Annotated in this window: 162 protein-coding genes, 1 tRNA gene and 2 rRNA genes (1 of these 165 only partly in view); 73 read left to right on the forward strand and 92 right to left on the reverse strand. The window is 44.4% G+C overall.

Annotated features, from left to right (window positions below; translation table 11 throughout):
• Positions 1 to 393: 393 nt before the first annotated feature.
• The 3 genes from F551_RS0114495 (at position 394) to F551_RS0114505 (ending at position 2,044) form a co-directional block, all read left to right on the forward strand.
• On the forward strand, positions 394 to 792 hold the full coding sequence (locus F551_RS0114495) for a pilus assembly protein N-terminal domain-containing protein (protein WP_018998245.1): 399 nt from the start codon (positions 394 to 396) through the stop codon (positions 790 to 792).
• Between the two features lie 128 nt (positions 793 to 920).
• Positions 921 to 1,487, forward strand: coding sequence for a TadE/TadG family type IV pilus assembly protein (locus F551_RS0114500; RefSeq protein WP_018998246.1), 567 nt, complete (start codon positions 921 to 923; stop codon positions 1,485 to 1,487).
• Positions 1,484 to 2,044: a TadE/TadG family type IV pilus assembly protein gene (locus tag F551_RS0114505; protein WP_018998247.1), complete on the forward strand. Its 561-nt coding sequence runs from the start codon at positions 1,484 to 1,486 to the stop codon at positions 2,042 to 2,044. Before F551_RS0114500 ends, F551_RS0114505 begins: the two co-directional genes overlap by 4 nt.
• A gap of 13 nt (positions 2,045 to 2,057) precedes the next feature.
• Here the strand turns inward: F551_RS0114505 and F551_RS0114510 are convergent, their stop codons facing one another.
• From F551_RS0114510 to F551_RS0114525, 4 genes are all read right to left on the reverse strand, one after another.
• A complete protein-coding gene (locus tag F551_RS0114510) occupies positions 2,058 to 2,867 on the reverse strand; it encodes an aminotransferase class IV (RefSeq protein WP_018998248.1) in 810 nt (269 codons plus the stop codon).
• Positions 2,860 to 4,242 carry an aminodeoxychorismate synthase component I gene (pabB, locus tag F551_RS0114515; protein WP_018998249.1) on the reverse strand — a complete coding sequence of 461 codons (1,383 nt, stop codon included), beginning with the start codon at positions 4,240 to 4,242 and terminating at the stop codon, positions 2,860 to 2,862. Before pabB ends, F551_RS0114510 begins: the two co-directional genes overlap by 8 nt.
• 47 nt (positions 4,243 to 4,289) lie before the next feature.
• Entirely contained in the window at positions 4,290 to 5,063 is a 774-nt protein-coding gene (locus F551_RS0114520) for a tyrosine-protein phosphatase (RefSeq protein WP_018998250.1), read from the reverse strand.
• Between the two features lie 79 nt (positions 5,064 to 5,142).
• Positions 5,143 to 6,477 carry a cytochrome P450 gene (locus F551_RS0114525; RefSeq protein WP_018998251.1) on the reverse strand — a complete coding sequence of 445 codons (1,335 nt, stop codon included), beginning with the start codon at positions 6,475 to 6,477 and terminating at the stop codon, positions 5,143 to 5,145.
• A gap of 316 nt (positions 6,478 to 6,793) precedes the next feature.
• Here F551_RS0114525 and F551_RS0114530 point away from each other — a divergent pair, with 316 nt between their 5' ends.
• Both F551_RS0114530 and F551_RS0114535 read left to right on the forward strand, forming a co-directional pair.
• Entirely contained in the window at positions 6,794 to 7,150 is a 357-nt protein-coding gene (locus F551_RS0114530; RefSeq protein WP_018998252.1) for a YybH family protein, read from the forward strand.
• A 178-nt stretch (positions 7,151 to 7,328) separates the two neighbouring features.
• A complete protein-coding gene (locus tag F551_RS0114535) occupies positions 7,329 to 7,859 on the forward strand; it encodes a hypothetical protein (protein ID WP_033405200.1) in 531 nt (176 codons plus the stop codon).
• Positions 7,860 to 7,916: 57 nt separating this feature from the next.
• Here the strand turns inward: F551_RS0114535 and F551_RS0114540 are convergent, their stop codons facing one another.
• From F551_RS0114540 to F551_RS0114565, 6 genes are all read right to left on the reverse strand, one after another.
• Positions 7,917 to 9,359, reverse strand: coding sequence for an AMP nucleosidase (locus tag F551_RS0114540; protein ID WP_018998254.1), 1,443 nt, complete (start codon positions 9,357 to 9,359; stop codon positions 7,917 to 7,919).
• 100 nt (positions 9,360 to 9,459) lie between these two features.
• A complete protein-coding gene (locus F551_RS0114545; RefSeq protein WP_018998255.1) occupies positions 9,460 to 10,755 on the reverse strand; it encodes a phospholipid carrier-dependent glycosyltransferase in 1,296 nt (431 codons plus the stop codon).
• Between the two features lie 131 nt (positions 10,756 to 10,886).
• A complete protein-coding gene (locus F551_RS0114550) occupies positions 10,887 to 11,924 on the reverse strand; it encodes a ribonucleotide-diphosphate reductase subunit beta (protein WP_018998256.1) in 1,038 nt (345 codons plus the stop codon).
• A gap of 338 nt (positions 11,925 to 12,262) precedes the next feature.
• Complete coding sequence (locus F551_RS0114555; RefSeq protein WP_155826078.1) at positions 12,263 to 12,970, reverse strand: lipid A-modifier LpxR family protein; 708 nt, start codon at positions 12,968 to 12,970, stop codon at positions 12,263 to 12,265.
• Between the two features lie 273 nt (positions 12,971 to 13,243).
• The gene (locus F551_RS0114560) at positions 13,244 to 15,109 is read right to left on the reverse strand and encodes a ribonucleoside-diphosphate reductase subunit alpha (RefSeq protein WP_018998258.1); all 1,866 of its coding nucleotides are present in this window, start codon (positions 15,107 to 15,109) and stop codon (positions 13,244 to 13,246) included.
• 474 nt (positions 15,110 to 15,583) lie between these two features.
• Positions 15,584 to 16,267, reverse strand: a complete 684-nt coding sequence (locus F551_RS0114565) for a DUF533 domain-containing protein (RefSeq protein WP_018998259.1) — start codon at positions 16,265 to 16,267, stop codon at positions 15,584 to 15,586.
• A 175-nt stretch (positions 16,268 to 16,442) separates the two neighbouring features.
• Between F551_RS0114565 and F551_RS0114570 the strand changes: the two genes are divergently transcribed.
• The 3 genes from F551_RS0114570 to F551_RS0114580 all read left to right on the forward strand — a co-directional run bounded on the left by F551_RS0114570 (position 16,443) and on the right by F551_RS0114580 (position 20,356).
• Positions 16,443 to 17,522: a glycosyltransferase family 4 protein gene (locus F551_RS0114570; protein ID WP_018998260.1), complete on the forward strand. Its 1,080-nt coding sequence runs from the start codon at positions 16,443 to 16,445 to the stop codon at positions 17,520 to 17,522.
• A gap of 273 nt (positions 17,523 to 17,795) precedes the next feature.
• The gene (locus F551_RS0114575; protein WP_018998261.1) at positions 17,796 to 19,007 is read left to right on the forward strand and encodes a type III PLP-dependent enzyme; all 1,212 of its coding nucleotides are present in this window, start codon (positions 17,796 to 17,798) and stop codon (positions 19,005 to 19,007) included.
• Between the two features lie 164 nt (positions 19,008 to 19,171).
• Complete coding sequence (locus tag F551_RS0114580; RefSeq protein ID WP_026296858.1) at positions 19,172 to 20,356, forward strand: saccharopine dehydrogenase family protein; 1,185 nt, start codon at positions 19,172 to 19,174, stop codon at positions 20,354 to 20,356.
• Positions 20,357 to 20,393: 37 nt separating this feature from the next.
• On the opposite strand, the gene F551_RS0114585 is transcribed toward F551_RS0114580, so the two are convergent.
• Both F551_RS0114585 and F551_RS0114590 read right to left on the reverse strand, forming a co-directional pair.
• Positions 20,394 to 20,684 carry a putative quinol monooxygenase gene (locus tag F551_RS0114585; RefSeq protein ID WP_018998263.1) on the reverse strand — a complete coding sequence of 97 codons (291 nt, stop codon included), beginning with the start codon at positions 20,682 to 20,684 and terminating at the stop codon, positions 20,394 to 20,396.
• A gap of 95 nt (positions 20,685 to 20,779) precedes the next feature.
• Positions 20,780 to 21,661: an AraC family transcriptional regulator gene (locus F551_RS0114590; protein ID WP_018998264.1), complete on the reverse strand. Its 882-nt coding sequence runs from the start codon at positions 21,659 to 21,661 to the stop codon at positions 20,780 to 20,782.
• Between the two features lie 241 nt (positions 21,662 to 21,902).
• On the opposite strand from F551_RS0114590, the gene F551_RS0114595 reads away from it, so the two are divergent.
• From F551_RS0114595 to F551_RS0114625, 7 genes are all read left to right on the forward strand, one after another.
• The gene (locus F551_RS0114595) at positions 21,903 to 22,232 is read left to right on the forward strand and encodes a hypothetical protein (RefSeq protein WP_233355268.1); all 330 of its coding nucleotides are present in this window, start codon (positions 21,903 to 21,905) and stop codon (positions 22,230 to 22,232) included.
• A gap of 65 nt (positions 22,233 to 22,297) precedes the next feature.
• On the forward strand, positions 22,298 to 22,942 hold the full coding sequence (locus tag F551_RS0114600; RefSeq protein ID WP_018998266.1) for a hypothetical protein: 645 nt from the start codon (positions 22,298 to 22,300) through the stop codon (positions 22,940 to 22,942).
• A gap of 15 nt (positions 22,943 to 22,957) precedes the next feature.
• The gene (locus F551_RS0114605; protein ID WP_018998267.1) at positions 22,958 to 23,425 is read left to right on the forward strand and encodes a heavy-metal-associated domain-containing protein; all 468 of its coding nucleotides are present in this window, start codon (positions 22,958 to 22,960) and stop codon (positions 23,423 to 23,425) included.
• A 3-nt stretch (positions 23,426 to 23,428) separates the two neighbouring features.
• On the forward strand, positions 23,429 to 23,809 hold the full coding sequence (locus F551_RS0114610) for a hypothetical protein (protein ID WP_018998268.1): 381 nt from the start codon (positions 23,429 to 23,431) through the stop codon (positions 23,807 to 23,809).
• 86 nt (positions 23,810 to 23,895) lie between these two features.
• The gene (gene nspC / locus F551_RS0114615; RefSeq protein ID WP_018998269.1) at positions 23,896 to 25,089 is read left to right on the forward strand and encodes a carboxynorspermidine decarboxylase; all 1,194 of its coding nucleotides are present in this window, start codon (positions 23,896 to 23,898) and stop codon (positions 25,087 to 25,089) included.
• 117 nt (positions 25,090 to 25,206) lie between these two features.
• Positions 25,207 to 26,166 carry a DUF4349 domain-containing protein gene (locus F551_RS0114620; protein ID WP_018998270.1) on the forward strand — a complete coding sequence of 320 codons (960 nt, stop codon included), beginning with the start codon at positions 25,207 to 25,209 and terminating at the stop codon, positions 26,164 to 26,166.
• 77 nt (positions 26,167 to 26,243) lie between these two features.
• On the forward strand, positions 26,244 to 26,621 hold the full coding sequence (locus F551_RS0114625; protein WP_026296860.1) for a VOC family protein: 378 nt from the start codon (positions 26,244 to 26,246) through the stop codon (positions 26,619 to 26,621).
• 50 nt (positions 26,622 to 26,671) lie between these two features.
• Here the strand turns inward: F551_RS0114625 and F551_RS0114630 are convergent, their stop codons facing one another.
• From F551_RS0114630 to prfA, 4 genes are all read right to left on the reverse strand, one after another.
• Positions 26,672 to 27,232, reverse strand: coding sequence for a DUF4167 domain-containing protein (locus tag F551_RS0114630; RefSeq protein ID WP_018998272.1), 561 nt, complete (start codon positions 27,230 to 27,232; stop codon positions 26,672 to 26,674).
• 168 nt (positions 27,233 to 27,400) lie between these two features.
• Positions 27,401 to 28,264, reverse strand: coding sequence for a peptide chain release factor N(5)-glutamine methyltransferase (prmC, locus tag F551_RS0114640; protein WP_033405193.1), 864 nt, complete (start codon positions 28,262 to 28,264; stop codon positions 27,401 to 27,403).
• A 4-nt stretch (positions 28,265 to 28,268) separates the two neighbouring features.
• Positions 28,269 to 29,045 (reverse strand): MOSC domain-containing protein, encoded by a 777-nt coding sequence (locus tag F551_RS0114645; RefSeq protein WP_018998275.1) that lies wholly within the window; start codon positions 29,043 to 29,045, stop codon positions 28,269 to 28,271.
• A 29-nt stretch (positions 29,046 to 29,074) separates the two neighbouring features.
• Positions 29,075 to 30,154, reverse strand: a complete 1,080-nt coding sequence (prfA, locus tag F551_RS0114650; RefSeq protein WP_018998276.1) for a peptide chain release factor 1 — start codon at positions 30,152 to 30,154, stop codon at positions 29,075 to 29,077.
• A 199-nt stretch (positions 30,155 to 30,353) separates the two neighbouring features.
• Here prfA and F551_RS0114655 point away from each other — a divergent pair, with 199 nt between their 5' ends.
• A complete protein-coding gene (locus F551_RS0114655; RefSeq protein ID WP_018998277.1) occupies positions 30,354 to 32,555 on the forward strand; it encodes a putative bifunctional diguanylate cyclase/phosphodiesterase in 2,202 nt (733 codons plus the stop codon).
• Between the two features lie 2 nt (positions 32,556 to 32,557).
• On the opposite strand, the gene F551_RS0114660 is transcribed toward F551_RS0114655, so the two are convergent.
• The 7 genes from F551_RS0114660 to F551_RS0114690 all read right to left on the reverse strand — a co-directional run bounded on the left by F551_RS0114660 (position 32,558) and on the right by F551_RS0114690 (position 40,964).
• Positions 32,558 to 32,989: an MAPEG family protein gene (locus F551_RS0114660; protein ID WP_018998278.1), complete on the reverse strand. Its 432-nt coding sequence runs from the start codon at positions 32,987 to 32,989 to the stop codon at positions 32,558 to 32,560.
• A gap of 69 nt (positions 32,990 to 33,058) precedes the next feature.
• The gene (locus F551_RS0114665; protein ID WP_018998279.1) at positions 33,059 to 34,369 is read right to left on the reverse strand and encodes a glucuronyl esterase domain-containing protein; all 1,311 of its coding nucleotides are present in this window, start codon (positions 34,367 to 34,369) and stop codon (positions 33,059 to 33,061) included.
• 108 nt (positions 34,370 to 34,477) lie between these two features.
• Positions 34,478 to 34,891: a PaaI family thioesterase gene (locus F551_RS0114670; RefSeq protein WP_018998280.1), complete on the reverse strand. Its 414-nt coding sequence runs from the start codon at positions 34,889 to 34,891 to the stop codon at positions 34,478 to 34,480.
• Between the two features lie 54 nt (positions 34,892 to 34,945).
• Positions 34,946 to 36,061 carry a flavodoxin-dependent (E)-4-hydroxy-3-methylbut-2-enyl-diphosphate synthase gene (gene ispG / locus F551_RS0114675; RefSeq protein WP_018998281.1) on the reverse strand — a complete coding sequence of 372 codons (1,116 nt, stop codon included), beginning with the start codon at positions 36,059 to 36,061 and terminating at the stop codon, positions 34,946 to 34,948.
• A 186-nt stretch (positions 36,062 to 36,247) separates the two neighbouring features.
• Positions 36,248 to 37,210, reverse strand: a complete 963-nt coding sequence (locus F551_RS0114680; protein ID WP_018998282.1) for a helix-turn-helix domain-containing protein — start codon at positions 37,208 to 37,210, stop codon at positions 36,248 to 36,250.
• Between the two features lie 88 nt (positions 37,211 to 37,298).
• Entirely contained in the window at positions 37,299 to 39,560 is a 2,262-nt protein-coding gene (gene ptsP, locus F551_RS0114685; RefSeq protein WP_018998283.1) for a phosphoenolpyruvate--protein phosphotransferase, read from the reverse strand.
• 153 nt (positions 39,561 to 39,713) lie between these two features.
• On the reverse strand, positions 39,714 to 40,964 hold the full coding sequence (locus F551_RS0114690; protein WP_018998284.1) for an aspartate kinase: 1,251 nt from the start codon (positions 40,962 to 40,964) through the stop codon (positions 39,714 to 39,716).
• A 264-nt stretch (positions 40,965 to 41,228) separates the two neighbouring features.
• Here F551_RS0114690 and ubiG point away from each other — a divergent pair, with 264 nt between their 5' ends.
• The 3 genes from ubiG to F551_RS0114710 all read left to right on the forward strand — a co-directional run bounded on the left by ubiG (position 41,229) and on the right by F551_RS0114710 (position 43,203).
• Positions 41,229 to 41,975 (forward strand): bifunctional 2-polyprenyl-6-hydroxyphenol methylase/3-demethylubiquinol 3-O-methyltransferase UbiG, encoded by a 747-nt coding sequence (ubiG, locus tag F551_RS0114700; protein WP_018998286.1) that lies wholly within the window; start codon positions 41,229 to 41,231, stop codon positions 41,973 to 41,975.
• Between the two features lie 104 nt (positions 41,976 to 42,079).
• Positions 42,080 to 42,745 carry a DUF924 family protein gene (locus F551_RS0114705; RefSeq protein WP_018998287.1) on the forward strand — a complete coding sequence of 222 codons (666 nt, stop codon included), beginning with the start codon at positions 42,080 to 42,082 and terminating at the stop codon, positions 42,743 to 42,745.
• Positions 42,745 to 43,203 carry a YaiI/YqxD family protein gene (locus F551_RS0114710; protein ID WP_018998288.1) on the forward strand — a complete coding sequence of 153 codons (459 nt, stop codon included), beginning with the start codon at positions 42,745 to 42,747 and terminating at the stop codon, positions 43,201 to 43,203. Before F551_RS0114705 ends, F551_RS0114710 begins: the two co-directional genes overlap by 1 nt.
• Here F551_RS0114710 and F551_RS0114715 read toward each other — a convergent pair.
• From F551_RS0114715 to F551_RS0114725, 3 genes are read right to left on the reverse strand one after another with little or no spacing between them, the layout of a single operon-like run.
• On the reverse strand, positions 43,200 to 43,667 hold the full coding sequence (locus F551_RS0114715; protein ID WP_018998289.1) for a DUF1178 family protein: 468 nt from the start codon (positions 43,665 to 43,667) through the stop codon (positions 43,200 to 43,202). The two genes, F551_RS0114710 and F551_RS0114715, sit on opposite strands and share 4 nt — an antisense overlap.
• A 58-nt stretch (positions 43,668 to 43,725) precedes the next feature.
• On the reverse strand, positions 43,726 to 43,980 hold the full coding sequence (gene grxC / locus F551_RS0114720; RefSeq protein WP_018998290.1) for a glutaredoxin 3: 255 nt from the start codon (positions 43,978 to 43,980) through the stop codon (positions 43,726 to 43,728).
• A gap of 39 nt (positions 43,981 to 44,019) precedes the next feature.
• A complete protein-coding gene (locus F551_RS0114725) occupies positions 44,020 to 44,817 on the reverse strand; it encodes a ComF family protein (RefSeq protein ID WP_018998291.1) in 798 nt (265 codons plus the stop codon).
• Between F551_RS0114725 and F551_RS16780 the strand changes: the two genes are divergently transcribed.
• Positions 44,811 to 45,677 (forward strand): methyltransferase domain-containing protein, encoded by an 867-nt coding sequence (locus tag F551_RS16780; protein ID WP_018998292.1) that lies wholly within the window; start codon positions 44,811 to 44,813, stop codon positions 45,675 to 45,677. The two genes, F551_RS0114725 and F551_RS16780, sit on opposite strands and share 7 nt — an antisense overlap.
• 17 nt (positions 45,678 to 45,694) lie before the next feature.
• Here the strand turns inward: F551_RS16780 and F551_RS0114735 are convergent, their stop codons facing one another.
• From F551_RS0114735 to F551_RS0114750, 4 genes are read right to left on the reverse strand one after another with little or no spacing between them, the layout of a single operon-like run.
• Positions 45,695 to 45,898 carry a Flp family type IVb pilin gene (locus F551_RS0114735; RefSeq protein WP_018998293.1) on the reverse strand — a complete coding sequence of 68 codons (204 nt, stop codon included), beginning with the start codon at positions 45,896 to 45,898 and terminating at the stop codon, positions 45,695 to 45,697.
• Entirely contained in the window at positions 45,880 to 46,314 is a 435-nt protein-coding gene (gene mutT, locus F551_RS0114740; protein ID WP_018998294.1) for an 8-oxo-dGTP diphosphatase MutT, read from the reverse strand. Before mutT ends, F551_RS0114735 begins: the two co-directional genes overlap by 19 nt.
• A gap of 42 nt (positions 46,315 to 46,356) precedes the next feature.
• Positions 46,357 to 47,598: a bifunctional glutamate N-acetyltransferase/amino-acid acetyltransferase ArgJ gene (argJ, locus tag F551_RS0114745; RefSeq protein WP_018998295.1), complete on the reverse strand. Its 1,242-nt coding sequence runs from the start codon at positions 47,596 to 47,598 to the stop codon at positions 46,357 to 46,359.
• Between the two features lie 18 nt (positions 47,599 to 47,616).
• A complete protein-coding gene (locus tag F551_RS0114750) occupies positions 47,617 to 48,588 on the reverse strand; it encodes a peptidylprolyl isomerase (RefSeq protein ID WP_018998296.1) in 972 nt (323 codons plus the stop codon).
• Between the two features lie 364 nt (positions 48,589 to 48,952).
• Here F551_RS0114750 and secA point away from each other — a divergent pair, with 364 nt between their 5' ends.
• Together secA and F551_RS0114760 are read left to right on the forward strand one after the other, a co-directional pair.
• Positions 48,953 to 51,661, forward strand: a complete 2,709-nt coding sequence (gene secA / locus F551_RS0114755) for a preprotein translocase subunit SecA (RefSeq protein WP_018998297.1) — start codon at positions 48,953 to 48,955, stop codon at positions 51,659 to 51,661.
• 272 nt (positions 51,662 to 51,933) lie between these two features.
• The gene (locus F551_RS0114760; RefSeq protein WP_018998298.1) at positions 51,934 to 52,680 is read left to right on the forward strand and encodes a DUF481 domain-containing protein; all 747 of its coding nucleotides are present in this window, start codon (positions 51,934 to 51,936) and stop codon (positions 52,678 to 52,680) included.
• A gap of 53 nt (positions 52,681 to 52,733) precedes the next feature.
• Here F551_RS0114760 and F551_RS0114765 read toward each other — a convergent pair whose 3' ends face one another.
• The 5 genes from F551_RS0114765 to F551_RS0114785 all read right to left on the reverse strand — a co-directional run bounded on the left by F551_RS0114765 (position 52,734) and on the right by F551_RS0114785 (position 58,784).
• Positions 52,734 to 53,699, reverse strand: coding sequence for an acetyl-CoA carboxylase carboxyltransferase subunit alpha (locus tag F551_RS0114765; protein ID WP_018998299.1), 966 nt, complete (start codon positions 53,697 to 53,699; stop codon positions 52,734 to 52,736).
• A 74-nt stretch (positions 53,700 to 53,773) separates the two neighbouring features.
• A complete protein-coding gene (locus F551_RS0114770; RefSeq protein WP_233355270.1) occupies positions 53,774 to 54,991 on the reverse strand; it encodes an esterase-like activity of phytase family protein in 1,218 nt (405 codons plus the stop codon).
• Positions 54,951 to 56,936 carry a cobaltochelatase subunit CobT gene (gene cobT / locus F551_RS0114775; protein WP_018998301.1) on the reverse strand — a complete coding sequence of 662 codons (1,986 nt, stop codon included), beginning with the start codon at positions 56,934 to 56,936 and terminating at the stop codon, positions 54,951 to 54,953. The genes F551_RS0114770 and cobT overlap by 41 nt, the downstream gene beginning before the upstream one ends.
• A gap of 40 nt (positions 56,937 to 56,976) precedes the next feature.
• Entirely contained in the window at positions 56,977 to 57,960 is a 984-nt protein-coding gene (gene cobS, locus F551_RS0114780; RefSeq protein WP_018998302.1) for a cobaltochelatase subunit CobS, read from the reverse strand.
• A 149-nt stretch (positions 57,961 to 58,109) separates the two neighbouring features.
• Positions 58,110 to 58,784, reverse strand: a complete 675-nt coding sequence (locus tag F551_RS0114785) for a DnaJ domain-containing protein (protein WP_018998303.1) — start codon at positions 58,782 to 58,784, stop codon at positions 58,110 to 58,112.
• A 39-nt stretch (positions 58,785 to 58,823) separates the two neighbouring features.
• Between F551_RS0114785 and F551_RS0114790 the strand changes: the two genes are divergently transcribed.
• Positions 58,824 to 59,090 (forward strand): BolA family protein, encoded by a 267-nt coding sequence (locus F551_RS0114790; RefSeq protein ID WP_018998304.1) that lies wholly within the window; start codon positions 58,824 to 58,826, stop codon positions 59,088 to 59,090.
• Between the two features lie 206 nt (positions 59,091 to 59,296).
• Here F551_RS0114790 and F551_RS0114795 read toward each other — a convergent pair whose 3' ends face one another.
• The 4 genes from F551_RS0114795 to F551_RS0114810 form a co-directional block, all read right to left on the reverse strand.
• Positions 59,297 to 60,040, reverse strand: a complete 744-nt coding sequence (locus tag F551_RS0114795; protein WP_018998305.1) for a helix-turn-helix transcriptional regulator — start codon at positions 60,038 to 60,040, stop codon at positions 59,297 to 59,299.
• A gap of 101 nt (positions 60,041 to 60,141) precedes the next feature.
• Positions 60,142 to 61,413, reverse strand: coding sequence for an HlyC/CorC family transporter (locus tag F551_RS0114800; RefSeq protein WP_018998306.1), 1,272 nt, complete (start codon positions 61,411 to 61,413; stop codon positions 60,142 to 60,144).
• Between the two features lie 10 nt (positions 61,414 to 61,423).
• Complete coding sequence (aroB, locus tag F551_RS0114805) at positions 61,424 to 62,545, reverse strand: 3-dehydroquinate synthase (protein WP_018998307.1); 1,122 nt, start codon at positions 62,543 to 62,545, stop codon at positions 61,424 to 61,426.
• Positions 62,546 to 62,556: 11 nt separating this feature from the next.
• Positions 62,557 to 63,132 carry a shikimate kinase gene (locus F551_RS0114810; protein ID WP_018998308.1) on the reverse strand — a complete coding sequence of 192 codons (576 nt, stop codon included), beginning with the start codon at positions 63,130 to 63,132 and terminating at the stop codon, positions 62,557 to 62,559.
• A gap of 78 nt (positions 63,133 to 63,210) precedes the next feature.
• Between F551_RS0114810 and F551_RS17415 the strand changes: the two genes are divergently transcribed.
• The 5 genes from F551_RS17415 (at position 63,211) to F551_RS0114835 (ending at position 68,316) form a co-directional block, all read left to right on the forward strand.
• Positions 63,211 to 63,375, forward strand: coding sequence for a hypothetical protein (locus tag F551_RS17415; RefSeq protein ID WP_018998309.1), 165 nt, complete (start codon positions 63,211 to 63,213; stop codon positions 63,373 to 63,375).
• Positions 63,359 to 65,284 carry a hypothetical protein gene (locus tag F551_RS0114820; protein WP_018998310.1) on the forward strand — a complete coding sequence of 642 codons (1,926 nt, stop codon included), beginning with the start codon at positions 63,359 to 63,361 and terminating at the stop codon, positions 65,282 to 65,284. Before F551_RS17415 ends, F551_RS0114820 begins: the two co-directional genes overlap by 17 nt.
• A 32-nt stretch (positions 65,285 to 65,316) precedes the next feature.
• Positions 65,317 to 66,237 (forward strand): site-specific tyrosine recombinase XerD, encoded by a 921-nt coding sequence (locus F551_RS0114825; protein WP_018998311.1) that lies wholly within the window; start codon positions 65,317 to 65,319, stop codon positions 66,235 to 66,237.
• A gap of 103 nt (positions 66,238 to 66,340) precedes the next feature.
• Positions 66,341 to 67,399: an HpcH/HpaI aldolase/citrate lyase family protein gene (locus tag F551_RS0114830; RefSeq protein ID WP_018998312.1), complete on the forward strand. Its 1,059-nt coding sequence runs from the start codon at positions 66,341 to 66,343 to the stop codon at positions 67,397 to 67,399.
• Between the two features lie 128 nt (positions 67,400 to 67,527).
• The gene (locus tag F551_RS0114835) at positions 67,528 to 68,316 is read left to right on the forward strand and encodes a thioesterase family protein (RefSeq protein ID WP_018998313.1); all 789 of its coding nucleotides are present in this window, start codon (positions 67,528 to 67,530) and stop codon (positions 68,314 to 68,316) included.
• Positions 68,317 to 68,322: 6 nt separating this feature from the next.
• Here F551_RS0114835 and F551_RS0114840 read toward each other — a convergent pair whose 3' ends face one another.
• Entirely contained in the window at positions 68,323 to 69,393 is a 1,071-nt protein-coding gene (locus F551_RS0114840; protein WP_155826084.1) for an amidohydrolase family protein, read from the reverse strand.
• 139 nt (positions 69,394 to 69,532) lie between these two features.
• Complete coding sequence (gene rpmB, locus F551_RS0114845) at positions 69,533 to 69,826, reverse strand: 50S ribosomal protein L28 (RefSeq protein WP_018998315.1); 294 nt, start codon at positions 69,824 to 69,826, stop codon at positions 69,533 to 69,535.
• 363 nt (positions 69,827 to 70,189) lie between these two features.
• On the opposite strand from rpmB, the gene F551_RS0114850 reads away from it, so the two are divergent.
• The 4 genes from F551_RS0114850 (at position 70,190) to F551_RS0114870 (ending at position 75,529) form a co-directional block, all read left to right on the forward strand.
• A complete protein-coding gene (locus tag F551_RS0114850; protein ID WP_018998316.1) occupies positions 70,190 to 71,149 on the forward strand; it encodes a DUF3108 domain-containing protein in 960 nt (319 codons plus the stop codon).
• Between the two features lie 111 nt (positions 71,150 to 71,260).
• Positions 71,261 to 74,014 carry a helicase-related protein gene (locus F551_RS16785; RefSeq protein WP_018998317.1) on the forward strand — a complete coding sequence of 918 codons (2,754 nt, stop codon included), beginning with the start codon at positions 71,261 to 71,263 and terminating at the stop codon, positions 74,012 to 74,014.
• Between the two features lie 424 nt (positions 74,015 to 74,438).
• Positions 74,439 to 74,783 carry a ferredoxin FdxA gene (gene fdxA, locus F551_RS0114865; RefSeq protein WP_026296862.1) on the forward strand — a complete coding sequence of 115 codons (345 nt, stop codon included), beginning with the start codon at positions 74,439 to 74,441 and terminating at the stop codon, positions 74,781 to 74,783.
• 230 nt (positions 74,784 to 75,013) lie between these two features.
• The gene (locus F551_RS0114870) at positions 75,014 to 75,529 is read left to right on the forward strand and encodes a CarD family transcriptional regulator (RefSeq protein WP_018998320.1); all 516 of its coding nucleotides are present in this window, start codon (positions 75,014 to 75,016) and stop codon (positions 75,527 to 75,529) included.
• Between the two features lie 86 nt (positions 75,530 to 75,615).
• Here F551_RS0114870 and F551_RS0114875 read toward each other — a convergent pair whose 3' ends face one another.
• On the reverse strand, positions 75,616 to 76,482 hold the full coding sequence (locus F551_RS0114875) for a thermonuclease family protein (RefSeq protein ID WP_018998321.1): 867 nt from the start codon (positions 76,480 to 76,482) through the stop codon (positions 75,616 to 75,618).
• Between the two features lie 153 nt (positions 76,483 to 76,635).
• On the opposite strand from F551_RS0114875, the gene F551_RS0114880 reads away from it, so the two are divergent.
• The 4 genes from F551_RS0114880 to F551_RS0114895 all read left to right on the forward strand — a co-directional run bounded on the left by F551_RS0114880 (position 76,636) and on the right by F551_RS0114895 (position 84,598).
• Positions 76,636 to 78,384: an autotransporter assembly complex protein TamA gene (locus F551_RS0114880; RefSeq protein WP_018998322.1), complete on the forward strand. Its 1,749-nt coding sequence runs from the start codon at positions 76,636 to 76,638 to the stop codon at positions 78,382 to 78,384.
• Between the two features lie 89 nt (positions 78,385 to 78,473).
• Positions 78,474 to 82,580 carry a translocation/assembly module TamB domain-containing protein gene (locus tag F551_RS0114885; protein WP_018998323.1) on the forward strand — a complete coding sequence of 1,369 codons (4,107 nt, stop codon included), beginning with the start codon at positions 78,474 to 78,476 and terminating at the stop codon, positions 82,578 to 82,580.
• 111 nt (positions 82,581 to 82,691) lie between these two features.
• Positions 82,692 to 83,486: a peptidoglycan editing factor PgeF gene (pgeF, locus tag F551_RS0114890; RefSeq protein WP_018998324.1), complete on the forward strand. Its 795-nt coding sequence runs from the start codon at positions 82,692 to 82,694 to the stop codon at positions 83,484 to 83,486.
• A 176-nt stretch (positions 83,487 to 83,662) separates the two neighbouring features.
• The gene (locus F551_RS0114895) at positions 83,663 to 84,598 is read left to right on the forward strand and encodes a ribose-phosphate pyrophosphokinase (protein ID WP_026296863.1); all 936 of its coding nucleotides are present in this window, start codon (positions 83,663 to 83,665) and stop codon (positions 84,596 to 84,598) included.
• Positions 84,599 to 84,841: 243 nt separating this feature from the next.
• Here the strand turns inward: F551_RS0114895 and F551_RS0114900 are convergent, their stop codons facing one another.
• Together F551_RS0114900 and F551_RS0114905 are read right to left on the reverse strand one after the other, a co-directional pair.
• Complete coding sequence (locus tag F551_RS0114900; protein ID WP_018998326.1) at positions 84,842 to 87,292, reverse strand: peptidoglycan DD-metalloendopeptidase family protein; 2,451 nt, start codon at positions 87,290 to 87,292, stop codon at positions 84,842 to 84,844.
• A gap of 3 nt (positions 87,293 to 87,295) precedes the next feature.
• Positions 87,296 to 87,673 carry a BlaI/MecI/CopY family transcriptional regulator gene (locus F551_RS0114905; protein ID WP_018998327.1) on the reverse strand — a complete coding sequence of 126 codons (378 nt, stop codon included), beginning with the start codon at positions 87,671 to 87,673 and terminating at the stop codon, positions 87,296 to 87,298.
• 251 nt (positions 87,674 to 87,924) lie between these two features.
• Between F551_RS0114905 and F551_RS0114910 the strand changes: the two genes are divergently transcribed.
• From F551_RS0114910 to F551_RS0114925, 4 genes are all read left to right on the forward strand, one after another.
• Positions 87,925 to 88,566 (forward strand): 50S ribosomal protein L25/general stress protein Ctc, encoded by a 642-nt coding sequence (locus F551_RS0114910; RefSeq protein ID WP_018998328.1) that lies wholly within the window; start codon positions 87,925 to 87,927, stop codon positions 88,564 to 88,566.
• Positions 88,567 to 88,725: 159 nt separating this feature from the next.
• Positions 88,726 to 89,346, forward strand: coding sequence for an aminoacyl-tRNA hydrolase (gene pth, locus F551_RS0114915; protein WP_026296864.1), 621 nt, complete (start codon positions 88,726 to 88,728; stop codon positions 89,344 to 89,346).
• 141 nt (positions 89,347 to 89,487) lie between these two features.
• Positions 89,488 to 90,591 carry a redox-regulated ATPase YchF gene (ychF, locus tag F551_RS0114920; protein ID WP_018998330.1) on the forward strand — a complete coding sequence of 368 codons (1,104 nt, stop codon included), beginning with the start codon at positions 89,488 to 89,490 and terminating at the stop codon, positions 90,589 to 90,591.
• 128 nt (positions 90,592 to 90,719) lie between these two features.
• Entirely contained in the window at positions 90,720 to 91,292 is a 573-nt protein-coding gene (locus tag F551_RS0114925; RefSeq protein ID WP_018998331.1) for an outer membrane beta-barrel protein, read from the forward strand.
• 34 nt (positions 91,293 to 91,326) lie between these two features.
• Here the strand turns inward: F551_RS0114925 and F551_RS0114930 are convergent, their stop codons facing one another.
• Positions 91,327 to 92,283, reverse strand: coding sequence for a lipid II:glycine glycyltransferase FemX (locus tag F551_RS0114930; RefSeq protein WP_018998332.1), 957 nt, complete (start codon positions 92,281 to 92,283; stop codon positions 91,327 to 91,329).
• A gap of 79 nt (positions 92,284 to 92,362) precedes the next feature.
• Here F551_RS0114930 and F551_RS0114935 point away from each other — a divergent pair, with 79 nt between their 5' ends.
• Positions 92,363 to 92,548, forward strand: coding sequence for a hypothetical protein (locus tag F551_RS0114935; protein ID WP_018998333.1), 186 nt, complete (start codon positions 92,363 to 92,365; stop codon positions 92,546 to 92,548).
• A gap of 3 nt (positions 92,549 to 92,551) precedes the next feature.
• Here F551_RS0114935 and F551_RS0114940 read toward each other — a convergent pair whose 3' ends face one another.
• Positions 92,552 to 93,385 carry a carbon-nitrogen hydrolase family protein gene (locus F551_RS0114940; RefSeq protein WP_018998334.1) on the reverse strand — a complete coding sequence of 278 codons (834 nt, stop codon included), beginning with the start codon at positions 93,383 to 93,385 and terminating at the stop codon, positions 92,552 to 92,554.
• Between the two features lie 150 nt (positions 93,386 to 93,535).
• On the opposite strand from F551_RS0114940, the gene F551_RS0114945 reads away from it, so the two are divergent.
• The gene (locus F551_RS0114945; protein WP_018998335.1) at positions 93,536 to 94,801 is read left to right on the forward strand and encodes a multidrug effflux MFS transporter; all 1,266 of its coding nucleotides are present in this window, start codon (positions 93,536 to 93,538) and stop codon (positions 94,799 to 94,801) included.
• Between the two features lie 32 nt (positions 94,802 to 94,833).
• Here F551_RS0114945 and F551_RS0114950 read toward each other — a convergent pair whose 3' ends face one another.
• Both F551_RS0114950 and F551_RS0114955 read right to left on the reverse strand, forming a co-directional pair.
• Complete coding sequence (locus tag F551_RS0114950; RefSeq protein WP_018998336.1) at positions 94,834 to 95,844, reverse strand: 23S rRNA (adenine(2030)-N(6))-methyltransferase RlmJ; 1,011 nt, start codon at positions 95,842 to 95,844, stop codon at positions 94,834 to 94,836.
• A 76-nt stretch (positions 95,845 to 95,920) separates the two neighbouring features.
• A complete protein-coding gene (locus F551_RS0114955; protein ID WP_018998337.1) occupies positions 95,921 to 96,757 on the reverse strand; it encodes a hypothetical protein in 837 nt (278 codons plus the stop codon).
• Between the two features lie 333 nt (positions 96,758 to 97,090).
• Here F551_RS0114955 and F551_RS0114965 point away from each other — a divergent pair, with 333 nt between their 5' ends.
• On the forward strand, positions 97,091 to 97,795 hold the full coding sequence (locus tag F551_RS0114965; RefSeq protein ID WP_018998339.1) for a hypothetical protein: 705 nt from the start codon (positions 97,091 to 97,093) through the stop codon (positions 97,793 to 97,795).
• Positions 97,796 to 97,919: 124 nt separating this feature from the next.
• On the opposite strand, the gene F551_RS0114970 is transcribed toward F551_RS0114965, so the two are convergent.
• From F551_RS0114970 to petA, 9 genes are all read right to left on the reverse strand, one after another.
• Positions 97,920 to 98,516 carry an ATP-dependent Clp protease proteolytic subunit gene (locus F551_RS0114970; RefSeq protein WP_018998340.1) on the reverse strand — a complete coding sequence of 199 codons (597 nt, stop codon included), beginning with the start codon at positions 98,514 to 98,516 and terminating at the stop codon, positions 97,920 to 97,922.
• Positions 98,517 to 98,659: 143 nt separating this feature from the next.
• Positions 98,660 to 99,187, reverse strand: coding sequence for an adenine phosphoribosyltransferase (locus tag F551_RS0114975; protein WP_018998341.1), 528 nt, complete (start codon positions 99,185 to 99,187; stop codon positions 98,660 to 98,662).
• 19 nt (positions 99,188 to 99,206) lie between these two features.
• A complete protein-coding gene (locus tag F551_RS0114980) occupies positions 99,207 to 99,767 on the reverse strand; it encodes a GNAT family N-acetyltransferase (RefSeq protein ID WP_018998342.1) in 561 nt (186 codons plus the stop codon).
• A 36-nt stretch (positions 99,768 to 99,803) separates the two neighbouring features.
• Positions 99,804 to 100,457, reverse strand: a complete 654-nt coding sequence (locus F551_RS0114985; RefSeq protein ID WP_018998343.1) for a glutathione S-transferase family protein — start codon at positions 100,455 to 100,457, stop codon at positions 99,804 to 99,806.
• Positions 100,454 to 101,329, reverse strand: coding sequence for an S-methyl-5'-thioadenosine phosphorylase (locus F551_RS0114990; protein WP_018998344.1), 876 nt, complete (start codon positions 101,327 to 101,329; stop codon positions 100,454 to 100,456). Before F551_RS0114990 ends, F551_RS0114985 begins: the two co-directional genes overlap by 4 nt.
• Positions 101,326 to 101,820 carry a hypothetical protein gene (locus tag F551_RS16790; RefSeq protein ID WP_018998345.1) on the reverse strand — a complete coding sequence of 165 codons (495 nt, stop codon included), beginning with the start codon at positions 101,818 to 101,820 and terminating at the stop codon, positions 101,326 to 101,328. The genes F551_RS0114990 and F551_RS16790 overlap by 4 nt, the downstream gene beginning before the upstream one ends.
• Positions 101,821 to 101,915: 95 nt before the next feature.
• Positions 101,916 to 102,824, reverse strand: a complete 909-nt coding sequence (locus F551_RS0115000; RefSeq protein WP_018998346.1) for a cytochrome c1 — start codon at positions 102,822 to 102,824, stop codon at positions 101,916 to 101,918.
• Between the two features lie 14 nt (positions 102,825 to 102,838).
• Complete coding sequence (locus tag F551_RS0115005; RefSeq protein ID WP_018998347.1) at positions 102,839 to 104,314, reverse strand: cytochrome b; 1,476 nt, start codon at positions 104,312 to 104,314, stop codon at positions 102,839 to 102,841.
• Between the two features lie 12 nt (positions 104,315 to 104,326).
• Positions 104,327 to 104,896, reverse strand: a complete 570-nt coding sequence (petA, locus tag F551_RS0115010; protein WP_018998348.1) for a ubiquinol-cytochrome c reductase iron-sulfur subunit — start codon at positions 104,894 to 104,896, stop codon at positions 104,327 to 104,329.
• A 120-nt stretch (positions 104,897 to 105,016) separates the two neighbouring features.
• Here petA and F551_RS0115015 point away from each other — a divergent pair, with 120 nt between their 5' ends.
• Positions 105,017 to 105,472, forward strand: a complete 456-nt coding sequence (locus F551_RS0115015) for a tRNA (cytidine(34)-2'-O)-methyltransferase (RefSeq protein WP_018998349.1) — start codon at positions 105,017 to 105,019, stop codon at positions 105,470 to 105,472.
• A 66-nt stretch (positions 105,473 to 105,538) separates the two neighbouring features.
• Here F551_RS0115015 and F551_RS0115020 read toward each other — a convergent pair whose 3' ends face one another.
• Both F551_RS0115020 and F551_RS0115025 read right to left on the reverse strand, forming a co-directional pair.
• Positions 105,539 to 105,826 (reverse strand): hypothetical protein, encoded by a 288-nt coding sequence (locus F551_RS0115020; protein ID WP_018998350.1) that lies wholly within the window; start codon positions 105,824 to 105,826, stop codon positions 105,539 to 105,541.
• A 63-nt stretch (positions 105,827 to 105,889) separates the two neighbouring features.
• Positions 105,890 to 106,348 (reverse strand): hypothetical protein, encoded by a 459-nt coding sequence (locus tag F551_RS0115025; protein WP_155826088.1) that lies wholly within the window; start codon positions 106,346 to 106,348, stop codon positions 105,890 to 105,892.
• Positions 106,349 to 106,578: 230 nt separating this feature from the next.
• On the opposite strand from F551_RS0115025, the gene hemF reads away from it, so the two are divergent.
• Together hemF and F551_RS0115035 are read left to right on the forward strand one after the other, a co-directional pair.
• Positions 106,579 to 107,472: an oxygen-dependent coproporphyrinogen oxidase gene (hemF, locus tag F551_RS0115030; RefSeq protein WP_018998352.1), complete on the forward strand. Its 894-nt coding sequence runs from the start codon at positions 106,579 to 106,581 to the stop codon at positions 107,470 to 107,472.
• A 94-nt stretch (positions 107,473 to 107,566) separates the two neighbouring features.
• Complete coding sequence (locus tag F551_RS0115035; protein WP_018998353.1) at positions 107,567 to 107,815, forward strand: hypothetical protein; 249 nt, start codon at positions 107,567 to 107,569, stop codon at positions 107,813 to 107,815.
• Here F551_RS0115035 and F551_RS0115040 read toward each other — a convergent pair.
• The 4 genes from F551_RS0115040 to F551_RS0115055 all read right to left on the reverse strand — a co-directional run bounded on the left by F551_RS0115040 (position 107,812) and on the right by F551_RS0115055 (position 110,811).
• Positions 107,812 to 109,101 (reverse strand): CCA tRNA nucleotidyltransferase, encoded by a 1,290-nt coding sequence (locus tag F551_RS0115040; protein ID WP_018998354.1) that lies wholly within the window; start codon positions 109,099 to 109,101, stop codon positions 107,812 to 107,814. The two genes, F551_RS0115035 and F551_RS0115040, sit on opposite strands and share 4 nt — an antisense overlap.
• Positions 109,091 to 109,501: a DUF6111 family protein gene (locus tag F551_RS0115045; RefSeq protein ID WP_018998355.1), complete on the reverse strand. Its 411-nt coding sequence runs from the start codon at positions 109,499 to 109,501 to the stop codon at positions 109,091 to 109,093. Before F551_RS0115045 ends, F551_RS0115040 begins: the two co-directional genes overlap by 11 nt.
• 66 nt (positions 109,502 to 109,567) lie before the next feature.
• Entirely contained in the window at positions 109,568 to 110,209 is a 642-nt protein-coding gene (locus F551_RS0115050; protein WP_018998356.1) for an NUDIX hydrolase, read from the reverse strand.
• Complete coding sequence (locus tag F551_RS0115055) at positions 110,206 to 110,811, reverse strand: DUF1285 domain-containing protein (RefSeq protein ID WP_018998357.1); 606 nt, start codon at positions 110,809 to 110,811, stop codon at positions 110,206 to 110,208. The genes F551_RS0115050 and F551_RS0115055 overlap by 4 nt, the downstream gene beginning before the upstream one ends.
• A gap of 76 nt (positions 110,812 to 110,887) precedes the next feature.
• On the opposite strand from F551_RS0115055, the gene F551_RS0115060 reads away from it, so the two are divergent.
• Genes F551_RS0115060 through F551_RS0115075 form a run of 4 tightly spaced genes read left to right on the forward strand, consistent with a single transcriptional unit; the run spans position 110,888 to position 117,684 of the window.
• Positions 110,888 to 111,877 carry an AAA family ATPase gene (locus F551_RS0115060; protein ID WP_018998358.1) on the forward strand — a complete coding sequence of 330 codons (990 nt, stop codon included), beginning with the start codon at positions 110,888 to 110,890 and terminating at the stop codon, positions 111,875 to 111,877.
• A 7-nt stretch (positions 111,878 to 111,884) separates the two neighbouring features.
• Positions 111,885 to 112,769 (forward strand): DUF58 domain-containing protein, encoded by an 885-nt coding sequence (locus F551_RS0115065; protein WP_018998359.1) that lies wholly within the window; start codon positions 111,885 to 111,887, stop codon positions 112,767 to 112,769.
• A complete protein-coding gene (locus F551_RS0115070; protein ID WP_018998360.1) occupies positions 112,766 to 115,642 on the forward strand; it encodes a DUF4159 domain-containing protein in 2,877 nt (958 codons plus the stop codon). Before F551_RS0115065 ends, F551_RS0115070 begins: the two co-directional genes overlap by 4 nt.
• On the forward strand, positions 115,639 to 117,684 hold the full coding sequence (locus F551_RS0115075) for a DUF7408 domain-containing protein (RefSeq protein ID WP_018998361.1): 2,046 nt from the start codon (positions 115,639 to 115,641) through the stop codon (positions 117,682 to 117,684). The genes F551_RS0115070 and F551_RS0115075 overlap by 4 nt, the downstream gene beginning before the upstream one ends.
• Here F551_RS0115075 and F551_RS0115080 read toward each other — a convergent pair.
• Positions 117,650 to 118,201, reverse strand: coding sequence for a GNAT family N-acetyltransferase (locus tag F551_RS0115080; RefSeq protein WP_018998362.1), 552 nt, complete (start codon positions 118,199 to 118,201; stop codon positions 117,650 to 117,652). The genes F551_RS0115075 and F551_RS0115080 overlap by 35 nt on opposite strands.
• A gap of 300 nt (positions 118,202 to 118,501) precedes the next feature.
• On the opposite strand from F551_RS0115080, the gene F551_RS0115085 reads away from it, so the two are divergent.
• A complete protein-coding gene (locus tag F551_RS0115085; RefSeq protein ID WP_155826090.1) occupies positions 118,502 to 119,878 on the forward strand; it encodes a mechanosensitive ion channel family protein in 1,377 nt (458 codons plus the stop codon).
• Between the two features lie 64 nt (positions 119,879 to 119,942).
• Here the strand turns inward: F551_RS0115085 and F551_RS0115090 are convergent, their stop codons facing one another.
• From F551_RS0115090 to F551_RS17340, 5 genes are all read right to left on the reverse strand, one after another.
• Positions 119,943 to 122,702 (reverse strand): bifunctional aconitate hydratase 2/2-methylisocitrate dehydratase, encoded by a 2,760-nt coding sequence (locus F551_RS0115090; protein ID WP_018998364.1) that lies wholly within the window; start codon positions 122,700 to 122,702, stop codon positions 119,943 to 119,945.
• A gap of 302 nt (positions 122,703 to 123,004) precedes the next feature.
• A complete protein-coding gene (locus F551_RS0115095) occupies positions 123,005 to 123,385 on the reverse strand; it encodes a response regulator (RefSeq protein ID WP_018998365.1) in 381 nt (126 codons plus the stop codon).
• A 37-nt stretch (positions 123,386 to 123,422) separates the two neighbouring features.
• Complete coding sequence (locus tag F551_RS17220) at positions 123,423 to 125,834, reverse strand: tetratricopeptide repeat-containing sensor histidine kinase (protein ID WP_018998366.1); 2,412 nt, start codon at positions 125,832 to 125,834, stop codon at positions 123,423 to 123,425.
• A 177-nt stretch (positions 125,835 to 126,011) separates the two neighbouring features.
• On the reverse strand, positions 126,012 to 128,894 hold the full coding sequence (locus F551_RS0115105) for a S8 family peptidase (protein ID WP_081621199.1): 2,883 nt from the start codon (positions 128,892 to 128,894) through the stop codon (positions 126,012 to 126,014).
• A 236-nt stretch (positions 128,895 to 129,130) separates the two neighbouring features.
• On the reverse strand, positions 129,131 to 130,519 hold the full coding sequence (locus F551_RS17340) for a bifunctional diguanylate cyclase/phosphodiesterase (protein WP_018998368.1): 1,389 nt from the start codon (positions 130,517 to 130,519) through the stop codon (positions 129,131 to 129,133).
• A gap of 471 nt (positions 130,520 to 130,990) precedes the next feature.
• On the opposite strand from F551_RS17340, the gene F551_RS0115115 reads away from it, so the two are divergent.
• The gene (locus F551_RS0115115; protein WP_018998369.1) at positions 130,991 to 132,325 is read left to right on the forward strand and encodes an MFS transporter; all 1,335 of its coding nucleotides are present in this window, start codon (positions 130,991 to 130,993) and stop codon (positions 132,323 to 132,325) included.
• Between the two features lie 26 nt (positions 132,326 to 132,351).
• On the forward strand, positions 132,352 to 134,178 hold the full coding sequence (locus F551_RS0115120) for an arylsulfatase (protein WP_018998370.1): 1,827 nt from the start codon (positions 132,352 to 132,354) through the stop codon (positions 134,176 to 134,178).
• 170 nt (positions 134,179 to 134,348) lie between these two features.
• Here F551_RS0115120 and F551_RS0115125 read toward each other — a convergent pair whose 3' ends face one another.
• From F551_RS0115125 to F551_RS0115145, 5 genes are all read right to left on the reverse strand, one after another.
• The gene (locus tag F551_RS0115125) at positions 134,349 to 137,255 is read right to left on the reverse strand and encodes a TonB-dependent receptor (RefSeq protein WP_018998371.1); all 2,907 of its coding nucleotides are present in this window, start codon (positions 137,253 to 137,255) and stop codon (positions 134,349 to 134,351) included.
• Between the two features lie 420 nt (positions 137,256 to 137,675).
• Positions 137,676 to 138,716, reverse strand: coding sequence for a FecR family protein (locus tag F551_RS0115130; RefSeq protein ID WP_018998372.1), 1,041 nt, complete (start codon positions 138,714 to 138,716; stop codon positions 137,676 to 137,678).
• Between the two features lie 7 nt (positions 138,717 to 138,723).
• Positions 138,724 to 139,302, reverse strand: coding sequence for an RNA polymerase sigma factor (locus F551_RS0115135; protein ID WP_018998373.1), 579 nt, complete (start codon positions 139,300 to 139,302; stop codon positions 138,724 to 138,726).
• Between the two features lie 136 nt (positions 139,303 to 139,438).
• Positions 139,439 to 142,585, reverse strand: coding sequence for a TonB-dependent receptor (locus tag F551_RS0115140; RefSeq protein WP_018998374.1), 3,147 nt, complete (start codon positions 142,583 to 142,585; stop codon positions 139,439 to 139,441).
• 242 nt (positions 142,586 to 142,827) lie between these two features.
• Positions 142,828 to 145,227, reverse strand: coding sequence for a type 1 glutamine amidotransferase family protein (locus tag F551_RS0115145; RefSeq protein WP_155826092.1), 2,400 nt, complete (start codon positions 145,225 to 145,227; stop codon positions 142,828 to 142,830).
• A gap of 170 nt (positions 145,228 to 145,397) precedes the next feature.
• On the opposite strand from F551_RS0115145, the gene F551_RS16805 reads away from it, so the two are divergent.
• Positions 145,398 to 147,317, forward strand: a complete 1,920-nt coding sequence (locus tag F551_RS16805) for a CRTAC1 family protein (protein WP_018998376.1) — start codon at positions 145,398 to 145,400, stop codon at positions 147,315 to 147,317.
• A 61-nt stretch (positions 147,318 to 147,378) separates the two neighbouring features.
• Here the strand turns inward: F551_RS16805 and F551_RS0115155 are convergent, their stop codons facing one another.
• The 3 genes from F551_RS0115155 to F551_RS0115165 form a co-directional block, all read right to left on the reverse strand.
• On the reverse strand, positions 147,379 to 148,935 hold the full coding sequence (locus F551_RS0115155; protein WP_018998377.1) for a sulfatase-like hydrolase/transferase: 1,557 nt from the start codon (positions 148,933 to 148,935) through the stop codon (positions 147,379 to 147,381).
• A complete protein-coding gene (locus tag F551_RS0115160; protein WP_018998378.1) occupies positions 148,935 to 150,437 on the reverse strand; it encodes a sulfatase-like hydrolase/transferase in 1,503 nt (500 codons plus the stop codon). Before F551_RS0115160 ends, F551_RS0115155 begins: the two co-directional genes overlap by 1 nt.
• A gap of 108 nt (positions 150,438 to 150,545) precedes the next feature.
• Complete coding sequence (locus F551_RS0115165) at positions 150,546 to 154,082, reverse strand: TonB-dependent receptor (protein WP_018998379.1); 3,537 nt, start codon at positions 154,080 to 154,082, stop codon at positions 150,546 to 150,548.
• Between the two features lie 869 nt (positions 154,083 to 154,951).
• Between F551_RS0115165 and F551_RS0115175 the strand changes: the two genes are divergently transcribed.
• The 6 genes from F551_RS0115175 (at position 154,952) to F551_RS16810 (ending at position 161,897) form a co-directional block, all read left to right on the forward strand.
• Positions 154,952 to 156,382, forward strand: a complete 1,431-nt coding sequence (locus tag F551_RS0115175) for an aldehyde dehydrogenase family protein (RefSeq protein ID WP_018998381.1) — start codon at positions 154,952 to 154,954, stop codon at positions 156,380 to 156,382.
• An 11-nt stretch (positions 156,383 to 156,393) separates the two neighbouring features.
• On the forward strand, positions 156,394 to 157,554 hold the full coding sequence (locus F551_RS0115180; RefSeq protein WP_018998382.1) for a mandelate racemase/muconate lactonizing enzyme family protein: 1,161 nt from the start codon (positions 156,394 to 156,396) through the stop codon (positions 157,552 to 157,554).
• A gap of 282 nt (positions 157,555 to 157,836) precedes the next feature.
• Positions 157,837 to 158,730, forward strand: coding sequence for an SMP-30/gluconolactonase/LRE family protein (locus F551_RS0115190; protein WP_018998384.1), 894 nt, complete (start codon positions 157,837 to 157,839; stop codon positions 158,728 to 158,730).
• A 63-nt stretch (positions 158,731 to 158,793) separates the two neighbouring features.
• Entirely contained in the window at positions 158,794 to 159,537 is a 744-nt protein-coding gene (locus tag F551_RS0115195) for a FadR/GntR family transcriptional regulator (protein ID WP_018998385.1), read from the forward strand.
• A 60-nt stretch (positions 159,538 to 159,597) separates the two neighbouring features.
• Complete coding sequence (locus F551_RS0115200) at positions 159,598 to 161,019, forward strand: sulfatase (RefSeq protein ID WP_018998386.1); 1,422 nt, start codon at positions 159,598 to 159,600, stop codon at positions 161,017 to 161,019.
• Between the two features lie 20 nt (positions 161,020 to 161,039).
• Positions 161,040 to 161,897 (forward strand): aldose 1-epimerase, encoded by an 858-nt coding sequence (locus tag F551_RS16810; RefSeq protein ID WP_155826094.1) that lies wholly within the window; start codon positions 161,040 to 161,042, stop codon positions 161,895 to 161,897.
• Between the two features lie 59 nt (positions 161,898 to 161,956).
• On the opposite strand, the gene F551_RS0115210 is transcribed toward F551_RS16810, so the two are convergent.
• Complete coding sequence (locus F551_RS0115210; RefSeq protein WP_018998388.1) at positions 161,957 to 162,736, reverse strand: SDR family NAD(P)-dependent oxidoreductase; 780 nt, start codon at positions 162,734 to 162,736, stop codon at positions 161,957 to 161,959.
• A gap of 38 nt (positions 162,737 to 162,774) precedes the next feature.
• Positions 162,775 to 164,331, reverse strand: a complete 1,557-nt coding sequence (locus F551_RS0115215) for an MFS transporter (RefSeq protein WP_026296868.1) — start codon at positions 164,329 to 164,331, stop codon at positions 162,775 to 162,777.
• Between the two features lie 369 nt (positions 164,332 to 164,700).
• Here F551_RS0115215 and F551_RS0115220 point away from each other — a divergent pair, with 369 nt between their 5' ends.
• The 5 genes from F551_RS0115220 to F551_RS0115240 all read left to right on the forward strand — a co-directional run bounded on the left by F551_RS0115220 (position 164,701) and on the right by F551_RS0115240 (position 170,437).
• Positions 164,701 to 165,621 carry a 2-dehydro-3-deoxygalactonokinase gene (locus F551_RS0115220; RefSeq protein WP_018998390.1) on the forward strand — a complete coding sequence of 307 codons (921 nt, stop codon included), beginning with the start codon at positions 164,701 to 164,703 and terminating at the stop codon, positions 165,619 to 165,621.
• 12 nt (positions 165,622 to 165,633) lie between these two features.
• The gene (locus F551_RS0115225) at positions 165,634 to 166,242 is read left to right on the forward strand and encodes a 2-dehydro-3-deoxy-6-phosphogalactonate aldolase (protein WP_018998391.1); all 609 of its coding nucleotides are present in this window, start codon (positions 165,634 to 165,636) and stop codon (positions 166,240 to 166,242) included.
• 25 nt (positions 166,243 to 166,267) lie between these two features.
• Positions 166,268 to 167,425, forward strand: a complete 1,158-nt coding sequence (locus tag F551_RS0115230; protein WP_018998392.1) for a mandelate racemase/muconate lactonizing enzyme family protein — start codon at positions 166,268 to 166,270, stop codon at positions 167,423 to 167,425.
• Between the two features lie 44 nt (positions 167,426 to 167,469).
• Positions 167,470 to 168,432, forward strand: coding sequence for a formylglycine-generating enzyme family protein (locus F551_RS0115235; protein ID WP_018998393.1), 963 nt, complete (start codon positions 167,470 to 167,472; stop codon positions 168,430 to 168,432).
• Positions 168,433 to 168,556: 124 nt separating this feature from the next.
• On the forward strand, positions 168,557 to 170,437 hold the full coding sequence (locus F551_RS0115240; protein ID WP_018998394.1) for a CRTAC1 family protein: 1,881 nt from the start codon (positions 168,557 to 168,559) through the stop codon (positions 170,435 to 170,437).
• A 313-nt stretch (positions 170,438 to 170,750) separates the two neighbouring features.
• On the opposite strand, the gene F551_RS0115245 is transcribed toward F551_RS0115240, so the two are convergent.
• The 4 genes from F551_RS0115245 to F551_RS0115260 all read right to left on the reverse strand — a co-directional run bounded on the left by F551_RS0115245 (position 170,751) and on the right by F551_RS0115260 (position 176,365).
• Positions 170,751 to 171,965, reverse strand: coding sequence for an alpha/beta fold hydrolase (locus F551_RS0115245; protein ID WP_018998395.1), 1,215 nt, complete (start codon positions 171,963 to 171,965; stop codon positions 170,751 to 170,753).
• A gap of 57 nt (positions 171,966 to 172,022) precedes the next feature.
• Positions 172,023 to 174,563 (reverse strand): TonB-dependent receptor, encoded by a 2,541-nt coding sequence (locus F551_RS0115250; protein ID WP_018998396.1) that lies wholly within the window; start codon positions 174,561 to 174,563, stop codon positions 172,023 to 172,025.
• Positions 174,564 to 174,662: 99 nt separating this feature from the next.
• Positions 174,663 to 175,718, reverse strand: a complete 1,056-nt coding sequence (locus tag F551_RS0115255; RefSeq protein ID WP_018998397.1) for a FecR family protein — start codon at positions 175,716 to 175,718, stop codon at positions 174,663 to 174,665.
• Between the two features lie 11 nt (positions 175,719 to 175,729).
• Complete coding sequence (locus F551_RS0115260) at positions 175,730 to 176,365, reverse strand: RNA polymerase sigma factor (RefSeq protein ID WP_081621205.1); 636 nt, start codon at positions 176,363 to 176,365, stop codon at positions 175,730 to 175,732.
• Between the two features lie 178 nt (positions 176,366 to 176,543).
• Here F551_RS0115260 and F551_RS0115265 point away from each other — a divergent pair, with 178 nt between their 5' ends.
• The 6 genes from F551_RS0115265 (at position 176,544) to F551_RS16820 (ending at position 185,196) form a co-directional block, all read left to right on the forward strand.
• Positions 176,544 to 177,383 carry a MipA/OmpV family protein gene (locus F551_RS0115265; protein WP_018998399.1) on the forward strand — a complete coding sequence of 280 codons (840 nt, stop codon included), beginning with the start codon at positions 176,544 to 176,546 and terminating at the stop codon, positions 177,381 to 177,383.
• 169 nt (positions 177,384 to 177,552) lie between these two features.
• The gene (locus F551_RS0115270) at positions 177,553 to 178,941 is read left to right on the forward strand and encodes an efflux transporter outer membrane subunit (RefSeq protein WP_233355271.1); all 1,389 of its coding nucleotides are present in this window, start codon (positions 177,553 to 177,555) and stop codon (positions 178,939 to 178,941) included.
• Positions 178,931 to 180,055, forward strand: a complete 1,125-nt coding sequence (locus tag F551_RS0115275; protein WP_018998401.1) for an efflux RND transporter periplasmic adaptor subunit — start codon at positions 178,931 to 178,933, stop codon at positions 180,053 to 180,055. Before F551_RS0115270 ends, F551_RS0115275 begins: the two co-directional genes overlap by 11 nt.
• Positions 180,055 to 183,156, forward strand: a complete 3,102-nt coding sequence (locus tag F551_RS16815; RefSeq protein ID WP_018998402.1) for an efflux RND transporter permease subunit — start codon at positions 180,055 to 180,057, stop codon at positions 183,154 to 183,156. Before F551_RS0115275 ends, F551_RS16815 begins: the two co-directional genes overlap by 1 nt.
• Positions 183,137 to 183,823, forward strand: a complete 687-nt coding sequence (locus F551_RS0115285; RefSeq protein ID WP_018998403.1) for a winged helix-turn-helix domain-containing protein — start codon at positions 183,137 to 183,139, stop codon at positions 183,821 to 183,823. The genes F551_RS16815 and F551_RS0115285 overlap by 20 nt, the downstream gene beginning before the upstream one ends.
• Positions 183,820 to 185,196, forward strand: a complete 1,377-nt coding sequence (locus tag F551_RS16820) for a sensor histidine kinase (RefSeq protein WP_018998404.1) — start codon at positions 183,820 to 183,822, stop codon at positions 185,194 to 185,196. Before F551_RS0115285 ends, F551_RS16820 begins: the two co-directional genes overlap by 4 nt.
• Positions 185,197 to 185,199: 3 nt before the next feature.
• On the opposite strand, the gene F551_RS0115295 is transcribed toward F551_RS16820, so the two are convergent.
• The 6 genes from F551_RS0115295 to F551_RS0115320 all read right to left on the reverse strand — a co-directional run bounded on the left by F551_RS0115295 (position 185,200) and on the right by F551_RS0115320 (position 191,148).
• Positions 185,200 to 185,811 carry an MlaC/ttg2D family ABC transporter substrate-binding protein gene (locus F551_RS0115295; protein WP_018998405.1) on the reverse strand — a complete coding sequence of 204 codons (612 nt, stop codon included), beginning with the start codon at positions 185,809 to 185,811 and terminating at the stop codon, positions 185,200 to 185,202.
• A 228-nt stretch (positions 185,812 to 186,039) separates the two neighbouring features.
• The gene (locus F551_RS0115300; protein ID WP_018998406.1) at positions 186,040 to 186,639 is read right to left on the reverse strand and encodes a response regulator transcription factor; all 600 of its coding nucleotides are present in this window, start codon (positions 186,637 to 186,639) and stop codon (positions 186,040 to 186,042) included.
• Positions 186,636 to 187,721, reverse strand: coding sequence for a sensor histidine kinase (locus F551_RS0115305; protein WP_018998407.1), 1,086 nt, complete (start codon positions 187,719 to 187,721; stop codon positions 186,636 to 186,638). Before F551_RS0115305 ends, F551_RS0115300 begins: the two co-directional genes overlap by 4 nt.
• Positions 187,721 to 189,511 (reverse strand): CIA30 family protein, encoded by a 1,791-nt coding sequence (locus F551_RS0115310; protein WP_018998408.1) that lies wholly within the window; start codon positions 189,509 to 189,511, stop codon positions 187,721 to 187,723. Before F551_RS0115310 ends, F551_RS0115305 begins: the two co-directional genes overlap by 1 nt.
• Before the next feature lie 24 nt (positions 189,512 to 189,535).
• A complete protein-coding gene (locus F551_RS0115315) occupies positions 189,536 to 190,270 on the reverse strand; it encodes an ABC transporter permease (protein WP_018998409.1) in 735 nt (244 codons plus the stop codon).
• Positions 190,267 to 191,148: an ABC transporter ATP-binding protein gene (locus F551_RS0115320; protein ID WP_018998410.1), complete on the reverse strand. Its 882-nt coding sequence runs from the start codon at positions 191,146 to 191,148 to the stop codon at positions 190,267 to 190,269. Before F551_RS0115320 ends, F551_RS0115315 begins: the two co-directional genes overlap by 4 nt.
• A gap of 189 nt (positions 191,149 to 191,337) precedes the next feature.
• Here F551_RS0115320 and F551_RS0115325 point away from each other — a divergent pair, with 189 nt between their 5' ends.
• Positions 191,338 to 192,171 carry a LytTR family DNA-binding domain-containing protein gene (locus F551_RS0115325; RefSeq protein WP_018998411.1) on the forward strand — a complete coding sequence of 278 codons (834 nt, stop codon included), beginning with the start codon at positions 191,338 to 191,340 and terminating at the stop codon, positions 192,169 to 192,171.
• A 127-nt stretch (positions 192,172 to 192,298) separates the two neighbouring features.
• Positions 192,299 to 192,847, forward strand: coding sequence for a cytochrome b (locus tag F551_RS0115330; RefSeq protein WP_018998412.1), 549 nt, complete (start codon positions 192,299 to 192,301; stop codon positions 192,845 to 192,847).
• A gap of 337 nt (positions 192,848 to 193,184) precedes the next feature.
• On the opposite strand, the gene F551_RS0115335 is transcribed toward F551_RS0115330, so the two are convergent.
• The 3 genes from F551_RS0115335 to F551_RS0115345 form a co-directional block, all read right to left on the reverse strand.
• A tRNA-Met gene (locus F551_RS0115335) sits at positions 193,185 to 193,261 on the reverse strand.
• 299 nt (positions 193,262 to 193,560) lie between these two features.
• Positions 193,561 to 193,675 (reverse strand): 5S ribosomal RNA (gene rrf, locus F551_RS0115340).
• A gap of 202 nt (positions 193,676 to 193,877) precedes the next feature.
• Positions 193,878 to 195,000: ribosomal RNA gene (locus tag F551_RS0115345) — 23S ribosomal RNA — on the reverse strand; it runs 1,649 nt beyond the window's last position.

Raw genomic sequence — 195,000 nt, forward strand, 5'->3', positions numbered from 1 at the left:
GCTGTTGCACCAGACTCGTCTTTAAAGAATTTGTTCAATAGGTTTTTCATTTTGTATTCTCCGCATTTTTTTGCATGGCTATAAACCCACCCCCTTGGTTATATTTGCTTCTCGGCGGCGGTTGAGAATAGTTATAGAATAGATTGGTGAAATCGACGTTTAACTATACAAAAACTTGTCTGGTAAAAGGGTAATTACTTGTTTACCACCATTTTTTCTTCAATTGCGTAGGATTTGATTTACCAACAAAACACCCCCTCCTATTCCCCAACAAAACTTGAACAATACGTAAATAGAAACAGTTCGCCCCCTTATAAATATTTCTTAGGTTTTGATTCAGTCTTTCAATCTATTTTGTTCAAAACCTCACTTGAAGGGATAATAGGATTAGAAATGGCTTTCAATTTTTCAAAAATGGCAATTGCCTCCGCTTTTGCAATCTCTGCCACTCTGACTGCACAAGCAGCCACTCCCGCCAAAGAGAGTAAAATTGAAGTTTACATCGATCAAACTCAATTGCTTCACCTTGGTAAGCCTATGGGAAGTATCATTGTGGGGAACCCAGATGTAGCAACCGTTGCTGTTCACGATAACCACACACTTCTTTTAACAGGGCTAACATTTGGAGCCACAAATCTAATTGTGCTAGATTCCGTTGGCAGACCTATTCACAAGAGCCAACTTCTCGTGTCTGAACGCAATGGTACCGGCACACTAACTGTTGCACGTGGCGAAAAAACCGACACATATGCATGTAGCGATAAATGTCGTCCGGTTAAAACAGGCATGTAACCCCCAAACAACTTCCCTTCACATCACCAACTCGGGAAGTTGTGTTCATTTTTGTTCATCAAGAAAACAATTACTTCATCTATTTAGCGTATGGTTTGTTATACCATTACGCTCTTAGGTGCCGATTTATGCAACTACCATCTTCATCAACCAATCAAAACAGATTGTGGAAACGTAAGTTAAATAAATTTTTGCGTAACACTAAAGGTGCCGTTGCTGTTGAGTTCGCACTCATTGCCGCACCATTTTTTATTCTATTGTTCGGCCTGATAGAAATTGCCCTTTTGTTCATGATGACTACCACCTTGGACTATGGAGTTACTCAAGCTTCAAGACAGATTCGTACTGGCCAAATCCAAGCTGGTTCAGGATTGAAAAAAGAATTTTCCGATCTCGTTTGCGGAAACCTTTTTAATCTTCTCGATTGTGGCAGCAAACTTCATATCGACGTGCAAAGATATAATGACTTTGTAGCTAGCGATGCTGGAGATGGCCTTCCCCTCAATGGAGACGGAACACTTAACAACAATTTTCAGTACAATCCCGGCGAAGCCAACGAAATTGTACTCGTTCAAGTATATTACGAATGGAAATTGATCACACCTATTCTCTCAAGTGGATTGAGCAATATGGCTGAAGGCAAAAGACTACTTCATTCAACTGCTGTATTCAGAAACGAGCCTTTTGGATCATGATAAAGCTTCTTAGAGAATTCAAGAAAAACGAAGATGGGCTAGCTGCAATAGAATTTGCTCTGACCCTCCCCCTTTTAACTATCCTCTACTTTGGGACGATCGAAGCCTCAATGCTAGTTGAAGCTGATCGCCGTGTCACATCTACGGCAAGCACAATTGCCGATCTCGTCGCCCGGACCCGAGAAGTAAACTATTGCGAAATGGAAGATATTTTTTACGCCTCTAGCCGGATCATTCGCAGCAAATCCAAAGGGCAAGTCAAAATGCGCATCAGCAGCATTACAGAAGATCCAAACACTGGAAAAAACACTGTAGAATGGAGCCAAGGCCGCAACGGAATGTCAGGCCTGCCAGAAGGCTCAGAGGTAACCGTAGATGCGGGAATTATGCCGTCAGCAGGCTCTGTCATATTGGCCGAGGTAGAGTACCCTTATGATACTCCTTTTCAATACATTTACAAATCAGCTTCAAACCTTAAACAGCACTTTTATCTGCGCCCCCGTCAATCCAACAAAGTTGAATGGATTGGCCCTACGACAAACCCAGGAAACTGCTAAAAAAGCATCCAATTCAGAGATCCATCTGGATCCCTGACTGCTCTAATTTTTTACCATCTATCGACAAGATCGGACGGCTTCCCCACAGACTATTTACCCCAACAGCTGACACTGATTTCTTTTCGAACAACTCTTCAACTTTTATCGATCGTTCCTCAATGCTTATCCCCTTAGATTTGAGGAATGCAATCACAGTAGAGCGCATAAAACCATTGCGGACACCATCTTCAACTGGCGGTGTAACCCACTCGCCTCCCAACCTCACAAAGATATTCCCCATAGCAAGCCCCGCAATTTTGCCTTGAGTATTCAACATTAAGGCTTCATTTCCACCGACCTCAGCTGCAGCCCTCAAAGCAGCGAGATGATCCCCATAGCACCCTGCTTTTATCTTCACCAAAGGCGATGTTTCATTCCTCCGAATGGCACTAGTGAACACTTTCAGAGGCTCAAATGGGCGAGCATGCTCTAATTTAAAAAACTGCAAAACACAGTTAGGGGCTCCAGAAACGAATGCGCCGCGCCCCTCGCCTCGGCTCACAGTCATACGAACGCTCACCGCAGACAGACCAATTTGCAGGAGCCTGTCTTCAGCCTCTTTCAGCGCGGCCTCTAGGGCCGCTAAATCGCAAGCAGGGAATTGCAAAACATCCATTGATCTCGCCAGCAGCCTCAAGTGTTCGGACTTGCCCTCAATGTAGCGGCCATTGAAATACAATGTTTCAAAACACGAATCACCCAACAAAAAACCACGATCACCCACTGAGATTTGTGCACTTCCGGCATCTACCCAATCACCATTAACCCAAGTTTGATCAATCATGTTTTTCTACCCCTATTGATTGGGTTAGTGCTTTTATCAACGCTTGGCCTTTATGGATGGTCTCTTGATACTCGTCCTCGGGAACTGAATCTGCAACAATACCTCCACCAACACGAAACTCACCTTTCCATCCATCGTTCAATTCTGAAAAAGCGGTGGAACGAATCAGAATAGATGAATCCATACATCCATCCGGCGAGACCCACAGCAATGAACCGCAATATGGCCCTCGCGCCGCGTCCTCCATTTCTGCGATGATCTGCATAGCGCGAATTTTTGGAGCTCCTGTGATCGACCCTCCAGGGAATGCAGCTCTTAATAGATCAACCGGCCCTTTGTCATCTTGCAATCGCGCAGTCACCGTTGAAACTAAATGATGCACATTGGCAAAACTTTCCAGTGCATTCAATTTTGGAACCTTAACTGAACCAGGAATACTCACTCGCGATAAATCATTGCGCATAAGATCGACGATCATCAAGTTCTCGGCGCGATCCTTTTCAGATGACAACAATTCCGAAGCAAGCGTTATATCTTCTGCATCGGATTTTCCGCGCGGCCTTGTCCCCTTGATGGGTTTCGTTGAAACATACAACTCCCCATCAATTCCTAACCTAGTCTTCAAAAAACGTTCCGGAGAGTTTGAAGCCAGAACTAAACCATCCAATCGAAAGTAGGATGAAAAAGGAGCGGCGCTTGTCTCATTTAATCTCTTGATCAGATGATAGGGATGCACACCTTCACTCAAAGTAAAATCAAAGGCTTGCGAGATATTCGACTGAAAACAATCTCCAGCATGGATATAATCGACAGTCTTTTGAATTTTTGTCTTATAATGCTCCAATTCTTCACGCGGCGTTGGCATTTCATCGCAGAGAACATTGGGATTATGATTGAGTTTCCCTTCTCTTTTCAAAGCATCAACTAACGTTTCTTTTCTCTGACTGGATCGGCCTATTTGCTCCCAATCCCAGATGTAGAGCCTTGCTCTTTTCTCTTCATGATCAAATGCTAAAACCTGATCATAAAGCCCCAGTGCAAGATCAGGCCAAGCACTAAAATCAGGCCCCTCTTGCAATTTGGGCAGTATCGACCGGCCAAATTCATAGCTTAACAGTCCAGCCCATCCCCCACAAAAAGGAGGAGCTGATTTGGGACGTACAAATTCTAACTTTTTAAGAGATTGTTCTAATCTACACAAAGCCGCATCGGACTGTGTGCCATCGCCGCGAAACAATATCGTCTCCAACGGTTGAGCACATATATAGCTCCAACGCTTTCCCTTACCATGCATCAACATAGCAAATGGCAAATCCCGTAAAGGCTCAAACACCATTATTGGATCATTGTAGGGAAATTCCAACGCTTTAAACATAGGACTCTATCGCTTTGTCACGCAGCAAATGAAAGCCGCGCGCGCTCCTATTCGAGCAGTTTTGATTTTAGTTGCGCAACCATATCATCACTCACATTCAAAATCTCTTTTGAATACTGGTCAATCGACCCATGCTTTGATGAAATTTCATCTAATGCACCGCGTAGATATTCTGGACGAACACCTAAGAACGGAAACAAAGCCTCATCATCATCTATTTTTAGTCCTAAACGCTTTTCCCATTTGGCGCGAACGACAGGCAATCGTTTTTCAATATCGATTGTTTCATTGGTAAGAATGTAATCATCGAATATTGTCTCCTCAGGTACACCAAGCAATGACAATGTCAGCGCGCACCCTATTCCGGTTCGATCCTTACCTGCAGCACAATTAATCAAGCCACCACCTGAAGTTTGAGCCAGCCGCTGAAACCAACGCGTATACAAACTCACATGAGCCTCAACCCACGGCGCAACTCTATAGTATTCTAATATGAAATTGTGCGCATCTTCACCAGTTAAATTACCCTTCTCGGCAAATTCCAGATGCGAAGCCTTATAATGATAAAGATCATTGAAAGTATGGACCTCATGAGGGCCCCATAAATTGGGGTCATCCATACGTTCAGACTGACGTCGCAAATCAACCTGAAAATCAATGTCCAGTTTGTTTAAATAATCCAGATCAGCTTCTTTTGCATTTTGCATAGACGCAGTACGGAAAAGCTTCCCTGTCTTAATTCGCCGACCACATGATGTCTCATATCCGCCAAAATCTCGGAAATTTTTGACACCCTCTAACGGCTTAATCCGGTTTTCCATACTTCGCATCCTGTCGCAATAAAACGAATACTTGCATGGTTAAAACCGGATCAAAAAAACGTCCAGTTAAGATTTTGATTTAGAGCGGGTGAAGCATTACTTTCAGATGCTTATACCCTTTGACAAAACAATTGGGCAGACGTTCTGGCTCTTCCAAAACCTCAATGTAACTATAGCGTTTCAAGATTTCATCCCAAAGTATGGACATTTGCAACTCAGCCAACCTATTTCCTACGCAGCGATGAATACCAAAGCCAAATGTAAGATGGCGACGCACATTCGGACGATCAATCCAGATGTCATCAGGGCGTTCTATCATACGCTCGTCACGGTTTCCTGATGCGTACCACATCAGAACCTTGTCGCCCTTTTTAATTGTCTTCCCATGCATTTCGACATCTTCGACAGCCGTACGACGCATATAAGCTAATGATGTTTGCCAGCGCAGTGTCTCGGCTGCCAAATTTGGAACAAGGCTTCGATCTGCTTTGACCTTCTCATATTCTTTTGGAAATAGATTCCACGCATAAACAGAACCTGTCATGCTGTTCCGAGTAGAGTCATTCCCTCCCACAATCAACAATATCAAATTACCTAGCAATTCTTGCGGAGTCATATTCTTGGTTGTTGCATCATGGGCAAGCGCTGACAGCAAGTCGTGCCCAGGCACCTCGCTTTGGCCTCTCTCCTGCCAAAGCGTCATAAATGCCATCAAGCATTCTGTCAGTTCTCTTTGCCACTGCTCTTCACCACCTGGGCAAATGTCTGGATTATATTTGCCAGTCGCGACATCGGACCAGCGAGATAACTTACGACGGTCTTCCTGAGGAAAATCAAAGAGAGTCGCCAACATCATTGTCGTCAGTTCAATAGAAACTTTGTCGACAAAATCAAATGGCTCATAAATAGGCAAACTATCTAGAGTTTGGATGGTGCGTTCTCGAATTAGATGTTCGAAATTCTTGAGACTTTCAGAATCCATTACCGGCTGCACAGCTTTACGATATCGCGTGTGCTCCGGACGATCCATCGCGATAAACATTGGCAATTGAAAGCCATGGTTCAAATCAACTGCTGTGATCCCGCCGTATTTAGCATCAGAAGAAAAACGCTGGTGATCTTTGTCTACTGCAACAATGTCTTCATAGCGTGTGATGGACCAAAATGGTCCCTCAGGAGAATTCTCAGTGTAATGGACAGGTGAATTATCCCGCAGCCATTTAAAATATTGAAAATACTCAGCTCTGCGCCACAGCTCCGGATGTAGCAAGTTGACCTTATCCATATCCAACTGATCTGGAGGTGCAATCACACCATTCGTGTTGAACCGGCCTCTGCGCACTGCTTCATGAATGTTTTGCCCACCGCGAGCTGCCCCGATATCAGGACCCACATTATAAGAACTATCAGGCATTCATTTGCTCCCACCAAACTCCGTACGCACGCAATTATCCAGTTTAAGGATTTAGCTGCAATCTATCTAGTGACTAGTTGCCCACTTGTCAGCCAACCCACGCGCGTAAAATTGTCATACCGTGCCGAATTTTCGGACACGCCTAAATGTAAACATACCATTAATACAATTACAACGTGTATAAATTGCTTTTTGTAAACTCTTTCTTGTTGACCTGCTCCACAAAACTCCGCCAAACATAACTCAATGAAACGATCATATTTTTGAGAAGTCTGTAAAACACATATTTTTCAATGGACTAAAAAGGTTATCGCTTGTGATTACTAGAGAAGAAGCAGAATCATTTGCACGCAGTTGGGTTCAAGCATGGAACGATAAAGATATTGCTGCAGTGGCAAATCATTATAGCGATGACATCATTTATCACTCCCCAAAGCTTATTGAAGTGATCGAACACAATGGTCCGTTCCTAGTTGGAAAAAATGCGCTTATCGAATACTGGAATGCGGCTATTGAAGGTGCGAACAGTCTATATTTCGAAGTAAATAATATATTTCTCTCTTCAGATGCAGTTACACTTTGCTTTGTAAATCATCGCGGACAGGATGTTGCCGAAACTTTCATATTCGATGAAAACCTAAAAATAAAAGAATGTATTGCGTGCTACCACTAAGAACTTTTCTGCCACCTTGTTCTTAGTGAGGCATCAATTTTGCTTAATCCACCAAAGTAATCAGCTTAAAACGATAATTATTACAGCATCGTAATTCGCCAAAGGGGCGAGTACAATTGACCACAGTGCAAATGTTACGTGATAAGTATCCAAAATAAAGACCAAAAAGGTGGTGGAAATGAACTTGAAACTTACACTAAGCGCAATAGCGACAGTTGTTTTGGCATCCGCTTGTCAATCAACACTTCCTAGCGACATGCGCGTTGCAGACTTTTGTGCTGTAGCAGAAAACGCGAACGAAGGCCTATGTCAGGTCAGCTTAGAAATTGATGGCCAGAAAAAAGCTCTATCAGAAACAAACCTTCGTGTTAGCGAAGCTCGTACAATTACAGACCAGGCTTTGAGTATTTCACGTCAAGCTGGCCAAGATGCACGCGATGCCAAATCTATGGCCTCTTCCGCCCTAAACCGTTCCAGTGATCTCTCATGTAAAACTGTTACTGTTCAAAAATCTGACACAGGTACATGTGGTGAAGGTTACACATTGATGGGCTGTACACAAACTCGCTACACTCACCGTGCAGGCGGATTGTCTTTCCTACGTGAAGTGAACAACAAATCCTGTCGTTTCAATTCACGTGTCCTAGAAATGCAAGTACGTTGTTGCGCAACAAACGCCGCAACAGCTCAGTATTCTTCTAGCTACTAAAGCTATAGAAAACAGATTAAAAAAGCCCGTTTAGTATTCCTAAGCGGGCTTTTTTTCTTACCTAAATGGCGGCTCATCAAAAGCGCGTAGCTTGCGAGAATGCAATTTCGCATGCCCTTGGGCCAAACGCTCTAAAGTATCAATTCCAATTCGGATGTGCTCGCCTATCGCGCGTTCATAAAAACTGTTAGCAGCGCCTGGTAATTTTAGCTCTCCGTGTAACGGCTTGTCTGACACACACAACAAAGTTCCATACGGCACACGCATGCGATACCCGTTGGCAGCAATAGTTGCACTCTCCATATCAACAGCGATAGCCCGGGATTGGTTTATACGTTTAGCACTCTCCGTATAGCGCAGCTCCCAATTTCGATCATCCGTGGTAAAAACAGTCCCCGTGCGCAAGCGTGATTTCAATTCTTCAGAATTTCCACCCGTTACTAATGCCGCAGATTCCCACAATGCTTGTTGTATTTCAGCAATTGGAGGCACAGGAATATCAGCTGGAAGAACCCCATCCAGCACATGATCATCTCTCAAATAGGCGTGGCCCAACACATAGTCGCCAATACGTTGGGACTGACGTAGCCCGGCACAATGTCCTACCATTATCCAACATTCTGGTCTCAGCACAGCTAAGTGGTCAGTAATAGTTTTTGCATTGGAAGGTCCAACGCCGATGTTTACCAACGTTATTCCAGATGCCTTGTCAGGCCCTAGCACATGATAGGCAGGCATTTGGTGACGACGCCACGCACCTTCTGAAACCGCCTTAACCGCATCTTTTGTTTTACCATCAACTTTCACTCCCCCCGGCGCAATAAGCTCAGAATAAGAACTATCCTTGTCCTTAATTTGCTCCGCAGCCCATTCGACAAATGCATCTACATAACGGTGATAATTGGTAAACAAGATGTACCGCTGAAAACTTTCAACGGGAGTTCCTGTGTAGTGAGCAAGACGTTTCAAGGAATAATCTACGCGTGGCCCATCAAACAGAGCTAGCGGTTTTTCATGCTCATCCACCCAAGGTGTTCCATCGGGCACCTCATCACCAATTTCAACCAGTTTCGGCGTTGGGAAATAGCTGGAAAAGTCAGCTGGTGAGATAATCTCTGCATCAACACCTTCAGCTCCGTCCAACACATATGGATAAGGAATATCAGAATCAGATGGCCCAACTTCGAATGTCACATCATGATCTTTGGCGATCATGGACAATTGAGAAATCAGATATGCTCGGAAGAATTGCGGCTGAGTTATCGTCGTAACATAAACACCTGGCTCAGATAGCTTGCCAAAAGCCCTAGACATAATAGGTGGCGGCCCGTCAGGCTGATAAATCACCCGAATTTGAGGATAGGAGAAACGGCGATCCTCTCGCCATTTTGGGTCCGGCTTTTGACCTTCCTTTATAAAATCATTCAGCGCAGATTTAAGCGATGCTACAGAGGCGTCATAAATCTCGGTTACGCGATCAACGACTTCTTCAGGTGTCATACAAAGCTCCAGACATTGGTTTTCAATCAACTAGCATTAGTCTGAATTTGTGATCTGGAAAAGCTAAAATCAACGCACGGTCATAAGAAATACCGCAACGTTAGGTCCATGCTCTAAACCAAACCCATTTCAACCACTCATCGCCCTCAAAAGGCATTGCTGTTAAAACCGGATAAAAGAAAACAAAGCTGGCGATCGCCAAAGCCATCCAGACGACCATCACAATATTCTGAAAGCTTGGCTTAACACAGCGCGAAACGAAAGCAGCGATACCCATCCCTAAAAAGAATGCGGCCTGCTCATAGTAATAAGAGAACATGAGATCACGTGGGATAACAGCATACACAAGCCAACATCCCATAAATGCTGATGAAATTGCTAGTAACGCTCCATCATGACGCATCGTTCCATACCCAAAACAGAATAAAATCGCAGGCAATCCTGCCCAATACACAAGAGGGTTTCCAATTAAGAAAATTGCTTCGGAATAAGACGGGTCTGGCTTTTCAAAATAATACCAAATCGGTTCAAACATCAAAGGCCATTCCCACCACTGACTTTGATAAGGGTGCTCCTTAAGAACACTTGTAACATCTGCAAGCATTCGTTGATGCAATTCCAGCAGTGAAAAATTCCCTTCCATCCAGATGAAAGGCAAAAAGGTCAAGCAATATGTTGCAATTGCAGGCACACCCTGCCGAAGACCCGTGCCAAGAAATGAAAAATTATACCATCCTGCGAACCCTGTTCCAAACAATCGAGGGAGGAAATAGCCTTTGGGACTTGTCTCAGAGCATCGCCAAATGAATAACCCACCCCAGATCAACACCATATTGATGCCTGCAGACCACTTGGACGAAGCAGCCAAACCAAGAAAAATTCCGGAAATGACCAACCCAATACTTGCAGCACTGCGAGATCGCGCTCGCTTTCCTGACCAAATTAAGGCCAGAGCCGACAAAACGAAAAACCCAAGACTATATATGTCTAGCATCGCAGTGCGCGACTGAACCAACAATGTCTGATTAAGTAGTGTTAAAATGGCTGCAAAAAACGATATGGAAATGCTAAATCTAAACAGCCGCATTGCCGCATAAACGCTGCAAATACTGAGCACTCCCAAGATTGCCCCCGGCAACCTCCAACCCCATGATGCACCGTCAGCCAATGAAGAACCCAGTCCAATTAGCCATTTTCCGAATGGAGGGTGAGAATTGTTCGTCCAAGCTTCCAATTGGAAAAGCTGTTGTCCCGCAGGCACATAGTGAGTTTCATCAAACACTAAAGAGGCAGGAATATCCAAGCGCCAACAAATTGCCAAACTTGCTAAACAAGCAATTACAACACTCCAAACCCAGTCTAAAGTGCTTATTGAACTCGATTTCGAGCTGAACATTGAATTTGGCCCCTGAAGATATCTCTCTTCTACGCTTTAACTACCGACAGCTTCCGGTTCAATAACGCCGAACACAGAAAAGCGACAAAAAGCATCCGCCCTTTGTCGCTCCTCTATGCATAGCAATTTAATTATAGTTCCGCGACTTCTTTTTGAGACGCTACTTTTTGATCGAATTTCGACCAAACACCAGCATCTCCATGCCAATCACCCGCTGTTGCGCCTTTAGAGTATTCAGTCGCGCGAGCTTCAAAGAAATTAGCATGTTCCACACCGTTTAGAATCTCTGTCAACCACGGGATCGGATGCTCATCAATGCCATAAATCGGGTCTAGTTTTAGCTGTTTCATACGCCAGTCAGCGATGTAGCGAATGTAGTTTTTTATATCTTCAGGCGTCATACCTTCTACTTCACCAGCCTCAAACGCGAGCTCAATGAATTTGTCCTCAAGCTTAACCACGGTCTGACAGCAATCAGCAATATTATCTTTTACATCTTTAGTCAGCGCGCCCGTTTCTTCCGCAAATGTGTGGAACATTTTCATCATGCCCTCACAATGGAGACTCTCATCCCGAACAGACCAAGACACAATCTGCCCCATCCCTTTCATTTTATTGAAACGTGGGAAATTCATCAGCATGGCGAATGACGCAAACAATTGCAGCCCTTCAGTGAAGCCACCAAACACAGCCATTGATGTTAGAATATCTTTTTCGTTGTCGACTTTAAATTGACCCAGATAGTCATGCTTAGCTGCCATTTCATCATATTCCATGAAAGCAGAAAACTCAGAGTCAGGCATACCGATCGTTTCTAGCAGCAATGCATACGCGGCTATATGAACAGTCTCCATATTTGAAAACGCGGCCAACATCATGCGAACTTCAACCGGCTTAAACAGCGGCATGTAGTTTTCCATGTAGTTGGCACCAACTTCCACATCCGATTGCGTGAAGAAACGGAAAATTTGAGTCAGCAAATTGCGTTCTTTATCGTTGAGCTTACCAGCCCAATCTTTACAGTCCTCACCAAGCGGCACCTCTTCTGGCACCCAGTGTACTTGCTGTTGGATCTTCCAGAAATCATAAGCCCAAGGATAACGAAACGGTTTATACGATATCGAAGGAGTCATTAAACCTGGTTTTTCGGGAAGAATGATATTTGACATGATATTAACCTGCTTTGACATATCGTATAAGAATCGCGGCGACTCGCGAAACCACAATATGTAGTGGTTCTCTATTAAAATAAAGCGACATTTGGTACTAATTGCAGGATTTAGACAGGCTACTTTAACAGAGAATATGCCTGTATTGATGCCAGACAAAACATCCTATTGTAAAAATTCAGCCTAGCTTCAAACACTTCACTGCACAATTTGCTTTCCAAGATATATGGACAAGCTCTTCTCAAGAGGAAAGCCTTAGCATTCAATTTTCTGTGGAATGTAATGTGAGTAAGTTATTCTCTTGCTGCTTTTCAATAAAGCAACAATAATTTCAACTCTTACATGCGCATCGTGAAGGACAATGCTGCTATGTTTGCTGTTGTTGTAATCTCTTCAAAACGAGTTTCTCGGCGCATTACACCTATAGATAATTCACCACCTGCTTTGTGGAACGCAACACCCGCATGCCAGTCACCCACTGTAACTTGATCACGCAAAGCAACGCCGTTTATCTTAGCGCCTTTATCACCGACATCCCAACAAAGCGCTTCGTTGTCAGTTCCGACAAACATATACCAGCTATCAACACGAACATGCCTACCGCGCTGATCTACTCTATCAGCAATCTGACCAACACGAACTTCTGCACCTGTCTTGCGAGCTTCATGACCATCAGTCTTTTCAATACGCGCATGTGGGCTAACAGAAAGATCCAAATCAAATCCAGCTTTGTCCAAAGGAGCGCTGAATTCCCACTCCCCAACATAAACTTCTTGGCTTGCACGTCTCAGCGCGCGCGGAGAAAAGTCGCGGCTTGCATGATATTTAAGAACATCATTGTTTACCGCCCAATTGGTAGAACTTAAACGTTTGCGTGAATTAGATCTAAAACTATTTCGTAATTGCTTTTCAACAATGCGAACGGGCTTTTCGGTTGTCGAAAACTCAACCGGCCCCTGCTCCATATACGCAGGCAATACATCCGCAGCAGTATCTGATGAGATACACCCTACACATGAAAATGCGGCAAAAATACTCGCCACCATTGCTAACATCCTATTGTTCCCTGCGATATTTCTAACACTATGGTAAGAATATCACACCCAGTCTTACTGACATCATAACACTATTGCGTAAAATAACGCCAATCAATTTAACAAATTAATTACACTTTTTTTGAGAAATCTTAAAAAATTCAACCCACTAAAATTTGGCACACTTTTGCAATTTTAAGAATTCTCACGCAAAAAACGCGCCACCCTAAAAGAATGACGCGTTATCTTAATTTGATTTAGTATGAATCAGATCAGTGAAAATGCCTACTGACAGGCTAAACATTCATCATAATCTGTATCTGGCGTTTCCATTCCCTCAATCTTTGCCTTCTCTTCAGAACCAGCAAATGAAGCACGCTGTACAGACTTAGAGCGACAGTAATACAGAGATTTAAGCCCTCTCTCCCACGCGCTCCAGTGAAGCATGTGAAGATCCCACTTATTAATGTCAGATGGCAAGAACAGGTTCAACGATTGTGCCTGACATATATAAGGTGTGCGATCTGCAGCCAATTCAATCAACCAACGCTGATCAATTTCAAACGCTGTTCGGAACGTTGCTTTCTCATGCTCATCCAAGAAATCCAACCCTTGCACTGAACCTTCAGCCTCAAGAATCATAGCCCAAACACCCTCTGTATTTTTCCCCTTGGTATCAAGAAGCTTTTCGAGGTGTGGGTTCTTTACCGTGAATGAACCAGACAATGTCTTGTGCGTATAAACATTCGCAGGAATTGGTTCGATACCCGCAGATGTCCCTCCACAAATGATAGAGATAGAAGCTGTCGGCGCGATCGCTAATTTGTGCGAGAAACGCGCCATAACACCGCATTCCTCAGCATCAGGACATGGCCCACGCTCTTTCGCCAATTTCACAGACGCAGCATCTGCACCACGGCGAAGATGCTTAAAGATCATGTTGTTCCAGCTTTTCGCTGTGGCTGATTCCATGGGTACATTCATAGATTGTAAGAATGAATGCATCCCCATCAAACCAAGACCAACCGAACGCTCACGTGTTGCTGAGTATGCAGCACGAGCCATTTCTGTTGGAGCACGATCAATAAAGTCTTGAAGAACATTATCCAAGAAACGGAAAATGTCCTCTAAGAACATTTCATCGTTTTTCCACTCAAGGAACTTCTCTGCGTTCACAGAAGACAAACAACAAACAGCTGTTCTGTCATTGCCCAAATGGTCCAATCCTGTGTGCAACATAATTTCAGAACACAAGTTTGACTGCTTTACCTTCATGCCAAGCTGGCGCTGGTGCGCTGGCATCGCATTGTTAACAGTGTCCGAGTAAATCAAATACGGTTCACCCGTTTGAATGCGAACCTCAAGAATTTTCTGCCACAATTTACGTGCGTTGATCTTTTTAACTTCTTCACCCGTTTTCGGGCTGATCAATCCAAATTCTTCATCATTCTTCACCGCTTCCATGAATTCATCTGAAATATTCAGACCATGGTGAAGATTGAGAGACTTTCGGTTGAAGTCACCTGACGGCTTACGAATCTCCAAAAATTCTTCAATTTCCGGGTGGTGAATATCTAGGTAACATGCAGCAGATCCACGACGCAGAGACCCTTGCGAAATAGCAAGTGTAAGCGAATCCATCACGCGGATGAATGGAATAATCCCTGAAGTCTTACCTGCTCGGCCAATTGTCTCACCGATTGAACGTACATTCCCCCAATAAGTACCAATTCCACCACCATTAGATGCCAACCAGACATTCTCGTTCCAAGTCTCAACAATACCATCGAGAGAATCGTTTACATCATTCAAGAAACAAGAAATCGGCAAACCACGATCTGCACCACCATTAGACAAAACAGGCGTTGCTGGCATAAACCACAGACGCGACATGTAGTCATAGATGCGTTGAGCGTGTTCAGTGTCATCCGCATAGGCTTCGGCCACGCGCGCAAACATTTCCTGATAGCCTTCGCCAGGCAAAACATATCTGTCTGTGAGCGTCTTTTTACCAAATTCCGTTAGATTCGCATCGCGGCTCTCATCGATCTGAACTTGCTGTACAACACGCAATTCAGCGGTCTGTTGAGGCTTCCCATTGTCCGCTTTGTTGTCGTTTTCTTTTGAAATTGCAGCGTTTTCTACAGACATTAAACCTAGGCTCCACGATGTGTATTAATCAATCAGCTTGGTTATGACAAACCATCATATATGGTGTTTATCATATTCTCTGACCCCATATATAGTGGCTTATTGGTTAATGATACGTCAACACTTAGTTATTCAGAATACCGATATTTCCGTGAATAACTCACCTCAATATCCCCTTATCTATTAACCTTATCCGCCAGATCACCAGTAAACACGTACGATATTCGACATTTCCCCTATCAGACGAATACTGTAATTTTTTTCTCTGGTTGGGCTACTCACCGATTCATTAATAAGAACTACACAACTAACTCACAGTTTATCCACAAGCTCGCACCAGATATTGGGTACAAAACGACACCCATACGTCGAAATATAAAAAAAGGCAGACACCATATATAGTGTCTGCCCAATCAACATTGATTCGACTCAGCCAACCAGTTTTCTATATTGAAAACCTCAATGGCTAAGAATTTATATTCCCATTTCAGCACGAACTCGCGCTGCAACATTGGCGTCTAACTCAAGCTTAGCCGCCAAATCCTGTAAAAAACTTCCTTCTTCAGCCGACACCTCGCAAGCACCAGCACAAGCAGCGGCGTATAACTGCACAGCATGATTAGGCGTAACCGCCGCACTCGAAATACGATTTAAAATGTCTTCTCTGCTAACCGTTTCATCTAGAACGGTTTCGTTTAATCCACCTTCATTCAAAGCAGTCTTTATCGCGCTCGCTTCATCTTCATCCAACACGCCATCAGCGTGAGCGGCCGCAGCCATAGATTCAACGACAGCAATTGAAAATGCTGGGTCTTCCGCGTCATTCCCCGCAAATCCATATTCAGTCCCCTCACCAGTAGCATCCGCTCCATCTCGTTTGCTCCACGCATTCCATGCGATCGCACCCAACGCAGCAACAGCTCCAGTTTTTGCAACATTCCCAACAAGTTTACGTCCACCTTTGGAAGCCATCAGAACTGTCAGCAATGCTCCGCCACCAATAGCTGCATTTCTTGCATTCTCGTCTGTCTCAATTTTGTTCTGAACTTTTTTCGCCATATCCTTGGCGCTTTCAACGGTTGCATCAACATCCACTTCTTCAGCAATCTGTGTGGCTTTGTCTTGCAATTGTTTCAGCATTTTTTCGATATCAAACATTCAATGTCACCCTTAATAGATAATTTCGCCAGCAATATCAGATTCAGTTATGTCAGTACTATGGCTAGTGCTGCTAATTTATTTTGGACTTAGTAGACAGGAAAACATAGACAAAATCCCCAAGGGCAAAGTATGCAGTAGCTCACTGCATTCGAAACGACCCAAAGGATATCTGATGCGCATCATGTTAGTTACCGACGCCTGGGAGCCTCAGGTCAATGGCGTCGTCCGCACGATGAAGCGAGTTATTGCTGAATGTGAAGCAATGGGACACGAATGGGATATCGTTTCTCCCAATGACGGTTTTAAAACCATGCCTCTCCCCACATATCCAGAAATCAAACTGGCATTCGGAGCTAAGCCGAAGATTGAAGAAAGACTATTAGAGTTTGAACCCGATGCCGTGCATGTGGCTACAGAGGGTCCGCTTGGATGGGCCGCTCGTGCCATCTGCCTCAAACACAAAATGCCTTTCACCTCATCATACCACACACGTTTTCCTGAATATGTGAATGCGCGCCTGCCGATCCCACTTTGGGCGGGATACAAATATGTGCGCCAATTCCACAAATATTCTGGCCGCGTGATGGTCGCCACTGTTTCAATGATCGAAGAATTGGAATCTCGCGGGTTCAACAACATCGCTGCTTGGTCACGAGGTGTAGACACCGAATTATTCCACCCAAACAAACGCACTGATGATCGCGGCCCTTACAAAGGTATGGAAGGCCCAATATTCTTAAACGTTGGGCGCGTGGCAGTTGAGAAAAACATCGAAGCTTTTCTTGAGTTAGACCTTCCCGGCACGAAGGTTGTTGTCGGCGATGGGCCAGCCCGTGAGGAGCTGATGGCGAAGTATCCAGACGCTGTCTTCCCTGGCTCTAAATTCGGGGATGAGCTAGGAAGTTATTTCGCCAATGCGGATGTCTTTTGTTTCCCAAGTCTTACCGACACATTCGGACTAGTGATTCTAGAAGCCATGGCCGCAGGAACCCCTGTTGCCGGCTTCAATGTACCAGGCCCCAAAGATCTTATTCCAGGTACAAACGCCGGAGCTATCAATGACGATTTGGCGAAAGCATGTATTGAATGTTTAGAGCTTGACCGCGAAGTCGCACACAAGCACGCCCAAGCATTTTCTTGGACAGCATGTGCAAATCAATTCTTAGATAATCTAGAGCCACTTCCAGTCCCGGAACGCAAACGTTTCTGGCAACGCTTCCGCCGCATCCGAAGAAAAAAAACGGTCGAATAGACATGACCTGACTGCTCAAACCAGTAAAAAATCTATTGGGAGTCATTTTTTCTATTTACAGCATTGAATTTTAGAATTATCTGCAAATTTCCGGCGGACATCGGCTCGAGGCTCTGCCGCCCTGATTCCACGTGGCGTCTGGACTACCCGAGTAGAGATAAAATTCTCTCAGGGGTTTGGATGACGTGTGCGGGTTGAGGGGCAGACTTAAACGAGTACGAAAGCCCGTACTAACGCCGGATTGGGTTTACAAAAAGACAGAGGGGATGTGACATGCTCACTTTCCAAACACCTCTGGACCTAGTCCGCGTACTTCGCCCCGAGACTCCGATAGCCTGTGTGCGTCCGGATCGTGTGGGTGCCGCAGCGTCATGGTTCCAGAACAACTTCCCAGGTGACGTGCTTTATGCCGTCAAAGCCAACCCATCGGAATGGGCGCTCGATGCTATGTATGAAGCTGGAATGCGCTGGTTTGATGTTGCCTCGCTAAATGAAATTGAACTCATAGCGAACCGCTTTGATGATGCTATCTTAGCGTATCTACACCCGATCAAAAGCCGCCATGCAATTGAGCGCGCATATTTTGAATTTGGCGTACGTATCTTCGCACTCGACTGTGAAGAAGAATTGCAAAAAATCCTTGAAGCAACCAACCACGCCAAAGACTTAACTCTCGTCATTCGTATGGCTGTTTCCAATGACGGCTCAACCATGCCACTGACAGGAAAATTTGGCTGTTTTGGCAATGAAGCAGTTTCATTGCTACAAGCCACACGTGCACATGCTGATGAGCTGGGAGTCAGCTTCCATGTGGGGTCTCAATGCATGGATCCACACACTTATCGTGTTGCAATGGATACTGTTTCAGCAACCATCCTTCAAGCAGCAGTTACCGTCGATATAGTTGATGTCGGTGGCGGCTTTCCAGCTCTTTACCCAGGCATGAACCCGCCAGAACTACAAGCCTATGTCGACGTAATTGAACAAGTATTTGAAGAAATGCCAGTTCTATTCAATGCCGATTTGTGGTGTGAACCAGGTCGAGCACTAGTCGCTGATTCTACATCAATCGTGGCGAAGGTAGAGATGGTTCGGGATGGCAAAGTCTATCTAAACGACGGAGCCTACGGAAATCTATTTGATGCCGCGCATTGCAAATGGCCGTTCCCAATGGAAGTTCATCGCCCTTCAGGCAAAATCAGCTTCCACAAAAAACCATTTCTTATTTATGGCCCGACCTGCGATTCTTTAGATGTGTTAGATGGTACATTCGACCTCCCAGCAGATATCGCTGAAGGTGATTATGTCGAATTTGGCATGATGGGCGCGTATGGCACGGCAATGAGCACACGCTTCAATGGCTTTGGCGAAACAACCGCATACCGTGTACGTGACAGTATCAGTCAAACCATGTTCGACACTGAATCAGCAGCTGAACGCAGCTATGAAAACAACATCATCTTCTTTCCTCGCAAAGAGGCGTAAGCAACACACTGCTACGTCAATCTGATAAATTTATTCCAATATTCTGTACCGAATACATCTTCGGTACAGCCATAATTCCTGATACATAGAAGAAAACACGCCAAATCGCTTTGCTCATGATTTAATGAAGCTAAACGCTACGGCATAATATGAAGGTTTTTCCAATGACAAAAGTTCTTCAAATTGGTGCCGGTGGTGTTGGCACAGTTGTCGCTCACAAACTTGCGATGAGCCCTGTGTTTACGGACATCATGCTGGCAAGCCGCACGCTGGCTAAATGCGATGCAATTGCCGCTGCCGTAAAAGACAAACAAGGCATTGAAATCAAAACTGCCAAAGTGGATGCCGATAACGTCGCTGAAACTGTTGAGCTGATTAAAAGCTTTGGGCCGGATGTCGTCATCAATGTTGCCCTTCCATACCAAGACCTCACTCTGATGGAAGCCTGCTTGCAGGCAGGTGTGCACTATCTCGACACAGCAAACTATGAGCACCCAGACACAGCAAAATTTGAATATAAAGAACAATGGGCATTCCAAGACCGCTTTAAAGAAGCTGGCCTAACAGCCCTTCTCGGCTCTGGTTTTGATCCGGGCGTAACAAACATGTTCTGTGCGCATGCTCAAAAGCACTTGTTCGACACAATCGACACGATCGACATTCTTGATTGTAATGGCGGAGACCACGGGCACCCGTTCGCGACAAACTTCAACCCTGAGATCAATATTCGCGAGATCACAGCAAATGGCCGTTATTGGGAAAATGGCGAATGGGTCACAACTGAACCATTAGAACACTCAATGATGTTTGATTTCCCGGGTGTGGGTGAACGCAAAGCTTTCCTTCTCTACCACGAGGAAATGGAAAGCCTGTGTCAAAACATTAAAGGCCTAAAGCGCATTCGATTCTGGATGACATTTGGAGAGGCCTACATAAAACACCTTGATGTCATTCAAAACCTTGGCCTCGACAGTATTGAACCGATTGAATTCCAAGGTCAGGAAATCATTCCGCTTCAATTCTTACAAAAACTATTGCCGGATCCAGCTAGCCTTGCGCCAAATTATAAGGGCAAGACTTCTATTGGATGTCTGGTAAAAGGCACAAAAGATGGCAAGTCGCGCACAAGCTTTATTTATAATATTTGTGACCATGAAGAGACATATAAAGAAGTTGGTGCACAAGCTGTTTCCTATACGACAGGTGTACCCGCTGTGGCTGGCGCGGAAATGATCGCAACAGGCAAATGGCGTCAGCCCGGTGTGTGGAATATGGAACAAAACGATCCCGACCCATTCCTAACCCGCCTCAATGAAACAGGCTTGCCTTGGCACGTCAAAGATATGTAGAAATTATAGAGGGCAGCTGATTGGCTGCCCTTTTTCATTACATCATCAACCGCTCATAATAAGTTACCACCGGCTCGCCTTCCATGAAAGCAAGCAACGCCGTCATCACGCCAGCCTCCTGAATGAACGCCATATAAGCCTGATGATGCCGTTGACTGGCCCATTCTTCCTTCAGAAGGAATGCTCTGGTAGCAGAATCGTAAAACAGATTAACCTGCAGTGCGCCGTCAAAGCCACGCACGTTGGACAAGTTCGCGTTCAGAAAGGCCGTCAACTCCTCAAACGCCCCGTCTCGAACCGTCATTTTCAATGTAACCCAGATACTCATCTTCAATCTCCTGTATAAACTATGAGGAGATTGCGGTGGATCAGACAAAATTTATGTATAGAAAAAGCTAAAAATCGTAAAATTCGGTCAGAAAGTCACGCAAGCTTCAATCGCATCTGTTTTGGAGTTTCTCCAAAATTTCGTTGGAAATCCTTGATAAAATGGGATGTATCTGCGTAGCCAATTTCATACGCAATTTCAGCTATGGATAGCGTTGAACGCTCAACTAAATCCCGCCCTTTAGCCAACTTGGCTTCGCGTAACCATGCCCCCGGTGCCATTCCAAATGCGCGCTTAAAATCGCGCTGAAATGACGACAATGAACGTCCAGATAAACAAGCATAATCTGCAACTGTAAGCCCTTGCCCTGCATGACGACGCATCAATTGCTTGATATTACGCCTACTTTTAGTGCGGTCCAAGTTTAATAGAAAACGCTTCAACTGGTTCTGATCGTCATGCAGATCAAGTAAAAGCAACAACTCAAGAAGCTTTGCTTTGATCAGCGCATAGGGCGCATCCAGTCCGCCATAGACCTGAGATAAAGTCGCAACGTAAGCCTTCAGACACGGCGTTCCAGCAAATAATGATGGCATGCATGTAATTCTTTGAATCGTATTTGCCGATACCGCCTTTAGAAATTCCTCAATAACTTGATCGTCGAAAAAGAATAACCATGCTTCCAGCGGTCCATTCGCGTTTATAAAATCCGAGATCATATGATGATGACGGGGAATCATCAGCATGTCTCCCGAACGAACGCAGGTCTCTTGGCCTTCGAAATCATAGAAAGTCTCTTGCCCTTGAGCAACGTACACCAGACATGGTGCATTGGTAAAGAACTCAACTCCGATCGCTTCTTGCTGAATGAACTTACGGAAAATACTCGTCCCGCTTTGAGCCATCACAGGCTCTGCGCCTTTAAACTCAGACAACCCCTCAGGAAGCAACAAGATATTATCGGTACAATGAGCCACATTTATTTCCTTGGTGTGAAATAGCGTGACTCAAACTTCAAGCTATTTTCTTAAATTAGCAATTCCAAAACTCATTTTTCAGATGTGTGAAATATCTTAAAAGGATCAATTCTAGTCTCTACAACCAAAGAAACTAGACTTCTCGCTCAATAGATATATCCTGTTGTACATGAAGCTATTCATTGCCCTTGCATTTTTTATGTCTAGCCTGCTTGGAACAAGCAGCGCATGCGCGCATGCAATGGGTTTGAATTCGGCTCATTCACCTGCTGTGCACTCAAACACAGAAATTGCGCATTCGGAGCACAGCCACGCGGTATTTCTCGATCATCATGACGACCATAATTCAGCGTCAACTCTCCACAATATGCACAGCGATACGCATGAGGATTGCCCAGAAGACTGTAATGGTGGTCCTGATTGTGCTGGCTGTTCGGCCATTCCTGCCAGCCTAACTATAGAAGGTTTTAGCTTCACACCTCCTGTCATAACAGCTTTGTATAGCATGAGTGATGAAGCGGGTTTTGATAAAACCTTTGCCTTAGAGCCCCCTCCACCACGAAGCACCTGAACCCGATCAACTTCACGGGCAGATTCCGTCTGCCCTTTGGATTTTATTAGTTCAGGAAAAACAATATGTTGCGAAAAATCGCAACCATCTCCGCAATAGGATTAGGGTTAGCTGCATCAGCACATGCTCGCCCTGTTTCTTATGTCGGCGGATGGACACTCATTGAAGAAAGCGACAGGCAGAGCACGTCTCTACTCGCGCACTACACTCCCGATCCAGCATTCTCCATTGGATGGAAAAGCGAATGGGATCGTCAAAATGACATCGCCCTTCATGGCCCACAATTCACCTATCTGGCCAAGCGTTGGTTTGGGGAAGATTATCAAGCCAACCTCTATGCTTTTACTGGCGCGGGATGGCTTGAGGGTGTGGATAGTAATCCTTTAAGCGCTGAAGGCATGGGATATGTGGGCCTCCTTGCAGATTGGGAAACTCGTAGTCTCTTTGCCTCCTACAAAACGCGGTATTTAGACAGCCATTCTCTCGATGGAAACTTCCTGCAAGCAGCCAGAGTGGGTTGGGCTCCTTATGAAGGAGATACCGGCGATCTGCACACGTGGCTTATGCTGGAAGTCGACCACCGCCCCGACAATGAAGAGGAACTAGGCGTCACGCCGCTCGTTCGCCTTTTCAAGGATACAGCCCTTTTGGAACTGGGCTGGAGCCTCACAGACGACCAACCTCTCATCAACTTTACATACAGATTTTAAACAAGGAATCACACAATGAAACTTGTATCTCTTTCTCTCATTTCACTTCTTTTCTTTGCTCCAGCTTGGGCGCAAGATCATCACGCCTCACACGAAAACCATGCTGAGCATCACAGCACCGATCATAGCGACCACGTCGAACATGCTGAGCATGAACACCACACAAACGACGCGGAGGATGCGCCCATTCATACCCAACTCACTCACACACCTGAGATACATCAGGCTTTGGAAGCTGGTGGAGATGCCGTCGTTGTCAGCGTGTTGGGTGTGGTATGTGATTTCTGCGCCAAAGCAATGGATAAAACTTTTTCTAAACGAGATGAAGTTGCAGCGGTCTATGTCGATCTTGATCACAAGACTCTCAATCTAGTATTCAACCCCGCTCAATCTATCGATGAAACCTCCATCCGAAAGCTCGTGAAAAAAGCGGGATATCGCGCAGCCGAGCTAACCTATATTCCATCTATGAATTTGAATTAGGTCATGAAACTCATTTTACGTGAAGCAACAGCGCCAACTCTGGCGCTGTTTGCAACCACTTCGACACTCCTATGCTGCGCCCTACCAGCACTATTGATAACACTGGGCGCTGGTGCAGTTATGGCTGGCCTAACTTCAAGCATCCCCGGCATCATCTGGCTAACGGAGCACAAGCTTATTCTTTTTGGTGTATCAGGGGCATTGCTCATCGCGGCGGTTGTCACAAAATGGATGACGCGCCATGCACCTTGTCCAATTGATCCCAAACTTGCAAAAGCCTGCGCTTTCTGGAGGCGTACAGGCAGTATAATCTTGGCCACAGCAAGTGTATTCTATCTGGTTGGAGCATTCTTCGCATTTTTTGCAGCGGACCTATTGCTCTAACACTTTTGGCTTGACGGACTTTATCTTCGATCACATAGGCTTTGTAATGAAAGCTTCCTTTGATTTAGCAAGATATCAAGTCCGTCATGTCTCTTTATCCAAACCGTCCGTTTAATTTTGACATTTCCAATGTCGAAACACCTGCTTTTATTGTCGATAAGGGTGCGCTTGAGGACAATTTGAAGATCCTAGCCGATGTGCAGGAGCGTTCAGGTGCTAAAATTCTTTTAGCACTCAAAGGCTTCGCTATGTGGTCGCTTGCTCCACTCATTATGAAATACCTGCCGGGAATAACATCTTCTTCAACGGCGGAAGCACGCCTTGGGGCAGAAGAATTTGCGCCTCACAATCAAAACGGCGGCGAAGTGCACGCCTGTGCACCGGCATATTCCGAAGCTGATTTTAAAGAACTAATCACGCTGTGTGACCACATTGTTTTCAATTCTGTAAACCAAGCCAAACGTTTGCTGCCAATCTATGAGGAAGCCCTGTCCAATGGTGGACGCGCCATCTCTTTCGGACTCCGTATTAATCACGGGCATCGCGAGGCAGAAGTAGAACTTTACGACCCAGCTGCTCCTAAATCTCGCCTTGGTGCGCCTCGTGATCAAATACCAGCTGACGGACTGATGGGACTTGAAGGCCTACATTTTCACACACTTTGCGAATTAGATTCCGATAGCCTTGAGCGTTCGTTAGAGGTATTTGAACGCGACTTTGCAGATCTTATCCCCGGCTTGAAATGGCTCAACTTTGGCGGTGGCCACCACATTACTCGCCCCGGATATGATATAGAACGCCTCGTACGCATTATTCAGCGTGTGAAATCGCAATATAGTGTTGAGGTTTATCTTGAACCCGGAGAAGCCATTGCGATCCGTTCCGGCGTATTAGTCAGCGAAGTCATGGATATCGTCCACAATGAAGTGGATATCGCGATACTCGACACAAGTGCGACTGCCCATATGCCAGACGTATTGGAAATGCCCTATCGCCCTGATATTGTCAGTGGGCATTTACCAGATGAAAAACCACACTCTTATCGCCTTGGTGGACTAACATGTTTAGCTGGAGATGTGATTGGCGACTATTCTTTTGATAACCCCCTAAAAATTGGTCAAAAACTAATATTTGAAGATATGGCGCATTATACAATGGTGAAAACATCCACCTTTAATGGTGTGCGTCTCCCCTCCATGGGAATTGCAGATCCACAATCAGGCAAAATCGAAATCGTACGCCGATTTGGGTATGAAGATTATAAAAACCGCCTCAGCTAAATCATTACTTATAAATAGACTTTGACCAGACGCCCCTCTTGCGCCTTAATACTGGCAGATTTGCTTCATTTACTTGTTTAGACAGGTTTGGGCACAACAATTATGAGAGGGATGCTCATGAAAAAGGCTTTATTATTCTCTAGCGCACTTCTAGCACTTGCTGCATGTGGCGGAGACAAAAGCACAAGCGGTGCAGATTACGCCCAAACGGAAGCTATGATGGCTGCGGAGCCAGCACCTATGGCATCCATGCAAGTTTCTGGCGCTCGCAAAATGGCAGCTCCGGCACCTCCTCCTATTTCAGATGATGGTGCTACAGCGCCAACTGGGCCAATGCTCGCTTATACTCATAACCGCTCCATAGTGTCCCCTGCAAAGGATGTGGAGCGCGTAGTGTCTTCCCACCAAAGACTATGTGAGCAAGCCGGCTTTCAAAAATGTATGGTCGTAAACTCTAATCAAAATGGAATTGGTGAAGAATGGGCTAGCGCCAATATGCATATCCGCGCAACCCCGGAATGGATTGAAGAATTTTTCAGTGACCTTCCCAAGGATCTACAAAAAACCAAATCCAAGATCACAAGCTCAAGCACAAGTGCACAGGATTTATCAACGCAAATCGTCGACACAGACGCACGCTTGAAAGCAAAGCTAACACTACGCGACCGCCTTCAAGCTCTACTCACGGACCGACCGAGCGAATTGCGTGATCTAATTGAATTAGAAAGAGAATTATCACGTGTGCAATCAGATATCGATTCCAGCGCAAGCATTTTAGCTGCGCTAAGACAACGCGTCGCAATGTCTAATCTGCACATGCACTATTCTGCAAAACAGACAGCAACTTCACGATCTGTCTGGGCACCTTTAGGTGATGCATTCGGGAATTTCTTTGGTAATTTTGCTGGCGCACTTGGCTCGGTTATCACTGCAATTGCAGTCATATTACCCTGGTTACCTGTCATTGGTGGATTGCTCTGGTTTGGTCGTTGGATCTATCGCAAAGTTTGGCGCAAAAACAAACAAGAAAAGGAAATCGCTTCAGAAGCACCGAAAGCAACAGCGACAGAAAGCTAATTCCACCGCCTCTTTAGCACTTGCCATTCCCCTTTGATTGTCTTCAAAATGTCAGAATATAATCAAAGGGAAAAAGTATGATAAGTTACAGCATGATCGGGGTATCCAACTTCGATAAAGCATCGAAATTTTACGATGAAATATTTAGCCTTCTCGGCGCTCAACCAGTTCACAAAACTGATCGCTCGTGCTTTTACGCCACGCAAGACGGCCGCCCGTTATTCGCCATTTGTATTCCTTATAACAAAGAAGCTGCAACTGCAGGAAATGGGTCGATGACAGCTTTTACGGCAAGCTCAAAAGACATTGTCAAAGCCGTTTATGATAAAGCCATTGAGCTTGGTGCAACTTGTGAAGGCGAACCAGGTCCACGCGGTGAATTTGGAGATTTTGCGTATTTTCGTGATATGGACGGAAACAAGCTCGCTATATCTGCTCTTAATCAAAACGCATAAAAAAAGGGCCACTCAGTTGAGTGGCCCTTTTAAATTCAGATTGAAACCATTTAGTTTCCAGCAATTTCAGCCTGTTGTTCAGCAAGTGCATCCAATGCTGAACGCGCTTCTTCATCCTGTTTAGGCTCAGCAGCAGCTTCAGCAGGCTTACGACGCGGACGACGTGTACGACGCTTAGGCGCAGGTTTTTCTTCCACGTCTGAAGGGCTTTCCTCACTATTGTCTGAAGAAGCTTCAGTTTCATCTGCAGCATCAACAACCTTTAATGGGTCTTCAACAGCTTCAGCGGAAGCATTTGCACCTTCAACCTCAGCATTTGCCTCTTCAGGCTTTTCTGCTTCAGCAGATTGAGTTTCCTCATTCTGCTTGTGATGATTAGGTCTATCCTTCGGCATGTTCGCTTGCATGATGCGGTAATAGTGCTCGGCATGCTGAAACATGTTTTCAGCTTTAACGCGATCACCCGCAGTCTGCGCATCACGCGCATATTGAACATATTTTTCATAAATCTGGCTGGCAGAGCCACGGATCTTAACTTCAGGTCCGTTGCTTTCGAGCGAACGATTGCTCGAATTATTGGGCTTCCGCCCGCGCCCACGCTGACGCTTCATATATCCATATCCTAATCTAGTTAAAGCTGACCCGATTAGAGGCCGTTTGCGCGAAATTCTTATTCTGGTATTGCGCCGTCGGAACGATGAACAACTTGATTCGCTGGCCGACTGTTAGGAGCTTAGCGTGCATTATTTTGCTTTCCAAGCCCCGCTTACATAACTGTCTTACACTCTTGGAGCGGTGGCGTAAACACATCTTTTTACCCCAGAGAGGTCCTTGCGAATATTTATGTGTAAAAATCCAACTTTAGCGAGCATTTCAGCTATTTTATCAGCTTGTCCAATGCCCACTTCGAACGCAATTAGGCCACTCGCCGCTAGGTAGTTTTTTGCATTGGAAATGATGTGACGATAGTCGTCATATCCATCTTTACCACCATCTAAAGCTGACATTGGATCGTATTCTTTCACATCCACGTCTAGGTGCTCAATATCGGCTGAAGGAATATATGGTGGATTGGACACAATCACATCATACGTTTTTCCTTTTACAGTTTCAAACCAATTGGAAGTGTTGAATTGAGTACGTCCATCCAATTCCAGTTTTTTAGAATTGATTTTTGCAATCTCAAGCGCTGCCTCGCTTTGATCTAACCCAATTCCCAATGCTTGCCTTTTTTCATGTAAAATGGACAGTAATATGCACCCACTTCCTGTGCCAAGGTCCAATACCGATTTATAGTGTTCTTGCCATTGACTTATGACCACCTCCACCAATGTCTCAGTATCGGGACGAGGATCTAGAACGTCAGGAGAAATATCAAATTCCAATCCCCAGAATTCTCTTTTCTTGGCAATTCTTGAAACAGGTTCACCTTTCGCACGCCGCTCAATAAATTCTTCAAACACGTTTAAAGTTTCAGTTGAAACGACGTCATTTTCTGCAGCGATGAGTTCGGCTGCGGACACGCCACCTGCGTTCTCCATCAAACGTCTGGCATCGCGCAGACCACCTTCAATTCCCGCATTGCTTAATTGTTTAGCTGCTCGCCTCAGTAGATCGGAATACGTTTCGTTATTGTCGTCCATAAAATTAAAGCACAACCAATTCGTCATTTACAGAAACACGGCCTGACTTTGTGAATTTGGCGTAGGTTCCCATCGTGTTGCGTTTAAATTTCTTCATAAGAAGCGGCACAATATCCAAATCATACTCCGCCGTTTCTGGATTGGCGTGTGTCGCTTTGCATCGCACTATTGGTTTTATTACTTCCAATTCAGTCTCACCAATTTGCAGCTTTTGACCTATTGCCCAATTGTCCTCAGTCCACGCATTTCCAGAAAAAACGATGTTCCCACGAAAACGCTTGTAGTCGACCTGATGCCCTACAACTTCCCCAAAATCAGATACCGAGTTTTCATTGATAAGAGACACAAAACCAGCGGTGTGATGATCCATAAACCGATGTTGTTCTGGAGCACGTATCACACGTAATGGACCTTTAAAATCTTCACCCAATCGAGTTTCTAACCACTCGCCAAGCTCATCCAATCCATCTTGCGATGACATATCAAAGCCGCAAATACACTTCTCATCGCGTTCATGTATTTCCAACCTCTGCTCTTCATCCAGATAGATGGTTTCAAGATTGGCCACACGTGCTGAACGCGCAAGAACTGTAAATCTCATTTTGGAAATGTGCGCAGGCGCATCTGGCGCAAAGCCCGATGGTCCATCCTCTACAGCGAACATGCGATCATTAGGAAAATGTTTGCCGGCTTCCAGATAAGTGGCTTCTAAACGTTCAGGTGAAAACCCTTTAATAGGGTGACGCCAAAGACTTGTAATTTTTGCTTTATCATTCGTCATCACATCACTCCTACCAACGTAAAATTCAATCAGCTTTCTTCCATCTCAGCCAAGCGAGCTGCCTGATCTTCAGCAATCAAGGCATCAATAACTTCATTGATAGCATCACCAGCAAGAATTTGCTCAAGCTTATACAAAGTCAATTTAATGCGGTGATCTGAAACACGGTTTTCTGGAAAATTATAGGTTCTAATTTTTTCTGAACGATCCCCAGACCCGACCTGACTTTTACGAGCGTCTGCCATTGCAGCATCTTTTTCAGCACGTTCTTTTTCATACAATCGGATCTTCAACATTTCCATCGCACGTGCACGGTTGGCGTGCTGAGATTTTTCAGAAGATGTCACCATAATGTTCGTTGGCAAGTGAATAATCCGAACAGCAGAGTCAGTTGTATTCACGTGCTGACCACCTGCACCTGAAGATCGCATTGTATCAATACGAATATCTTCTTGTTTGATTTCGATATTCACCTTCTCAGGCGCTGGCAATACCGCAATACTAGCTGCGGAAGTGTGAATACGCCCTTGGCTTTCTGTCTTTGGTACGCGCTGAACCCGGTGCACGCCGGATTCAAATTTCATTTTACCAAACACACCTTTACCCGTTACAGAAGCGATGATTTCTTTATACCCGCCAGCATCACCCGCTGATTGGCTTTCGATATCCAGTTTCCACCCCTGAAGTTGCGCGTAGCGCTGATACATACGGAACAAATCGCCTGCAAACAGAGCAGCCTCATCTCCTCCCGTACCGGCGCGCACTTCCAGCACAGCGTTGGCTTCATCATCTTCATCTTTAGGCAATAAGAGAAGCTGTAGTTCTTGCTCTAATTCCGGCAATTGCGATTTTAAATCTTCACGCTCTTCCTGCGCCAATTCCTTCATCTCAGCATCAGAATCTTTATCTTCGAGAATAGCTTCGGCTTCTTCCAAAGCTTCTCTAGAATCTAAAAGCTCGCGTGCTTTATCCGCAACCAGTTTTAACTCTGCATGATCTTTAGAAAGTTGAACAATTTCATTAGGATCAGTGGCAACAGACATGCGTGCCTCTGTTTGTTCAAATCTCTCAATAACCTGACCTAAGCGTTCTGCAGAAACTGCGGGCATAAATTCTATCTCTCATGTAACTGATCGCGAAGGTGTATATCGTGAGAAAGCACACGTCACTACAAAAGATTAAATTGGCCCATAGATTTTTAAACACACTCGACATTTGCTCTGTCAAAAAAACAGTAATCAGACGAATATTATTAACCAACCCAAGGTAAAATCGACCAACTAAATAAGTGTAGTGTGGGGAATCGCCTTGTTCAATTCTGTTCAAAAAATCAATGCAAGTATACAGGCGTTGCTCAATCCAAATGCCGAAAAAGAAATTCCTATTAAGCCCCTTTTGATATTAGTCGCGGCAGCAATCACTTTTATTTTCATTGTTCTATTTTTAGTTAGTCACAAAAGCGATCAAATCGCTCAACGCCAACAGACAGTTTTATTCGAAAATTTCCTGACATCTCATATCGATGCAACACAAGAAACTATCGACCATCTCATTTCTTTACCGGGGACTATGGAGGCTCTTCACGATTCATTGTCTCCCAAAGAACTAAACTCCAAAATCACCATTAGGTTGGCAGATCGACTGTCGACTACTGACGTCTTTGTAACTGACGGAAAAGGCAATGTCTTGTTGGGAGACAGCTCTTACACTTCAATTTATCCTTTAGACTTGAAAGTTCTAAAACCGAAAATAAAAAGCTTAATTGAGCAGATCGAATTTTCTCAAAGCCAAAACTTTTCTTCGGACCGGATCATTTTAAATGATTTAATCTATCAAGTTTCGTTGCGAAGAACCCAAAACAACAATCAAGTAAGATACCTTACTGTTGCCACGCCCTTGGCCAATATTTTTGAAAACCGCCAACGTCTTCCAATGAAGATAACTATCACCAATGGCGCAACCTCTCCCAAGCAGAGTACTCATCTTTTCGTTTTGAATATTCAAGACTCAACCGAGGAAACCCTGGGATGGATATCTTGGCAGAGGAACCTGCCGGGACATGTCGCAATACTTCACTATCTGCCCATTATTCTAAGTATTGCGCTGATCATGTGCTGTGCAGCTTTTTTTCTTTGGCGACAAGCAAATAATCTTAGTCGAAACATAATCCGAAGTCATGAGGAAGCCAGCAAACGTGCACTACACGATCCACTCACTGGTTTAGCTAACCGTACCCTTCTAAAACAACAAATAGAGGCTGCGAAATCTCAAGTTAAACGCGGCAAGGATGGGTTTGCGCTACACTTAATCGATCTCGACAAATTTAAAGTGGTAAACGACTCACTTGGCCACCCTGCTGGCGACGAATTAATTCGCCAGGCCGCCACTCGCCTAAAAGAAGCCTGCCGTGCAAGTGATACAGTCGCTCGTATTGGTGGAGACGAATTTGCGGTCATACAAATCGAGGCCCAAACCACGAGCACAATCTCCAGGCTTGCCAGACGCATCAACGAGCAGATGTCACGAGCTTTTAGTTTGAATGGCAATGAAGTATTTGTCAGCGCTTCTGTAGGAATTGCTGTCGATACAAATGGGCACTCAAATCAAGAAGAATTAATGAGGCGCGCAGACATTGCTTTGTATCGCGCAAAAGAAGCTGGTAGAAACCAATATTGTTTCTTTGAAGAGGAAATGGACGAAGAACTAAAACGCAAACATGCAATCGAGCGAGACTTGCGCCAAGCTCTTCAAAAACCAGCAGAGAATGGTTTGCGTGTCGTCTACCAACCTCAAGTATCTGCAAATGGCCGCCACGTTCGAGGAATGGAAGCCCTTATTCGCTGGTCACACCCTGAAAGAGGAAATGTTTCTCCGGCAGATTTCATCCCAGTTGCGGAAGAAACAAATCTAGTTGTCGCTCTCGATGAATTCGTGATGACGGAAGCGTTCAAAACAGCAGTGAAATGGCCTGAAATTACAATGGCGGTCAACGTTTCTGCTAAAGAATTGCACTTAGAAAACTATCCAAGCAAAGTGATCGCATTGGCGAATGATTACCATGTACGCCCTGATCAAATCGAATTAGAAATTACGGAATCTGTTCTGTTGGAAGATTCCCCTCAAATCGCAAGAACACTCAAAGTGCTCAAGGCAGCCGGTTTCAAGATTGCACTTGATGATTTTGGAACCGGGTATTCATCCTTATCCTACCTAAGACGCCACCAAGTGGACAAACTCAAGATCGACCAGAGTTTTGTAGCTTCAATTGGTGTTAGAGATGATGCTTCTGCAGTTGTTCAAGCAATTTTGAGCTTAGGAGAAAGCCTCGGTTTATCAGTCACTGCTGAAGGGGTGGAAACTCCTGCGCAACGCGATTCTTTGCGTGCGCAAGGGTGTGCCTATTTGCAGGGGTACCTATTTTCTCGTCCACTGGAAAAGGACGACATTGCATCCCTTCTTCACAAATTTAAGGAACGCAATGCTCAGCAAAGACTAAAGAAAATTTCGTAACTCTACATCGCTACAAGCGCCCAGACATTTCTACCAGCGATCACCACAAGCAATACGCTGCTCAGAATAAACGCACGGAAACGCCACAAGAGATTGTTTGTGCTACACTGAATAAGAGAATGCACAATACGTAGACCAACATAAGCAAATGCCAACCCCACATTGATAATGTCTGACACACCAACAAGGTGCGAGTACACGCATAACGCATAGAAAATTGTGGGTTGTTCATGAAGGTGGTTTGAGTTGTCAGCAGTCCAAACTGCTTTATCCGATAAATTTTCCATTCCAACTAACTCTTGATTTCGCTTAGGTGGAATAATCCCTTTTTTTACGTTTGAAAAAATCACTGGCAAACGGCGCGATGCCATCAATGCCAAGATGCACAATGTCCAGACCACGAGCGCCAATACTGGCGTTAGCATATTTAGCATTCAACTCTCCCCTATATGTTTGGTTTATTTTAGCAACCAAACATAGATTGAAGAAAATTTCAAATCTTTCTAATTTACCGAAGGATCAAACCACCGATCCAAAAAGGTTAGAAAGTCTTCCCAATCCTGCTCCCGAACCCCGTGGCGGCCATTGGAAATCTGAAATGCAAGTTCTCCCGCAGTGATATTCGAGTCATCCATCCCAGCCTGAGCCAACCCAGTTTTTCCTAATAATTTGTAGGCTGGATCCGCTCCTTGCGCCGCACGAAATGCTCCATTGGGATCAGACCAAACATCATTCCAACTATTCCCCAAAAACACCGGACGCGGTGCCGCCAAGGCTATCAAAAAATGTTGATCAATTGGAGTTTCGTTTTCCCGATCAGAGTAGCTGGCATATTTATCATTGAACCAATGAGGGTAGCTATCAGTAATTTCTTGAACAGACTCACCATTATCACTTTTTGTGAGGGATGCTCCTCCCGTTCCTGATTGGTGAGATATGATAGCTTCAATACGATCATCATTTGCGGCCGCCCATAAAACCGCTTTACCTTGCCGCGAATGCCCCCATCCTGCCGTTCTGTCCGCATCCAATCTCTCGTCTTTATCGAGCACATCTAACGCCCAACCAAACCCTGCCGCCCAAACGGACAACACGCCGACGGGAACATTCTTCCCATTCATTTCATCTGCGACTTTGGCAATACCCATGTGAGCATTGTCTTTGCTGTCGGCTGCAATTTCAGACGAATAAATGGTGGCATAGGCATAACCGCGCTCGAGAACCTCCTCTATGGGAGGACCCTCAATGTATTTCCCAAAGATACCTTTGATGACCCAAGCCATAAATCCACCACTACCGCAAACGCCACCTCTTTCAGGATCGGTCAAACGTTCATCATGTAATGCTGCGGAATTCTGACAAAAACTCTGCGCAACAATCAGTGGAGCCGGAGAGGCATCACTAGCCCCTTTAGGAATCGCGACACCGACCCAGAATTTTGGACCATTTTCTCCAACTTGAATTTGATATTCTTCTAACCTGCCAATGCCACCGGCGAAATTTTCATCAATCACATTATGCGCGACTGCTTGCCCAACAAGGCCATGGGGGTAAGGTCCATAAACATGTTCAGATAACGACACTCTTAGCAGTTCACGTCTCACTGACCAGTCCTGCGCTGACTGCACTGCCGGTTCACCAAACATTTGTCCCAATACCGGAGGCTCTGCAATTGGTGGCCCGGTTAAATCGGTATCAGCCCGCTTCAGTCCGAGCTGGACAGCACAAGAAGAAACAACCAGCATCATTCCAATGCCCAATGCTCCAAGAATACCAAAACCTATTTTCTTCTTGAGACTTTTCTTCTCTGACACGCCAATGTCCTCACACAATTTAAGCTTCGCACACTATCGCCAGTTTATCGGCAATAAAGCGAGCGATAAATTATCAAAATTATGTGATTCCCCAAACCGCTTAAAATTTCATCGTGGCCATAATATCATTTGAGTACAAGAAAAGTGCGCAATGACTTTTTCTGTTGTCATGTTCACGACTTTGGCTTCCCAAACTTGAGTCGTTTTTCCGGAGTGAATGATCTTGGCTGTTGCGCGAACTTTCCCCTCACGTGCCGTTCCCACAAAATTGGATTTTAGTTCGATTGTAGTGAACCCCATTGCCCCTTCAGGCAAAGCGCGAACGCATGCATATCCGCAAGCAGTATCTGCCAAAGACACAACCGCCCCCGCATGGAGGAATCCATTTGGAGCCATAATCTCTTCGCGGACTTCTAGCTCGGATACAAGATACCCATCCCTCAGCTCAACCACTTGGGCACCAATCAATCCTGGTAGGTTTTTATCACCTAGCTCATTCAGTTGTTCGATTTCAGACTGCATGTTTCACCTATAAATAGTCGAAACATGTCCATAACAGCCATACGCTACGTCAGATCAAGAAGTTGCTTGAGACCGAATATAATCTGCACGTTTCTCAACCTGATCAACAATGTGCTCGATCATGTCTGCATTAGAAAGTTTATGGTCTGGCTTGCCGCCGATATACATCATGCCTGCATCTTTACCGCCACCGGTAAAACCAAGGTCAGTACCTGCCGCTTCACCAGGTCCATTCACCACGCACCCGATAATAGATAGTGTGATAGGTTCGCGAATGTGCTCAAGGCGCTGCTCCAGTGTTTCCACTGTACTGATTACATCAAAGCCCTGACGCGCACATGATGGACACGCTATAATATTCACACCTCGGGTTCGAAGGTTCAGCGACTTCAAAATATCAAAACCGACTTTGATTTCTTCCACCGGATCAGCTGATAGAGAAACGCGCAGTGTATCGCCTATACCAGCCCATAGCAGGTTCCCCATACCAATTGAGGATTTCACTCCTCCGGTTCTTGCTGGCCCTGCTTCAGTCACACCCAAGTGCAAAGGCGCATCAGTTGCTTCCGCCAATCCTTGATAAGCCGCCACTGTCATAAACACATCAGACGCTTTTACAGAAATCTTGTACTCTCTGAAATTATGGTCATCGAGAATGCGAGCGTGATCTAAAGCGCTCTCAACCATCGCTTCGGGGCACGGCTCACCATATTTTTCAAGTAGGTGTTTTTCAAGCGAACCGCCATTCACACCAATACGAATACAAGCTCCATTATCACGAGCTGCATTGACCACTTCACGTACGCGATCAGAAGACCCAATGTTTCCCGGGTTGATACGAAGACAAGCTGCTCCTGCTTCTGCTGCTTCAATTCCACGTTTATAGTGAAAATGAATATCTGCCACGATTGGAACTTTGGAAGCTTTTACAATCTCTTTTAGTGCAGCGGTAGATTCTTCATCTGGACAAGATACGCGTACAATATCTGCACCGGCTTCTTCCAAACGACGAATTTGATCAATTGTTGCGCCTGCATCTGAGGTCGGAGTGTTAGTCATGGACTGAACACTGATCGGTGCGTCTCCACCAATTTCCAGATTGCCCATCATAATCTTGCGAGACTTGCGACGCTCAATAGTCCGCCATGGTCTAACTTGATCAATATTCATGGAACTAACTCCGAAAAACGCCTACTCTTTTATGCAGATAAATACACTCCAGAGATTTTCAATCCTTGCTTGGAGTCGTAATTGGCGCACCACATGTGTTTGGTAAAGAGTAAAACAGAAAAAACAGCACAACACTACGTAGAACGCACCGTTCTACATGCTCAATAAACTCACCCTATTTCTCGGTTAATTGGTTAAATCGCTGTTTTCCAGCGGTTGCCGACTTAGCGCCTCATCAACTGCGTGAGAGTAAACTGGCAATCCTGCTTCAGCTATGGGCCCGAGTGACTTTCCTGACATACGCCATTCAAATGCGCCACCATCTCTAGCTGTAATAGTCCAACCAGCTCCAACACGAGGGATGTAAACATCACCGGGCGCTAATTCACGAGACAAGTAAACTGTCCCGTCAGAACCACGCACCTCAACCCAAGCCCGCGTCAAAGCATGAAGAGAAAGATCAGAGGCGGATGCTGGTGCCAAAACCGTAGACTGGGAGTACACAGTGTTTTCTAGGGGTGCAGTCGCTACATTGTTATTTGAGGCGCTAGTGTTCTCCCAAGGCTTCAAGAAATACACTGCGCCAGCACCACAAGCTATTAGAGTCAAAGCAACAGAAATGACAACAGGTGCTATCCAACTATTCTTTTGAGCAAACTCTTGTTTTTTAGCTTTTTCTTTTAGCTCTTCTTCTGTTGGTTCAAGTGCTAAAAGACCACATTCATTCAAAAAACGTTGAACTACATCCTGAGGTTCAGGCAAGCTAAGCGCTTTTGCATAATTGCTTAAATACCCGCGCAAATAAGATTGAGACTTTGGCATGCCAGGCAGCAAATTTGGCATCATGTCTTCAATTGCGCCTAAATAATCTTTGTGTATCCGAGTTTCTTTAGCTGCAGTTTCTAATGTCCAGCCTTTGGCTTCACGTGCCGCTCTCAATCGAGGGCCCATACGTTCAGCATTCACTGCATCAGGGGCTACGACAACCAGGTGGGGTGCTGTATTTGTGGTATTATCTGGTGTAGAAACATCATCAACGGCCTGGTCTTTGACTGTTTCTTCAATCGCCGGATTCAGTTCTTCAATCGCTGAGTTCAATCTCGCTATTACTTCTGAACCTTCGCCGTCTTTATTTGCAGCGTTACTCATACAACGATCCGTTCCGGGAAATGACCCAAAGTGGCTCACCATCGACCCACAATTATAACTAACAATTCAAAGCATCTATAGCAATGCTTTATACCTGCAAGTTAGATTGCTGAATGATCTTTAATAAATCTTTACGAAGATCGAAGCTTCGTGATTCTATTAGCAAATCAACTTGTTGCTTAATCTCCGCAAAATTTGTGCCGCGGACCAATCGCTTCATTGGACCTATGCGAGCGCCCTGCATTGAGAACCTTCGATAGCCAAGGCATGCCATAACAAGTGCCTCTATTGGCCTACCCGCAGCTTCGCCACAAATTGTAATTGGGATTTCGGCACGATTAGCACTCTCTACAATATGCCTCATCAAATCTATCGCGGGTGGACTGAGCAAATCGTATCGTTCTGATACAAGTTTGTTCTCTCGGTCGGCCGCAAAGAAAAACTGCATTAAGTCATTCGTTCCCACTGAAAGGAAATCCACTTTTCCTTTTAGCGCTTCGATCGACAAAGCAAATGAGGGCGTTTCCACCATCGCTCCAACCTGCAATTCGTCTGGGGTTTCACGGCCAAACTTCTTAGCCCAAGCCATTTCGGCGTCGACAAGCTCTCTAGCCTGCACATATTCGTCAACAGAGCACACCATTGGGAACATCAATCGCAATGGACGTTTTCCAGTTGCGCGGATCAATGCTCGAATTTGTCGACGGAAGAAATATGGGCGATCCAACGCTAACCTTAAGGCTCTCCATCCTAGAGCAGGATTTTCTTCACGATCCCCGCCCATGAATGGCGCGACTTTGTCGCCCCCAAGGTCCAAAGTCCGGAAAATCATTGATTTCCCACCAACCCGAGAGATTGCATCCTCATAAAAGGCAGCTTGCTCATCAAGCGTCGGCACAGTTTCAGAAGTTAAAAATTGAAATTCCGTCCGGAACAACCCAACTCCCTTTGCTCCGGTTTCCTCAAGATGATCAAGATCAAAAGATAATCCAGCATTTAAAAAGAGATCGAATTCAACACCATCTTTTGTCGTTGCCGGCAAATCAACTAATTCAGCATATTTCGCGCGCTCTTCATCAGATACAGAAATACGTTGACGATAGTTTTCAATCACATCATTGGTCGGCCGAAGAAGAACAAGCCCTCTTTCGCCATCAATGATGATATCATCGCCCGCCTCGACACGGCTTACAACACCTTCAGCATCCCCAACAGCAGGCACACCGATTGCCCGTGCCACGATGGCCGCATGAGACCCTGCTCCGCCTTCTTCAAGGATGACACCAGCAAGCTTACAATCGCGATATTCAAGTAATTCGGCAGGCCCTAATCGACTAGCAACAAGAATTGATCCAGGTTCAGGTTTGTGGTCGGTCGCACCTTCTCCTGACAAATGCCGCAGTAAACGGTTCTCCAAATCTTCAAAATCATGCAGACGTTCACGCAAATAGGCATCACGTGCGTTTTCCAATCGAACACGGTGCTCTCTACGCGTGCGATCTACAGCTGCCTCAGCAGAAAGACCGGACTGAATAGCGTCATGCAAACGGGTTTCCCAAGACGGATCATGTGCAAACAAGCGATATGTTTCGAGTACATCTCGGCTCTCGCCAAACAATACTGGCGTCGCGCGATTGAGCATTGTGTCTATCGATTGGCGTAAATCGGCCAATGCTGTATCGAGGCGTTCACCTTCTGCTTCTGGGTCTTGCGAAAAGAAACGTGTAGCCGAAACAACTGGATCGTGCAGATGAACCGGCCCTACTCCAAGCCCCTCATTTAATGTTCTCCCGCTCATTTCAGCCGGCGGTTGAACCCTTAGATCTAAATCATTGCTCTCGTTGAGAGCTGAGGTAACAATCTCGGCAAGAACCATCGCAATTGTCTGCAAGGATTCCATTTCTTCATCGTCGTAATTACGTTCCGTTTTGTTTTGGACTACCAGCACTCCCAAAACACGGCCACCGCGCAAAATCGGAACCCCTAAGAAACCGTGATAAGGGTCCTCACCAGTTTCTGGACGATAGGAAAAACGCGGGTGGCTTGGAGCATTGCGCAAACGCTTTGCTCGCGCAGACGACGCAATCAAGCCTACTAGACCTTCATTTTCAGCAAGACGAGTTCGACCAACAGCTTCCGGACGAAGTCCCTCTGTAGCCATCAAAACGAGACTATTGTCACCTGAGCGCACATAAATCGAACACACATCAGCGACCATCGTAGTCGCAATCAATTGCACAACCCGCTCGAGTCTTTCTTGCTGCTCAGCTTCGCTCGCCATGAGTTCGCGAAGCCGACTCATCAAAAGACGTGCTGTACCTGCGGCAACAAAACTCCTGTTGGGGCTCATATAGTGCGCTTCCTTGTTTAATCCCTTGCGAGTCGCTTCTAACGAGCGACTTCGCAAATTACTATATAGTACTCAATTTCATTCCTACTATTCTATCGAGCACAAATTATAGCACATTGATGATAATATTCTGAAAGAATTGCCTAATTTCTGCTATTCTGTGTCTAATTCATATGCAGTGTGCAGCGTCCGAACAGCAAGTTCGGTATAGGCATCATCGATCAAAACAGAGATTTTGATTTCAGATGTAGAAATCACTTCAATGTTGATCGACTTTTCAGAAAGTGCCTTGAACATTAATGTTGCAACACCCGTGTGGCTCCGCATTCCCACACCGACAACCGACACTTTCGCAACATCTCTGTTAACTTCCAGATCATCGAACTCAAGACGATCTTGGGCTTTTTCAATTGTCTGACGAGTTAACTCAGCATCACGATCAGCTGTAGTAAACACCATATTCTGCTTACCGGCAGTTTTCGAATTTGCCTGCACAATCATGTCAACATTTACACCAGCATCAGATAATGTCTGGAATAAATCGGCAGCAACACCAGGATTATCAGGAAGCCCTAATAGTGTAAATTTGGCCTCATCACGAGAATAAGCAATTCCGCTTACAACTTGTTTTTCCACGATCTCTTCCTCATTACAGACCAAAGTACCCGCAAACCCATCGCCGCCTTCGGCAAAACTTGAACGTACGCGAATAGGAACATTGTGATTCATGCCAAGCTCGACACAGCGTGTCTGAAGAACTTTGGCACCAAGAGACGCCAATTCCAGCATCTCTTCATAAGAAATTTTTTCCATACGATGTGCTTTAGGCACAATACGCGGGTCGGTCGTATAAACACCGTCAACGTCAGTGTAGATATCACAAACAACAGCATCCAACGCAGCCGCCACAGCGACAGCACTCGTATCAGATCCACCACGACCAAGAGTCGCAATCCGGCGATCCGGACTTACCCCCTGAAAACCAGCAATGACGGCGATTTCACCGCTATCAACACTATTCGTGAAATCATCGCCATCAAAGCCCAAAATACGAGCTTTTCCGTGTGCTTCATCTGTTTGCATGGCCAACTGCCAACCAAGCCAAGAACGTGCTTTAAAACCACGTTTTCGCAAAGCCAAAGCAAGAAGACCGGACGTGACTTGCTCTCCAGAAGCAACGACTACATCATATTCATCATCGAACTGATCCCCTACTAGCTTTCCGCCAGCAGCTTCATCAGCATATCCAACGAGTTTGTTTGTCTCGCCAGACATTGCGGATACGACAACAGCAAATCCACCACCATCATCTTTCACGCGTTGCGAAACAATATCAGCAACGCGCTCAATCCGCTCCATATTGGCGACCGAAGTGCCGCCGAATTTTAAAACTGTACGTTTCATGGGGTCGGGTTATTCCAAATAATTTTTATTGCCAAGGCAATCTAGTATTCTTATCTAATAACCAAGCCTGTAGAGTCTAAATTCTATCTTCTCTACAAGTTAGTTCGTTGGTCTTTTATGCCGCAGATCGCAATCAGGCAAATCTTGATATTCAAGTAGCATTAAAATGATCAATAAAACAACAATCCATCAAGCAAAGCCACACCGACAAAGTGTTGTTTTGCCCAATAAAATTCCATTATTTAGTCTTTATGAGGCACAAAAATGAGCCCAAAAAGCCCAAGCATAGATGAAAGCGAAATCGAAAAATTTCGTGCGATGGCCTCAGAATGGTGGGACCCAAAGGGAAAATTCAAACCACTTCATAAGTTCAATCCCGTTCGATTGGCATTTTTAAGAGACAGAATCTGCTCTCATTTCGACCTTGATGATAAATCACGTACCCCCTTGCAAGGTTTACGTGTGCTGGATATCGGATGCGGCGGCGGTCTGGTTTCTGAACCAATGGCACGGCTTGGGGCACAAATGACATCTGTTGACGCCGGTGAAGCCAACATCAAAACCGCCATGACCCACGCTCAAGAAACAGGCGTTGAAATAGACTATCGCGTGGGTACCGTCGAAAAATTAATTGAAGCTAAAGAACCAGCCTTCGATGTTGTGTTAAACTTGGAGGTCGTTGAGCACGTTGCCGATGCTCACCAATTCGTTCAAGACACAGCCAGTCTGGTAAAACCTGGCGGAATAATCTTCGTTGCTAGCATAAACCGGACAACAAAGGCTTTCGCCCTCGCTATTGTAGGTGCCGAATACATCATGGGGTGGTTGCCAAAAGGCACACATGAATTTGATAAATTGGTTAAGCCTGATGAGGTCAAAAACGCCCTGAAGTCGGCCCAAATAGACATCGAAGAAACCACAGGCGTGAGCTATAATCCCCTAACAGGAGAATGGTCCTTGTCTTCTGATACAATGGTCAATTACATGTGTGTCGGAAGTCGTTCAAAATAAAACAGTATAAGTGTTTTATTTTGCGGAAGATCACCATATATCATGCGAACTGACATCGCAGATGAAATAGGCAATTGGGACATATTTGGAGGGCCTCTAGCACCATGTATATTGATAATGCAGCAATTGGTCGTGAAGCCCTAAGCAAGAAACGCGCATTTCGTCCCCTACAAACACCAGGTGATGTGCTTCATTTTTGGTTTGACGACGCTGCCAGCGACCCAACCAAATTACCCGAACGTGATAACCTGTGGTGGTCAGGGGATGAAGATGTAGACCGTCTTGTAGCTTCGCGCTCAGTTGCAATTCTTGCACGCCTAGCTTCCGGCCTTGGTGAAATCTGGGCTGATAAAGGCGCTGCCGAGCGTCTTGCTGCTATTGTTGCTTTGGACCAATTTACCCGCAACATTTTCCGCGACACAGAGTTTGCATTTGAGAATGATGATCTAGCGCTTAAGCTCTGTAAATCAGGCTTAGCAAAGGATGACGATAAGGTACTAGCTCCCGTTAAGCGTTGGTTTTTCTATCTTCCGCTGATGCACTCTGAAAACATCGATGATCAGGACCTTTGCGTTCAGCTATTTGAAATTTTAAGAGATCAAGCAGATGACGTCTCCAAAGAAGCTTTAGAAGACGCCTATAACTTCGCAATTAAACATCGCGATGTTATTGCTGAGTATGGCCGGTTCCCTCATCGCAACAAAGTACTTGGCCGGATATCCACGCCTGCTGAAGAAGAATACTTAGCTCAACCCGGTGCCGGTTTTTAATGGCATCAAATTTAACTATCTACATCGATGCAGACGCCTGCCCTGTCAAAAATGAGACTTACAAAGTTGCAGAGCGTCACACCGCCTTAACTTGGGTTGTATCCAATTCATTTCTTCAAGTTCCTCGAATGCCATTTATCAAACAAATGGTTGTCGATGCCGGCCCCGATGAAGCTGATAATTGGATTGCTGAAAACTGCGATCACCATTCTGTTGTCATTACTGCAGACATCCTCTTAGCCGAACGCGCATTAGAAAATGATGCCATCGTTCTTAAACCCGATGGTAAGGCATTCACAAAAGAGACCATAGGTGCAGCTGTCGCCACTCGCGCTCTGATGGAGCAACTGAGATCGACCGGCGAGCAAATGGGTGGTGCAGCACCATTTTCTCAAGCTGACCGATCTCGTTTTCTACAAGCACTGCATGAAGCATGCGTGAAGCTAAAATCTAATTAATTCAATTTTTTAGTATCTTTGGGAGCAGGAACTGGAGGTACGAAAGGTTCCGGCAACGGCACAGTCGTCACGCCTTCATCAGCAAGTGATTTTGCTTCCTCGGCTGATGTTTCTCCCCAAACTGCTCGTTTTTCTTGATCACCATAGTGCATAGCACGCGCTTCATCAGCGAATTTGTCACCAACATAGTCATGCGTTTTACCGATATGCTCGCGTACTTTGGAAGCGACTTTTTCAATTTCATCTGGCGTCGGTAATGAATCAGACTTTGGCATTTTCAATTTGCCGGATTTAGTTCCTGAATCTCTCACCATTGGTGCCATGATCTGTTTCCGGATATTCGTGCACCCGCAAACCGGACACTCCACCAAGCCACGCTCAACTTGCTCATCATAAGCAGAAGAGGACGGAAACCATGCTTCAAATTCATGATCACCTGAACAAGATAGCGCATATTTGATCATCTATTTGACCTATTACTAAGAAGAGCCTTGCTCCCTTCCCGCAAGGCTTACACATCAATTAAGCTAGCATACCATCAAGTACGCCCTGATGTTCCAGCAACATCATATCATCGCATCCACCAATGTGTTCATTGCCGATGAATATCTGCGGAAATGTACGACCACCATTTGAGCGATTGATCATTTCTTGCTTTTTAGAAGCATCACTTCCAGCATCAATTTCTTCAAATCCTACACCCTTTTGCTTTAAGAGTGAAACTGCGCGTGAACAGTAAGGGCACAATTTGCGTGTATAGATCGTCACTTTTGCCATTAATAGATATATCCTAGATACTTTTTCCCAACCGCTAAGTCATATAGTAGGATCTACAGGACTTACAACGCGTGACAAGGTAACAATATCGACATTTGCAGCGCCATGCCGTTTTAATACACGACTGCATGCCTCGACAGTTGCCCCTGTTGTGTAGACATCATCCACCAACAAAACACGTTTTCCTGTAAGGAAAGGATTGTGTTTCTCTCCAATTTGGAAAGCACCTTCTACATTTTTCCGACGCCCATTTGCGCTTTTTCCGGCCTGCGAAGGTGTGTTTTTCAACCTTTTAAGAATATGATGTTCTAATGGAATATTGGTTTCCCGTGATATGGCGGCGGCCAACCAGAGCGATTGATTATACCCACGTGCTCTCAACCTTCGCACGTGCAGTGGCACTGCCATTACCACATCAGCTTCCTCTACCAATTCAGCACCATATTCCGCGCACCATCTCGCTAAAAGCTTTAGCCCAGTCCGATCCGCTCCATTTTTAAATCGCAATACAATTTGGCTCGTTAGATCATCATATGCAAAAACTGACCTTGCGCGGTCAAAGCCTGGTTTTCTGGCAATACACGCGGGGCATTCCTCATCCAGAAAAGCATCCGCAACCTCATGCAACACCTCAAAAGGCATTCCACATCGGCAACAATTAGGGCCTGATAAAAAACGGATCTTGGACCAATGTTCTGGCTCGATTAATCCTGGCCCGGCAATCTGTTCTCCTGTGATTAGAGAACGCGTGGGCCATATCAATTTATCGACGCGCCGCATAAATCTATGCAAATGATTGCCTAATTCTCGTAAAGCAGCATATTGGCGCGATGGCATACTCACCTGATCAAAATCCCCCCCTAGTCTTCAACCGCGAACTTTTAAAAAAGCACAGAAATCGCGCTGCGCAAAATTTTGATCAATTTTCTTTTTTAAAACAACGTGCCGCACAAAGTATGGTCGATAGACTAGAAGACATTTCGACATCATTTAATCGCGTGCTGGACCTTGGTTGTCACTCTGGAACCTTGGAAAAAGAAATCGCTAAGTCCCAAACTATTAAAAACCGAGTAAAAGATACTTTTCATTGTGATATTTCATACAAATTCACTGCGCAAATAGTGGGTATGGCAATAGCAGTTGACGAAGAACGCCTTCCTTTCAAATCATCAAGTTTTGATGCAGTTTTTTCGTGTTTGTCACTTCATTGGGTGAACGATTTGCCCGGCACACTTATCCAGATCAAAAACATACTCAAGCCTAACGGCTTATTTATTGGTCAGTTATTGGGTGGACGTACACTCCACGAACTTCGCACTTGCTTTATACGAGCTGAAACTGAAATCCGCGGAGGGGCAAGTATGAGGGTTTCCCCATTTGCAGATGTGCAGGATTTATCAAACCTTCTTCAACGGGCTGGCTTCTCAAATCCGGTAGCGGATACTGAAACAATCAATGTCCGCTATTCGCACCCTCTAAAATTATTGCAAGATTTAAGAGGCATGGGTGAAACTTCCGCTCTTTTTATAAACAAAGAGAACCGTCCGCCCAATTTAACGCGAACAATTTTATTTAGAGCCCTTGAAATCTATGGTGAACAATATGCAACAGAGGATGGGAAATATCCTGCAACATTTGAGATCATCACTGCTTCAGGGTGGACTACATCTCCAAACAGATTTCTTAACAAGGAATAGGTGTATTGGCTAAACTTTTAGGTGTTTTGAGAATCTACTGCTTCCTGCCACTTTTCACCTAGGTTTTCAAAACCGTCACCTGTCTCTTCACCCATAACACGTGCACCTGTTATAATGGCAACAGCAATCAAAGAAGCCATTAATCCGTACTCAATGGCTGTCGCACCTGATCGATCCGACCAGACTTGCTTGAAAAGGTTTCTTACTTTTTTACCAAACATAAGCGGTTTCCCATCCACCTTCTAAATTCATCCATAAGCTCCACATCCGCTGGAGGCGTTGGATAATTTGCCAAATCCTTTTCAGATACCCAAGCCAGTGATTGGCCTTCGCACCCTTCCGGAGTTCCTTGCCATTTCTGACAAATAAAAACCGGCATTAGAAGATGAAAGTTCTCGTAGGAGTGTGATGCAAAACTGAAAGGAATTAAATCCTTTTGCTCAACATCAATCCCTAACTCCTCCTTCAATTCCCGGACCAACGCTGCTTCGGGAGTTTCACCCTCTTCAACCTTGCCACCTGGGAATTCCCAGAGACCTGCCAAACTTTTACCTTCTGGTCTTTGTGCCAGTAACAAGCTGCCTTTTTCATCCACGAGAGCAACAGCTGAAACCAGTACAAGTTTTAAGTCTGACATATATTTAGTACACCTTTTTCAAGATCAAATTAGGATTGGAAGTTAAGTTCGATAGGCTCCGTTAATGTCCACGTAACCATGAGTGAGATCACATGTCCAAACTTGCGCAATACCTTCCCCAACGCCAACATCGACTTTAATGCTGATTTCTGAAGACTGACAGATTTCGCTAGCCGCATCTTCCGAATAATTTGCAGCACGCATCCCACCAGAAGCAACTTCTACATCGCCAAAAGAAATACTTAATTTATCTTTATTCACGGGCTGATCCGTCTTCCCCACTGCCATCACGATACGCCCCCAATTGGCATCAGATGCAGCAAGGGCTGTTTTCACAAGTGGAGAGTTGGCAATACTCGTTGCAATTATTTTTGCTGAATTATCTGTTTTCGCACCTGATACTGTGATCGCAATTAATTTTGATGCACCTTCGCCATCTCTCACAATTTGAACAGACAGATCCAACATAACTTTATGTAATTCGGCCGCAAATTCTTCCAGTCTCGGATCATTAACATCATCTATCAACGAACCTGACTTGCCTGTTGCAAAAAGCATTACTGTATCAGACGTGGATGTATCACCATCCACCGTTATGCAGTTAAAGGTTTCATTTGTATAACGAGACAATAAGGACTGACACACCTGTGGGCTTAGGTTTGCATCGGTGAATACGTACGCCAACATAGTCGCCATATTCGGCATAATCATACCCGAACCTTTAGCGACACCTGCAATATTGATGGCTTCCCCATCAATCGCAGCTTCCCCAGCACTGGCTTTCGGAAAAGTATCTGTCGTCATAAATGCGACGCCCGCATCATTCAGAGACGCCTCGCCTAGAGAAGGCCATATCTCATGGACTTTATCCGCAATAAATTTTGGTTCTAATGGTTCACCAATAACACCTGTAGCCGCAATGAAAACATTCTCTCTTTCAACATTTCCAAGCTTTGATACAGCCGCAATAGTTGCTTCATTTTTTGCAATACCAGCTGCCCCTGTAAATGCATTTGAGTTTCCAGCGTTTACAACTAGAGCTCTCGCTTTGCCTTCGCTTAGACGCAAAGCTTCACGACACCAATCGACATCTGCCGAACATGTAGATGAACGTGTAAATACACCCGCGGCTGAAGCCTCTTCATCGAAGTAAGCAACAAAGACATCATCTCGATCGCCATAAAACCCATTACACCCCACAGCAAACTTCACGCCCGCAATATCAGGTAATTTTGGTGTATTCTCCGGCGCGAGGGGAGATTTTGTTAGCTTCATTCCAGCCATGTTTTTTCTTTCGATTTATTATTCGCTCGAATTATCAGGTGTTGTGGTCGGGTTTCCGTTTTCATCCAATTCAGCTGCATTTGAAAATGCATCATTGATTGGCCCTTCAACCTCATCAAATGATCTGATGATGGCGGCATCTTTGTGCAATTTTCTTAGCAAGCGTTCTAACTCACTTGCAATCAAAAAATCCCAAATCTGTGGCCGCAATTCTTGAAGTGTCGGAAGTGGTTCAGGGCGCTTTTCTTCAATCTTGATAACCACCCAGCCTTTTCGTGTTTCAAATGGCTGAGATACCCCGCCCATAGCCGTATTTTCAATAGCGTTTGCTAAAGGCAGAGGTGCTGTCTCTGGGTTGATAAACCCAAGATCACCACCTTCTAAACGTGTCTCTTCATCGATTGAACGGTTAGATGCCAAAACCGCAAAATCGGTTTCAGCAGACATCTGCCTAATCATTGAATTGGCGGCCTCAAGAGTTGGCAAAACTATTTGCCTAACACGATACTCTTCTCCCAATTGCAATTGCTTCAAATTAATGGACGTTTCATAATATTTTTGAATAGACGCTTCATCCACACCTTGCGCCAACAATTTGTTTCCCAAAAGTCGATCACGAATAACTTTCAGGCGATGTTCAACATAAGGGTCGGCATGAAGATTTTGTTTTTCAGCTTCTTTTGCCAATAAATGATCATCGATCAACGAATTCAAAATACGCGTAAACTCTGGAGATCCTGAGTCAATCTTGCGACCTGCAAGCACAACACCTTGTGATTCTGCTTCCATCTCGATATCAGAAACATAGATAGGGAAACCATCAATTGTAGCAGCAATGATGCCCTCTTCTGCTCCTTCTACCGGTGTTGGCTGAATAAGAACTGCACCATCTTCTTCACATGCCGATATGATTGCCAAAGCTCCGAATGAAACAAGAATATTTCGCGCTATATTGCGTTTTTTAACTGTCTTCATCTCAGTAAGGTCCATGATTCTATTTCCCTAAGCACAGTTGGAATTCAGCAGCTTAAAACAACCAAATGGTGTTTCACGAATTTCATTTGAACGCTCTCAATACGAACCCAACTTGGTTTAGTCGAGATGTATTCAACATATTATGACTGATATGTGCGGTAAAAACGCAATAAAGCAGCTCTTTGCTGCTCCTAAGGCGTTTCACTGCATTGACACACCACAAGCGGCTGCTTACCTCTGCCTAATTGGTTTGACATATTATAACCTTTTAAAGGCGTCATTCCTAAATCCAGTGGAAGACAACGCAATTTCTCTGTTGTGTCGTCAGTCTTGTTATTTATCTATGCCCCTTTTGGGGCAGTCGAACGGTAGTATATTTATGTTTGGGATTGCCCAGAAAATTTTTGGTTCCGTCAACGACCGCAAATTAAAGCCATTCCGCGCTCGCGTGCAACAAATCAACTCGCTAGAGCCGGTTACTGAAGCTTTGTCCGATGATGCTTTGCGCGCACGTACCGGCGAGTTCCGTCAAAAAATTGCCAATGGTGCACCGATCGATGACATCCTCCCTGAAGCATTTGCGACTGTTCGAGAAGCTGCAAAGCGCTCTATCGGTCTTCGTCACTTCGATACCCAACTTATCGGTGGTATGGTTATGCACGCTGGTAATATTGCCGAAATGCGAACAGGTGAAGGTAAAACCCTGGTTGCGACAGCTCCAACATATCTAAACGCGCTTGAAGGCAAAGGTGTTCACGTTATTACAGTGAACGACTATCTGGCTCAGCGTGATGCTGAATGGATGGGACAAGTTTATAATTTCCTTGGCCTTAGCTGGGGAACTATCGTCCACGGTATGGATGATAATCAGCGCCGCGAAGCTTATGCTGCTGATATCACATACGGAACAAACAATGAGTTTGGTTTCGACTATCTACGCGATAACATGAAATACTCGTTAGCCGACATGGTTCAACGTGGTCACCGTTACTGTATCGTCGATGAGGTGGACTCCATTCTGATCGATGAAAGCCGGACACCGCTTATCATTTCTGGTCCGACTGACGACCGCTCCGAGCTATATATGAAGCTGGATGCGATTATCCCTCACCTCGTAGATGAAGACTTTGAAATTGATGAAAAACAAAAGTCGGTTGTCTTCACTGAAGATGGGAATGAACGACTAGAAGAATTGCTGACGCAAGCAGAACTTCTTGAAGGCTCAATGTACGAACCTTCGAATGTGTCCGTTGTTCACCATGCAAATCAAGCCTTGCGTGCGCACAAGCTATTCACTCGCGATATCGACTATATCGTTCAAAAAGGTGAAGTTGTCCTAATTGATGAATTTACGGGCCGCATGATGCCAGGCCGTCGTTTATCTGAAGGTCTGCACCAGGCTATCGAAGCCAAAGAAAAAACAAAAATCCAACCTGAAAACCAAACTCTGGCTTCTATTACATTCCAGAATTATTTCCGTCTCTACGACAAACTCTCAGGTATGACAGGTACAGCTTCCACCGAAGCAGACGAATTTGCAGACATCTATAAACTCGGTGTTTTGGAAATTCCGACAAACAAACCTATCCAACGTATTGATGATGACGATGTTGTTTACAGAACAGCAAAAGAAAAATTCAATGCCATTATTGAAGATTTGGCAGACTGTGCAGAACGAGGCCAACCTGTTCTTGTAGGTACTGTTTCGATTGAAAAGTCAGAACTGCTTTCAACTCTGCTCGCCAACAAAGGTGTTAAACACCAAGTTTTGAATGCGCTTCACCACGAACAAGAAGCTCAAATTGTAGCTCAAGCAGGTGTTCCTGGAGCCATTACAGTTGCTACCAACATGGCTGGTCGTGGTACCGACATCCAGCTTGGCGGTAATCTTGAAATGCGAATCGAAAAAGAAGTCGCAGAACAACAAGAAAAACTTGGGCGTGAATTAAATGAAGCTGAGAGCTCAGCCCTAGTCGCAGAAATCACAGCTGATATTGAAGCTAAAAAACAGCAGGCCCTCGATGCAGGTGGATTGTATGTTTTAGCTACTGAACGCCATGAAAGCCGCCGTATCGACAACCAGTTGCGAGGTCGTACAGGTCGTCAAGGTGATCCTGGTCGCTCTAAATTCTTCATCTGTTTGGAAGATGACCTTCTTCGTATTTTCGCGGCAGACCGCCTTGATGCCATCATGCGTCGCCTCGGTATTGAAGAAGGTGAAGCTATCATTCACCCTTGGATGAACAAAGCTCTCGAAACATCACAGCGCCGCGTTGAACAACGCAATTTTGAGATTCGGAAAAACCTCCTCAAATATGATGATGTGATCAACGACCAGCGTAAAGCTGTGTTTGAGCAACGCATTGAATTCATGCACGCGAAGCAAGTGACGGATGACATCAAAGAGATGCGTCACCAAACAGTCGAAACCATGATTCATTCCTACATGCCGGAAAAAGCATTCCATGAGCAATGGGACATCGATGGTTTAGAAAAAGCAGTGCTAGAAGAGCTAGCTCTTACTGCCCCTGTTCGTGCTTGGGCCGATGCAGAAGGTGTGGCAACGGAAGAAGTTGTCGATAAGCTTATTGAATTTGCCGACGATGCTTATGCCAAAAAAGCAATTGGCGTTGGTGAAGAACGCATGCGTTGGATTGAAAAACAAGTGCTTCTTCAGGAAGTTGATACACGCTGGCGTGAACACTTGTCGAATCTAGATCAACTTCGTTCAGTAGTGCACCTTCGTGGATACGCACAGCGCGATCCTCTAAACGAATTCAAGTCTGAAGCGTTCTCGCTCTTCGAAGCTCTTCTTTCAGATATGCGCAGCGCAGTTACGACTATGCTTATGCGCCTTCAAGTAGCTGAAGAAGGTGGAACACCTCCTTCTGAGATTACACCTGCTGAACCGCCCAAAGCAGTTACCGAAACCCACATTGATCCGCAAACGGGTCAAAATGAAATGGATAAAAAAAAAGATAACCTCCCCGCAGGATGGGAAAGAACCCCAAGAAACTCAGCCTGCCCATGTGGATCAGGAAAGAAGTTCAAACACTGCTGCGGAGACGTAAGCAAAGTAGCGCTATAGATTTAAAAACGCCTACTTTTCAATCAATTCGATAACAAAAAGCGTTCACATATAAAGTGGACGCTTTTCTTTTGTTGGTTCCATAAAACTCAATTGCTTTTACATTAATTTTTTGTAACAACTGCAGAGATATCTTGTACGGAGATTGCTGATGTGCTGCTAAGCCAGTCTTTGTGCATTAACCACAAAAATGACGCTGTTTGAGCAATATAAATACATTTACAACGCTCATTACACTGAGAAGACATAGATTAAAACTACGAGACCAGCTGATGAAAATTTCTTCCATTCTCACCCTAACCGCCCTGAGCACATTTGCGGCCCATGCTCATGCACAGGCTAGTTACACTGGCGAGGGCTCTTTCACTGCTGGATACACGACCGGGAACACCGAGACAACCAATGTCGGTATAGGACTAAAACTTGCCCGCGAAGGCTCAAAATGGCGTCAATCAGGAGAATTCAAAGCTGATTACGGTGAAAATGAAGGTGACGAGAATAAAAATCGTATTTTCACAGCCGCGCAGTTGGATCGCAAATTTGAAAGCCCCCGGTGGTCCGCCTATGGACGCACCACATACGAGCAAGATAAGTTCTCAGGATTTGATAACCGAGCATTCGTAGGTGGCGGGTTAGGATATATAGCCTTAGACGGAGATAAAACGACTTGGACGCTTGAAGGTGGTCCAGGTTGGAAGTTTGACGAAATCGCGCAAAGAACAAACAATGGTGAAGTAATCCCCGCATTCAGAGAAGACAGTTTCGCTTTCCGCGCCGGGTCTACATTTAACTATCGTTTCAATGAGAATGTTTCACTCACAAATGATACAAATGCTGTTTACGCGGAAGCATCCACACAATTTAAGAATGGATTATCGCTGACTGCCAACCTGTTCAATGACATCTCAGCGAGACTTTCATTTGACGTACGCTACGACACGGATCCGCCAAGTGGCAAAACCGAAAAAACAGATACTGCAACGAGAATCTCATTCGTGTACGCATTTTCAAATCACTAAAACAAAAAGGCTCCTGAAATCAGGAGCCTTTGCTTAAACTACTCGAACTAAGTTTAATTTAAACCTTCACGTCCGATAGCATAAAAACGCTCTTTCCGCTGTTTACGAAGCTCCTCAGGAGACATGTCTTTCAACTCTTCCAATGAGCGATCTAACAAATCAGCAATACGTGTAAAAACATCAGCTGGTGCACGATGCGCGCCACCAATTGGTTCTTCCACAACCGCATCCACAATTTTCATTTTCTCGAGATCAGCGGCTGTAATTTTCATCGCTTCAGCGGCATCTTTTGCACGCGCTGCATCTCTGAACAAAATTGAAGCAGCTCCTTCAGGAGAAATTACTGTGTAAATTGAGTGCTCCAACATGAAAACACGGTTCCCAGACGCCAAAGCAACGGCTCCACCTGAGCCGCCTTCACCTGTAATGATAGAAATCAGAGGTGTGTTTAGTGTCAAACCTTTTTCAATGGATTTTGCAATCGCTTCAGCCTGACCACGCTCTTCTCCGCCGCGCCCAGGGTACGCCCCTGCCGTGTCAATCAACGCAATTACGGGTAAATTAAAACGCTCAGCCATTTCATACAGACGATATGTTTTTCTGTAACCTTCAGGACGCGCCATACCAAAATTATGCTTGATACGCTCTTCAGTTGTGCGGCCTTTAACATGCCCAACAACCATTACTGGTTTACCGTTAAAGCGTGCCAACCCACCAACAAGAGCTTCATCATTCATGAACTTGCGATCACCCGCAAGTTCCACCCATTCAGTGAAAATATTTTCGACATAATCGAAAAAGTGTGGCCGTTCAGGATGACGTGAAACCTGAGCTTTTTGCCATGGGCCTAGGCTAGAATAAATATCACGGAGCTGTTTATCAGACTTTTCACGCAACTTTTGAACTTCATCTTCAATAGAAGCACCACCCTCAGCCGCAGCAGCTTCTAGCTCAGCGATTTTTTTTTGCATTTCTGCAAGTGGTTTTTCGAAATCCAAAAAAGTAGATGGCGTGGACACGTTCAATCCTTACATTCTAAAAATATCCAACCCAACAAGTACGCTGAGCTGCCATTGGATGCAAGCCTAATTGATCAATAAGCCTTTGGTAGAACATTGAAAATTAGCAGTAAACTTCTCTGCTTTGGAGAAAAGTTGTCATCTGACACAATAAACAGACGAATAATGCCATTTTCTTCTCTTCTAACTGCAATGCCCTCAAAATTATCACTAATTCCCGGAGGTTTTAAATAAAGTAATTCTTTAGGTTCACCCAAGGAGTATTTGTCATTCTCACCAAGGCTCACTGATGTTTGCAACAGACGAATATGTGTACCAGTCAGAGGAGAATAATGACGGTGCAATGAATACAATAGACCTTCAGATTCGTTCAGTGGCAAATAATCACTTCCCGTCATCTTTTTTCCGCCACCCGCAGACAGTTTGTGCTCAAAATCCACAAAACTTTGATTTGGACTAATCGAAATTTGCGAGGCCCCGTCTTTTAATGCCTCTATCCCCAATATAAGCCCACCATCCCGCGTGAGAGCTAAGGCTTCCATCCCTTGATTTCCACCTAATTTTTCTACCCCGTCCTCTCCGAGAACAAGATCAAAAATTTTGCTTGCGCGCGCATTCCCACCACAGGTGGTCAAATCAAATGCTTCTACACGGTGCTTTTGTTCAAAGGATACCAGAGCCAGCCCATCACTCACAGCTAACCCTTCTGAATCGGCAGCTCGCTTACTGTCATAAGGATTACCCGCTGCATCACGCATAACACTCATCTGTGCATTCACCGGCAAAAGATGATCAAACTCGTCCATACCAATCCACAAAAAATCCCCTTGATCGGTGACTGATAAAAGAGAACCATTTTCCAGTGTTTCAAGACCGGAAATCCCGCCAAATCGTGGGTTGTCGCTCGTCAGGTGATATCCAGCAACATATTCCACTCCACTGAGTGTAGCGCTTTTCAAAAAGTCTACAGGTGACGCTTCTGTGGAATTAACGTTTAACAATTCAACGGGTTGCGCATTCAAACTGATATCTTCGGGAGACACATAAGGTGTGCCCGATGGGCATGAATTGTTGTAATGTTCTTCTGCATTTTCCGCGACGAGCCAACGTTTATCTAATTTTGGAAGGTCAGCATTACGTGCTGCCTCAGAATCTACCAGTTTTTCATCCACCACATGCAGTGAAGACGTTGTTTGGCACCCCCAAACAACACCTACGATTGCCAATGCACTTAAAATGAGGCTCGATTTTCTAACGCTTAACAACACGACCAATATCACCCGGATCTGCACGCCTTATTCCAGAAACAGTTGTTTTAGAAACAGCAGCCGGAGTTTTGACAATTTTTTTCTGCTTCGAGGTTTCTTCTTTTGAACTTGTAGTCATTTGTGAGCCCTTCATAGGCCCTTCTTCGTCAAACAATTCGGCAAGCTTATCAGTCATGGCGCCGCCAAGCTGTTCAGCATCCACAATCGTTACAGCACGGCGATAATATCGCGTAACATCATGCCCTATACCGATAGCAAGCAATTCAACAGGAGATTTCGTCTCAATGTATTCAATAACTTGACGCAAGTGAGCCTCAAGATAGTTGGAAGTGTTCACTGACAATGTTGAATCATCGACTGGCGCACCATCTGAAATCACCATCATAATACGGCGCTGTTCAGGTCGGCCTAACAATCGATCGTGCGCCCAGATTAGCGCTTCGCCATCAATGTTTTCTTTGAGCAACCCTTCACGCATCATCAAACCAAGGTTTCTTCGAACCCGCCGCCAAGGTGCATCAGCGCTTTTATAAACAATGTGACGCAAATCATTTAATCGCCCAGGAGCAGCTGGTTTCCCAGCCTGAATCCACTCTTCACGTGCCAAACCGCCCTTCCAAGCTTTGGTTGTAAAGCCAAGAATTTCAACTTTCACACCACAGCGTTCCAGAGTACGCGCGAGAATATCCGCACACAAAGCCGCGACCATAATTGGCCGTCCGCGCATTGATCCCGAATTATCTAGCAACAACGTCACAACAGTATCGCGGAAATTGGAATCATCTTCCTGCATGAAGGAAAGCGGAGATGTCGGATCAACCAGAACACGCGTTAGACGCGCTGTGTCCAAAATTCCTTCTTCCAGATCAAATTGCCATGAACGATTTTGCTGCGCCATCAAACGGCGTTGAAGCCTATTGGCCAACCGAGATACCGCACCCTGTAATCCCTGCAACTGCGTATCTAGATAAGCGCGCAAACGAGACAACTCTTCTGGGTCGCATAACGTTTCTGCTGGCGCGACTTCATCATGTGCTGTTGAGAAAGCTTTATAATTGGAAGTAGATAAATCATCACCAGGCTGATAATTTGGACGAATGGGCTGTGAATCATCTTCCATTTCTGGAGCATCTTCATCCGCGTCAAAATCAGATTCCGCCTCCATAGCCATGGCGGCATCGCTTTCAATTTCGCTTTCGCTGTCTTCCTCGTCTAATTCTTCGCTACCTTGCGATTCTTCTTGCTCATCACCAACAGAATCAGTGTTGTCCTCTTCAGGATTATCTTCTGCTTCTTCTGGTTCTTGGCTTGGATCTTCAGTTTCATCTGCAGGCGAAGTTTCATCGCCCAATTCCAAATCTTTTAGCAGCGATTTAATCGCTTCTGAAAATTTGTGCTGATCATGCATCGCATCAGCGAGCGCATCGACAGAACCAGAAGCTTTCTTTTCAAGATCTACCCGCCAGAAATCTGCAACATGCTCTGCCGCAGGTGGAAGTGGTTTACCACTTAATTTTTCACGTAGCAGAAACTCAATTGCATCTGCTTGTGGAATATTTGTTCGTTCTTGGATTCGGACAAATTCTGCGCGTTCACAACGTTCTTCCAAAATTGCATCCAAATTTGATGCAATCCCATCCATTTCTTTGGCACCAAGCGCATCAATGCGAGCACGCTCTGCGCCTTCGTATATAGCAGCAGCTTCTTCCGAGGTTGGTCTATTTGCTGAGTAAGCAACAGGGTCATGATAACGTTTGGTAAGAGCTAGTTTGTCCGCTTCCCCTCTCGCTATAGCAGCTGTGCTGGCATTCAATTTTCGAGGCGGCGAATTTAAAATAATCTTATCGCCAGCCACGCGCCCGCCATCTGCAGAAAAGCTCACTTCCACGTCTTTATCCGCTGCAAGCGATGCAGTGGTTATAGCCATGGCTGAACGAAAAACCTCGTTTGGATCTGCAGGTTTACTCATGAATGAACAAATACTCTTGGATAGATATCAACAATATGGCTTAGGTAGCGAGCCCCACTAATGCACTTTCCGGAAGATCTTCTCCAAACGCTCTTTGGTAGAACTCTGCCACGATTGGACGTTCAAGTTCGTCACATTTATTGACGAATGTCATACGAAAAGCAGTTGGAACATCTCCAAAAATCTTAGCGTTTTCAGCCCATGTGATTACAGTTCTTGGGCTCATCACCGTAGAAATATCACCATTAACGAACGCAGCACGAGACAGATCTGCAACATGCACCATTTTCGACACGATTTCAGGCTCCATCTCAGGCACTTTTGCTGAAACAATTTCAGTTTCAACATCATGCTCAAGATAGTTCAATGTGGTAACGATTGACCAACGATCCATCTGACCTTGGTTTAGCTGCTGAGTCCCGTGATAAAGCCCTGTTGTGTCTCCAAGACCAATCGTGTTGGTTGTAGAAAACAAACGGAAGTTTGGATGTGGACGCATTACTTTATTCTGATCAAGCAATGTTAACTGACCAGAAGCTTCAAGAATACGCTGAATAACGAACATCACATCAGGACGCCCTGCATCATATTCATCAAACACCAATGCTATTGGGCGCTGCAAAGCCCACGGCAGTATTCCTTCACGGAATTCAGTGATTTGCTTACCATCCTTCAGAACAATTGCATCCTTACCAACAAGATCAATACGTGACACGTGACTATCCAAATTGATCCGCATTAATGGCCAATTCAAACGCGCTGCAATCTGCTCTATGTGAGTAGATTTTCCTGTTCCGTGAAAACCTTGCACCATGACACGGCGGTTATGCGTAAACCCAGCAAGAATCGCACGTGTTGTTTGCGGATCAAAACGATATGTTTCGTCCAGATCAGGCACATAAGATGAGCGCTCAGGAAAAGCAGGAGCAGTTCCATCAATATCAACGCCAAATGTGTCTCGTATGGACACCTCAACAGTTGGAGCCAAATCTTTTAATTCTTCGGATGCATCGGTTACGGACATGAGACCTACATAATATCAAAATATCTATTCAAATCTCCGGCACCATAGAGTGTGCCGTGAAATCTTTCAAACGGTAACAACAAGAATATCTCTAACAAGTGAGTTATTAAGGTGAGACAATACAGCCCACACCTGTTCATCTCAAAACATCATTGAGTCAAACCAGCGGCTTTTAAGGTTTTGAATGCCCGCATGACCTTTCCTAAGCGATGTTCTTGAGAGCGGTCTCCACCATTTGAATCTGGGTGACATTCTTTAATCAATCGCGAGTAAGCGACTTTTATGTGCTTAGGCCCAGCATTGTGTGGCAACCCTAATTCATCCAAGGCTTTAACCTGCAAACGCGTTCTTTGAGGAGCATCAGTTTTTGAAGACGGACGAATTGGATTTCCATCTGCATCAAATTGATGCCGTCCGTTATAAATGCGTGCACGCAATCCTTCGGCTGTAGCTGATCCACTAACTGGACCTGATCCAAATTTCCAAGTTTTCTGGTGTCCGGCATCTTCCGAATTACGGAACGCCATGTATTCAGCCTCAGTCATGCCGTCAAAAAAGTTGTACTGCTTATTGTACTCAGCAGCATGACGCTGACAAAACCAGTGAAAATCCGAATCGGTTTTGTTTTTTTTATTGATTGAGGCAGCATCCTGTTTGGGAGCTTTACACACACCTGGTTGATCACACCCTTTGTGTTCACAAACGCGATCGGTCACAGGTTGCTTGTTACGTACATTCTTCCGCCCACGGTGACCAGGCGGCTTAATACGAATATCCACGAACTTTGCGCGGAAGTTGTCTTTTGAGTCTTCAGAATCTGCCATAAGACTTTAAATGACCTATCTTCACTAAAGGATCAAGAATTGACAAATCGCCAAAACCGTATCCGCACTGCACTAACAGCTGAACTTTCACCTGACCTTTTGGAAGTCGAAGATGACTCTCATCGACATGCCGGTCATGCGGGCGCGAGCCCAGCTGGCGAAACACACTACAGCATTAAAGTCTGGTCCAAAAGCTTTGAAGGCATGAACCGAGTAAAAATTCACAGAAAAATAAATGAAATCCTGCAACCAGAATTTGATTCAGGGCTGCATGCGCTTTCAATCAAAATAATTCGGCCGGAATAAGAGTTTCAAACGGTGATGCGATAATCACCAACACAACTCATCAATATGCCAACTAGAAAGATATACACACCTTCTTGGATCTAAAAACGATCGATACAAGAAGGTGTTTAATGCGTCCCCGCCAACCTAGAAGCATTAAGAGGGACTATCTAAAAATTAAGAGTCATACGCAACTAGGGAAAACCCTAGCAAACCCCACTTTTTGGCTATTTTTTTGAAAAAGTACTAGATATCAACCCCTTCTCTCTAGCCATTGTAATCGCTTGAGAGGTACTACGAGCACTAAATTGTTTACGAATATTGGTAAGATGCGCTTCTACAGCTTTGACAGAAATACCTAATTGATCTGCTGTACTTCTGTCAGTATTCCCATCTGCCTTTGATTGCAAAACCTCGATTTGACGAGCGGTCAAATCATGATCTCTTAGAGGTTTTCCCACACGCCGATTCAATAAAAGCACGCCCTCTTGTACGAATTTTGTACTTGCAAGATCAAACATGATCCTCACATCAGGATCTCTATCCAACTCATTCCCATACAGCGATACCAAATAATACGAACCGTTTAATGTTGGGATTAGCCGACTATACCCATCCGAATACCCAAATTTTTTCGCATCATCCATCACCTGTTGGGCTTCTTTTGTCATAATAGAATGTGCGATTTGCTCATCCCAATACCCAGCATCATTCCCCTTGATGAGTGCTGCAAACACAGGATCAACTTCAAAATAACGTTTTTCGCGGTAATACCTTGCCCACTCTCTAGGCCACTCGCCAAAACCGCGGCTCAACTTTGCATCGCCACCGATCACAGCCCAAGCAGAACTCGCTACCACGCCGTGCGGCTTCACCAATTCTTGAAAACACCGCCCTAATTCGGGGACATCCATGCAATTTGAAGCTTGTTGTGCAAATTTAAACGTCTTTTCGGCGATAAGATTGGACATCCCCATCCCTTCTGAACCATCTGAGATAGAATTTTTGCCACAGACCTAAAGCTGTATAAACATATTAGTAGTTGTGAAATAACGATTATTTATAGTTGTTACTACAATTTTCGATCGCGTCTTACCCGTAATCCAGTGATCTGATTGCGATGTTTTCTCATTATCTCAAACTGGTATCCGTGAAATATAAATTTCCGCCCAGGGTCTGGAATTGTCTGAGTTTCGTGAATAACCAATCCCGCCACCGTTACAGCTTCGTCATCGGGTAAATCCCAATCCATTGCACGGTTCAAATCTCTAATAGGAGCCCAACCATCCACAAACACTGATCCATCAGGCTGCGGACGAACCCCTTCAACCGTGACATCGTGCTCATCACGGATTTCTCCGACAATTTCCTCAAGAATATCTTCTAGTGTGATCAGGCCCATAATGGCCCCATATTCATCCACGACAATCGCAAAGTGAGCTTGATTTCGTTGAAAATGGTCTAATTGATCCTGAAGTGTAGTCGTTTCAGGCGCAAACACTGCTTTGCGCTTAATCTTATCAACCTCGAGACTAGAAAAGTCTCCATCGGCCTCCATAATCGCACGCAACAAATCTTTAGCATGCAAAATACCGATAATTTCCTCTTTATCGCCGCGATATAAGGGTAAGCGAGTATGCGGACTTTCTAGCGCCTGTCGAACTACATCATCAGGCGGTAAATCTGCATCAATCATAACAATTGATTTTCGGTGCACCATCACGTCTTCAACGGTCAGCTCTTTGAGATCCAAGACACCACCTAGGCGGTGTTTATCTTCAACCTCCACATTTCCATCTTCAGCATGCATGTTGATTGCGCCACGTATTTCATCAACGGGAGCAAGAGCATCTGCTTCGGCTTTAATGCCAAAGACTGCCAAAGTGATTCGAACCAACACCTGAACCACTTTTACTAAAGGTTTTAACAACCGAACGAGCACACCTATGGGACCAGACACAGTCATTGCAAACCGGTCAGCATTGTTAAGCGCATACGTTTTTGGCAGCACTTCAGCAAATACAAGAACCAAAATCGTCATTACCATAGTGGCAACAGCGACCCCGCTCTCCCCAACAACTTGCAGCAAATATGATGTTGCTATGGAGGTCGCGAGAATATTGACCAGATTGTTTCCTAGAAGGATAGATCCAATCAAACCTTCTTGATTGGCAATCAATTTATTGACGCGCTTAGCACCTTTTTTTCCTTCTTTTTCAAGAGAGTGCATGCGTGCGCGCGAAGCAGCTGTCAAAGCCGTTTCAGAACCAGAAAAGAAACCGGACATCATCAATAGGATAAGAACGACAATTGGTGGCCACACCAACCCTATATCAATATTCATAATGCTCTATTTAGTCCGCCGTTTCTGAATTCAAGAATACCAATAAATTATCAGCATCTACATTTTTCTCGATATAGGACTGCCCAATCCCTTTTGCGAGGATAAGTGTAAGACGCCCTTGTTCTGTTTTCTTGTCATGCATCATATGTTCCAACAACGCATTAGCTTCATATGGACCACCCGCTAAATTGCGAACATCAGTTTCCAACCCTAAAGCTGCTATCGCTTTCTCGGCGCGTGTCACGTCCTGACCTGAACAAAGATCAATTGCTTTTGAGTAGCGATATGCCATCGCCATCCCAGTTCCTACTGCCTCTCCGTGAAGCAAAGCTGGCCCAAAGCCATTTGCTCTTTCCAACGCATGTGCAAAAGTATGCCCTAAATTTAACAATGCTCTTTTACCACGCTCAGTTTCATCTTCTGAAACAATACGCGCTTTGGCTTCACAAGAAACTCTTACAGCTTCCGCTAGAGTATCAGGATCAGCCGCGTTTAATTTTTCTGCATTTTGCTCAATGAACTCGAAAAAATCTGGATCATCAATCAATCCATACTTGATGACTTCTGCCAAACCTGCACACAGTTCGCGCACAGGCAAGGTTTGCAAAACATCCTGATCGGCAATCACCATTTCAGGCTGATTGAACAAACCAATCAAATTTTTTCCCATTTTAGAATTGATAGCGGTCTTACCACCAACAGAAGAATCAACTTGAGAAAGCAATGTCGTTGGAACCTGAACAAAACGCATTCCACGTTTCAATAAGCCAGCGACCAACCCTGTGAGGTCACCAATAACTCCGCCTCCAAACGCAAGCACCACATCATTGCGGTCTGCTCCTTGCGCCATCAATGCATCAATTGTGCTTTCCAAAATTGAATAGCACTTCGTCGCTTCGCCTGGCGGCAATATTTCCACAAATGATTCGATGTTTTCTTGAACCAATCCATTCTGCAATGTCTCCAAATGTGTCTTGGCAACATTTTCATCAGTAACGATGAACACGCGTTGTTGTTTCAAAATTGGCTTGATAAGCTCACCAGCTCGCGACAGTAAGCCAGCAGCGATATGGATGTCATAGCTGCGTTCGCCCAATGCGACAGTCACTTGTTTCGCTGAATTCTGAACCATTATTCTCTCATCTATATATTCAATGCTGCACGGATCGCATCAACGGTTTGTTTGTGTGGGCCGTCTTCCGATACAACTTCATAATCTGCAAGTGCATATACCGGCTCTCTTTGATCCAACAAATCCGACAAAACTTTTTTGGGGTTTTCTTTTTTCAAAAGAGGACGCCCACCTTTTTTATTTACGCGTCGCCATAAAGTTTCCAAATCGGCTTTCAACCAAACCGTAACTGCATGCTTCTGCATAAGGGCGCGCGTTGCTTCATTCATATAAGCACCGCCGCCTGTTGCTAAAACCATGCGAGGTTCTTCAAGCAAACGTTCAATCACGCGCGCTTCAACCCGGCGAAACTCTTCTTCACCATGTGTTTCGAAAATTTCAGGAATTGTCATCGACGCTGCTTTTTCGATTTCATCATCACTATCATGAAAAGGAATTTCTAATTCTTGCGCTAATCTGCGCCCGACGGAAGACTTGCCAGCGCCCATTATTCCAACAAGCACAATAGTATGTTTCTGCGGTTCTTTTGCACTTAACTGCACATTTGCCGCTTTTTGGTCGTTTTCAATCGATAAACCGTGTGTCACATAAAAGCTCTTTGCCGATAGATTCAATATACGCTTATACAACCTGTGAGATGGGAGCAATTCATGCGGAGACAAAGAATGTCTGGAAAAAAAGAAAAATCCATACTTCCGAAGCTGATTTTACTACTTTTGCTCGCAGGAATAGCTGTTGGCGGCAGTTTCTACTTCGCGAATCAAGCCGAAAAAAATGCCCCTGCAGTTGAAGAGATTCGTATGGAGGCCACCAATGTTAAAATCCGCTAAACGTTTTTCAGCCTCAATAATCGCACTCGCATGTGTTTCTGGTTTCCCCGCAAATGCCCAAATTGTTGCATCTGGATCTCTCACTGATCTAGATCCTTGGGGTATCGGATGGAAAAATGCACAAACTGGCGGCCTCAAATCCAATATGTGGAAATCCACAAGCGCCGAGACAGTCAACGAATTGCTAGGTTCCATTGATGCCCATCAATTGACTCCCGTTCAGGCAAACCTCCTAAAAGCAGTTATCCTTTCTGGTGGGAAAGCTCCTTCAGGAGATATCTCCGACGCTACAAGTGAACGATTACGTCTTCTCAGAGAACTTGGCGAGAATGCTCACGCAACCAACCTGCTACAACGTTTTCCCTCTGAAACATGGTCAGAAGATCCACACAAATATGAAGCAGACTTGGACCTTGCCACGGGCGACAATATCCGTGCTTGTTCAGCAGTTGAACTTGCACCGAGTGAAGATCCATTTTGGCAAACTCTAAGAGCCACATGTTTTGCTTTAGCTGGTAATGCAGCAGCGGCTAGTTTAGCAGCGGAAATGGCGGTCTCAACAGGTGAAGAAGACCCTTGGTTCTTCGATGCAGTCGGTGCGATTGCTGAACAAAATGCCGGAAATGAGAAAGCAGAACTCCCTCCCGCAAATTACTCATCCGGCGCGGCTATGGCACTTTCTCTTGCAGCTAAATTCCCGCCAGCACCAGATGCAGCGGTTACAATACCAGCAGAATATGCTGCACTTTTATCAGAGCGCACAGATGCTCCTGAAGAGATTCGTATTCAAGCTCTGCTACATGCAGCACGCGCTGGGTTGATTGATGCAAACACAGTAAGAAGTAAAATCGTTTCCCCCAAACCCACACCCGTGGAAATAGACCCAAACATTCCTGCAGATCAGCAAGTTTCAACAAGTTCTGATGCGCTGCGTAGCCCTTTAGAACGTGCTGTGGATAGTGTCACAAATCCAGAACTGAGCATGCATGACAGAGCAGTCAAACTTATTGCTGCTCTTGTTCCTTCACGCGGAAATCCGCAAGACTACGCTCTAAATGCCAAAATTTTATTGCCCGAATTACGTTCAATCCCGCAAGTTCGGGAAACAGCTCAGCTAAGTCCCTCTTTTGTCGAAGCGGCTTTAGCAGCTGGTGATATTCAACTAGCTCAACGATGGCGCTATGCAATGGACAATCCATTCGATGACCCGCCTCCTGCCCCTGAACCGGTCACCGTTGAAGTAGAGACCGCCCCTTCAGGACTAGACCAACAAGGCCCTGCCAGCCTGATACCGTCAAGCGCGCAAGCACCCTCCACCAATGGAGCGCCTACACTTGATGAGCAACTTCAGGCATTGAACGATCAACCTGAGATTCAACCAGATGGCACCCAAACCGCTATTGGTGAAACAACAGCTATTCAAACAGTAGCTCCGCCATCACGTTTGCCTCCTATCCTTCATTCAGATTGGGACAAAGCACGTTTTGACATGTTGTTGTTGCTGGCTTCTCCTAAACCTTCCAATTCAGCCAGTAAATCTGTTGCAGATTCTCTTATCGCAATGAATGAGAGTTACCCAATTGAATCTGTTCAATATCTTTCAATTTTATCCGGCCTTGGACTAGAACTTCCACCTGAGGCCCGAACATTGATAGGCGAATACCAAAACAGTGTTCCTTCAATGGAATTGCTACTGGATAACTATAAGCTAGATGCAGCCTTGCGTGCGGACGCAATGGGTGAAGCAGTACTAAGAGCTTTCTTGATATTAAGAGACAATCAACCACACAGTGGTTCACTCATCCCGTATACAAATAGTCTGAACACGCTGAAAAGAGCAGGCCTTCAAAGCGATGCCATGAAAATCGCATTTGAAGCAATTGCGCCATGGGGAATGCCCAATAGCTAAGCTCAGACCTTATTGAAGGTAGATTGCTACTTATGTCTGTGCGTTTAGATTTTCGCCGCGTTGATTCTTTTTTGGAAATGATGAGTGCCTCTAGGGGCGCTTCTCAAAACACGCTGGATGCATACAGACGTGATCTTTCAGATGCATCTGAGTTTCTGGCTAATCAAGGCGGTTTAACGAGCGCTACAAATGATTCACTGGCGCGATACCTGAAAGATCTTAATACGCGTGGAATGGCAAAATCCACAGCTGCGCGCCGTCTTTCTTCTCTTAAGTCTTTTTACAAATTTGAACTTGAAGAAGGCGAACGCGAGGACGATCCGACATCACGTCTTGATGGACCTCAAATCGTACGCAAAATTCCCGACGTCCTCTCAAAGGAAGAAGTCGCCCGCCTGATAGAAGGTACAATTGGCGACGAACCAACTGCTGTGAGAGACCAATGCATTGTTGAACTTTTATACAGCGCAGGCTTGCGTGCATCCGAAGCGTGTGAACTACCCATATCGTCTTTGCCGCGTGGCAAAGACACCGCTTTGATTATTCGAGGTAAGGGAGAAAAAGACAGGATAACCCCGCTTGGTGCTCCTGCTCGAGAAGCTTTGGCGAAATGGCTGGAAGTTCGTGAACAATTTCTTCCAACCAATGCAAATCGCAAAACAGCCGAAAAGTTTGTTTTCCCTTCCCGTGGAAAAACTGGACATTTCACGCGCCGCCGTCTTGCACAAATCTTAGAAGAGTTAGCGATAAAGGCAGGAATTTCTCCCAAACGCGTCACTCCACACGCATTGCGCCATGCATTTGCAACTCACCTTTTATCAGGAGGTGCAGATTTAAGAGCCGTTCAAATGTTGCTTGGACACGCCGATATCTCAACAACCCAAATTTACACCCACGTCATGACAGATGAACTGCAACAATTGCTAGAAGCTGCGCACCCACTTGCAAATTGACCAACAGAAATACAGCTTAAAACACGCGAACATTTAAACAATTGACGCAGTGCAGCATAAAGCTTAGATTTGCCTCAAAATAATTTTATTTCGGGAACGCACCATGTCGATAACCAAACCTCCTCGTAGCTTCTTCAAGCCACTCGCTATCGGTGCGCCAGAACCTTTTCGTGATCTTCCGGTCAATGTTGAGCGGATGATCCATTTCGTTCCGCCTCATATTGAAAAAGTCCGCGCAAAGACAGGTGATATCGCGAAGAAAGCAGATGTTGTTCTAGCTAACCTTGAAGATGCCATTCCTTCAGATGCCAAAGAAGCCGCACGTGCAGGCGCACTAGACATGGCCGAAAAGTTTGACTTTGTATCAACTGGAACAGGATTTTGGGCGCGCGTGAATTGCTTAAATTCACCTTGGTTTCTTGATGATGTAACGGAATTAGTAACGAAAGCCGGTAACAAGCTCGACGTAATCATGTTGCCCAAAGTGGAAGGCCCTTGGGACATTCACTACGCAGATCAACTCGTCGCGCAATTAGAAGCTAAAGCAGGCATCAAACGCCCTATTATGCTGCACGCAATACTGGAAACAGCTGAAGGCGTTCAAAACGTTGCTGACATTTGTTTGGCCTCGCCACGCATGCATGGAATTTCACTAGGCCCTGCTGATCTAGCAGCCTCTCGTGCTATGAAAACGACACGCGTTGGTGGCGGCCACCCTTTCTACAAAGTGATAGAAGACCCCCACGCAGATGGCAGCGCCAGAGCCGCTGCGCAACAAGATTTGTGGCATTATACAGTCGCAAAAATGGTCGACGCATGTTGCACTGCAGGAATTAAAGCTTTCTATGGGCCATTTGGCGATATCGCTGACTTAGAGGCTTGTGAACAGCAATTTAAAAACGCGTTCCTAATGGGGTGCGCAGGCGCATGGAGCCTTCACCCAAATCAAATCCAAATAGCAAAGCAAGTATTCTCCCCTGCAGTAGATGAAGTTTTGTTTGCCAAAAAAATCCTCGAAGCTATGCCAGATGGTAGTGGAGTTCACATGATTGATGGAAAAATGCAGGACGATGCCACTTGGAAACAAGCTAAGGTGATTGTTGATCTTGCCAAGCAAGTTGCAACAAAAGACCCCGACATGGCAGCTGCCTACGAATTCTAAATCATTCACTTTCCGCGGAAATTTTCAGCGTAAACCTACCGCTACGGCAGGGGTTTTCAGCTTTTATTTCTTTCGTCATGGTGCCCGTCAGAACTGTCTTTGGCGGGCATTAGTTTGATAGGTGGTCTATGAATTTTTCAGATATTTTTTCTTCAATCGAGCGCACCGGCGACACCCTATCAGTCCCCATCCATAAAGACTGGTCTCAAGGTAGATCTGCTTTTGGAGGCCTCGTTGCAGGATTGGGCTATCATGCAACAAGAGAAATCACAGGAGAAAAACGCGCGTTAAGGTCAGCCATGATCAATTTTGTGGGCCCAACAGGCCCCAAAGTGGATATAGATGTGACTAAACTTCGAAGTGGGCGCACATCTTCTTCATACCGAACAGAGCTGACAAACCAAGGTGATACTGCAACTGAAATTGTTTTCACATTTGCAGACTATCGAGAAGATTCAGTTTTAGATTTTCCGCCTCCCAAAAGCCCAGTTTCTACAAATCCATTAAATGACAAATCTATAGAATCTTTTCATCCACCATTTCCAGCTTTCTATAGCCAATTCGAAGTGGCCCCCATCCACAATATGCCCTTTGCACAAGCTAAAGATCCCGATATTTATTGGTGGGTGCGCCATAATGACAATGATGCTAAAACAAGCATGACAGGGCTTCTCACCCTCGCTGACGCCATGATTCCAGGTTATGGAACTGTGCTGAAAGAATGGTCCCCAATGTCCAGCGTCAACTGGATGATCAATTTGCTGACAGACACTCCAAAAACAGAAGAAGGTTGGTGGCTAATGCGCACAACAGCGGACAGTGCCGGAGGCGGTTTTTCTAGTCAAAACATGGCTATATGGAATACTTCTGGAGAATGCATCCTACTTGGTCGTCAAGTCGTTTCCATTTTTGCTTAGGAAAATTTATTGTCCAAAAACGGGTAATTTCTTCTCAGGTCGCGGCCACGCCTGCGCTCCGCCTACTATTGTCATAACGGGTTTGACCGCTTGAAGATCTTCACCTTCCGCCAAGAGCAGATCTCCTGACATGATTGTGAAATCAGCCATTTTACCAACTTCGATTGAGCCGATCTGGTCTTCGCGGAAGCCGATGTAAGCTGGAAGCGTAGTCAGTTGCTCCAATTTGTCTAACAGAGCTGCAGCAGGTTGAATGGGCTGGGAACCACTTCTTTCCTGAATACCTAGCGCTAGCAGTCGCCCCTTTAATTCAGCTGACAACTCACCATCACGCAACAAAGCCCAACGCGGATCAGCATCTGGAAGCGCATCCTTCATCGCAATTTCAGCTTTATTGAGAAATGTATCCAGCTCATCACCCTCACCCTGAATCACTAGCTGAACATGATTCTTTAGTGCCGCTTCTAGCACGCTTTCTATCGTCGGAACTTCTTCTGTAGAGGCAAATTTTGTCAAAGGTTTAGTTAGGTCCAATAAAACAGATCGCGTTTCAACTAACCCACCTGGAGAAACCCCCGGTCCATATATTGAAAGACTTTCAAACCCTGCTTCATTCAATACATTGTAAACACGCGTAGGCAGATTTCCCTGCATAGCGAGGTCTTCCATAATTCTTACATTTTCAGGATTTACATTGTGTGCGTGAATGGTCGTCCAGCCTTGCTTTGCATACTCAATGACGGAGGCTTCAATTTGCGTTCCCGCTTCATCATCAACACCATCTACAAGCGAATGTGCATTTGTATTGATAAATCCCGGATACATGGTCTTCCCAGATAAATCGACAAGCTTAGTCGTTGGGCGTGTGCCCCCTACAATGCCATCAGCATCACCCACATATACAATCCGCGACTTTATCGTGCCAACAGCTTCAACGACAGGCTGTTCGGGGTTCCCTGTGTAAATTGTTCCGCTGATGTAAACAGTATCAGGACGCTTATCTCCTCCACAAGCACCCAACAATGCCAAAGCAGCAAACATAGAGAAGCAATTTGCAATAATGCTGAGACGTTTCATTCTAGGCACCTTTATAGGGACAGTTTTTTTCATACAGATCTTCAATTAACCTGACTTGGTTGTTTTGAAAATGCGACAATAAAAAACGCGCCCTGAAAATACAGGACGCGTTTGAATTTCTTTACTCTAGATAGAGTAATTAAGCAGCTGCTTCAGAAACTTTTTTCGCAATATCACGTTTGATTTTTGCGGCTTTAGCAGGAAGGTTTGCTTCCTTTTCCTTAGCAAGAAAAGCATCAAGACCACCGCGCTTATCTACTGTACGAAGAGCAGAAGCTGCAATACGGAACTTAAATTCCTGACCTAAAGTCTCTGAGTGCAAAGTGACTTTGACAAGGTTAGGAAGGAAACGACGCTTTGTTCTCAAGTTAGAGTGACTAACGTTGTTACCTGTGATCGGCTTCTTGCCTGTAAGCTCGCATTCGCGTGACATGTTCTCAGTCTCTTATGTTAGCAAGGGCTGCCGCTTCATAACCTGTGGGCGCGCTCTGCGTATTGAAAAATCGAAGGGCGGTGACTACACGCACACTGCACATTCGTCAACACCCAAGTTAAACCTTCTAAGCGCTATTTTAAAAGAAACGCAATTTATCCTCTAGTTTCCGTAAGATTACAGCGATTTAACCGTAATTTTAATTTTGTATTCAGGTGAGATATCATTTATTTCAGTTTGTGACACCTAATTGATCTCTTTTTAGGCTCTGGCGCCACAAAGCAGTTATTTTGTCCGTAATTTGCCATTATGTTGGCCACAACAATGGAATTCTAATTAGAGTTCGCTTTGGAGATAACAAATATGTCCCGTTTAAAAACTATACTAAGCGCAGGCCTAGCATCTACCGGCCTACTAGTTTTAGCTGGTACAAATGCTTTGGCATCTCCGGAAGTCGCTCCCTCACAGTCCGCGGACACGCAAGAATTTTCTCGACCTCTCGACACAATCCAAAGCGGGAAAGCACGCCAATTTGTTATTGAGATGGAAGCCTTCGTTCCTCCAACAAACTGGTTGCCGCAGATCAAAGGCGGGAAAGCCACAATCACCGCAAAGGTTTACCCTGACCAATACGATATACATACACGCGCAAGCGTGGCGGGCATTGTGGACTGGTTTGTAGATTACTCCTCTACCCTCACATCCAAGGGTGAAATAATAGATTCAGGTCTACAACCACGTCATTACTACGCAAAAGATGATGAAGGTCGTAAAAATCGTTCAACAGAAATCAAACACCATGAAGATGCTGTGGAAGTGGAAGTGATTCCTGCACACGGCAATCTTGGTGATCCGGCTGCAACTCTTGAACAGAAACTAGAAGCAATGGATCCAATTTCTGGTCTCTTGCAATTGGCGCTCGCTCCAAAGTCTTCTCCAGACAAGCCGTGTAGTGGTGTTGCCCCGGTGTTTGATGGAAAAGGCCGTTACAATATTCACCTAGAAAACGGACGTTGGGTTGAATCCATCGATGTTAAAGGCTGGAAAGGTCGCCCTGCTTACATCTGTGAAGTTCGTTATGAAGAATTAGCAGGATATAAAAAGAAGACTGCAAAAGAAAAAGCCAAGCAAGCAAAAGACATTCGCTGGATTTCAATGGTTTTGGCCGATATGGGACCAGGTGAATTACGTGTTCCAATTCAAATTGAAGCACGCTCTGAAAAACGCGGTAAAATTACAGTCGCCGCCAAAAAAGTAAGCTACAAAACGCTTGAGATCGATCACGCAGATAATTCAGACAGTAGTTCTTCAGATCAAGGCTAAATCTCGTCACAAAAGACTTGCCGCTTGCTTTAAAATAATGATTATCGATCTCTAGCTTTTACAAGCCTGAGATCGACGCGTTTATAACTCCTAAGACTGACGGAGCCAGCAATGACATTGGGAACATCAAATGTCCGTGCGGTTCTGGGGCCGACGAACACCGGAAAAACACACCTCGCAATTGAGCGCATGATTGCCCATGAAAGCGGCATGATTGGATTGCCTCTTCGGCTACTTGCCAGAGAAGTCTACGATAAGCTGGTAAAGATTAAAGGCGAACGCAATGTCGCGCTTGTTACGGGCGAAGAGCGAATTATCCCTCCAAAAGCCCGCTACTATGCGTGCACCGTTGAAGCAATGCCGCTATCAGTGCCCGTCTCATTTCTGGCTATTGATGAAATTCAAATCGCGCGAGATCCCGATCGCGGACACACTTTCACGGATCGCATTTTAAATGCGCGCGGCCAACACGAAACAATGCTGTTAGGCTCGGACACCATGCGCCCTGTTCTCCATGCGCTGAATCTAAAGGTCGATACTGAGCACAGAGAACGGCTTTCAGAACTGAGTTATTCAGGCCCTATAAAAATCACCAAACTTCCCAAGCGCACTGCTATCGTAGCGTTTTCTACCGAAGAAGTTTATTCTATAGCTGAGCTACTCCGCAGGCAACGCGGCGGTGCTGCAGTTGTGATGGGTGCCCTTTCCCCCCGCACTCGCAATGCTCAAGTAGAGATGTATCAATCAGGAGAAGTTGATTACCTCGTCGCTACAGACGCGATCGGCATGGGACTAAATCTTGATGTAACACATATCGCCTTCGCCAGCCGACGTAAATTTGATGGCCACAAAAATCGTTATTTGAGAGCCGATGAAGCTGCACAAATTGCTGGTCGCGCTGGCCGCTTCCAAACCAATGGTAGCTTTGGCGAAACAAGTGATTGCCAATTCTTTGAAGAAGAAGATGTCCAGCGTATTGAGAACCACACTTTTGATCCAGTCAATTTTTTATCTTGGCGTAGCTCTAGACTAAATTATTCTTCGCTGGATGCACTATCCGATAGCCTGCATAAACCGTCCCCACACAAGTATTTAAAGCGCTGCCCTGATGCTCTGGATGAAATCACCTTTCAAGCATTGCGCCATGATAGTGAGATAAAGGATCAGGTTAGAGGTCAGGAATATGTCCGCCGATTTTGGGATTTGTGCACTCTACCGGATTTTAGAAAACATGGCCCAGATGCTCATGTGCGCTTGGTCCAATCCTTTGCCGAAAAACTTTTAAACCCCAACGCGCGCCTGCAAGATAGCTGGATAAACAAGCAGTTGGAACGCATAGATGACACACGAGGCGACATTGATGCGCTTCAGGGAAAGCTTGCATCTATTCGCACTTGGACTTATGCAGCCAATCGACCAGACTGGATTCAACATATAAAAGTTTGGCAATCTCGCACACGAGAGATTGAAGATAGACTATCAGATGCGCTACACGATCGTTTGGTAGAAAAGTTTGTAGACCGTCGGACATCGGCGTTATTAAAGAGTTTAAACTCGGAGGAAGCAATGGAAGCAGGCGTCGGTCTAGATGGTGAAGTTGTTGTGGAAGGTCACAATGTTGGGAAGTTAGATGGACTAACATTCACCCCTGCTGTGACAAGCCAAACACTAGAAGGCCGCGCAGTGCGTAATGCCGCGTTTAAAGCTCTCAAATCTGTCATAGAAGACAAGCTCTCCGCTATTTCAGCTGCAGATGATGGTAATTTCTCAATTCTTGATGATTATCGCATAACCTACCAAGGACAAGCAATTGGTAAGGCAATTCCTGGCGGCCACTGGCTCACTCCAAGCGCTGATCTAATCGGTGCGCCTGATGCTGAAACCGCCTTGAGAGCACAAGCTGAAAACCGCATTAGAAAATGGCTCCTGGACCATACAAAAGAAGTCCTAAAGCCAATCTTTGATCTTCAAACCGTTTTGAAATCGGGTCGTCTTACAGGATTAGCCCGCGGCGTTGCGCATCAGCTAATCGATGCGGGAGCTGCCATTGACCGTCGCAAAGACGAAGTGGCCTCATCCCTGTCACGTGACGACCGCGCAGAGTTGAAAGAAGTGGGTGTCCGTACAGGTCGTATAGCTGCCTACATGCCCGGTTTGCTAAAACCTGCACAAGCAGACCTTTGCCTGAAACTTCGTGCTTTAGGAACTGATTATGCGCCTATGAAGCCTCCTTCATCAGCTTCATTCAAAACCGAAAAAGGCTGGAACCGCGCAAACTTAGAAGCCGCTGGATATATACGCCTTGGCCCCCGTGCAGTGCGTGCGGACATGGCTGAAAGATTATCTTGGACGCTTGGCCAAGAACGCAAAAAATCTGAAACATCTACATTCCCCATTCCACCCGAGCATGCAGCTCTTGTGGGATCGCCAGCAGATGATTTTGTCGAGATCCTGAAGGCTATGGGGCTTATGCCTGCGCAAAAAGACAAAGAAACGGGCGCGGTCTCTCTCTGGCGTTTTGCATCTAAACAACGTCAGCACGAGAGAAAGAAACAAGCGGCAGCTTCTCCTTCTGCTAAACAAATTAAAGCAATGGAAGATAGTCCGTTTGCAGCTTTGGCCGCTTTAGCAACACCAAAAGTTGAAGAAGCTCCCTCAAAGCCCAAAAAGAAGCGGAAAAAGAAAAAAGCTAAACCCACTGCAGAAACAAATGTAGAAAACACAACATCTAGCGAAGACGCAGTCATCGAAACGCCACAAACACAGCCGAATGCTCCCACACAAAGCCAGTCTAATGATACTGGCGAAGAAGCAACACCAGCTGAAGTAGCTTCCAGCGACGCTGCAAAGAATGTCAGCGCTTAAACTCATGTTTGTGTAACTGCATTGAACAAGCCCGCCACAGACGATGAATTAGATCGAATGCGAGCAGATTTATTTCTGCATCGCATTCGCTTTTTCAAAACGCGCGCATCAGCTACATCTCAAATAACTAAAAAGAACATCCGCATTTCCAGAAATGGCGAAACACGGCGTACAAATAAGCCTGCCGCCAATATTTGCACAGGCGATATTGTAAGCTTCAATTGCAATAAGGAAATAGTGACACTAAATGTGCTTCACTTGCCAACTCGACGTGGCCCCGCCTCCGAAGCGCAAAAATGTTATGAATTGATAGAAAATTAGCAATTAGAAGCGTGACTAAACGCGCCTGCTAGCTTTCCTCAATTGACACGCGTGCAGAAATTTTGGATGTCACTGTCTAATAAAAACCGTGGAGTTACCAGCTTTGACTTATCTCGTCGTCGACGCATGTATAAAATGTAAATACACTGATTGCGTTGAAGTCTGCCCTGTTGATTGTTTTTACGAAGGTGAAAACTTCCTTGTCATCGATCCTGAAGAGTGTATCGATTGTGGTGTCTGTGAACCTGAATGTCCGGCTGAAGCGATTGTGCCTGATACTGAAGACACATCAGATGGGAAATGGCTAAAAATCAACAGTGAATATGCAGCTAAGTGGCCAAATATTACTGTTCGCAAAGATCCTGCACCTGACGCGGATGATTGGTCACAAGTCAAAAACAAATTTGACGAACATTTCTCAACAAAGCCGGGAACGGGTGACGAGTAGATTAATCAAACAATCCGTTGTAAATCTTAAAGTTTTACATACTTCTGTTTGCATTTATTACCAGTTTGTGACCAAGACTTGAACAAATCCCTAATTTTTGGTATATTGCCTCTTCTGCTGCGGAGCAGACAATTAGTTATAAAACGCCAAACAGCCCTTATCGTGACGCCTCCCCGCGTTAACGAATAGGACTTTTTGGCCGTACGGTTGAGTAAAGAGGAAATTGCGGAATGGCGAACCAAGCAGGTACAGGGTCAATGTTTGAGGTAGATCAACACATAGTATATCCAGCACACGGCGTAGGCCGCGTAACCGCAGTCGAAACTCAAGAAGTTGCTGACATGAAGCTGGAAGTTTATGTTGTATCTTTTGAGCAGGACAAGCTTATTTTGCGTGTCCCAACAGCAAAAGCAAAATCTTCTGGCATGCGCTCTCTTGCTTCAACTAAAGTTGTTGGCGATGCTATTAAGACACTTGGTGGCCGTGCACGTATCAAGCGCACAATGTGGTCACGTCGCGCACAAGAATACGAAGCGAAAATCAATTCTGGTGACTTGATTTCAATTGCTGAAGTTGTTCGTGACCTTCACCGTGCTGAAGATCAGCCAGACCAATCATACTCAGAGCGTCAATTATATGAATCAGCTCTAGATCGTATGGCACGTGAACTTGCTGTTGTTGAAAACATTGAGCACACAGAAGCTGTAGAGCGTTTGTCTCAATCTTTGGCACAACGCGCTGCTTAATAAGTAGCTTGCAAAGAATTCATAGAAAACGCTCTTCTTAATTGAAGGGCGTTTTTTTATGCCAAACATCCCCCTCCACCCCTTCATCAAATGATCGTTTCAATTTGTCCCCAATGATCTAACTGAAGAAAAGGTGTTCCATCATATTTATCAGTGCTGGTCTTTTCTCGTTTTAATCCGGCCCGCACACGTATCTCTTGCCCAACTTGCAAATCGCATCTTTCGTTGGATCTTGCCAGAGGCAACCCTAAAATCAAATCTATCCCACTGTTATTATTAATAAAACAACGGCTCTCAGGTTCAATTACTTCACTGATCTTGGACAGTTTTCCCTGCAACAGGACTAAACCTCGTGGTGAATTTTTAAAATCGTCTGGAGAAACCACCTCGTATTCAGCATGCTGCCATAGCCCCATACCCTGATTTCTTGCGGCTGTTTCCAAGGTATATAATTCACGCACCCCTACGGCATTGTCTGCCCAAGTGCGCACACGGGCTCCGCCTAACTCCACCATGCGAGTGTTAAGCCAGATATCTTTTCCAGCTTCATCTTCAACCCGTACATAAGCTAACGCCCGGTCATATCTATCGCGTGTGAGGCCACCGTAGAACAATTGGCATTTACGTCCCAGCGCTACCAGCATTAACAACTCCGCCGCCTCTTCTCCGAACGCGTCCGCTTTTCTATCCTTCCATGCCCTTCGCGGGGCTTCAATTCCAACAAGACGAACAACCAACCCTGTATCTAAGATAATTGTATCGCCATCACGTACGCGGCTAACAACAGCTTTCTCTCCGGGTACTAAACCCTCAGGCTTCGATTTTGCGCTTCCACATGATGCGAGCGCGAAACAAGATAAACTTCCAATTAGAAAGCCTCTTCTATTGAGCGAAATGATACCCGCCTCTTCCCGTCCAAAGGGAATACTATGTATGTATTTGGAAACATTCATGGTTAACAGAAAATTTCTTTCTCAAATATTCCAAATTACGCCATATATTCGCGCTAAATCCAACCAATATTCAATAGAGTTTATCTATACTCCATTTTCGTTTTGTTTGTTCAGTTTTCAGCATGGCACTCAGCTCAGTACAAGATCTATCATATGAAGCACATTGCCATCTTCTTTTCTTTCATCTTTGTGGTGCTAGGCGCTAGCTCAGCCGCACACGCTCAGAGTGTTGAGATAGTGGGAGATGGAATAAGCAATGAAATCAAAAAAGAGATTGCCGATAATCTTGGTGATATAGAACAAACAGATTCAAAGTTCACTGCACGCCGTCAAGCAAGACGCGCCGCAACTATCGGATTAGATGTTTTAAAATCTAAGGGCTGGTTAGCAGCTCAAGCTGAAACAGCCGTCGAAACCGGTCCGCCACTACAACCAATTATACGTCTGAACAAAGGTCCAAGGTTCACACTAGATTCAATCTCAATCGCGATTGAAGATGAGTATATCGATGAAACGGACATACCTTCACTTAATCTTAAAACCGGTGATTACGCTCAAGCTAAATTAATTCTCGACGAAGAAAAGCGCTTGCTCGCTACGTTAAAATCCAGTGGGTATGCAGAAGCCAGTAAATTGGAACGATTAGCCATTGGAGATAAAGAAAACGCCAACCTTGACCTAACCTACAATTTCCTCTCTGGACCCAAAATCTGTTTAGGAGAAATTCAAACCAATAACTCCGGCCGCACTAAAAAGAGTATCGTGCATAAACTCTCTCCATATGAGTTTGGCGACCTATTTTCTCCTGACACATTAGAAGAATACAAGAAGCGGCTTTCAGATACGCAGCTCTATAAATATGTAAAAATAGAACTTCTGCCCGCTATTTCTGAAGATAATTCTGAGCAATGCCAATCCAGAGATCTACTAGTTACACTTGAAGATGCATCCCGCCGAACTGTTACTGCAGGACTAAGTTACGCAACGACTGAAGGTTTCGGAGCTCAAGCTGGCTATGAAATGCGAAACTACACGGGTAGAGCTGACACGATTAATATTGATCTATTGCTAAACAACTTAGAGCAATCCCTATCAACTCGCTGGAAACAACCTCTAAATGGTGGTTACAAACACAGTTTGACATTGGATGCTGCAATTCGCCGCGAGCGCACAGATGCATATGATAGTAACTCCATTTCTGCCAACGCTCTGTATGAACGGCCTTGGACAAGAGCAATTGATCTATTTGCAGGTGTTGGTGTTGAGGTTGGAGAAGAAACTCAAAACAACATAACTCAGGATTTTCAAATTTTATCTGGTCGCGGTGGCGCACGATTTGACAACACAGACAATGCACTAGACCCAAGCCATGGGGTTCGATTACAAATTAGCGCTGAGCCCGCTTATGGTATTGGTGACATCAATGGGCAGTTTGTAACTACGACTGCTCAATTACGCGGATATACAAGTTTTGCCAGCGACAAATATATCATCGCCGGACGCATTAGGGTTGGTGGCATTAGCGGCTCATCTTTTGCCGATATTCCGTCTACCCGTCGTTTTTACGCAGGCGGCGGAGGCTCTGTGCGCGGGTATGAATTCCAGAGCATTGGCCCAAGAAATTCAGAAAATGAACCGATTGGTGGTCGCAGTCTCGTTGAGACAAGCCTTGAAGCGCGGATCAGGCTAAAGAACAAATTTGGATTTGCGGTTTTTGCCGATGCAGGTGAAGTAGGTTCACAAGAAATGCCTGAATTCTCAGATCTGCGTATGGGAGTGGGAGCAGGAATTCGTTATTACACAAACTTTGGCCCTCTAAGACTCGACTTGGCGACGCCGATAAATCCGCGTGACGATGATCAAAACCTCCTCCTATATCTTAGTATAGGGCAGGCATTCTGATGAATTTATCACGCCCCTTCTCTGGCCTTCCCTTGTTCATGACTCGGCTTCAATCGGGTAGATTGTTGAAGTACACGTCATGGGCACTAATGATTGTACTTTTAGTCATTGTGCTGCTTCGTATAATCTTAGGAGGCCCAATTGGCCGTCAAATTGTTGAACACCAATTAGAAAGCCGCACGTTCTCTGGCCAATCAATCTCAATTGAAGATCTTCAAGGCGATGTTTTCGGTAAGTTTAAAATTGGGCAAATTCGAATTCACGATACTGAAGGTGAATGGCTAAATGCCTCGCAAATAGAGCTAAGTTGGTCCCCTTTAAGTATACTGAACAAAACGATACACGTTTCGAATGCAAGCGCACAGAGTGTCAATGTTTTAAGGCAACCAGCCCTAACACAAGTAACAACAAATTCTTCATCATCCAGCGATCAAAACTCACTAATCAGACATGCAAGAATCGAATTCGCTAATCTACAAAACATCAACATCCATGAAGATACAGGCCTTCCCAATAGTCTGCATAACATTACCTTCACCACAAACCTCGGTCACGTATCGGGTAACTTAAAACTGAACAGCTCAAGTGTGGGCCTCAGTGAAGATGGCAATACGGTTGGTATTGATAGTGAGGAAATCAATATTGATTTGGATTGGAATCCTCAAACCCTTCTCACGGGCAATGTTGATATTCAGATAGCTCAAAATGGCTTTATCGCCCATCTGCTTCCAACTACCCTAGACGCAGACCTAAGACTGAACTTCACAGGTCAAGGTGATCGCAAAAATTGGGATAGTCACGCCAACCTAAAATATGGCGATAAAACAATTGCCAGCATGAATGGCGTTTCCCAGAATGCCAATGCACACATAAATATGATCACCGATTTTGAAAACTTCCCACTCACCACAGTCATCACAGAAAGACTAGGCACGACCCTAGAGTTTGATGTTCAAGCAGATCTAACTGAGCTAAAGAATTCTGATCTCGAGATTGCATTTATATCTCGCATGCTAGATTTCAAAACTTCTGGCTCTGCTAACATGAGAAAAATGGAGATGCTGGATTCATGGGAAATTTCAGCCAACGCTCACTCTCTTTCTCACATCAGCGGCATCCCAAACCTTGAGGCAAAATCCTCTTTTTTTGAGGGAAACTGGTCGTATGCAGGACAAAAATTAGCTCTGAATGGAGAAGCTACCGCACAAAACCTGCGATATGAAGATCAAAGCGTTCAATCTTTAAAGGCGAAACTAGCAATTGAATACGCCAACAACATCACCGAATTTTCAATCGCATCTGATATAGATACCCCCCGCTTCAACAATGCTCGCTTAAATCAGTTGATTGGCAACAAACTAAACATTGCAACAAAAGGATGCGCTGACCTTTCATCAAGTGATTTCTCGATAAACAAGTTGAACTTTCGTGCTGAAAAAATTGATGGAAGCGGCACATTTAGCCAGAGCTCAACGGGTAGAATTAATGCATCTATTTTAGCAAATGTAATTGAAGTTGGTACCCTATTACCTCAACTCAATGGTGATGTAGCTTTGTCTTCAACGATAGACCAACAACACCGCGACGCACCAATTACGATCAATACAGCTATCCAAAACACTAAATTATCATCTTCCAACACATATGTATCCGCATTTTTGAATAAACCGGCATCTTTCAATTCAATCACATCCATAGATAGTAAAGGCAAAATCGACGTCACCGCTTCTATCAATGCAGGCAAAAACACAGCCACTTTGAGTGGGTATATTGAAGAAGATTATCTCGATGCGACACTTCAAGCCTCACTTCCCAAATACACCGCCGAAAATCTAAATGCTCAACGCATTGAGTTTAAAGCAACAGCGAACGGGCCGATACATTCATTTCAAATCCAAACAGATTTATCATCTTCCGCGGCAATAATTTCGCAATTCGATTTCGATCAAATTGAGATCAAATCACTTGGCCAGTATTCAAACGGTCAGCTCAGCACGACTATCGATTACAAAGGCAACGCGAATGCACAGCCATTTGCCGGACGTACGATTTTCTCTTTCAATGACGCATTAGAAGTACAACAGGTCAGCTTGGATTGGGCAGACCTGATACTAAGAGCAAACGGAAGCTATTCCTCTTCGACAAGCCCGATGGCGAATATTGAATTAACAGGCGATCTAAACGTTCTGGGAATCGATGGCTCGATAAAAGCCTCGAGCAAATTGTCTGAAGAAGGAATAAATTTCAAAGCTAGCGGCACAAACATTAAAGTCGGTCAAACAGTTTTGACCAACCCTAATTTAACTGCGTCGGGTAAAACAGAAAACTTTGATTTCAACTTTTCAGCCATAGGAATTACGAACTTGGCTGGAGTTGAGACACCTTTAAACTTTGAAATTGATGGGTCAGCTGATCGCAGAAACGCAGAACAAAGCATTGTATTTGATTTGGCCGGACAGATTGACGATGAGCGTTTCAATTCAAATGAAGCGATTTCTTTGCTTGCCAAAGATGGGAAACTTTCCGCTAAAGCAGACCTCAACATTTTAGGTGGAAACTTAGTTTTTCACGGAAATAAGTCCGAAACATCTGTTGGCTCAAATTTGGCGTTTACTGATCTGGCATTAAACCGCATTACTCGCCTCTTGGGACGCGATGGTTTAACCGGGAACCTTTCCGGCAGCGCACAATGGGATGGACAGGACACAAATGCCACCGGTACTTACCTTGTAGACCTCACCAATGCAGGTAGAGAGAATGATAGTATCGCCCACATCAACACAAGTATCACAGGCGAATTTATAGAAGGCCGTTTAGTTTCGGTTCTCGAGGCCCACAATGGAAGTGATTTAAACATAGATGCTGTGTTCTCCTTTCCAGCAATCGTAGAAAGCGGCATACCGTCCCTTGATACTGAAAATGTCGCGCGCTTGGATGTTGGAGCACTTGGCAAATTAGAAGCAGCTTGGGCGTTAATCGGATTAGACAGTGTCGATCTCAATGGCTTCTTTAATCTATATGCCGAAGCAGAGGCACCTCTTCTTGATTTAAAACCCGTAGGAGACATCCAAGTTTCAGACGCGGCGTTTGAACATGAACGCTATGGCTCTCGCATGGAGAACGTTCAAGCAAGCGCTTCTTTTGACACTGAAAGCATACAAATCATCTCTGCCAATGCGGATGGCATAGATGGTGGGCACGTAGAAGGAACCGGACAACTGTATTGGTCGTCTGAAGAAAAATCCGCTCTCAATGTCCAATTCAATAATTTTGGCGCAATCAAACAAAGTGGACTGCAAGCGAACCTAACCGGTGAAATGGACGTATCCAGAACACAACAAGGGCTTTTGATTGCGGGTGACCTCGAGGTGAATGAGGCTCATATCAATATTGCTCAGTTTGAAAGCACAGGGATTAAAACCATAAATGTAATCTTTAAAGATGAAATCAATGATCCCAATAACATTCCCAAGCGTATCTCACCTACTTCAAAAATGGCCCTTGATCTTAGTGTTGCAGCCGATCGCAAAATGTTTGTCACAGGTCGTGGGATTGATATTGAATTGTCAGCCGACATGCAAATCGAAGGCACACTTAAAACACCTGACGTACGCGGAGCAGCCAATATTGTCCGCGGAGACTTTTCGCTATTAGGCCAACCTTTTGAATTCTCAAACGGAGTTGTGAGAGTAGATGGTAACCCATTAGAGGCTACGACAGATTTAAAAGCTGATCGAACATCAGACGGCGTTACATCCTCCATCAATGTGTCAGGAACTTTGCGTTCTCCAAACATTAGCTTTTCTTCTACTCCGTCGCTTCCAGAAGATGAAATTATTTCACGATTACTTTTTGGACGAGCCCCAACACAATTAAGTCCGTTTGAAGCGGCTCAACTCGCGCTAGCTGCCACCGACATGACAAGCAATGGTGAAGGCTTTACACCACTTGCTGACATACAAAATGCATTCGGCTTAGATCGCCTTTCCATATCTCAAGACGCACAAAGCAACCCGCAACTGGAAACAGGAAAATATCTGGCTGAAGATGTTTATGTCGAATTGCGAAGTCGCGCGAATGGTCAAGCAGATCTGGCGGTAGAATGGGAAGCGATAGAAGACGTGGAAGTAGCTACCGTATTTGGAAATGAAACCGGCGCACGGGTATCAGTGCAATGGAAAAAAGAGTTGGATTAGTCCAGCTCTACAAAACTGTATAGAACAAAAACTTTCTGCTGACGAAACCTTCCAAACCTGCCTATATATTCCCAAATAGAAGCAGTATGTTTCACATTAGAATGGACTATCATGGCTAACACCAGTTCTCGTGCGCCCTTTGTAGAATCTCCTGGATTATCTCCTTTTACAATGAACTGGCGTCACGGTTTCTTTGGTCGTCAGGGCGGCGTTTCAACTGGCATTTATAAAAGTCTCAACACGGGCCCCGGCTCAAACGATCAGGGCAATAGAGTCAAAGCTAATCGTGATCGTATTTGTACAACACTGGGTGCATTGCCAGGTCGCATGATTACACTGCGCCAAGCTCACACCAATAAAGCGATAATAGTCGATGGACCTATGGCTATTGCTCAAGCGCCTGAAGCAGACGCTATCGTAACCTCTACCCCCGGCCTCGTTATCACTGCATTGGCAGCTGATTGTGCTCCTGTTCTTATCGGCGACCCGCAAGCAAATGTAATTTCTGCAGTTCACGCTGGATGGAAAGGTGCCGTAACAGGGGTAATCGAAGCAGCGATAGAAAAAATGATAACTCTAGGTGCAACACCCGAAAACATGATTGCATCCGTTGGGCCATGCATCAGCCAAGATAGTTTTGAAGTTGGCCCTGACTTTGAAAAGGCCTTCTTAGATATTTCACCTTGGTGTGCCAATTTATTCGAAGATGGCGAAGGTGATCGGTTACATTTTGATCTTAAGCGTTATTGCCGCGCTCGCCTTATTCGCGCCGGTGTTGCAAGAAGTGAAGCAATTGAAGAAGACACTGTAACCCAGCCTGATAAATACTTTTCATATCGACGTTCAAAAAAGTTGGAAGAGTCTGATTACGGACGAAATGCGTCTTCAATAATGCTGGTCGCCTAGAGAAATCCCCTATCAAGTGTGGCGTATATACATTGCCTGAAATTTTAATGGATAAGAACAGCTTTTGCTGTTGCGAGAATTCACAGATTGAGACAAAAGCTTTACAAATTCAGCTCGCCGGGGACTGTATTGGGGCGAGTTACTAAATAAGCGGAACCTTTAGGGCGATGGGCGAAATGAAACTTATTACGTGTAACTCCAATACAGAATTAGCAAAAGATGTCGCGTCTTATCTTGATGCACGGCTAACAGAAGCAGATGTGAAGACATTTGCAGACAATGAAGTCTTTGTGCGTATCAATGAAAACGTTCGTGGACATGATGTTTTCTTAATCCAGTCCACTTCAGCACCTGCCAATGATCATTTGATGGAATTATTGATTACATGTGACGCTCTGGTCCGAGCTTCTGCACGCCGTATAACAGCGGTGATCCCATATTACGGTTACGCCCGCCAAGATCGCAAAACAGATGGCCGCACCCCTATTTCTGCTAAACTTGTTGCGAACCTCATTCATAAAGCAGGTGCTGATCGCGTCCTAACGGTGGATCTCCATGCAGGTCAAATTCAAGGTTTCTTTGATATTCCCACAGATAACCTGATCGCAGGGCCAGTGTTTGTTCAAGACATCAAAGAGAAATATGGCCCCAAAGATGTCATGGTTGTTTCACCAGATGTCGGCGGTGTGGTTCGAGCACGTGCTCTGGCGGATCGCCTGAACTGTGACCTCGCTATCGTAGATAAACGTCGCCCTAAAGCAGGTGTCTCTGAAGTCATGAACATCATTGGAGATGTTAAAGGCCGTGCCTGTATTATGGTCGACGACATGACCGATAGTGGTGGTACTCTTTGCAATGCAGCTGATGCTATGCTCGATGCCGGTGCAAAGTCAGTGTCTGCTTATGTAACTCACGGCGTATTATCCCCTGGGGCAGCCGCGAGAATTGATAAATCGCGCCTTAAAGAGCTAGTGTGTACAGATTCTATTGCGGCTTCAGATGAAGTTGCAAATGCCAAGAAGATACGCCGTGTATCAATCGCACCACTTATCGGTGAAGCAATCAGACGTGTTGCAAACGAAGAGTCTGTCTCAAAACTCTTCGATTACTAAAAACGTAAGAAACACAATTTGAAAATACAAAAACGCAGCTCTGGGGCAACAGAGCTGCGTTTTCTATGACATAATACCAATTCGGGGGTCCGGCCCTAGCTAGCAAAAGTCAATTCCGCATCGTAACTTTACGTAAAGTTATAACACAAATACTAGATAACTTCTAATCAAATAAAGTTTAGATGAACTATCCCGCAAATTTAGAACTGCTTTTACTATAAAATCCCTACCTTTACATTGTGTTTAATTTGCTGAAGCATAGCTTTTACTTCGGAGAGATTTTCGAGCATCAGCCAATTGTTCTGCTACTTGAGAACGAGCATTTTCTACCGCTGATTTGGCCATTTGTAGCCCTTTCAACTCTGACTTAGACTCAATACCTTTTTGCTTCTCAGCAGCATCACATTGCTTTGAAAGAGATAACACTTCAGCATCTAACTCTTTCAAAGCATTCTCCAAAGCAACCACCTGTGCTTTGGCAGCTTGCTGCTGTCCTGCCCACGTCCAGTTATGAGCAAAAGCTTGAGAAGACGCCATTTGAGCTTCAGCGAATGCTTTTGCATGAGCTTTTGCATCCTCTTTTCGTTGCAAACTCTCCTCAAAACGCTCAGCAGATCTTTCCACAGTCTTTTCAAACGCCCTAGCGTCTGACTCTATGCGACGTTCCAGACTATTTGCCCAACTCTCGATACGACGCTCCACAGTTGCTGCACGTTCCTCGATACGTCTTTCAAGCTGAACTTCCATCTGCTCAGTACGACGCTCAGCAAGTTCATCACGCTTTTCCCGTTGCTCGTTTTCTCTCTGCGCAACATCTCGGACCGCTTCAGCTAAATCCTTGCGCCAGGTGATCCAATCATCTGTTGTTTCTATTTTCTTACCTTTGACCCACACACCTAGTTTTTGATCTGGTACATCCGAAGAGCCAGCGATGAACTTGACATAATCACCATTCACCTCGGTGTAGGAATATTTCTTTTTCCCCCACCCTTTAATGAGATTTGGCGTCAAATCTCCTGCAAGTGGATTAAATTCAATATACGCATCCCCAGCTTTTGAAACTTGGACACGACCGTCATCCAGATAGGTAATACCAGTCACTTTAACTTTAGGCGGCGCTGGTGGTTTGGGTGGCTCGAGAGGAGCGATACGATCTGTTATTTTTTGGGGCTTTGCTTCTTTTGGAAGAACAATACCTAATTCACGAATTTGCTTTGCTCTCAATTCCAAAGCAGGAATTAGCGCAACACCCATGCGCTCAGGATCATAAGTGCCAAGCTCACGGCTGGTATTATAATCAGGTTTTGGCCCATGCAGTTCTAAGTGCAAATGTGGCCCTGTAGCTCTGCCCGTCTCACCAACAGTTGCGATCACGTCTCCAGCATGAACTGATTGACCTTCCTCAACAAGGATTTCATCCAATTGACCATATCTGGTCAACCATTCCTCATTGTGTTTGATCTCAATCGCATTACCATAACCGTCCTTGGTTCCAACAAATACGACCTGACCTTTAGCTGGAACATGAATTTCAGTACCAATCTTGGCGGCAATGTCCACGCCTGAATGCCACGCTACCTTCTTAGTGAAAGGATCTTTGCGCTTACCATATGCAGAAGACAATTTGGCTCGGCCAGATTCGATAACCGTTGCTGAAAAATCAGGAATAGGTGCCCTAACCTTTTCAGCACCAGCTCCTTGCGCAGCAGCTAGGGGCAACCCAGCTGCCAAAAACAAACCAAATGCAGCTAGTCCAACTAACGAAGAATTCCCCTGAGAATTTGCAACAGCGATCTTCACGCGCTCGGTTAGTTCTTTATCTTTATTGAATGGGAACATGGCGGCCGCAGGTGCGCGGGTTGGCAGCCCTTCAGCAAAACGCGCTGCCGCAACAAGTGCTCTCGCATATACTGTAGGCGGCGCTTTTGAAACCAACATTGCTTCATCACAAGCGATCTCTCGCGCTCTATCCAATTCTGTACGTACAAGCCAAGCAAACGGATTGAACCACAAGACATCTGCAACAATACGTTCAAATGGACGCCATACCGCATCTAACCGACGCACGTGCATCAATTCATGACCTACAACTAGCGCCATCTCTTCTTGGCTTAATTGACGTTCCAATCCATTCGGAAGGTAAACAACTGGCTTGAAAACACCTTGTGTAAATGGAGAATAATCGCCGGGCAAAAGCCGAAATTCTGTTTTTCTTTGCAGACCTAATCTCTCGTTCCAAAAGTCAGCAGAAGAAAGAACAGCACGACTGAATACAGGCTCGGACTTACTTGTGATGACACCCAACTCTTTACGTGCCCAACGCGCGCGAAAAGCACGGAACATCCAACCTAATGCAAGAAACGCAAGAGCAGCTGTAGCCAAGTCAAACTCAAATGGAAGCCCTTGAGGCGCTTCCTGCGCAGCAGGTTGAGCCATTGTTGGCATTTCATCCAAAACGACAGGAATCGAAGGCGCTTGTCCTTCCCCATAATTCCAAACGGGATCCATTCCACCCGGTCCAGATAGCGCATAAATCAAAGCGACGGGAAACGGAACTAACAGCATAATGCTCGTGCATCGCCACATCAATTGCCTTGTACGACCGGAAAGCCCTAACCGCTGAATTCCTGCCGCTGCCACCGTCACTAATCCTCCCCAGATTATAGAAAGGACGAGAAGCATAACAAAGCTCATTTTTTACTCTCCAGTAGCAGAAGACGTATTTATTAGAGAATCAAGTTCGTCTAGTTCATCAGAAGTTAGGTGCGGGCTTCCTGCAAACATGGATACTGGAAGGTCTCCTTCAATATCCATTACTTTTCGAGTAAGGTCTTTTACCAAACCACTGAACACTTCAACTTTAGACAAAGCCGCGTCAAATACCGTAATTCCGTGCACATCTCGACGAGTGAGCCATGTTTTATCAGTCATGCGGTTAATAACGGTTCGAGTTGTAGAGTAACTCCAACCAGTCTCTTCAGAAACACCATCATGGACTTCTCTTGCGCTCTGCTCACCCACGGTCCAAAAATGCTTAAGGACGGTCAATTCAGATTTATTCGGCTGTTGGCTCATATTTTTCTCTCGCTCTTTAGCTGGCGAATTGTCATGCTCGTATGACACATTTATTTTAGACACTACACATGTAACACACCACTGTCAAAAAGAATCTATTTGCCACAATTAGATGCGCCTCTATCCAACACTTGCAATTATCACGCACAGCACATATAAGCCGCCCTTCAACTCCAAGGGCATGACAGCCCTGTGATGTTTGGGGGCGCGTGACATGGTGTGACGTGAGCCTCAGGACGGAAGGATATAAAATGTCTAAAAATATTACATTGAACGTAGAACTTCGTGAACGCACTGGTAAAGGTGGCTCACGTCAAGCTAGACGCGAAAATCGTGTTCCAGCTGTTCTTTACGGTGGATCAGAAGATTCAGTTGCAATCAGCCTAGACCGTATCGAAATTCTAAAAGCTTTGAACTCTGGTAAGTTCATCTCAAACCTTGTTGAGATCAACCACAAAGGCGAGAAGCAATTCGTTATCCCTCAGGATGTTCAATTCCACCCTGTAACAGATATCGCTCTTCACGTTGACCTATACCGCGTGAAAGAAGACCAACTTGTTAAGGTTGAGGTTCCTGTACACTTCACAGGTGATGATGTTTCTCCTGGAGTGAAACGTGGTGGTTCATTGAACATTGTTCGTCACTCAGTTGAACTAGAGGTTCCAGCTGGAAAGATTCCAGAATCTCTTTCAGCAGATGTGTCTACTCTTGATATTGGTGACAACGTCAAAATTTCTGGTATCGAACTTCCTGAAGGTGCAGCACCAACTATTACTGACCGTGACTTCACTATCGCGACAATCGTTGGACGTACGGCATCAGCTAAAGCAGATGATGCAGAAGACGATGCAGCGGCAGCAGAAGCTGAAGGCGAAGGTGAAGCAGAAGCATAATAGCTCGTTTCACTATTTCAGAATAAGATTATACGGCGTTGAAGGAATTCAGCGCCGTTTTTCTATATGTCAGGATTATTGTTGATGTCTGGTTTGCTTTCAAAACTGCTCACGCTATTACCTTTCACAAACACCCCTTCATCAAATGCGGAGCCTTTCATGTTATTATTCGTTGGCCTTGGAAATCCCGGCGATCAGTATAAAGGCAATCGCCACAATGTAGGGTTCATGGCAGTTGACGAAATTGCCAATATGCATGGGTTCGGGCCTTGGAAGACCAAGTTTCAAGGAAAAATTTCCGAAGGCTTCATCAATGATGCCAATGGAGTTCGGGTAAAAACTTTACTGCTCAAACCACAAACTTTCTACAATGAAAGTGGCCGCTCGGTTGGTGAAACGATGAAGTTTTACAAAATCCCCCCAGAAAAGACCGTCATTTTCCATGACGAATTAGACCTTGCACCGGGCCGTGTACGTATGAAAGTTGGCGGCGGCCATTCGGGCAATAACGGTATGCGTTCAATTATGGCTCAAGCTAGCAAGGAAGTTCGTCGCACACGCTTGGGTATCGGTCATCCGGGCGATAAATCACGCGTGCAAGGCCATGTCCTTTCAGACTTCGCAAAATCGGAAGGTAAAATGAAAGAAGACATGTTAGACGCCTGCGCACGCGCCATCCACTTCTTAGCTGCTGGCGATGATGAACGCTTTCAAGCAGAAGTCATGCGTTTAGCACCAGCGCCGAAAGAAGATATGTCTCGACGAAATGGAAAAAGCTAATTAACAGCACCTCTTCCTTTCACTTAAGCTTGCCTTTCGTATAAAATACGGCTTTATCCCAAAGCTAATCTTTCAAAGCCTCAATTTGCTGCTTTAGTTCACAGCGTTTTGAACAGTACAAATAAACTTCGGAGCCTCTTTATGGGTTTTAAATGTGGTATTGTTGGTCTTCCCAACGTTGGTAAATCTACTTTGTTCAACGCGCTAACAAAAACAGCGGATGCACAAGCTGCCAACTACCCTTTCTGTACGATCGACCCTAATGAAGGTGAAGTCGCAGTTCCAGAAAAACGCCTAAAAGCCCTTGCCGATATAGCCAACTCCAAAGAGATCATTCCTGCACGTATGAACTTTGTTGATATCGCAGGTCTCGTAAAAGGTGCCTCCCAAGGTGAAGGCCTTGGAAACCAGTTTCTCGCAAACATCCGCGAAACAGATGCCATTGCATACGTTCTTCGTTGTTTTGAAGATGATGACGTCACACACGTATCTGACAAAATTGATCCTATGGCAGATTATGAAGTTGTCGAAACTGAGCTCATGATCGCCGATATGGAGAGCTTAGAGAAGCGCAAACCTGCTCTAGAGAAAAAGGCTCGTGGGAACGATAAACATGCCAAGCTCACACTTGAGCTAATAGACCTCGCGATGAAGCAACTTGAGGATGGAAAACCTGCAAGAACTGCTGATGTACCAGATGATGCTGATACAAAAAAAGCTTGGCGCATGCTTCAGCTTCTAACCTCTAAGCCCGTTTTCTATATTGCGAATGTTGATGAAGAAAGCGCTGCCGATGGCAATGACTTCTCAGCCAAAGTCTTTGCACATGCAGAAAAAGAAGGCGCGCAAGCTGTTGCTATCTCTGCCAAAATCGAGAGTGAAATCGCTGTTCTTGATGATGATGAAGCTGAGGAATTTCTTGAAACACTTGGATTAGAAGAACCAGGACTAAACCGCGTTATTCACGCTGGTTACAAACTTCTGAACCTACAAACCTATTTCACCTGTGGACCACAGGAAACTCGCGCATGGACCATTCCCGTCGGCGCAACAGCACCTAAGGCTGCGGGGGTCATTCACGGTGATTTTGAAAAAGGCTTCATCCGTGCTGAAACAACAGCATATGAAGACTACGTAAAATACAATGGCGAACAAGGTGCCAAAGAAGCAGGTAAGGTTCGCCAAGAAGGAAAAGAATACATCGTTCAAGATGGCGATGTGATGCTGTTTAAATTCAACGTTTAATTATAACAATATAAGCGTTTTTTCTGATCTTTTTCTCGATTAAAACGGATTGTTTACTCTCAGAAACGAATGTGCGCCCATCACAATGCTGCGTTGTGATTATGCTATTTAAGATACTTGAGATAAATATGAAAAAAATGCTTCTAGTGGCAACCGCTTTTGCGGGCCTTCCTTCTGTTGCCATCGCCGATAACGAGGGCGGAATTTACGCAACTATTCAACCGTCTGGGTTCGGTGTTGAACTGGAAGGCGGCAACACAGCTGGTCACTCGGCTATCGGCGCACGTCTCGGCTATAACATCAATAAATATTTCGGTGTTGAAAGCGAACTCAACTATGTCTACAGCAGCGGTGAATATGATTTTAGAAGCTCTAACTTCAACTACTATGATGTGAGCGCCATCGACATGAATTACAATGCAGGTGCATTCGTAGTTGGGAAAATCCCATTCAACAAACATTTTGAAATTTTTGGTCGCGCTGGATACACGACGACTGACTGGGGAGCCGATACTTACTCCACATGTAACGGTTTTTCATGCCAAGAATTTTCACTTGATTCAGACCGCTTTGCAGCAGGCTTAGGCTTGCAGGCATTCTTTGGGAGCAAAGCACAACATGGTTTGCGTGTGGATCTCACAGGCTATGAAGGCGATGAAGAGATGGCTCAGTTTAGTCTCGGTTATTCATTCAGAAAATAAAGGAATAGTCCCGTGGTCATATCATCTACGGGACTTACCCTTTCACGAACGCCCCTGCTCGCTGAAAAACTTCTCCGCCAGTACCAATTTTAAAGCGGGCAATTCCGGCGCCTGATTGTGTATTCACGCCTCCTAGATCAAAGCGTTTAAATCCGCGTTTTTTTAGATCAAGGCATGCATTCCAAAGGCATAGATTGTGAGCACCTAGTTTACGGCCTTCTTCGGAAGCCCAGCCAATGTGATAAGTCGCCATTGTCCCATGCTCCAGCACCAACATGGCACCTGCACAGTCTTTTCCCTTATCTGCTCGGTAGATAGATAAACCGCTACTTTTACTTTCAGGCTTCGCTTTTGACTTTGAAGTTTGCCAATCCAGAGTGAGTTCAGCTGGTAACGCTCGATATCCTCGCTTTTCTCTTTGAGTTTCCTCAAGATCCAACAACCAACGGTATTGCGCAGGCTTAGTGCCGCCATTAATGAAGTTCAAATCTGATTTCTCTGCAGACGTTAGTCTATTCCGCCATTTTTGATCCATCGCCTTGCGAAGAGTTTCTGCATCCTGTTCAAGATTAATGCGAACAGTTGCTTCACCTGTCATCACACGTTTAACACCAGAAATACGTTTCAACTCTTGTTGTTCTTCATCTGGTGTAAAAACAACTAATTTGGGCCAACGAACGGGTATTGCGCGGCTCAAGGCTCTGTATACGAACTTCTTGTCCTCAGTGCTAATCTGATCCAGCCATATGGGACCGTGCGTACAAAGTGCAAAATTACCAACCATGGCAAAGGGTTTGGATGTTATCTGAGCAAGAGCAATTAATGTATTATCTGATCGTCTGACACTTGCGCGCCAAACAGCAGCGCCTTGTTTTTCAAGAACTTCTCCATAAGCCCAATCCTGTTGATAAGCTGCACACGCAATAGAATGCGCTTTGTCCCAGTCTTTGCGACTGATCTGGTTCCAGCGTACTTGAAGGACTTCACTCATGTAACAATACTAATTCAGTTATAGTTAACGATGGGCTGGCATACAATTGATTGATCATCATGAAAAGGCAATATTGTATATGGCTAAACCCAAAGTACAAACGATATCCGGATATAGGCTCAAAGAACCACGCATAACCCCTATGGCTCTTTGGTTATTTTTCTTAAAAGTTGCCCTACCAGTACTGGTAATCGGAGGCATTATTGATCTAGTTGTCCAACTTACAACTGGTGTATGTACTGGCCTTTGGTGCTTGGCGAAATAGCGCCTATTCAAACCGTTTCAATACGAAAGGTTTGCCGTGTTGCAATGACGGGATCCTTGAGCGAGCGCGCTCAACTTCATCCAGATCGATTTCAGCACTAATCACACAGGGGTCTTCACCAGCTTCCGCCAATATATCTCCCCAGGGTGATGCAATCATTGAATGTCCATAAGTTTCTCGACCATCTGCATGTAGTCCACCTTGTGCAGCTGCCAACATAAACACGCCATTCTCTATCGCTCTTGCTCTAATTAAAGAATGCCAATGCGCTTCGCCTGTTACCTGTGTAAAAGCAGCAGGCAAGGTGACTAATTGGGCCCCAGCTTGTGCGAGCTCTCTATACAATGATGGGAAACGAACATCATAACATATGCTCATTCCTATCTTCGCAAATTGGGTATCCGCTAGTACAGCCCAATTGCCTGCCATGTAAGAGCGAGACTCGCGGTAGCTTTGGCCATCGCCGACCTCCACATCAAACATGTGGATCTTGTCATAGTGGGCTACTATTTCGCCATCTGAGTTAATCAAAAAAGAGCGATTAGCAAATTTTGTTTGATCTTCGCTAAGTACAGCTAAAGACCCTATCTGCAACCAAACATCCAACTCATCAGCAAGTAAGCGGAGCGCTTTCAGGCACAGGTCATCCGGCTGGGCAACAACCAGCTTCCGAGCTGCTCCTTTTCGGATATCTAGAAAGCTCGTGTTTTCAGGTGTGACTATATATTTTGCGCCACCTCGAGCAGCTTCTCTAATCAGTGATGAAACAGTCTCAATGTTTTCTTGAATAACGTCGCTCGAGCGAAGCTGCACACATGCACAATGGAGTTTGCTCATAGATATAACTTATTTCATTTATCTGGCTGATATGAATTGCGACAAAACTCTTGCCTTTGCGTCGGCTAGAGTCAATTGTCGTGCGCTTATCCATAAGTAGAAACGCGAGAAAGCGTTTCTACTCCCTATTTGGTAATACTTAGAGCTTCCATGTCAGACAACACAACAAATACAGCACAAGATACCTCTCAATCTCCTGAAACCAGTCATTTCAAGCGACTGCCTGTTTGGGAGTTTGTATGTATTGTTGCTGGTTTGATGGCACTGAATGCAACGGCAGTGGATATCATGCTGCCTGCGTTAAACAACATTCAGGAAACGTTCCAATTTGAAGATGACAACCGCCGCCAACAGATGGTGATTGTGTATTTAATGGGCCTAGGTGTTTCACAAATATTCTACGGCCCCTTGATAGATCGATTTGGTAGACGGCCCGTTTTGTTGGTATCACTTTCTGTCTACATTGCATTTGGACTAGCTTGCCTTTTGGCACCTTCTTACAACCTATTGATACTGGCCCGTCTGGTACAAGGATGCTCCGCTGGTGCCACACGAGTGGTTGCGGCAGCTGTTGTTAGAGACTGTTATACCGGTAGAGCAATGGCAGAGATCATGTCGGTTGTTATGCTTGTCTTTATGGCTGCTCCCATTCTGGCACCTTCTATAGGCGGCGGTATCCTATTTTTGTTTGAAGATTGGCGAGCTATTTTCTGGGCGCTCGTCATTTTTGGACTAGCTATGCTGATCTGGTCATACTTCAGATTACCGGAAACCTTAGCTCCGCAAAACAAGACGCCTCTTCAGCCATTGGCTATTGCTCGATCATACAAAATTGTATTCACCAACCGTTTGGCAATGGGGTACTCGCTGGCCTCGGCGTTAGTTTTTGGAACTTTGTTTGGGTACATAAGTGCATCGGAACAAATTTATTCGGTGACGTTTGATCTAGAAAAATCGTTTCCCTATTGGTTTGCTGGTACTGCAGCCGGTATGGCGGTTGCCAACTTGCTAAACTCTCGTCTCGTTCAAAAACTGGGAATGCGTTTTTTATCACACTGGGCTCTCATCGGGATGCTCGTTGTGAATTTTGTATACGCCGCTCTCTCATTTAACGGACATAACGAATTCCTGCCATTTTATGGTGTTATGGTTGTTTCATTCATCTGTATGGGATTTATAGGCCCCAACTTTTCAGCAACTGCGATGGAACCGTTAGGCCATATAGCTGGGACAGCTTCCGCATTATACGGATTTGCTGCGACCTTTCTCGCCGCTGTTATTGGTTGGATTGTAGGGGCTCAATATGATGGAAATTTAGGACCGCTATTCCTTGGCAACGCAATTTGTTTAGTGCTTGCACTAGTATCAGTACTTTTCACTGAACGTGGAAAACTATTCAAACGCCACCAAGTCTGAACCAAGTTCACCCAGAAAGAACCAAGCTGCTCTTAAAAGTCTTTTGGGTCGATTCCGAGTGCAGCAAGTTCTTCATCGCTTAGCTCAATATTGCCATCATCTGGATTGAAGCTCTCAGCTTCTTTCTCTGCATCAAGCTCTACCTCTTCGGGAATAGGTTCTGGTGAGTTAACCCTCCAGCCAGCACCATCCCCCTGCTGCAAAAGCTCAGTGAGCCAAGGCAGCACTTTCATTAGCGCATCTTCCAGTCCATATGGTGGGTTCACAATGACAACACCCGCGCCGCACAGTGGGCCAGGCTCGACGATTTCTTTCACCCATAAGTCAGCCAAAACAACTTTCTCGTGAGAAAGCTCCATGTCATCAAGCGCCCATTCCGCCAGACCATCATCAAACTTTGTCGTATTTTCCATATCTTTTAAGGGACGCCAGAAAATAAAGGTCCCGGTAGGCCAGCGCGAAATACCACTCATCGCTGCTTTGGCCATGTGTGCAAGCTCATCACGGTGCTCGAAAGGTGGATCAACCAATACAACACCACGGCGCTCAGGGGGTGGCATATATGCCTTAAGCGCTTCATACCCATTACGGTTCTCAATTTTTACGCGCTTATCACGGAAGAAATGATCAGATAGCGTTTCTTTGTCAGCTGGATGCAGCTCTGTCAGGCGCAACGTGTCCTGCTCGCGCATCATTGATGCAGCCAAATCAGGTGATCCCGGATAGCTTTCCAATTCAGGTTGAGGTTCATCAAAGAAGTTCACTTCGCCAATTACATCCAAATATGGCTGAAGTATAGGCAACAAATCGTCTGGAATTTTACCTTCAACATAGGCATTCCACAATCTAGCAATACCTTCTTGCCATTCCGGACTACGGCGAGCTTCGTCACCCGTTAGGTCATAACGGCCAATACCAGCATGCGTATCGATATAGCGAAACGGTTTTTCCTTCTTCTTCAAATTCTCAATGCAGAGTGCCAGAACAAGGTGTTTCAATATGTCAGCAAAATTGCCGACGTGAAAAGCATGACGATAATTCACGAATTTAGCTCGCTCAGTTAAAACAGGCCGTCAGCTTTACGCTTCTCACTCCACTATTCCAAGAGGAAAGCTTAATTTAATTGCCACGGGTGACTTCGTCATAGGCATGCGGGTGTGGGTCTGGCAATGCACTGGTAGATACGCCGCCCCCTCGAGAACGCGAATCCGACGACGCCATACCTTCAGGCAGCGGCCCCTTCGATGGATCAAACCCTTGTTTTTCTATAAATGGTACGGCTTGAGATCTTTGAAACTGATTTGCAAATTTAGAGATAACACGTTGCTGAAGCGGGTTATTCGTTGCGTATCGAGCTATAGCTCCCAATTCAGCGCACGCTGCCCCTGCTCTGCGTGCTGTTTCGATGTCCAAACAGGCTGCCATGTTCAGCGCTCTTCTAATTTTAGCAACTTCACCATCAACACCACTACCAACGCCATCATTCGAGAGGAAAACACCAGTAGATTGTTCTTCCAAAGTTAGTCCAGATCGATCTACTTGCCATCTTGGTGATATAGCTAGCTCTATCTTTTTCTCTTCTATTTCTTCATCTGTCTCTGGTTCTACAACCTCCTCGGTTGGTTCCTTCAATTCCTGAACAGGCTCTTGAGTTGCTTCTCTTTCAAGCTGTGGAATTTCTTCTTTCAATGGAGCTTCGTCTTCATGATCTTCAGGTTTAATTTCGATCTGTGGTTCATCCGAGGGTGCTTCGATAATCTCATCGACAAATTCGATTTCGATCACATCAAAATTATCTTCAAAATTCACTGGCTGAAACTGAGGGCCGCGACTATCCGTTAGTGACAAAATTGATAGCAATACGAGAGCATTGATAAACATCGATGCCGCAAACAGCCCAACTCTACGCTGATATTTTGACCAAATACGCAAAGTAGCAAAAATTGAAAAAGACATAGCCACGCAATGCTAGTCTGTGCGCCGCCAATATGGCCAAATTGGGTCAGATTAGATGATAAACCATCCATCGCTTTTGCTTTCGCCTTGATGCAGACTTATCAAGATTCAGCACTTCTATGTACGCCCCTTCCCAAAACAACAACAGGATTGGGCCGCTTCTTCGCCAAAAAGTGACATTCAGCAGAATGGAAATAAGAATAATTGAGCTGTAGAACATATATTAGAGCAAGACCTTATATGTCTGTTTTTGGGGGACCTTTGTCCTTTTTACGAAGATAAACTCATGGCAGTAATGTAAAATATTCTACTCAAATAAATAGATGAGAACCCATGCATATTAAAATTTTCGCGATGTCAGTCTTTATATTATCCGTTGGCTTTGCTGGAACAGCATTTGCTCAAAAAGGTGTATTTTCAGAAGAAACTAAAGAACAATTGAAAGCACGGTCAGTACTAAATACGGAGTTTAATCCCGACCAAGAAGCCAACCTCGCTGTAATGGGCGCACCAGAACATTTGCGAGATGATGCTACTATATATGTATATACAAAATCAGAAGGTTATAAACTTCACAGGCAAGGCAAAAACGAATTTATATGCTTGGTCAATCGAGATGCATTTTTTTACGGCACTTATACTTTCAAACCAACATGTTGGGATCGTGAAGGCCATTCATCTTATGTGCCTGTCATGTTATCAGTTGGTAAATGGCTGGCTGAGGGACTTACCACTCCTGTCATCAAGCAAAAAATTGAAAGCAGTTTTAGAAACGGTATTTTCCATTCATCTGAAAAAACTGGTATCGCCTATATGATTGCAGGCGATGTATTACTGGATTTAGAAACAGGTAAAGTGACTGAGCGGGTTTTTCCTGGACATCACATGCTTTATGCACCGGGTGTTACCTCTGTGCAAATGGGAACCAAAGGTGATGTTCGACAGAAAGATGAAACATTGCCATTTGTGTTTGCTGAAGGTGCAGGCGGGAGTAAATTAGCTTACATCATTAACAGTATTGGATGTGTAAAATACTAGCTTCTTGAGTTTTTAAATCATCTAATGGAAACGGCTCCTTCGGGTCCGATCCAGCCACCAACAAAAAAACCACGCAATCACAAAGGACTGCATGGTCTATTTCTTTCAGAACAGGTCTTTGAGACTAGTCCAGAATTTCTTTTTGAGATGTGACGATTTTGCCGACAAGACCATATTTCACAGCTTCTTCAGCACTCATCCAGAAGTCACGATCCGTGTCTTCTTGAATTTTCTTAAGCGCTTTACCTGTAGCTGCTGCAAAGATCTTGTTTAGACGTTCGCGCATTTTGATAATTTCGTTAGCTTGGATCTGCACGTCTGATGCTTGTCCACCTACGCCACCGCGTGGTTCGTGAAGAAGGAAGCGAGTATTCGGTGAAGCAAAACGGTTTTCTTTTTGTGCAGCAGAGTAAATCAATGCACCTGCAGACGCGACCCACCCTGTCCCAAGCACTTTGACTGGCGCAGGAACAAATTTGATCATATCATGAATCATATCACCTGATTCAACATGCCCACCTGGTGAAGACAGAACCAATAGGATCGGATCTGTACTTTCAGATGAAAGAGCTAAAAGGCGCTCACAGACACGACGTGCCTGATTGTCATCAATGCCGCCAGTTAGCAAAATCGTACGGGCTTTAAAAAGCGCTTCCTCTAGAAACGCATTTGGTTCGCCTAGTGGCTTTTCGTTTGTTTCGTCGTCCAGTCTCATAGTCATGGTTCGTTTTATGCTCCCAGAGCGTTCGGGAAAAAAATTATTACACATTAAGTGTGGTGCATTGGCCTCTGGGTCAATGGGCCAATTGCAATCAGATATGTTTATTGCCCATGAATCCTTTCTGAATCCTTGGCAAAACCCAATTAATGTCCATCAAATGCCATTAGAGACACAGTTGGCACCCCTAAATCCTCTATTTTTTTGGCTCCACCCAATTCTGGTAGGTCGACAAGGAAAACAGCTGCTTCAACTTTAGCCCCCCCCTTTTCTAGCAATTTTATTCCAGCTTCGGCTGTTCCGCCTGTTGCGATTAAATCGTCCACCAGTAAAACTCGCTCTCCTTTAGACACTGCATCCTCATGCATTTCTAATTCATCTGTTCCGTATTCAAGCTCATATGATTGAGAAATTGCGTTGTAAGGCAGTTTTCCTTTTTTACGCAGAGGTACAAATCCACATGATAATTGATGTGCACACGCGCCACCAAGAATAAACCCACGCGCCTCTATGCCAGCTACTTTATCTATCTTCAGCCCTGCAAAGGACTGTACCAACTCATCCACGGCACGGCGAAAGGCTTGAGGGTGCCCCATTAAGGTCGTGACATCGCGAAACATAATTCCCGGTTTTGGATAATCTGGAATGGTGCGGATAAATTGCGTTAAATCCATGCAAGCCCCCTTTTACGGACTAAGTGTCTTTGTGCGCTGGATTGATCAATGCATTTAAAACATGATCTTTCCAAACCCCTTCTAGCTTCAAATAAGATTTAGCCAATCCTTCTTTTTCGAACCCCAACCGAGTGAGCACTGCCTCTGATTTTGAATTTTCTGGTATGTGATTGGCAACAACTCTATGAAGATCTAGCGCTTCAAATGCGTGTCTCAATACGTGCTTCAAACACGCTGTCATCACCCCTTGTCCTTCTAATGTCTCATCTAAAACATAACCAAGTGATGCAGCCTGAACGACACCACGCGTTATCTGATCCAATCCTATTTGTGCATAAACACCCTTTTTATCCACCAGCATCCAGCGTAGAGCAGTCTCTTGTCGTCGTTCTTTCTTGGAACGGGATTTTGCTCTAACCCAGTGTTCAGCAGTATAGAAAAATTCAGTTCTAAGAGGAGCATATGGCGCAAATCTTTCGCGATTGCGTGTGTGAAACAAAGCGATTTTATCTGCATCAACTTCCTCTAATGGGACGAGCAAATATTCACCAACTTCAAATCGCACACGATCCAGCGCCATTATCTCTCTCTGTCTGGGACCTACAAATTCATTTGTTTAGGTCAAATAAGAATCAGTATCTTTCAATACCCATTCTTCAGTTTGAGCAGCAGCCGCCCATTCTCTAAATACAGGCTCAGCTTCCATCGCTTCAATATATTTTTGAGCCCTGTCAGAACGAGGCGCGCCATAAGTTTGAAAGCGTGTGACCACTGGTGCATAAAATGCATCTGCAATTGACCAATCTCCAAACAAGAATGGTTTTTCATCAGTCGCATATTTTTCAAGCCAACCGCTCCAGAATGCATCAATTTTTACTGCGTCAGCCAACGCTGCTTCATGATGAGGTGCTGTAGCCTTCGAGCGGATATTCATCGGCCAATGCTCGCGAATGCTACCGAATCCAGCATGCATTAAGCTTGCGGCCGCGCGCGCCTCTGCACGCACTAAACTATCTATAGGCCATAGGCTTTTAGCTTGTTCCGCTGCCCACTCAGCGATAGCCAAGCTCTCCGTGATAATTGCGCCATCCACCTCGAGAATTGGTACAGTTCCAGCACTGGACACAGACAATATTTTTTCTTTGAACCCTGGAACATCAAGAGGGATAATCTCTTCTTCAAACTCGATCCCTGCTTTTTTCAAGCACAACCACGGGCGCATAGACCAAGAAGAATAATTTTTGTTTCCGATATAAAGTTTTACACTCATTTTAAAACTCTTCCTGCAACAGCATCTAGTTTATTCAATAATTTGGAATCACGCGCTTCTGGTGGGGTAATTAGAGCAAAATCAAGCCCTGTTTCAATACCTTGATCAGTAGGTCTACGATCCATTTTCGTCATAGCTTCAACGATGTTCTTTACAGTGGCACGCGCTAAATCTGCATTGCCTTTAAGCACCTCCAGCACATTCGTTACCGACACATTATCTTCTTCTTCATGCCAGCAATCATAATCTGTCACCATACCAATTGTTGCATAAGACATCTCAGCTTCACGTGCGAGTTTAGCTTCCGGCATATTTGTCATGCCGATCACATCGCAGCCCCATTGGCGATAAAGTTTAGACTCTGCCAATGTAGAAAATTGCGGGCCTTCCATCACAAGATAGGTCCCGCCGCGATGCACGGTGACATCTAGCAAGTCGGCTGCGTCTGCCGCCATATGCGCCAAACGTTCACATACAGGATGCGCCATGGATACGTGCGCAACAACCCCTTGCCCGAAAAAACTTTTCTCCCGTGCGAAAGTTCGATCAATAAATTGATCTACCATCACAAAATCACCCGGTTTGTAATCTTCCCGCAATGAACCCACCGCTGAAAGCGAAAGTATATCTGTCACGCCGCAACGCTTTAAAACATCTATATTTGCACGAAAATTTAGATGCGTGGGAGAGATATTATGACCGCGTCCATGCCGCGGCAGAAATACAATATCAATGCCGTTCAAAGTTCCTCGATAAACTTCATCAGAAGCTGGGCCCCATGGAGACTCTATACGCTCCCATCGGCCATTTTCAACGCCATCAATCTCATAAAGACCAGAGCCGCCAATCACGCCGAGAATCCACTTTTTCATATCATTTCGCTCCGGTTATTAGAAAATTTTGATAAACTTCTTTCAACATCTTCACCAATAAAGTCCAATGATTTTAGGTCTGGTTCAACCCATTGTTTTCTGGCTAAAACAGAAAACAACAACTCCTCAGAATAAAACCCTAACGTGTATTTTTTATCCCCGATAGTAGAAATCATAACTGCTTCTAAAACTTTACTGATGGAGTACTTACCTGAAAAATGGGCACATACATCCTCAACCAAATTCGAATAGAATAACGTTATTGTGTGATGATAGCCCTCAGTTTCAGAATTAGGTGTATGGACGCTTTCATTGTGCGCACAGATAACCGCTTTCATATCTGATTTCAGATCAAAATCAGCATATTCCGTATGTAGACATATAGCAGCTGCAAGATGGGCTTCGTGCGTCCATTCAGCTTTGGGAAGCTGCTGTTGTAGCAATCGCTCCGTTAAATCACGAATAGCTGCATCAGTATTTAGAATTGCCATTTTACAACCTCCTTTGTTCCGAATGGGCAACAAGCAAAAGGGCCGCAGTGAATTAACACTACGGCCCTCTCAAATTCGTCAAATCTGTGCGGGAGTTAGTGTTCTACATTCCGCCAGAGTTGCTTGTAAGATAGATAAACAAGGACTGTCAGGATCAAGAGATAGATCATCACAGCAAATCCAAGCTTCTTACGTGTTTCAGCTTTAGGCTCACCTGCCCATGTTAGGAAAGCAGATACATCTTTAGCCATCTGATCTACAGTCGCCGGTGTACCGTCGTCATATTCGATCATGTCATCGCCAAGAGGTGGAGCCATCGCCAACATACCACCTGAAGGAAGCATGTCTTTATCGTGCTCTGAACCGTCATAGTGGCGGTGACGCGGGTCACCTGCCCAGTTCGGAGTTACATCACCTGCAAAGTAAGGGTTGTAATACTGACCATCAGGAACAGTCAGCTTTGCATACTTTGTCGCCATGTCTTTTTCAGACGGGTAACCAGTCAACAATGAATAGATGTATGATGCACCACCGTGACGCGCTTTCGTGATAACAGACAAATCAGGCGGTAGAGCCCCATTGTTTGCGTAACGACCTTGAGCCGAATTTGCATATGGGTTCGGGAATGGATCTGATGAGTTACGTGTACGTACGTCATCTGAACCATCTTCCTGATTGATGATATCAACTTCAGCAGAGTCAGCAGCTAGCTGCTTAATAATCGGATTATCATTTGGGTTCGGGTAGTTGTGGTCGTGAAACGGCCCACCCTTTTGTCCCAAATTGCGAAAACGCATCAGATCCATGCCGTGACAAGCTGCACAGACTTGTCTGTACACTTTGTATCCACGTTGAAGCTGAGCCTGATCGAAATATCCGAAAGTACCTTCGAATGTCCAACCTTCTTCCGGCGCGTGAGCATGCTTTGCACCACCGGCCGCGTGAGCAGATGTCACAAGGCCCAGTGATGTTGCTGCAATAGCGAGGAGTTTGAAAATACGCATAATGTCAAATCTCCTTAAGCGTCGTCACGAGCTGGCGAGCCATTGGCTGCACCTGGGATTGGTGTACCACCAGCCGGTTTAGCGTGACCAAGAACACTGTCTGCAATTGATGCAGGACGTGGTTTTGGTTTTTCAATCACACCAAGAACAGGCAGGATAACTACGAAATAGGCGAAATAGTAAAGCGACATTAGCTGAGCAAACCATAGCCATTTGAAACCTGATTTAGAGATTTCAAGGCCTGGGTTAGCTGCTTCTGGCAACTCTTCCATGAAGTGTTTTGCATCATGATATTCTGCAAACCCTTCAGATTTAGCTGAGTTACCCGCTTCGTCAGTGTAAGCTACAACAAGCTGGTCTTCACGGAATTTGAAGAGAAGATCATCTGGGTTGTTAGCACCAGCAAAACCAAGACCAATTCCACAAACAACAAACAATAAGAAGAATTGTTTAGCCAATGGACGGTAACGCATAGAACGCACTTTTGATGTGTCCAACCAAGGAAGCACGAACAAGATCGCAATCGCACCAAACATCGCTATAACACCACCTAGTTTCGCATCGATAGGACCAATGTCGAACGTGATCGCACGCAGGATGGCGTAGAATGGAAGTAGATACCATTCAGGCACAATGTGCGCAGGCGTTTGAAGCGGGTTAGCTTCAATATAGTTATCAGTGTGACCTAGAGAATTCGGTGCGTAGAACACAAAATAAGCAAAGATCATCAAGAAAACGAGGATCGCAAAACCATCTTTCACTGTGTAGTAAGGGTGGAAAGGAACAGTGTCCTTCTTCACATCCTTAACAGACACACCTGTTGGGTTGTTGTTTCCAGGAACGTGTAGCGCCCATACGTGCAGTACAACGATACCAAAGATCACAAACGGCAATAGATAGTGAAGTGAGAAGAAACGGTTCAGAGTGGGATCACCAATAGCTGGTCCACCTTGAAGGAATGTCTTCACAGTATCACCAACAAGCGGAATTGCACCGATCAAAGATGTGATAACGCTGGCACCGTGATAGGACATTTGTCCCCATGGAAGCACATAACCTAAGAATGCTGTTCCCATCATAACTAGATAAATTACCACACCAAGGATCCAGAGGACCTCACGTGGAGCTTTATATGATCCGTAGTACAAACCACGGAACATGTGGATATAAACGGCAAGGAAGAACATTGAAGCACCGTTTGCGTGAATATAACGGATCAACCACCCGTAATCCACATCGCGCATGATACGCTCAACTGATGCGAAAGCTTTTGTTGTATCAGGCACATAGTGCATGGCCAGAACGATACCTGTAACAATCTGAATAATCAGACAGACGGCAAGAATACCACCGAATGTCCACCAGTAGTTAAGGTTTTTAGGCGTTGGAAAATCAATCGCCGTGTCGTTTGCAAACCTAATAATCGGCAGGCGCGTGTCGAGCCATTTTTCAAAACCGGTTTTAGGTTCGTATGTAGACGGTCCACTCATAAACTGGCCCCCTTACAACGAAATTTTGATGAGAGTGTCAGACAAGTAAGCGTAAGTTGGTACCGGCAAGTTAGTCGGAGCCGGCCCCTTACGAATACGTCCTGACGTGTCATAGTGCGATCCGTGACATGGGCAGTACCAACCACCGAAATCACCTGTTGCCCCTTGAGCAGGACCAACTGGAACACAACCTAAGTGCGTACATGCCCCTGATGTTACAAGGATTGCTTTGTTCAACTCACCATTCTGCATTGGAACAAGACGCTCAGCGTCCGTCTCAGGATCAGGCAATTTAGCAATGTCTACAGCTTCAGCAGCAGTAATCTCTGATTCCGTACGACGACGTACGAAGAAAGGTTTACCACCGATCAACACACGGATTTCACCGCCAACTGGAATTTTTGATGTATCTACTTCCGCACTGGATGCAGCTCTTGTATCAGCAGCTGGACCGAGTTGCTTGATAAATGGCCAAGCAACAGCGGCAGTACCACCGGCGAATGCCGCACCTGCGGCGATGTGAATAAAGTCACGGCGAGTTTCGCCGTCTTCTTCGATATTTGATGTGTGTGCGTCAGACAACGTACAGACCCCTAGCGCAATTGGAGTTATTGCAGGAACTTCTATAGATCGCTACGAAAAAGCGCACGGTGACGCGATGTCGCAACAGCCCCAGAAAACTTATTAGGAGAAGCAACTACATTGCAGATCGCATTCTATCAACCTGACATTCCACAAAATCTTGGATCTAATTTCCGAATAGCGGCATGTTTTTCATCAAAATTGGATATTATTGGTCCTTGCGGCTTTCCTTTAACTGCCAAGGCTTTACGCCGTTCTGCAATGGATTACGGACCATTGGTGGACCATGAACTTCATGACAGTTGGTCAAGTTTTAAAAAATCACCTGATCGTAAAAAAGGACGGTTGGTTTTGTTCACTACCAAGGGGGCAACCCCTCTTTTGGAGACAAAATTCGAATCAGGTGACACACTTTTATTTGGTCGGGAGAGCGCTGGAGTTCCGGATGATGTCCATGATTCGGCAGATATTCGATGCGTTATTCCACTCAATCCAGATGCTAGGTCACTGAATGTTTCCGTCAGTGCCGCAATCGCTTTGCATGAAGCGCTAAGGCAAACCAATCAACTGCCTTAAATTATACAGCCAGCTTGGACCTTTTTAGGACCAAGCTGGCATATCTAACTAAATTCTATCTCTTTTTTATTTCGCGCACTTGGCTGCGGCACCCATCATTGCAAGACCTACGCTAATTTTTTTCTCAGCGGGAATGCCATCGATACCATCTTCTAAATCGCCGCTTTTAGCCGCCTTGGCCAGCAACGCAAAAGTCTTCTCGTCTGTGTTTTCTTCCAATTCATCAGCTAGACAAGCGCACATTTTCTTGTCTTCGCCCTCATCAACGCAGGCTTTAACAAGCGTAGATTTGTGATTTCCACCACATGCAGACAAAGCTAGGGCACAAACTGCCAGCGCAATAGTTTTCTTCATAAAAATTCTCTCTTCTAAGTTGGAGAAGACCAAATCAGAAAAGCTTCCCAAAAGCAATTTGGTCTATTCTGCAGTCGCGCAGACTTGCCCAGCTTCCATCAAAACAACCCCAACGGACATTTGAACTTCAGAATCAAGCGTATAAACTTCTTCTGAAAGACCAGTATTTCCGCCTGTTTGAGCCGCCGCTTTCAAGCGATTGAATATTTCTGTGGATAAATTGTTTTCAAGGTGCTTAGCCCAACACTCACACATGCTTTTTGTGTTTCCCCCCACTTGGCATGCCGAAACTAAAGTGTGTTGCATTGTTTCTTTCGGTTCTTCTAAAGCATCAACTTCACTTGAATTAACATCATTGCCTGATGCACAATTTTCACCCAATGCTGTTCCTATAGAGTGCTTCTCGACATCCGTCAGATCCATCATAGCAATGGCTAATCCTTGAGCCCCTCTTTCCTCAGCTCGGCTCTCAAGATCTTTATACTTTTCTTCAGGCAACACACTTTGAATACTATTTGCCATGCAATGACACTCAGCTACGCTTGTGCCCTCACTAATGCATACTTTTTCAATGTGAGTTGGCTCATTCTTGCTACAAGCGGCGAGCAAGAGCACCATACTTAGAAATGAAATCAATCGAGTTGTATGGAAAATCATATTGGCCTCAAAGTTAGAACTACCTCTACATAGACAAAAAATTTCATCGCGCTAAGACAATTCAACAAATTAAAACAAATCCGCAGAGATTAGATATGTCAGAGACAACTTCCCAACAAATGGACGAACGAAAAGCAATCGCAAAATCTTGGTTTGAAGAATTGCAGGCTGACATAATCAATCGATTTGAAGAGTTGGAAAAAGAAGCTACTCCCCCCCTCTATAAAGGCGAAGCCGGAGTATTCGAAACAACTCCCTGGAAACGCGGAGATGGAAACGAGGACCTTGGCGGTGGCAATATGGCGATCATGAAAGGTCGCCTGTTTGAGAAGGTCGGCGTGCACACTTCCACAGTGTATGGAGAGTTTTCAGAAGATTTTAGAAAACAAATCCCCGGCGCTGAAGAAAATGACGGGAAATTTTGGGCTTCCGGAATTTCATTGATCGCTCACATGCACAATCCACATGTCCCAGCAGTTCACATGAATACCCGCATGATATGTACATCCAAATCATGGTTTGGTGGCGGAGCGGACTTAACACCTCTTTTGGACTATCAGCGCAATCAGGAAAATCCTGACTCTGAGGCATTTCACGCCGCCATGAAAGCAGCTTGTGAAGCACATGACGGTGCTGATTACCCACGATTTAAGGACTGGTGCGATGAGTACTTCCATCTGCCACATCGTGATGAACCACGCGGAATTGGTGGTATTTTTTATGACAGGCACGACACGAATGACTGGGATGCAGACCTTGCCTTCACAAAAGATGTAGGAAAAGCATTTGCTGCAATATACCCTAGTATTGTTAGCAATCGTATGCCGCAAAGCTGGAGCGCAGATGAACGCGAAGCGCAGCTAATCCAACGTGGTCGTTATGTGGAATTCAACTTACTTTATGATCGTGGAACAACATTTGGCTTAAAAACGGGCGGGAATGTAAAATCCATCCTATCTTCTATGCCGCCAGTTGTTAAATGGCCGTAAGAACAACTCCTTAGTCTTGCTTCTTACAAATATAGCTTCAATATAAGATCAATTCGCTCCATATTAGTCGGGGCCGATAATGGAGTTTTGACACTTGTTCACGCTGATAAAAGCACTCGCAACTTTCGTCGTGTCCTTTGTTATGGGCATGGTCGGGCTAGTTTTGGGTGTTGTTATTTATGGTGGCCTGAACGAACAATTGCTGGAAATGGAAGCCAATCACCAAATCCTAGCTAAAGCCATTGCATTTATGTGCATAGGCGGTTCTGCTATTCTTGGCGGCATTTTTGGGCTACAAAAAGGTGCTCGCTGGACTGGCTTATTTAACAGCCCAGACTTTTAATCTATTTGAAGAGAAGGCGCGCCTTCCCGCAATTTCACTTCTTCTGCCAATTCTCTCATCTTACGTGCGATCAATGCGACATCAGATGGAAAATCTTCTTCAATCCACCAATTTCTAACACTTCGCAAAACCTCGCCAACGGGTTTGCCTTCCGGCACCCCTACTGCAATGATGTGTTCGCCACTAATGGGAAAATCTGGACGCTCATATTTTTCTGCTGATTGAAGTAAAACCCGCCAATAGCGATGATTTGCTTCCCTACCGCGAACAGCCCAAGCCAGACGCGCTCGACCAAGAAAGACATCTTTCCCAATGCGATAAATTGTAGAGCGAAAATTTTTAGCGGAAAATTCCTTAGAAAAGTCGGTCTCGTCTGATGCTGTTGTTAGAAGTCTATTTTTTTCTCTATTAGACATCTTTAATCGACGCACATCAGCCGCAACGATGTCCATTTCTTTAGGATAGAGAGACAACAATCTCAAATATGGATCGGGCTCTAAATGTTCCTCCAATTCCAAAGCTACCAAAGCATTGAATAAATCCAAACCTATGGCCTCTGGCAATACAAATTGCAAAACGCCCGTTCGAGACATGGCTTCAACAACAACGCGCGGATCTTTTGCAGCCAATAACTTTTTAAGCTCTGACCAAATTCGTTCCACTGAAATGGATTCTAGGCCAGATCGGTTACGCATACACGCACCTAAACCGTCGACATCTAACTTTCCGGAACCATACCAAGCGTTAAAACGAAAAAATCGCAAAATGCGCAGATAATCTTCCTGTAGGCGAGTATCTGCATCTCCAATGAAAGCAATTTTTTGTTCTCGTAAATCTGCAATCCCACGCTCAGTTGGATCAACAAGATTTCCCATCAAATCACAGTAAAGTGCATTCACATGAAAATCACGCCGACGCGCATCTTCTGCCCAATCTGTTGTGAAAGCGACTGTCGCACGACGACCATCAGTTGATACATCTCGTCGAAGAGTCGTAATCTCGTAAGGTTGATTATTGGCTACAGCCGTAATGGTTCCATGCTCAATTCCTGTGAGATGGACTGCAATATCCGCGTCCTTTAATCGACGAGAGACCTCTTCTGGCTCCCATTTTGTTGCAATATCAATATCAGCGACAGGCTGTCCCAACAAAGCATTCCGAACACATCCACCTACAAAACGAGCACTATCTGGCGCACCTGCATTTAGCGCACGCATCACACGGCGCGCACCATCGGCTTGCATCCAAGGCTGCACAGGTAGTCTATTCGTTAGATTAATTGCCATTCTCGTCGGACTCTTCGGAATTTCCAGTTTCTGGTTCCATGACAGTTGGCAAATTTCGTGCCGTAGATTCTAGCGGAATTATTTCTTCACCATCATCACCGGCAGCAGATGTGGCTCCCCGGCTAACCGGCGTAATAACTTCATCGCACGGCACTTTCTCACCAGGAATAAACACCCGGTTTTCATAGCGTGCTGCCTGAAAACACAATCCCTTATCTGACGGATGTATCAAGGCAGTAATCAACAACCCCATTCCTGCAACAACACCACCCGCAATAATTAACCACGTCAAAGGCCACCGATCTTTAACGCTCATATTTTTTGATGCGGCGCGATACATGAAAAATATAAGAAATGGGATCAAAAAGAGCGCGATCTCAATCAATATACGCCTTGTCATACCTGCATTCCTTCATCTATCGGCTCTGATTATCAATAGCCTGTCTTTTATGTAATTTTGTCCAATTCAAGGCGAGTCGTAAAGGCGATCATAAAGAGATTTGATCATTCCCGCCGTAACACCCCATATATTTCTGTTATTGTGAGGCATCGCATAATACCTACGCAAAGCACCACCCCATTCGACTTCGTGAACTTGGTGATTTTCCGGTCTCATCAAAAATGATAAAGGTGTTTCAAAAACGTCATCAACTTCATGCTCGCAAGGCTTAGGCACAAAATCATTTGGCAACACGCCAACCATCAGAGAGACGCAAAAACCAGATAAAGTGCGATATGGTTCTGCCTGACCAATTAATTCCACTTGGTCGCGCGGAATGCCAATTTCTTCTTCGGCTTCTCTCACGGCTGCTTGCGCAACGCTTTCTTCCTGTTCAAGTTTCCCGCCTGGCAAAGCTATCTGCCCAGCGTGTGCTTTCATAGTTTGAGGCCGCTGCGTAAATACAACGCCGAAATCTTCACCGCGATCTATCAATCCAAACAACACCGCAGCCGGACGAAGCTTGCGAATAGGCAAACCACTTCCATCTCCAGGCACAAAAGGAGTTTCAGTTTCAAGTGGTTCCAAATTCGCGAATAACTCGTCATATGGATTAGCTAGCTTAGACTGCGCACGATTGAGGAAATCCTGTTTATCTACAAAACTCATTCAGCAATCACCGATCCCAATTCAAACATTATACCAGAAGATCGCACACCAATTCTGTCTTCATCCAATGGTTCCGACCATTCAACAAGATCATAAAACGGTGCTCTCGCGACCTTTGCCTCTAATCCCGCCCTTACTTCGACATAGGGTGTGGTCTCTCCAGTCTCAATATCAAAACTGGCTCGCAATGGATGTTCTGCGTCAATTACAAAAACATCCCCAACATTCGTGGTCACGGCTAAGACTTGTTCACCATCTATTTCTTGGCGATCTATTCGAACAGCCATGAACGGGGCATCTTCGACATGCACAATTACTTTTTCATGAGGTGTAACGAGATAAATCCCATCCTCATCTTTGCGAAGAATGGTTGAAAAAAGACGAACTATTTTTTCGCGTCCGATTATCCCGCCATCATGCCACCACGTCCCATCTTTGCGAATCTCCATACCGATATCGCCACAATGCTCGGGGTTCCATAGGTGCACAGGTGGCAATCCTCGCTTCCCATTTGAACCAGCTTCAGTTTTTAGTGCAGCCAAAACCGCCGATAATGGGTCTGAAACTGAATCTTTTGAGTTTTCTTTGTCTGAATTGGCCATTGAGCCCTTCTCTGCCTTTGTTTTGCCCGACTATATTAGGTACAACATCCTTTTGCGTTTAAATGAAGACCTCATCATGACAGAATCACAATCAAATATTGTCGCAGACACTGATGCAATTATAGCTTCTCTTGGAGATGTCAAAACAGAAATCGGCAAAGCAGTATTTGGCCAAGAACATGTCATTGAATTGGTGTTGAGCGCCATACTTGCCGGAGGTCACGCCCTTTTGGTAGGTGCCCCGGGGCTGGCAAAAACCAAATTAGTTGAATCCACAGCGCAAGCAATTGGCCTAGATTGGGGACGCGTCCAATTTACGCCCGACTTGATGCCATCAGATATTCTTGGATCAGAAGTGTTAGACGAATCATCAACTGGTGAACGCTCTTTCCGCTTCATCAAAGGACCAGTATTCACTAGCTTGCTAATGGCAGATGAGATCAACCGCGCAAGCCCTCGGACCCAATCCGCACTATTGCAAGCAATGCAAGAACACCATGTTACCATAGCAGGTGCACACTATGACCTGCCTGCTCCCTTCCATGTTTTGGCTACACAAAACCCAGTGGAACAAGAAGGCACATACCCATTACCAGAAGCTCAATTGGATCGTTTCCTTCTGAAGATAGACGTGAATTATCCAGATGCGGATACAGAACGTAAAATCCTCATCGAAACAACGAGCGGTGCAGACAAAAAAGTGAATGCAGCTCTTACAGTGGATCGCTTACTAGCAATTCAAAAACTCGTCCGTGACATGCCTGTCCCAGAAAAAGTGGTTGGCGCAATTCTAGAGCTCATCCGCTCAGCCCGTCCAGAACAAAGCGATGATCCACGTGTACAGCAACGAATAGACTGGGGACCATCTCCTCGTGCTGGTCAGGCTCTCATGCTCACTTGCCGCGCACGCGCACTTCTCAGAGGTCGCTTTGCACCGTCAATTGACGATGTAGAGGCTCTCGCTGAGCCTGCGTTGGCACACAGAATGGCAATGAGCTATGATCCTACAGGTGAAGGAGAAAATCTTTCTGAACTCATAGCGGATCTAGCGAGAAAAGCTGGCTAGTGCACGAATGAAAACGCCGGTTTCAAAAATTCTTGCAGATGCGAAAGCCCTTTCAAACGGCATGTCAAACCTGCAAATCAATACAGGAACTCCATCCCCTATTCATGCGGGTGCGGCTGGACGGCGACGTGCGGGGCAAGGTGAGGACTTTTGGCAATATCGGCATTACAACACCGAAGATAGTACGTCCCGTATCGATTGGAGAAAATCCGGTCGTGGCGATCAACTATACGTTCGCGATACAGAATTAGAAACATCTCGAACTTTCTTATTTTGGTCGGACCCTTCACCCGGCTTTGACTGGCGTGGAAGCCCAGACACTCCTACAAAAGCAGGACGGGCTCTAACTATCCTTGCAGCAATCGCCTTTCAAATAGGAAAAGTTGGGAATAGATGTGGTGCTCTTGCGGATGGAAGGCCGGCAAATTCTGGCACAAAAGCAGCGCAAAACATGACTGAAGACTTGTGGAGATTGGACGCCACAACACAACTTCCAAGTTTGAATAAAAATCCGGCGTCTATTCTTATTGCTTCCGACTTTTATCGCCCTTTGGGCGAGATAAGTGATTGGATTGAGCAACTCGCTTCGAAGAACAAAAACGGGTTTGTTTTGATGATCAATGATCCGATTGAAGCCAGCTATCCATATGAAGGCCGTATTCGTTTTCGTAATCCAAACCATAATTCGGATCGACTGATAGGACGCGCAGAAAATTTGAAAGAAGTCTATCTCCAGAAATTCCAACAAAGACGAGAAGACATAAAAAAACTCGTCCATTCTGTTGGTTGGGAAATTGCTTTTCATCAGACCGATGCTCCAGCGGAACCAATATGTCATGAGCTTGCTATTTGGCTTAAAAGACCAAGCAATGAAGCAAAGAGAACAGCATGAATTTAGGTCCGATATTCTTTGCTCAACCTTTAGCTCTTTTAGGCTTAATTGCATTGCCAATCATATTGTGGCTGTTGCGAGCAACTCCTCCTGAACCAAAGCGCGTTACACTTCCCTCTCTTGCTTTGCTGGATGGAGAGAAGCAAATTGAAGAAACGCCAGATAAAACTCCTTGGTGGATCTTAGCGCTTAGATTTTCTGCTGCAGCGCTCGCGATCATTGGTTTCTCTCAGCCAATTTTAAATCCAGGTACTTCTCAATCTTCAATTACTGGAAACGCACTCGTTCTTATCGATAACGGATGGGAAAGCGCCTCAAACTGGGAAGACATAAAAAAAACTGCAATTGCTGCTGCAGATTCAGTCTATGAGTCGGGCAGCGAAGTATATCTAGCTTTTTCGTCACCTTCTTCGAATGAAGTAAACATTTCCGAAAGTCTGAGCATTGATGCCGTTCGCAAACGCTTGCAATCGACCTCTCCATCATCATGGCAAGTTGATCACCAGCATACTCTGGACAAAATCAAACAATCCAATCTCAAAATTGATAAAGTGATCTGGCTGAGCGATGGATTATCGCACAAAGGCACAGACGCTCTCATTAAAAACCTAGAAACTCATCAAAATGTTGATGTGTATAATTTTGCACCTAAATCTGTTTATGCAATTTCAAATGCTCAGACATCCGCCAATGGCGCGCAAATCACGCTGAAGCGGATAGAAAACGAAAACATCATTGATGTACGTTTAGTTGCTGAAAGCGACAAAGGGTTGAGCCTGGCAACAACAACAGTTCAATTTGAATCAAACGCAAACCAAGCAGTCGCCGAATTCTCCATTCCGTCGACTATATTAAACCAAGTTGCACGTTTTCGTGTTTTGGGTAGCCAATCAGCTGGTCAAGTTTGGCTTTGGGATGACACTTCGCTCATGCCATCAGTCGCTTTAGTTGACCCAGAAAAAAGCGACCAACCTCTTCTGGAAGAGTTTTATTACGTTCGCAAAGCTCTATCACCTTATGCTCAAATGATGGAGGGGGAATTAGACAATATGCTAAATCGTTCTCCCGATGCAATTATAATGGGTGATCGTTCACTTCTTGAAAATCCATACATTGAACACCTTGAAGACTGGGTTCGAGATGGAGGTGCATTGATACGCTTTGCGGGCCCCAAAATATCGACGAACAATGAACATGTGTTGACCCCCGGCCCTTTACGGCCTGCCACGCGTGCCCTCGGCGGTGCAATGGCATGGGAGAAACCACAATCTATTGCGGATTTTATCAATGATAAGGGCTTCGCCAATATCAAAACACCTGCCGAAACAATTCTTGTAAAAAAACAGATTCTTGCTCAACCGACTCAACAACTAAACTCCAATACATGGGCAAGACTAAAGGATGGCACGCCTTTAGTAACCGCTCGTCAAATGGGGCGTGGAATTGTTATTCTATTCCATGTCACCGCGACCCCAGAATGGTCGGATTTGCCTTATGATGGAGCATTTATTGAGATGCTCCGCCGAGCAGCAGCATCAGGGAATGGAAATCGTGCAGAACAAGGAACATCGGATGGACAGCTATCTGCTCTTCGTGTTCTAGATGCATACGGAAAACTCACTGCGCCCAGTGGAGATCTTGAACCTGTTAGCGCTGATGAGATGGCAACAGCCATTCCAAGCATAAAAACACCGGCAGGTTTGTACATTGGAGCACAAGGCAGCCGCGCATTAAACGCCGGAAAATTCGCTACCGAAAAAATACAGTCCTTCCCAATAAATGCTGTTGTTTTCAATGACGCATTAAGTCAAGTTCGGCGAGGTTTGGCGGGAGGATTTTTAATGGCAGCTTTGGGTTTGTTAGTATTGGACCTTTTAGTTTCACTGCTTGTTTCTGGTCGTCTTCGCCGCCTGTCTAAAACCGCTGGATTTGCCGCAGTATTGTTTGCTTCCTTTAGTTTCATCTCAGAGCCAAGAGCAATTGCGCAATCCACTCAATCTGAAAACTTGGCTATTTCGAACAAACAAAAAGAAGCTGCTCTAAAAATGCGTTTTGCCTACGTCGAAACGGCAGATGTTACGCTAAATCATCAATTACTCGCTGGTCTCAATGGCCTAAACAACGAGCTTTTCAGACGCACCTCCGTAGAGCCTGCCGAACCTCACAGCATCAAATTAGGCGTTGATGATCTGGACCTTTACCCAATGATCTATTATGCGCCTGAACGGAACGCGCAGCCTCTTCCCCCCGTACAAATCGAAGCTCTAAATTCTTATCTTCGAAATGGCGGCTCTCTTGTGATTGACACACGTGATGCAGCTCCTGGCCAACCCGTTAGTCTCCGTCTTAAAGACATTATCAAAGGGCTGGACGTTCCACCGCTGCAACCCACGGCCAAAGATCATGTACTAACGCGCAGCTTCTATTTGCTAAATGGATTTCCGGGCCGGCTCGCAAGTTCTCAAGTTTGGATTGAATCACCCAATTCAACTGATGAAAATGGCAAGGGAGATCGCGTCTCAAGAGTCTATATTGGTGCATCTGATTGGATCGGCGCATGGGCTGTCGATGATAAAAACCGCCCTTTCAATTCAATGGACGGCCAAGAAACGCAGAGAGAAATGGCTTATCGCTTCGGGATCAATCTGGTGATGTGCATTCTCACAGGTAATTACAAAGAAGATCAAGTTCACCTGCCAGCACTTCTGGATCGGTTGGATCAAGAAAGATCCGACAAGCCTGATAGTGTTTCGAGACAACGAGAAAGAAGTATCTTCACTCCTCCTTCAAATGGCGAAGCTCAAAACCTTGATGACTTTTTTGAATCTATGAGACGCCAACGAGATGAGCAAGAATCGGGAGATCAACAATGATTGAAGCATCCCGCTTAGGGTTTGATCCCTTCATCCCATGGACTTGGCTTTGGGGCATTGTCGCCTTTAGCGCGGTGATCTGGCTTTTTTATATATTTTTACGTGGGCGTGCTTGGTTCACCAGAGCGCTAGGGTTTGGTTTACTAACTATGGGCCTTTCCAATCCACTTTGGATCAAAGAACAAAGAGACCCACTAAAAGATATTGTTGCTATCGTTCTCGACCGTTCTGAAAGCATGCAGTTTGGTGCACGAACTGAAACGACTAATGTAGCTTTTGAAAGTGTAAAGTCTGAATTAGAACAAGACTCTAGCATTGAACTTAGAATTGCTGAAACGTCACCAGCCAGCGACGCCACAAATGTTTTTCAAGCATTGAATTCTGCGCTATCTGATGCTCCTCGCGAAAGGATTGCTGGTTCTATCCTTATTACCGATGGACAAATCCATGATCTTCCCGCCACAACACAAGAAACAATACCGCTAGGCCCTATACATTCTCTAATTGTCGGTAATCCAAACGAACGTGACCGCCGCGTAGAGATTGTCTCTAGCCCCAATTTTGGAATTGTTGGTAGCCTTGCTGACCTATCAGTTCGCGTTGAAGATTCAGATGTAGCTTCTGTCGACGTTCACATATCTGTAAATGGAAAACACATCGAAAGCCGCCCAGTTAGAACCGGCCGCTCTGAAAAAATATCGATTGAAATTCCTCGACGCGGTGACAACCTAATTGTTGCGGAAGTCAGCGAAGGACAAAACGAACTCACACTAGCCAACAACAGAACAGCCACCAACATTTCAGGTGTGAGAGATCGACTACGTGTATTGCTTGTAACGGGAGAACCCCACTCTGGAGCACGCGTTTGGCGCGATCTCCTAAAGACCGACCCTGCCGTTGATCTTGTTCATTTTACTATCCTTCGACCACCTCACAAAGCCGATCCTACACCTTTAGATCAGCTCGCACTCATTTCGTTTCCAACACGGGAATTATTCGTCGAAAAACTAAATGATTTTGATCTGATTATATTCGATCAATATCGTCGACTAAATGTTTTACCGATGATCTATTTTGATGGGATTGCAAGATATGTAGCAAATGGTGGAGCCCTGCTAGTTGCCACCGGCCCTCCCTACGCGATGCCGTCTTCCATTTATCGCACGCCATTGGCCGCAATTCTGCCAGCTCAACCCACTGGTCGCATCATTGAACGTACGTTCAATGTTCTTAGAACCGAACTTGGCGAGCGCCACACCGTCACATCCTCTTTAACCTCTCATCAGAACTGGGGCCGATGGGAACGATATGTTGAAGCAAAGGCTGCATCTGGCGAAACAGTTTTAAAAGCAGATAATGATGATCCGCTTTTAGTCCTTGATCGCGTTGGAGACGGACGCGTCGCTGTATTGCTCTCAGATCAATTGTGGATGTGGGCACGAGGACATGATGGTGGCGGCCCTTATGCAGAGCTCGTTCGCAGAACTGCACATTGGTTGATGAAAGAACCGGAGCTAGAAGAAGAATTGCTTACACTTGTCTCAGAAGGCCAACAGATGCGGGCTAGCTTGCGTTCATTGTCCGATCAACCGCCGCCATTGAATGTGACCACACCCAATGGAGAACTTATCCAACCAGAATGGTCCAATACATCAAACGGTAAGTTTGAAGCAATTTTTGATACTGATGGACTGGGCATGTATGCTGCAAATGCAGGTAATGCTGAAACTGTTGCACTAAACGGCCCAGTAAATCCATTAGAATATACCAATGTCGATTCCACTGCCCGCCTGCTTGCTCCAATTGCAGATGCTACAGGTGGTGGGCGCTTTCGAATTGGTGAAACAACGTCACCAGACCTGCCAAGCTTCAGAAGAATATCCTCCAAGGATAGCGCTTCGGGAGATAATTGGGCAGGCCTGAAACGCAATAATGCATATGCAGTACGTTCTTCACAAGCAACTCAATTATTGCCCGGCGTTATTGGTATGGCCCTATTAATGGTCGTTATTCTTCTGGCTTGGCGGCGCGAGGGACGCTAAGCGGCCCCTCAATTTTTGATAACGCATGATCTTTTAAGTCGAGCGCCAACAGACGTTGTGGTGGCACGTAGCCAGGCGCTGAATATTGATCTGTTGAAATTCTCTTGAAACCAATTTTGGAGAAGTACCCAGCATCGCCAATCAATATAGCCAAAGGCCAACCATCCTGTTTTGCCAGCTCCATACATTGGTTGGTCATCTGCAATCCAAGCCCACTACCGCGATACTGATCATCTACAGCAACAGGCCCTACGAAAACTGCCTGTCCCGTTTCTCCAACCTGCAATGGCCATAACCGCACAGCTGCGATCACAAGCCCCTCACTATCAATAGCGACCAGACTTAACTTCTTCAAAAGCACATTGCCTTCGCGAAGCCGCTCGGCAGTTTTAGCAAAACGCCCATACCCAAAACAACGATCATATAGTGCTTCAATACCTGAAGCGTGATCGTTTTTTTCGGCAGTGATAGTGTATGATGGAAAGTTTGGGTCGATAACCCGAAGTGACAGAGACATTTTACAACTCAACAAAGAAAATCAAAACACCTGCGCAATTCCAAGAATTGTCAGACCAATTATTTATTGTTTTTTCTTCGTCGAAGTTTCATTTAATTCCCCTGCGTAATTCGCAGTCAAATAGGGGTAAAACAGCTCCATGTCAAAGAGTTTCTCCTCACATGGGGAATAATTTTAGCACCAATACAATCAATATGATCAAAAATTGCCCCAAAATGCTCATTTACAGATGCGGCCCTTCCTAAACCGCCAAATCAGGGTAAATAAGGAGCCTCATAATATTCCTCGAGAGACTACAAAATGGAATGGTATTCTATGTTTAAACAGCTTCAAATTCAGTCTGATAGCCCCACAGAAGCTTCCAACGGCATCGATACCAATGCTTTGAAGGATCAAGCCATTCAATTTGGTCAAACAGCCCTTGATTGGGTGAATAATGAGCTATTGCAAACTTCCACTTTCGTTCAAATTGGGGCAATTGCAGGTGTGCTATTTTTAGGAATCATCCTCTCCCCAATCGTCAGAGGGTGGATACGAGCGGGACTTTCAAAACTCCCAGAAAACCTAACCTCCAAAATATCCAAACCGCTTCTGAAAGTTGTTCGCCCACTTTTATGGTTGGCAGGATTATTCGTAGCACAACCGGTACTGAGCGGAATGGGATACCCTGTTTCGTTTGTGCGATTGGCAAGTTCCCTATCGCTAGCGTGGGTAATCATTCAGATCGCAACTTATGTCGTTCCAACCGAATATAGAAAGCCAGTTTCGTGGATCGCGTGGATTATTGCTGGTCTCAACGCGTTTGGTTTGCTGGGCCCCACACTCGCTTGGCTTAATGCGAATGGATTTGAATTTGGCGGACGCCTTGTCACCCTACCTTTCATCATTCAAGCGATCGTCTTTTCTGCGTTATTCTTATATGGCGCTAGTTGGTTATCCAAACGGCTCCGAGCTCGTATTGAAACTTTACCTCGTGTTGAGCCTTCCATCAGAACTCTCATATCAAATGCAACGCATGTAGGTCTCTTCTTCGGTGCCATTATTTTGGCGCTCTCTTCACTGCAGATTCCTCTAGGTGGATTGGCAGTTCTTGGGGGGGCACTTGGTGTTGGTCTTGGGTTTGGTATGCAGCAAATTGTTGCAAACTTTATCTCCGGCATCATTTTGCTTACAGATCGCTCGATCAAACCTGACGATGTAATTGAAGTAGATGAAACCTATGGCGTCGTGAAATCACTTGGTTTGAGGTATGCCTCCGTTGTTACGCGCGATGGAAAAGAACACCTCATCCCAAACGAAGGCCTAGTCACAAATAAAGTTGTGAACTGGAGCTATTCAGACAGCCAAGTACGCATCAAACGCCGGTTGCGCGTGGAATATGAAACAGATTTGCGCATGGCAACACAGCTTGTTGTTGAAGGTGCAAAGAAAGTCGACCGCGTCTTACAAGAACCTGCTCCCACTTGCCTTGTCATGGAATTTGGTGATGAAGCCGTGGAGATTGAATGTCGTTTCTGGATTGATGACCCGCAAAATGGCGTCAGCAATGTTGGTTCAGAAGTCATGCTGTCTGTCTGGGATTTATTCACCCAAAATGGCATCGATATTCCACTACGACAGGAAGAAATTCTTATCCAACCTGGCTCAGCCATCGAAGTCAAAATGGCTAAAGAATAGAACAAAAAAAAGCGGTGAGTTATCTCACCGCTTTTTTATTTCATTTTGCGATATCGCAACTCTATTAGTGTTTTAGAGGTGGTGCATATTTTGTCAGGTTGATGCCTTCAACAGCTGCCACGTACTCTTCTAATGTTGGTGTGCGACCAAGAATTGTTGAAAGAACAACAACTGGCGTTGATGAAAGAAGTGATTCCCCCTTCTTCTCCGCAGAGTCTTCCACCACACGGCCCTGGAATAGACGTGTAGATGTTGCCATCACAGTGTCACCCTTGGATGCTTTTTCTTGGTTACCCATACATAGGTTACATCCCGGACGCTCTAGATATAGCATGTTTTCGTATTCTGTACGTGCTGCTGCTTTAGGCGCATCATCATCAAATTCAAAACCAGCGTATTTCTTCAACACATCCCAGTCGCCTTCCGCTTTTAGCTCATCAACAATGTTATATGTTGGAGGAGCCACAACCAATGGAGCTTGGAATTCCACTTTGCCGTTCTGCTTCTCTAAGTTTTGAAGCATTTCGGACAGAATTTTCATGTCACCTTTGTGGACCATACAAGAACCGATGAAACCAAGGTCCACTTTCTTTGTTCCGCCATAGTATGATACCGGACGGATCGTGTCGTGTGTGTAGCGCTTAGAAACATCTTCGTTGTTTACATCTGGGTCAGCGATCATTGGTTCAACAATTTGATCTAGATCAACAACCACTTCAGCGAAATATTTTGCATTGTCATCTGGCTTTAACGCTGGCACAGCACCAGACTTGATGTCAGCAATACGTTGGTCAGCAAGCTTGATCAAACCAGCTAGAACAGCTTTTTCGTTGTCCATGCCTTTATCTATCATGATCTGGATACGGCTCTTCGCGATCTCTAGAGATTCACAAAGCGTGGCATCTTGAGAGATACAGATAGAGGCTTTTGCCTTCATCTCTGCAGTCCAGTCCGTGAATGTGAAAGCTTGGTCAGCTAGCAATGTACCAATGTGTACTTCGATTACACGGCCTTGGAAGACATTGTCACCGAATTGATCAAGCATTTGCAGTTGAGTTGCGTGCACAACATCGCGGAAATCCATGTGGTCTTTCAAAGTACCTTTAAATGTCACTTTGACTGACTCAGGGATCGGCATAGTCGCTTCACCTGTCGCCAAGGCAAGTGCCACAGTTCCAGAGTCTGCACCAAAGGCTACACCTTTAGACATACGTGTGTGTGAGTCACCACCCACAATAATTGCACGGTCATCGATTGTGATGTCGTTTAGCACTTTGTGGATCACGTCTGTCATTGCGTGATATTCGCCCTTAGGGTCACGCGCTGTGATCAAACCAAACTTGTTCATGAAGCTCATAAGCTTTGGAATGTTGCGCTGTGCTTTGCTGTCCCAAACAGACGCCGTGTGACAACCAGATTGGTATGCACCGTCCACGATTGGTGAGATAACTGTCGCAGCCATAGCTTCTAGCTCTTGCGATGTCATCAAACCTGTTGTGTCTTGAGACCCAACAATGTTCACTTCAACGCGTACGTCAGATCCAGCGTGCAAAGTTGCACCCGGTGTTGTTCCAACAGCATTTTTATTGAAGATTTTTTCAACAGCAGTCAGACCTTGGCCTTCGTGTGAGATTTCTTTAGATGGTGCGTAAGCAGACTTTAGCTCTTGGCCGAGTGTAGCCGCCGCGAATGTTTGTAGCTTCTTACCAAATACAACAGCGTAAGATCCACCAGCTTTCATGAACTCAACTTTTTGAGGTGTGAATGCGGCTGAAATGTCAGCTAGTTCTTCACTACCATTGTATAACTTTTTCTCTTTTGTATTGATTGTCAGAACTGTGCCTGTGTCGACAGAGTAAGCTTGCTCAAGAACTGCATCGCCGTTTTCATCTTCAACAACATTGCCGTTGGCATCTTTTTTCTTAACCCAATTGTCTAGGTCAAGACCGATCCCACCTGTCACGCCCACAGTCGTTAGGAAAATTGGAGAGATACCGTTCGTTCCAGCAACAACAGGCGCAATGTTGACGAATGGTACATAAGGGCTTGCTTGCTTACCTGCCCAAAGAGCCACATTGTTCACACCGGACATACGAGAAGAACCAACACCCATAGTCCCTTTTTCCGCGATCAACATAACTCGAGCTTCAGGATGCTTTTTCTGAAGAGCAAGAATTTCGTCTTGAGCTTCAGGTGTAATCATACACTTTCCGTGCAGCTCGCGGTCAGAACGTGAGTGTGCTTGGTTACCAGGTGATAGAAGGTCTGTTGAAATATCACCTACACCAGCGATGTAAGTTACAACTTTGATTTCTTCTTCAATGTCTGGAAGTTTTGTGAAGAACTCAGCTTTTGCGTAGCTTTCGAGAATATCAGAAGCAACTTTATTTCCTGCTTTGTGAGCATCCGCCAAACGTGCTGTATCAGCATCGTACAGAAATACTTGGGTTTTAAGAACGTCAGCAGCTTTTCCAGCGATTGCAGCATCACTGCCTAAGGCAAGATCAAGTAGCACCTCAACAGAAGGTCCACCTTTCATGTGAGACAATAGTTCGAATGCGAAGTCTTGGGAGATTTCAGCAACTTCAGCTTCACCAATCACGATTTCTTTCAAGAAAACTGCTTTTTCACCAGCGGCACTCGTTGTGCCCGGAAGCGTGTTGTAGATGAAGTATTTCAGAGAATCTTCTCTGTACTCATTTCCTGTGTCTTTGATTTGAGCGATAATTTCTTTTACTAGCGCACCATCGTCGATCGGCTTCGGGTTCAAGCCTTGCTCTTTACGTGTCTCGATCTCTTGTAGGTAATCTGTATACAAACTCATGATGTGTCCGCGCCTTTATTGTGTTTTTTGTGTAAGCCTTGCTGTCTCGGGGATCATCTGCATCGTCGCAGGAGAAAGGCTTGTTTGGGGCTTGATTATTTCAACAGGCAATGAGTTGCAAGGTTTACCCACGCATTATGTTGGCTAATGATAATCATTCGCAATTATTTTCAACGAATGCCAAAAGAAATTTTAGCCTCAGCAGTCACGAAACGCTAATTGCAGCCAGATTTCCTATGGACTGCTCAATTTAGAGCACTCCTACTAATTTGAAGAATGTTCCTTCTTCATCAAAGGAAAGTTTAGTTTTTCTTGGCTTTGGCTGCTATGTATTGCGCCATTGTCTTAAAAAGCGGCTTCATGGCGACAGGCTTAGCCATTACGTCATCTGCCCCACCAGAAATACAATCTTCCTTGATATTTACAGATGTGTCCGCTGTGACAACAATGATTGGAATAGATGCTTTATCATCACTGCGTTCACGAATGTGTCCAATAGCTGTCAAACCATCCATGCCCGGCATTCTTAAATCCATAAGAACAACATCATAGTCTGATTGCTCAACCTTATCGACACCTTCTTGACCATCAACGGCTTCGTCCATGACGACACCGGCAACTTCCAGCATGTCCTTCACAACGCGACGGTTCATTGCATCATCATCTACAAAGAGTACTCGCATTAAAATCTCCCGAAGAGTTGCTGTTGAAGATTAACCATTACGCTGCGCTCACTGCGTCATTATTTAAGTCATCTACCTTGGCAAGGTCTGAAATCTCAGATGCGTCAAATTCACCTTCAATCACTTGATCAGCCCCAGATATCCTAAGCATCGCAGCATCAACGGGCGGATTTTCTCCCAACCACACACTTATCTCAGCGTTTGCAGCCCTATCACTTAATCCCATCAAAGCTTCCAAGACGCCTGCTGTATCCTGCCCCAACGCATCGATAGAAAGCGTTACCTTTTGGACTAGAGGACTTGAGAGCCCAGCTTCACACTCTTCAAGGCTGTCTCCTACTAGAATAGACGCATCTTCGCCTATCATAGCCTCAAGAATACTCTGATGTAAGAAGTTCGGTGTAATCACCACACTACGAACTTCACTTTCTTGTTCTACATCTTGTTCACCTGCCATTACAGGTGCCTCAACAGGCAAGCGCAGAGTAAACTCAGATCCTTTACCCAATTGGCTTGTAACGGAGATATCTCCACCCAAAGCATTTGCCAATTGACGACCAATTGAAAGCCCTAACCCCGTTCCAGAGAATTTACGATTCACACCGCCATCGACCTGGTGGAAGGGCTCAAAAATGGCTTCCAATTGATCCTCAGGAATACCGCAGCCAGTATCTTTTACTTTCCAAACAAGAACCGAACCGTCATCGGCTTCTTCTATCTCGGCGTGAATGTCGATTTGGCCTTCTTCAGTAAATTTCACCGCATTCGACAATAAATTATATGCTATCTGGCGCAATTTTCGTTCGTCTGTAACGGCACTTATCGGACATTCAGAAAGATCTTCATTTACAATCACACCAGACTGTTTTGCCGTTTCACCCCATATGCCAGACACACTTTTCAATGTCGTCACAATATCACATTCAGCTGTTTCAACGGTCACGGATCCAGCTTCGATCTTTGACATATCAAGTATGTCGTCCACGATTGCCTTCATGGCCAAGCCAGATGATTGCACTAACTCGACGCGTTCGCGGACTTCTGTTTCAACTTCGCGCTTTTCTAGCAAAACCTGCGTCATCCCGAGGATACCATTAAGCGGCGTACGAATTTCATGACTTGTTGTCGCCAAGAATTCAGATTTAGCTTTCAAAGCCTTCTCAAGAGCCGTGTTGCTTTCGCTAAGCTTTGTGTTGGCGTCATTCACTTCGTTTCTGCTGCGGCGCATTGATAGATAGTGAACACTACCCCCACCTAGCAAAGCCAGCCCCAAAACGGTCAAACCGGTAAACATGATAGTGCGCTGGCGTTGTTTTGCTTTTTGAAGCGCAACTTCCTTTTGAAGCGTCTCATTGCGAAGATTCGAGATTTGAAGCTCTTGGGTTGCGAAATCAAACTGCGCCCCCATCAAAGCCATGTTTGCAGTGGCAGACACATCTCTTGCTTCATCGTCGAGCCGCTTGAAAGCAGTTAAGTGAGCCAACGCCAATTCAAGCTCACCATTAGCCTTATAAATCTCGTGAGCAGCCTTGTGAAATTCCATGAAAGGAACCGGAGAAGTTGTTAGATCCATATCTCCAAATGTCTTGGACATAAGAACTCTAGCTTCAACTTCGTTTCCTTCTGCAAAAGCGATACGGGCATCCATACCATATAGAAATGGCTCCCACCCTGACGGGTTTTCCTGCTCCAGTTTGTGCCCTTCAGACAAGGCTGTTCGAGCTTCATCTAAGTTATCTGCAAGCAAATTTACGGCGGCTATATTCGTAAGAATACGCGCACGCAACATAGGGCTTTCCATCTCTTCAGCTATTTTAAGAGCATCTCGAAAACCAATTTCTGCATCAGTAAAGTTTTCCAACTCCTGATATGCTGTCGCAACATTATTCAAACGCGCCAATTCTAGGTTTGGATCACCCGCAAAAGCCTCCCCAGCTAACTTATAATAGTTGAGAGCTTTCGTGTAATCGCGCGCGTCCGCATATATGTTTGCAATGTTTTGAAGCGACATAGATCTAGAGCGGTCTTCACCCAACTCTAGATACACTTCATGTGCATCCTGGAAATTTGACAGCGCAGTTGCATAGTCTCCCAAGGCAGCAGCGGTTCCTGCTCTGGCACGCTTCAAATCACCTTTAAGCTTTGAAACTGTTTCTGTTTTTGAAACTTCAGCAATTGCAGATTCCAGCACTTCAATTGCTTCATCTGCCCGGTTCATGCGCGTTAAAGCTTCGCCCTGCAACCATTGAGCTGTGGGTTTATCCAATGCACCTTCAGCAAGTGTTTCAGCTTTTTGGGCATGCTCATACGCAACCATTGGGTCTGCCATCATGTTCATTTTAGAATCCATGATCGCGGCTTCATATTCTGTTGGAGGCACCTCCTCCTGCGCGAAAACAGCTTGAGGCATGAAGAATAATGCAACAGCAAGAATAGTTGAACGTATCACAATGAGCTTCCCATACAGATAAGATAAACAAAGCAATAACAACTTTGCGTTCTAAAACTCACCATTCCACAATATACTTAATTTCAGGCTAAGTTTTGTAAGTAAAACACAAAACAGCCAGTCACTCTATTTGAGTAACTGGCTAGTTAAATGGTGATTTATTTACCTATACTACTTCTAGTAATTAAATCTTGCGGCGATACCTGCCATTTGGTTGCCTTGTGACATGTCACCATGCGTATCCATTTCAAGGCGCACAAAACCCGACACTGCCATAGTGTCATTCTTGAACGGTGATCCCCATGACGCTTCAAGTGCCAATTTGCGATCTACACCCGCAACATCGAACTCACGCGTTACAAATCCAAGTTCACCTGAATTACGATCCAGAACTTCAGTTCCAGAAACTGCCAAATTTCCTTGCTCAACGTGCATTGGCTGAACCAGTGCTAGGCGAGTAAAGTCAGACTTAGCGAACAATCCATTCATTTCAAACGCAACTTCATAAGCTGTCGTTGCAATGCCTTCTTGTCCAACAGAAAGTAATTGATCTGTTTCTGATTGAGCGCGCGTTTGACCAAATGTTGCAGAACCATAAAGCTTTGCACGGTCATTCAATTGCCATTGCGCACCCAATGTGGCTGCATCAGTTTTGGCACCCGCGTTAAACGCGTTGTCCAAAGTTGATTGCATACCAAGCGCAGCATTGTTTTCCTGAAGGTATGTGTAGCTTGCAGACACAGACAAACGTTCTGACAAAGGTTGTGTCAGCGCAATGTTTGTCGCCATCGCTTCATAATCTTCGATAGCTTCGTTCACAAATCTCTGTTCACCAGAATATTGATCAGCATAAACATCTTCATAGTGACGGTGAGTTGTCCCAACTGACAGACGTGCGGATCCAAATGCAGGAACTTCCAACTTGGCAAATGCACCACCTGATGCCAATCCAAGCACTGGGTTAGCTCCACCGTTTTGTTGATCGAAGCGGTTATATGAAGCACTAGAAGCACCCGATAGAGACATCGCCCCCACACCATTCCCGAATGAGAAAGTTGTGTTGTCAGAACTCATAGAGAATTCTGAAGCAAATGGCAGGCGCTCATCACTTGCACGCTCAGAAATCGGCAAAGCAAAAGAACGCATAGACATTGTCATGCCAGCAAGCTCAACAAACTTCTTGTTGCCTTTGCCTTTGCCTTTGCCTTTGCCGTCAGTAGACGTACCATAATCTATCATAGACTCGGTCAAGTATGATTGCAGAGCCTCTTCTGAACCATCAGAAGTTAAACCCACGCCAGTAATCATTGAATCCAACGGCACGATGAAGTCTCGGAAAGTATCTCCGATATCTTCATAAACAGTCACATACCCTTCTTCTGTGTTTAAAAGAGTCTGCTCTTCTCCTGCATTCAGTGTTGAAAGATAATTTTTTTCTTCACGACCAGAATTTGGATCAACGCTCAATTGATAGACATTGTTCCAGTCAATTGGAGACTGTGAAGCCGTGATGTTAAGCGCACCATGCCCATAAACGGCATCCACACCTTCTTCACCCAGATCATCCGCCGTCGCAAATATAATCTCTTTTGTTTCAGCAGGATTGTCTTTCAACCAGCCCCAGCGATCGTGGAGTAGTGCAATCGCACCTGTCACAATTGGAGCGGCAAATGATGTACCCGACATGCGAGTAACGCCGCCCTCACCATCACTTACGAGGATCCATTCACCCGGAGCTACAATGAAGTGATTTTTCAGAGTATACTCTTCTCCATTACATCCACTGCCCCAATAAATAAAACAAGCTTCACCCGGAGTGTTCGAAAACTCAGAAATTTGACCAGATGGTCCGATTGATCCAACCAAAATGATGTGCGGAAGATCAACAAAATCAATACGCATGTCAGGGTTTGTGGTTTGAACCAAGCCATCATTACCAGCGGCTTGAACAAATATCACCTGATCACGAAGTGCTGTGATTGTCGGATCTGTGTAAACTTCAGCCCAATCATCGGCAAAAGTAGATCCAGGAACACCTAGAGACATGTTCACTACACTTGCACCTTGAGATACGACAGTGCGAACGCCTGTGCGTACATCTTCCCAACTAGCGGTGTGTGTCTCATCAAATGGGTTGTAAGCAGCAACAGTCGCGTTTGGTGCGATACCCATAATGCCTTGGCCATCATGATCAGCTACAAGCAAGCTAGCAACTGCTCCACCGTGACCACCTAGAGCGTTTTCGTACCCGCCCCAAGTCACAAGATTGTCTTGCAAGTCAGCATCAGGCGTCACTGTAAAGTCGATCAAACCGATGACTGTATCAGTTCCTGAACCAGCTATTTGCGTTATTGCTGGAGACCAGTTTGCTGTTTCCATCCAATGGTCAACATGATCCGCACCAGAGAAGGACATTAGGCCATCATACCAGTCAAACTGGAATTGAGCGCGGGTAACTTCGTCAAATCCATCAAGGCTAGATGGATCGTTAAGGTCGATACCATACTTAGCCAACAGATCAGCTACGAAGCCATCATAGAAAGACTCGCCAGTCTCTTCTGACACGCGTGGGCCCCAGAAAGATTCGGACTCAACGATAAGAGTGTTAAATTGTGCGATCAGCTCTTCGTGTGAAGCAGGATCTGAAGAATCAAACGGATTGATGCGACCCCAGTTTGCTTGAAGGTCACCCATGAATGGATTGATACGGCCCCAGAATGGGTTTATCCGGCCGTAGAAAGGGTTGATACGTCCATAGAACGGATTGATACGCCCCCAGAAACCTTCAACATCACCTTCAAATGGGTTTATGCGGCCCCAGAAAGGTGTCACTTCACCATCAAACGGATTGATGCGACCATAGAATGGGTCCACATCACCTTCAAACGGGTTGATGCGTCCATAGAATGGATTAATCCGTCCATAATATGGGCTGAGCGTTGTTTCAGCTTCAGATTCTGAGTTGTTGTTATCTTTAGGAGCAGCAAAAGCCGACTGGCTTACTACGCTTCCCATTAGTGCAGTCGCAAAGACTGTCGATAGTAATTTTGTACGCTTCATGGCCTTTATTAGTCCTTATTAGACTTTTATTATTTGGACCACACTAGCAAAAACGCATTTAAACTCCGTTCTGAAAAGCAACAAATTTTATATAAAAGTGAACAGACATAAATTAAGGTTAACAACGACTTAACTATAATAATCACCATTCTACCGTGCGTAAAAATGCAAAAACGGGCCATTTAAAGTTAATGGCCCGATCAGCTGGTAAATTTTACTAGAAAAAAATTTTACTTTTACGAGAAAAGTGCCAATGGAGACTGAGTAGACTTTAATCTTTCGGCCACAGTCTCATCTTGTAAAAACACGACCATATCATCAAACGGCATAGCTTTAGAAATGTGATAGCCCTGCACTATATCACAGCCCATCACCGCAAGCAGCGCCATCGTTTCAGCATCCTCAACACCCTCGGCCACCACTTCAAGTTCCAGTGCGTGCGCCAAATCAATGGTTGACCGCACTATCAATGGATTATGATGGCTGGTTGTCAGGTCTTTTACAAAACTCTTATCGATCTTTAATTCACTAACCGGAATCGAACGCATCTTTTCAAGTGAAGAATACCCCGTTCCATAGTCATCAAGCGAAAATTTAAAACCCGCCTCTGAAAGCATTTCAAGATTGCGCACAGCATCATGAGGAGATTCAATCAGCGCAGTCTCAGTCACCTCGAGGACTAATCGATCTTTGTACTTGCCAGCTTTTCGTAGAATATGGGTCGCGAATTCGGCTTCACTCAATACTACACCAGAAACATTGATGGAAATTGTAGGTTTAAACCCGAGGCTTTCCAATTTTTCTATATCTTGGATGATGCGTCTGAATGTCCAAACAGTGATTGAAATAATATCCCCTGTCTTTTCAGACAGTTCGATCATGTCTCCAATATTGGGTGCCCCTTCTGGAGGTGTATCCCACCTTATGAGAGCTTCAAATCCACTAATCTCACTACTTCGCGCATTAACTTGAGGCTGGTATTGCATAGAGAAGGCATCATTTTTCAATCCTTCTCTAACTTCTTTCATCCAAGACAATCGGTTCTTAGCAGATCCGTATTCTGCTTCGGAAAACTCCCATATCGCTTTGCCGTTTTCTCTCGCTTGATCTAGCGCGAGCTCGGCGTATCTAAGCGTTTTTTCAATTGGTTCTTGAGTATCTACGACTTGATACCCAATGCTTGTTTCGGCACTGATAACACCATCACCAACATCAACTTCCACTTCGAGCAATCTTTGCAAACGTTCAATTTGCTTGCGCATCGATGCCCCTGTTGGGCATTCAGACAGAAATACCAATGTATCTGGGCTTAAACGCCCTACACTAATAACATTGTCAGAATTTGCTGTTCGTCTTCCCAGCTCTGCTACACATCTTTCCATAGATAGATAGCCAACGGCTAAACGTACATTGTTGAAATTTTGAATACCTATAGTCGCGATATATCTTGAAAAACCTTTGTCAGTTTTACCAAACTTCATCAGTGCATGTGTAAAGATTTCACGTGATGCAAACCCTGTTTGATCACCATGAGAGCACGCGCAAGAATCCCGCCTGCCCCTAGCAAAAGGTGCACTAAAACGGCTCCAGACACCGTTTAAAAGATCACGCGTAGAATTCTTCATTCCTATGCAGATATCAGAAAACCTTTAGAGCCACGTTTGTTTCTGACCACGGATTTCATCTAGCTCATTAATATAAGATAAAGGCTTGCAGAATCCGCTGACTAGCAAAAGTACAGTTTGATACGCCCCCAAAATTACAGCTGAACCTCTGTTTCTTGAGAGGAAAAAATCACCATGCAAACAATAGAATATGGCCCGCATTGGCCCAAAGCATAAACTTTACATTTCAAAAAAATTCTACAACCAATCCAATCGGAATATGTCCACACTCAATTGCTATAGTGATGTCTCAAAGTGCTCTCAAAAATTTAGTTTGAGCTAAGGTCATAATTTCGAACGACTTTTTTCCTGCCATCCAGCCGCCTCTTGACTAAATATCCCTTAAAAATCTTAAAACCGTTATACTTGTTACGGATTTAAAGGTATGATGTATCTATATATAAGATATTAAAATTCGGGGAGTGAGGAAATATGTCAGATCAGGTTGAACCGGTTGCGTCAAATGACGCAGCCACAAAAAGAACTCGTGCAAGATTCGCCATTTTGGGCATGATATTTGTTACTGTTGTTGTGAACTATATGGATCGCACCAACATTGCGGTTGCGGCTCCGGCCATTAAGGAGGATTGGGGACTTTCAACAATTCAAATGGGGTACATTTTCTCTGCGTGGGGCATTGCTTATGCAGCTTGCCAAATTCCCGGAGGCATATTTGTAGATAGATTTGCTGCGAGAGTTTTTTACCCATTCCTGCTAATATCATGGTCTATCGCCACAGTAATTCACGCCTTTGTCGGTTCAGTAGCAGGGTTAGTCGGATGCAGAATAGCCGTAGGTGTTTTGGAAGCCCCATCCTACCCGACTAATAACAAAGTCGTTACGAGTTGGTTTCCTAAAGAAGAAAGAGCTTCCGCGATTGCATTATACACGTCTGGTCAGTTCGTTGGTTTAGCTTTTTTAATCCCAGTCCTAACACTCATTCAAAGCTATGTGGGCTGGGAAGGCCTGTTCATTGTCACTGGCTTAATTGGAATCGTATGGGGAATAGTTTGGTACCTATTCTACCGCGAACCAGAAGATCATTTCATGGTGAATGATGCTGAGTTAGAGCATATTCAAAAAGATCTAAACTCTTCACCAGCGACGACTGTGCATCCTGAAAAAGCAAAGTTTAACATCGCCGCTTTTTTCAAAACTCTTCTACCCGCAGTGTCTCACAAAGAATTATGGGGCATCTATATTGGGCAGTTTTGTCTTGGAAGCACATTCATTTTCTTTCTAACTTGGTTTCCAACTTACCTCGTCGAATATAGAGGGCTTGATTTCATCAAGTCAGGTTACATAGCGTCAATTCCATTTTTGGCAGGGTTTATTGGTATTCTGCTTTCGGGTTTTACGTCCGACTATCTCGTACGCAAAGGTGTCTCGGCAGAATGGGCACGAAAAAGCCCTGTGATATTGGGAATGCTTTTATCCACCAGTTTAATGGGAGCAGCTTATACCGACAATAACACGCTCATAGTTATCTTCCTTTCAATCGCATTTTTTGGAAATGGCTTAGCTTCAATCGCATGGGTATTTGTGTCGTTGTTAGCGCCCAAAAACATTCTTGGATTAGTAGGCGGTGTTTTTAATTTCTGCGGTGGTCTATCGGCAATCGTCATACCTATAGCGATAGGAATAATCGTCAAAGATGGAGGGTTCGAACCAGCCCTTATACTCATCGGTTCACTCGCACTGTTGGGGGCCATCAGCTACATTTTTCTCGTCGGAAAAGTCGAGACAATCCAAACTTCTAAAAATTGATAATTAAACCGGGAGGAGAAGTTGCAATGTCAAACAACGCTTTCAAATCGAAAACGGACAAAATACATAGGGCCGCATTCATTGGCTTGGCTGCAATATCGATGGTGGCTTGCCAAACCACACAAATTGCACTTGCAGAGAAACGCCCCAACATCGTTCTAATGATGACGGATGACCAAGGTTATGGGGACCTTGGCGCGCATGGCAGTCCCTACTTAAAGACACCCAATATAGAGCGCATTGGTGAAGAAGGCTTGGAAATGGACACCTTCGTCACTTATCCAAATTGTTCCGCTACCCGAGCTGGCCTTCTAACGGGACGCTACCCCTACCGGACCGGAGTAACGGCAGTAACACAGGTAGATCACTTCATGAACGCTTCTGAAGTGACGCTTGCAGAAGTCCTTCAAGAAGCCGGATATGACACAGCAATATTTGGTAAATGGCATATTGGCGACAACTATCCAATGAACCCAGGCAACCAAGGCTTTGAAGAAGCACTTGTGCATAAAGGAGGCGGAGTTGGTCAAGCAGCTGGTCCAGCCGGGAACACGTACTTCGACCCGATCCTAGAACATAATCATGTTTCAAAAAAATATGAAGGATATGTGGATGACGTGTTCACTGAAGCTGCACTCGATTACATAGAACAAAAGAAAGAAGATAAAGATCCGTTCTTTGTTTATCTTGCAACGAATCTCCCCCATTTTCCTCTCCAAGTTCCAGACCACCGCGCACAACGGTTTCGTGACATGGGCGTGCATGAAGACAATGCACTCACATTCGGCATGATCGAAAACATTGATTACAATGTTGGACGCGTACTCGATAAACTGAAAGAAACTGGACAGGAAGAAAACACCATAGTTATTTTCCTATCTGATAACGGACCACGTCACCGCCGAACAAAAAATGATCACTACCCCGGTCGGTGGGTCGCAAACATGCGTGGAACCAAAACAAGCGTATATGAAGCAGGTATCCGTGTTCCATTCTTTGTCAAATGGCCAGGAAAACTTCCAAAGGGCGCTAAAACAGACACAATGGGAACAATTATCGACCTGTTTCCCACCTTGCTAGAAGCAGCCCAAGCATCACCTCCTGAAGGTGTCGTAATTGATGGAAAATCACTAATCCCTGTGTGGACAGAAGGCGACGCCTCATCTCTGAACGGAAGAACATATTTCGCCCAAATGCATTACGGCCCAACACCTTTTAAATATATGCATTTCACCGCCAGACGACAGCAATACAAACTCGTTAGTTCACACGATTTTCCTCATGGCATTCTGTATCAACCAACGGATATCGAGCTGAAAAGAGTTCTAGAACAATTGGAGCTATATGATGTTGTTGCTGACCCAAGTGAACGTATTAACATTGCCTCAAAACATCCAAAAATCGTAGAAGAACTTTTGGAAGAGTATGAAGACTGGTTTGATAAAGTAAGCGAAGAAAGGGATGCCAAAGGGATACAGCGCATTTATCTCGGTACTGAAGCCGTCCCAGCAGTCAACTTATCAAGATTTGATTGGGGAGGCCCACGGGTTATATCCCACAACGCTTTTGGCCACTGGAAAGCTCACAACCAACTTGGTCATTGGCGCGTAAAAACCGAAAAAGGCAATTACACAATAAGCGCTGACCTTCCTGAAGTAGATAAGGATGGGGTTGTACACTTCAAATACAATGAAGTGCACCTGAAAAAGCCTATTACTAAAGGTCAAAAGAGAGCCGTTTTTGAAGCTGTAGATTTGCCAGCAAGCACAGGTAATTTACATTTGTATGTGAAACTGGACAAAGTCAGCTTAGCAACTGGAGCGCACTTTGTAGACGTCGTTCTAAACGATTAAGACCCGACCCTACAGGCGGCTAGAGTCTATTTGCTAATATAAAAAAAGGCAAGCAAACAATAACCCCTCACTCTCCAAAGAGTGAGGGGTTTTATTTTATCTACTTCAACATTGAAACGTAATCCTACCAAAGCAAACAATTTCTTTGGTAAGATAACTAAATTCAGATCTTAGAAGCTAGCGCGTGCTCCGATAGTATATCTTGCTCCAGAGTCTTCTAGACCCCCGAACCTGCTAGTGAAACGGCCCACCCGGCTTGAAACAGACTCGGTCAAATTAAGCCCTTCAAGAAAGAACTGAACGTTTTCACGGTAGTTCCATGCAATTCTTGCATCAACCTGGTCATATCTATTGGTGAATACCGGTTCAGCTCCCTGGGTAGACGAGAAGAAACGTTCTCTGTTGTTATAAGCAATCCGCGCTTCGATATTCGTGTCGTCGTAGAACAACACAAAGTTCTGCGAGTTTCCTAAACCTGGCAACGCAACCGCGTTGTCAATCAAGTCGTTCTCAACTTTGTCTCCCGAGTCAACAAACGTCGCATTGGCACCAACACCAACGTATTGAAGAACACCAGGCAGTTGATCAAACGTGTGCTGGAAGGACAACTCAACCCCATCCACTGTAGTCTCTTCCAAGTTACGCGGTCGTGTAATTTCAAAGAAAATACTATCGCCACTAATATTCGTCCGATCTTCTGTGATGAGGTTCAAGTCATTACCCGGTGGAAGTACGATCTCTTCTCTTTGAGCCCCGCGTGCAATAAATCCTGAAATTTCTTTCCTAAATATCCCCACTGTAAATGCAGAAGATTCTCCAAAATAGTACTCAGCAGAAAAGTCATAGTTGTCCGAAACAAATGGTAGCAATGCCGGGTTACCTGAAGTTGCCTCCAAAGCTGACAGACGGATCTCCGGAGCAGTGTTAATGCCTGGATTCAAGTCAGTCAGATTAGGACGTGTCAATGTTTGTGAGTAACCCGCTCTGAAGACAAAATTTTCCGTAGCGTTAAGTCGCGCTGTGATGGAAGGTAACAAATTGTCGTATTTCTCAGTTTGTGAGATGTTTTGAGCCGGCAATCGAGATGATTCCAGGACATCAGGTCGAGACAAGTCAGGACCAATGTTTGCAAACGGTTCAGAAAACGCCGTTGAAGTGGTTTCCGTCTCAGTATAACGCAGACCAGCATTAACCGTCAGGTCCATACTCCCAATTTGAGCTTCAAATTGAGCATTTGCATACAACGCGATGATTTCCTCTCCGATCGTAAATGAGTTGCGAGGAATGTCCAACGCATCAAAAAAGTCATCCCCAATACGTGCTGCAGTCGTTCCTGGAGCCAAACCATTTAACTCATCACGGAGCTGAAAAGCTTCCGGTGATTCAAGATACGCGATAACTTCTTCAGGGTCATATTGTAAGAAGTTGGAAGGAAAGTTTCCATCCACTTGGTTCAAGAAATTGGAGTTGTTTTCCAATGTAAACAGACTCGCTGGAAGAGGAATTTGAGCTTGCAAAAACGCGTTGCTCACACCGCCCCCACCGCCTCTTGTGCGCGCGTCACTTCTTGATTTTTCTTGGTCTCCATAATAACCGCCAAAACTAAGTTTTTGGAAAATCCCCATATCGGCGTTCCAAACGAAGTTAGCTTGTAATTCGGTTACCTCATCTGTGCTTCCTTGCCCCTCGCGTGTACCAAACCATGAAAAAGTATTATTAGGGTCTGGGGCAAGAATTTCATTACCAACAGTGCGATCAAAATTGTTTACAACACCATCGCCGTTCAAATCGACTGTGCTAGGCGTGAACTCGAAATTCTGGAAAGTTGGAGCATCTCCACCTTGTGTATAGTCAAACCGCTGCACAGCCTGTGGACCAGCAACGACGAAAAAGAAGTTGTTACCAGCATTATCATCTTCAGCCTCTGAGCGTGAAATATCAAACTCAGCTGAAAAATTATCAGTAATATCCCATTCCAGATTTGCTCCGATTTGGTAGGTCTCGGCGTCACGATTGGTTTCTACTGCAGCCTGAAATGGACGTCCAATTTGATCGTAGCGAACTAAGATATTGTTCTCATCCGTAATCGCATTGGTGAATGTTGCAGCCTCATTGAACTGGAAGTTAAAAATTGAGTCAGCTTCGACTTCTAACTTGCTGTAAAGTGCATCAACGCTAATTCGCGCATTCTCGGCCACCTCAAACTGAACAACAGCTGTTGCCCCTAGTCTGTCTCGGTCTTGATTCGCACGTGAAAAACGCGTTTGTTGTTGTCTACGGTAAACACCTGGGCCGTTACCCACCCCATCAGCGAATAGGGTAGTTGCTCTTTCTTCGGATATGTTTTGACCGATGAAATTACCGGCAGCAATCTGATCTTGTGCTGCTTTACGAGTCTGATAGGAAACCGACGCTAATACACCAATTCTGTCATCAGCAAATGTGTTACTTACAAGTCCAAACAATTGTGGCGCAAACTCTTCCGAGTTAGCCTCATAAACACCTCTTGCACTTGTTACTGCTCTAAACCCTTTTGTATCCAAAGGCTTGTGCAATTTTAGGTCAATTGTTGAACCAATACCACCGGCTTGAAGGTGGGGTGCAGATGTTTTGAAAATATCTGCTCCTCCCAATAAGTCCGCTCCAATAAGGTCAAATCGGAAATTCCGCCCAGCTGTGTCTGTTGCGATACGACGTCCGTCGACCAAAACAGTATTAAACCCTGGTCCAAATCCACGAACTGTAACCTGTGAACCTTCACCACCCGCACGATCGATAGAAACACCGGAAATACGCGCTAGAGATTCCGCTACGTTCGTGTCTGGGAACTTACCAATGTCCTCAGCTACAATACTATCGATGATGTCATCGCTATTTCTTTTGCGATCAACTGCCGCTGCAAGGCTTTGACGAATACCTGTTACAACAATGGTATCCAATTTACGTTGAGCATCATCCTCTACGGATACTACTGCATCTGTTTCACTAGAAACTTGTGCAAACGCGACTTGGCTGCTCAGCGCCAAGGCTGCAAAAGCCGCTCCTGCAAATAACGACGGTTTTATGTTCTTGGTCACTTTCGTTTCTCCCCGAATATGCGACTAGGGTTCCCTAATTTCGGAAACCTTTTCATTCGAGGCCAAAGTTTCGACACTCTTTATGAGCTGACTAAGTTTTCAAAACTCAGCTAGCTACTTTGCAAAAACCTTTAATTGAAAATTAGTGTTAAAAGCTTCGATCATTCCCAATAACACTACAAAGCCCCTCAAACTCGCAAGTTTGGAGAACTCAAAATTTTCAATAATTTTCACTCCCTAGTACTGTTTTATACAGTATCTCTGATTGTCGAGATTCTTTGACCTCAACTATTTAGACATTTGACAAAATATTATACGTCATTTTTTTATTATAATAATATTTCCATAAACATCATATATTTAAAATGAGCAAACGTTGTATTTGAAAACAAATTCTATATTTTAAAATAATTTATATATTTACAATGAGTTATAAAGGAAAACTTGTCCGTTTGGCATGCGCCGAGCTTTGATCCCAGCCATAACATTTAGAGCTTCAAATAATCGCTCTACATCTCCAATTTTATAATATGCAACTATTTTTTGCTGCCGAATTTCATCGTTTTCAAATTCAATTTCGACGTCAGTATAACGAGAGATAATCTCAACAACCTCTTCCAAACTTTCACCTTTGAAAGACAATTCTCCGTCCTGCCAATCGAGTGACTTTTCTATAGTATTCAATCTTACGTTTGAAACATGTTCTATCGCGTGACTTAACTTCGCTTCTTGTCCCGCCACGACTTCGCTAAAATACACCTTATCTGGAGACTCCATTGATATAGATGGCGTACTTTTAAGCTCTACTCTCCCCTCGGTTACGAGCAGATTTGTGGCATCATCTTCAATCATCACAGCAAAAGCTGTACCCAATGCTTTTACACTTCCATGCTGAGTGAATACAGAAAATGGCTTTTCAAGATCCTCAGCAACTTCGAACAGAGCCTCTCCTCGCACCAACTCCAAATGACGATTGGAGTCAGTATACCCAACTTTTAAAAGGCTATCTGTATTGAGTATAACCGTGGATCCATCAGGTAGTGAAATACGCTGTTGTTTCCCAATTTCTGTTCTATATTCAGCAGTATATTCGTATTTTTCAGTTGTTCGAAAATCTTGTGCTATGAAAATACATGCTGCAAAAATCGATGCGGCTACACTTCCCGATAAAATGAGTTTCAGAAAACCCATTCTAGTTGATCTTTCTACTTCTTCTTTTGATAATTGCGCTACATCACTATTGGCGTAGTCATTCAAGCCTTCCAATATATGAGTAGCGTCCCAAAACATTGAAAGTTCTTCAAATACTTCACGATGTATTGTGCTCTCATTCAACCATTTCGAAAAATTAGTTCGATCAGTATCCAGCCCAGAATCGCCAGAAAGGCGCATTATCCACTCGGCCGCTTCTGATTCAATTTTTTCTCTGGACGAGATACGTATGACGTTGTCATCAACCATAAAACTCTTACTGAACCTTATTTTCAGTCTTGGACGAATTATTCTCGTTGAGCTTGTGGGCATTGTACAAATCTTCTGCACTATATCCTTTGGCTCTCAAGTATTTATAGCATGCCAACATACCAGACGCAGCTCTTCTTTCAGCAGTTCGAACAGAGATGCCTAGACGCGTACATATCTGCTTGAACTTCAAACCTTCAACTCTTCTCATAACCAATACTCGCCTCTCTTTCTCCGGCAATGTAGCAACCGCTTCAGCGAACAATTTCAACTTAATTTTTGCTTCTAACTGCTCTTCAGCAGAGACATAGTCTGCATCTAAATAGACAGGTGAGTCTTCATTCTCCGGCAGAGGCGCCGAAGTTTTATTTATTTTTCTCATAGATTGATTGATCGCTAAGTTTTTAGCTACTTTATGAAGAAGGTGTTCAGGCTCCAATATGTCTTCTTTGACCTCTAAGGAAAAACACGTCAGAAAAACATCCTGCATCAAATCATCTATATCTTCCTTCATCGGACGATACTTTGAAATTACTCTCGCAATACTTGTTTGGTTTTCTAAAAAAGCTCTAAGAACGCGGGTCATTAATCATTCCAAACATTGAGCAGGTTGATCTGCACCAGATTTATTCAATCAAATCCGGAAATTCATCATACATATGATGTTACAAGTAAATTTGAATTCACTCAACAACCCATAGAGGTCCCGGGCTGCGACTTTTCTAAAACTTGTACCGCATTCCAACTAAAAAACGGGGGCCTGCTGCCTCAAATGAATTAAATGTACTCTCAAATCTACCTTGCTGTCGTGAATATTGATCCGTAATATTAATCCCCTCAACAAATAATTGTACATCTTCCTCGATGTTAATGCTTACGCGAGCATCAAGCTGATAATGAGCGTCAACAAAAAGCGGTTCTACACCCATAAGTCTAGTAAAATATCTATCCCTAGAGGTGTACGCTAAACGTGCATCAATCTTCCCATCATCGTAAAATAGAACGACATTTTTAGAATTGGATAGCCCAGGTAGAACTGGATTGTTTTCAGCATTTTGTGTATCAAATTCACGATTTGAATCCACGTAAGTCAAATTCACTCCAACGCCAAGGTTTCTTCCCAAACCAGGCAATGACTTGAATGAATGAAGAAATGAAAACTCAGCTCCATCTATTTGGATTTCACCAGCATTTATGGGGCGGGTGACATTTAAGAACACACCATCGTCAAGAATACTTCTTCGATCTTCAACGATCAACGCTAAGTTATTTGGCAGTGGTACATTGACTTTTTCTTGAACGATTTGACGTACAATAAAACCATCTAACTTCTTGCGAAAAAGCCCTACTGCGAGAGAAGTTCCGTTGTCTCCATAATACTCGAACGAAAGATCGATATTTTTTGATCGATATGGTTGCAAATTCGGATTGCCACCGGCACCTGTCAGATTCGACAACCTCAATTCTTGGGGAGTATTTCTCCCAGGATTCAAATCAGATAAATTGGGTCGGGATATGGTTTCTGACAATGCTGTCCTAAAGACAAAACCACTTCCATGCTGAACAGAAAAGTTCAATGAGGGCAAAAAGTCATCATATTCAGATACACTTTCTACCTGTTTAAACCCTGCAAGTTCAACTGATAAAACATCGTTTCTGGATGAACTTGGTTGAATATCAATATACTGCTGAACGTAACCAATAGAGCTCGTTTTCGTCTTTGAATATCTCGCACCTAAATCCAATTTTAGATCAAAAGAGTTGATCTCATGCTCCAAACTAGCAACACCAAAAGCGGAATAGACCTCCTCTTCAATTCGATATGATCGACTCAAATCCGACACTGCATCAAGCCGAGTTTCACCAAACGTGCCTGCTGATGTACCGGGCTGCAAATCATGCAATTCATCACGCAAGCTCAACGTTGTTTCTTGTTCTAGATAGGAAATGATGTCTTCTACATCGAAATCCAAAAAACCTATTGTGCTCGCATGTCCCAATTGAGAGGCGAACTGAAATCGTGAACTCACTTGGAGCAATTCTTCAGGTATGGGAACTGTTCCATCTAAATATAGTGAATTTGCCGGAAAAACGGAATGAGCGTTAAAATGATCCTTTTCTTGGCGGCTATGATGTAACCCAAACCTCAATTTTTTGAGTAGGTTATGATTTACATCCCAATCAAGGTCACCTTTGACTTCAAGAACTTTATCTCGATCTCCCTGCCCTTCACGTTGCGAAAACCAAGAACTCTGGTGGCGTACATCTGGAACAATAATTTGTTCGCCCAGCACATAATCAAACTCATTGTTGATACCATCCTGATCTATATCATGCCCAACATCTTCAAATTGAAAATTCGACACACTAGGAGCTAGATATCCACCCCGGTTTCTATAATGTTGAACTGCTATATCTGAGGCAATAACAACAAAATAATCTTTACCTGCATTGTTGTTTTGAGAAGAAGATTGAGACAAATCAAAACGAAAAGAGACGTCTTCATTTGCTTGCCACTCGAGTTTTCCTCCTATTTGATACACATCGGAGTCTCGATTTTGAGCTATAAAAGTTTGAAATGGCCTGCCAATTTGATCGAAGCTAACCAAAACATTATTTTCGTCCGCCACAACATTGTGAAACGTCATAACTTCATTAAACATCATATTGGAAACAGAACTTGCCTCTAACTTAAATTTAGCGAACACCCCATCAACAGTCAGTTCGAATTGATCATTTGGAACCCATTGAAAAACTGTTGTCACGCCAATACGGTCACGCTGTTGATTGGCTTGAATAAAATTGACCTGCTGAGGATGAAAATAACGATCTACTCCGTTATTACCGGCACCGTTTAGGAAAACTTCTTTCCTCTCCTCTTCCGACCAAACACTCGTCAGCAATGGACTACTGTGAATTTTATCGACCAGTGCCGCACGTGTCTGCATAGAAGCAGATAGAAGTATGCCTACTTTTTCATTTAGAAACGATTTTGAGTAATGCCCATACAGATCAGGAGTTATACGTCCCGATTGATTTTCGTACTGAATTTTGGAATTTATTATTGATAAGTCTTCATCCAAATCCAAAGGTTTCTGAATTTGCAAATCGATAGTTGCCCCAATACCGCCATCTTGTATTTGCGCTTGAGCCGCTTTTAATACATCTATTCCGCCCACTAATGGAGCGGGGATTAAATCGAAATTGAAACCTCGCCCTTCAGCATCAGAAGCCAACTTTCTACCGTTCAACAAAGTGTTGTTAAATTGCGGTCCAAATCCACGAACTGTAGCTGTTTGTCCTTCTCCTTCGACACGAGAAATCGTTACACCGGGCACTCTCTGTAAAGATTCAGCCAAATTGGAATCGGGGAACTTACCTTGTTCTTCTTGAACAATGTTATCAAGAATTACGTCACTGTCTCTTTTTCTTGCAAAAGAACTCTGAAGACTTTGACGAGTCCCACGCAAACGAACGACACTTAACCTTTTTGGCAAATCCTCTGACGTCGTTTCAACTATCATCTCGCTATCATTTGTTGTCAAAACTTGCTTGTTACGCAGCGGAGTAGATTCAGGCGCTTCAACATCAATGCTGTCAGGTTTCTGTCGAATTACGACAATGCCATGTTCTGTCAAATAGCTTTCTAAATGCGTCCCCTTTAACAACGCATCGAGCGCCTGCTCGATTGTATATCGACCATTTAGCGGGTTTAAATCTTCAAAATCGAGCAGTTCGAAAGGATAAACAATCTCGATATCGGCAGTCTGATGAAAAGCTTCTACAATATTTTCAAGCGTGCCATTTTGAATGTTGAAATTGTAGTAGTTTTCATCTTCTTCCGACCAAGCAACACTAGAAAAAGACATCCAAAGCAGCAAACAGCCGAATGCTTTTCGAAGAAATGGCTCCCTTGAAAAATTTGAAGACTGTCGCCTAAACATCATCCCTACTAAATAAAGTACAATTCCACTTAAGTTGCATCAATTGGTATACCATTTGTGCGCATTTGAAAAACTACTCTTCTAATTCTCACAATACAAAAAGACACCAAAACTGTCCTCCAGTTTCGGTGTCTAAAACTCATATAGAAGAAGGTTCTATTTTGAACTTATTGAACAGAAACTTGAATTAACAATACTTCTTCTGAACCCAATTCGAATTCCTCTTCATATTTTTGAGCAGTCATCAAATCAACAATTGACAACTCAGCACCACTTTTGTGAGTCAGTTTTATTTTGTTTGTTGATTTTCCAACATTTAGAAGATTCACCAAGTAACTTCCGTCTTCTTGCTTAACGACACGGGAAATGTTGGTTTTGTAATCCTCACCGTTGTCTTCGCTAACAATGATATCAGGCATCTGATCAGCGACTTCTGATAGTGCAATTTCCCTTATTTCATCAATGCTGGATCCTTCATCGAGCACGATCAGCTTTCCATTGCTAGTTGAGAGTTTTTGTTCATGTAATTGTCCATATTCATTCTTGGACAAACTCTCTTTTGAATCCACGACAATCGTACCACCTTGATCCAAATAAGCCTGCAAAGCTGCAACCTCTCCACTGGTGGCATAAGGCGTATTATAAACCACGATAGTATCCCAATTTGCGTTGTCTTGCTTCTCTATAATATTTTGAGTCGCAAACCCCACAGGGAAACCCTCGAAGAAGAACTGCTCATAAAACTTGTTCGACTTCGTCATATAATCAGTTGTGTTGATAGCCGTTGTCTCTGAGTAGAAAATACGCAATGGGCGCTTTTGTTCGCGTAATGCAATTATCTCTTCAGAAAAGGTGTTCAAATCAAGCATAACCTGTGTCACCTCATTGGTAACATTTGGCTGCATGTTATTTGAACCGGCATATGCTCCGCCGAGTCCAGGATCAAAAAAGTCTAGCTCCCCCTCTAAACGGTCTTCAGGAGATCCATCCGGGTCACGTGCCCAGAACCACCCCATATTGGCGTCCATCCCCATCAAGGTGGCAAGCCAATAAACACTTCTGACATAGCTAGTACGCGTATCCAACTCTCTCCACTGCCCTGAAGACAGGAAGTGAGATTCTGAATTCACATTAATCTTATCGGGACCAACAGATTCTAGGAAATCATGTAAAATTCCCATGCCTTTCCAATTGTAAGCATACTTCTCCATCCATTCATTTTTTACATGTGGACGAATGCTTTTGGTTCCCTTGGCTTTCGCATCATGACCTATCATCGTGGTCAGTTCAGTTAATGCTTCAATGTCCAAACCATGCGAACGAGAGTCTTCGTAAAAAGTACGCGGGAAAATTTTGATATGTGTGTCTGCTTCAGGATTCACTGCATGAAGCTCGTCTTGCATGAATGTGAACCATTCAGTCGTACGATGCATATTATAGCGAGACCAATCATACCATTTCGGAGTTCCGATTAATGCAGAATCGATAGGGATTTCAATTTGAACATCATCAAAACTTGAGAAATCGGATTGCCAATTTGCATTCAACGAAGCCAAATCCCCGTCATAAGTTTCACTCAAAAACGCTTGGAACTTCGCGAGCGTGTATGATGAAATGCCCTGCATCTCTTCATAATTATGCGTCCAATGCCCTTTTTCAGCATACCAGTGTGGTTCATTGGCGAGTACAAAGCCAAGCTCAATAACCTTTTTGCCCTTGGTAACCTCTGCCGACTTACGCAGAATTTTACTCCAGACTTCGCGAGCCAACGGGTTATCCAGGTCAAACCCTTGGAACAATGCACGACCTTTACGAATCTCAGGCTCTTTGGCTTCTACCCATTCAGGAATCCCCATTAGCCACGCGACAAGATACCCAATATTATCATCTGGAATATCTGTCAGTTCTTTTAAAAGCTCTTCATCAAATGTACCATCTTCCTTCACAAGGAAGGAATTTATGGCTCGATCATGGTCCACAGGGTATAGGTTTTCTCCTCCGTGATACAACGCACCTAAATGATCGTTATAAATGTCGGGGTGCCCCAGCGGTTGTCCAACAGTCTTGGAGAAGTAATCGTATGGGAATGTTGGCTTCCCCTCGCCGTTAACAAACATGTTGTCACCAGCTGTCGTATTTTGCCAGTCAACTTTACGTACTGGACGACGCTTAATTTCACCACTGATAACTTTATTCAGATCTGCAATGCCGTCATCTAATATTTCGATGACTTTCTGACGTTCAAAGTCAGGCAATTCTTTAGCCAATTGTTCTTTATTGGGAGCATAGTAGCGCTCGTAACCGAATGCCGCTTCAATTGCTTCGTAATTGTCTTCATCCCAGTTTGCAAATTTTAGAAATTGCTCTGCAAACCAAACAACGGATTCCTCCCTGGTCACATCCAACCCTTTGGATTCCGCTTGCTTCATCAATTGTTCTATATGCTCTAACTTCGAGAGCGCCTCTTGTTCATAGACATTTACTTCAGGAACAACTGATTGGGTTGAACAACTAGCAGTCATTAGACCAATTGCTAAAAATACAGAGTTTCTCAGTTCGCGTTTCATACGATCCTCCCCAGAAACGTAATATGGTTGAGACATAGCATTCGCCAGTCCGAATTTCTAATTGCCTAGATAGTTAGCATGGACCTTCCATAATCACAACAAACATCATATGATTAAAATAATAGTATGTTATGTTTCTATACAAAATAAAGACTCTGGGAGGACCAAAAATGAAACTCAAATACATTGCGACTAGGCCTAATCACACTAAATTGCTAATTTGCGCAGGATCATTCCTGATGCTTTCAAATTGCTACTCAGCCCAATTTGTTGCCAACTCCCAAGATACTCATGGTGCTGAAGATACGCCTATCTTCACTGAAGATCACACTGACATTTCATTTGAACACAAACCTCGACGCAAATGGGACAACGCAATAATTGCAGACCTAGACAAGGATGGGCACCAAGACCTCCTTCTCACTGATCACGGTTACAGCATAAAACTGTATTGGAATGACGATGGTAAGTTTGGTAAAGGCACGGATATCATCATGGGAGACATGCATGGTATCACCGTTGGTGATTATAACAGTGATGGTGATCTAGATATTCTAATTTCTCGTGGTGGTGGCTCAGGAACAAACGCAAGAAATGCCAAGATATTCAGTGTAAACCGTGACCGACAATTACGCGAACCACCTGCATTTGAAGAAGCCTTCAAAAAAATGCGCGGCCGAACAACGAAACTATTTGACGGCGACAATGACGGTGACCTTGATCTTATTCTAACAGGTATTCCCTTAGACTTTACCGATCCTAAAGGAGCTAACCATGTATATGAAAACGATGGACTAGGTGAAATTGCATTTAAAGATTATCTGCCCGCAACATCTAGAGAAACGCACCGCATACTCATCACAGATTACAACAATGACAATATCCCTGATCTAATCTTTTATGGCGATAGTAACATGTCGCTACTCAAGGGTAATGGAGATCTCACATATGATGACGTGTCTAGCTCTGCTTTAAATTTTGATCTCGAAAACTCAAACCACATAACCTCAATAGCTGAGATTGATTACGATAATGATGGCGACCTCGACCTCTATTTAACGCGCGCCACTGAGCTGGAACATGGAACAACTTTCTATAATAAAGACACTCAAACTCTAGCTTTTTTCACCAAACGCCAAAGGTTTCGCTTGGATGACGTTGAAATAGGCGAAACACTTGAAATCGAAAATTACCAAGCTGGTTGGCCTCATTTCCCTGTGTGGGTCGGAGAGTCTGGATATCGTTATGAATTTGAAGGCGAGACACACAGCGGCCGAGATCTAAAAATAGTTGCCAGTGCGGCATTGGGTTGGCCAGATGAACAAGAAAAAAGAGGTTTCCATTTTGGATATGTTGGCAATCAGAAATGGCGATTTGAGACGTATTCTTTTCCTCCTATGACCGCTATTATTAAAGGAGTGAAAAACTATAATTCATCACCCACCTCCTCTGGTCCGCAAGATATTTTACTTGAGAATACGGGAAACGGGTTTGTCGATGCAACATCCAAAGCCGGCTTAAAATCTGGCATACATTCAATGGGGTCGGCAATTGGTGACTTCAACAATGATGGCTTTCCTGACATCTTTATCGTAAAGCGCGGAGACCCTACAAAAGAAAACCACAACGCTCTCTACCTCAATCAAGGTGACAGTACGTTCAAAGAAGAAAAAAACCACGGCGCGATTACCACCGAATTAGGATCAATTGGTTTTAACGCTGAAACATTTGACTATAACCAAGATGGTTTAATCGATCTGATCACAAGCAATGAGCGTGGCAAATGGCATTTGTTCAAAAACACTGCTGATTTTAACGAAGCTAAGTTTGTAAACATTCAAGTCGGCTCCTCACCCAAAACTAACGCAAGCGCAATTGGCGCTTTGGTGAAATTAGAAGCATGTGATCAAACTCAAACGCGTCGCGTTGGAAGCTCTTCATCGCCATATTCGCAAAGTTTCAATACAGACATTCATTTTGGTTTGGGAGAATGTTCTGAAGACTTAACTGTCACAGTTCAATGGTCCGATGGCGGAACTGAACACGCTACAGTTAAAAAGACAAACACGACTTTTAGTATCGGAAATTAGAACAAAAAAAAGCAGCCTCAAACGAATAATGAGGCTGCTTTTTACTTAGTTTACGAATGCTCTATTGAATACTGTCAGCTATCCGTTTTTCCAATCTTACCGCTGACGGGTCTTCCACCTCAATAAGACGTTGTTTCAAACGCTGACGGAGCCGCAACACTGTGTCTGAATACTCTGTATCATTGATGAGATTAGTCACCTCACCCGGATCATTTTTGAGATTGTAAAGCTCATCTCTGGAGTCGCCCGGATTCCAAACATATTTATACTCAGACGTCCGGATCGCGCGCAATCCAAACCATGCACCATTATACCATTCATATGCATAAAGCGCATCATCATCTTCGTCGCTAATCGCCTCATCACCCTTTATCATTAAGGGAGTCAAAGTTTCTCCATCAATGGGCCCATCCGCTTTTAGCTTCATCCACTCATTAAGCGTTGCTGGCACATCCAAAAGAGACACGTGGCGGTTAACTATACGTGGCTCAATATCTGGGTCGCGCATCAATAATGGAATTCTCATAAGCTCGTCGTAAGCATATGCCGACTTATCATAAAGCCCATGTTCTCCAAGCATGCTTCCCTGATCTCCAATGAAGACAACATGGAGATCATCCCAAATACCTTCTTCCTTGGCAGTATCGATAATCTCACCTACAGCACGATCAAGCATAGCAATCGCCCCATAATAGTGCGCTCTAGATTCCAACCAGTCTTCGTCTGTCATATGAGACACTTCATGCCATGGCCACCATGGTACTTCTTGGCTAATTGGCTTGTTTACGCGCTCAGCCAAATGATTTGAAGGAACATCTATTTCTTCATTTGGGAACATACTCGCATATGGCTCAGGGACACGATATGGAGGATGTGGCTGACTAAAACTGATCACTCCGAAAAATGGGCGCTCATCCTTAGCAGCTTGACGCAACATTTCCTGCCCTGCTCGAACCTTCTGAGCCGCTTGTGTGTCGTCATACGTACCTTCTAAAGTAAGATAGTACTGGTTTTTCTCACCATTCGCATCACGCTCACCTTCAAGATACCGACGCGTTTGATCCAGTCTTCCATAGGGAGCAAACTGAGTTTCGTGATCAATGAGTTCTTTGTCATAAGTATCTACAAACTCGGCCCCGCGCTTGATCATCCCTTTTGGGCCCAAATGCCACTTTCCAACATACCCCACAAAGTAACCAGCATCCGCCGCACCTCGGATAATGCCACCTTCCGCATCATTCAGATTAGTTTGCCTTGAATGCCAAAGTGCAACATTATCATCCAACCCTGTGCGATGCCCCCATCGTCCAGTGAAGAATGCCGCCCTAGATGGAGAACAAAGTCCAGTTGTTGTCATCGCCATATCAAAACGCGTAGATTGCGCCGCAAGCGCGTCAATATTAGGGGTAGGAACAGGACCGCCGCGATGCGAAAAAGTATCAAAGCGCATGTCATCAAACATCAAGACCAGCACGTTCGGGTTTTCACCCTTTTTCGCCTGAACTTGTTCAATAGACTCTTTGGGCTGGGCTTCTTGTTGTGCTTTGGTATCCGTAGCCGAGCATGCGCCCAATATTAGTGCTGAGGCGGCAATAGAAACATAGATTTTTTTCATCATTACTTTGCACTCTCTTCCAAATCACCATCCCATTTAGGCGGCCACTCATTCCAGATAGGAACGCTCTGCCGTCCCATCTCTGATTCCCAATTTTCAAACTCTTCTTTCAGCTTTTTATTGGTGTCTTTTTTACGCTTCTTGGTATCGAATTTTTCTTCCTTGTCCGCGCCAATATCATATAGCATTTCTGCGCCTCTAACTGTCACGCGCTTATCATCGCCAATCAAAACACCTGTTTTCCAATTTGCATTGGCGTCATTATTTATATAGCGCCAGAACAGCTTTTCGTGCGGCATATCTTTAAACGCAGCATCCTGAACGAATGGCACTAGGTTTACACCATCTAACGGTTGTTCTGTGGAAGGCTCTAGTCCATTAACAGCCACCATAGTTGCCAAAATATCCAATGAACTAACAGGGTGAGGATAATCTACACCAGCGGGAACTTGAGCAGGCCAACGCATAGCAAAAGGCACGCGAACTCCCCCTTCAAACAAATCCCCTTTCCCTCCTTTAAAAGGCAGATTGATGGAACCATTCTTGGCTCTTACCAATGGTCCCCCATTATCCGATAGAAAGAAAACAATCGTATTATCTGCTATTTCCAGCTCATCAAGCGTGTCGAGCAAACGACCGACCCCATCATCAACGGCACTAACCATTCCTGCATAAATTTTACGTTTTTCATCTTCAATGTGTGGAAAACGATCTGTGTATCTAGGCGGTGCTTGCAAAGGCGCGTGCGGCGCATTGTAAGCCAAATACATAAAGAATGGCTCGTCCTTTTTGCGCTTCACAAAATCAACAGCTTCGTCTGAGAGTATATCAGTTAGATACCCTTTTGCGTCAATCTTGTCTCGGTTCTTCACAAGACGCGTCTGATAAAGGTGAGCTGAAGACTTAGCTTTAGAAAGGTCCACATCTCTGTATTTTTCGGCGTAGTAATTATGTCCACCATTGGTGAAACCAAAAAACTCGTCAAACCCACGTTCCAATGGGTGAAAGTTTGGGTGATTTCCCATATGCCACTTACCAATGATGGTGCTTGTATATCCTGCTGGTTCTATTACGGCGGGGATCATGTTTTCGGAAAGAGGAAGCCCAGCATTGGGATCTTCTGGATTTTCACTCGCATTTAAATCATATCCAAAACGAGACTGATAACGCCCGGTCAACAAACCTGCGCGACTTGGGCCACATACAGGGAAAGACACATAGCCGCGATCAAATCGAACGCCTTCATCGGCAATGCGATCTATATTGGGGGTTGGAATATCTTTGCTGCCATTAAAGCCCACATCTGCATACCCCTGATCATCTGTCAAAATCACGATAACATTGGGCGTTTCTGCAGCTATTGAAGCTGGTGCAACCCTTGCCACCGGAGGGTTTTCTTGAACTGCACAAGCCGACGCGGAGATCCCGACCAATGCAAATGCCAGCACTTTTTGTAATGTCTTCACCGGTACCAAAATTTTGGTACCTTTCAACAAGGGGGTCATTTCGCTTTCTTCCCTAAAGCTAAATACAAACATATTTGTAAAAAAAGGGCCGAGCGGTTGGAGGAAATCCGCTCGGCCCTTTAGGTCATGCTAATCTAGAAATTTAGATTAGAACTCATAACGCAATCCGATACGGAACACTCGACCACTATTACGCAGTAAAGCAGTTCTGTGAGAAGGCTGATCACCCAGAGACAATGGTTCGCCTGGAATGAAAGCTGAACTGTTAGGAAAAGGGAGGTCCTGTTCAACAACAGCGTATTGACGCGTGACAGTATCTAACAGGTTCACCGCCTGGAAGTTCAGCGTAAGGTTGTCAGTAATATCCCAAGAACCTGAGGCATCCAACGAGTCATCACCCTCACCATAAAGACGCACATCACCTTGAACATTACCTGATGAAATCAAGTAATCCGTACGTGTGTTGTATGCCAAACGCAAGAGCTTACCGTCTTTTTCATAGAACACAGTCGCGTTGAATGTGTGCAATGAAGTGTTTGGCAATGGTGCTGTCAAGAATGTTTGCTCCGTACCAATCGGCGAAACAATGGTTTGACCATCAATTTGCGAGTCTGAATATGTGTAGTTTGATGTAAAACCTAGACCGCTCCATAATCCCGGAAGATATGAAAGGTTGTGCTGAAGTGTAATCTCTGCCCCTCTCACATAACCAGTTGATGTGTTCACCGGACGTGAAACATTTACAATGTTACAACGTCTAAGATCTAACGGATCCCCCGTGGCAGGATCAAATCCATCCGGAGCCAAAAGAGATGCATCCAGAATTCTTTGTGGCAAACATCCACTTGTCAGTGGATTAGCATTAGCCTCGAGCAACAAGCTACCCAAACTACCTTGGAAGTCTGTATCAGCTGGAAGCCCAACCTCATCTACAAGCCCTGGCACAACAGCCCCGTCAACAGGAGCACCGTAATAAATATCTCTGAAATCACGAAGTGCGAATGGTGAGTTAGTCACACGCACACCATCTGATAGTTCTTTGTTGAAAAGAGCGATAGAGAATAGCGACTCTTCATCAAAGTACCATTCGTAGGAAAGGTCTAAGTTATCAGAAATATAAGGGTCCAATCGAGTATTTCCTGAACTCGCAAAAGTATCCCCAAACGTATTTTCTTGAATTCTCAAGTTTGTACGTGTTTGGTCAATGTTTGCACGAGCCATTGTACGAGACGCGGCAAACCTCAAGAGCATATCATCACGCAATTGGAAATTAACATTCAATGCTGGCAACCAAGTGTCGTATTCATGCGTGTCAAATGATGTATCACCAGGAATATCGTACTCTGATCCACCTGCAGTATTTGCCGGAACATTAGGCCCAAAGATACTAAGCAAAATTGCGGCAGTTTCGTCAGATGTACGTGTGTTAGTAGGATCACCCGGCCCATTGAAACCAAAGAATTGTTGGTTTTCCTCACGCGTCAAGAAATTCAATCTTGACAGTTGTAAGCTCAGATTACCTTCAGACTCAACTTCAGTTTTGGCGTAACGCACACCAACATCACCAAACAAACGCCCTTCAAGAGCTTCAAAGTTTGCTTTTAGATAAGCCGCATAAGCTGTTGTTGTGATATCACGCAGCGAAGCACGGCTGTTTGGGATGGCACCAGTTAACTCACTTTCCGCTTGCAGCGCGTCACGCAAAGCGTATGGGTCCCAACCAACGATCCCATCTGTAATGTTATCGCGGGCCAAACCAATGTCTTCACCAAAACCATCACGCAAGAAGTTTTCATCAGTTACAAATTCAGTGATGTTCGCACGGAATAGACGACCAAATCCATTTGCGTTTCTGTTAAAACCTTGGTTGGTTTGTGCCTGCTTACGACTACGTTCAGACCACTTCAAACCAAACTCTGTCTTTGTAACTGGACCAAATTGGCGATCCCAATCTACGTCAAAAAACAGGTTTTTGGACAAATCAGTAATATTACGATCGCGCGCAGAAATGTTACCAATATCCCACTCAAATGGATCATCCACAATTGCAAGGTCTGGGTTGGCACCATTCACACCACCAGGCGGTAATGTAGCTGTACGATTTGGAATTGTGTCACTCAAGAATATCTGACACACTCCTCCTGGCTCACAATCATACCCTTTGATAAGACCTGATCTTGGATTGTTTCCATGAAAACCGTTGAAGTTTTCCCCGATAAGAGGCGAATTTCTATTTTGAGGCTGGTTTTCGATTTGGGTCGTAGCAAAAATCCAATCATTGTCTTTGGCTGTCGATTTGGAAGTTCCACCGCTAAGGTTGAATGTGAAATCATTCCATTCTTTTTCAATACTCAAGCCCAAAACTATTTGGTCCTCAGTGATATCAGTTCTCGTTACAGCAGGTCTTACATACCCAATGTTTCTGGCACCACCTGGTGTGTCTGCTTCACCAGCTGGCTGACTCCCAAAGAATGCTGGAAACGCTTCTTGGCGGTAACGTGTCACATCAAAAGTTTCGGGGTTGTAGACGTTTTCGTTTCCTAAAAATAGTGGAAAAAACCGTGTCGCTGGGCGGATTTCAAACTGATCCTGATCCGTTTTTCGATCTGTTCGGCTGAGCGTTACATCCAACTGAATGTCCGTTGTGTCATCTGGCTGCCATTGCACAGCACTATTTAAATTGTTCCGCGTCGTTTCGAAAAATGTTTGATCGTAAGTGATGTTAAAAGGAAGCAACACACCTATGCGGCTGTTGGCAACGTTACCATCAGCATCTGTATAATCCAATGTACGGTCAAGAGCGCCAGTAACACCATTAGTGATTCCACCCGTTAAGCGATCAGCAAAAACAGATGGAGCGTTAGGCGCTGATGGAGTCAAGGCACGCTCAAAACGGTTCATCAATTGTGAGTCTTGACGACCTTTGGTTGTCTCGCTTGTAGCAACCAATGAAAGCCCTAAACGGTCATTAAACAACTTTTCCGAAAGCGAAGCATTAAATCTGTAACCAGCATCCCCAAATGCATGTAATCCTTCCCCTTCAGGAGACAACAAGTCATTGCCACGCCCTTGAATTTCAAAGACACGACGTTCTTTATTAAAGTTTAGAGGCTTAAACCCTGTTAGGTTAATTGCAGCCCCCAGAGACCCTTCATCATGGTCAGCACTCGGTGTCTTTGCCACTTCAATTTGAGAAATAAGGTCAGATGAAAAAGCACTAAAATCAACGGCCTGACCGGAATCAAAATTCCGCACATCACCCGCAGCGTTCGTCAGTGTAACACCATTAATCGTCACATTGTTAAGGTTAGCCTCGACACCACGAACTGTTACAGTTGACCCTTCACCGTTGGCACGGTTGATCGATACACCTGTTACACGCTGAAGTGCTTCCGCAATGTTCTGGTCGGCTGACTTACCAATGTCTTCAGCAGAAATTCCGTCCGTAATATTTCCGGAGTTGCGTTTAGCCACCAATGCGTCTGTGAGCGATTTTCTAAACCCAGTTACAACAACCGTATCTAGAGTTTTGGTCTCATCTTCCTCAGCTGTAGCTTCCAATGAATTCGTGGTTTCAACAGTATCTTGCGCATATGCAACTTGAGACAGCGAGAGCAACCCGAGTACAGATGCCGCCCCCAATAACGACTGAGAAAATCTCAGCACTTTGAAATCTTTGTTCATTCTCTTCTCCCTATCCTTTATCCTCAAACTCCAAAGAGTTGTTTTGTTTTTGAGCTGGATCGGCTCAAAATTCTTTTTTCCGAGACAAAGAGCGACTGAAGTACCGACCTTAAAATCATGAGCAATTGTGATCTACCGATCAAAACTAATCAACTCAATCATCATACGTTTTATTGTTGACCCAAAAAAAGGCGAGATTTCTCTCAAAACCCAGCCGATTCAAAATCAATGTCGATCTACTATACCAGTGACAATTCATCCCTTCTTTATATTCATCATATGTTTGAATTTTGTCCCAAAAAAAAGGCTGTTACCATACCAAAATTCATACATCATCGCGCAATCAATTTTCTCAATACGCGAAGTCAACGAGTATTTTTGTTGCACACTTTTGAATAATGGTAAACGTTTCCTGTAGAGCTTTTTTGCAACACTCACCACAAAAAACACGTACATTCATCACGCAACACACTGTATTTTAATAGAAATATTTTTTGACGTATTTTTGAATTTGAACCTTCGCGTCACCCGACATAAGCATGTTGTTACCCTGTTTCAGCAGGCTTCACAGATACAGATTCGGCTTTTCCGGAGACAAATTTGAGGCACCTCCCCACCACTCAACTAGCAATTTGAATCGGAACCCCTCTCAACCGCTTAACTCTTGAAACCCCAAAAACCACAAAGATTATGAGTTGCATTTTTAAACATATGATGTTAGCAAAGATTAGATAAAAGGATGAGGTGCAGTTTTTTTGGCTGAAACCATGGGTGAATTGAACACACTCTTTGTTCGCTAACTGAATTGCTGTTTGTAGATAAACAACCACTCATATCCTTACTCAGAATTGCATGGGAAGCGGTCATAAATGTTTTCGAAACTACCATATATAAACGGGGAATTAGTCAAAACAACGTCTTCGTATGACGTTATAAACCCTGCCACAAACCAAGTTTCAGGTACCATTGATTTAGCTGCGCCAACCGAAGCAAATCTAGCACTTGAAGGTGCGCAAGCAGCTTTTCCGATCTGGTCCACCACCCCCGTTCAAGAGCGCGTAGACTGGATGCACAAATTACAGGATGCTGTCCTCGAGAACGAGGATCATCTTAGAGAATGCGTTCACTTTGAAATGGGGAAACCATGGAGCAGCACGAAAGATGATTTCGATATGCTCGTGGATAGTCTCAACTTTTATGCTGACGAAATACTCAAAATCAAAGCAGAGGAATTACAGGATCGTGATGGCACTCATACTCACATTATCTCACGCGAACCTGTTGGCGTTGTAGCGGCTTTCCTAGCTTGGAACTTTCCGCTTTTAAATCTCGCTTACAAATTGGGACCAGCAATGGCTGCTGGGTGCCCAATCATCATAAAACCCTCTATGCAAACGCCTTTATCAGCATATGCGGTGGGTGAGCTGTGCCAAAAAATCGGCCTTCCCGCTGGTGCTGTGAACATAATAAGTGGACGCAATAGTGAAATTGGTGACCTGATTAGTTCTTCCAAAATTCCTGCAATGCTGACTCTTATCGGTTCCACACAAACAGGCCTTCACGTTATGAAAGCTGGTGCAACTTCCATAAAACGTTATTCAATGGAATTGGGTGGGAATGCGCCTGTACTAGTGTTTGCAGATGCGGATTTGGATTTAGCAGCAGATACCGTTTGCGGATTGAAGTACTCAAATGCCGGTCAAATATGTGTTGCCCCTAACCGAGTGTTTGTTGCAGCTGAAATAGCTAAAGAGTTCAATCAAAAAATTGTTGATCGGGCCAATGCTAGAAAAGTTGGCTTTGGAAAAGACCAAGACATAGAAATGGGTCCAGTCATTGACCAAAACTCTTGGGATCGGATCGACAGCTTAGTACAAGATGCAGTCTCTGATGGAGCGGAACTATTGGCAGGTGGCGGGCGTCCGCCTGGATTAAAGGACGGCACCTTCTACGCTCCCACTGTTCTGGGAAATGTCAAAGACGATATGAGAGTGGCAAGAGAAGAGATCTTTGGCCCGATCGTCAATTTAATGGAATTTACAGATGAAGAAGCAGTTCTTGTAGCTGCAAACAACACCGATGCAGGGCTAACCGCTTACATTTTCACCGAAGATCAAGATCGGGCAGACTTTTTCGCATCAAAATTGAGGTTTGGAGAGATTCAAATCAACGGCGTGAAGTACGCAATCAATCTTCCACACTGCGGCATCAACCAATCCGGCATTGGTGTAGACTGCTCTCACTTGGCACTTGATGAGTATCTCGTTCCTAAACGAGTCAGCCGTGCGATTGTCAAGTAAGGTAGAGTATTATGAAAATCACCGAAATCCGCAGTCATGTTCTGCAGTACGACCTTGATGAAGAGTTGGGCTACTCCCAGCAATACTACACGAAACGTACGGCGCACCTGGTTGAAGTTCGTACTGACGAAGGCATTACAGGTTGGGGAGAATGTTTTGGAGGCGGAGGCATAGCACTCGCTAATAAAACTATTGTTGAACAAGTCATTCAACCCATGATCATCGGAATGAACCCACTTGATCGTGATGTCATTTGGCACAAAGCCTACAATTTGATGAGAGACCATGGGCAGAAAGGTATGCCCATTCAATCTCTATCTGGGGTGGATATTGCTTTGTGGGACATCGCAGGCAAGTACTACAACCAACCCGTATATCAATTGCTTGGAGGCGCATTCCGAGAAGAAATCCCAGTTTATGGTTATGGAATGATGCTGCAACGCGTTCCAGATTTAAAGGAACGCTTTAAAACAGACAGCGCGCAAATCGTCGAAGCTGGATTCAAAGCAACCAAAATGAAAATTGGTTTGGGCGTCAAAGAAGATATCGAATTGGTGGAAACGGTAAGAGATGCTGTCGGGCCTGATTTTCAGGTTATGGTCGATGCAAACCATGCCTACACAACTCGCGAAGCTATGACACTAGGTCATGAATTCGAAAAAATGGGTATCTACTGGTTTGAAGAACCTGTCGCACCAGAAGACCACCAAGGCTACCGAGATCTTTGCGAAGCATTGGTGCTGAACATTGCTGGTGGTGAAGCAGAATTCACTTCGTTTGGTTTCAGAGACCTCATCAAAAACAGATGTGTCGACATATTGCAGCCCGAAGTATGCGCGCTTGGTGGAATTACCGAATATCAAAAAATCATAGCCATGGCGCGAGCTCATTTTGTACCTGTGGTCAATCACGTCTGGGGTTCGGCAGTTGCTGTTGGTACCAACATGCATCTGTTAGCTGCTCTTCCAGATTTCCCAGGGGCGGCCCATCCAGTTCAGCCCATGCTAGAATACGACACTACACCAAATAGATTCAGAGAAGAGCTGCTTCAAAAGCCTCTCAATATTCAAGAACGTGTGAAGCAATCTGGAGGCACCATCCCAATTCCAACTGGACCGGGTTTGGGTGTTGATCCTGACCCAGACTTTGTGCGCCATTTTGAGGTCAATTAAGCAGTATCAAACTGGTAATTAGAAATGAAATTGTATGAGGTTTGATATTCTGCATTTGAAATGATCACATCATCAGATTTTATGATGTGTTCTACTTTTGCGAATGAATGATTGCGTGACCTATCAGACATTCGTGAACGAAATGATGGCATCGGAAACGATGACATCGCTCCCAGGAGGCAATGCGCCAACTGTTGATGAAGTCCCGTAACTTGGCGTGCCCACATTCCTCCCAGATAATGGGCACGCCACCTCTTTTGTAACCAGTTTCAGAGACGAGCTATGCAATCCGACAAAATCGAAAAAGATATTGAAATTGTCGATTTGACTCCTTGCGGTTTAGGGGAAAGCCCCCTGTGGCACCCTCTACGTAGCGAGCTGTTTTGGGTCGACCTTCCAAACCATAAGCTCTACAGAAAAACAGAAAAATCGTTGAGTGAATTTAAATTCAAAGAGATGATTTCCGCTATAGGTTGGATAGATGAACACAACCTTCTTTTGGCAATGGAAACAGGACTGTACAAATACGAAATTTCATCCCAATCGATCACGCTAATTTGTGAGATTGAACCAGAAAAACCAACCAATAGAAGCAATGATGGAAGAGCGGACCCTTGGGGTGGTTTCTGGATCAGCACAATGGATAAATCCGCGAAAGAAAAAGCAGGTGCGATTTATCGATGGCATTGTGGGAAATTGACCCAGATCGTAAATGGGCTAACGATTCCTAATGGTATTTGTTTCGATAAAAAACGTGCCTTAGCATATTATGCGGACTCATCCATACGTAAGATTTTTAAGATCCAATTATCTCAAGAGAATGGGCAGCCGGTTTCAGAATCACAGCAGTTTTTGGATCTCTCCCATAAGAACTTAGAGATCGATGGTGCAGTCACTGATCAACATGGAAATTATTGGACCGCTGTGTGGGATAGCTCATGCGTGCAATGTTACTCGCCTGAGGGAGAATTATTGGACCAAATCAATGTTCCAACTCTTCGCCCAACCTGTCCTGCATTCAGCGGAAAAGACTATAAAGACATGCACTTAACTTCCGCGGCGATAGGCCTAGAAGACGAAGTGGCAAAAGGAGCCAAACACGGTGCGACTTTCAGGATAAACGATGTTGCAATCGGACACCCCGAACCACCAATAAATATTGTCAACAAAGACTAGCGTACACCCAGTTTGAGACGTAAACTGCGAAAATCAATAAAATATTATGTTTAGGTTTATGCTATGAGCGAACTTGTATACTACGATTTAAAACAAACAGCGAATATGACGCCCAGTCTTCCAGTACAAGTTGCGCGTGAAATAGGACGACGCATAGTAGCAGGTACACTGAGAGTAGACAGTATAATAGATGATGAAAATTCATTAGCTGAAAGATACAAAGTTAGCCGAATAGTCATTCGTGAAGCGGTTAAAATTCTAGTTGGAAAAGGCATGCTCGACGTCCGCCGCGGGATTGGCACACGTGTACTTCCTCGCTCTCGATGGGCCCTTCTGGATGATGATGTTCTGGCTTGGCATTTATCTGCCCCACCACGTCAAGAATTTTTGGCTCAACTCATGGAAATAAGGTTATCCATTGAACCTAAGACCGCGCGCTGGGCGGCCGAACGCGCCACCCCCGATGATATCGCCGCAATCAAAAAAGCATGTGATGATATGGAAGCTGAGCAAGCATCTACTGAAGGCTTCATCATCGCAGACGCCCACTTCCACAAAGCTGTTTTAAAAGCCGCTAGAAATGAATTCCTATCCGGGCTTGAAGGCGTAATTTACTCCGCCCTGCTGATTAGCGTGAGAATTACTAACAAAAACCCTGTTGAGAATGGCGCGTCCATTCCGTTTCATAGAGATGTTTATCAAGCAATCGCGGACGGCGACGGCGACAAAGCTGAAGCCTTGACCGAAAAATTGTTAAGCGATGCCACCAAAAGACTTCGATCAGAGCTGGGGCCTAAAGCGCCCTAAAACTCCATACGTGAATATCAACGAACTAATTGATATTCGAAACCCGAGGAACGTTCCTTCATGAGAAAGTTAGTCTGTGCAATAGTTTCGTCGCTATTACTCCCCTTAGGGGCATGTGCTCAAATAAACAAAACAGATCAAAGCAGTGAAAAGCAACCCAATATAGTTTTACTATTTGCAGATGACGCGGGTTATGCCGATTTTGGTTTCCAAGGCAGTTCCGTCATGAAAACTCCTCATCTGGACGCCCTCGCTGAAAACGGAATGGTCTTCACTCAAGGATATGTTACTGACGCAACATGCGGCCCATCAAGGGCGGGACTAATCACAGGTCGTTATCAACAAAACTTTGGATACCAGGAAATTAACGTTCCTGGTTTCATGAGCTCCTCATCCAAATATTTGGCCGATGATATGGGGCTTCCTCTTGAAGAAGTTACTATCGCCGATAGGCTTAAATCAAAAGGATATAAAACAGCGGTATTTGGCAAGTGGCACTTGGGCAACGCTGATCGCTTTCACCCTTTGAACCGTGGTTTCGATGAATTTTACGGTTTCAGGGGCGGCCTCCGTAATTACTTCCCTTATGAGGGAAAACCTCCTCATCACGACCATAAGCTAGAACGCAATATGGGTGTATTTGAAGAGCATGAGGGCTATTTAACAGATGTGCTTGGTGAAGAAGCCGCTAACTTCATCGAACGTAACAAAGACGAACCTTTCTTTGTCTTCCTATCTTTCAATGCAGTTCACACTCCAATGGATGCGACTGAAGAAGATTTAGCTCTTTATCCCGATCTAGACGGGAAAAGACAGCAAGTAGCTGCCATGACGACAGCACTCGACCGCGCGACTGGCACGGTCATGTCAAAACTTAAAGAACTTGGCTTAGAAGAGAACACAATAGTGGTATTCACCAATGATAATGGTGGCCCAACAGATAAAAATGCGTCTAACAATTTCCCACTAGCTGGAAGCAAATCAAATCATCTTGAAGGAGGTATTCGTGTTCCTTACCTCATTAGTTGGCCAGCGATGATTGAGGCTGGTAGCAAATTCGACTTTCCTGTTAGCACGATGGACTTTTTACCGACTTTTTACGCGGCAGCCGGAGGAGACGTTTCCACAATTGAAAATGTAGATGGAGTTGACATCCTCCCATTCATAACGGGCAAAAACAATGACCGCCCACACCAAACATTGTTTTGGAAAAAGGATGTACGCGCTGCAGTACGCGACGGAGACTGGAAACTGATCAGAATGCCAGACCGACCTGCTGAACTGTACAACCTAAAAGAAGATATCGCTGAACAAAACAATTTGGCACACAAGCACCCGGAAATCGTCGAAAAGCTATTCAAGAAAATCTATGAATGGGAATTAAAGCAAGAGCGTCCATTATGGACACTTAAACAACAATTTGAAGATTATGACATCAGCCGAATGGATCAGTACAGAGAACCTCCTGTTTCTGCTGATTAATTTATAGAGAGTTTCAAGTTGTGGCACTTACAACATTAATCAGTGGTGCAGCTACCTTGAAACTGTCACCAAACATGGGAGGCGCTATCGCCTCCCTTTCCTATAATGGGCTACCAATCTTGAGGGAATGGTCCGGAAAAGAAACCGACGGGCCATTTTCACTTGCCTCCAATATTCTCATTCCGTTTTCAAACAGAATTTCTAAGGAGATAATCTGGAACGGAATAAAATTCTCTATTCCTCCTACTGTACAGGGTGAACCCCTGCCATTGCATGGCGATGCCTTTAAGAAAAAATGGCACTTAGATGGAAGCTCAAACGCCGCTGCTAATTTAATCCTAAAACACGGTGAATTAGGTCCCTTTAAATACGCTGCATCACAACGATTTACACTGAAGGATCACTCCCTCACAATCGATTTATCCATAACAAATGAGGCTGAAATACAACTTCCTTATGGGTTTGGTTTCCACCCTTGGTTTCCTAGAAACTCTGAAACTAAGTTACGTTTTAAAGCTTCAAAGATTGGTGTTCAAAACAATCAAAATTTACCTGAGCGATACGTTTCACTTTGTTCTGTCGATGAGATGAACTTTCATGAATTTCACCACCTTCCCTCCAGTCTCATCAATAATGACTTTCTGGGCTGGGATGGAATTGCAGACATTCACCAAGGAAAAAACGCTAAATCGGTTCGTATTACCGTATCGGATCTATTGAATATCCCAATAATATACTCCCCAAATGGCAACGCAGATTTCTTCTGTTTTGAACCGGTGTCACACCCCATTAATGCATTCAATCACCCCGGAGTGCCTGGCCTTATTCCACTCTCTCCAAATGAAACAGTTCGGTCATGGATCCGTTTTGAATGGTAAAAATAAACCCGCAAAAACACTTTGCGGGTAGAGTTTAAGGGCCACAATGTAAAACAAACCTAATCGTGGTAAACCGAAGTTCTGCCGCCATCTACGATCAAGTTTTGACCTGTCATGAAACTGGACTCCGGCCCCGCTAAAAAGAGCGCTGGGTAGGCTATTTCATCCAACGTACCATTTCGCTTTAACGGATGGAGCTCGCCAAGCGCTTTGCGGCAACCTTCTGGGTCATCCATGCTTGCCCACCACTTAAATGCATTGGGTGTCTCGATCATTCCTGGGCAAAGGGCATTTACACGGATATTAAACTCACCAAATTCTACAGCTAAGTTCTTCGTCAACCCCGTCACTGCGTGCTTTGTAACTGCATATGGAAAATGTCCACGCACGATCTTAAAACCATGCACCGACCCTACATTCACGATGCTACCCGAACGAGCCTCTTTCATATATGGTATTACAGCCTTACTACAGTTCCACATACCATCGACATTCACGCCAAAACTTCGCCGCCAATCTTCCTCTGACGTATCCAGCAAGTCAGGATTTTCCCAAATAATACCAGCATTGTTGACTAAGATTGTCGGATTTCCCAGTTTAGATGCGGTAGCGGAAACCATTTTTTGGACGGAATCTGAAGAAGAAATATCTGTTTGAACAAATATGGCTTTGTATCCATTCGCGTTCAATTCATGAACGAACGCTTCACCCATTTCTGCATTGACATCGGCAACACAGACTCGTGCTCCCTGCTTGCAAAACAATTGTGATATGGCGCAACCAATTCCATCTGCTCCGCCAGTAACAATTGCAATTTGATTTTCTAAATTTGCAGGCATTTTACACTCTTAAATCTTCCAACTAAACTTCATCGCGATCAAGACTTCACCAGCTCTTCTTCAATTTCCTCTAACGACTTCCCTTTCGTTTCTGGCAATATGAAGAACAACACCACTAATCCGAGTGAAGCGACCACACCGTAGCTAAAAAAGATATCCGCCGCCCCCATATTTTTAAGCTGCCATGGAAACAATTGTTGGATTGCTACAGCTGAAATGCTCTGAACCAAGGCAACAAATGGGATCGCAACAGCACGAACATTGCTCGCGAAAATCTCTGAAAACACAACCCACATTATGGGGCCGATAGTTAGATGAAACGCTCCTAAAAATAGAAATATTCCAATCAAAACTGCAACTGCATTGATGTTAATTGTTTGATTGATAATCGCACCGCTCACCAAGGGTATTTCTTTAAGATCAAAAGCTTTTGCGATATCCGCCTTCAGAGCAACATCATCTTCATATACATTGCCAGAAAATTGGTGGAGGTCACTGACATCTATGCCACTTTCCTCAATTCTTTCCAAGGCAGCTTCATCAAGGGTGTAGGTCGCGGATTCAAAGCTATACCAACTCAAACTATGAGCAATAACGACTAGCGTTAAACCTCCAAGCGTTAAAAAACGTCGTCCCACACGCTCGACCAACATTATCGAGATAATCACAGCAATAACTCCGATTAAACCAATACCAATTGTCTGTTTGAATGTATCCTTCAGGCCCATCCCGACTTGCTCAAAAACCTGCGGAGCAAATGCATTTACAGCATTCATGCCTGATGCACCCTGAGCTATCGCGTAGACAATCGCGATGGCCAATACCCAAACCATGCGTTTACTGAACAGGATTTTCAACTGATCAACAAGTGTGTGATCTGTTTCGTCATCCAAGCTATCCGTGACTTCAGAAACAGTGTTTTCAATGTGCTCAGAAGATATCGTTTTCGCTAAGACTTCTCTGGCTTCATCTTCACGTCCTTTGATGAGCAACCATCTCGGAGAACGGGGGATAATTAGCAATGCTCCTACCCAGACTGCATTCGCGATCAACTCAGATCCCAGCATAATACGCCAAATGTTTTCATTCGTAAGCCAAGAAGAGGTTTCAAGCGCATCAACTAGGAAATAGTTCACCAGAAAAGCAACCAAAGTCCCAATAGCGATCATCAGCTGTTGTATGCCTACGAAACTACCACGTTTATCTTTGGGAGCGATCTCTCCAATGTACATTGCGGAAACAGTCAGAGAGGCGAATGCCAAGCCGCCTATCATTCTACCTACAACCAACATTTCAAAGCTGGAAGCAGTCGCTGATACAATGGAAGAAAGAGAATACAGGACCGCAATCAACAGCAACACTGAACGTCGCCCGAGCCAATCACACAAAGGACCAGTGAATATTAGTGCGAAGAGAACACCAATAATAGCACTACTTCCTACAAGACCAATTTGAACATCGTTTAGTTCAAATTGAGAACTAACAAATCGAATGGCACCTGAAAGGTTTACAATATCCAACCCAAAAACAAAGCCGCCGAAGGCAGCAATGATTGCGTACAATGTAACATTTCTATCTGTAACGGTCTTTAGCAATCTAACACCCAATCAATTACAATTCCGATGAGATCGGAATAAACTCAAACAGCGTCGATAGACGCAATCTCACCTATCGCAGACTTGGATAATAACTGAGTTCTCCTGAAATTTCAGAGAACCTCAAAAGAATGCACACGTCCAATTTAATTAAACAATGTTTCCTGTCAGCCGACATTTGCCGAGACAAATATAAGCTCCCCAATGTTTTTTTGCTCTAGGTTTTACTTTTTGTAGCATTATCATTATATTTATGCAAACATATAATGTTTAAAGAATTGAGCAATCGACGATACCCGCCTAGCGCTTATTCAGTAAGCCTCGATGGAGATAAAGTATTGTGATCAATTGCGATGTAGGAGTAACTTCATGTCATCTGACCAATTATTTATTGGGGTCGATTGGGGCACAAGTCGAATGCGGGCTATGTTGTGTTCTCATGACAGATCAGCTCCCTCTTCTGATGAAGTTGTGTTTGGTGATGGTATTTCTAAACTAACCAAATCTCCTGAAGACACTTTATTTGAAGCAATTACGCCATGGATCAAACAATATGGAAAGTTGGATATTGTGTTGGCCGGAATGGTTGGCTCCAATATAGGGTGGAAGACTACTCCATACCTCCCCTGCCCTGCACAATTATCAAACCTGCCAAACCTCGCTGAGGTTTTTGAAGTTCAAGGACATAAAGTTACAATACTTCCTGGGGCAAAAGGAACAAATGCAATGGGGCAACCAGACCTCATGCGCGGAGAAGAGTTACAAATTCTGGGCTGGATGGCACGGCACCCAAACATCTCTCATGAAGACCGCCTGATATGCTTGCCAGGTACACATACAAAATGGGCACGTCTTCACGACGGACAACTTGAATCCTTCGCTACCTCATTGACGGGTGAACTATATGCCATATTGAAAGATCATTCCATCCTAGTCCCCTCTCCGGAGTCTCAGCCACAAACTGGTTTTCAGAACGCTAGTTTCCTTAAAGGAGCAAAATTGGCGGCCCAACAGCCAAATGGTTTACTGCATATTTTGTTTTCAACACGCACGCGCTTGATATCGAACCCAGACGAACTGGGAGATCCAGCAAGTTACCTATCCGGCCTATTGATCGGATCAGACGTTAAAACGGCCATAGATAATTGTGCAAAACCTAATGTGATTGTTGAGGTCATTGGCGCTCCAGCATTGGGAGACAAATACGCCTTAGCAATAGAAAACCTAGGTCACACTTGTAATTTCACGGACGGCAATGACGCTATCTATTCTGGCTTTCTTGCAGTTTAAAGGACCCGACTTATGCTTGATAAAATTTTAGAAACCACTCCATTGATTGCAATTTTACGTGGTGTCAAACCGGATGAAGTTCAATCTATAGGCCATGTACTTTATGGGCATGGAATTCGTTGTATCGAAGTTCCACTTAATTCTCCCGAACCACTAAAAAGCATTCAAATTTTATCTGAAACAATGCCTGAAGACTGTTTGGTGGGTGCTGGAACAGTTGTAAAACCAGAAGACGTTCAAAAAGTATATGATGCAGGCGGTCGCATTATTGTTACGCCAAATACAAATGCTGACGTTATCCGTAATGCTGTCGCGTTGAAAATGGATGTTACACCAGGATTCGCGACTATTACTGACGCCTTCACCGCAATTGACGCGGGTGCAAAGCATCTAAAACTATTTCCCGCAAGCACGTATGGAATCGGACATGTAAAAGCAATATCAGCCGTTTTACCCGATGATTGTAATGTTCTTGCTGTAGGTGGTGTTGGAGCCTCTAACATGGCCGAATGGAAAGCAGCTGGATGTGTCGGATTTGGAATTGCCTCTGAACTATACAAAGCTGGTGATAGTGCTGAAACCATCGACAAAAAAGCCGCTGCATTGATGGCAGCTATTTAAGCAATAAATAGAGAGGGAATTCACCGTGAAAATCACTGATGTCAAAGCATACCCTGCCTGGGTTGGACACCGCAATCTTTGCATGGTGAAAGTAGAGACAGATGAGGGGCTATTCGGCTGGGGTGAATCCGGCCTATCTAGCCGAGAGTTAGCTGTTGTTGGAGCGGTAAATCACTTTAAAGAATTCCTCATCGGAAAAGACCCCACAAAAATCGGTGCACTTTGGCAAGAAATGTATCGCGGCCAATACTTTGAAGGTGGTCGTGTTTTAACAGCAGCGATATCAGCAATTGATATTGCACTGTGGGATATAGCAGGAAAGGCTCTAAATGTGCCTATCCACCGCCTACTAGGTGGGAAACAACGAGATCATGTACCTTGCTTCATCACAACGATCAAACCGCATGATCAAAGCCTTATTGAAGAAGCAAAAATGTTTGTAGATGAAGGTTGGACAGTCATAAGAACTGCCGCTGGTGATCTAGGAACCACTGAACGTGCTTCTACTGTAGACATACGCAAATCTATCGCCGAAGCAGCGGAAGTTCTAACAGAGCTTCGACGACAAGTCGGCAATGAAATCGTTATCGGCATAGATTATCACCATCGGCTATCAGTGGCTGAAGCAGCTTCGTTTTGTCAAATGATGCCATCTGGTACGTTGGACTTTTTAGAAGAACCTATTCGAGCAGAAACACCCGAAGCTTACACAAGCTTAAGACAAATGACTGATGTTCCCTTCGCAATCGGAGAAGAATTCTCTAGTAAGTGGATATTTCGTCCATACATTGAGCAAGGTCTAACAAATTTTGCACGCATCGACGTATGCAATGTTGGTGGTTTGACAGAAGCGATGAAAGTCGCAGCGATGGCAGAAACGCACTACATTGATGTAATGCCTCACGATCCACTGGGCCCTGTTTGTACAGCCGCCACACTTCAAATGTCTGCAGTTGTTCCTAATTTTTCTTGGTATGAAGTTCCACCATATGGGCGCACTGAAACTGTAGATATCAATAATTTTTTTGAAAATGCCCCCTCACCTCAAGCCGGCATATTCGAGATCAGCGACTTGCCTGGCCACGGTGTTATTGTAAATGAAGAAGCCATCAAAGCAAACGCGTTTAAATTTTGGGAATGCCCTCGTATGCTAAAACCAGATGGGTCATACACAAACTGGTAGCACATTAAATATGTTCAGCAATCACCCTATGAAGTAGAATCGATATGCTAAAACCAGCTCAAATTTCAACGCTATCTTCGTTACTAGGATGTCTCTGCGCTTTAAGTAGTTGTAGCGACGCAAACTCTAGCCCGCCATACTCAATTGATGGCAAAGCCGAATGCAGCATATCTGCACCTTTAGACCCTGTTTTCATTAATGGCGGAGAGTTCCTACAAGGAGAAGCTAAGAAACAATTTCGTGACGAATTCCAACAATTTCAGAACATTGTTGGAGACTTTAAAATAGATGCTCACGAAGTCACCAATGCACAATTTGCTGAATTTGTTGATGCGACGGGGTATATAACTGTAGCTGAAGTGGCCCCCTCTCCGTCAGATTATCCTGAAATCCCACCAGACAAACTCAAAGCAGGCTCAGCTGTATTTGCCACCACAAACTCGGAGCAATTTATGAGTTGGTGGAATTTTGTCGAAGGCGCAAATTGGAAACACCCCGCCGGCCCCAATTCCAACTTAGAGGGTATAGAACAACACCCCGTCATTCATATCGCCTATCAAGATGCCCTTGCATATGCTGAATGGAAAGGTGGAGATCTACCCACAGAAACTGAATGGGAATACGCCGCGCGCGGTGGGTTAGAGAGTAAACCGTTCGAGTGGGGTGATATAGGTCCAGATGAAGGTCCCGTAAGAGCCAATACATGGCAAGGCCAATTTCCGGTAGAGAATACCGTGCGAGATGGTTATGAAGGCTCGGCGCCGGTAGGCTGTTTCGAACCCAATGGATACGGCCTATTTGATATGACAGGGAATGTCTGGGAATGGGTCAAAGACGACTATAACTACCCAAACAATGGCATTGATGGGCTGATGAAAGGCGGATCATTTCTCTGCGCAGCCAATTTTTGCGCAAGATACCGCCCAGGCGCGAGACATGCCCAAGAACGTAACTTTTCTACAAACCACATAGGCTTCCGAGTTGTGTATAGAGATCTTCCAAATTGAGTAATCTCAAGGTGCGTCGCAAAAACAAAAAGTGAGCCACCTCTCTCTCCACAAAGCTAAGCCATAACACGCATACAAGCCCAATGATTGTCCATCACAGGGCACAAAATCAATTGGAAGAAGCATGAACAAAAAGTTTGTTTTATCAATGTCTTGCCTATCTATCATTGGTGTGATTTCAAGTGGATGTTCCACAAGCAAAGATAACTCTCTTGCCCCCGCTTCTGCTTTCTCAATAACCACTGATGTAATTGATTTTGGAAGTGAATTGAAAAAGAAATGGGGCGCTGCAGTCATATCAGATCTCGACCAAGATGGTTGGGACGATATAATTACAACCGACCACACCAGCTATTCCCGCATATTCTGGAACAACGCCGGAAACTTTAGTGCCCCTGTCGTTTTAATAAATGGAGACACCCACGGCATGGGTGTGTCTGATTATAATGGTGACGGTAAAATGGATATCATCATAACGTTGGGCGGAGGGAATGGTGGTAATCCTAGGCGACCAATCCACTACACAGTTGGAAAAGATCGACAAATAAAGAAAATTGGCCTTCTTGATCATTTCAACTCGACCCGTGGACGAACAATAAAATTCTTAGATGCTGATCACGATTCAGACTTAGATTTGTTTTACACGGGGTTTGCTCCACATAATGTAAAACAATTGAGTACAAATCAATTTTACACGAACTCCAATGGAAAATTAAGCTTCAGCGCGACCCTTCCTGTTCCCAACGATCCTTTATCATTTAAAGTATTAAGCACAGATATAAACAATGACAATTACATGGACGTGATTGTGCATGGCGGAAGAGATCTCACACTTTCACTTGGCAATGCAGACGGTACTTTCACGAACACAACGAAGGAAGCTTTTGGCGAATTGGCCAAGCTAAAATTCGTGACTAATATTACAGAAATTGACTACGATAATGATGGGGATTTCGATCTTTTTTTAAGCCGCGCTCCATTTCAATTTGGAAGAGAAATCTACTTTGATGACAAAGAACGCAATTTAGCTTTTTTCCAGTTTAATGGAAAAATTACATTGGATGATTTCGTCATTGAAGGAGACACTCTTGAATTGGAAAACCTCCAAGAAACATATGCCACCTATGGTGTTTTTGTAGGAAAAAATCGCAAGAAAATCAGCCCCGAGACCCAAAAAGATCTTTTGGGTAAAAGTCTTATTATTACATCCGAAGAAGCACAAGGGTGGCCGGAAGAAGATACTAAGGGAGTGCAAATTGGGTATCTTGGGAATAATAAATGGCGAATTGGTGGATTCGTGAAGTCACGCATTGCAGGTGTTGTTAAAAACGTAAAATCTTACGAAAACACCGAACCCAGAGAATTGCTTCCACCCAAATTGCTGGAAAACCGGAACGGAAAATTTTTTGATATCACTGAAAGTCTAGGCATTACGATTTCTGAACAAATCCAGCATGCTACGGCAGCAGATTTCGATAATGATGGTTTTGTTGATTTGGCATTAATTCCATATGGAAACATGGCATTACCAATTGCACCCCGTATTCTGATGAATAAGGCCGGCAAGAGTTTCAAAATCACTGAGAATAGCGGGTTGATTTCAAGTGAAATTGGAGCAACCGGATCGAGTATCGAAGCAATAGATTTCAACCAAGATGGCCGCCTTGATATCGTTTTTGCAAATGAACGAGGCCGTTGGTATTTGGCCAAAAACCAACTTCAGAAAAGAGAGATTGGGAACTTTATTGCCGTAAAGGTTGGAAACTCTCCAGAAGGGAAAGCCCAACATATCGGTGCTAGAGTTGAAATTTCGAGCTGCGGTAAAAAGCAAAGCCGCTTGGTAGGTTCAAGTGGTGACGGTTTTCATCACATGCTTAAAGATAGACTTAATTTTGGAATAGGCGCTTGTGAAAAAATTGATTCTGTCAAAATCACTTGGTCCAATGGTGAAACCAAAAGCTTTGAAGATATCGATGCTAACACCACGATTTCCACTAGCAATTAAACTCCAAAGAGCTCAATTTTGATGCTGTAGATTTGCCTACAGACGCAGACATCTTTTATCCATATGGATCTGAATAATTGTGCTTGGCGGCCAACACGAGTTTTGTAAGTTTGGTGGACGCGAGTGGAATTCAGACAATTTCAACCTCATACTTCCAAGTTCACTTTACCTCGAATTGGCTTCACTTTTTGGCAGTACATCAGTCTCATCTTAAACACCTTTTGGTTTGAACCTATTTAACAGCATCAAAACAAAATAGCCTCGCAATACAAGAACAAGGCTATCTTCATTTATTCAATCATTTAAAATGACTCTATTTTATCCCTAGTTCATCAAAATTCGTATATTGCCGTAACCATTCAACAACATCTGTAACCGCCGGTTCGAAGTATTCTCGGGCACAATGGCCAGCCATTCCCATAACCCAGAGTTCTGAAGTTTCTGCTGAGTCAGCAAGCAACTCTAAATCGCTTATTGGCGCTAAAGAATCGCGTCCGCCATTCATAACTAACAATGGCGTTTCTATAGTTGTCCCTTGCCCAATTAATCCCTGCTCAACCAAAGAAAAACGCTTTACTGATCTTGAAACAGATTCCGGATCTGAAACATCTGCTCCGATGCGATGCGCAAATGCACGAACAGTTGCACCCTCTTCAGTCTCCAGTATCGCTGAAATCTGCTCAGGCCTCAGCATAAAGGCCGAATGTACAGGGCCACATAATGATGCAACAGCGCGTAATCTTGGATCATTTTGTGCTGCCATTTTTGCAGCATAATGACCACCAAAGCTCACACCAACTTCGAATATATTCCCGGTATCAATATCTTCTCTAGAGGCCATAGCATCGAGTACTGCCATATGAACAAAATCGCCATCTGAACGAAGTTTCCAAAACGTGCTTTCACCGGTTCCAGCCAAATCAAATGTGACGACTGCAAAGCCTCTACTCAGTAAGCGTTTTACTGTTTTATATGCATGGCCTTTAAATTTATCAGTACCATGCGTCCAAAGAATAAGAGGTGGTTTCTTCACTCCTTGGGGTTTGTGAAGATATGCTTTGAAATTTTCACCTTTAGTTTCAACTTCGACAATCTCCATGGGAACCTCCATAAAGGAGCCACCCTGCTCATACGCTATAAAATGCTGCTTAAGTGCCTCTTTCTCTGCTTTGGTATGGAATTCTGGGAAGCCAGCGATTGCAAAATAATTTGCAGCTGAGAAGTAAAGCCTTTCAGCAGATTCTCTATCTTCAACCTCAGCTGCAATTTTTGCGCGTTCCAATTCTGCATTTGCAATTTGCATCCATTCATGAACCCAAGAACCTTCCGCCTCACCTTCCCGCGTTGAAATTTTATCAAGCGTATTCATGACGGCTTGGCGGTCAGCTCCATCATAAATAAAGCCTTCAATCCTTCTTTCTGGGACGTGAACCTTCCCGTCTATTATTTCTTGCGCACAACTACTCGCAGTAATACTTGTAAAAAATGAAGCAGCCAAAATCGTTGTCCGCACGACAAGTTTTCTCATAACAATTTCCTTTTCAGGGAATTAGCTTGAACAATAAATTCAAATTGGTGGGATTGATTAAAGTGATTTCTTCAACGTAAGACCAAAAGTTCTTGGTGCCCCAAACGCTGTCGGTGACTGAAGAACTGTCGATATCGGCCCGCGGGATAGAACATCAGCCTCTTCTGACAGATTGCGCCCCCACAAAGAGACTTCCCAATCTTGACTAGGAGCAACCCATGACACCCGCGCACCATAAAAATGCACTTCGGGTCTTAAAGTCACTGGATCGCCGAATGGTCCATCGAAGACATCACTTCGTCCAGTATAATCTATTCGTGCCGAGAGTTCTGATCCACCCGATAAAGGGTAGGTGAAATTAGCAGCCAAATTGACCGTCCACTCAGGAGCATTGTCAGGCTTGTTCCCATCCACTGAAACACCACTGACCTCCCCCTTTAGTTCGGCATCCATTAACGCAACAGATCCTGTCAAAATCAGAAATTCATTTACAGTGGCTGCCGTTTCAACCTCAAGCCCTGTTACTTTAGCACCACCAGAATTGACGATTATGGGCGCACCTGAAGGCAAAAAATCAGCAACCTGTAAATCCTTGTAATCAACATGAAACACAGAAGTATTTACTCGAATTCTTCTGTCAAAAATTTCTGATTTTAGCCCCATTTCATAATTGGTAGAAGTTTCTTCATCGAATGGAGTAAGAGCTGCATCACGCGTACTAGGTTCTCCATCAAACCCACCCGCTTTATACCCTTGCGACACAAGTCCATAAAAAATTGCATCGTCGGTTAGATTATAACTCAATGATGCTGAACCCGTGAATTTATTCCACTCGTCTTTCACATCCACATCGACAGGGTCCTCGGATGGATCGACAAATATACCAGCCACCCCTCCTGTAGCACTATGGAATACTGAAAAAACTTTTTCATCGACAGTATAACGGCCACCTGCTGTCAAATTCAGGCGATCTGTAAGATCAAACCCTACGCGCCCAAACAAGCCATAACTTGTGGTTTTATTGGACGTTTCCAAAGTCGACTGAGTGGCAAATGGACCAGCGAAAGGCAACACATCTCGATCATCGCCATCTCTCGTATGATCATCTGTATAATAGTACAATCCCGCTAACCATTGGAATTGAGCGTTGGCAGAATAATTGTCGAAACGAAACTCTTGTGAAAATTGCCAGGCATCGTCGACACTAGATGAAACTAACAGATCTAATGGAGTACCAAAAATGTCCTGGGAGCGAGTCATTTCCGCCTCAACATAACCAGTCACTGAAGTAAGCTGCACTCCAGATGTGACATCCCAAACTGCTTCAGCTGACACCATTTTTATTGTACGTTCTTGTGTAAGATCCTCTCTTTCAGAGATGTCAGTTTCCCACTCGTTACATGGCTCGGTATAATTGCCAAAGGGAGCTCCCAAATATGGGGTTGTACAATCTGGACCTCGCCTTGCAATTGATCCATCATCATCTTCTGACCAAGTTGCTCTTAGCAAAACTTCAAAGGCATCACTGAGTTCCAAAAGCATTTGGCCTCTGACAGTTACGTTCTGTTCAGGATCAATATCTTTACCTGAAGAAATATCAGTCGTGTAACCCTCTCTCTCATCATAGTGCACACTTAATCTTCCAAGTACGCCTTCAGTTATCTTACCCCCGATCGCACCATTAAAATCAAGCAGACCGTAATTACCTGCTGTCGCCTCAATAAAACCATCGAGTTCTTCTGTGGGTCTCTTACTGATAATATGAATCAATCCAGCAGATGCATTACGACCAAAACTCGTTCCTTGAGGACCACGCAGAACTTCAACTTGACCAATATCGAAAAATTCAAAGGATTTGGCGAAGTCACGTCCAATAGCAATGTTATCAATGTAGGTCGCAACAGCTGAATCACCCGCCGCTCCTTCAGTTTGAGAACTAATGCCTCGAATACTAAAATCTTGTTGCCCTTTATGCAGGCTAGTAAATGTAGCACCCGGAGTGATTTCCAGAATTTCATTAACCGATTGAATTCGCTGAGCAGCAACTATATCAGGCGTAACAACCGCAACGGCACCCGGTACATTTTGCAAGCTTTCCTCAGTTCTCCGTGCCGTCACGGTTATCGTGTCGAGATCTAACCTGCTTTCTTTCTCTATAAGGTTTTGGCTTGTTGTAGTTTCTTGTGCTGCTGCGGAGCTTCCCGCAACCGCGGCTAACGCAGTCGTCATACTCAAAAGAGCTTTGTTCATTTCGTCTTCTCCTCCCGATATATCTTTATCTTCACGAAGCGACACAATGATCGCTCCGCTCTGCGTAAGACTTCCGGTCAAAGACGTGCCTTCAAACAAACGATACAGCGCTGTTTGAAGAGAAAACTTCCCGCCAATTGGGTTCGTTTTCACAAATGCGATATCTTCTGTTTGGAAAAAAACCGATCGTTTAAATTCGCGGGCAAGCAACTTAACTGCTTCGTCCGCATTTTGTGTTTCCAATTCAAGCAATCGCTCGGTATCATTCACTTCCTGCGAATATGCAGAAAAATGTAACGATGTGCATACTGCCACAAAGGTAAAAACAACAACTTTAAACGACGACACTTTCCTCCCAAAGAAATATTCACATCTGACACCTTCTTATGAGGTAGCCTTGAATACAAGTCGGTTTGAGAAGAAAAATCCTCCAGTGCCAAATCTGATTTACTCAACTAAAGGTACGGTACTCTTTGTTTTTAATATTATTTTTTTGGGGTTTGATCTATCGACCTCGATGCCCAACCGTTCAAAAGCCTCCAACATCCCGGCCATATCACCTGCGCGATAAATGCCGCCAATCTGCATATTGTTCAGTTCAATGTCAGAGATTGAAATCGGAACATCCACATAGCGATTAACTTCAGAAACAACTTCATTGAGCGGGGTGTCTGAAAACTCTAATAAGCCTTCTGTCCAAGAAAGCCGTCTCGAAATATCTTTTGGAGTTAAAATTGAAATTTGCGAAACGCTCAAAGGTTTCTCATTCAGGTTTTCACCAGACGAAGAAATGGATTGTCCTGCATTAAGCACCAGCTTTGTAGGGGCCTGTTCTCGGCCTTCACTCTCCAACTCTGAACCAATTCTTGAAAAGGAAACAACTCCATCGACCACTGATAGTTCAGTGTGTTTATCATTCAATTTAATTGAAAAGGAGGTCCCCAACGCCTCCGATCTAAAATCGCCCGCTTCGACAATAAATGGTCGATTGGGGACATGCGCGACATCAAACAATGCCTCGCCACGCAATAATTTTACTTTTCTAGCTGTTTTCGAGTACTCAACTCTTATTTCACTGTCAGTATTTGCTTCAATGATCGATCCATCGCTCAATGTCAGCGATTGAAACTCTCCCTTTTGGGTTGTTAAAGACGCAACATCAAACTGAGGCTGTTCGGATCTATATAGAAACATGAAAACACATGAAGAAATCACTAACGTTGCAACGACAGCTAAAAATGCCGGCTGAAACACTGTTTTTTTCCTTAAAGAATTATTCTTCCCGCTTTCTAAATGCTCTAGGCACTCTGTTAGAACCTGCATACTTCCGGATAACTTAGCGATCGCATTGATCTCATTGGCATGTGCAGGACTGCGGGCGACCCACTCTCTCAAAGCGGCAAGATCGGCTCTAGAGAGGTTACCAGTCTCCATCTGAGCAACCCAACTACAGGCTTCAGCGCTAATTTGTTCATCAATTTCTATTTGATCATTAGGATCCATAATAAAAACCTCTATCGCCTCCCCCCGTCTAATCCTAACACATTCTTTTCATTCAATTCCTTTAAAGAACCATTTTGAGTACTGAGCATATATTTTCGACACTTTCGTAAACCAAGAGCAACATGTTTTTCTACTGTACTAATGGCTATATCTAATTTGGCCGAAATTTCTTTGTGTGAAGCCCCGTAGATATATTTAAGCACAAACACTTTTCGACATTGAGGCGGCAATTCTGTGAGCGCTTTGGAAAAAACTTCCATTCTCTTTCGAGAATCAACCACCTCATCAATGCCTGGCTGATCCGCCTTTGTGGGACTTGCAGATACGTCGTCCAGCAACCCTATGACACATTTCGACCGCCTATGAATTTCTGAACGAGCAACATTTTTCGCAATCCCAACCAAAAACCCCTTTGGCTCCAATATCTCTTTGTTTTGCTCCGCTTCAAGCGCTCGCGCTATGACTTCTTGAGTGAGATCTTCAACTTCAACTCTACTCAGCAAATATCGCCTAATAACCGTCGCGATTAGCCGTTCATTTTCTAAAAATGATTCCAGTACTCTGGAGGAGGTATTTTTTAAACTTCTTGCGATGTGAGGCCTCCTAGACCGTCCACTATATAGGCAAGTATGTTGAGAACAAAAAATCCGCCACTAAAGATTCAAATTGAATAAAAAATTCGGTGTTTTCATCCGTCACAATGTATCAGAATTTCCTAAAACTTGAGAGCTTTGCCTCACCTTTCCCAGATGAAAGGTTCTGGTAACTCTCATGAGATTCCAAATAGTGTTCTTAATAGCCTCCGCTCACATTAGAGGCCCAATTATGAAGATTACAACACTGTACAAAACAGCAGTTCTTTTCTGCTTTGCCAGCTCTTACGCTGGAATGTCTTATGCGCAAACCTACAAGACTTTCGATGAACCATCTGAAGAAGGCAAAGGTAATTGGGAGGTGACGGTGGGTGTCGGCGTGCTGCACGAAGCGATATCACCTGGAGTCGATCAATATGAATCGCAGGTGCTTCCATACTTGGATATTGCGTATAAAGACAGACTATTCCTTAACGTGAGACATGGCTTGGGTGCCTACCTCATTAAACAAGATGATAAAAAAACAGGCATCTTCGAGGACCTCGCAGTGGGTGTTGCTCTCGATTATGATGAAGGTCGTGATGCCTCTGACTTCGACAAACGCCCGGCCCTAAAAGGTCTCAATAAAATCGATTCTACAATCGAAGGTAAAATTTTCGCTGAAGCTGAAATATCCTCTGTAGAGCTCGATTTTGAAATAGCACAAGACCTAAGCGGAGATGGGCATGACGGCTGGCACGCTGAATTGTCTGCAAATCTCGATTTCCCAGTCAGCGACAGATTTATGCTTATGGTTGGTCCATCCATCCGATATGCAAGCGAAGAATACCAGCAAGCTTACTACGGATTAGATTCGTCTGAAGCAATCGCAACTGGTTTTAGCGAGTACAAGGCTGGCGCAGGACTTGAAAGCGCTTCATTTGGTATTCAAGGGCGCTATGCTCTTTCAAAAAACTGGAGCGTCCTAGGATTAGCGCAATATGAGTCTTTACTTGGCGATGCCAAAGATAGTCCATTTGTCGAAAAGGACAATCAGGTCGTAACAGGGCTAGCTGTCGCATATACATTTTAGTGGCCCCTCGCTCCACTTCTCCCTCCACAGTTATTCCACCACTCGTTCCGCCTTCCCGACGCACCTATCCCGCTTTTTCGGCGTCGGGACGCCCCCATGTCGTGCAGCACCAAAAGGAAATCAAATGGTTTCTCTCAATCCTACCTACCCGGTTTTGATGTTGATTCTGATGCTTGCCGGCTGCTCAACATATCAAGAAACGAAGTTACCTCCCTCACCAGTTTCTAACGACGAGGAGTTTTCAACAATGCTCAATACAAATGACGATGTTCAGCCCTACTGGCAGACTAGCATTCAAAATAAACAGTTGACCCTATTGATTGAACAAGCGCTATCTCAAAACTTAGATATTGGAATGGCGTTTGACAGACTGAACGCTTCGCGCGCTGCCCGAGGCATCATAATTACTCAACAACAACCCAGTGCTTTGTTCAGTTCATCAGCCAATAGAACTTCTCAATCAGAGAACTCCGTTCGAACCACCAGAAATGAGCTCTCAGCAAGCGGCACACTTTCTTGGGAACTGGACATTTGGAACCGCGTCGCATCAGAAATAAAAACTGCCGATTACGAACTTCGAGTTCAAGAAAACCTAGTCGCTAAAACCGAAGCTCTTGTCGTTTCTGAACTAATACAACTTTATCAAGAAATTCATTACACCGAAAAGCTGATTGGTCTTTTAGCAACTCAGATTGATACTAACACAGAATTCCTAAATTTAACTCGTTTTAGGTTTGCCAATGGCTGGGCAAGTGCATTGGAAATTCATCAGCAAGAAAGCCAACTCATCAGCACGCAAGAGCTGCGCTCAGAGCTAAAACGGGAGCTTGCAGTTCTTCAAACAAGCATCTCGATCGTACTGGGAATATCCCCTCTTTCTATACGGATTTCCGACCTTGATGGAACAGAATTGCAACCACCTCTGGAGACTCCTAGCCCGAAAGGATTGGTTGGTTTAAGGCCGGATCTACGAGCGGCTTTTTACGAACTCAAAGCTGCGGATTATCAGATTGCCTCTTCAATTGCGGACCGCTTACCAAAGATAAGTATTTCTCTAATGGGAAGCATGACGGGCTCAGGGGCGGGTAATCTAAACAACAATAATTCTCTGTCCCTGGGGCCATTTCTAGAGTTCCCTCTCTTCGATGGAGGTAAAAGAAAGAGAGAGACAGAACGTCGCCAAGCTAAGCTCGAAGAAACCATCAAGAATTTTACCCAAACAACACTCATTGCAGTCAAAGAAGTCGAAGACTCACTTACTTCACTCGCCGCATATGAAAAGCAGATATCTTTAAAAATTAAACAGGTAAATACGTCCGGTCGGAGTGTTGCTTTGGCACGACAAAGATTCCTCCAAGGTGATGCCGAATACATCACAGTTCTTGATGCTCTTAGAACTCAACAGAACGAACAGCGCAATCTAATCGAGTTAACGCGTCGGCGAGCTTTTACGATTGTCACATTGCACAAAGCTATCGGAACACGGTGGCAAATTTCGTCAAAAAACGTCCAATCATCAAACCAGCAAACTAAAGCAGAGAACAGCCATGTTTTTTAAATTTGCACTCCCGTCGATCGTACTTTTTTCAGGCGCAGGAACAACGGTTTACTTGGCAAATGGTGAGCAAGAAACAACCGATCTTGTACAACAAAAACCAAAAGGATCTCGAGTTTCAACTCAAACTCTGCATCGCGAAAACTACCAATTAACTTTTCGTGGCTTTGGAACTATCGAAGCTAGGGAAACAATCAAATTAACTCCGCAAGTATCTGGAAGAATTTCAGAGACAAAGAACGTTTTTGAAGCAGGAAGTTATGTATCCCAAGATGAAATATTGTTTTTAATAGACCCCAGAGAGTTTGAAATCGAGCTCTCATTGGTCACAGCGGAATTGGCTAAAGCAAAAGAGAATTTAAGGTTGGAACAAGGCCGCCAGCTAATTGCTCAACACGAATGGTTGTCCTTAGATGCAGAGACCAGAAATCTCTCGAAAAGTACATCGTTGGCTCTTCGACAGCCACAACTTGAAACGATAAAGGCTGAGGTTGAAATTGCGCAGAGCAAAGTTGATTTAGCAAAATTAAATTTGGAACGCTCGCAAATAACTGCTCCCTGTAATGGTGTAATACTGGAAGAAAGCATCGCCAGTGGTAACACTGTAGCCCCCGGAGATATTGCTGTTACGATCGCTTGTAGCGATTATTATGCAATCAACACATCCCTTCCCATTTCTTACTTAAACTATCTGGATCTACCTCAATCAGGTGTTCCTCAAAGCGATCTGATTGTTAAAAGTATGGGTACGGAACGTCGTGCTACGATGACATCATTGTTAGCTGAAATAGATAAAAATATTCAAATGGCACAATTGCGTGTCCATATAGAGAAGCCCTTGTCTCATCCACAAGTATTACTTGGTGCACATGCAGAGGTTGAAATTCCTGCTTCAAATTTAACAAACGTCTTCGTTGTTCCCGCATCCCTATTAAGGCAAAATGACACCCTTTGGATTCTATCAGAGGAAAACACTCTAGAAATCAGAACGGTTCAACCTGAAGTTACCAACAATGGTAATGTTATAATTAGGGAAGGCCTAACAGATGGCGAACAAATCATAACAAGTCCACTTCCCTTACCAGTAGAAGGTATGTTGTTAAGGACTGAAAACTGATGCTCAGCAATCTTGTTTCCCGTCCTATTCTGGCCAACCTTTTAATGATAATGTTTCTGGTTGGTGGGATCTTTATGGCCCTTAATATTCGTAAAGAGTTCTTGCCTCAACAACCCAAGCGTATAATTGAAATCTCAACCCAGTTGGAAGGCGCATCACCGCGGGAAATTCAAAACTCCATCTTGCTTGCTATAGAAGATTCAATAAACGGCATTCAAGGCATAAAAAGGGTTGATTCAGTCGCCACACAAGGCATTGGAGCCGTAACGGTCACATTGCTTAATGGGATTGATGCAACAACAACGCTGCAGGAAATAAAAAGCGCTGTTGACCGTATACAAACTTTACCAACCGAAGCAGAACGTCCTCAAGTCAATCTTGCTTCCAATCAAGAAAAAGTCATGTCTCTCCTACTCTTTGGAGAACAAACAGAACTGACCCTAAGAAGATATGCTGAAAAAGTACAAAACGATCTTCGCAATCTTGATGATATCACACGTGTTGAAATTGCGATCCCGCGTCCAATGGAAGTCTCGGTTGAAATTGAAGAGAACACACTGAATAAATTTGATTTATCAGTAGAAAACATCGCAGAAATAATACGACAAAACTCAATTGAATTAGGTGGCGGAACTATTCGTTCCTCATCAACGGACATAGTTTTAAAGACAGATGAACGTCGACAATGGGCTTCAGATTTTGAAGAAATTCCAATAATTACATCTGATAATGGTCAGCGATTGAAATTGGGTGATATCGCTAAACTAACAGATGGCTTTGGACCTTCAAATGTATTTACATGGTATAATTCTCAACCCGCAATTCAGTTAAATGTTTTTGCTGTAAATGGTGAATCCCCTAGTTCCGTTGAGGCCGCTGTAAAATCATACATTGAAACGCTCAATTTCAATGATGCAATCAATCTGATAATATTCGAAAACGATGCAGAAGCTTACAGATCTAGGGTTTCACTTCTTGTCGACAATGCCATGATAGGCTTAGTCCTAGTATTAATTCTATTAGCTCTCTTTTTGGAACCAAAACTCGCTTTTTGGGTCATGATGGGCATTCCAACATCTCTATTGGGTGGTATATTTCTTCTTCCACTTTTCGGCGCAACCATCAACATGATCTCATTGTTTGCGTTCATCATAACGATAGGCATCGTTGTTGACGATGCAATCATGGTCGCGGAGTCCATATTTCATCACAGACAACATGGAAAAACGAAGTTGCAGGCAAGTATCGATGGCCTAAATGAGATGTTCATTCCTATTTTATTAGCCGTAGGAACTAACATTTTGGCATTCCTACCGATGTTTTTTATTCCCGGTGAGCTCGGAGTTCTATTCTATCAAATCCCTTCTGTCGTAGTCGCCGTATTGATAGTCTCCCTCATAGAAGCTCTAATCATTTTGGCCGCTCATTTATCTCACGAAAAAAAAACGAACAATAAAGCCGACGTCTGGACCAAACTCGCGCGCCCCCAAAAAATAGTGAACCAAGGTCTCGAGAAATTTGTTTCTTTGCACTTTACCAAATGGGTCTCAAAAGCTGTTCATCATGTCGGCATAACGTTTGCCGCAATGACTACACTCTTGGGTATCACAATTGGATTAGTTCTGGGCGGTTGGATTCCTTTTAGTTTCACTCCAATTATTGAGGCAGATAAAGTTACAGCAGAAGCAATTCTTCCATTCGGCACTCCTATTCAAAAAGCAATTGAAGTGCAGCACCAATTAGTTAACGCAGCAGAAGACATATCAAGCTCCAATCATGGTATCTTCAGTATCATTGGCGTCAGAATCGATGAAGGTGAAGTCGAAAACGATACAATGTCCGGCACCAATATTGTTTCAGTGATGGTATCCCTGCCTCCATCAGTTGAACGGGAAATCGGAGGAGTTGAATTTGGACGATTATGGGAAGGCAAAGTTGAAAAAATTGAAGGCCTTGAAGCTCTCTCGGTCAGTGGGGAAATAGCCGTCACTGGTGGAGAACCTTTACAGTTAGAACTATCTCACTCTCAATTGGAGACAGCAAAACAAGCTGCCATTTTCTTGGGTAATTTGCTGCTGCATCATGAAGCTGTAAACAGAATTGATGACGGGGTTCAAACTGGTAAACCTGAACTTAGATTCAAACTCACTTCTCAAGGGCATGCATTAGGAATGACTTCAGAATCCATTGCTGCTCAAATTAGAAACCGGTTTCACGGTGCAGAAGCACTTCGGTTTCAAAGACAATCAAATGAAATAAAAGTTATGGTTCGTTTGGAAGAAAAGGAACGGAACCAACTTTCCGCGTTAGAAAATATTCTAGTGCGTACCCCTAGCGATAATCTAGTTCCGCTTTCTCTCGTTACTGAAATCACAACAGCTACTGCTCACACTCAAATCACCAGATCTAATGGTCGCCAAGTCTATTCTGTTGTCGTCAATGCCAACGCCAATTTCAGTGAAGATATTATTGAAGACTATCTAAATGATGTCGCCCTTCCCAAAACCATGGAAGAATTCCCTGGAATTAAAATACGATTTGGTGGTGAAGCAGATGATGAAGGCCCTGCTCTCGCTGCTTTGGGTATGGGAATGTTGTTTGTTATCGCAGTTATATACTCCCTCATGGCCATAACGTTTAACTCATACATCCAACCTCTTATTCTAATGTCAGTCATCCCGTTTGGCATTATTGGAAGCATATTAGGTCATGTGGCGTTAGGCAGCGAAATCAGTATCGTGAGCTTCCTCGGAATTATAGCTATGATAGGAGTCCTAATGAATGACTCATTGGTTCTAATGATCACTGCAAATCGTTTTTTAATCGATGGGATGTCGAGACGCGAAGCCGCAATTCAAGCCAGCTGTAGGCGTCTGAGGCCTGTCTTGCTAACAAGTTTGACTACTTTTGTCGGATTGGCTCCAATGCTCTTTGAAACGTCCGAGCAAGCTCAGTTCTTAATTCCAATGGCTATTTCAATCTGTTTTGGTCTGCTGTTTGCGACGGTTATTGTATTGTTCTTAATTCCAGCTCTTTACAGCCTATTACCCATGAGCCAATTAAACTCCGATGGAGCCAATCATGCGCATTCTAGTCATTGATGATGACGAAAAGGTCTCTAGCTTCATCCATCGCGGCATGAATGAGTTGGGTCACAAGGTTGATATTGCAAGTGACGGGAAGGATGGGCTCTTCCTAGCCACAACTGAAGAATATGATGTTTTGATTGTTGACCGGATGTTGCCAGGAGTTGATGGACTTACAATATTACAGACAATACGTGCAGCAAAAAATGAAACGCCAGCTATCATTTTAAGTGCCCTAGGCCGTGTCGAAGAGCGTGTAAAAGGATTACGCTCGGGTGCCGATGACTATCTCGTTAAACCTTTTGCTTTCTCTGAATTATTAGCCAGAACAGAGTTGGTAGCTGCACGAAGACATCAAATTGAAACCAAGAAAACAACTGAATTATTTGCTGAAGACCTTGTGATGAATCTTCTTTCAAGGTCAGTCATCCGCGGCGAGAAAAAAATAGAGCTACAAGCTCGAGAGTTCAGGCTACTTGAATACCTTTTGCGTCACAAAGGACAACTCGTAACACGTACAATGTTAATGGAACACGTCTGGGATTACCATTTTGATCCGCAGACAAACGTGATTGACGTTCACATTAGTCGCCTAAGAAAGAAAATTGATTCTGGCTTCGACAGGCCAATCATTTCAACAGTACGAGGATCTGGCTACATTGTAGAAGACAATACCGAATGAAACATTCTCAATATTCCTCTACTAGTATAATTCCCTACCTCTCTTTTCTCTTTGGTGGAGTACTGATCATCGCTGCAATTGCGGCGGGTTTTCTAATTTCATTAGTCGATCAAAAATCGCCCTTTAGAGAACCAAGGGCAGCAGTAAATGCTGACCTCCTTTTCCTTCAAGAAGTAGAAAAAAACTCTGGAATAAGCCAAGTAATTGAGATTGTTGAAAACAGATTCTCTGATTCAAAAAACTCTTTTTTCTACTCTATAGAATCTCCCGAAAAAGAAATTATTACAGGGAATTTGGGTGACTGGGAGTGGGGAGATACTGAAATCATTCGCGGTAACGTCCTCATCGTTGAAATCCCCCATAACTCCGTTTCTATGCCAACTCAAAGCACTCGGTTCTTTACAGATCACTATGATGTATTGATCAAAAGTCACACTTTCCCGGATGGCCATGTCATACATGTTGGAAGAAACATCGATGATCTTGCCGCAGCTAGTTGGATTGCATCCACTTTTGGCAAAACTGTCATAGTCATCTTGGTCGTTATCCTGCTATATATTCTGTTCCTGAGTATATACATAGTCACCGGCGTGCACCGCCTCTCAGAGACAGCAAACAATATTCTAAAAACTGGTGATCTTTCATTACGCGTGCGTCAAGATTCCAGTTGGGATGATCTAGGAAAATTGGCGACAACATGGAATTATCTGCTCGATAAAATCCAAGCTTTATTGATACAATCGAGAGAAGCTTCAAATAACATTGCTCATGATTTGAGAACTCCACTCACACGCTTAATCGTGGATTTAGATCAAGTGGAACCACCGACTTTAAAAACGGAGCTACTGAATGAAGCAAATAGTCTACTTTCAATGATCAATGGCTTGCTTCGAATTGTAGAAATCGAAACCGATGTAAAAAAATCAGCGTTTAATTTTGTCTCACTCGAAGATATTCTAAAAGATGTGATCTCATTTTATAGACCGTTGGCAGAGGAAAAAGAAATTTCGATTTCCTCCGACATTATGCAAACCCAAATATCCGGCGACAGAGACCTATTGTTCCAAGCTTTTATGAATATCGTGGACAACGCTATAAAATTTTCGCCCCAACGCAGCAACGTATCTATAACGATCAATGAGATTGGACACTTTATAAACGTAACGGTGGAAGATGAAGGTCCTGGAATACACGTTACTGAACAGGATAAGGTATTCGATAGGTTTTATAGATGTGAAGAAAGTCGCAATACTAAAGGGTACGGCCTAGGTTTGTCATTAGTCTCGGTCATCGCAGAACTTCATTCCGCAAACATTGCCTTGGAAAACAAAAAAAAGGGCCTTATTTTTAAATTCTGTTTTCCCACGCAATAGTTATCAACTGCGAAGTTCAGTTATTCTCTCTTGCAGAACAGCAATAAGGTCATCAACGGCACCCTCTTGAGAATTTATTATTGCAAGAAATTGAGACCGCTGCTCGATAGCAAGCCACAATTGAGAACCTTCTAACTCAATCGCAATATCAACAACTTTATGAACTCCATTTCTATATAAAACTCTCCATTTCAAATCGACCTCTTCTCCATCACCAAGAGTTACTCTTGAAGACACAACTGAATCTCGTTCAGTTAGATCGACGGACCCCACTATCTCAATTGAAAAATTTTCGTATTGTTTGAAATATTGTTCAAATGTAATTAGCGCATATTTCCTGTAAGTGGCTGTATATTTATCCAATTCTAGCTGAGACAAAGAACGTACATGTCTCCCTATAGAAAAACGGGCCATCAAGTCAAAATCTACAAGATTGTTCACAGTTTCATTGAGATTCAATCGCCAAACCTCATCGTATATACCGGATACACTCGCATTGGAAATCTCAAGAGCTGCGGTCTTGATATAGTTTTCTGATTTCGAGTCTGCATTCGCGAAGCCAATTAAATAAACACTCGAAAGACAATAGAACGACGTTTTTAGAAACTTTGACACTAAACCATACACTTTTCATCTTGCTATTCTAAGAAAATGAAAAGTGAGAATGTTGTGTTCGAAAACCTAAAAAATTGAAGACACTAGCTTCATCACACAACAAAACCTCACTAAACAACGAGGTTGCATATGACAATTTTTCATATGTCGAGCTGATTACAAAAAACTTGCAAATGTGAAAGGTAGACCGTTTTCGATGTCGAGGACTTAACACCCTATATCAATTGATCACAGCCAACCATTATCACGGGCTATTCGGAAAGCTTCGATCCTATTCGAGGCATTTAATTTGGAACCAACTTCATTCAAATAATTACGGACGGTCCCAACGGACAGATTCAGCGCTTCAGCTATCTCTTTGTTCGTTTTTCCCTGCTCAACTAGGCGCAGTAATCGACGATCACGATCAATTAGAGGGTCTTCTACCAATTCGTCATCTATATCAGCGTCAACAAACACTGTTTCACCAGCTGCTACTTTTCGAATTGTGTCAGCGAGTATATCACTTGGTGCATCTTTTAGAATATAGCCTCTCACACCACTATTTTTTGCACGCCGGATATAGCCTGGCCGCGCAAAAGTCGTGATGATAATGACTTTAGTTTTTGTTCCTTCCTGAGCTAAACGATCCGCAAGTTCTAACCCCGTCATTTCAGGCATTTCAATATCACTAATTAAGACATCCGGTTCAAATTTACGAACTAATCTATGGGCCTGTATTCCATCGTCTGCAGTGCCAACTATTTCAAAATCTTCTTCAAGCGAAAGTAAGGAAACAAGCGCACTACGAAGCATAACTTGATCTTCCGACAGAACTATACGGATCATGCTGGGATCACACCTCGAAGAACCGTTCCTTTGTTTCCTTGAATAGTCAAAATCCCTCCAAGAGAAGATATGCGTTTCCTTATACTTGTCAGGCCAACTCCATTTGAAGACACGTTACTCTCCTGAATTCCTGAACCATTATCTTCAATACAAAGTGCATGCACGTCATCTTCCGTTTCGAAAACAATTGAAACCTTATCAGCCCCTGAATGGCGAACGATATTGGTACAAGCCTCTCGAATTACGAGACCAAGCACAGTATTTTGCTGCCGAGACAGTTCAGGAACCTGCCCTCCAATTGTAAGAACAATATTAGATGCTTCCAGAACCTTACGAGCTAATGACAATTCAACCACGACCGTCGTTTCAGTTAGCCCTCGCAGAGTAGATCGTACCTGTGTCAGCGCATCTCGGCTAGCCGACTGCAATTCTTGTATTTCGCGCTTTGCTCGTTCTGCATCTTTATCAATCAGCTTGGCCACCAAGTCACTTTTTAGAGCAACCAACGTCAATGTTTGCCCAATGACATCATGCAGATCAGCGGCAATACGTTCGCGTTCAGCTATGGATGCAAGCTGCTTTTCCAACGCCCTCTCACGTTCAGCTTGTTCGTATCTTTCATTCTCGTGAGAATCTCTGAGACATGAAAGCCAAACCATAATCGCAATCACGATCGTCATTGGAATTTCATAGATAAAACGCCCTGCAACTAAAGCAGTAATAACATACGCCGCTATGACCAATACCATAGCTATTCCAGCATTTCGGCGGTCAAGAATAAAACCTGCCATCGCTGCACCATAAATAAAATACACATTGTGACCGTTCCAGAATGGAGCGGCAATGCCTCCCAAAACAATTACTGCGATCATGTACCAATACTTGTGTTCGGCTGGTGCATTGTGGGATTTAAAATGCAACGGAATGTAGATTAAAGCCGATCCAATGGTTACCAATAGCTCCATTTGGTTCGGTGCCTTCAACAGCCATGGAAGAAACAGGAAAATCAAATAGATCAGCGTTACAACAGGCTGTTGAAAAATTGGTGTTTTGTTTTCTTTTTTTTGAACGGCTTCAATCATCACTCTTCCAGCCTAATATTATCGATATAGAGCTGCGTTTTTCCAATACCGTGACCTGAGACAATCGCGAAACCATTGACGTTATTAAGCTCCAATCCTTCAAATTCAGTTAGACCCAATCTTATTGTCGACCACTCCTCAGTCGCAATAAAGGTCAATGTAGGAGGTACTCCACGTGTATTCCCGCTAAACGCCATCGTTCTATATTGCCCTTGCGTTCCCTTAACTTCAAAGACCAAGCTATTTATGCCACTCAAGTCCACAGGTCCCTCTTTAGCGAACACACTTGCACCCGCCCAAGGATATGGAAACCCAGCATTGTTTTGCATATCAACTTGTAGAGTTTTGTTTCCATCCTCCTCAACGCTTTCGGACAGGCTCGCAGTTGAAGCTCCTCCGGCCATTTCATCCGTTGTGGTACTCCAAATAAATGATTCCGAGGTATTCATCCCTTCCTCAAAATCAGAAATAATAGTCGGGCCAAGTGCTGAACCTGCTTTTTCTTTTGTTACTTTGCGTTCGACAATTTTTCCATTTTTGAACACAGATGAAATATTCTGACTAAAAGTGATATTTTCAAATGGATTACCATCAATAAGCACAAAATCTGCGCGGCTGCCTTGTTGAAGTTCTCCTCGTCCTTCCAGTTCAAAAATTACGGCTGGAATGGACGTCGCAGCAGCTATAACATCTGCCTCCGATATCCCGGCGCGAACAAGTAATTCCATTTCCTGGTGCAAACTAACACCATGAGCTGTTCCTGGATTAGGTGCATCCGAACCAGCTATAATAGGTACACCCGCATCATGAAATAACTTCACACTTTCAAGAGCATTTTCAAGGCTAAAACCTGGAATATCAACACCAAAACCCGCGTTTAGTGTCTGCCTTTGCATTGGTGAAAGCAAAGTTTCATCAAATGTATGACCAACTTTCTCATTCGCTACGGATGCGATAACGGACAACGTCGGAATGATAAAAACCTCTTTTTCTTTTGCCAACTCAACAAGGACATCGTCAGCAACTTTATTGCCAAATATGTGCACAAGACCATCAATACCATCCTCTATCATATGCCTTGCTTCGATATCTGTGTTGATGTGAGCTAAAACTTTCAGGCCCCGTGCATGTCCTTCCTCAATAATCGCTCGAGCAATCTCTCTGTCGAGGCTGGTGACCCAATCCTGCTCTGGCATGTAGACCAATTTTAGAAAATCAGAACCTTCAGCTATTCTAGCTTTTACCCAAGATGGAACTTGATCAACCGTTTCAATGGTTTCGATATGCACGCCATATTGGGTCCCGTGCCCTCCCGGCGACGTCGCCATCATGCCTGCTGAATACAGGTCCGTTTTATTACGGGAGCTCACATCCTCACGATCCAATTTGGCTTGGGTTAAAACCGAACTATCGCTGAACATATCAATATGTGTTGTGACTCCAAAACGAACTCCATCTGACAATGCGCTTCCGAATGAATGGGTGTGGCTATCAATCAATCCAGCCAAAACTGTATGACCTTGGCCGTCAAATACCTCTAAACCACCTGCCTCAATTTCAGACCCTATTCCTATGATTATTCCATTTTCGATCAACAGGTTTGTAGGTGCGCCAAGTTTTCCACTTTGAGCAAGACGTACGTTTTCGATATAAAGTGATGAATTGAGTTTCTCTTCAGAAGACTCAACTTTTGTGCCGACTTCACTTTCAGTTGTTGGAAGCAAAAAGACTAGACTAGCTAACCCAACCGCCAGCACGGACAAACTAATGGGTGCAATGTTGCGGATCATAATTGTATACCTAATTTCTATAGATTACTTCTTTTGACGGTTCCAAGACACCATCACCAAACCAAGCAAAAGCACTGTTGCGACTACGACTGGAATGAGATTACCCAAGATGTTGCGCTCTCCGGGAGCTTGGCTAACTGCCAATGATATTTCAGCTAAATGATAAGATGGAAGCAATTTGGCGATGTTTTGCATGGCTTCGGGATAGACCGAAACAGGCATCCATAAACCTCCCAAAATAGCTAATCCCATAAAGACAATGTTCGCCACTGCAAGCGCAGCATTTGAGCGCAATAATAGGCCTATGCTCAAACCGATCAGGAGCATGGGAAAAATGGCGAGTAAATGGACACCTAATAAGCTCGCCCAAACCACTCGGGGCATAGCAATGCCGCCATAAGCTGCTGTGCAATATAGAAGTGCTAAAATAATGCCTGAGAATAAGAGTGTTGTAATGAATTTTCCAAAGACAAAGCCCAGCGCTGGCGTCGGGGATATTTGTTTAAGCTGTAACCAACCGCGCTCTCGTTCAGCTGCAACAGTAACTCCAAACCCAAAAATCGACGGTCCCATAACTGCAAATACGCCATAGGTAGCCAATAGATAGGCCGTCATCTCCCTGCCTTGTGTAAGCACCAAACCAAATAGTGCATAGAACGCTATTGGAAAGACCAGCGTTGGGATCATGTAAGAGGGAGAGCGCATAGCACTAAGGATTTCTGCACCTGCTTCAGCAGACAGTGATTTAAACATACTCATTGTGTCAGAGCCTCGAAAACATCTTCAAGATTTGGACGGGAAATAGACAAGTCAACGACAGTTGGGTGCTGCGCTATAAGTGCTTTCATCGTAACATCTGGGTCAGATGTCCGAATTTCCAATGCAGTTCCCTCAAGCTTGCACGAAACGACTTTGGGAAGCGCTAATAACTCCCCCTTACTTAGGTTTGCCGAACATTGAATGATCGAAATACCCAAGCGTTTTTTCATTTCCAAAACACTACCGTCATCAATAATTTGACCGGCATCGAGCACGACAACACGATCAGCTAGTGCTTCAGCTTCTTCAAGATAATGTGTTGTCAAGCAGACCGTTTTTCCAGATTTCGCTAATTCTTGAACGGTGCTCCAAAGTGAACGCCTCACCTCTGAATCCAGGCCCGTTGTTGGCTCATCAAGAAATAAAATGTCAGGGTTGCCGACGATAGAAAGCGCAAATTGAACCCGTCTTTTCTGACCACCAGATAAGTTCTTATAAAGCTTGTTCTCAAATCCTTGAAGTTGAGCTTTTTCGATGACCTCTGCCACCAACATTGGGTTTGAATAATGGCTTGCGAACAACTCAACAAGTTCTAGGGGCTTCAACAGATCAGGTAGATCACCATCTTGCAGCATGATACCAACACGTTCTCGTGCCGCACGGCTTTTGGATGGCTTACCAAAGATAGAAATTTGACCTTTGTCCGGCCGTTCTAAACCTAGCGCACATCGAATAAGTGTAGATTTACCAGCCCCATTCTTACCAAGAATGGCGGTTATACCTTCACTCAATTTCAGCGACACATCATCTAGCGCAATTTTTTGACCAAATGCCTTTCGAACATTATCTGCTCGAAAAGCGAACACATCATTTTGCATCACATATCTCCTTGTGATGGAGAATGTGCGTCAGCGCTTTATTTCTCTCAATTGACATTTGTCATGTGATTGATGGAACTCTGTATATGTAACCACCAAATTCGACAATTTCGTATATTTTCAAAAAAAACTGAGTATTATAAAGTCACTGAGAACGCTAACATATTTCCAACTGGACGAAGTCAAGTAATGATTGATTTGAGATTCAATTCAGAAAAACATATGGTTTTTCTCAATACCCTAAATCGACTTTGGCTAGTTTATTCAGGTTGGCTGGCATTTTTGTTGTTTAACACAGTTCATTGTAACTTTATACGATGGAACGAAAGTGGCATTCCGTTCAACTTTTTTAGTTCATGCGGATACATCGCACTGAATTGGGGAATTTGGTTAATCGCAACTCCATTTCTCTTGTGCTTTTTAACATTTAGCCAAATTAAAAAAACTCGCTGGTTTAGCAGAATTATTATTCTTTTTGCACTCACGATATTAGCGATTGCCGCGCGCGTAACTTATGATATCTGGATCGGCTCAGGCGAGTGGAAATCTAGTATCGCCTATTTCAGTCCTGGATATTTAAAGGCCATGATTGCTATTTTAGCAATTTGGCAAATTTTTTATCGGCCTCCCAATAGAAATGAACCACTAACGAACACAAACAACATAACTTCTTTGCCAATTAACAAGCTCAACAGTAATAGAGAAATACCAGAAGCAATATGGATAGATAAAGGTACCTCCCGAACGCGAGTAGAGGTTGCTAGTATAATCGCAGTTAAATCGGCAGGTAATTATCTCGAAGTCGTAACACCTTTTGAAACAGTATTAACAAGAAACTCGCTAAATAACTTTTTGGAAGATCTAGGTGATACCGATTTGGTGCGCATTCATCGATCAATCGCTGTCCGCAAGTCTGAGATAAAAGAAGTCAAATTTCTCAAAGCCGGAAATGGAATTGTTCATATGGGGAGTGAGTTTTCATTTCCAGTGAGCAAGACCTACCTAAAGTCCTTCAAAGATTAATCCACATTAGTTCTTACGGGTTTAATTCATCACAGATTTCGGCATTTCGTACCTCAACGTTCGATAAACACCTGATTTAAATATAATCCTTCAAATTGAATTTTTTTCAAAATTGGAGATTACATTGATGCCCCCCCCCTCTGAACCACATAGCATTTCTATTGTTCTACACTGGGCAATTGCGCTCTTAATCCTCGCGATATTTCCAATTGGAATTTATATGGCTCAAACGCATACCTTAGAACTTTATGACCTCCATAAATCTCTTGGCGTAATTGCATACATCATCATCGTGTTGAGGTTGATTTGGGTCTTTTGGAAGGGAGAAATCAAATCTATTGCTGAAAATCCTCGTGAGAAAGCGTTAGCAAAATTTGTTCACCGATTGATGCTAATATTGACCTTTTTGGTACCCACATTCGGAATGATGTATTCCGCATCAGCCGGCTATGGTTTTGGGATTTTTTCATGGCGGATCGTTCCGCTCAATCTCGTAAACGGTGAAGTACTTCCTTTGTCGCCGTTGTTAAAACCCATTCTATTATTGGGCCATGAAATAACGAGTTACGCTATGATGCTTATTATATTGGGCCACATTGGTGCTGCCTTCAAACATCATTTTCTTGACAAAGATACTACTCTGAAACGCATGCTTGGTCTTCGAACAAACCGGTGACAGGAAAATGTAGCAAAGTTCAAGGTTACCTTATTGTTTATAAGATTACCTTGGGCTTTCCATCATTGATAGAGTCACAGGGGAACTGGCCAAATTGAAGCACTAGAGAACTAAACAATGTCTTTGGCGACAGATAGGAAAAGCTCACTCGTAAGTTAGACGATTTTCTAAGCTCTAAAATCTGTTTTTATACTGAACACAAAGTCGATCTCCAAAAGTCCTAAAATCCTTTGATTTGTTCTGTTTAGTTGTACCCCATGTGTAACCTGGAGCCATAAACACAAAAACCGCCCTTACGGACGGTTTGGTGTACATTTTTGATATTGTTAAGAAAGATTGGGTGCGGGGGTTGGATTTGAACCAACGACCTTCAGGTTATGAGCCTGACGAGCTACCGGGCTGCTCCACCCCGCAATAAATTTCGTCGCAGTAGCGTGTCAGGTTATGAGCCTGACGAGGTTGGATCGTTGATTAAAACATCTGGGAGACGTTTTATAGATCCGACGGGCTGCTCCACCCCGCATCAATATTTTAATTCATAGCGCCTCGCCGCTACAAATTCGTCAGAATGTAGAATCTGACATTTAGACATTAAAAAACGGCTTCACCTATCTAGCATTAAGGCTAGTAAGGACAAAGCCGTTTGCCCTGATATTTTCAGGACGATGAAGGAGGTTTCTTTCGAACGTAATATGCATTGTTCGACTTTATAGAACTGGCAATGACCTACTCTCCCACACCTTGAGATGCAGTACCATCGGCGCAGAGGACCTTAACGACCGAGTTCGAGATGGGATCGGGTGGGGAATCCTCGCAATAATCACCAGTTCAATAAAATCGAACAATGAAAGCTCAATCTGATTGTTATCAGAAGGAGCAAAACTAAGTATCAGACCATTATCACATGTAATGTTTTTGATGATTGGTGTTGATTAGACACCGGAATTGTTTTGCGGAGTGCGTTAGTCTCCGAGCGCTGATGGTTAGTCAGCATTTAGCAACATATTCGTCGCCACGCATGGGTATGTATCGGATCAAGCCGATCGAGCAATTAGTACTAGTTAGCTTCACGTGTCGCCACGCTTCCACACCTAGCCTATCGACGTCCTAGTCTAGAACGGCTCTAAGGGAAGTCTAGTTTCGAGGGAGGTTTCCCGCTTAGATGCTTTCAGCGGTTATCCCGTCCACACATAGCTACCCTACACTGCGGCTGGCGCCACAATAGGTCCACCAGAGGTGTGTCCATCCCGGTCCTCTCGTACTAGGGACAGATCCTCTCAAACTTCCTACACCCACGGCAGATAGGGACCAAACTGTCTCACGACGTTCTGAACCCAGCTCACGTACCACTTTAATCGGCGAACAGCCGAACCCTTGGGACCTGCTCCAGCCCCAGGATGTGATGAGCCGACATCGAGGTGCCAAACGATGCCGTCGATATGGACTCTTGGGCATCATCAGCCTGTTATCCCCGGAGTACCTTTTATCCGTTGAGCGATGGCCCTTCCACACAGGACCACCGGATCACTATGACCGACTTTCGTCTCTGCTCGACTTGTCAGTCTCGCAGTCAGGCAGGCTTATGCCATTGCACTCGTCGAACGATTTCCGACCGTTCTGAGCCTACCATCGCGCGCCTCCGTTACGATTTAGGAGGCGACCGCCCCAGTCAAACTCCCCACCATGCAAGGTCCCGGATCCCGATAAGGGACCGCGGTTAGACATCATCGAGGACAAGGGTGGTATTTCAAGGATGGCTCCACCATAACTGGCGCTATGGTTTCAAAGCCTCCCACCTATCCTACACATGCCATCGATAATGCCATTGCAAAGCTAGAGTAAAGGTTCACGGGGTCTTTCCGTCTGACCGCGGGTACCCCGCATCTTCACGGGGAATTCAATTTCGCTGAGTCGATGTTGGAGACAGTGGGGAAGTCGTTACTCCATTCGTGCAGGTCGGAACTTACCCGACAAGGAATTTCGCTACCTTAGGACCGTTATAGTTACGGCCGCCGTTCACCTGGGCTTCAATTCGAGGCTTGCACCCCTCCTTTTAACCTTCAGGCACCGGGCAGGAGTCAGACCCTATACGTCGTCTTGCGACTTCGCAGAGCCCTGTGTTTTTGATAAACAGTCGCCACCCCCTAGTTTGT

Origin of the sequence: Hirschia maritima DSM 19733 (genome assembly GCF_000378345.1) — a bacterium.
In the GTDB taxonomy this organism is placed as follows: Bacteria; Pseudomonadota; Alphaproteobacteria; order Caulobacterales; family Hyphomonadaceae; genus Hirschia; species Hirschia maritima.

Coding starts and splice junctions, on each gene's coding strand:
- F551_RS0114495 (WP_018998245.1), top strand. CDS start 394: ATGGCTTTCAATTTTTCAAAAATGGCAATTGCCTCCGCTTTTGCAATC.
- F551_RS0114500 (WP_018998246.1), top strand. CDS start 921: ATGCAACTACCATCTTCATCAACCAATCAAAACAGATTGTGGAAACGT.
- F551_RS0114505 (WP_018998247.1), top strand. CDS start 1,484: ATGATAAAGCTTCTTAGAGAATTCAAGAAAAACGAAGATGGGCTAGCT.
- F551_RS0114510 (WP_018998248.1), bottom strand. CDS start 2,867: ATGATTGATCAAACTTGGGTTAATGGTGATTGGGTAGATGCCGGAAGT.
- pabB (WP_018998249.1), bottom strand. CDS start 4,242: ATGTTTAAAGCGTTGGAATTTCCCTACAATGATCCAATAATGGTGTTT.
- F551_RS0114520 (WP_018998250.1), bottom strand. CDS start 5,063: ATGGAAAACCGGATTAAGCCGTTAGAGGGTGTCAAAAATTTCCGAGAT.
- F551_RS0114525 (WP_018998251.1), bottom strand. CDS start 6,477: ATGCCTGATAGTTCTTATAATGTGGGTCCTGATATCGGGGCAGCTCGC.
- F551_RS0114535 (WP_033405200.1), top strand. CDS start 7,329: ATGAACTTGAAACTTACACTAAGCGCAATAGCGACAGTTGTTTTGGCA.
- F551_RS0114540 (WP_018998254.1), bottom strand. CDS start 9,359: ATGACACCTGAAGAAGTCGTTGATCGCGTAACCGAGATTTATGACGCC.
- F551_RS0114545 (WP_018998255.1), bottom strand. CDS start 10,755: ATGTTCAGCTCGAAATCGAGTTCAATAAGCACTTTAGACTGGGTTTGG.
- F551_RS0114550 (WP_018998256.1), bottom strand. CDS start 11,924: ATGTCAAATATCATTCTTCCCGAAAAACCAGGTTTAATGACTCCTTCG.
- F551_RS0114555 (WP_155826078.1), bottom strand. CDS start 12,970: ATGGTGGCGAGTATTTTTGCCGCATTTTCATGTGTAGGGTGTATCTCA.
- F551_RS0114560 (WP_018998258.1), bottom strand. CDS start 15,109: ATGTCTGTAGAAAACGCTGCAATTTCAAAAGAAAACGACAACAAAGCG.
- F551_RS0114565 (WP_018998259.1), bottom strand. CDS start 16,267: ATGTTTGATATCGAAAAAATGCTGAAACAATTGCAAGACAAAGCCACA.
- F551_RS0114570 (WP_018998260.1), top strand. CDS start 16,443: ATGCGCATCATGTTAGTTACCGACGCCTGGGAGCCTCAGGTCAATGGC.
- F551_RS0114575 (WP_018998261.1), top strand. CDS start 17,796: ATGCTCACTTTCCAAACACCTCTGGACCTAGTCCGCGTACTTCGCCCC.
- F551_RS0114580 (WP_026296858.1), top strand. CDS start 19,172: ATGACAAAAGTTCTTCAAATTGGTGCCGGTGGTGTTGGCACAGTTGTC.
- F551_RS0114585 (WP_018998263.1), bottom strand. CDS start 20,684: ATGAGTATCTGGGTTACATTGAAAATGACGGTTCGAGACGGGGCGTTT.
- F551_RS0114595 (WP_233355268.1), top strand. CDS start 21,903: ATGGGTTTGAATTCGGCTCATTCACCTGCTGTGCACTCAAACACAGAA.
- F551_RS0114600 (WP_018998266.1), top strand. CDS start 22,298: ATGTTGCGAAAAATCGCAACCATCTCCGCAATAGGATTAGGGTTAGCT.
- F551_RS0114605 (WP_018998267.1), top strand. CDS start 22,958: ATGAAACTTGTATCTCTTTCTCTCATTTCACTTCTTTTCTTTGCTCCA.
- F551_RS0114610 (WP_018998268.1), top strand. CDS start 23,429: ATGAAACTCATTTTACGTGAAGCAACAGCGCCAACTCTGGCGCTGTTT.
- nspC (WP_018998269.1), top strand. CDS start 23,896: ATGTCTCTTTATCCAAACCGTCCGTTTAATTTTGACATTTCCAATGTC.
- F551_RS0114620 (WP_018998270.1), top strand. CDS start 25,207: ATGAAAAAGGCTTTATTATTCTCTAGCGCACTTCTAGCACTTGCTGCA.
- F551_RS0114625 (WP_026296860.1), top strand. CDS start 26,244: ATGATAAGTTACAGCATGATCGGGGTATCCAACTTCGATAAAGCATCG.
- F551_RS0114630 (WP_018998272.1), bottom strand. CDS start 27,232: ATGAAGCGTCAGCGTGGGCGCGGGCGGAAGCCCAATAATTCGAGCAAT.
- prmC (WP_033405193.1), bottom strand. CDS start 28,264: ATGGACGACAATAACGAAACGTATTCCGATCTACTGAGGCGAGCAGCT.
- F551_RS0114645 (WP_018998275.1), bottom strand. CDS start 29,045: ATGACGAATGATAAAGCAAAAATTACAAGTCTTTGGCGTCACCCTATT.
- prfA (WP_018998276.1), bottom strand. CDS start 30,154: ATGCCCGCAGTTTCTGCAGAACGCTTAGGTCAGGTTATTGAGAGATTT.
- F551_RS0114660 (WP_018998278.1), bottom strand. CDS start 32,989: ATGCTAAATATGCTAACGCCAGTATTGGCGCTCGTGGTCTGGACATTG.
- F551_RS0114670 (WP_018998280.1), bottom strand. CDS start 34,891: ATGCAGTCTGAAATCGAACAACTGAATGAGCTAGGTGATAAAAACCTA.
- ispG (WP_018998281.1), bottom strand. CDS start 36,061: ATGAATATTGATCAAGTTAGACCATGGCGGACTATTGAGCGTCGCAAG.
- F551_RS0114680 (WP_018998282.1), bottom strand. CDS start 37,210: ATGAGTAACGCTGCAAATAAAGACGGCGAAGGTTCAGAAGTAATAGCG.
- ptsP (WP_018998283.1), bottom strand. CDS start 39,560: ATGAGCCCCAACAGGAGTTTTGTTGCCGCAGGTACAGCACGTCTTTTG.
- F551_RS0114690 (WP_018998284.1), bottom strand. CDS start 40,964: ATGAAACGTACAGTTTTAAAATTCGGCGGCACTTCGGTCGCCAATATG.
- ubiG (WP_018998286.1), top strand. CDS start 41,229: ATGAGCCCAAAAAGCCCAAGCATAGATGAAAGCGAAATCGAAAAATTT.
- F551_RS0114705 (WP_018998287.1), top strand. CDS start 42,080: ATGTATATTGATAATGCAGCAATTGGTCGTGAAGCCCTAAGCAAGAAA.
- F551_RS0114710 (WP_018998288.1), top strand. CDS start 42,745: ATGGCATCAAATTTAACTATCTACATCGATGCAGACGCCTGCCCTGTC.
- F551_RS0114715 (WP_018998289.1), bottom strand. CDS start 43,667: ATGATCAAATATGCGCTATCTTGTTCAGGTGATCATGAATTTGAAGCA.
- grxC (WP_018998290.1), bottom strand. CDS start 43,980: ATGGCAAAAGTGACGATCTATACACGCAAATTGTGCCCTTACTGTTCA.
- F551_RS16780 (WP_018998292.1), top strand. CDS start 44,811: ATGGCATACTCACCTGATCAAAATCCCCCCCTAGTCTTCAACCGCGAA.
- F551_RS0114725 (WP_018998291.1), bottom strand. CDS start 44,817: ATGCCATCGCGCCAATATGCTGCTTTACGAGAATTAGGCAATCATTTG.
- F551_RS0114735 (WP_018998293.1), bottom strand. CDS start 45,898: ATGTTTGGTAAAAAAGTAAGAAACCTTTTCAAGCAAGTCTGGTCGGAT.
- mutT (WP_018998294.1), bottom strand. CDS start 46,314: ATGTCAGACTTAAAACTTGTACTGGTTTCAGCTGTTGCTCTCGTGGAT.
- argJ (WP_018998295.1), bottom strand. CDS start 47,598: ATGGCTGGAATGAAGCTAACAAAATCTCCCCTCGCGCCGGAGAATACA.
- F551_RS0114750 (WP_018998296.1), bottom strand. CDS start 48,588: ATGGACCTTACTGAGATGAAGACAGTTAAAAAACGCAATATAGCGCGA.
- secA (WP_018998297.1), top strand. CDS start 48,953: ATGTTTGGGATTGCCCAGAAAATTTTTGGTTCCGTCAACGACCGCAAA.
- F551_RS0114760 (WP_018998298.1), top strand. CDS start 51,934: ATGAAAATTTCTTCCATTCTCACCCTAACCGCCCTGAGCACATTTGCG.
- cobT (WP_018998301.1), bottom strand. CDS start 56,936: ATGAGTAAACCTGCAGATCCAAACGAGGTTTTTCGTTCAGCCATGGCT.
- cobS (WP_018998302.1), bottom strand. CDS start 57,960: ATGTCCGTAACCGATGCATCCGAAGAATTAAAAGATTTGGCTCCAACT.
- F551_RS0114785 (WP_018998303.1), bottom strand. CDS start 58,784: ATGGCAGATTCTGAAGACTCAAAAGACAACTTCCGCGCAAAGTTCGTG.
- F551_RS0114795 (WP_018998305.1), bottom strand. CDS start 60,040: ATGTCCAATCTTATCGCCGAAAAGACGTTTAAATTTGCACAACAAGCT.
- F551_RS0114800 (WP_018998306.1), bottom strand. CDS start 61,413: ATGAATATTGATATAGGGTTGGTGTGGCCACCAATTGTCGTTCTTATC.
- aroB (WP_018998307.1), bottom strand. CDS start 62,545: ATGGTTCAGAATTCAGCGAAACAAGTGACTGTCGCATTGGGCGAACGC.
- F551_RS17415 (WP_018998309.1), top strand. CDS start 63,211: ATGTCTGGAAAAAAAGAAAAATCCATACTTCCGAAGCTGATTTTACTA.
- F551_RS0114820 (WP_018998310.1), top strand. CDS start 63,359: ATGTTAAAATCCGCTAAACGTTTTTCAGCCTCAATAATCGCACTCGCA.
- F551_RS0114825 (WP_018998311.1), top strand. CDS start 65,317: ATGTCTGTGCGTTTAGATTTTCGCCGCGTTGATTCTTTTTTGGAAATG.
- F551_RS0114830 (WP_018998312.1), top strand. CDS start 66,341: ATGTCGATAACCAAACCTCCTCGTAGCTTCTTCAAGCCACTCGCTATC.
- F551_RS0114835 (WP_018998313.1), top strand. CDS start 67,528: ATGAATTTTTCAGATATTTTTTCTTCAATCGAGCGCACCGGCGACACC.
- F551_RS0114840 (WP_155826084.1), bottom strand. CDS start 69,393: ATGAAACGTCTCAGCATTATTGCAAATTGCTTCTCTATGTTTGCTGCT.
- rpmB (WP_018998315.1), bottom strand. CDS start 69,826: ATGTCACGCGAATGCGAGCTTACAGGCAAGAAGCCGATCACAGGTAAC.
- F551_RS0114850 (WP_018998316.1), top strand. CDS start 70,190: ATGTCCCGTTTAAAAACTATACTAAGCGCAGGCCTAGCATCTACCGGC.
- F551_RS16785 (WP_018998317.1), top strand. CDS start 71,261: ATGACATTGGGAACATCAAATGTCCGTGCGGTTCTGGGGCCGACGAAC.
- F551_RS0114870 (WP_018998320.1), top strand. CDS start 75,014: ATGGCGAACCAAGCAGGTACAGGGTCAATGTTTGAGGTAGATCAACAC.
- F551_RS0114875 (WP_018998321.1), bottom strand. CDS start 76,482: ATGAATGTTTCCAAATACATACATAGTATTCCCTTTGGACGGGAAGAG.
- F551_RS0114880 (WP_018998322.1), top strand. CDS start 76,636: ATGAAGCACATTGCCATCTTCTTTTCTTTCATCTTTGTGGTGCTAGGC.
- F551_RS0114885 (WP_018998323.1), top strand. CDS start 78,474: ATGATTGTACTTTTAGTCATTGTGCTGCTTCGTATAATCTTAGGAGGC.
- pgeF (WP_018998324.1), top strand. CDS start 82,692: ATGGCTAACACCAGTTCTCGTGCGCCCTTTGTAGAATCTCCTGGATTA.
- F551_RS0114895 (WP_026296863.1), top strand. CDS start 83,663: ATGAAACTTATTACGTGTAACTCCAATACAGAATTAGCAAAAGATGTC.
- F551_RS0114900 (WP_018998326.1), bottom strand. CDS start 87,292: ATGAGCTTTGTTATGCTTCTCGTCCTTTCTATAATCTGGGGAGGATTA.
- F551_RS0114905 (WP_018998327.1), bottom strand. CDS start 87,673: ATGAGCCAACAGCCGAATAAATCTGAATTGACCGTCCTTAAGCATTTT.
- F551_RS0114910 (WP_018998328.1), top strand. CDS start 87,925: ATGTCTAAAAATATTACATTGAACGTAGAACTTCGTGAACGCACTGGT.
- pth (WP_026296864.1), top strand. CDS start 88,726: ATGTTATTATTCGTTGGCCTTGGAAATCCCGGCGATCAGTATAAAGGC.
- ychF (WP_018998330.1), top strand. CDS start 89,488: ATGGGTTTTAAATGTGGTATTGTTGGTCTTCCCAACGTTGGTAAATCT.
- F551_RS0114925 (WP_018998331.1), top strand. CDS start 90,720: ATGAAAAAAATGCTTCTAGTGGCAACCGCTTTTGCGGGCCTTCCTTCT.
- F551_RS0114930 (WP_018998332.1), bottom strand. CDS start 92,283: ATGAGTGAAGTCCTTCAAGTACGCTGGAACCAGATCAGTCGCAAAGAC.
- F551_RS0114935 (WP_018998333.1), top strand. CDS start 92,363: ATGGCTAAACCCAAAGTACAAACGATATCCGGATATAGGCTCAAAGAA.
- F551_RS0114940 (WP_018998334.1), bottom strand. CDS start 93,385: ATGAGCAAACTCCATTGTGCATGTGTGCAGCTTCGCTCGAGCGACGTT.
- F551_RS0114945 (WP_018998335.1), top strand. CDS start 93,536: ATGTCAGACAACACAACAAATACAGCACAAGATACCTCTCAATCTCCT.
- F551_RS0114955 (WP_018998337.1), bottom strand. CDS start 96,757: ATGTCTTTTTCAATTTTTGCTACTTTGCGTATTTGGTCAAAATATCAG.
- F551_RS0114965 (WP_018998339.1), top strand. CDS start 97,091: ATGCATATTAAAATTTTCGCGATGTCAGTCTTTATATTATCCGTTGGC.
- F551_RS0114970 (WP_018998340.1), bottom strand. CDS start 98,516: ATGACTATGAGACTGGACGACGAAACAAACGAAAAGCCACTAGGCGAA.
- F551_RS0114975 (WP_018998341.1), bottom strand. CDS start 99,187: ATGGATTTAACGCAATTTATCCGCACCATTCCAGATTATCCAAAACCG.
- F551_RS0114980 (WP_018998342.1), bottom strand. CDS start 99,767: ATGGCGCTGGATCGTGTGCGATTTGAAGTTGGTGAATATTTGCTCGTC.
- F551_RS0114985 (WP_018998343.1), bottom strand. CDS start 100,457: ATGAGTGTAAAACTTTATATCGGAAACAAAAATTATTCTTCTTGGTCT.
- F551_RS0114990 (WP_018998344.1), bottom strand. CDS start 101,329: ATGAAAAAGTGGATTCTCGGCGTGATTGGCGGCTCTGGTCTTTATGAG.
- F551_RS16790 (WP_018998345.1), bottom strand. CDS start 101,820: ATGGCAATTCTAAATACTGATGCAGCTATTCGTGATTTAACGGAGCGA.
- F551_RS0115000 (WP_018998346.1), bottom strand. CDS start 102,824: ATGCGTATTTTCAAACTCCTCGCTATTGCAGCAACATCACTGGGCCTT.
- F551_RS0115005 (WP_018998347.1), bottom strand. CDS start 104,314: ATGAGTGGACCGTCTACATACGAACCTAAAACCGGTTTTGAAAAATGG.
- F551_RS0115020 (WP_018998350.1), bottom strand. CDS start 105,826: ATGAAGAAAACTATTGCGCTGGCAGTTTGTGCCCTAGCTTTGTCTGCA.
- F551_RS0115025 (WP_155826088.1), bottom strand. CDS start 106,348: ATGGCAAATAGTATTCAAAGTGTGTTGCCTGAAGAAAAGTATAAAGAT.
- hemF (WP_018998352.1), top strand. CDS start 106,579: ATGTCAGAGACAACTTCCCAACAAATGGACGAACGAAAAGCAATCGCA.
- F551_RS0115040 (WP_018998354.1), bottom strand. CDS start 109,101: ATGGCAATTAATCTAACGAATAGACTACCTGTGCAGCCTTGGATGCAA.
- F551_RS0115045 (WP_018998355.1), bottom strand. CDS start 109,501: ATGACAAGGCGTATATTGATTGAGATCGCGCTCTTTTTGATCCCATTT.
- F551_RS0115050 (WP_018998356.1), bottom strand. CDS start 110,209: ATGAGTTTTGTAGATAAACAGGATTTCCTCAATCGTGCGCAGTCTAAG.
- F551_RS0115055 (WP_018998357.1), bottom strand. CDS start 110,811: ATGGCCAATTCAGACAAAGAAAACTCAAAAGATTCAGTTTCAGACCCA.
- F551_RS0115060 (WP_018998358.1), top strand. CDS start 110,888: ATGACAGAATCACAATCAAATATTGTCGCAGACACTGATGCAATTATA.
- F551_RS0115065 (WP_018998359.1), top strand. CDS start 111,885: ATGAAAACGCCGGTTTCAAAAATTCTTGCAGATGCGAAAGCCCTTTCA.
- F551_RS0115070 (WP_018998360.1), top strand. CDS start 112,766: ATGAATTTAGGTCCGATATTCTTTGCTCAACCTTTAGCTCTTTTAGGC.
- F551_RS0115075 (WP_018998361.1), top strand. CDS start 115,639: ATGATTGAAGCATCCCGCTTAGGGTTTGATCCCTTCATCCCATGGACT.
- F551_RS0115080 (WP_018998362.1), bottom strand. CDS start 118,201: ATGTCTCTGTCACTTCGGGTTATCGACCCAAACTTTCCATCATACACT.
- F551_RS0115085 (WP_155826090.1), top strand. CDS start 118,502: ATGGAATGGTATTCTATGTTTAAACAGCTTCAAATTCAGTCTGATAGC.
- F551_RS0115090 (WP_018998364.1), bottom strand. CDS start 122,702: ATGAGTTTGTATACAGATTACCTACAAGAGATCGAGACACGTAAAGAG.
- F551_RS0115095 (WP_018998365.1), bottom strand. CDS start 123,385: ATGCGAGTACTCTTTGTAGATGATGATGCAATGAACCGTCGCGTTGTG.
- F551_RS0115105 (WP_081621199.1), bottom strand. CDS start 128,894: ATGAAGCGTACAAAATTACTATCGACAGTCTTTGCGACTGCACTAATG.
- F551_RS17340 (WP_018998368.1), bottom strand. CDS start 130,519: ATGAAGAATTCTACGCGTGATCTTTTAAACGGTGTCTGGAGCCGTTTT.
- F551_RS0115115 (WP_018998369.1), top strand. CDS start 130,991: ATGTCAGATCAGGTTGAACCGGTTGCGTCAAATGACGCAGCCACAAAA.
- F551_RS0115120 (WP_018998370.1), top strand. CDS start 132,352: ATGTCAAACAACGCTTTCAAATCGAAAACGGACAAAATACATAGGGCC.
- F551_RS0115130 (WP_018998372.1), bottom strand. CDS start 138,716: ATGGTTGATGACAACGTCATACGTATCTCGTCCAGAGAAAAAATTGAA.
- F551_RS0115135 (WP_018998373.1), bottom strand. CDS start 139,302: ATGACCCGCGTTCTTAGAGCTTTTTTAGAAAACCAAACAAGTATTGCG.
- F551_RS0115140 (WP_018998374.1), bottom strand. CDS start 142,585: ATGTCTTTTTCTAGTGTTGCTTGGTCGGAAGAAGATGAAAACTACTAC.
- F551_RS0115145 (WP_155826092.1), bottom strand. CDS start 145,227: ATGAAACGCGAACTGAGAAACTCTGTATTTTTAGCAATTGGTCTAATG.
- F551_RS16805 (WP_018998376.1), top strand. CDS start 145,398: ATGAAACTCAAATACATTGCGACTAGGCCTAATCACACTAAATTGCTA.
- F551_RS0115155 (WP_018998377.1), bottom strand. CDS start 148,935: ATGATGAAAAAAATCTATGTTTCTATTGCCGCCTCAGCACTAATATTG.
- F551_RS0115160 (WP_018998378.1), bottom strand. CDS start 150,437: ATGACCCCCTTGTTGAAAGGTACCAAAATTTTGGTACCGGTGAAGACA.
- F551_RS0115165 (WP_018998379.1), bottom strand. CDS start 154,082: ATGAACAAAGATTTCAAAGTGCTGAGATTTTCTCAGTCGTTATTGGGG.
- F551_RS0115175 (WP_018998381.1), top strand. CDS start 154,952: ATGTTTTCGAAACTACCATATATAAACGGGGAATTAGTCAAAACAACG.
- F551_RS0115180 (WP_018998382.1), top strand. CDS start 156,394: ATGAAAATCACCGAAATCCGCAGTCATGTTCTGCAGTACGACCTTGAT.
- F551_RS0115190 (WP_018998384.1), top strand. CDS start 157,837: ATGCAATCCGACAAAATCGAAAAAGATATTGAAATTGTCGATTTGACT.
- F551_RS0115195 (WP_018998385.1), top strand. CDS start 158,794: ATGAGCGAACTTGTATACTACGATTTAAAACAAACAGCGAATATGACG.
- F551_RS0115200 (WP_018998386.1), top strand. CDS start 159,598: ATGAGAAAGTTAGTCTGTGCAATAGTTTCGTCGCTATTACTCCCCTTA.
- F551_RS0115210 (WP_018998388.1), bottom strand. CDS start 162,736: ATGCCTGCAAATTTAGAAAATCAAATTGCAATTGTTACTGGCGGAGCA.
- F551_RS0115220 (WP_018998390.1), top strand. CDS start 164,701: ATGTCATCTGACCAATTATTTATTGGGGTCGATTGGGGCACAAGTCGA.
- F551_RS0115225 (WP_018998391.1), top strand. CDS start 165,634: ATGCTTGATAAAATTTTAGAAACCACTCCATTGATTGCAATTTTACGT.
- F551_RS0115235 (WP_018998393.1), top strand. CDS start 167,470: ATGCTAAAACCAGCTCAAATTTCAACGCTATCTTCGTTACTAGGATGT.
- F551_RS0115240 (WP_018998394.1), top strand. CDS start 168,557: ATGAACAAAAAGTTTGTTTTATCAATGTCTTGCCTATCTATCATTGGT.
- F551_RS0115245 (WP_018998395.1), bottom strand. CDS start 171,965: ATGAGAAAACTTGTCGTGCGGACAACGATTTTGGCTGCTTCATTTTTT.
- F551_RS0115255 (WP_018998397.1), bottom strand. CDS start 175,718: ATGGATCCTAATGATCAAATAGAAATTGATGAACAAATTAGCGCTGAA.
- F551_RS0115265 (WP_018998399.1), top strand. CDS start 176,544: ATGAAGATTACAACACTGTACAAAACAGCAGTTCTTTTCTGCTTTGCC.
- F551_RS0115270 (WP_233355271.1), top strand. CDS start 177,553: ATGCTTGCCGGCTGCTCAACATATCAAGAAACGAAGTTACCTCCCTCA.
- F551_RS0115275 (WP_018998401.1), top strand. CDS start 178,931: ATGTTTTTTAAATTTGCACTCCCGTCGATCGTACTTTTTTCAGGCGCA.
- F551_RS16815 (WP_018998402.1), top strand. CDS start 180,055: ATGCTCAGCAATCTTGTTTCCCGTCCTATTCTGGCCAACCTTTTAATG.
- F551_RS0115285 (WP_018998403.1), top strand. CDS start 183,137: ATGCGCATTCTAGTCATTGATGATGACGAAAAGGTCTCTAGCTTCATC.
- F551_RS16820 (WP_018998404.1), top strand. CDS start 183,820: ATGAAACATTCTCAATATTCCTCTACTAGTATAATTCCCTACCTCTCT.
- F551_RS0115300 (WP_018998406.1), bottom strand. CDS start 186,639: ATGATCCGTATAGTTCTGTCGGAAGATCAAGTTATGCTTCGTAGTGCG.
- F551_RS0115305 (WP_018998407.1), bottom strand. CDS start 187,721: ATGATTGAAGCCGTTCAAAAAAAAGAAAACAAAACACCAATTTTTCAA.
- F551_RS0115310 (WP_018998408.1), bottom strand. CDS start 189,511: ATGATCCGCAACATTGCACCCATTAGTTTGTCCGTGCTGGCGGTTGGG.
- F551_RS0115315 (WP_018998409.1), bottom strand. CDS start 190,270: ATGAGTATGTTTAAATCACTGTCTGCTGAAGCAGGTGCAGAAATCCTT.
- F551_RS0115320 (WP_018998410.1), bottom strand. CDS start 191,148: ATGCAAAATGATGTGTTCGCTTTTCGAGCAGATAATGTTCGAAAGGCA.
- F551_RS0115325 (WP_018998411.1), top strand. CDS start 191,338: ATGATTGATTTGAGATTCAATTCAGAAAAACATATGGTTTTTCTCAAT.
- F551_RS0115330 (WP_018998412.1), top strand. CDS start 192,299: ATGCCCCCCCCCTCTGAACCACATAGCATTTCTATTGTTCTACACTGG.